This window comes from Mesorhizobium sp. M1328 (assembly GCF_040318075.1).
Classification (GTDB): Bacteria; Pseudomonadota; Alphaproteobacteria; order Rhizobiales; family Rhizobiaceae; genus Mesorhizobium.
Window position 1 is genome coordinate 1 of the sequence record NZ_JAMYLO010000007.1, and the last position, 227045, is coordinate 227045.

211 protein-coding genes, 1 tRNA gene and 6 pseudogenes are annotated in these 227045 nt (G+C 61.4%); 110 read left to right on the plus strand and 108 right to left on the minus strand.

The features are described 5' to 3' along the window. Positions 1-1139 (plus strand): porin (locus tag NKH23_RS15185; RefSeq protein ID WP_353035015.1); only part of this gene is annotated, 1139 nt, incomplete at its 5' end. A 268-nt stretch (positions 1140-1407) separates the two neighbouring features. Here the strand turns inward: NKH23_RS15185 and NKH23_RS15190 are convergent. Beyond that, positions 1408-3060: a tetratricopeptide repeat-containing sulfotransferase family protein gene (locus tag NKH23_RS15190; protein ID WP_353016340.1), complete on the minus strand. Its 1653-nt coding sequence runs from the start codon at positions 3058-3060 to the stop codon at positions 1408-1410. A gap of 63 nt (positions 3061-3123) precedes the next feature. Next, on the minus strand, positions 3124-4776 hold the full coding sequence (locus NKH23_RS15195; RefSeq protein WP_353035018.1) for a tetratricopeptide repeat-containing sulfotransferase family protein: 1653 nt from the start codon (positions 4774-4776) through the stop codon (positions 3124-3126). A gap of 121 nt (positions 4777-4897) precedes the next feature. Between NKH23_RS15195 and NKH23_RS15200 the strand changes: the two genes are divergently transcribed. Further along, positions 4898-6004 (plus strand): pyridoxal phosphate-dependent aminotransferase, encoded by a 1107-nt coding sequence (locus NKH23_RS15200; protein WP_352914609.1) that lies wholly within the window; start codon positions 4898-4900, stop codon positions 6002-6004. Between the two features lie 32 nt (positions 6005-6036). On the opposite strand, the gene NKH23_RS15205 is transcribed toward NKH23_RS15200, so the two are convergent. Then, the gene (locus NKH23_RS15205) at positions 6037-6537 is read right to left on the minus strand and encodes a MarR family winged helix-turn-helix transcriptional regulator (protein WP_352914606.1); all 501 of its coding nucleotides are present in this window, start codon (positions 6535-6537) and stop codon (positions 6037-6039) included. Between the two features lie 199 nt (positions 6538-6736). On the opposite strand from NKH23_RS15205, the gene NKH23_RS15210 reads away from it, so the two are divergent. The 11 genes from NKH23_RS15210 to NKH23_RS15260 all read left to right on the plus strand — a co-directional run bounded on the left by NKH23_RS15210 (position 6737) and on the right by NKH23_RS15260 (position 15459). After that, positions 6737-7015, plus strand: coding sequence for an acylphosphatase (locus NKH23_RS15210; protein ID WP_352914603.1), 279 nt, complete (start codon positions 6737-6739; stop codon positions 7013-7015). A 149-nt stretch (positions 7016-7164) separates the two neighbouring features. Beyond that, the gene (locus tag NKH23_RS15215; protein WP_352717448.1) at positions 7165-7827 is read left to right on the plus strand and encodes a TetR/AcrR family transcriptional regulator; all 663 of its coding nucleotides are present in this window, start codon (positions 7165-7167) and stop codon (positions 7825-7827) included. A 48-nt stretch (positions 7828-7875) separates the two neighbouring features. Continuing rightward, on the plus strand, positions 7876-9039 hold the full coding sequence (locus NKH23_RS15220) for an isovaleryl-CoA dehydrogenase (protein WP_352717446.1): 1164 nt from the start codon (positions 7876-7878) through the stop codon (positions 9037-9039). Positions 9040-9121: 82 nt separating this feature from the next. Beyond that, positions 9122-9514, plus strand: coding sequence for an AbrB/MazE/SpoVT family DNA-binding domain-containing protein (locus NKH23_RS15225; RefSeq protein WP_352914601.1), 393 nt, complete (start codon positions 9122-9124; stop codon positions 9512-9514). Continuing rightward, on the plus strand, positions 9511-9894 hold the full coding sequence (locus NKH23_RS15230) for a type II toxin-antitoxin system VapC family toxin (protein WP_352665924.1): 384 nt from the start codon (positions 9511-9513) through the stop codon (positions 9892-9894). The genes NKH23_RS15225 and NKH23_RS15230 overlap by 4 nt, the downstream gene beginning before the upstream one ends. A gap of 4 nt (positions 9895-9898) precedes the next feature. Beyond that, positions 9899-11506 (plus strand): carboxyl transferase domain-containing protein, encoded by a 1608-nt coding sequence (locus tag NKH23_RS15235; protein WP_352717443.1) that lies wholly within the window; start codon positions 9899-9901, stop codon positions 11504-11506. Between the two features lies 1 nt (position 11507). Then, positions 11508-12038, plus strand: a complete 531-nt coding sequence (locus NKH23_RS15240; RefSeq protein ID WP_352717441.1) for an O-acetyl-ADP-ribose deacetylase — start codon at positions 11508-11510, stop codon at positions 12036-12038. Between the two features lie 205 nt (positions 12039-12243). Next, positions 12244-12528, plus strand: coding sequence for a hypothetical protein (locus NKH23_RS15245; protein WP_352717440.1), 285 nt, complete (start codon positions 12244-12246; stop codon positions 12526-12528). 42 nt (positions 12529-12570) lie between these two features. Continuing rightward, complete coding sequence (locus tag NKH23_RS15250; protein ID WP_352717439.1) at positions 12571-12939, plus strand: hypothetical protein; 369 nt, start codon at positions 12571-12573, stop codon at positions 12937-12939. A gap of 44 nt (positions 12940-12983) precedes the next feature. After that, entirely contained in the window at positions 12984-13358 is a 375-nt protein-coding gene (locus tag NKH23_RS15255) for a hypothetical protein (RefSeq protein WP_352717438.1), read from the plus strand. A 112-nt stretch (positions 13359-13470) separates the two neighbouring features. Continuing rightward, complete coding sequence (locus NKH23_RS15260) at positions 13471-15459, plus strand: acetyl/propionyl/methylcrotonyl-CoA carboxylase subunit alpha (RefSeq protein WP_352914596.1); 1989 nt, start codon at positions 13471-13473, stop codon at positions 15457-15459. Between the two features lie 98 nt (positions 15460-15557). Here NKH23_RS15260 and NKH23_RS15265 read toward each other — a convergent pair whose 3' ends face one another. Together NKH23_RS15265 and NKH23_RS15270 are read right to left on the minus strand one after the other, a co-directional pair. Next, on the minus strand, positions 15558-16679 hold the full coding sequence (locus NKH23_RS15265) for a branched-chain amino acid ABC transporter substrate-binding protein (protein ID WP_352914593.1): 1122 nt from the start codon (positions 16677-16679) through the stop codon (positions 15558-15560). 387 nt (positions 16680-17066) lie between these two features. Continuing rightward, positions 17067-17333 carry an SEL1-like repeat protein gene (locus tag NKH23_RS15270; RefSeq protein ID WP_352490873.1) on the minus strand — a complete coding sequence of 89 codons (267 nt, stop codon included), beginning with the start codon at positions 17331-17333 and terminating at the stop codon, positions 17067-17069. A gap of 459 nt (positions 17334-17792) precedes the next feature. Between NKH23_RS15270 and NKH23_RS15275 the strand changes: the two genes are divergently transcribed. From NKH23_RS15275 to NKH23_RS15295, 5 genes are all read left to right on the plus strand, one after another. Continuing rightward, entirely contained in the window at positions 17793-18137 is a 345-nt protein-coding gene (locus NKH23_RS15275; protein ID WP_352717433.1) for a DUF2147 domain-containing protein, read from the plus strand. A gap of 208 nt (positions 18138-18345) precedes the next feature. Then, positions 18346-18498: a hypothetical protein gene (locus NKH23_RS15280; RefSeq protein WP_353025481.1), complete on the plus strand. Its 153-nt coding sequence runs from the start codon at positions 18346-18348 to the stop codon at positions 18496-18498. Positions 18499-18528: 30 nt separating this feature from the next. Then, entirely contained in the window at positions 18529-18723 is a 195-nt protein-coding gene (locus NKH23_RS15285) for a hypothetical protein (protein WP_352914590.1), read from the plus strand. A gap of 187 nt (positions 18724-18910) precedes the next feature. After that, positions 18911-20413: an AMP nucleosidase gene (locus tag NKH23_RS15290; protein ID WP_352717431.1), complete on the plus strand. Its 1503-nt coding sequence runs from the start codon at positions 18911-18913 to the stop codon at positions 20411-20413. An 80-nt stretch (positions 20414-20493) separates the two neighbouring features. Continuing rightward, positions 20494-21531: an endonuclease/exonuclease/phosphatase family protein gene (locus tag NKH23_RS15295; protein WP_352914587.1), complete on the plus strand. Its 1038-nt coding sequence runs from the start codon at positions 20494-20496 to the stop codon at positions 21529-21531. A 30-nt stretch (positions 21532-21561) separates the two neighbouring features. Here the strand turns inward: NKH23_RS15295 and NKH23_RS15300 are convergent, their stop codons facing one another. Both NKH23_RS15300 and NKH23_RS15305 read right to left on the minus strand, forming a co-directional pair. After that, complete coding sequence (locus tag NKH23_RS15300) at positions 21562-22158, minus strand: DUF922 domain-containing protein (protein ID WP_352717428.1); 597 nt, start codon at positions 22156-22158, stop codon at positions 21562-21564. A 110-nt stretch (positions 22159-22268) separates the two neighbouring features. Beyond that, a complete protein-coding gene (locus tag NKH23_RS15305) occupies positions 22269-23948 on the minus strand; it encodes an electron transfer flavoprotein-ubiquinone oxidoreductase (RefSeq protein ID WP_352717426.1) in 1680 nt (559 codons plus the stop codon). A gap of 240 nt (positions 23949-24188) precedes the next feature. On the opposite strand from NKH23_RS15305, the gene NKH23_RS15310 reads away from it, so the two are divergent. The 3 genes from NKH23_RS15310 to NKH23_RS15320 all read left to right on the plus strand — a co-directional run bounded on the left by NKH23_RS15310 (position 24189) and on the right by NKH23_RS15320 (position 26676). After that, the gene (locus tag NKH23_RS15310; protein WP_292660026.1) at positions 24189-24833 is read left to right on the plus strand and encodes a hypothetical protein; all 645 of its coding nucleotides are present in this window, start codon (positions 24189-24191) and stop codon (positions 24831-24833) included. 37 nt (positions 24834-24870) lie between these two features. After that, positions 24871-25752 (plus strand): uracil-DNA glycosylase, encoded by an 882-nt coding sequence (locus NKH23_RS15315; RefSeq protein WP_352914583.1) that lies wholly within the window; start codon positions 24871-24873, stop codon positions 25750-25752. 105 nt (positions 25753-25857) lie between these two features. Further along, complete coding sequence (locus NKH23_RS15320) at positions 25858-26676, plus strand: helix-turn-helix domain-containing protein (protein WP_352914581.1); 819 nt, start codon at positions 25858-25860, stop codon at positions 26674-26676. Here NKH23_RS15320 and NKH23_RS15325 read toward each other — a convergent pair whose 3' ends face one another. Both NKH23_RS15325 and NKH23_RS15330 read right to left on the minus strand, forming a co-directional pair. After that, entirely contained in the window at positions 26677-27684 is a 1008-nt protein-coding gene (locus NKH23_RS15325; protein ID WP_352914579.1) for a DMT family transporter, read from the minus strand. Beyond that, positions 27651-27875 (minus strand): hypothetical protein, encoded by a 225-nt coding sequence (locus tag NKH23_RS15330; RefSeq protein ID WP_352914662.1) that lies wholly within the window; start codon positions 27873-27875, stop codon positions 27651-27653. The genes NKH23_RS15325 and NKH23_RS15330 overlap by 34 nt, the downstream gene beginning before the upstream one ends. A gap of 154 nt (positions 27876-28029) precedes the next feature. On the opposite strand from NKH23_RS15330, the gene pepN reads away from it, so the two are divergent. Next, positions 28030-30675 carry an aminopeptidase N gene (gene pepN / locus NKH23_RS15335; RefSeq protein ID WP_352914576.1) on the plus strand — a complete coding sequence of 882 codons (2646 nt, stop codon included), beginning with the start codon at positions 28030-28032 and terminating at the stop codon, positions 30673-30675. 181 nt (positions 30676-30856) lie between these two features. Next, a complete protein-coding gene (locus tag NKH23_RS15340) occupies positions 30857-33184 on the plus strand; it encodes a PAS domain-containing sensor histidine kinase (RefSeq protein ID WP_353035020.1) in 2328 nt (775 codons plus the stop codon). Positions 33185-33236: 52 nt separating this feature from the next. Here the strand turns inward: NKH23_RS15340 and NKH23_RS15345 are convergent, their stop codons facing one another. From NKH23_RS15345 to NKH23_RS15410, 14 genes are all read right to left on the minus strand, one after another. Continuing rightward, positions 33237-33716, minus strand: coding sequence for an EF-hand domain-containing protein (locus NKH23_RS15345; protein ID WP_352914571.1), 480 nt, complete (start codon positions 33714-33716; stop codon positions 33237-33239). Between the two features lie 145 nt (positions 33717-33861). Continuing rightward, the gene (locus NKH23_RS15350) at positions 33862-36828 is read right to left on the minus strand and encodes a bifunctional [glutamine synthetase] adenylyltransferase/[glutamine synthetase]-adenylyl-L-tyrosine phosphorylase (RefSeq protein WP_353016341.1); all 2967 of its coding nucleotides are present in this window, start codon (positions 36826-36828) and stop codon (positions 33862-33864) included. Next, positions 36828-38297, minus strand: coding sequence for an ATP-binding protein (locus tag NKH23_RS15355; protein WP_352914569.1), 1470 nt, complete (start codon positions 38295-38297; stop codon positions 36828-36830). Before NKH23_RS15355 ends, NKH23_RS15350 begins: the two co-directional genes overlap by 1 nt. A 6-nt stretch (positions 38298-38303) precedes the next feature. Further along, on the minus strand, positions 38304-38978 hold the full coding sequence (locus NKH23_RS15360) for a response regulator transcription factor (RefSeq protein WP_254819962.1): 675 nt from the start codon (positions 38976-38978) through the stop codon (positions 38304-38306). Between the two features lie 302 nt (positions 38979-39280). Further along, on the minus strand, positions 39281-40837 hold the full coding sequence (locus tag NKH23_RS15365) for a Do family serine endopeptidase (RefSeq protein WP_352914566.1): 1557 nt from the start codon (positions 40835-40837) through the stop codon (positions 39281-39283). Positions 40838-40953: 116 nt separating this feature from the next. After that, the gene (locus tag NKH23_RS15370) at positions 40954-41421 is read right to left on the minus strand and encodes a cytochrome c-type biogenesis protein (protein ID WP_352914563.1); all 468 of its coding nucleotides are present in this window, start codon (positions 41419-41421) and stop codon (positions 40954-40956) included. After that, a complete protein-coding gene (locus NKH23_RS15375; RefSeq protein ID WP_352914561.1) occupies positions 41418-43406 on the minus strand; it encodes a heme lyase CcmF/NrfE family subunit in 1989 nt (662 codons plus the stop codon). The genes NKH23_RS15370 and NKH23_RS15375 overlap by 4 nt, the downstream gene beginning before the upstream one ends. 71 nt (positions 43407-43477) lie before the next feature. Continuing rightward, positions 43478-43921 carry a cytochrome c maturation protein CcmE gene (gene ccmE, locus NKH23_RS15380; protein WP_352914558.1) on the minus strand — a complete coding sequence of 148 codons (444 nt, stop codon included), beginning with the start codon at positions 43919-43921 and terminating at the stop codon, positions 43478-43480. Between the two features lie 3 nt (positions 43922-43924). Continuing rightward, on the minus strand, positions 43925-45061 hold the full coding sequence (ccmI, locus tag NKH23_RS15385; RefSeq protein WP_352914555.1) for a c-type cytochrome biogenesis protein CcmI: 1137 nt from the start codon (positions 45059-45061) through the stop codon (positions 43925-43927). Between the two features lie 223 nt (positions 45062-45284). Beyond that, positions 45285-45719: an RT0821/Lpp0805 family surface protein gene (locus NKH23_RS15390; RefSeq protein WP_352914552.1), complete on the minus strand. Its 435-nt coding sequence runs from the start codon at positions 45717-45719 to the stop codon at positions 45285-45287. A 109-nt stretch (positions 45720-45828) separates the two neighbouring features. Next, on the minus strand, positions 45829-47241 hold the full coding sequence (locus NKH23_RS15395) for an ATP-binding protein (RefSeq protein ID WP_352914655.1): 1413 nt from the start codon (positions 47239-47241) through the stop codon (positions 45829-45831). A gap of 10 nt (positions 47242-47251) precedes the next feature. Further along, entirely contained in the window at positions 47252-47917 is a 666-nt protein-coding gene (locus tag NKH23_RS15400) for a response regulator transcription factor (protein WP_023718390.1), read from the minus strand. Between the two features lie 64 nt (positions 47918-47981). Next, positions 47982-48281, minus strand: coding sequence for a hypothetical protein (locus NKH23_RS15405; RefSeq protein ID WP_352914549.1), 300 nt, complete (start codon positions 48279-48281; stop codon positions 47982-47984). Between the two features lie 374 nt (positions 48282-48655). Then, positions 48656-49066: a DUF3168 domain-containing protein gene (locus NKH23_RS15410; RefSeq protein WP_353035022.1), complete on the minus strand. Its 411-nt coding sequence runs from the start codon at positions 49064-49066 to the stop codon at positions 48656-48658. A gap of 234 nt (positions 49067-49300) precedes the next feature. Here NKH23_RS15410 and NKH23_RS15415 point away from each other — a divergent pair, with 234 nt between their 5' ends. After that, positions 49301-49549 (plus strand): hypothetical protein, encoded by a 249-nt coding sequence (locus tag NKH23_RS15415; protein WP_352914543.1) that lies wholly within the window; start codon positions 49301-49303, stop codon positions 49547-49549. Positions 49550-49593: 44 nt separating this feature from the next. Then, entirely contained in the window at positions 49594-49818 is a 225-nt protein-coding gene (locus tag NKH23_RS15420) for a hypothetical protein (protein ID WP_352914540.1), read from the plus strand. Here the strand turns inward: NKH23_RS15420 and NKH23_RS15425 are convergent. Together NKH23_RS15425 and NKH23_RS15430 are read right to left on the minus strand one after the other, a co-directional pair. Next, on the minus strand, positions 49815-50081 hold the full coding sequence (locus NKH23_RS15425; RefSeq protein WP_023718394.1) for a DUF1488 family protein: 267 nt from the start codon (positions 50079-50081) through the stop codon (positions 49815-49817). The two genes, NKH23_RS15420 and NKH23_RS15425, sit on opposite strands and share 4 nt — an antisense overlap. Continuing rightward, on the minus strand, positions 50078-50350 hold the full coding sequence (locus tag NKH23_RS15430; RefSeq protein WP_352468936.1) for a hypothetical protein: 273 nt from the start codon (positions 50348-50350) through the stop codon (positions 50078-50080). Before NKH23_RS15430 ends, NKH23_RS15425 begins: the two co-directional genes overlap by 4 nt. 244 nt (positions 50351-50594) lie before the next feature. On the opposite strand from NKH23_RS15430, the gene NKH23_RS15435 reads away from it, so the two are divergent. The 3 genes from NKH23_RS15435 to NKH23_RS15445 all read left to right on the plus strand — a co-directional run bounded on the left by NKH23_RS15435 (position 50595) and on the right by NKH23_RS15445 (position 52897). Beyond that, positions 50595-50930 carry a co-chaperone GroES gene (locus NKH23_RS15435; protein WP_352914538.1) on the plus strand — a complete coding sequence of 112 codons (336 nt, stop codon included), beginning with the start codon at positions 50595-50597 and terminating at the stop codon, positions 50928-50930. Positions 50931-51033: 103 nt separating this feature from the next. Continuing rightward, positions 51034-52653, plus strand: coding sequence for a chaperonin GroEL (gene groL / locus NKH23_RS15440; protein ID WP_352914535.1), 1620 nt, complete (start codon positions 51034-51036; stop codon positions 52651-52653). 82 nt (positions 52654-52735) lie between these two features. Further along, positions 52736-52897: a hypothetical protein gene (locus NKH23_RS15445; protein WP_352525670.1), complete on the plus strand. Its 162-nt coding sequence runs from the start codon at positions 52736-52738 to the stop codon at positions 52895-52897. Positions 52898-52942: 45 nt separating this feature from the next. On the opposite strand, the gene NKH23_RS15450 is transcribed toward NKH23_RS15445, so the two are convergent. After that, positions 52943-53839, minus strand: coding sequence for a LysR family transcriptional regulator (locus NKH23_RS15450; protein WP_353035024.1), 897 nt, complete (start codon positions 53837-53839; stop codon positions 52943-52945). 130 nt (positions 53840-53969) lie between these two features. Here NKH23_RS15450 and NKH23_RS15455 point away from each other — a divergent pair, with 130 nt between their 5' ends. From NKH23_RS15455 to NKH23_RS15475, 5 genes are all read left to right on the plus strand, one after another. Next, the gene (locus NKH23_RS15455; RefSeq protein WP_352914529.1) at positions 53970-54863 is read left to right on the plus strand and encodes a class I SAM-dependent methyltransferase; all 894 of its coding nucleotides are present in this window, start codon (positions 53970-53972) and stop codon (positions 54861-54863) included. Between the two features lie 20 nt (positions 54864-54883). Continuing rightward, the gene (locus tag NKH23_RS15460; protein ID WP_352914526.1) at positions 54884-55516 is read left to right on the plus strand and encodes an NAD(P)-dependent oxidoreductase; all 633 of its coding nucleotides are present in this window, start codon (positions 54884-54886) and stop codon (positions 55514-55516) included. A 176-nt stretch (positions 55517-55692) separates the two neighbouring features. Continuing rightward, positions 55693-57852 (plus strand): transglycosylase domain-containing protein, encoded by a 2160-nt coding sequence (locus NKH23_RS15465; RefSeq protein WP_352914523.1) that lies wholly within the window; start codon positions 55693-55695, stop codon positions 57850-57852. Positions 57853-57949: 97 nt separating this feature from the next. Further along, the gene (locus tag NKH23_RS15470; protein ID WP_352449049.1) at positions 57950-58534 is read left to right on the plus strand and encodes a DUF1214 domain-containing protein; all 585 of its coding nucleotides are present in this window, start codon (positions 57950-57952) and stop codon (positions 58532-58534) included. After that, positions 58527-59075 carry a DUF1254 domain-containing protein gene (locus tag NKH23_RS15475; protein ID WP_292658433.1) on the plus strand — a complete coding sequence of 183 codons (549 nt, stop codon included), beginning with the start codon at positions 58527-58529 and terminating at the stop codon, positions 59073-59075. Before NKH23_RS15470 ends, NKH23_RS15475 begins: the two co-directional genes overlap by 8 nt. A gap of 14 nt (positions 59076-59089) precedes the next feature. Here NKH23_RS15475 and NKH23_RS15480 read toward each other — a convergent pair whose 3' ends face one another. Next, a complete protein-coding gene (locus tag NKH23_RS15480; RefSeq protein WP_292658434.1) occupies positions 59090-59275 on the minus strand; it encodes a hypothetical protein in 186 nt (61 codons plus the stop codon). A gap of 187 nt (positions 59276-59462) precedes the next feature. On the opposite strand from NKH23_RS15480, the gene NKH23_RS15485 reads away from it, so the two are divergent. Beyond that, positions 59463-60473, plus strand: a complete 1011-nt coding sequence (locus NKH23_RS15485; RefSeq protein ID WP_352914519.1) for a DUF2336 domain-containing protein — start codon at positions 59463-59465, stop codon at positions 60471-60473. A gap of 10 nt (positions 60474-60483) precedes the next feature. Here NKH23_RS15485 and NKH23_RS15490 read toward each other — a convergent pair whose 3' ends face one another. The 3 genes from NKH23_RS15490 to NKH23_RS15500 form a co-directional block, all read right to left on the minus strand. Further along, complete coding sequence (locus NKH23_RS15490) at positions 60484-60831, minus strand: DUF1491 family protein (RefSeq protein WP_352914516.1); 348 nt, start codon at positions 60829-60831, stop codon at positions 60484-60486. A 95-nt stretch (positions 60832-60926) separates the two neighbouring features. Continuing rightward, entirely contained in the window at positions 60927-61700 is a 774-nt protein-coding gene (locus tag NKH23_RS15495) for a peptidoglycan-binding domain-containing protein (protein WP_352717386.1), read from the minus strand. After that, complete coding sequence (locus NKH23_RS15500) at positions 61675-63420, minus strand: ATP-binding protein (protein ID WP_352914653.1); 1746 nt, start codon at positions 63418-63420, stop codon at positions 61675-61677. The genes NKH23_RS15495 and NKH23_RS15500 overlap by 26 nt, the downstream gene beginning before the upstream one ends. A gap of 519 nt (positions 63421-63939) precedes the next feature. Here NKH23_RS15500 and NKH23_RS15505 point away from each other — a divergent pair. Beyond that, positions 63940-64308 (plus strand): DUF5330 domain-containing protein, encoded by a 369-nt coding sequence (locus tag NKH23_RS15505; RefSeq protein ID WP_352914651.1) that lies wholly within the window; start codon positions 63940-63942, stop codon positions 64306-64308. Between the two features lie 112 nt (positions 64309-64420). Next, complete coding sequence (locus NKH23_RS15510; protein ID WP_352468926.1) at positions 64421-64849, plus strand: SufE family protein; 429 nt, start codon at positions 64421-64423, stop codon at positions 64847-64849. A 103-nt stretch (positions 64850-64952) separates the two neighbouring features. Here the strand turns inward: NKH23_RS15510 and NKH23_RS15515 are convergent, their stop codons facing one another. Continuing rightward, positions 64953-65378 carry a Ros/MucR family transcriptional regulator gene (locus NKH23_RS15515; RefSeq protein WP_023677844.1) on the minus strand — a complete coding sequence of 142 codons (426 nt, stop codon included), beginning with the start codon at positions 65376-65378 and terminating at the stop codon, positions 64953-64955. 414 nt (positions 65379-65792) lie between these two features. Beyond that, positions 65793-66164, minus strand: a complete 372-nt coding sequence (locus NKH23_RS15520) for an SH3 domain-containing protein (RefSeq protein ID WP_352914513.1) — start codon at positions 66162-66164, stop codon at positions 65793-65795. 114 nt (positions 66165-66278) lie between these two features. Here NKH23_RS15520 and NKH23_RS15525 point away from each other — a divergent pair, with 114 nt between their 5' ends. Both NKH23_RS15525 and NKH23_RS15530 read left to right on the plus strand, forming a co-directional pair. Next, on the plus strand, positions 66279-68408 hold the full coding sequence (locus tag NKH23_RS15525) for a S9 family peptidase (RefSeq protein WP_353035026.1): 2130 nt from the start codon (positions 66279-66281) through the stop codon (positions 68406-68408). Between the two features lie 90 nt (positions 68409-68498). Beyond that, on the plus strand, positions 68499-68882 hold the full coding sequence (locus tag NKH23_RS15530) for an SET domain-containing protein (protein WP_352914508.1): 384 nt from the start codon (positions 68499-68501) through the stop codon (positions 68880-68882). Here the strand turns inward: NKH23_RS15530 and NKH23_RS15535 are convergent. The 5 genes from NKH23_RS15535 to NKH23_RS15555 form a co-directional block, all read right to left on the minus strand. Next, positions 68879-71461, minus strand: coding sequence for an AMP-binding protein (locus tag NKH23_RS15535; protein WP_352914506.1), 2583 nt, complete (start codon positions 71459-71461; stop codon positions 68879-68881). The two genes, NKH23_RS15530 and NKH23_RS15535, sit on opposite strands and share 4 nt — an antisense overlap. 113 nt (positions 71462-71574) lie before the next feature. Continuing rightward, positions 71575-72525, minus strand: coding sequence for a cytochrome c (locus NKH23_RS15540; protein WP_352721260.1), 951 nt, complete (start codon positions 72523-72525; stop codon positions 71575-71577). 9 nt (positions 72526-72534) lie between these two features. Beyond that, positions 72535-72978: a c-type cytochrome gene (locus tag NKH23_RS15545; RefSeq protein WP_352914504.1), complete on the minus strand. Its 444-nt coding sequence runs from the start codon at positions 72976-72978 to the stop codon at positions 72535-72537. Between the two features lie 174 nt (positions 72979-73152). Further along, positions 73153-73749, minus strand: coding sequence for a superoxide dismutase (locus NKH23_RS15550; protein WP_292658465.1), 597 nt, complete (start codon positions 73747-73749; stop codon positions 73153-73155). A 107-nt stretch (positions 73750-73856) separates the two neighbouring features. Beyond that, positions 73857-74735 (minus strand): branched-chain amino acid aminotransferase, encoded by an 879-nt coding sequence (locus NKH23_RS15555; RefSeq protein ID WP_292658468.1) that lies wholly within the window; start codon positions 74733-74735, stop codon positions 73857-73859. 151 nt (positions 74736-74886) lie between these two features. Between NKH23_RS15555 and NKH23_RS15560 the strand changes: the two genes are divergently transcribed. From NKH23_RS15560 to NKH23_RS15575, 4 genes are all read left to right on the plus strand, one after another. Then, positions 74887-75549: a haloacid dehalogenase type II gene (locus NKH23_RS15560; protein WP_292658470.1), complete on the plus strand. Its 663-nt coding sequence runs from the start codon at positions 74887-74889 to the stop codon at positions 75547-75549. A 174-nt stretch (positions 75550-75723) separates the two neighbouring features. Further along, the gene (locus tag NKH23_RS15565) at positions 75724-76548 is read left to right on the plus strand and encodes a L,D-transpeptidase (protein WP_352721255.1); all 825 of its coding nucleotides are present in this window, start codon (positions 75724-75726) and stop codon (positions 76546-76548) included. 492 nt (positions 76549-77040) lie between these two features. Next, positions 77041-80544, plus strand: coding sequence for a hypothetical protein (locus tag NKH23_RS15570; RefSeq protein ID WP_353035028.1), 3504 nt, complete (start codon positions 77041-77043; stop codon positions 80542-80544). Then, positions 80499-80981 (plus strand): hypothetical protein, encoded by a 483-nt coding sequence (locus NKH23_RS15575; protein ID WP_352914496.1) that lies wholly within the window; start codon positions 80499-80501, stop codon positions 80979-80981. The genes NKH23_RS15570 and NKH23_RS15575 overlap by 46 nt, the downstream gene beginning before the upstream one ends. 233 nt (positions 80982-81214) lie before the next feature. Here the strand turns inward: NKH23_RS15575 and NKH23_RS15580 are convergent, their stop codons facing one another. Continuing rightward, positions 81215-82747: a helicase HerA-like C-terminal domain-containing protein gene (locus NKH23_RS15580; protein ID WP_352977618.1), complete on the minus strand. Its 1533-nt coding sequence runs from the start codon at positions 82745-82747 to the stop codon at positions 81215-81217. A 275-nt stretch (positions 82748-83022) separates the two neighbouring features. Between NKH23_RS15580 and NKH23_RS15585 the strand changes: the two genes are divergently transcribed. The 4 genes from NKH23_RS15585 to NKH23_RS15600 are packed head-to-tail and all read left to right on the plus strand — an operon-like array spanning position 83023 to position 87268. Beyond that, the gene (locus NKH23_RS15585) at positions 83023-84465 is read left to right on the plus strand and encodes a methylmalonyl-CoA mutase subunit beta (RefSeq protein ID WP_352914491.1); all 1443 of its coding nucleotides are present in this window, start codon (positions 83023-83025) and stop codon (positions 84463-84465) included. Next, positions 84462-86597 (plus strand): methylmalonyl-CoA mutase, encoded by a 2136-nt coding sequence (scpA, locus tag NKH23_RS15590; RefSeq protein ID WP_352914488.1) that lies wholly within the window; start codon positions 84462-84464, stop codon positions 86595-86597. Before NKH23_RS15585 ends, scpA begins: the two co-directional genes overlap by 4 nt. A gap of 57 nt (positions 86598-86654) precedes the next feature. Continuing rightward, positions 86655-86885: an AbrB/MazE/SpoVT family DNA-binding domain-containing protein gene (locus NKH23_RS15595; RefSeq protein ID WP_352501761.1), complete on the plus strand. Its 231-nt coding sequence runs from the start codon at positions 86655-86657 to the stop codon at positions 86883-86885. Further along, the gene (locus NKH23_RS15600) at positions 86882-87268 is read left to right on the plus strand and encodes a type II toxin-antitoxin system death-on-curing family toxin (RefSeq protein WP_352914485.1); all 387 of its coding nucleotides are present in this window, start codon (positions 86882-86884) and stop codon (positions 87266-87268) included. Before NKH23_RS15595 ends, NKH23_RS15600 begins: the two co-directional genes overlap by 4 nt. Here the strand turns inward: NKH23_RS15600 and NKH23_RS15605 are convergent. Then, on the minus strand, positions 87265-87738 hold the full coding sequence (locus NKH23_RS15605) for a GreA/GreB family elongation factor (protein ID WP_352468520.1): 474 nt from the start codon (positions 87736-87738) through the stop codon (positions 87265-87267). The genes NKH23_RS15600 and NKH23_RS15605 overlap by 4 nt on opposite strands. A 130-nt stretch (positions 87739-87868) precedes the next feature. Between NKH23_RS15605 and NKH23_RS15610 the strand changes: the two genes are divergently transcribed. Next, positions 87869-89245, plus strand: coding sequence for a TIGR03808 family TAT-translocated repetitive protein (locus NKH23_RS15610; RefSeq protein ID WP_352914482.1), 1377 nt, complete (start codon positions 87869-87871; stop codon positions 89243-89245). Here NKH23_RS15610 and NKH23_RS15615 read toward each other — a convergent pair. Further along, complete coding sequence (locus NKH23_RS15615) at positions 89238-90242, minus strand: asparaginase (protein ID WP_352914479.1); 1005 nt, start codon at positions 90240-90242, stop codon at positions 89238-89240. The genes NKH23_RS15610 and NKH23_RS15615 overlap by 8 nt on opposite strands. Positions 90243-90371: 129 nt before the next feature. After that, positions 90372-91538 (minus strand): acetyl-CoA acetyltransferase, encoded by a 1167-nt coding sequence (locus NKH23_RS15620; RefSeq protein WP_352914476.1) that lies wholly within the window; start codon positions 91536-91538, stop codon positions 90372-90374. Positions 91539-91764: 226 nt separating this feature from the next. Between NKH23_RS15620 and betI the strand changes: the two genes are divergently transcribed. The 5 genes from betI to betB are packed head-to-tail and all read left to right on the plus strand — an operon-like array spanning position 91765 to position 98066. Further along, positions 91765-92355 (plus strand): choline-binding transcriptional repressor BetI, encoded by a 591-nt coding sequence (gene betI, locus NKH23_RS15625; RefSeq protein WP_352449081.1) that lies wholly within the window; start codon positions 91765-91767, stop codon positions 92353-92355. Next, entirely contained in the window at positions 92352-93881 is a 1530-nt protein-coding gene (betC, locus tag NKH23_RS15630; protein WP_352914473.1) for a choline-sulfatase, read from the plus strand. The genes betI and betC overlap by 4 nt, the downstream gene beginning before the upstream one ends. Next, the gene (locus NKH23_RS15635; protein ID WP_502912356.1) at positions 93881-94888 is read left to right on the plus strand and encodes a threonine/serine dehydratase family protein; all 1008 of its coding nucleotides are present in this window, start codon (positions 93881-93883) and stop codon (positions 94886-94888) included. Before betC ends, NKH23_RS15635 begins: the two co-directional genes overlap by 1 nt. Positions 94889-94891: 3 nt before the next feature. Continuing rightward, positions 94892-96544 carry a choline dehydrogenase gene (gene betA / locus NKH23_RS15640; RefSeq protein ID WP_352914467.1) on the plus strand — a complete coding sequence of 551 codons (1653 nt, stop codon included), beginning with the start codon at positions 94892-94894 and terminating at the stop codon, positions 96542-96544. Between the two features lie 58 nt (positions 96545-96602). Beyond that, a complete protein-coding gene (betB, locus tag NKH23_RS15645) occupies positions 96603-98066 on the plus strand; it encodes a betaine-aldehyde dehydrogenase (protein ID WP_352914465.1) in 1464 nt (487 codons plus the stop codon). Here betB and NKH23_RS15650 read toward each other — a convergent pair. Beyond that, positions 98030-100300 (minus strand): AGE family epimerase/isomerase, encoded by a 2271-nt coding sequence (locus tag NKH23_RS15650; RefSeq protein WP_352721228.1) that lies wholly within the window; start codon positions 100298-100300, stop codon positions 98030-98032. The two genes, betB and NKH23_RS15650, sit on opposite strands and share 37 nt — an antisense overlap. 17 nt (positions 100301-100317) lie before the next feature. Beyond that, positions 100318-101832, minus strand: coding sequence for a phosphomannomutase/phosphoglucomutase (locus tag NKH23_RS15655; protein ID WP_502908359.1), 1515 nt, complete (start codon positions 101830-101832; stop codon positions 100318-100320). 206 nt (positions 101833-102038) lie between these two features. Here NKH23_RS15655 and NKH23_RS15660 point away from each other — a divergent pair. Continuing rightward, positions 102039-102115 (plus strand) — tRNA-Pro (locus NKH23_RS15660). Between the two features lie 70 nt (positions 102116-102185). Here the strand turns inward: NKH23_RS15660 and NKH23_RS15665 are convergent. The 4 genes from NKH23_RS15665 to NKH23_RS15680 form a co-directional block, all read right to left on the minus strand. Further along, a complete protein-coding gene (locus NKH23_RS15665; RefSeq protein ID WP_352914459.1) occupies positions 102186-103805 on the minus strand; it encodes an ABC transporter ATP-binding protein in 1620 nt (539 codons plus the stop codon). A 1-nt stretch (position 103806) separates the two neighbouring features. Beyond that, on the minus strand, positions 103807-104925 hold the full coding sequence (locus NKH23_RS15670) for an ABC transporter permease (RefSeq protein ID WP_352914456.1): 1119 nt from the start codon (positions 104923-104925) through the stop codon (positions 103807-103809). Next, positions 104918-105841: an ABC transporter permease subunit gene (locus NKH23_RS15675; RefSeq protein WP_292653620.1), complete on the minus strand. Its 924-nt coding sequence runs from the start codon at positions 105839-105841 to the stop codon at positions 104918-104920. The genes NKH23_RS15670 and NKH23_RS15675 overlap by 8 nt, the downstream gene beginning before the upstream one ends. A gap of 165 nt (positions 105842-106006) precedes the next feature. Continuing rightward, complete coding sequence (locus tag NKH23_RS15680) at positions 106007-107599, minus strand: peptide ABC transporter substrate-binding protein (RefSeq protein ID WP_352914453.1); 1593 nt, start codon at positions 107597-107599, stop codon at positions 106007-106009. 209 nt (positions 107600-107808) lie between these two features. Here NKH23_RS15680 and NKH23_RS15685 point away from each other — a divergent pair, with 209 nt between their 5' ends. From NKH23_RS15685 to NKH23_RS15695, 3 genes are read left to right on the plus strand one after another with little or no spacing between them, the layout of a single operon-like run. Beyond that, a complete protein-coding gene (locus NKH23_RS15685) occupies positions 107809-108000 on the plus strand; it encodes a hypothetical protein (protein WP_352914451.1) in 192 nt (63 codons plus the stop codon). Beyond that, complete coding sequence (locus NKH23_RS15690; RefSeq protein WP_352721220.1) at positions 107981-108460, plus strand: TadE/TadG family type IV pilus assembly protein; 480 nt, start codon at positions 107981-107983, stop codon at positions 108458-108460. The genes NKH23_RS15685 and NKH23_RS15690 overlap by 20 nt, the downstream gene beginning before the upstream one ends. A gap of 1 nt (position 108461) precedes the next feature. Further along, positions 108462-110246 carry a pilus assembly protein TadG-related protein gene (locus NKH23_RS15695; protein WP_352914449.1) on the plus strand — a complete coding sequence of 595 codons (1785 nt, stop codon included), beginning with the start codon at positions 108462-108464 and terminating at the stop codon, positions 110244-110246. Positions 110247-110262: 16 nt separating this feature from the next. On the opposite strand, the gene bglA is transcribed toward NKH23_RS15695, so the two are convergent. From bglA to NKH23_RS15745, 10 genes are all read right to left on the minus strand, one after another. Further along, positions 110263-111891, minus strand: coding sequence for a beta-galactosidase BglA (gene bglA, locus NKH23_RS15700; RefSeq protein WP_352914446.1), 1629 nt, complete (start codon positions 111889-111891; stop codon positions 110263-110265). Beyond that, positions 111881-113887: a glycogen debranching protein GlgX gene (gene glgX / locus NKH23_RS15705; protein ID WP_352977610.1), complete on the minus strand. Its 2007-nt coding sequence runs from the start codon at positions 113885-113887 to the stop codon at positions 111881-111883. The genes bglA and glgX overlap by 11 nt, the downstream gene beginning before the upstream one ends. Before the next feature lie 401 nt (positions 113888-114288). Beyond that, positions 114289-115917, minus strand: a complete 1629-nt coding sequence (locus NKH23_RS15710; protein WP_353025496.1) for an alpha-D-glucose phosphate-specific phosphoglucomutase — start codon at positions 115915-115917, stop codon at positions 114289-114291. A gap of 3 nt (positions 115918-115920) precedes the next feature. Further along, the gene (glgA, locus tag NKH23_RS15715) at positions 115921-117366 is read right to left on the minus strand and encodes a glycogen synthase GlgA (protein WP_353025497.1); all 1446 of its coding nucleotides are present in this window, start codon (positions 117364-117366) and stop codon (positions 115921-115923) included. A gap of 3 nt (positions 117367-117369) precedes the next feature. Further along, a complete protein-coding gene (glgC, locus tag NKH23_RS15720) occupies positions 117370-118635 on the minus strand; it encodes a glucose-1-phosphate adenylyltransferase (RefSeq protein WP_353025499.1) in 1266 nt (421 codons plus the stop codon). A 35-nt stretch (positions 118636-118670) separates the two neighbouring features. Further along, positions 118671-120884, minus strand: a complete 2214-nt coding sequence (gene glgB / locus NKH23_RS15725) for a 1,4-alpha-glucan branching protein GlgB (RefSeq protein ID WP_353025500.1) — start codon at positions 120882-120884, stop codon at positions 118671-118673. Between the two features lie 145 nt (positions 120885-121029). Then, positions 121030-123498 carry a glycogen/starch/alpha-glucan phosphorylase gene (locus NKH23_RS15730; RefSeq protein ID WP_353025501.1) on the minus strand — a complete coding sequence of 823 codons (2469 nt, stop codon included), beginning with the start codon at positions 123496-123498 and terminating at the stop codon, positions 121030-121032. Between the two features lie 175 nt (positions 123499-123673). Next, positions 123674-124462: an ATP-binding cassette domain-containing protein gene (locus tag NKH23_RS15735; RefSeq protein ID WP_352665846.1), complete on the minus strand. Its 789-nt coding sequence runs from the start codon at positions 124460-124462 to the stop codon at positions 123674-123676. Then, positions 124459-125541: an ABC transporter permease gene (locus tag NKH23_RS15740; protein ID WP_352721207.1), complete on the minus strand. Its 1083-nt coding sequence runs from the start codon at positions 125539-125541 to the stop codon at positions 124459-124461. Before NKH23_RS15740 ends, NKH23_RS15735 begins: the two co-directional genes overlap by 4 nt. 88 nt (positions 125542-125629) lie before the next feature. After that, entirely contained in the window at positions 125630-126646 is a 1017-nt protein-coding gene (locus NKH23_RS15745) for a sugar ABC transporter substrate-binding protein (protein ID WP_352721264.1), read from the minus strand. Between the two features lie 229 nt (positions 126647-126875). Here NKH23_RS15745 and NKH23_RS15750 point away from each other — a divergent pair, with 229 nt between their 5' ends. The 5 genes from NKH23_RS15750 to NKH23_RS15770 all read left to right on the plus strand — a co-directional run bounded on the left by NKH23_RS15750 (position 126876) and on the right by NKH23_RS15770 (position 131095). After that, on the plus strand, positions 126876-128105 hold the full coding sequence (locus NKH23_RS15750; protein ID WP_352977607.1) for an ROK family transcriptional regulator: 1230 nt from the start codon (positions 126876-126878) through the stop codon (positions 128103-128105). Positions 128106-128107: 2 nt separating this feature from the next. After that, entirely contained in the window at positions 128108-128554 is a 447-nt protein-coding gene (locus NKH23_RS15755; protein WP_023679299.1) for an RbsD/FucU family protein, read from the plus strand. Then, positions 128551-129474 carry a carbohydrate kinase family protein gene (locus NKH23_RS15760; RefSeq protein WP_352977603.1) on the plus strand — a complete coding sequence of 308 codons (924 nt, stop codon included), beginning with the start codon at positions 128551-128553 and terminating at the stop codon, positions 129472-129474. Before NKH23_RS15755 ends, NKH23_RS15760 begins: the two co-directional genes overlap by 4 nt. Positions 129475-129727: 253 nt before the next feature. After that, entirely contained in the window at positions 129728-130870 is a 1143-nt protein-coding gene (locus tag NKH23_RS15765) for a DegT/DnrJ/EryC1/StrS family aminotransferase (RefSeq protein WP_352977601.1), read from the plus strand. Between the two features lie 18 nt (positions 130871-130888). Beyond that, positions 130889-131095, plus strand: coding sequence for a hypothetical protein (locus NKH23_RS15770; RefSeq protein WP_352977599.1), 207 nt, complete (start codon positions 130889-130891; stop codon positions 131093-131095). A gap of 22 nt (positions 131096-131117) precedes the next feature. On the opposite strand, the gene NKH23_RS15775 is transcribed toward NKH23_RS15770, so the two are convergent. Both NKH23_RS15775 and NKH23_RS15780 read right to left on the minus strand, forming a co-directional pair. After that, complete coding sequence (locus tag NKH23_RS15775) at positions 131118-131522, minus strand: type II toxin-antitoxin system VapC family toxin (protein WP_352977597.1); 405 nt, start codon at positions 131520-131522, stop codon at positions 131118-131120. Then, positions 131519-131752, minus strand: coding sequence for an AbrB/MazE/SpoVT family DNA-binding domain-containing protein (locus tag NKH23_RS15780; RefSeq protein ID WP_352977596.1), 234 nt, complete (start codon positions 131750-131752; stop codon positions 131519-131521). Before NKH23_RS15780 ends, NKH23_RS15775 begins: the two co-directional genes overlap by 4 nt. A 253-nt stretch (positions 131753-132005) precedes the next feature. Here NKH23_RS15780 and NKH23_RS15785 point away from each other — a divergent pair, with 253 nt between their 5' ends. Continuing rightward, positions 132006-133025, plus strand: a complete 1020-nt coding sequence (locus tag NKH23_RS15785; RefSeq protein WP_353035034.1) for an LLM class flavin-dependent oxidoreductase — start codon at positions 132006-132008, stop codon at positions 133023-133025. A 56-nt stretch (positions 133026-133081) separates the two neighbouring features. Here the strand turns inward: NKH23_RS15785 and NKH23_RS15790 are convergent, their stop codons facing one another. Then, positions 133082-133708, minus strand: coding sequence for a CDP-alcohol phosphatidyltransferase family protein (locus NKH23_RS15790; protein WP_352977592.1), 627 nt, complete (start codon positions 133706-133708; stop codon positions 133082-133084). 274 nt (positions 133709-133982) lie between these two features. On the opposite strand from NKH23_RS15790, the gene NKH23_RS15795 reads away from it, so the two are divergent. Both NKH23_RS15795 and NKH23_RS15800 read left to right on the plus strand, forming a co-directional pair. Continuing rightward, positions 133983-134456: a phosphatidylglycerophosphatase A family protein gene (locus NKH23_RS15795; RefSeq protein ID WP_352977591.1), complete on the plus strand. Its 474-nt coding sequence runs from the start codon at positions 133983-133985 to the stop codon at positions 134454-134456. Positions 134457-134730: 274 nt separating this feature from the next. Then, positions 134731-134895 (plus strand): annotated as a pseudogene (locus NKH23_RS15800) (tartrate dehydrogenase); the annotation flags it as partial. 96 nt (positions 134896-134991) lie between these two features. Here the strand turns inward: NKH23_RS15800 and NKH23_RS15805 are convergent. Further along, entirely contained in the window at positions 134992-136593 is a 1602-nt protein-coding gene (locus NKH23_RS15805; RefSeq protein WP_353035036.1) for an FAD-dependent monooxygenase, read from the minus strand. A gap of 95 nt (positions 136594-136688) precedes the next feature. Here NKH23_RS15805 and NKH23_RS15810 point away from each other — a divergent pair, with 95 nt between their 5' ends. Then, the gene (locus tag NKH23_RS15810; RefSeq protein WP_352977587.1) at positions 136689-137132 is read left to right on the plus strand and encodes a MarR family winged helix-turn-helix transcriptional regulator; all 444 of its coding nucleotides are present in this window, start codon (positions 136689-136691) and stop codon (positions 137130-137132) included. An 84-nt stretch (positions 137133-137216) separates the two neighbouring features. On the opposite strand, the gene NKH23_RS15815 is transcribed toward NKH23_RS15810, so the two are convergent. From NKH23_RS15815 to NKH23_RS15840, 6 genes are all read right to left on the minus strand, one after another. Then, entirely contained in the window at positions 137217-138524 is a 1308-nt protein-coding gene (locus tag NKH23_RS15815; RefSeq protein ID WP_352977585.1) for a type II toxin-antitoxin system HipA family toxin, read from the minus strand. Next, entirely contained in the window at positions 138524-138775 is a 252-nt protein-coding gene (locus NKH23_RS15820) for a helix-turn-helix domain-containing protein (RefSeq protein WP_353035039.1), read from the minus strand. Before NKH23_RS15820 ends, NKH23_RS15815 begins: the two co-directional genes overlap by 1 nt. Positions 138776-139045: 270 nt before the next feature. Further along, entirely contained in the window at positions 139046-140224 is a 1179-nt protein-coding gene (locus NKH23_RS15825) for a hypothetical protein (RefSeq protein WP_352916296.1), read from the minus strand. A gap of 56 nt (positions 140225-140280) precedes the next feature. Continuing rightward, the gene (locus tag NKH23_RS15830) at positions 140281-141291 is read right to left on the minus strand and encodes a succinylglutamate desuccinylase/aspartoacylase family protein (protein ID WP_353035041.1); all 1011 of its coding nucleotides are present in this window, start codon (positions 141289-141291) and stop codon (positions 140281-140283) included. 9 nt (positions 141292-141300) lie between these two features. Further along, positions 141301-141645 carry a RidA family protein gene (locus NKH23_RS15835; protein ID WP_352862774.1) on the minus strand — a complete coding sequence of 115 codons (345 nt, stop codon included), beginning with the start codon at positions 141643-141645 and terminating at the stop codon, positions 141301-141303. A 44-nt stretch (positions 141646-141689) separates the two neighbouring features. Next, on the minus strand, positions 141690-143009 hold the full coding sequence (locus tag NKH23_RS15840) for an alanine racemase (protein WP_353035043.1): 1320 nt from the start codon (positions 143007-143009) through the stop codon (positions 141690-141692). A 74-nt stretch (positions 143010-143083) separates the two neighbouring features. Here NKH23_RS15840 and NKH23_RS15845 point away from each other — a divergent pair, with 74 nt between their 5' ends. Then, the gene (locus NKH23_RS15845; protein WP_352977574.1) at positions 143084-144025 is read left to right on the plus strand and encodes an amidohydrolase family protein; all 942 of its coding nucleotides are present in this window, start codon (positions 143084-143086) and stop codon (positions 144023-144025) included. Here the strand turns inward: NKH23_RS15845 and NKH23_RS15850 are convergent. The 4 genes from NKH23_RS15850 to NKH23_RS15865 are packed head-to-tail and all read right to left on the minus strand — an operon-like array spanning position 143999 to position 148508. Further along, positions 143999-144970 carry an ABC transporter permease gene (locus NKH23_RS15850; RefSeq protein ID WP_352977573.1) on the minus strand — a complete coding sequence of 324 codons (972 nt, stop codon included), beginning with the start codon at positions 144968-144970 and terminating at the stop codon, positions 143999-144001. The two genes, NKH23_RS15845 and NKH23_RS15850, sit on opposite strands and share 27 nt — an antisense overlap. After that, entirely contained in the window at positions 144967-145932 is a 966-nt protein-coding gene (locus NKH23_RS15855; protein ID WP_352977571.1) for an ABC transporter permease, read from the minus strand. The genes NKH23_RS15850 and NKH23_RS15855 overlap by 4 nt, the downstream gene beginning before the upstream one ends. Further along, a complete protein-coding gene (locus tag NKH23_RS15860; RefSeq protein ID WP_353035046.1) occupies positions 145929-147437 on the minus strand; it encodes a sugar ABC transporter ATP-binding protein in 1509 nt (502 codons plus the stop codon). Before NKH23_RS15860 ends, NKH23_RS15855 begins: the two co-directional genes overlap by 4 nt. Positions 147438-147455: 18 nt before the next feature. Beyond that, positions 147456-148508: an ABC transporter substrate-binding protein gene (locus tag NKH23_RS15865; protein WP_352977567.1), complete on the minus strand. Its 1053-nt coding sequence runs from the start codon at positions 148506-148508 to the stop codon at positions 147456-147458. Between the two features lie 179 nt (positions 148509-148687). On the opposite strand from NKH23_RS15865, the gene NKH23_RS15870 reads away from it, so the two are divergent. Next, positions 148688-148954, plus strand: coding sequence for an IclR family transcriptional regulator (locus NKH23_RS15870; RefSeq protein ID WP_353035048.1), 267 nt, complete (start codon positions 148688-148690; stop codon positions 148952-148954). A 201-nt stretch (positions 148955-149155) separates the two neighbouring features. Here the strand turns inward: NKH23_RS15870 and NKH23_RS15875 are convergent, their stop codons facing one another. The 8 genes from NKH23_RS15875 to NKH23_RS15910 all read right to left on the minus strand — a co-directional run bounded on the left by NKH23_RS15875 (position 149156) and on the right by NKH23_RS15910 (position 158517). Continuing rightward, positions 149156-149437, minus strand: coding sequence for an IclR family transcriptional regulator domain-containing protein (locus tag NKH23_RS15875; RefSeq protein ID WP_352977668.1), 282 nt, complete (start codon positions 149435-149437; stop codon positions 149156-149158). A gap of 8 nt (positions 149438-149445) precedes the next feature. Further along, positions 149446-151047, minus strand: coding sequence for a D-alanyl-D-alanine carboxypeptidase/D-alanyl-D-alanine endopeptidase (gene dacB / locus NKH23_RS15880; protein WP_353035050.1), 1602 nt, complete (start codon positions 151045-151047; stop codon positions 149446-149448). Positions 151048-151711: 664 nt separating this feature from the next. Next, entirely contained in the window at positions 151712-153343 is a 1632-nt protein-coding gene (locus NKH23_RS15885; protein WP_352977560.1) for an ABC transporter ATP-binding protein, read from the minus strand. After that, complete coding sequence (locus NKH23_RS15890; protein ID WP_352977558.1) at positions 153333-154217, minus strand: ABC transporter permease; 885 nt, start codon at positions 154215-154217, stop codon at positions 153333-153335. Before NKH23_RS15890 ends, NKH23_RS15885 begins: the two co-directional genes overlap by 11 nt. Continuing rightward, a complete protein-coding gene (locus tag NKH23_RS15895) occupies positions 154214-155260 on the minus strand; it encodes an ABC transporter permease (RefSeq protein WP_352977556.1) in 1047 nt (348 codons plus the stop codon). Before NKH23_RS15895 ends, NKH23_RS15890 begins: the two co-directional genes overlap by 4 nt. 100 nt (positions 155261-155360) lie before the next feature. Then, positions 155361-156968: an ABC transporter substrate-binding protein gene (locus NKH23_RS15900; RefSeq protein ID WP_352977555.1), complete on the minus strand. Its 1608-nt coding sequence runs from the start codon at positions 156966-156968 to the stop codon at positions 155361-155363. A gap of 101 nt (positions 156969-157069) precedes the next feature. Further along, positions 157070-157423 carry a Rieske (2Fe-2S) protein gene (locus NKH23_RS15905; protein WP_292653661.1) on the minus strand — a complete coding sequence of 118 codons (354 nt, stop codon included), beginning with the start codon at positions 157421-157423 and terminating at the stop codon, positions 157070-157072. 11 nt (positions 157424-157434) lie between these two features. Next, entirely contained in the window at positions 157435-158517 is a 1083-nt protein-coding gene (locus NKH23_RS15910) for an amidohydrolase family protein (RefSeq protein WP_353035075.1), read from the minus strand. A 134-nt stretch (positions 158518-158651) separates the two neighbouring features. Here NKH23_RS15910 and NKH23_RS15915 point away from each other — a divergent pair, with 134 nt between their 5' ends. The 6 genes from NKH23_RS15915 (at position 158652) to NKH23_RS15940 (ending at position 163640) form a co-directional block, all read left to right on the plus strand. Continuing rightward, positions 158652-159509 (plus strand): LysR family transcriptional regulator, encoded by an 858-nt coding sequence (locus tag NKH23_RS15915; protein ID WP_352977553.1) that lies wholly within the window; start codon positions 158652-158654, stop codon positions 159507-159509. A gap of 91 nt (positions 159510-159600) precedes the next feature. Beyond that, positions 159601-160677, plus strand: a complete 1077-nt coding sequence (locus NKH23_RS15920; protein WP_352977552.1) for an FAD-binding oxidoreductase — start codon at positions 159601-159603, stop codon at positions 160675-160677. Positions 160678-160982: 305 nt separating this feature from the next. Further along, positions 160983-161639, plus strand: coding sequence for a Crp/Fnr family transcriptional regulator (locus NKH23_RS15925; protein ID WP_352977550.1), 657 nt, complete (start codon positions 160983-160985; stop codon positions 161637-161639). 11 nt (positions 161640-161650) lie between these two features. Then, positions 161651-161980 carry a hypothetical protein gene (locus tag NKH23_RS15930; RefSeq protein ID WP_352977549.1) on the plus strand — a complete coding sequence of 110 codons (330 nt, stop codon included), beginning with the start codon at positions 161651-161653 and terminating at the stop codon, positions 161978-161980. 404 nt (positions 161981-162384) lie between these two features. Next, complete coding sequence (locus NKH23_RS15935) at positions 162385-163143, plus strand: LuxR C-terminal-related transcriptional regulator (RefSeq protein ID WP_502912358.1); 759 nt, start codon at positions 162385-162387, stop codon at positions 163141-163143. 146 nt (positions 163144-163289) lie between these two features. Further along, the gene (locus NKH23_RS15940) at positions 163290-163640 is read left to right on the plus strand and encodes a hypothetical protein (RefSeq protein WP_352977547.1); all 351 of its coding nucleotides are present in this window, start codon (positions 163290-163292) and stop codon (positions 163638-163640) included. A 224-nt stretch (positions 163641-163864) separates the two neighbouring features. Here NKH23_RS15940 and NKH23_RS15945 read toward each other — a convergent pair whose 3' ends face one another. Together NKH23_RS15945 and NKH23_RS15955 are read right to left on the minus strand one after the other, a co-directional pair. Then, positions 163865-164698, minus strand: coding sequence for a LuxR C-terminal-related transcriptional regulator (locus tag NKH23_RS15945; protein ID WP_353035055.1), 834 nt, complete (start codon positions 164696-164698; stop codon positions 163865-163867). A gap of 391 nt (positions 164699-165089) precedes the next feature. Further along, positions 165090-165379: pseudogene (locus tag NKH23_RS15955) on the minus strand (DegT/DnrJ/EryC1/StrS family aminotransferase); the annotation flags it as partial. 303 nt (positions 165380-165682) lie between these two features. Here NKH23_RS15955 and NKH23_RS15960 point away from each other — a divergent pair. The 3 genes and pseudogenes from NKH23_RS15960 to NKH23_RS15965 all read left to right on the plus strand — a co-directional run bounded on the left by NKH23_RS15960 (position 165683) and on the right by NKH23_RS15965 (position 167985). Further along, a complete protein-coding gene (locus NKH23_RS15960) occupies positions 165683-167398 on the plus strand; it encodes a right-handed parallel beta-helix repeat-containing protein (RefSeq protein ID WP_352977543.1) in 1716 nt (571 codons plus the stop codon). Between the two features lie 272 nt (positions 167399-167670). Beyond that, positions 167671-167834, plus strand: a pseudogene (locus NKH23_RS34605) (IS481 family transposase); the annotation flags it as partial. Beyond that, complete coding sequence (locus NKH23_RS15965; protein WP_352977673.1) at positions 167797-167985, plus strand: hypothetical protein; 189 nt, start codon at positions 167797-167799, stop codon at positions 167983-167985. The pseudogene NKH23_RS34605 and the gene NKH23_RS15965, both read left to right, overlap by 38 nt. Before the next feature lie 234 nt (positions 167986-168219). Here NKH23_RS15965 and NKH23_RS15970 read toward each other — a convergent pair. From NKH23_RS15970 to NKH23_RS15995, 6 genes and pseudogenes are all read right to left on the minus strand, one after another. Next, positions 168220-168402: pseudogene (locus tag NKH23_RS15970) on the minus strand (hypothetical protein); the annotation flags it as partial. Positions 168403-168526: 124 nt separating this feature from the next. Further along, positions 168527-169528, minus strand: a complete 1002-nt coding sequence (locus tag NKH23_RS15975) for a nucleotidyltransferase family protein (protein WP_352977541.1) — start codon at positions 169526-169528, stop codon at positions 168527-168529. Then, positions 169525-170697: a PqqD family peptide modification chaperone gene (locus tag NKH23_RS15980; protein ID WP_353035057.1), complete on the minus strand. Its 1173-nt coding sequence runs from the start codon at positions 170695-170697 to the stop codon at positions 169525-169527. Before NKH23_RS15980 ends, NKH23_RS15975 begins: the two co-directional genes overlap by 4 nt. Positions 170698-170985: 288 nt before the next feature. After that, positions 170986-172431, minus strand: coding sequence for an undecaprenyl-phosphate glucose phosphotransferase (locus tag NKH23_RS15985; protein WP_352916515.1), 1446 nt, complete (start codon positions 172429-172431; stop codon positions 170986-170988). 438 nt (positions 172432-172869) lie between these two features. Beyond that, positions 172870-174030, minus strand: a complete 1161-nt coding sequence (locus NKH23_RS15990) for a glycosyltransferase family protein (RefSeq protein ID WP_352916517.1) — start codon at positions 174028-174030, stop codon at positions 172870-172872. 33 nt (positions 174031-174063) lie between these two features. Then, positions 174064-175722: a GMC family oxidoreductase gene (locus NKH23_RS15995; protein ID WP_352916518.1), complete on the minus strand. Its 1659-nt coding sequence runs from the start codon at positions 175720-175722 to the stop codon at positions 174064-174066. A gap of 195 nt (positions 175723-175917) precedes the next feature. Between NKH23_RS15995 and NKH23_RS16000 the strand changes: the two genes are divergently transcribed. Then, positions 175918-177132, plus strand: a complete 1215-nt coding sequence (locus NKH23_RS16000) for a right-handed parallel beta-helix repeat-containing protein (RefSeq protein WP_352916520.1) — start codon at positions 175918-175920, stop codon at positions 177130-177132. Between the two features lie 37 nt (positions 177133-177169). On the opposite strand, the gene NKH23_RS16005 is transcribed toward NKH23_RS16000, so the two are convergent. The 9 genes and pseudogenes from NKH23_RS16005 to NKH23_RS34610 all read right to left on the minus strand — a co-directional run. Then, on the minus strand, positions 177170-177574 hold the full coding sequence (locus NKH23_RS16005) for a recombinase family protein (RefSeq protein WP_352916522.1): 405 nt from the start codon (positions 177572-177574) through the stop codon (positions 177170-177172). After that, positions 177571-178776: a glycosyltransferase family 4 protein gene (locus NKH23_RS16010; protein WP_353035060.1), complete on the minus strand. Its 1206-nt coding sequence runs from the start codon at positions 178774-178776 to the stop codon at positions 177571-177573. The genes NKH23_RS16005 and NKH23_RS16010 overlap by 4 nt, the downstream gene beginning before the upstream one ends. A gap of 249 nt (positions 178777-179025) precedes the next feature. Then, the gene (locus NKH23_RS16015; protein ID WP_353035062.1) at positions 179026-180210 is read right to left on the minus strand and encodes a glycosyltransferase family 4 protein; all 1185 of its coding nucleotides are present in this window, start codon (positions 180208-180210) and stop codon (positions 179026-179028) included. Between the two features lie 215 nt (positions 180211-180425). Next, complete coding sequence (locus tag NKH23_RS16020; protein ID WP_353017106.1) at positions 180426-181235, minus strand: polysaccharide biosynthesis/export family protein; 810 nt, start codon at positions 181233-181235, stop codon at positions 180426-180428. 251 nt (positions 181236-181486) lie between these two features. Next, positions 181487-182848: an O-antigen ligase family protein gene (locus NKH23_RS16025; protein WP_352916530.1), complete on the minus strand. Its 1362-nt coding sequence runs from the start codon at positions 182846-182848 to the stop codon at positions 181487-181489. Then, complete coding sequence (locus NKH23_RS16030; protein WP_352916532.1) at positions 182845-184608, minus strand: GNVR domain-containing protein; 1764 nt, start codon at positions 184606-184608, stop codon at positions 182845-182847. The genes NKH23_RS16025 and NKH23_RS16030 overlap by 4 nt, the downstream gene beginning before the upstream one ends. A 10-nt stretch (positions 184609-184618) precedes the next feature. Continuing rightward, positions 184619-185935 (minus strand): oligosaccharide flippase family protein, encoded by a 1317-nt coding sequence (locus NKH23_RS16035; protein WP_353035065.1) that lies wholly within the window; start codon positions 185933-185935, stop codon positions 184619-184621. A gap of 163 nt (positions 185936-186098) precedes the next feature. Further along, complete coding sequence (locus NKH23_RS16040; RefSeq protein WP_352916536.1) at positions 186099-186887, minus strand: WecB/TagA/CpsF family glycosyltransferase; 789 nt, start codon at positions 186885-186887, stop codon at positions 186099-186101. Positions 186888-187052: 165 nt separating this feature from the next. Beyond that, a pseudogene (locus NKH23_RS34610) lies at positions 187053-187167 on the minus strand (bifunctional Delta(1)-pyrroline-2-carboxylate/Delta(1)-piperideine-2-carboxylate reductase); the annotation flags it as partial. Between the two features lie 151 nt (positions 187168-187318). Between NKH23_RS34610 and NKH23_RS16050 the strand changes: the two are divergent. The 11 genes and pseudogenes from NKH23_RS16050 to NKH23_RS16100 all read left to right on the plus strand — a co-directional run. Continuing rightward, positions 187319-187972 carry an SIS domain-containing protein gene (locus tag NKH23_RS16050; RefSeq protein WP_352916538.1) on the plus strand — a complete coding sequence of 218 codons (654 nt, stop codon included), beginning with the start codon at positions 187319-187321 and terminating at the stop codon, positions 187970-187972. Further along, positions 187969-189237: an HAD-IIIA family hydrolase gene (locus tag NKH23_RS16055; protein ID WP_353017104.1), complete on the plus strand. Its 1269-nt coding sequence runs from the start codon at positions 187969-187971 to the stop codon at positions 189235-189237. The genes NKH23_RS16050 and NKH23_RS16055 overlap by 4 nt, the downstream gene beginning before the upstream one ends. After that, entirely contained in the window at positions 189230-190285 is a 1056-nt protein-coding gene (locus tag NKH23_RS16060; protein WP_352916541.1) for an NAD-dependent epimerase/dehydratase family protein, read from the plus strand. Before NKH23_RS16055 ends, NKH23_RS16060 begins: the two co-directional genes overlap by 8 nt. Further along, on the plus strand, positions 190242-191399 hold the full coding sequence (locus tag NKH23_RS16065) for a GHMP family kinase ATP-binding protein (RefSeq protein WP_352916542.1): 1158 nt from the start codon (positions 190242-190244) through the stop codon (positions 191397-191399). The genes NKH23_RS16060 and NKH23_RS16065 overlap by 44 nt, the downstream gene beginning before the upstream one ends. A 106-nt stretch (positions 191400-191505) precedes the next feature. Next, the gene (gene rfbC / locus NKH23_RS16070) at positions 191506-192039 is read left to right on the plus strand and encodes a dTDP-4-dehydrorhamnose 3,5-epimerase (RefSeq protein WP_352916544.1); all 534 of its coding nucleotides are present in this window, start codon (positions 191506-191508) and stop codon (positions 192037-192039) included. 48 nt (positions 192040-192087) lie between these two features. Next, on the plus strand, positions 192088-193425 hold the full coding sequence (locus NKH23_RS16075) for an NAD(P)H-dependent oxidoreductase (RefSeq protein WP_352916546.1): 1338 nt from the start codon (positions 192088-192090) through the stop codon (positions 193423-193425). A 45-nt stretch (positions 193426-193470) separates the two neighbouring features. After that, the gene (locus NKH23_RS16080; protein ID WP_353035069.1) at positions 193471-194259 is read left to right on the plus strand and encodes a phosphatase PAP2 family protein; all 789 of its coding nucleotides are present in this window, start codon (positions 193471-193473) and stop codon (positions 194257-194259) included. Positions 194260-194546: 287 nt separating this feature from the next. Beyond that, entirely contained in the window at positions 194547-194774 is a 228-nt protein-coding gene (locus tag NKH23_RS16085) for an FkbM family methyltransferase (protein WP_352916572.1), read from the plus strand. An 86-nt stretch (positions 194775-194860) separates the two neighbouring features. Continuing rightward, the gene (locus NKH23_RS16090) at positions 194861-194998 is read left to right on the plus strand and encodes a hypothetical protein (protein ID WP_352916548.1); all 138 of its coding nucleotides are present in this window, start codon (positions 194861-194863) and stop codon (positions 194996-194998) included. 237 nt (positions 194999-195235) lie between these two features. Further along, a complete protein-coding gene (gene gmd / locus NKH23_RS16095; protein WP_352916550.1) occupies positions 195236-196306 on the plus strand; it encodes a GDP-mannose 4,6-dehydratase in 1071 nt (356 codons plus the stop codon). A 71-nt stretch (positions 196307-196377) separates the two neighbouring features. Further along, positions 196378-196903 (plus strand): annotated as a pseudogene (locus tag NKH23_RS16100) (NAD-dependent epimerase/dehydratase family protein); the annotation flags it as partial. 482 nt (positions 196904-197385) lie between these two features. Here the strand turns inward: NKH23_RS16100 and NKH23_RS16105 are convergent. The 4 genes from NKH23_RS16105 to NKH23_RS16120 form a co-directional block, all read right to left on the minus strand. Then, a complete protein-coding gene (locus tag NKH23_RS16105) occupies positions 197386-198513 on the minus strand; it encodes a LacI family DNA-binding transcriptional regulator (RefSeq protein WP_352916551.1) in 1128 nt (375 codons plus the stop codon). 88 nt (positions 198514-198601) lie between these two features. Beyond that, on the minus strand, positions 198602-200131 hold the full coding sequence (locus NKH23_RS16110; RefSeq protein ID WP_352916553.1) for an amino acid ABC transporter permease/ATP-binding protein: 1530 nt from the start codon (positions 200129-200131) through the stop codon (positions 198602-198604). 76 nt (positions 200132-200207) lie between these two features. Next, positions 200208-201044 (minus strand): ABC transporter substrate-binding protein, encoded by an 837-nt coding sequence (locus tag NKH23_RS16115; RefSeq protein ID WP_352916555.1) that lies wholly within the window; start codon positions 201042-201044, stop codon positions 200208-200210. A 136-nt stretch (positions 201045-201180) separates the two neighbouring features. After that, on the minus strand, positions 201181-202056 hold the full coding sequence (locus NKH23_RS16120; RefSeq protein WP_352916557.1) for a PfkB family carbohydrate kinase: 876 nt from the start codon (positions 202054-202056) through the stop codon (positions 201181-201183). Positions 202057-202158: 102 nt separating this feature from the next. Between NKH23_RS16120 and NKH23_RS16125 the strand changes: the two genes are divergently transcribed. The 8 genes from NKH23_RS16125 to NKH23_RS16160 all read left to right on the plus strand — a co-directional run bounded on the left by NKH23_RS16125 (position 202159) and on the right by NKH23_RS16160 (position 208333). After that, complete coding sequence (locus NKH23_RS16125; RefSeq protein WP_352916558.1) at positions 202159-203160, plus strand: SIS domain-containing protein; 1002 nt, start codon at positions 202159-202161, stop codon at positions 203158-203160. 64 nt (positions 203161-203224) lie between these two features. Then, a complete protein-coding gene (locus NKH23_RS16130) occupies positions 203225-204352 on the plus strand; it encodes an NAD(P)/FAD-dependent oxidoreductase (RefSeq protein ID WP_352719122.1) in 1128 nt (375 codons plus the stop codon). A gap of 491 nt (positions 204353-204843) precedes the next feature. Continuing rightward, positions 204844-205086, plus strand: coding sequence for a type II toxin-antitoxin system Phd/YefM family antitoxin (locus NKH23_RS16135; RefSeq protein ID WP_352719123.1), 243 nt, complete (start codon positions 204844-204846; stop codon positions 205084-205086). After that, the gene (locus tag NKH23_RS16140) at positions 205067-205522 is read left to right on the plus strand and encodes a type II toxin-antitoxin system VapC family toxin (RefSeq protein WP_352719124.1); all 456 of its coding nucleotides are present in this window, start codon (positions 205067-205069) and stop codon (positions 205520-205522) included. The genes NKH23_RS16135 and NKH23_RS16140 overlap by 20 nt, the downstream gene beginning before the upstream one ends. A 339-nt stretch (positions 205523-205861) precedes the next feature. Next, entirely contained in the window at positions 205862-206215 is a 354-nt protein-coding gene (locus NKH23_RS16145; protein ID WP_353035073.1) for a LacI family DNA-binding transcriptional regulator, read from the plus strand. A 5-nt stretch (positions 206216-206220) separates the two neighbouring features. Continuing rightward, positions 206221-206688: a hypothetical protein gene (locus NKH23_RS16150; RefSeq protein WP_352719127.1), complete on the plus strand. Its 468-nt coding sequence runs from the start codon at positions 206221-206223 to the stop codon at positions 206686-206688. A 231-nt stretch (positions 206689-206919) separates the two neighbouring features. Next, on the plus strand, positions 206920-207081 hold the full coding sequence (locus tag NKH23_RS16155; RefSeq protein WP_352719155.1) for an IS66 family transposase zinc-finger binding domain-containing protein: 162 nt from the start codon (positions 206920-206922) through the stop codon (positions 207079-207081). A gap of 340 nt (positions 207082-207421) precedes the next feature. Then, positions 207422-208333, plus strand: coding sequence for a thermonuclease family protein (locus NKH23_RS16160; RefSeq protein WP_352719128.1), 912 nt, complete (start codon positions 207422-207424; stop codon positions 208331-208333). Positions 208334-208870: 537 nt separating this feature from the next. Here the strand turns inward: NKH23_RS16160 and NKH23_RS16165 are convergent. After that, positions 208871-209560 carry a phosphatase PAP2 family protein gene (locus NKH23_RS16165; RefSeq protein ID WP_352719129.1) on the minus strand — a complete coding sequence of 230 codons (690 nt, stop codon included), beginning with the start codon at positions 209558-209560 and terminating at the stop codon, positions 208871-208873. Here NKH23_RS16165 and NKH23_RS16170 point away from each other — a divergent pair. Beyond that, positions 209559-209843: a hypothetical protein gene (locus tag NKH23_RS16170; protein WP_352719130.1), complete on the plus strand. Its 285-nt coding sequence runs from the start codon at positions 209559-209561 to the stop codon at positions 209841-209843. The genes NKH23_RS16165 and NKH23_RS16170 overlap by 2 nt on opposite strands. Positions 209844-209952: 109 nt before the next feature. Here the strand turns inward: NKH23_RS16170 and NKH23_RS16175 are convergent, their stop codons facing one another. From NKH23_RS16175 to NKH23_RS16205, 7 genes are all read right to left on the minus strand, one after another. Continuing rightward, entirely contained in the window at positions 209953-210582 is a 630-nt protein-coding gene (locus NKH23_RS16175; protein WP_352719131.1) for a methyltransferase family protein, read from the minus strand. 19 nt (positions 210583-210601) lie between these two features. Further along, positions 210602-211399 (minus strand): sterol desaturase family protein, encoded by a 798-nt coding sequence (locus tag NKH23_RS16180; RefSeq protein WP_352916563.1) that lies wholly within the window; start codon positions 211397-211399, stop codon positions 210602-210604. Positions 211400-211520: 121 nt separating this feature from the next. Beyond that, entirely contained in the window at positions 211521-212027 is a 507-nt protein-coding gene (locus NKH23_RS16185) for a prepilin peptidase (RefSeq protein ID WP_352719133.1), read from the minus strand. Positions 212028-212036: 9 nt separating this feature from the next. Beyond that, on the minus strand, positions 212037-212588 hold the full coding sequence (locus tag NKH23_RS16190; RefSeq protein WP_502909219.1) for a tetratricopeptide repeat protein: 552 nt from the start codon (positions 212586-212588) through the stop codon (positions 212037-212039). A 54-nt stretch (positions 212589-212642) separates the two neighbouring features. Further along, a complete protein-coding gene (locus NKH23_RS16195) occupies positions 212643-213584 on the minus strand; it encodes a type II secretion system F family protein (protein WP_352719135.1) in 942 nt (313 codons plus the stop codon). Between the two features lie 20 nt (positions 213585-213604). After that, positions 213605-214576 (minus strand): type II secretion system F family protein, encoded by a 972-nt coding sequence (locus NKH23_RS16200; protein ID WP_352719136.1) that lies wholly within the window; start codon positions 214574-214576, stop codon positions 213605-213607. Next, a complete protein-coding gene (locus tag NKH23_RS16205; RefSeq protein ID WP_352719137.1) occupies positions 214576-215958 on the minus strand; it encodes a TadA family conjugal transfer-associated ATPase in 1383 nt (460 codons plus the stop codon). The genes NKH23_RS16200 and NKH23_RS16205 overlap by 1 nt, the downstream gene beginning before the upstream one ends. Positions 215959-216497: 539 nt before the next feature. On the opposite strand from NKH23_RS16205, the gene NKH23_RS16210 reads away from it, so the two are divergent. The 13 genes from NKH23_RS16210 to NKH23_RS16270 all read left to right on the plus strand — a co-directional run bounded on the left by NKH23_RS16210 (position 216498) and on the right by NKH23_RS16270 (position 226923). Continuing rightward, on the plus strand, positions 216498-216671 hold the full coding sequence (locus NKH23_RS16210; RefSeq protein WP_352719138.1) for a Flp family type IVb pilin: 174 nt from the start codon (positions 216498-216500) through the stop codon (positions 216669-216671). A gap of 83 nt (positions 216672-216754) precedes the next feature. Further along, positions 216755-217792 (plus strand): Flp pilus assembly protein CpaB, encoded by a 1038-nt coding sequence (gene cpaB / locus NKH23_RS16215; protein ID WP_352719139.1) that lies wholly within the window; start codon positions 216755-216757, stop codon positions 217790-217792. 54 nt (positions 217793-217846) lie between these two features. Next, the gene (locus NKH23_RS16220; RefSeq protein WP_502909220.1) at positions 217847-219292 is read left to right on the plus strand and encodes a type II and III secretion system protein family protein; all 1446 of its coding nucleotides are present in this window, start codon (positions 217847-217849) and stop codon (positions 219290-219292) included. Positions 219293-219302: 10 nt separating this feature from the next. Beyond that, positions 219303-219560 (plus strand): hypothetical protein, encoded by a 258-nt coding sequence (locus NKH23_RS16225; RefSeq protein WP_352719156.1) that lies wholly within the window; start codon positions 219303-219305, stop codon positions 219558-219560. A gap of 73 nt (positions 219561-219633) precedes the next feature. Next, positions 219634-221118 carry a TadE/TadG family type IV pilus assembly protein gene (locus NKH23_RS16230; protein ID WP_352719141.1) on the plus strand — a complete coding sequence of 495 codons (1485 nt, stop codon included), beginning with the start codon at positions 219634-219636 and terminating at the stop codon, positions 221116-221118. Then, complete coding sequence (locus NKH23_RS16235; protein ID WP_352916567.1) at positions 221118-221651, plus strand: TadE/TadG family type IV pilus assembly protein; 534 nt, start codon at positions 221118-221120, stop codon at positions 221649-221651. Before NKH23_RS16230 ends, NKH23_RS16235 begins: the two co-directional genes overlap by 1 nt. A gap of 2 nt (positions 221652-221653) precedes the next feature. Further along, positions 221654-222289: a TadE/TadG family type IV pilus assembly protein gene (locus NKH23_RS16240; protein ID WP_352719143.1), complete on the plus strand. Its 636-nt coding sequence runs from the start codon at positions 221654-221656 to the stop codon at positions 222287-222289. Then, positions 222286-223449, plus strand: a complete 1164-nt coding sequence (locus tag NKH23_RS16245; RefSeq protein WP_352719144.1) for a CpaE/TadZ family protein — start codon at positions 222286-222288, stop codon at positions 223447-223449. The genes NKH23_RS16240 and NKH23_RS16245 overlap by 4 nt, the downstream gene beginning before the upstream one ends. Further along, positions 223433-224023, plus strand: coding sequence for a L,D-transpeptidase (locus NKH23_RS16250; RefSeq protein ID WP_352719145.1), 591 nt, complete (start codon positions 223433-223435; stop codon positions 224021-224023). The genes NKH23_RS16245 and NKH23_RS16250 overlap by 17 nt, the downstream gene beginning before the upstream one ends. Continuing rightward, positions 224020-224613, plus strand: a complete 594-nt coding sequence (locus NKH23_RS16255; RefSeq protein WP_352719146.1) for a hypothetical protein — start codon at positions 224020-224022, stop codon at positions 224611-224613. The genes NKH23_RS16250 and NKH23_RS16255 overlap by 4 nt, the downstream gene beginning before the upstream one ends. A gap of 215 nt (positions 224614-224828) precedes the next feature. Then, positions 224829-225461 (plus strand): ribbon-helix-helix domain-containing protein, encoded by a 633-nt coding sequence (locus NKH23_RS16260; protein ID WP_352719147.1) that lies wholly within the window; start codon positions 224829-224831, stop codon positions 225459-225461. A gap of 332 nt (positions 225462-225793) precedes the next feature. Then, positions 225794-226087, plus strand: coding sequence for a hypothetical protein (locus NKH23_RS16265; protein ID WP_352719148.1), 294 nt, complete (start codon positions 225794-225796; stop codon positions 226085-226087). A gap of 614 nt (positions 226088-226701) precedes the next feature. Further along, the gene (locus NKH23_RS16270) at positions 226702-226923 is read left to right on the plus strand and encodes a hypothetical protein (RefSeq protein ID WP_352719149.1); all 222 of its coding nucleotides are present in this window, start codon (positions 226702-226704) and stop codon (positions 226921-226923) included. Positions 226924-227045 lie beyond the last annotated feature (122 nt).

A 227045-nucleotide genomic window follows, 5' to 3' on the forward strand; every position in this document is an offset into this window, starting at 1 on the left:
GCCTTCTTCTCGGCTCCGCTGCGGCACTGATCGCAGTTTCCGGTGCGCGCGCCGCCGACGCCGTCGTCGTCGCCGAGCCGGAACCCGCTGAATACGTCAAGATTTGCGACGTCTACGGCGCTGGCTACTTCTACATCCCCGGCACCGAAACCTGCCTGCGCATCGGCGGCTACGTCCGCTATGACATCGGCATCGGTGACGTCGGCTCATTCGACGGTGCAAAGACCACCGATCAGCAGGACGGCGACTCGCAGGATACCTACTACAAGCACGCCCGCTTCACGCTGAAGACCTGGACCGGCCAGGAAACCGAGCTCGGCACCTTGAAGACCTACACCGAGACCCGCTTCAACTGGGGTAACCACAACGATTACCTTGATGACAACTTCAATGGCGGTACGAGCGTTTCGCTGAACTTTGCCTGGGTCCAGCTTGGTGGTCTCCGCGTCGGTAAGGACGAATCGGCCTTCGATACCTTCATCGGCTACGCCGGCAACGTCATCCAGGATACGCTGGTCCCCTACGGCGGCTTCGACACCAACGTCGTCCAGTATTACTTCGATGCCGGAAACGGCTTCTCGGCCGTGGCTTCGTTGGAAACCGGTTCGGGCAGTGCCGCTGCGGATCCTGGCATTTTCCAAGACAGCAACAGCGGCAATGATTCCATCGACAGCTATGTCCCGTATGTCGTCGGCGGTATCAAATACACGCAGGGCTGGGGCTCGATCACCGGTGTCGCCGCCTATGACAGCACCTGGGAAGAGTGGGCCGGCAAGGTTCGCGTCGACGTTACGCCGATACAGAACCTGACACTGTTCCTCATGGCCGGTTACGGTTCGGACGACAACATCGACCGCAACTTCTACAAGCAGTGGGGCGGCAACTGGGCAGTCTGGGGTGGTGGCACCTACACCATCAACGAGAAGACCTCGTTCAACCTCCAGGCGTCGGTTGACGACGACAAGAACTACGGCGTCGCCGCGAACGTCGCCTACGATATCGTTCCCGGCTTCACGATCACCGCCGAAGTCGATTGGGCCCACGACGGTCAGTTTGATAAAGCCTACGATCGCAACTGGACCAATGCCGACGACAAGGACAGCATCGGCGGCATGCTCCGCTTCCAGCGCTCATTCTGACAATCCGAGCCTGACTGAAATCCAAACCCGGCGGGCAACCGCCGGGTTTTTGCATCGGGGAACGCAGCTATCAACTCTCGATGCAAAAATGCGGCTGCGGCTGAAGACCGATCGCAGGGCTGGGCGATTGCGATGCTCGCTGTGCCCGCTTGTTCAGACGTGCAAGAAATAAAAACGTTGTTCCGATCTGAAGGGCTGGCCTACAGGGTCGACGGATCTCGGCAGCAAGTCACGGTCAGCCTCGGCCTGTCGAACGCAACCCACTTCTTCAAAGTTCGGCCAAATCGCCCAAGGCGTCAATCAGCGGCTGGATTGTGCTCTCATATTTTTTCCAGCGCTTGACGGATGAGCTATAGATCGGCTGCCGCACCTGCCAGCGACTGAGCGTGTTGACCGAACCGCCCTTGTCGAAAAAGCGCAGGCAGGCATCGTCCCAGGGCAATCCAAGATGATCGATGAGACGGCGGGATTGAGCCTCCTGATCCGCAACCAGCGTCTCGTAGCGACTTTCGAACATACGTCCCGGAAAAATCTTATCCCAATGTCGCATCAGGCGATCATATTCACGGTAGTACACCCCGAGAGTCTTAAGGTCGGCGTTGTAGCCATGCTCCTTGTTGAACCTCAAGACGAAGCACGAGACGCAATTGTCAACGGCATCGCGCCGGCAATGAATGATGCGCGCGTTGGGAAAGAGAATTCCGATCAAGCCGACAACCTCGAAATTATGAGGCATCTTGTCGACTATGCGGAGCGCGCCTGGCGCGTGTTGACGCAGATAGGACAGATATTCCTCGGCCAGCGCCCTCGACTGATCCCGCGTCATCGACATGATCGAACTGCGCAAGGCCTCATCCGGCTGCGTTCTGAAACCCATCAAGCCCGCCATTCGACGCAGCTTCGTGAGTTCCCCGGCGCCATGGACATCCGGATGGCTCGCGCAGATCTGCTCCGTCAGCGTCGTCCCCGACCTGGGCATGCCCAGCACAAACACAGGCACTTCGGACGGACTACCGTGGCCAACCTTGGCTTCCAGCATTGACGGGCTGAATATCTCGATCATGGAATCGATTCTGCGGCGGAAGGACTCCAGATCGAAAGCATCGCCAGCGGCCTTTTTTGCCTTCTGGAAGTGATCCATCGCCTCATCATAGCGCTCGAGATCGTTCAGCACTTTGCCAGCGGCATGATGGAGTTGAGATGCAACATCCGGGTTGAGCTTGGGATTGGAGAGTTCACGCAGGATAGAACCGAGTTCCTCAGGCTTTCCGGTGAACTTGCGCGTGTTGACCAGGCTGTCGTAGGCCGCACCAAGATCGACGCGACGTTCTATTGCCTGATCGAGATAGGCTCTGGCTTCGTCCATGCGGCCGAGGCTGGTGAGCGCACCAGCCAGACCAATCCGGACCATGGGATGGTCGCCGTTGATCTTTAGCGCCTTCTCGTAAAGGGGCAAAGCCATCTCGGCCTTGTCGAAGTTGACGTAGGCACGCGCCAGTCCGCAAAGCGCTTCCACCAGATCGGGCTTCAATTCGCAGGCGCGCTGCAGGTGCCTGATCGCAAGCAAGCTGTCGCCAAGCTTCAGACCGACCTCTCCCAGGCTGAGGTGGAAATACGGATTTTGAGGCGTCTGGCTTACTGCCCGCGCAAAATATTTGAGAGCCAACTCGTCGTCGATACCGAGCCCCAACGTACCGAGGATGTATAGCGAAAGCGGGTGGTTGGGCGTGCGGGCGAGAACGCGATGGCATAATTCCTCCGCCTCCGGGAGCCGCTTGGCTTGCTGAAGTTCGAGCGCCTGCCGCAGCAGCATGTCGTCAGCTTGCGCGCGCGACGGCGATTTCACTTTCGACGGCTGCACTTTCGGCGCCGAACGGGACTTTATGTGTTTGGACCAAGCGGGCGGCAGTCGGTTGCTCATTATGTCTCGCTAGCAAAATGGTCTGGGAGAATCCAGCCAGACCGTTGCCGCCGGCCGTGGAACTCAGGCACCGGCGAGATCGCCGAGCGATTGGATCAGCGGCTGGATTGCGCTCTCATAGTTTTTCCAGCGCTTGACAGATGAACTGTAGATCGGCTGCCGGACTTGCCAGCGACTGGCCGTGTTGACCGATCCCTCCTTGTCGAAGAACCGCAGGCAGGCATCGTCCCAGGGCAATCCAAGATAATCGATCAGACGGCGCGATTGTGCCTCCTGATCCGCAACCAGCGTCTCGTAGCGGTTTTCGAAGATGCGTCCCGGAAAAACCTTGTCCCAATGTCGCATCAGGCGATCATATTCACGGTAGTACAGCCCGAGCGTCTGCAGGTCGGCGATGTAGCTGTGTCCCTTGGAGAAATTCTGGAAAAAACACGAGAGGCAATTGTCGATGGCGTCGCGGCGACAGTGAATAATCCGCGCGTCGGGAAAGAGAAGGCCTATTAGACCGATCAGTTCGAAGTTCTGGGGCATTTTGTCGACGACGCGAAGTGCGGTCGGCGCACGCTCACGAAGGTATGACAAATGCTCCTCGGCCAACCTTTTGGACACGTCAGGGGTGATCGGCACAATCGATTGGCCCAAGGCTCGTGACGGAACCTTCGTGAGGCCGATAACATTTGCGGCTCGCCTTAGCTTGCTCAGTTCTCCTGCGCCATGAACATCCGGGTGGCTCGCGCAAATCTGTTCGGTCAGGGTGGTCCCCGACCGGGGCATGCCCAGTACAAACACGGGCACTTCCGATGGGCTTCCATAACCCGCCTTGGCAGCCACCATGTCCGGGTTGAAGAGCTCGATCGTGGAGTCGACCCAGCGGCGATAGGCTTCCAGATCAAACTTGTAGCCTGTGGCCTGCTTGCCTTTCTTGAAATGATCTATCGCGTCTTCATAGCGCCCAAGGTCGTTCAGCACCTTGCCGGCAGCGTGATGAAGTCTCATCGCACTTTCGGGGTCAAGCTTTGGGTAGCCCAGTTCGCGCAGGATGGACTTAAGTTCGGCCGGCTCTTCGGTGAATTTGCGCGTATGCACAAGCTCGTTATAGGCAGCGGGCATCGCGATGCGACGTTCGATCGCTTCTTTCAGATAGACTTCGGCTTCGTCCACGCGACCGAGTCCGGTGAGTGCGCTGGCCAGCCCCGTCCGAACGCGAGGATGATCGGGGTTGATCTTGAGCGCTTTCTCGTAAACCGGCACAGCCATGTCAGCCTTGTCGAATTCCACGTAAGCGCGTCCCAATGCGCAAAGCGCTTCCAGCAAATCGGGCTTCAACTTCAAAGCTTGCTGAATATGCCTGATTGCGGGCGAATATTCGCTGACTTTTAGATAAACTTCACCCAGACTAAGGTGATAAAAGGGGTTTTGAGGCTCCTCGCCGACGGCGCGGGCCAAATATCGCAGGGCCATTTCATCGTCGAGCCCGATGAATAGCGTGCCCATGATATACAAAGCCAAGGGACGGTTGGGCGTGCGCTCCAGCACGCGACGGCACAGTTCCTCAGCCTCGGCCAACCGCTTGGCCTGCTGCAAGCCATACGCCTGTTTCAGCAGCGCATCGTCGGCCTGCACGCGCGTCAATGGTTTCGCCTTCGGCGGTTGCACGTTCGGCGCCGAACGGGATCTTATGTGCTTGGACCAGGCGGGCGGCAGTCGGTTGCTCATCATGTCTCGCTAGCAAAATGATCCGGTAGAACCCAGCCTGACCATTGCCGCTGGCCATGGAACTTGCGCAGGCCAAGCCAGCAGGCTAGCAAGAAGGCCCCTTTTCGAACGAGCCTTTGCCATGCGCCCTCCCCTTACGCCGCTCGTCGATGCGCTTCCCTCTACAGTGCCGTTTGTCGGCCCGGAGGCGCAGGAGCGCGACCGCGGCCGCGCCTTTCGCGCCCGCATCGGCGCCAATGAGAGCAGCTTTGGCCCTTCGCCGCGCGTCGTTGCCCGCATGGCCGAGATTGCCGGCGACATGTGGATGTATTGCGACCCCGACAATCACGATTTGAAGGTAGCCGTAGCCCGGCATCTCGGCGTCGGCGCCGAAAATGTTGTCATCGGCGAAGGCATAGACGGGCTGCTCAGCCTGGTTGCGCGCATGTATGTGGCGCCCGGCGACGCGGTGGTGACCTCGCGCGGCGCCTATCCGACCTTCAACTTTCATGTTGCCGGCGTCGGCGGCCGGCTGGTCGCGGTGCCCTACGAGAACGACCGGGAAAACCTCGACGGCCTGCTGGGGGCAGTGGCCAGCGAAAAGGCGCCACTGGTCTACCTGTCCAATCCGGACAATCCGATGGGCAGCTGGTGGGAAGCCGCCGAGATCAGCCGCTTCATCGAAGCCTTGCCGGAGACCACAATGCTGGTGCTCGACGAGGCCTATGGCGAATTGGGGCCAGCCTCAGCGCTGCCGCCGATCGATGTGGCGCGGCCGAACGTCATCCGCATGCGCACCTTCTCCAAGGCCTATGGGCTGGCCGGCATACGCTGCGGCTATGCGGTGGCCGAGGCCCAGGTGATTAGGGACTTCGAGAAGATCCGCAACCACTATGGCGTCAGCCGCATGGCGCAGATCGCCGGCGTCGAGGCGCTTGCCGATCAGGCCTGGCTGGAGAGCGTGGTGGCGCGGGTCGCCGCCGGCCGCCGGCGCATTGCCGCAATAGCCGAGGCGAACGGGCTGAAGCCGCTGGCTTCGGCGACCAATTTCGTCACCATAGACTGCGGCCGCGACGGCGCTTTCGCACTAAAAGTGCTGCAGGCGCTGTTGTCACGCGACGTGTTCATCCGCAAGCCGATGGTGCCGGTGCTCGACCGCTGCATCCGGGTCAGCGTCGGCCTCGACCACGAGCTCGACATCTTTGCCGAGGAACTGCCTGGCGCACTGGCAGCAGCGCGGGGGAACTGAACAGCGCAACGCCGGGACCCCAGTGCTGCCCGCTATTTCTCCCCGAGCAGGCGCATGACGCGCTTCAAGGCGTCCGATAATTCGGCAGCCGCTTCATCGGCGAGCCCGCCCGTCAGCCGCGCGAGGTCGCGATCCGCCGCAGCCTGAAGCCTGGCGAGCTCCCCACTTCCGCGAGCGGTCAGCGACAGGATGCGTCTGCGCCGATCGGCTGGGTCAGTGCGCATCTCGGTCAGGCCAGCGGCGGCGAACCTCCTCAGGACGCGTACGACATACGCCGGATCGAGCCGGAGCTCGGCAGCGATTTCGGAGGCTGCCGGTCCGAGATCGAGGTGGAATGCCCGCGCAAGAAACCCTGCCTCACCGCCGCTATTGGCGGCAGCATGGGATCGGCGGCCCAATTCGAACAGCAGCCGCGCCTCGCCTAGCGTATAGGCGCTGTGCGTCAAGGTCTGGTCGAGCAGACCGATCAGCCGCGTGTAAAAGCGATTGAAGCCGCGGATCTCCGCGACAAGGGCATTCCGATCGGCCGGCATGTCGACCTCCTTCGGGCTGATCGCTCCGTAAGGACCATGATCGCCTATTATTTGACTTAGTCAATCATTCGATGGAGACGCCGCCCATCTCGCACGTGAAGCTGGCGGATCGCGATCGGCAGAGAGACCTTCGATGCACGCGGCGCGGTTGAATTTGCAAGACGCTGCGCCAGACTCGACTCAAAAGATGGAGAGCGCGATGGACGACCGGACGGTGCAGGTACGCATATACGGCAAGGTGCAAGGCGTCAGCTACCGGGTCTGGGCGCGGCGCGAGGCGTCGGCGCTTGGCCTTGCCGGGTGGGTGCGCAACGAAGTTGACGGCTCGGTGACAGCTTTGATTGCAGGGACGGGTGCGGCGGTCTCGACAATGATCGAACGGCTTTGGCAAGGGCCGCCAGGGGCAGCGGTTTCGAAGGTCGATGTCGAGGAGATCGAGGCTCGCGATATGTCCGCGGGTTTCAGGATTGTTGCCTAGCAAGGCATGATCCTGCTCATTCGCTTCTATCGCACAAAATCTCCAAGATGCAGATAGAGCAAACCTGAAGCCATTGCCCTGCCCGGACATACCTCGGCCCTTGAATTAATTGAACGTTTGTTTTATTGTCCGCGAAAAGGCGGCTTGTCATGGCGCGTACGACCGGTTCCGACGGAGAGAAGACCGAAGCTGCGGTCCGCGAGGCGGCGGTCAGCCTGATTGCGCGTCTCGGCTACGAGGCGATGTCGATGCGCCAGCTGGCGGCCGAGGTTGGCGTCCAGGCAGCGGCGCTTTACCGCTATTTCCCGACCAAGCAGGACCTCCTGTTCACGCTGATGCGCGAGCATATGGAAGGCTTGATCGAGACGTGGCGCGCAACAAGCCCTGTCGGCGCCGATCCGGCAGCGCGGCTCGCCGCCTATGTCGAAAACCACATCGCCTTCCATGTCGAACGCCGCCATTCCACCCATGTCTCGAACATGGAGCTGCGCAGCCTGTCGCACGAAAAACTAACGCAGATCCTGCGCATGCGCGCGGCCTACGAGAAGGAGCTGCGCGCTATCCTGCGCGACGGCGTCGAAGCGGGCTTGTTCAGTATCGAAGACACGGGGCTCACCGCCATGGCGTTGATCCAGATGATGACCGGCGTCATCGTCTGGTTCCGGCCGGGCGAACGGCTGTCGATCGCCGAAGTCACCGCTACATATCTAGCAATGACATTGCGCCTTGTTGGAGCAAAGAACGACGGCGCGTCAACGAGCTACGACGCCGCGCGTCTATTCGGGCGCGCAAAGGACGTTCTAGCAACTTGATTTCGCGCACGATCCCGATTTTCGGGATCGTGCGCCGGGAGGAACGGCATGTACACGCATACGCTCAACTTCGGGCTTGACGAAGACATCGAGGCACTGCGCGACCTGGTGCGGCGCTTTGCCCAGGAAAAGATCGCACCGATCGCCGCCGAAATCGACCGCTCGAACGAATTCCCGGCACATCTGTGGGCGGAGCTCGGCGGGCTTGGCCTGCTCGGCATCACCGCCGATCCCGATTTCGGTGGCAGCGGCATGGGCTACCTCGCCCATGTTGTCGCGATGGAGGAGATTTCGCGCGTCTCCGCCTCGGTCGGCCTCTCCTACGGTGCCCATTCCAACCTCTGCGTCAACCAGATCAACCGCTGGGCAACGCAGGCGCAGAAGGAAAAATATCTGCCTTCGCTCTGCAGCGGCGAAAAGGTCGGCGCACTGGCGATGTCGGAATCGGGTGCCGGCTCCGATGTGGTGTCGCTTCGCCTGCGCGCCGAAAAACGCAACGATCGCTATGTACTCAACGGCACCAAAATGTGGATCACCAACGGGCCGGATGCCGAGACGCTGGTCGTCTACGCCAAGACCGATCCGGAACTCAATTCGCGCGGCATTACCGCTTTCATCGTCGAAAAGGCCTTTGCCGGTTTTTCCGTGGCGCAAAAGCTCGACAAGCTCGGCATGCGCGGCTCGAACACCGGCGAGCTGGTGTTCGAGAATGTCGAAGTGCCGTTCGACAACGTGCTGCACGAGGAAGGGCGCGGCGTCGAGGTGCTGATGTCGGGCCTCGACTACGAACGCGCCGTGCTGGCCGGCGGCCCGATCGGGCTGATGGCGGCGTGCCTCGACGTGGCGATACCTTACGTGCATGAACGCAAGCAGTTCGGCCAGCCGATCGGCGAATTCCAGTTGGTGCAAGGCAAGCTCGCCGACATGTATGCGACGATGAACGCGGCGCGTGCTTACGTCTATGCCGTAGCCGCCGCCTGCGATCGCGGTGAGACGGCCCGCAAGGATGCTGCCGGCTGTATTCTCTTCGCCGCCGAAAAGGCGACGCTGATGGCGCTCGACGCCATCCAGCTTTTGGGTGGCAACGGCTACATCAACGACTACCCGACCGGCCGGCTGCTGCGCGACGCCAAGCTCTACGAGATCGGCGCCGGCACCAGCGAAATCCGTCGCTGGCTGATCGGGCGGGAAATCATGGCGGAGAGCGCCTGATGGCATCTTTTTAAGATTTTGCCAGAAGCCGCAAGATGTGGCATACCTCGGAATATGTGCCACAATACAGGCGAGACGGACCATGGCGGGCAAAACGGGAAAGTCCGGACTTGAAGAAGACCCGCAAGCACAGTTCGATGCCGGCGCTCGCCAACCACAGCTTCGGGTTCCGGCGAAACGCGAGCGTGTCAAGCTTGGCGAGGGCGGGCGCTTCGTCATCCCTGCCGCGATGCGCGAGGAGATGGGCGTGAAGCCTGGCGAGGACATGATCCTTCATGTCGAAAGCGGCGAGCTGCGGGTAAGATCGTGGCTGCAGAATCTGCGACGGGTCCAGGCCGAATTGTCAGCGCTGAAACAGCCCGGTGAAAGCGTGGTCGACGAATTTTTGAAGGAGCGGCGGGAAGAGCAGCGTCGAAGCGACAAGCGTCTCGACCGGCTTCACGCCGAAGGGACAACGGGAAAGCGGGCGAAATGAAGCCCTACGTCATGGACAGCTCGGCGGCGCTCGCAATCCTGCTCAACGAGCAAGGCACCGACAATGCTTTGGGGTTCGCGCCGGACGCACAATGCAGTTCAATCAATGCGGCCGAAATCATCGCCAAGCTGATCGACAAGGGACGCAGCATGGAACAGGCCGCGGACGACCTCGCCAGTCTCGGCATGCCGATCGCCGTTTTCGACGACGCGATGGGCATCGCGGCCGGGCAGCTTCGCCAATTGACGCGGCATCGCGGCTTGTCGCTGGGCGATCGGGCCTGCCTCGCACTGGCAATTCGCGAGAACGCTATTGCCGTCACCGCCGATCGCGATTGGGGCGACCTCGATGTCGGCTGCAAAATCGAGCTGATCCGGTAGCGCCATGGCCCCCCTCACCTCGCAGATCTCGCCCGCCTCCGATATCTTCCGCGCCAATGCCGAGCGCATGCGGGCGCTGGTCGCCGACATCGCTGAAAAAGCCGCCGCCATCGAGCGCGGTGGCTCGGAAGAGGCGCGTGAGCGGCACGTCTCTCGCGGCAAGCTCCTGCCGCGGCAACGCCTCGCGCAATTGCTCGATACGGGCTCGCCGCTCCTCGAAATTGGCCAGTTCGCCGCTTGGTCGATGTATGGCGAGGACATCCCTTCCGCCGGCCTCATCGCCGGCATCGGCCGGGTCGAAGGCACCGAAGTGATGGTCGTCGTCAACGACGCCACGGTGAAGGGCGGCACCTATTATCCGCTGACCGTGAAGAAGCATCTGCGTGCACAGGAGATCGCGCTACAGAACAATCTGCCTTGCGTCTATCTGGTCGACAGCGGCGGCGCCAATCTGCCCAACCAGGACGAGGTGTTTCCCGACCGCGATCATTTCGGCCGCATCTTCTACAACCAGGCCAACATGTCGGCCGCCGGCATTCCGCAGATCGCCTGCGTCATGGGTTCGTGCACGGCCGGCGGCGCCTATGTGCCTGCGATGTCGGACGAGACAATCATGGTGCGCAACCAGGCAACCATCTTTCTCGGCGGGCCGCCGCTGGTGAAGGCGGCCACCGGCGAGGACGTCACCGCCGAGGACCTCGGTGGCGCCGACGTGCACACAAGGCTTTCCGGCGTTGCCGACCACTATGCGCTCGACGACGAGCATGCGCTGGCCATATGCCGGCGGATCGTCAAAAACCTGAATCGGAACAAAATTGTAAGCCTGGCCCTGAAGAAATCGATTCCGCCGCTTCACGATCCACATGAACTCTACGGCATCGTACCGACGGATCTGCGCCAGCCTTACGACGTGCGCGAGGTGATCGCCCGAATCGTCGACGGCTCCGAGTTCGATGAGTTCAAGCAGAATTACGGCACCACGCTGGTCACCGGTTTCGCCCACCTCAGCGGCATGCCGGTCGGCATCGTCGCCAACAATGGCGTGCTGTTTTCGGAAAGCGCGCTGAAGGGCGCGCACTTCATCGAACTGTGCTGCCAGCGCAGGGTGCCGCTGATTTTCCTACAGAACATCACCGGTTTCATGGTCGGGCGAAAATACGAGGCCGGCGGCATCGCCAAGGACGGCGCCAAGCTGGTGATGGCGGTCGCCACCGCCAAGGTGCCGAAAGTAACGATGATCATCGGCGGCTCGTTCGGCGCCGGCAATTACGGCATGTGCGGACGCGCCTATTCACCACGCTTCCTGTGGATGTGGCCGAATGCCCGCATTTCGGTGATGGGCGGCGAGCAGGCGGCAACGGTGCTGGCCGTCGTCAAGCGCGAAGGCATCGAGCGCAAGGGCGGCGAATGGAGCGCCGAGGAGGAAGCGAAATTCAAGAAGCCAATCCTGATGAAGTACGAGCACGAAGGCCACCCGCTCTATTCGTCGGCAAGGCTCTGGGACGACGGCATCATCGACCCGGCCAAGACCCGCGAGGTGCTGGCGCTCAGCCTTTCGGCCGCGCTCAACGCCGAGATCGAGGAGACACGCTTCGGCGTGTTCAGGATGTGAGATGAGCGAAACCGGCCCGAGGATTCGCATTCAAACCGGCGACATAACGAAGCTGGCGGTCGATGCCATCGTCAACGCCGCCAACACCTCGCTTCTCGGCGGCGGTGGCGTGGACGGCGCCATTCACCGCGCGGCCGGCCCCGAGCTTCTGGCCGAATGCCGGATGCTGAATGGCTGCAAGGTCGGAGACGCAAAAATCACCAAGGGCTACAAGCTGCCCGCGCGCTACATCATCCATACGGTCGGGCCGGTCTGGCAAGGCGGCAGCAAAGGAGAAGCCGAACTGCTCGCCTCCTGCTATCGCCGGTCGCTCGAAATCGCCGCCGCAAAGGACTGCCGGACGGTGGCGTTTCCAGCGATCTCGACCGGCGTCTACCGCTATCCAAAGGACCAGGCGACGCAAATTGCCGTCGGTACCGTGAGTGCCTTCATCGGCCAGAACGTCGTTCCGGAAGCCGTCATTTTCTGCTGCTTCGACGAGCCGACGGCCGAACTGTATCAGTGGGTCGTTGCCGCACTCGGCAGGGTGTGATCCTGCGCAGGCGACAACCCACCACATCTCCCGACTATTTTTTGCTTCTTGATCTGGCCAGACGAAAGAATCACGGCTATTGATCATCGCAAATACCAATGGGGATTGGGCGAAGATGAGGCGGCGGGTTTTTCAGAGAACAACTGTGCATATACTTGCGGGGTTGCTTATATTAGCGACGCCTGGCGTCGGTGCAGCGGAGTCGTTGGCGGGAAGCAAGGGCGAGACCCGTTTCTATCCCTATTTGCCGCAGAACCCGAAGGATGAATGTACCAGGGCCTACAAGGCCTATGTAGCGGCCGGCGGCCATTCAGCCTATGCAACCACTCCGTATTCCCGGGTGCGTTCGCTGTACATCATCTGCGGCTCGCGCTTGAATGCACCGTCACAGCAAGCTGCCGAAGAGTTGGCGTTGAAATCCTGTCAGGCCACCCGCAACAGTTACAGGGTTACAACAGGTGGGGGCTGCGAAATCGCCGCCTCTAAATAAGCGAATATCTACAGTGTTGGGGTTTTTCAAATGGGTTGGGCAATGAAATCTTTATCCATCAGGCGAACAGCCATATCGGTACTTGCACTGCTCGTGGCCTCTGGACCGAATGTTGGCGCCGCCGAATCGCTGGCGGGAAGCAAGGGCGACAGCCGTTTTCCGGTCTATTTTGCACCGGGTACAATCGGAGGCTGCGGCAAAAATTACAAGGACTACGTGGCGGCTGGCGGTCACTCGGCCTATGCGATGACGCCATTCAACTGGGCAACCGAATTCACTATTTGCGGTGCTTATCTGAATGCACCATCCCAGAAGGCTGCTGAAGCACTGGCGTTGAAGTCCTGCCAGTCCGCGCGCAGCAAGTACAAGGTCACGACTGCAGGGGCATGCGCCATAGCTGCCTCCAAATAGGCCGACACTCGGCGGCCTTCGACGTTTCCAATGGATGGGAAAAAATGAAGTCTATCAGCGTCAAACAAGCAGTCCTCTCGCTAATAGCTGGGTTGCTTCTAATCTCGAGCCCCAGTGTCGGCGCTGCGGAATCGCTGGCTGGAAGCAAGGGCGACGTCCGCTTCTACCCGTATTTTCCGGCAACCGCGGATCGGCCATGCACCAAGGCATATAAGGCCTATGTGGCGGCCAGCGGCCATTCAGCTTATGCGACCACTCCGTATTCCCGGGTGCGTTCGTTGTACATCCTGTGCGGCTCACGCTTGAATGCGCCGTCGCAAAAGGCTGCCGAGGATATGGCGATGAAATCCTGCCAGGCCACCCGCAACCGTTACAAGGTCACAACCGGGGGAGCTTGCGAAATCGCGGCCTCAAAGTAGGCAGGCCTCGCTTGCCTACCCTTTGACCGCCAGACTACAAAGCAGGACATCGCCGCAGCTCGCGTAGAGAGAATTCGCGCCGTTAGCGGCAAGCTCTGCCTGTGGAGGCCCGATGTTCGCCAAGATCCTGATCGCCAACCGTGGCGAGATCGCCTGCCGGGTGATCCGCACGGCACGCAGGATGGGTGTGCGCAGCGTCGCCGTCTATTCCGACGCCGATGCTCACGCCTTGCATGTCGAAATGGCCGACGAAGCGGTGCATATCGGCGCCTCTCCCGCCAACGAAAGCTATCTGCGCGGCGACAAGATCATCGCGGCGGCCTTGGCCACAGGTGCCGAGGCCATCCATCCGGGCTACGGCTTTCTTTCGGAAAACCCCGAATTCGTCGACCAGGTCGCGGCGGCTGGGCTGATCTTCATTGGGCCGTCGGCGGCCTCGATCCGTGCCATGGGACTGAAGGACGCGGCCAAGCGGCTGATGGAAAAGGCCGGCGTGCCTGTCGTTCCGGGCTACCATGGCGAAGCGCAGGAGATCGTGTTGCTCGCCTCCAAGGCGCGCGAGATCGGCTACCCCGTACTGATCAAGGCGCGCGCCGGCGGCGGCGGCAAGGGCATGCGGCGTGTCGAGCATCCCGATGATTTTTCGGAAGCATTGTCGGGCGCGCGGCGCGAGGCGAAAGCCGCGTTCGGTGACGACCGCGTCTTGGTGGAAAAATATGTCGACAAGCCGCGCCACATCGAAGTGCAGGTGTTTGGTGACAATTTCGGCAACGCCGTACATCTTCACGAACGTGACTGCTCGGCGCAGCGCCGCCACCAGAAGGTGATCGAGGAGGCGCCTGCCCCGGGCATGACGCCGGCACTGCGCAAGGCGATGACCGAGGCGGCGGTGAAAGCCGCCAAGGCAATCCACTATTCCGGCGCCGGTACCATCGAGTTCATCGTCGATGCCTCGCAAGGTCTGAAGGCCGACCGTTTCTGGTTCATGGAAATGAACACCCGCCTGCAGGTCGAGCACCCCGTCACCGAAATGGTCACCGGCATCGACCTGGTCGAGTGGCAGTTGCGGGTAGCCTCCGGCGAAAAACTGCCGAAGACGCAGAGCGAGATCGCGCTCTCCGGCCACGCCTTCGAGGCGCGTATCTATGCCGAGGACGCGGCAAGGGGGTTTTTGCCGGCGACTGGCACCTTGCACCATTTGAAATTTCCGCAGCCGGCACCGGAGGGTGCAACCATGCGCATCGAAACCGGTGTGCGCGCCGGCGATGCGATTTCGCCGTTTTACGACCCGATGATCGCCAAGCTGATCGTTCATGGCAAGGACAGACGGGCGGCGCTCACAGCACTTGGCGCGGCGCTGTCGCAGACAGAAATCGCCGGCTCAACGGTCAACACTGGCTTTCTTGCCGCGCTGGCCGCTGATGCGGATTTTGCGGCGGGCGATGTCGATACCGGCCTGATCGCCAGGCATCAGCAGGCGTTGACGGCGGTCCCGCCGCCGAGCGGTGAGACAATTGCCGCCGCGGCACTTGCCGCGTCTGGTGCGGGCGACTTGCCGTCCTCGGACGATCCCTGGTCGTCACTGGCCGGCTATGCGCATTTCCACGCTGTAGCGCGGCGCACCCTGCTGAAATTTGGCGAGCAGGAGATCGTCGCGCGCGTGTCGGTGCGGCCGGACGGACGGTTCGAGGTGGTGCTGGATGCGCCCTATGAGCGTGTCAATTCGCATGATCTTCGCGCGGCGCCTCGCCTCGCCCGCTGGCCGGGCCACGTCACGGTCTTCGATGGCGCAATCGGCTACGGTTTTGCCGTGCCGGATCCGCTGGCGCGAGCCGACGAAGCCGCCGCCGCTTCCGGCAGCCTGCGCGCACCAATGCCCGGCCTGGTCAAATTGGTGCGTGCAGCCAGAGGCGAGTCCGTGATCAAGGGCCAGCCGCTGCTGATCCTGGAGGCGATGAAGATGGAGCACACCATTGCCGCGCCCCATGACGGGGTTATCGCCGAGATTGCTGCCGAAGGCGCGCAGGTCACCGACGGGACCGTGCTGGTTCGCTTTGCCGAGGAACCCCAGTTGACTGCTGTTTCCCTATCCACGAAGTGATCTCGAACGCGTCACAAAGGCGTCGCCAAAAACAACATGGCCGGGTTTGACCCCGGCCATGTTCGATTACAGCAGCGCGTCTTGCGGCGCCGCGGCCATTACGGCTGGATCGGCGCGTATTTGCCGTCGTGCCACTGGTTGATGTCGTAGCTGACGTTCTTGAGGTCGCCCTTTTCGTCGAAAGTGACCGCGCCGACGACGGTGCTGATCGGCTCGCCGCTCTTCAAAGCTTCGGCAACCTTGGCCGGGTCGTCGCTGCCGGCGCGCTTGATGCCCTCGGCGAAGGCCTGGATCACCGCATAGGAAAACAGCGTGAAGCCCTCCGGCACGAAGCCGCCGGCTTTGATCTTGGCGATGGCTTCTTTGGCTTCGGGCTTCGCCTGCGGATCCGACGGGAAGACGAACATGGTGCCTTCGCCGGCCGGGCCGGAAACCTGCCAGAATTCCGGCGTGGCAATCGAGTCCGGCATGATCAGCTGGAATTTCAGGTTCTGTTCCGCCGACTGGCGCAGGATGAGGCCGGCTTCGGGGTGGTAGCCGCCGAAATAGACGACGTCAGCCTTCAGGTCCTTGAGCTTGGTGACAAGCGCCGCGTAGTCCTTTTCACCGGCGTTGATGCCCTCGTAGAGGATCTCGTTGAGACCGTTCTGGTTCATCGTTGCCTTGACGACATCGGCGACGCCCTGCCCATAGGCGCTCTTGTCGTGCAGGATGACGACGTTCTTGCCGGCATATTTCTTGGCGATCCATGGACCGATGAAAGCGCCCTGCGCGTCGTCGCGCGTATAGAGACGCATGATCGTCGGCCAGCCGGCTTTCGCCGCTGCGTCAGTCAGCACCGGGTTCGACGAAGCCGGGCTCATCATCAGCGCGCCGGCTTCGGCATAGACCGCGGAGGCCGGGATGCTCGAGCCCGAACAGGCATGGCCATCGACGAACTTGACGCCGTTGGCAACGACGCGGTTGGCGACCGAAACCGCCTGTTTCGGATCACACTGGTCATCCTGGACGTCGAGCTTGATCTGGCGGCCATCGACGCCGCCGGCCGCGTTGATCGCGTCGGCGGCGGCTTGCGCGCCTTGCTTGAATTGGTCGCCGATGGTGGCAAGCTGACCGGTCATCGGTCCGACCACCGAAAAGGTGATGTCGTCGGCGAAGGCAATCGGCGCACTCATCATCAGGCCCACTATGGCCGCGCTCAAAATACCCAACTTTTTCATGGTGATACACTCCTCCACTCTCGCGCGGCCGCCCGGCCGCGCCTCTTCCAGAGTGGGCGGGAGAATTTCACCCTTCGCCAAGCCTGTCTAGACGCATCGGCGGCACTCGATTGGGCCTGCAACACGCTGTCCCAAAGACAAAGCCGCGCCAGCCTTGTTCCGGCCGGTCGCAGCTTTTCTCATCGAGCTTCCCGAGGTATCAGCACCGGGATCCGCTCGCCTTCCCTGTTTTGTAGGGTTTATTGCACGGCTCGTCCGCCTGCCGTGTTCTTGTTGGCCCAGCCGTCTTGCGCGGCCTTGATTTTCGGGTCCAGCCGTCTGCGCGGCTTTGATCCGAAGCGTCCCTGTCGTGAGGTCAGTACCCCTGTGAAGTCGATGCCGGCGAATTCAGTGCATCGTCATCCATTCGCGGGCTTCGCGCAGCGCCTTGGCGATCTCCCCCTTCGACATGGCGGCCGACAATTCAGAGCGCAGTTCCGCGGCGCGGGCCGAACCCTTGATCGCGGCGATGTTGAACCATTTGTGGGCCGCGACGACATCGGTCTCGCAATCGCGGCCGGTCGCATACATCATGCCCAACTCGAAAAGAATATCGGCCTGGGCAGTTGCCCCCATGGCGCCGAAGCCGGCTTCAAGCATTTCAAAACGTGCCATTTCAAATCCCCTGTTCTGGCTCCCGAGAGCTGTCTCCGTCTGTCCCTCGGTGTCCTTGATTACCTTCGGGGGCGGCCGCTCTTTCGATGCTTTCGAGAATGCCGCGGAGGCTTGAATCCGTCGTTAAATGGCGTGCTTAATTTGAAGAAAACAAAGCTAAAACAAGAGGTAAACGCGAAAATTCGTTAAGGATACAAAGCCAGCAATCGCGCCGGTTTGCACAAAATTTGAAGAAAACTTGCGAGGCGCGGATCAAGACTCCGCTAACCACAGAAGACAAAGACGTGTGCGGCCCGTTTCATTTTTCGCCAGCGCGGCCGTTCGGGAGCGGGCAAAAACCCGCAACCCTTCCGTCGCGGCACCGCTTTTGTTTTTCCGGGAGCTGGACTAGCTTACGTTTGCGTAAGGGGCAGACAGCCGGGACGGAGCCCGATTGGACTTGCCTGAGGGAGGAGAGACATGTTTCGACAAGTGAGCCTGGCCCTCGCGGCCGCAATAATGATGACCGGCGCGGCATTGGCCGATCCGATCGAAGGCAATTGGAAAACGCAAGCCGGATCGACTGCCGCCATTTCGGGTGGCGGCGGGGCATTTTCGATTACGCTCAAATCCGGCAAATTTGCCGGCAAGAACATCGGTTCACTGAAGGTGGCCGGCGCCAACAAATATGCCGGCACCATAACCGACCCGGAAACCGACAAGACCTATTCGGGCAAGGCTTCCCTTTCCGGCAGTTCACTCAAGATGAGCGGCTGCGTTTTCGGCGGGCTGATCTGCAAAAGCCAGACCTGGCACAAGCTCTGATCGAGCCCTTCCTGCCGTGGTGAGCGGGGCCAGTCGGCCCCGTTTTCATGTTGTCGGTCTGGCAGCCACGGCGTCGCCATAGGTCGCTGCTTTCAAGGCGGCCCGCCCAGAGATCATCAACCATTTTGAACCCCAGATGAACGGCGGCATCAGAGCCGGTTCAGCCTGGGCAAGGCATTGTCATGCGTGTTGAAGGAGACACCGCGCAATGCTTGCCCGCCGCTTCACCATCGTCTGCCTGCTGATGAGCCTGTTCGGCATGTTGTTCGCCGTCCTTGTCGCCCAAGCCGGCCGGCCGGCCCGCGCCTGGGACGTCGCCATTTCCTGCCGGCTCGGTTGCCCGAACCAGCTTCGCCACTGAACCCGACAGCGAGATATTGAAACCCACGCCATGACCCGCCTCACCGCCAACATCGTCAAGACCCTTCGGCTTCTGCCGCGGACGGCGCTCATCCTGATGCTCCTGGCGGCCCCGGTCCTGGCCGTGCCGACGATGCGCGCCGATGCTGGTTCGACCATCGAGGCGCCTGCGCCGAGGAAGTCCGGCATCGGCTTTGTGCTGCTGGTAAGCTTGCGGCGCGGCTAATGCATGTCGCGCAAAAGTGTGCAGCGGTTTTGCGACAACGGCATGCATAAAAGCAAGAACCTAAAGCGTGTCGCATGAGGCCGGACGAACGCGACGCGCTTAAGGCCGCTGGAAAGAAAACGCCAACAGGCGTTCTGAGATCACCTTACCCCCTCCCAACTGCGCGCCCAACTCTCTATATTGGGTCATGGAAAAGCGAATCTATCCCCAAGCCATTGAATCAGTCGTCACGCCGGAGCCGTTTGGCCGAAAGAGCTTCGACGACGCCAAGAAGGCGGTTGCAGCCCTCCAGGTGCTTTACGATCGCAATACCAAATTCCTGCGCGATTCATTTACCGCTCTCGCCGCGGGCGGTGACAACAACAAACGCTACCGGGCCTTCTATCCGGAGATCGGCGTCACCACGAGTTCATTCACCCAGATCGACTCGCGGCAGGCCTATGGCCACATGCCGACGCCGGGGCATTTCTCGACCACCGTCACCCAGCCGGCTCTTTTCGAGAGTTATCTCACCGAACAGCTTCGCCTGATCATGCGCAACCACGGCGTTCCGGTCACGGTCTCGGAATCGACCACTCCCATCCCGCTGCATTTCGCCTTTCTCGAGGGCACTCATGTCGACGGCACTGCCGCGGAACGCATCAAACGGCCGATCCGTGACCTGTTCGACGTGCCGGATCTCGACGGCACCGACGACCAGATCGCCAACGGCACGTTCGAAGTGGCATTGGGCGAGGCACGGCCGCTGGCACCGTTCACCGCGCAACGGATCGACTATTCGCTGCACCGGATGTCGCATTATACGGCGACCAGTCCCCAGCATTTCCAGAACTTCGTGCTGTTCACCAACTACCAGTTCTACATCGACGAATTCGTCGCCCGTGCACGCGATTTGATGGCCAATGGCGGTGACGGATACGTCGAGTTCGTCGAGCCGGGCAATATCGTGACCAAAGTCGGGGACAGCGCGCCCGGTGAGGGTGCCGCGCCGCCTCGCCTGCCGCAGATGCCGGCCTATCATCTGAAGAAGCCGAACCATGGCGGCATCACCATGGTCAATATTGGCGTTGGACCTTCCAACGCCAAGACGATCACCGACCACATCGCGGTGCTCCGGCCGCATGCCTGGGTGATGCTCGGCCATTGCGCCGGCCTGCGCAACACCCAGGCGCTGGGGGATTATGTGCTGGCGCATGCTTATGTGCGGGAAGACCATGTCCTCGACGACGATCTTCCGGTCTGGGTGCCGATTCCGCCGCTGGCCGAAATCCAGGTGGCGCTGCAGGAAGCGGTCGCCGAGGTCACCGGGCTTTCCGGCTACGACCTCAAGCGCATCATGCGTACCGGCACCGTCGCCACTATCGACAACCGCAATTGGGAGCTGCGCGACCAGCGCGGGCCGGTGCAGCGGCTGTCGCAGTCGCGGGCGATCGCGCTCGATATGGAATCGGCGACGATCGCCGCCAATGGCTTCCGCTTCCGGGTGCCCTATGGCACGCTGCTTTGCGTATCCGACAAGCCGCTGCATGGCGAATTGAAGTTGCCCGGCATGGCGACCGAGTTCTACAAGCGGCAAGTAGCGCAGCACCTGACCATCGGCATCAGGGCGATGGAGAAGCTGGCTGGAATGCCGATGGAGCGACTGCATTCGCGCAAGCTCAGGAGCTTTTCGGAAACTGCCTTCCAGTAGATGCCGAATCGCATGTGTCGGTCCAGGTCAGGACATTTCGTCATCTTGATTGAGCCGCATTTCTGCCGATAGACAAAGCGATGGCACGTGTTCTGGACATGACGGTTGCGCTGGCATTCGTCGCAATGCTTGCACTCTCGGCCGCGCTGGTGGCCGGGTTCTTCGGATCGCTGCATCCGGCCCTCGATTCCTTTGCTCATTTCCGCGTCCATTTTTCCGTGCTGATGGCGCTTTGCGCGCTGCCGCTGCTCGCCACCTCGTTTCGCCTGCAGGCGGCGGCCGCATTGCTGTTTGCGGTAGCCTCCTTTGCCACCACGTCGAATGCCTTGCCGCTTTCGCGGCTATGGCAGGTGCAGGCGGCCTACGAAGCCAAACCCGGTGACGAGCCAGTCTACCGCCTGCTGCAGATGAACCTCAGGTTCAACAATCCAACGCCTGAGAAGGTGCTGTCGCTGATCGGCCGGACCCAGCCTGATGTGATCACCCTCGACGAGGTGTCCGAGATGTGGAAGGCAAAGCTTGGACTGCTGTCCGGCGCCTATCCCCACCGGATCCTCTGCCCATATCCCAATGGCGTGTTCGGCGTTGCGCTGCTGTCCAGACGACCGTTTGCCATAGGCACGGAGCCGCACTGCGACAGCCGCGGCGCGATGGCGATCGCCACGGTCGATTTCGGCGGAACCGACGTCGATGTCGCCGCCATCCACCTCACTTGGCCATGGCCGCACAACCAATCACGGCAGATTGGAGGGTTGTCTGACGAAATCGCCTCGCTTGGCGAGACGTCGATCCTGGCGGGCGACTGCAACGCAGCACCATGGAGCGCCGCCGTCCGGCGCGTCGCATCGCTTGGCAAGCTGACTGTAATGCCGTCGGTCGGGCCGACCTGGCTCTACAGAAGGCTGCCGGATTTCCTGCGCTTCGCCGGACTGCCGATCGACCAGGTTTTCAGCAAGGGCGCTATCATCATCCGTTCGGCGTCGAAGCTGGAAGACACCGGCTCAGACCATCTGCCGGTGCTGGTGGAGTTTTCGCTACGGTCGGATGAACAAAAGCCGCTCGACGAGCACCAGACGGCGACCGCGCTTGCGGCGCTGCCTGGCGGGACGCGAAGCTGAAAATCCGCAGTCCAATCTCGACCTGGCTTATTACTGGCCCACAAAAGCGCGGATGAGGTGCTCGACAGGGCCGCCGTCGCGATGCTCGTGCGCATCGAAGGCGATCTGCTTTGCCTCGTATTCGGCATAGATGGCATTGATCCGGCGCTTCGCCTCGCGACGTGCCTCGAAACAGTGCGGGTCATCACCGACTGTCAGCCCCCGAACCGACTTTTCGGTGGCCCGCATCATCTGTCTGGCGATGCGGCCATGGGTCTCTTCATGGGCGCGGACGCCAGCGAAGAACCGCTTCCAGCGCTTCTGCAGCGCAGGCGACGTGGCTGAGACTAGTCGGGGATAGGTATAGAAGAGATTGAGCGTCCCGTTGGCCCGGCGCAGGCGGCAGACGCCGTTTTCCCGATGGGCGTCGAAGGTCCAATCATCGACGCTGTAGCCGGTCTGCGCGATGGCGTGGGTCATGAAGCCGTGCTTCGGCCCCCGGCGATCCATGGCCTCGATCAGTGCCGCGCCGGTGGTTCCGGCAATGTTGTAAGTTCGTGTCTTGACCAATACTTTAGTGTCGGCCAAGGCTGAAGGGGTGCACAACGCCCCGATCGCCACAACGCTCGTCAGAACTGCCAGACGCATTTTCCTTCCTCCCTGTCGTCACAGAAAGGAAACACAGGCAGGCGGTCTATTCAACAATCCTACGGTTGCGCTGCTCCTCATCTTGTTTGGTCCGGAGCAAACCTTGTGACTTACATGTTCTGGTAGACCGGGCCCTCGCCGCCCTGTGGCGGCACCCAATTTATGTTCTGGTTCGGGTCCTTGATATCGCAAGTCTTGCAGTGCACGCAGTTCTGCGCGTTGATGACGAAGCGCACATCCTTGGCGGCAGGATCGGCGGCGGCATTGCCGTCCTTGTCGACCCATTCGTAGACGCTGGCCGGGCAGTAACGCGTCGAGGGCCCGGCATAGACGTCATGCTCGGAGCGCTTCTGCAGGTCCATGTCGGCGACGAGCAGATGCACCGGCTCGTTTTCCTCGTGGTTGGTGTTGGACAGGAACACCGACGACAGCCGGTCGAAGGTCAGCACCCCGTCCGGCTTCGGGTAGGCGATCTTCTGGTGCGCGGCGGCCGGTTCCAGCGTGGCGTAGTCGGCCCTGCCGTGCTTCATCGTGCCGAAGGGCGAGAAGCCGAACAGCGTGTTCAGCCACATGTCGAGGCCGCCAAGGCCGACGCCGACAATGGTGCCGAAGCGCGACCATAGCGGCTTGACGTTGCGCACTTTCTTCAGGTCCTTGCCGATATCGGTGGCGCGCCAGGCGGCCTCGTAGGAGGCCAGCTCGTCATTGGCGCGGCCGGCGGCTATCGCATCACAGACATGCTCGGCCGCCAGCATTCCGGAGAGCACGGCATTGTGCGAGCCCTTGATGCGCGGCACGTTGACGAAGCCGGCCGCGCAGCCGATCAGCGCACCGCCGGGGAAGGACAGTTTCGGCACCGACTGCCAGCCGCCTTCGGTGATGGCGCGGGCACCATAGCCCAGCCGCTTGGCACCTTCGAAGGTGCCGCGGATCGCCGGGTGGGTCTTGAAGCGCTGGAACTCGTCGAAGGGCGACAGATAGGGGTTCTTGTAGTTCAGGTGAACGACGAAGCCGACTGCCACCTGGTTGTCCTCGAGATGGTAGAGGAAGGAGCCGCCGCCGGTCTTCATATCGAGCGGCCAGCCAAAGGAATGCTGGACAAGGCCCGGCCGGTGGTTTTCCGGTTTGACCTGCCAGAGTTCCTTGAGGCCGATGCCGTATTTTCCGGGCTCGCGGCCGTCGGAAAGGCGGTATTTGGCGATCAGCTGTTTGGCGAGCGAGCCACGCGCGCCCTCACCGATCAAGACATATTTGCCCATCAGCGCCATGCCCGGCGCAAAGCCCGGACCGTGCGTGCCGTCCTTCTCGACGCCCATGTCGCCGGTGACGACGCCGGTGACCGCACCGGCCTCGTTGTAGAGCAGGCCGACCGCGGCGAAGCCCGGATAGATCTCGACGCCCAGCGCTTCGGCCTTTGTCGCCAGCCAGCGGCAGACATTGCCGAGCGAGACGACATAGTTGCCGTGATTGTTCATCAGCGGCGGCATCAGGATATTGGGCAGACGGAACGAACCGGCGGGGCCGAGAACCAGGAAATGGTCGTCGGTGACCGGTGTCCTGAAGGGATGACCCTCCTCTTCGCGCCAGCCGGGCAGCAGCCGGTCGATGCCGATCGGATCGACGACGGCGCCGGACAGGATGTGCGCGCCGACTTCGCCGCCCTTTTCCAGCACGACGACGGAAAGCTCGGGATTGACCTGCTTGAGACGGATCGCGGCGGCAAGGCCGGCCGGGCCGGCGCCGACGATGACCACGTCGAATTCCATGCTTTCGCGTTCGATATCGCTCATCGACCCCTCACTGGCTCGCTAGTCCCGGCATCTTGCTGGCTCACGCGCTGCATAGCGCATCAAATAGCGACGGGAAACCGGCGCGGACGTGACAATACCGATTTCGTCAAAAAGTCACGTCCTGCCGCACAGATTCGCCTTGTCGAGCATCAATCTTCAATCCTATTCCGTTTGCAGAGATATGTCGCACCGACCTTTTTTAATTGTTCGACAGCTTGCTTATCGGCCATACTTCCCGCCATGCGCATATTCGGGCCGGCTGGCTTTTCATCGACGCGCTTTTTTTTCACGCCCGGCCGGATTTGCCGTGCGGCACTCTTGGCGCTTCTGTCGCTGACGGCCCTCGATGCCCATGCCGAGCAGCAACTGGTCTGGGCGACCGGCGCCTATTCCTTTTCCGACGAGCGCGGCGGCTTCCGCATCACCGGGGCTTCCGGCATCGGCACGAAGGAGGATCCGCTGGTCATCACCGAAGAGCTGAATTCAGCGACGCCGGTAACGCTGGCCATTCGCACGACAAAGCCGATCCAGCCGTTCGGCAAGGCGGGAGACTTCGCCAATGGTCTCATGTATATGCGCATCGACGTGCTCAACAATAGCGGCCAGGCCTGGGTCGAGTTCCAGTTCGAACTCCAGGAGATCCTCGACCAGCCGAGCGTGTTCGGCGACGGCCTGTCGTTCGACCAGCGTAACAAAACCCCCGAAAATATCTGGTCGAGCAGCTACGCCGATTTCGACCGCAATTTCGAACCCTATGACCGCCTGCTGTTCAAGAACGGCAAGATCGACCCGCTGAAGACCGCCAGCTTCTATTTCCTGATCACCGACTACACGCCGCGCTGGACGTTCTATCTGGTGCAGGATCCGCGCATACCGTCGAGCTGAACTTGCAAATTCAAGCGCCGCGGCCGAATGTGAAACCATGACTGCCGCCCCCCACAATAGCCGAGCCGATCTCGCCGAGCTGCTGGCCTTCTACGCCAGCGCCGGCGTCGACGAGGCACTTGAAGAACAGCCGGTGAACAGGTTTGCAGAAGCCAGGCCACCGGTGCGGGTGCCTGCGGCGGCCGCTATGCCGGCCGGTGAAAATGCGGCGCCACAACGCTCGACGAGCGTGTCGCGCGCCGAAATGGGCGAGAGACCGAATACAGCACCGGCAGTGCGAACGTCCCCGGCCATGTCAACGGTGCCCGACGAGGCGCAAGCGGCATTGGCGCGGCAACTGGCGAGATCAGCGGCAAGCCTCGACGAGCTTCGCCAGCACATGGCGGCATTCGACGGCTGCAATCTCAAATTCACCGCCAAGAACCTGGTGTTCGCCGACGGCAATCCGACTGCCGAGGTGATGCTGGTCGGCGAAGCGCCGGGGCGCGACGAGGACATAGAGGGCTTGCCGTTCGTCGGCCGCTCGGGCCGGCTGCTCGACCGCATGCTGGCCGCGATCGGTCTTGACCGGACATCTGCCTACATTGCCAACGTGATTCCCTGGCGGCCGCCGGGCAACCGCACGCCGACGCCGCACGAGACCGAGATCTGCCGGCCGTTCATCGAGCGGCAGATCGAACTGGTCAATCCGAAGGTGCTGGTCAACCTCGGCGGCCCGTCGGCAAAGACCCTGCTCAACACCTCCGAAGGCATATTACGGCTGCGCGGCAACTGGCGCGTCCACACGACCCCGTCCGGCGTCGCCATTCCGGCCATGCCGACCCTGCATCCGGCCTATTTGTTGAGAACGCCGGCGCACAAGAAGCTGGCATGGCGGGATTTCCTCGAAGTGAGGGCGAAGTTGCGGGCGCTTGGGTAAGATTGCCGAGCGCGTCTTCCGTTCTCCTCTTGCGAGGAAGGAAGGGCGGCATCATGACCTCGCAGGTAATTGAAATGCGCCCACTGCCGACCTAGTCATCTCGTCATGACAGCAGCCCAGATTTCCGCCGGCAGTCTCATTCGCGAATGGCGTACACGCCGGCGCATGAGCCAGCTCGGCCTTGCTATGGAGGCCGAGATCTCTCAGCGGCATTTGAGTTTCGTGGAAAGCGGCCGCGCCGCACCCTCGCGTGATATGGTGCTGCATCTGGCGGAGCAGCTTTCGATCCCGCTCAGGCAGCGCAACCAGCTGCTGCTGGCCGCCGGCTTTGCCCCGAGCTTCAGCGAACGACCACTTGACGATGCCTCGATGGCACCGGCGATGGCGGCGGTCGAGACCGTGCTCAAGGCGCACGAGCCTTTCCCGGCGCTTGCCGTCGACCGGCATTGGAACCTGGTGTCGGCGAACGCCGCCATCGGCCCGTTCCTCGCCAATGTCGCCGATGCCTCCCTGCTGAAGCCGCCGGTCAACGTGTTGCGCCTCAGCCTGCATCCCGGCGGCATCGCACCGCGCATCGTCAACCTTGCGGAATGGCGGACGCATCTTCTGGAGCGGCTGAAGCGGCAGAACGACGCTACCGCCGATCCGGTTCTGGTCGAGCTCGAGCGCGAGCTTCGGGCCTATCCGTCCGGCCTTAAAGGCAGCCGGCCGGCGCCGGTCGAACCGAACGCGATTGTCCATCCGCTCAAGCTTGCCCATGGCGACGCGGTGCTGTCCTTCATCAGCACCATCACCGTGTTCGGCACGCCGCTCGACGTAACGCTGTCGGAGCTGGCGATCGAATCTTTTTTCCCCGCCGACGAGCAGACGCGGGCGGTGCTGATGCGGCTGGCGAAAGAGCGGACCGACGCAGCGAAGGGCTGATCACCCTTCCGGCGCGACGGCCTTGCGGGTGCGGGTGCGTTCGAGACCCAGCTGGCGCTCGCGCCAGATGATGAAAATCCCCGCCGCAACCACGATCATGCCGCCGACCAGCATGTTGATCGTTGCGACGTCGCCAAAGACCAGATAGCCGACGACGACGCCGAGGATCATCGAAGTGTATTCGAAAGGTGCCACGACGGAAGCCTCGGCATGGCGATAGGCCGAGGTCATCAGGATCTGCCCAAGCCCGCCGCAAAAACCCGCGGCAATCAGAAGCCCCGCCTGTGCTGGCGTCAGCGCCTGCCAGCCAAATGGCAGCGAAAGCAGCGCCATGACGCTCGCAGTTACCGAAAACCACAGCACGATGGTCGCCGTCCGCTCGCTCTGGACGAGGTTGCGAACCAGGAGCATGGCGATGGCCGAGATCGCCGCGGCTATTAGGGCGGCGATGACGCCGAGCACCTCCTGATCGCCAAGGGCAGCGCCCGAACTGAGCAGCGTCAGTTCCGGCCACGAGATGATCAGCACCCCGACCAGGCCGACGGCAACCGCACTCCAGCGATAGATGCGGATGGCTTCGCCGAGGAAGATCGAACTGAACACCACGACCAGCAGCGGCTGCGCGTAGTTCAGCGTGATCGCCTCCGGCAGCGGCAGCCGCGTCAGCGCGAAGAAGCCGAGCCCCATGGCACAGACACCGACGACGCCGCGCGCAATGTGGTTGAGCGGGCGCTTTGTCGAAAAGGCCGTTCCGAGTTTTCCCTGGAAGGCGAGGAAGGCGATGATCGGAAAGATGGCAAAGAAGGAGCGGAAGAAGACGATCTGGCCCGCCGGCACGGTGCCTGCCGCCTTGATGCAGGACGACATGCCGACGAAGACCGCCACCGATACGATCTTGAGCACGATCCCGGTCAGCGTGCTGTGTTCGCCGGCGTGGTCGCCGGCAGCAAGCACTGGCAAGTCCGGTTCGGCTGTCACGCCCCTTTTGCTTCCTCGATCGCCGCCCATATGCGCGCCGGCGTTGCCGGCATGTCGATATGCCTGATGCCGTAGGCGCGGTAGAGCGCGTCGGTCACCGCATTGAGCGCGGCATGCGTCGACCCGATCGTACCCGCCTTCCCGGCGCCTTTGAGGAAGGCCTGATCCTCGCGACGCAACACAGAGGCGCTCATCCCGAATTTCGGCGTGACGACGGTCATGGAAGCCTCGCGATGATGCTTGGGAAATGATCGCCTGAAATAGACGTCGCTGCAGTTTTGTCGAGGGAGCGTTTCGTGTAAAGAGCGCAGACTTCAAATTATTTGGACCAGCGGACCCGCCCGCCGCTCCCGGATCGACAGGAAAAATCAAGGAATGCGCACAGATACCGGCCAGGTCTTCAAGCTCGAAGACTATCGCCCCAGTGATTATCTCATTCCGGAAACCAGCCTGACTTTCCGCCTTTCGCCTGAAGCAGCACATGTCACCGCCGTGCTGACGGTCGAACGTCGCGACGGGATTGCGGCGTCGGTGCCACTGGTGCTGGATGGCGACGGGCTGACGCTGCGCAGCATCGCCATCGACGGCCACGAACCGAGCCCTGCGGATTTTCTCGCCACGCCCGATCAACTGACAATCATCAGCCCCCCTGCGGCAAGGCGCTTCCAGCTGAGAATTGAAACCGTGTTGGCGCCGGCGCAGAACGAAGCGCTGATGGGCCTCTATCGCTCCAGCGACGTCTATTGCACGCAATGCGAGGCCGAAGGCTTTCGCCGCATCACTTATTTCCTCGACCGTCCCGACATCCTGTCGGTCTACACGGTGCGCATCGAAGCTCAGCGCCGTGAGGCGCCGTTGCTTTTGTCCAACGGCAACCCGGTCGACGGCGGCGAGCTTGCCGCCGGCTGGCACTATGCGGTCTGGCACGATCCGTTCCCCAAGCCGTCCTATTTGTTTGCGCTGGTGGCGGGCGACCTCGGCAAGATCTCGGACAGTTTCGTTACCCTGTCTGGTCGCAAGGTCGAGCTCGGAATCTATGTCGAACCGGGCAAAGAGAGGCTCGCCGGCTACGCCATGGACGCTTTGAAACGGTCAATGAAATGGGACGAGGAGGCATTCGGCCGCGAATACGACCTCGATGTCTTCAACATCGTCGCCGTGTCCGACTTCAATATGGGCGCGATGGAGAACAAGGGTCTCAACATCTTCAACGACAAGTATGTGCTGGCCGACCAGGAAACCGCGACCGACACCGATTTCGCCAATATCGAGGCCATCATCGCGCATGAGTACTTCCACAATTGGACAGGCAATAGAATCACTTGCCGCGACTGGTTCCAGCTTTGCCTGAAGGAAGGCCTGACGGTTTTCCGCGACCACGAATTCTCCGCCGATCAGCGCTCGCGCGCCGTCAAGCGCATAGCCGAGGTTCGTACGCTACGCGCCCATCAGTTTCCCGAGGACCAAGGGCCACTGGCGCATCCGGTGCGGCCGCGCCGCTACCGCGAGATCAACAATTTCTATACGGCGACGGTCTACGAAAAGGGCTCGGAAGTCGTGCGCATGATCCATACTATCCTCGGCGCCGAGACGTTCCGCGCCGGCATGGACCTCTACTTCGAGCGTCACGACGGCCAGGCGGCGACGATCGAAGACTTCATCAAAGTGTTCGAAGACGTCTCGGGTCGCGACCTGTCGCAGTTTTCGCTGTGGTATCATCAGGCCGGTACGCCGAACCTGACCGTCAGTTCGGCGTATAATCCGGCGGCGCGGGAATTCACGCTCGAAATCGAGCAGTCAGTGCCGTCAACACCGTCGGAAAGCCGCAAGCGGCTGATGCACATTCCGCTTGCCTTCGGCCTGGTTGGCGCCGGTGGCGAGGCGATAGCCCATAGCGGCGTCGAAGGGGCGAATGTCGAGGACGGCGTCATCCATATCCGCAAGCGCCGCCATGTCGTCAGGTTTTCCGAGATTGCCGAGCGTCCGGCCATGTCGCTCAACCGTGGCTTTTCGGCGCCGGTGACGCTTTCGGTCGAGCAGCGGCCCGACGACCAGTTTTTTCTGGCTGGCCACGACAGCGACGCCTTCTCGCGCTGGCAGTCGTTCAACACGCTTTTGACCGATGCGCTGATTGCAGCCTTCCGTCAGGTCCTGGACCGCAGGCAACCCGAGTTCAGCGCCCGGCTGACCGAGCTTGCCGGCAAGATAGCCGGCGACGAAGCGCTCGAACCGGCCTATCGGGCACTGGCGCTGGCGCTGCCCGGCGAGGCCGATATCGCCCGCGACATCGGCAAGAACATCGACCCTGACGCCATTTTCACGGCGCGCGAGGCGCTGACGGTTGCGATCGCCGAGGCCAACAGCGAGATATTCTCCAAACTTTACGATCGGCTCGCCGACAATGGTCCGTTCAGCCCGGATGCGGCCAGTGCCGGGCGGCGGGCGCTGCGCAATGTCCTGCTGGATTATCTCTCCTTGTTGCCGGGAGGTGCGGAACTCGCTGCCCGGCACTTCCAATCGGCGACCAACATGACGGATCGGGCCGCGGCATTGACCGTGCTTGCGCACCGTCACCACGGCTCACCTGAGGCGACAAAGGCGCTGGCCGATTTCGAGGCGAAATATGCAACCGATCCGCTGGTCATGGACAAATGGTTCCAGATCCAGGCCAGCGTGCCCGGCCCGCAAACCGTCGACGCGGTGCGCGCCTTGACCAGCCATCCGGCGTTCTCGATGGCCAACCCGAACCGGGTACGCGCGCTCATCGGCACGTTCTGCAGTGCCAACCAGACCGGCTTCCATAGCGCCGACGGCGAGGGCTACCGGCTTTTCGTCGAAACGGTGCTGCAGGTCGAAAAACGCAACCCGCAGGTGGCTGCCAGGCTGGCGACGGCGCTCAGGTCGTGGCGCTCGCTCGAACCGGTGCGGCAGGCCAAGGCAAGGGAGGCGTTGCTTTCGATCGCCAATACCGAGAAGCTGTCGGCCGATTTGCGAGACATCGTCGAGCGCACCCTCGCCTGACAACGCGCCAACTCACCACCACAATGCCATCCCGCCCGAAAACCCCGTTATTTTAGTCGATTTTTAATCTTTTTTCGCCGCGCCTCTGGACAAGACGAATCACGTTTGATTCTTTACTGACGATTCGGAAGTGCGGCGTTGCCGGATCGCCAAGCAGATTGAAAATCGGGGAGTGCCATTTATGGCGAAGGCGGACGCGTGGGGCGCGCCCGGTGGGACGGCGTTTGAGCGACGCGAGGCGCGAAGCGACGGTCTCGCAGGCAATACGCGGCTCATCGCCGAACCTGCCTACCGACGGCTGCTGGCAGCCGAGCCGCTGTTGCGGCGATCGATACCGGCCCTCATCATCATCTTTCTGTTGATCATCGCAGTGCTGCGCTTTCTGTCGCTGATGAACGAGCGCGACGAGATCGAGCGCGACGCCAAGGCGATCCTTGCGCTGGCCGCCGGCCAACTGGCCAGTTCGATCGCCGCCGACGCGACGGTGGTTTCCGCGCCCGGCGCAATCCAGGACCTGTTGGAGAGCACCGGTCGTCAGGGCGCGATGGGGCGAAGCCACGTACTGGCGATCACCGACAGCGCTTTCAAGATTATTGCCGTATCGCCGCAGTCGATGCGCTGGGAGGGGCGATCGCTCGATGGAGTCGTCCAGGGCGGGCAGCCGCTGTTCATGTTCGGCAACCGCGCCGGGGTGATGGAGGTCAGCATCGGCGGACAGGACTGGTACGCGGCAGTGAGCCTGGCGAATGGCCGAAGGGGTGCCGCAGCAGCGTTTGTGCCGCAGGAGGCAGTCTTTGACGCCTGGCGCAAGACGGTCTCGCTCAACGTCACGCTGTTCGTGCTGACGGCCGGCGTGCTGATCATCATCCTCTACGCCTATTTCGGCCAGGCGGCGCGTGCCCAGACCGCCGACCGCATCTATCTCGAAGCCCACCAGCGCATCGACATGGCGCTGGTACGCGGCCGCTGCGGTCTGTGGGATTGGGACATGGTGCGCGGCAAGATGTACTGGTCGCGCTCGATGTACGACATGCTGGGCTACGAGCCTTGCGACACGATGCTGTCGTTCGGCGAAGTCGACGAAATCATTCATCCCGAGGACGGCGATTTGTTCGAACTCGCCAGCAGGATCGTCGCACGCGAGATCGACCATATCGACCAGGTGTTCCGGATGCGCCATGCCGACGGGCAATGGGTTTGGATGCGCGCAAGAGCACAGGTTATCGATCCGGAAGCGCCGGAGATCCAGCTGATCGGCATCGCCGTCGACGTCACCGAGCAGCGGCACCTGGCGCTGCGCTCCGAAGCCGCGGACCTGCGCCTGAGGACGGCCATCGAAAACATCAACGAATCCTTCGTCTTGTGGGATTCGTCCGAGCGTCTGATCATGTGCAATTCCAAATACCAGCAGGACAACGGCCTGTCGGACCGCGACGTGATGCCGGGCGCCCCACGCGCCGTGCTGGAAGAACGCATGCTGGCCTTCGCCTCGGAGCGGCGGCTTGCCAATACCAATGGACCGCAGGGTGGCGTGACCTTCGAGCGCCAGCTTGCCGACGGCCGTTGGCTGCAGGTGAACGAGTTAAGGACAAGGGACGGCGGCACCGTCTCGGTCGGCTCCGACATCACCCAGATCAAGCTGCACCAGGAGAAGCTGGTCGACAGCGAGCGCCGGCTGATGGCGACAATCCATGACCTCAGCCTTGCCCGCCGCGCGGAAGAGGAACGGGCTCGTGAGCTCGTCGAGCTCAATCGCAAATACATGAAGGAAACCGAACGGGCCGAAGCGGCAAACCGGGCCAAATCCGAATTCCTGGCCAACATGTCGCACGAGTTGCGCACCCCGCTCAACGCGATCATCGGCTTCTCGGAACTGATGGAACGGCGACTGTTCGGGCCGCTGGGTTCGCCGCGTTACGAAGAGTATGCCACCGACATCAACGGCAGCGGCAAATATCTTCTCGGCGTCATCAACGACATCCTCGACATGTCGAAGATCGAGGCCGGCCAGTTCGCGCTGGATCAGGAAGAAATCGATCTCTGCCCGCTTATCAGGGAGACGGTTCGCGTCGTTTCTCTGCAGGCGGCGGAAAAGTCGATCACCGTCGAAACCCGCATCGCCGATTCGCTGACGCTGTTCGCCGACCGCAGGGCGATCAAGCAGATCCTCATCAACCTTCTGTCCAATGCGGTGAAGTTCACCGGGCAAGGCGGCCACATTTCGGTCAGAGCCCGCAGCATTTCCAAAGCGCTGATCCTGACGATCGAGGACAATGGCTGCGGCATCCCGAAGGCGGCGCTGAGCAAGCTCGGGCGGCCATTCGAACAGGTGCAAAACCAGTTCTCCAAGAGCCATGCCGGCTCCGGCCTCGGACTCGCCATCTCGCGCTCGCTGGCCGAGCTTCAGGGTGGCGCGTTGAAGATCCGCTCGACCGAAAGCGTCGGCACGATCGTCTCGGTACGCATCCCGATCAAGAAAGCCGCGCAGGCGGTCAGGGCCGCTGCCTGAACGACAAAATAAGTCTCCGGCGGCTCGCGGCGCCGGAGCAGTTTTCAAATTCTCACTGCATGCCGTCAGCGCCATCATTGCCCTCGCCGTCCCATTGGCGGTGACGGCCGGGAACCTTCGGCAGTTCGTTCTTCTCGATCTTACCGTCATTGTCGCGGTCGAGCATGGCGAAGACCTTCTTCTGACGGCTGGCGATGTCGTCGGCGGTCAGCGTGCCGTCGCCCTTGGTGTCGTAACGGGCGATGATGCGCCTGGCCATCTGCTCGAAGCGCGCCTTCTCCAGTGCGTCGGCGAGCTGTGCCACGGTCAGCTTGCCGCCATTGTCGGCGACCATCTTCTTCAGCCGCACGTTCATGGCGTCGGAGAATTGGTCGAAGGTGATGGTGCCGTCATTGTCCTTCATGACCTTGCCGAGGCGCATCATCATGCCGTCGCGCGGCCCGGCGCCGGACTGCTCGTCTGCATAGGCTGCGGTGCCGACGGCGCCGGCCAGGGCTGCGAATACGAGTGCAAGTCTGGTTGTCTTTCTCATGGTCTTCTCCTGTTGCATCGTCACCCCGATGCTAGAGCGGCGGACCTTCAATCCCCCGCTCTACCTCTTTGATTGAACATCGGAACCTCCCAAAAACAGGTCGCAATTTGGGGTCCGATGCTCTCGCCCGTACGGCTGGTTGCCGTCACGGTTGTTTGGCACGAAGCAGAAGGTCGAAATCCTTTCTGGCCTTCTGCGACGTCTCGTTGAGATGCGCTTCAAGGACCCCGAAATCCGGCAGGTCGGTGACCGCCAGAAGCAGATCCGAAAGCCCTGGCGGAACGTCGTCGCGTTCGAACGCGCCGGTGAGGCAAAGCCGTATCATCTGGGTCAGCGCCAGATAGAGCGAATAGGCATCCACCAATTCCTGCCTGACCTGGGCGCTGGCGAAATCCGGCGCCAGGCGCGACAGGACCTCAGCCGTGCCGGTGGCCCTGCGGCCTGCCTCGATCTTTCCCGTGATCAGAGCAACCTGGGCAATGAATTCGAGATCGATGAGGCCGCCCGGGATCAGCTTGATGTCCCAGGGATCGCGCGGCGGCTTCTCCTTGTCGACCATGGCGCGCATCTCGGATGCCTCGGCCATCACCTTGGCTGGATCGCGCGGCAGAGCGAGCACTGCGGCAACCTCTCCCTCGACCTCGCGGCAGAGCTCGGCATCGCCGCCGATCGTGCGGGCGCGCGCCAGCGCCATGTGCTCCCATGTCCAGGCGTCCTGGCGCTGATACTTCTTGAAGGCGTCGACATGCGTGGCCACCGGCCCCTTGTTGCCGGACGGCCGCAGGCGAAGGTCGAGCTCGTAGAGCACGCCCTCGGCGGTCGGCGCGGAAACGGCGGCGATCAGCCGCTGCGTCAGCCGGCTGTAGTAATGCGACGGGGCAAGCGGCTTGTCGCCGTCGGACTCCTCCGCATCGGCGTCGTGATCGTAGAGCAGGATGAGGTCGACGTCGGAGCCCGCCGTCAGTTCGCGGCTGCCGAGCTTGCCCATGCCGAGCAGCGCGACCCGGCCGCCGGCAATATAGCCATGACGCAAAGCGAATTCCGCCATCACCGCCTGCAATGCCGCCTCGATGGTCAGATCGGCGAGATCGGAAAAAGCGCGGCCGGCGCGCGGCGGGTCGATCGACCCGGCAAGCAGCCTGACGCCGATCAGGAATTTTTGCTCCGAAGCAAAGATGCGCAGCCGGTCGAGCACGTCTTCATAGGCTCTGTCGCCTTCGAGGAAGGCGGCAAGGCGCGCCGACAGATAGGCGCGGTTTGGCAGTTCGCTCAGCAGCGCCGGATCGAGCAGCCCATCGAAGACATGCGGCCGGCGCGTGATGATGGCGGCCAGCCGCGGTGCCGCGCCCATGATAGTCGCCATCAGCTTCAGCAAAGCCGGATTCGACTGCAGCAGCGAAAACAGCTGGATGCCGGCAGGCAGGCCGGCAAGGAATTCGTCGAAGCGGATCACCGCCTCGTCCGCCCGCCGCGTCTGGCCGAAGGCTTGCAGCAGCGCCGGCGTCAGTTCCGTCAGCCGCTCGCGCGCCTCCGCCGACCGGGTGACGCGGTAGCGGCCGAAGTGCCAGCCGCGGATAACCCGGCAGATGTCGCTCGGCCGCTGGAAGCCGAGCCGCTGCAAGGTCTGCAGGGTATCGGGATCGTCGACGTCGCCGGTAAAGACCAGATTGCCGATGCCGGCCGAAAGCTCCGGCGCGGTCTCGAACAGCGCTGCATAGTGGCGCTCGACCTGGTGCAGCGCCGCGCGGAACGTTTCGGCAAAGCCTACCGCATCGGCAAAGCCTAGCATGCGGGCGACGCGCTCCAGCCCCTCTTCGTCCTCCGGCAGGATATGCGTCTGCTGGTCGGCAACCATCTGGATGGCGTGTTCGACGCGGCGCAGGAACCAGTATTGCCTGGTGAGCGCATCGCGCGCGTCGGCGGTGATCCAGCCGCGCGCGGCGAGCTCGCCGAGCATCGGCACGGTCTCGCGGCCGCGCAGTTCGGGAAAGCGGCCGCCGGCGATGAGCTGCTGGGTCTGGACGAAGAACTCGATCTCGCGGATGCCGCCGCGACCGAGCTTGACGTTGTGGCCTTTGACCGCGACCTCGCCATGGCCCTTGTGGGCGTGGATCTGCCGCTTGATCGAATGGACGTCGGCAATCGCCGCATAGTCCATGTATTTGCGCCAGATATAGGGCTGCAGTTCCTTTAGGAACACGGCGCCGGCGGCAACATCGCCGGCCACCGGGCGCGCCTTGATCATGGCGGCGCGCTCCCAGTTCTGGCCGCGCGCCTCATAGTAGCGCAGCGCCGCCTCGACCGGGATCGCCAGCGGCGTCGAGCCGGGGTCGGGACGAAGCCTGAGATCGGTGCGGAAGACGTAACCGTGCTCGGTGCGGTCCTGGAGAATGCGGACCAGCCGGCGGGTCAGGCGCGAAAACAGCTCGGTTGCATCGAGCGGATCGACGAGAGCTGGCGCATCGGGGTCGAAGAAGACGACGAGGTCGATGTCGGAGGAAAAGTTCAGCTCATGCGCGCCGAGCTTGCCCATGCCGAGCAGGATCCAGCCCGAGCGTCGCGCCGGATTTTTGGCATCCGGCAATCGGAGCTTGCCTTGCTCATGCGCGTCGCGGAGCAGGAAATCGACGGCCGCACGCGTGCAGGCGTCGGCAAGGTCGCTCAGTCGCCTCACCGTCAGCGAGGTCTCGGCCTCGCCGGCGAGATCGGCCAAGGCGATCAGGAAATGCGCCTCCGCCTTGCATTGGCGCAGCTCCATCATCAGGCTGCTTTCGGAGACGGCCTCTACGCGTGCTGCCTTGTCGACCGCGGCGCCGATCGATGACAGCCGCGCCTCGATGGTCCCGTCGAAAAGCGCATCGAGTATCCGCGGCCGGCGGCGCGCGGTATCGCGCAGGAACGGCGATAGGTCGAACACGGCGGCGAGGAAATCCTGGACGACCCCCTTGCCGGCGAGAAATTTCGCCAGTCGCGGCAGTTCTTTTTGCCGCGCGGCGTCGGCGATCTCCGACAATTCCTGCCTGGCGCGGCTTGCATCCAGCGGAACGAGCTTTATCGCCGGCTTCAACAACCAGTCCGTTTCGAGGCGTCGCACTGCCATCCTCGCTACCATCAGCGATCCTCCCGCCCGGGAAAACTCATGACGACCGACAATCCGGGATTGCCGGGCAGAAGCTCAAGCCGTCCATTGTGGAATGTCATGATCGCCTTGGTGAGGCTCAAGCCAAGGCCGGAACCCGGCTGCGAGCGGCTCTTTTCCAGCCGCACGAAACGCTCGGTCACCCTGGCGCGGTCGACATCGTCGGGAATACCCTGGCCGTTGTCGGACACGGCAAGCCTGATCTCGCTACCGACACGCTCCAGCGTCACGCGAACCGTAGGCCTGGAGGTCGAGTCGGTCGAATATTTGATCGCGTTGTCGACGATGTTGGACAACGCCTGGCCGATCAGCTCGCGATTGCCGTTGACGACGAAGGAACCTTGCACCGAAGTTTCGAGCGTCACGCCCGCCTCCTCCGCCACCGGCTCGTAGAGTTCGACAACGTCGTGCACGGCAGCGGCCAGATCGACCCTGGTGGTGCTTTCGGAGGAATAGCCGGCCTCCAGCCGCGAGATCATCAGGATGGCGTTGAAGGTCTTTATCAGCTGATCGGATTCGGCGATCGTTCCTTCCAGCGCCTGCCCGTAGTCGCTGGTATTGTGCTTGCCGGAAAGCGTCGCCTCGGCGCGATTGCGCAGCCTGGTCAGCGGCGTTTTCAGGTCGTGGGCGATGTTGTCGGAGACCTGCTTCAGGCCCTCGTTCAGCGTGGCGATCCGGGCCAGCATGGAATTGAGGTTTTCCGATAGCCGGTCGAACTCGTCGCCGGCGCCGGTGACCGGCAGCCGGCCGGAAAGATCGCCACCCATGATGCGGCGGCTCGCCTCCGACACGCTGTCGATGCGCTTCAGCGCCGCGCGCCCGACGAAGAACCAGATCAGCAGCCCGCCGACGCCCATCATGCCGAGCGCCAGCATCAGAGCGCGGCGAATGACGGCGCGGAAGCGCTCCGGCTCGCCGAGGTCGCGGCCGACCAGCATGATCATCTGGTTGGGCAGGCGCAGCACCAGGGCAATGGCGTTATGGCCCTTCTCGCCTTCGGCCTGTACTTCGCTCTGGGCGGGCTCGTTCGGGTCGGAGACCGGGTTGCGCTGCCGCTCGAGCTCGCCCTCGCCGAAGCGGCGGTAGGAGAACGGTTCGGTGGTCCAGCCCTCGGCCTCGATCACGCCCGGCTGGAGGCTCTGCACGTTGCCGGTCAGGATCTGGCCGTTGGCATCGGCGATCAGATAGAGATTGGCGCCGGGCTGGCGGGAGCGCTGCTCGACGACGCGGACGAGCACCGGCAGGCCGCCGCGCTGATAGGCTCGGGCCAGGCCGAGCACCTCGTCGTTGATCGTCTCCTGCGTCTGGGCAGTCAGCATGCGCGCCGAGAGCGAGGTCATGTACAAGACCAGCAACACCGCACACAGCGCAAAAAGCAGAAGATAAAGCGCTGAAAGCCGCGCTGCCGTCGTCCTCATGATGGCCGGCACGGAAAGAGCCATGGGGTTCTAGCCGCTTTTCAGCATATAGCCGGCGCCGCGAACCGTGTGCAGGATCGGCTTGTCGAAGCCCTTCTCGATCTTGCCTCGCAGCCGCGAGATATGAACGTCGATGACGTTGGTCTGCGGATCGAAATGGTAGTCCCAGACGTTCTCGAGCAGCATGGTGCGCGTCACCACCTGGCCGGCATGGCGCATCAAATATTCGAGCAGGCGGAACTCACGCGGCTGCAGCGTTATCTCACGCCCGGCGCGCCGCACCGAGTGCGACAGCCGGTCGAGTTCGAGATCGCCGACCCGGTAGACGGTTTCGGCCTCCCTGGCGCTGGCGCGGCGGTTCAGCACCTCGACGCGGGCGAGCAGTTCGGAAAAGGCGTAGGGTTTGGTCAGATAGTCGTCGCCGCCGGCGCGCAGACCGGTGACCCGGTCGTCGACTTCGCCGAGCGCCGACAGGATCAGCACGGGCGTCGTATTGCCCCGGGACCTGAGCCCGGCAATGACGGACAGGCCGTCGCGGCGCGGCATCATGCGGTCGACGACCATGACGTCATAGTCGCCGGAATCGGCGAGCGCGAAGCCGGTTTCGCCGTCGCCGGCGACATGGGCGGTATGGCCGGCCTCGGCGAACGCCTTCTGCAGGTAGTCGGCTGCCTCGCGATCGTCTTCTATGACGAGAATCTTCATAGAACCGTTATACGCGATTTCGCTGGAAGATTGAGTGGCCGGCATATGCATCGTGGCCTCCTCCATGACGTATCGCGAACAAAGTGATTCAGGGATACCCGCTAAGTCTTTGTTTTAGCATGCCGTAGCCTAAAGCCGCTTCACGCTTTGAGCGGCATGTTCGAGCGGCAGCGGGCGATGGGAAGCCCGCTGCCGCTGGGGCGGAACACGATGACTGACTAAACGTATTCAGGCCCCGTGCTTTCCCGTGCGGCGGCTCGGGGGTATTGAAAACCGCCGCACCGGAAAAGTCGAAGCGGTCGTCAGCCCTTGGCGACAGGCAGTGCGACGAAGCGGTTGCTGTCGTCGCGGGTGATCTGCATCAGCACCGCCTTGCGGCCGGACTTCACCGCGTCGGCCATCGCCTTGTCGACGTCGCCGGTGCCGCTCACTTCCGTCGAATTGACGGAGGTGATGACGTCGCCGGGCTGGATGCCGCGATCGGCGGCATCGCTGTCGGGGTCGACATCGGTCACCACAAGGCCCTTGCCATTGTCGGACTTGGTGACGGTCAGGCCGAGATCGGCGAGCGTGTCGGTCTTCGGCGCGGGGGCAGGCTGCTGGTCGGCCGAGGCCTGGTTGTCGCTCGACGGCAGCTTGCCGAGATCGACCTTGACCGCCTCGCTCTTGCCGTTGCGCCACACCGTGACGTCGACCGATTTGCCGGGCGGGTAAGCGCCGATCAGACGGGCGAGCTCCTTCGGCGAAGCAACGTCCTTGCCGTCCACCTGGGTGATCACGTCACCGGCGGTAATGCCGGCCTTCTTGCCGGGACCGTTGTCCTGCGCGCTGGCAACGAGCGCGCCCTTGCCGGATCCAAGGCCAAGCGATTCGGCGATTTCGGAGGTGACCGGCTGGATTTCGACGCCGAGCCAGCCGCGTTGCACGGTGCCGTTCTTCATCAGATCCTGTACGACCTGCTTGGCGGTCGAAGCGGGAATGTCGAAGGCAATGCCGACGCTGCCGCCCGACGGCGAGAAGATCGCGGTGTTGATGCCGACGACCTGGCCGTTGAGGTTGAAGGTCGGGCCGCCCGAATTGCCGCGGTTCACCGAGGCATCGATCTGGATGAAGTCGTCATAGGGACCGGCGCCGATATCGCGGCCGCGGGCCGAAACGATGCCTGCGGTAACCGTGCCGCCGAGGCCGAACGGATTGCCGACAGCCACCACCCAGTCGCCGACGCGAACCTTGGAATCATCGGCGAAGTCGACATAGGTGAACTTGCTGCCGTCATCGACCTTGAGCACGGCAAGATCGGTGCGCGGATCGGTGCCGATCAGCTTGGCGTCGAGTTCCTTGCCGTCATTGGTCACCACAGTGAAGGCGGTGCCCTCCTCGACGACATGGTTGTTGGTGACGAGATAGCCGTCATCGGAGATGAAGAAGCCCGACCCTTGCGCCACCGGCCGCGGCTGGTCGTTGTTGCGGTCACGGTGTCCAAAACGGCGCATTCCGTTCGGACCCTGATCGCCGCCCTGATCGCCAAAGCCGCGGAATTCGCGGAAGAACCGGCGCAGCTGCGGATTGTCGGGAAGATTGCCTAGGCCGTCCTCGTCGTCCATCTGGCCGGAACCGTCATCGGCCGTCGACTGGATCTTGGCCTTGACGCGCACGCTGACGACCGCCGGCGAAACACGCTCGACCACATCGGCGAAGCTCGGGACCTGCGGTGCCTCGACACGCACGGCGTCGGCCAGAACCGGGGCTGTCCCGGTGGCAACAGCACCGAAGCCGATCGCGCCGGCAATGGCCAGGGATGCGGCCGCGGCCAGCAGGCGTTTGCGCGTGCGAAGATATGAATTGGGGGCAACATTCATGGTTCTCGTATCCTCTTTTCAAGGGACGCCCCTTGATTGGCATCCTCGACAAAGGAAATAGAGAGCCGCACATTACGGCGCCATTTCCGGTACATGAAACTTTCGTAATGTATCGATCAATCGCGGCGGAGCATCTTGTCCAGCGCCGCCTGTTCCTCGGCAGTTAATGCAGCGGTCGCGGTCGAGCGGCGCGAGCGGGCGGCCAGCAGGATGAATGTCCCGCCAACGAGCAGTAGAAGAACTGGCGTCCCCCAGAGCAAGACATTGCGCAGATTGAAGCGTGGCTTCAGCAGCACAAATTCGCCGTAGCGCGAAACGACATAGTCCATCACCTGCCGGTCGGTGTCGCCGGCGACGAGGCGCTGGCGCACAAGGATGCGCAGGTCACGGGCGAGGTCGGCATCGGACTCGTCGATCGACTGGTTCTGGCAGACCATACAGCGCAGGCCTTCCGACAAAGCGCGCGCCCGTGCCTCGAGCGCCGGGTCGGCGAGCACCTCGTCGGGCTTGACCGCCTGCGCGGCGCCGGCGAACACCAGTGCCAGCAGCAGGACCAGCGAGGCCAGCGTGACCCTTTGGCTCATGGCGGGCTCGCCGATGGCACGGCGGCCGCCGGCTTGCGGCGTGACGGCGCGCCGACGCGCAGGCGGCGGTCGAGCAGCGACATCGCCGCCCCCGCCATCATCACCAGTCCGCCGCCCCAGATCAGCGTAACCAGCGGCTTCCACCACAGACGAACGACGACGGAGCCATCGCTGCCCTCGTCGCCAAGCGAGAGATAGAGCTGGCTGAAGCCGATCGTCCTGATGCCGGATTCGGTCGTGGTCATCTGGCGCACCGGATATGAGCGCTTGGCCGAGGTGATCTCGCCGTCGACGCTGCCGTCGGCGCCAAGCAGGGCGAAGCGGCCGCGATCCTCGCTGTAGTTAGGCCCCTGGGCCGGGTAGAGCCCCTCGAAGCGCAGCTTGTGGCCGGACAGTTCGACGGTCTCGCCGGCCTGCATCGACAGGATTTTTTCGGTGCCGAAGCAAAGCGTGCCGACAATGCCGAGCGTCGTCAGGCCGAGGCCGAGATGCGCAAGTGCTGTGCCGAAGACCGAGCGCGGCAGGCCGGCGAAGCGCCTGAGCATGGTGGCGGGCGCGACAGTGCCGAAGCCGGATTTGACGGCGAGATCGGTGAGCGCGCCGCAGATCAGCCAGAAGGCAAGGCCGACACCGAGTGCCGCCAACACCGAAGCGCCATCGATGAACAGGGCCGTCACCAGCACGACGAGCAGCGCCGCCGCGAAAGCCGCCATCAGGCGCTGGGCGACCGCGAAAATGTCGCCGCGCTTCCAGGCGAGCAGCGGCCCGAACGGCACGACGACCAGCAGCGGCACCATCAGCGGGCCGAATGTCAGGTTGAAGAACGGCGCGCCGACCGAGATCTTGTCGGCAGACAGGGCTTCAACGACGAGCGGGTAGAGCGTGCCGACCAGCACGGTGGCAGTGGCGGTGGTCAGGAACAGATTGTTGAGGACCAGCGCGCCTTCGCGCGAGATCGGGTGAAACAGGCCGCCGGCCGTCAGCCGGGAGGCGCGCAAGGCAAACAGCGCCAGCGAGCCGCCGATGAACAGCGTCAGGATGCAGAGGATGAAAACGCCACGCGTCGGATCGGTGGCGAATGCGTGCACCGAGGTCAGCACGCCGGAACGCACCAGGAAGGTGCCGAGCAGCGACAGCGAGAACGTCAGGATCGCCAGAAGCAGCGTCCAGATCTTCAGCGCCGAACGCTTTTCCATGACGATCGCCGAATGCAGCAGCGCCGTGCCCGCCAGCCACGGCATGAAGGATGCGTTCTCGACCGGGTCCCAGAACCAGAAGCCGCCCCAGCCGAGCTCGTAGTAGGCCCAGTAGGAGCCCATGGCGATGCCGCCGGTGAGGAACATCCAGGCAACCAATGTCCACGGCCTTACCCAGCGCGCCCACGAAGCGTCGATGCGGCCCTCGATGAGGGCAGCGACCGAGAAGGAAAAGCAGATCGAGAAACCGACATAGCCGAGATAGAGCAGCGGCGGATGGATGGCGAGGCCGAGGTCCTGCAGGATCGGGTTGAGGTCGCGTCCCTCGATAGGCGCCGGATTGAGCCTGACGAACGGGTTCGACGTCGTCAGGATGAACAGGAAGAAAGTGGCGCCGATCGCTCCCTGCACGGCAAGCACATTGGCCCGGAGCGTCGCCGGAAGATTGCCGCCGAAGACGGCGACGAGCGCGCCGAAGAAGGTCAGGATCAGCACCCAGAGCAGCATCGAGCCTTCATGATTGCCCCAGGTTCCTGTGATCTTGTAGATCAGCGGCTGCAGCGAATGCGAGTTCTCCCAGACGCTCTCAACCGAAAAATCGGAGCCTGCATAGGCGGTTGCCAGCGCCACGAAAGACAGCGCCGTCAAGGCAAAGCCGGTCAGCGCGGCCGGTGCGCCGACGGCCATCATCTTATGGTTGCCGGTGCGCGCACCAAACAGCGGCACCATCGTCTGCACCAGGGCCAGCGCAAACGCCAGGACCAGGGCGAAATGTCCGGTTTCAACCATTGTAGCCGCGCTCGCTAGGTTTTGCCGCAGGTTCTTGCCGCAAAACCGTGGAACACTTTTGCGGAACCTTTCTACTCACTCTTGCTCTCCTTCCATACGCCCTTGGCCTTGAGGCCGTCGGCCACTTCCTTGGGCATATAGGTCTCGTCATGCTTGGCCAGCACGCTGTCGGCGACAAAGACCCCGTCAGGGCCGAACGAGCCTTCGGTGATCACGCCCTGCCCTTCCCGGAAAAGGTCGGGAAGAATGCCGGTATAGGTAACCTTGACGTCCTCCTGGTTGTCGGTCACCGAAAAGGCGACGGTGGCGCCTTGGCTACGCTCTACTGTGCCTTTTTCGACGAGTCCGCCGAGCCTGATGCGCTGGCCCGGCTGAAGGCTGGCGGTGGCCAGATCGGCCGGCATGTAGAAATAGGAGGCCTTCTGGCCAAGCGCATAGAACGTCAGCCCGGTTGCAACACCGAGAAACGCCAGCCCTGCGGCGATCACCGACAGTCGTTTCTGCTTGCGCGTCATCGTCTACTCCGTCGCCGTCACGCCGAGCGAGGCAGCAAAGGCGGTGAATTTCCTGGCCTGGTCACTGTCCGCGCCAAAGACGGCGATACCGCGATTGAGCGCGTCACGCGCCTGATCTGTCTTGCCCAGCACGGCATAGGAACGAACGAGCTGCATCCACCCTTCCTCGTCGCGCGGATTTTGCCGAAGCTTTTCGTCGAGGCCGGCAACCATGGTGCTGATCATGGCTTGCCGGTCCTGCGGCGACATCGAGGAAGCAGCATCGATATCCTCGGCGCTCGGCCCTTTCGCAGGCGTTTCCGAAGCGACGCTGCGGGCGGCGGATTCGGCCAGCGCCTGCTCGACGGCGCCGCGCCACGGCGAGCCCTGCTGCAAGGCGGCAAGCATCTTTTGCCAGGCCGCCGTGGCTTCAGCTATGCGGCCTTCCTGTGCCATGCCCATGGCGAGATAGAACGAGGCCTTCGGATTGGCCGGATCAAGCTTCAACGCCGCCTCGAAAGCCGCCTGCGCTTCGGCCGAGACAATGCCGCCGGCCGCATTGGCGATCGCCTCGCCAAGACCCGCCTGACGGGCAGCGCTGTCGCCGTCGAGGCGGATGGCGTTGCGATAAGCGGTCACCGCATCGGCGTATCGCTGCATGCGCTGATAGACCGGCGCCAGCACGTCCCAGCCACGGCCATCGGATGGGTTGGCCGCCAGGTGCGCTTCGGCGCGGGCTATCAGCTCGTCGACCGAGCTGTCGGCGGGGTTCTTGGCCAGGCGTTCGCTGAGTGGCTGCGACGGCAGGTCGGGTGACCCGAGCTGGCCATAGAGGCCCCAGCTGACCAGCGGAACAACCAGCACGGCAGCCGTCGCCACCAGCCTTGTCGACCGCGACGGCTGCGTCGCCGTCTCGTCGGCCTGGCCGGCATCGCTCAGGCGAAGGATGCGGCGGGCGATTTCGGCGCGCGCCTCTTCGGCCTCCATTGGCTGGATCAGGCCACGCGCCATATCGCGGTCAAGCTCGGCCAGCTGGTCGCGATAGACTTCAAGGTCGTGATCGCTAGCAGCGGACGCGTTCTTCGAGCCGCCGGCCAACGGCAGCAGCACCGCCAGGCTTGCGCCCAGCGTCAGGATTGCGGCTATGACCCAGAACAGCATGGCTCTTCCAATAGAACGAGACCCTTGCCCTGCCAACACAAGCGTGCTGCGACGCTTTGGCGGGGCCGCTCCGATCGATAATGCATGTCGCGCAAAAGTGTGCAGCGGTTTTGCGATAACGACCATGCATCAAAACAAGAACCTAAAGCGCGTCGCATGAGGCCGGTCGAACGCGACGCGCTTTAGTGCCGGACCGGAATCGGCGGATCGACGGCCGGGCCAGCTACGTCAGCGGCGTCCAGCTGCCGTCGGCATTGCGGCAGGCCGTCCCGCGCGCGGTGGCGCCGGCGGTGCCGGTAAACACCGTATGGGTGTATTGCCGGCAGTCCTGTGAGCCGACGCGATAGGGCTGGGCGGCGACCACTTCGCCGCGATGGGCCGAACTGTCGCTCTTCCAAGCCACTTTCTGGCCGCTCGCCGTGTATTCAAGCGCCTTGTATTCCGCCTCGAGCGCGCTGCGCTTCTCGGTCTCGCTCAGGCCGGCGCCGATAGAGCCGCCGACGAGGCCGCCGCCCATGGCGGAGATGATCGTCGTCGCCACCTTGGCGCCGCTGGGAGGCGTGGCGGCCGGCGTCACCGTAACGGCCTGGCCCTTGCCGAGCGTCGTACAGCCGGAAACGGCGAGCAGGGCGGAAACGAGCGCGACGCGAATCTTCATGCCAATACCGGCTTTCTTGAGCTGGACCGCCGCGCTGTCAGCAGGCTGACGCGGCCATAATGTCGATGTTTGTCGGAAATTTGGCCGCAGCCGGCCACCTGGAGAAGCATTACTGAAGGCTCCGCAACCGAACCATCGCCTTCAATCCACCCATGACGGATCGTTCCAGCGCCAGAACGCCTCCATACTCGTTGATAAGGTCGGCGACAATGGCAAGTCCGAGCCCGCTGCCCGGTTTTGTCTCGTCGAGACGCCGTCCGCGCTGCAATACCTCGCGCGCCTTGTCGTCGGGAATGCCGGGGCCGTCATCCTCGATGCTAATCTCGAACAGACTGGCCGCACCTTCCTCGCCGGCAACGGGCTTGACGGAAACGGCGACCGCGCTCCTTGCCCATTTCATCGCATTGTCGAGCAGATTGCCGAGCAGCTCCTCCAGATCCTCGCGTTCGCCGGCAAAAACGATGTCGGTGGCCGGCAGTGAGAGCGAAAGCGTCGTCTGCGGGTTGAGCTTCTGCAGCACCCGCACCATGCGCTGGACCAGCGGTGTCACCGGCGTACGGTAGACGACGCTGTCGCGCTGCGCAGCGACGCGGGCACGTTGCAGATAGTGATCCACCTGCTTCTGCATGGAAGCGGCCTGCTCGGCGATCAGCTGGCCTTTGGCGCCACCCAGCGCCCGCCCCTCGTTGAGCAGCACGGCAAGCGGCGTCTTCAGCGAGTGCGCCAGGTTGCCGACCTGCGTGCGCGACCGCTCGACGATACGCCTGTTGTTCTCGATCAGCGCATTGGTCTCGTTGGCGAGCGGTTCGATCTCGGCCGGGAAACGGCCGTCGAGGCGTTGCGCGGTTCCTTCGCGCACCATGGCAAGCGCATTCCTGACCCGGCGCAATGGCTGCAGGCCGAGCAGGATGGCAATCGCATTGATGGCGATCATGCCGACGCCGAACAGCGACAGATAGGTCAAAAGGCGCCGCTGGAAGGTGGCGATTTCCTGCTCGAGCTCGGTCTGGTTGCCCATGACGCGGAAGCGCGCGGCGCGGTTTTTCGCATCGAGGACGAACTCGCTCTCGAACACCTCGAGTTGTTCGCCTTCGATGCCGTCCGCTGAATAGCTACGCTGGAAGCTGGCATTGAAGGGCACCTCGGCAACGCTTGGCGACGGGATCACCTTGGTCATCGACGACGAATGGAGATCGCCGTGCACGCCTTCCGAGGCAGGCTCGACCGACCAGTACCAGCCGGAATTCGGCTCCGAGAACCGCAAATCGCCAAGGTCGGGGGCGCCCGTCAACTGGCCGCTTTCGGAAACGCCGACCGAGCCGATCAGGTTGAACAGATGCGCCGAAAGCAGGCTGTCGAAACCGCGCTCGCTGGCCTGGCGATAGAGCGTGGTGATCAAGGTGAAGATGACGACCAGAGTGAGGATCGCCCAGACCGTGGAAAAGGCGATGACGCGAAACGCCACCGAACGCGGCCATGACCGCAGCGACGGCGTGTTCGAGACGGCGGGTTTTGTAGGCAGCGGTTCCGCGTTACGCCTCCGGCTTACGCATGCGGTAGCCCATGCCGCGAACGGTTTCGATCATGTCGATGCCCATCTTCTTGCGAAGCCGTCCGACAAAGACCTCGATCGTGTTGGAATCGCGGTCGAAATCCTGGTCGTAGAGATGCTCGACCAGTTCGGTCCGGGACACCACCTCGCCCATATGGTGCATGAGGTAGGCAAGCAAGCGGAATTCGTGCGAGGTCAGCTTCAGCGGCACGCCGTCGACGTCGGCCTTGGAGGCCTTGGTGTCGAGACGCAGCGGCCCGCAGGTCAGCTCGGACGAGGCATGCCCGGCGGCACGCCGGATCAAGGCCCGTACTCTGGCCAGGATTTCCTCGATGTGGAAAGGTTTGGTGACGTAGTCGTCGGCGCCGGCGTCGATGCCGGCAACCTTGTCGCTCCAGCGGTCGCGTGCCGTCAGGATCAGTACCGGCATCTTGCGGCCGCCGCGCCGCCAGCGCTCGACCACGCTGATGCCGTCCATCTGCGGCAGGCCGATGTCGAGCACTACGGCATCGTAGGGCTCGGTGTCGCCGAGAAAGTGCCCTTCCTCGCCGTCGAAAGCGCGGTCGACGACATAGCCGGCATCGACCAGCGCGTCGCCGATCTGCCGGTTGAGATCCTTGTCATCTTCGACGACGAGTACGCGCATGCGGAAGGCCTGTTGAAGCTGTTCAGATATAGGCCGATTCCGGCAGACTGGGAAACGGCACGGTTCAGTTCAGCGGAACGACGATCTCCGAGCGACGGGGACGCTGCCCGTCCTTGCCCGGAACGAGCACGACGATGACGCAGACCGGCTGGCCGCCGCGTGTCGACTGCGAGGCCTTGGCCAAGGTGCCGCCATTCTGCTCTGCCACCTGCTGGCCGATCGCGTAGCAGTCGGACGCGGCGAGGACGACCGGCTGGGGCTGCTCGGGCGCGACAGCGGGGATCGCCATCGCTTGCGACGCAAGCAGACCGGCGACTGAGAGCGCCAGTGCCGCGGTCCGGAAGTGGGAGCGAAGGGTTTTCATGGCCAGCGTTCTAACGCGCCGGTGCTGAACGTGATATGAACGGTGAACGCTTGAATGCATGCCCGCCACACCCCTGAAGCGCGAGATTACCGGATTGCCATTTCGCCGCCCGGCCCGCGAAATCGCCAATGTTTAACCTAGCCCTCCAATCCTTCGCCGACAACCGGCATCATCTGGCGGGCAGGATCATTTGGGAGGACGAAGCATCCGGCCCAAGGCAACCGATGGCAGTTCAGGCGAACCGAACCTGAAAACAAAAAACCCGCCTCGGGGCGGGTCGCTGGGGCCAATCAGCACCATATCCAAATTAGTAGCATAGCTGCCGGCACAAAGCAAGAACAAAATTGCCCGATTTTGCGGAAAGTGCCCGGTGGTCAGCCCTCGTCCTTGATCTCGGCGCGGAAGCGCAGCAGCCCGTGATGGGCCGAAAGGTCCTCGTCGTAGCGGGCTTCGGCGAATTCGAGCTTGAGATGGACGCGGCGATGCTCGCCAAGCGAGAGCGCCGCATCTCGTAGGCGGGTGCTGACCAGGTCCATGATGTCGTTGGTTTCGTTGCTGGCCTCGGATTTCGACCAGACATGCAACGTCAGCAACTGTTCGGCGTCGTTCTCCATCCCCGTCGCCCAGTCGTAGACGCTGGTGCGACCGAAGGTCATGTGGGGTAACGCAACATTTTCCGGCGCATGGTCGAACAATCTTGCATCGCCCAGTGCCGCCGACAGGTCGGGATCGCCGTTCACTGCCTCGAATATGGCCCTCTGCAATTCGACGGCCGGCGCGGTCATTGTCTTGCCCCTCGCCCGTCGCGTCGACCTCCCGGCTGCGTAGCTGCGTTGCATGACGGCATCCCGGCAAAGCGCGAATCAGCGCGTCTCATGCGGATTATGAACCTTCATGATCTCGGAAATAAGCCCTGCTCCTGCAACCCGCGACGTTTCGCGTCACGAACGCCCTTGAGGGCAATGCCAACTGGCGAATTCATTTGGCATGCAGGGAGTTCGAAGAACGATGCTATGAAGATGTCTGGTTTCCAAACATTCGAGGTCGTTTTCGTGCGCGAGCCATCGCTGCTGCCTGTTTTCGGAAAGCTTGGAGCCAGGGCGCGGCCGGTCGCGATCGCGGCGCCGACCATGTCGATGACCATCAAGAATTTGGTCAACCGCACTCGGGAGCTGCTCTCGGCGCACGGTAGCCTGGCCCTGAAGCTGTCCGTCGTTTTGTGGACGGTGCTTGTCCTGGCGGCAGTATTCTTCGTCGCCCAAGCCTGACCGAGCGACATTCATCGATCGGGCGGAAACTAAAGGACGCCAAGATGGCAAACCGCTACGCGCTGCGTATGGAACGTCCTCACAGCTGGACCGTCTTCGACGTCTTCACCGGCCAGCGGGTCGAGCTCAAGCAGCAACCCATGGTCGGCATGAACACGCGCGATGCGGGCGCGATGGTCGATCGGCTGAACAGTCGTGACATCGCGGCGGGCGAAGGCGGACCGGAAGCCCCAAGAAAGCGTCTTGTGAACGGATCGCTACGGATCTAGCGAAAATCGGCCGCAGTCAGCACATATATGCTCCTGCGGGTGCGGGCATAGGCATTCCTGGCGACATCGTGGATTGAGCTGGAAGCCGTGTCGAAGGCCGCCAGATAGGTAGCTTCCGAGGCCGCCGTTCCCGGCTGCACTTTGGAGATGGCATCGGTTGCGACAGAGAACGAAATCTGGAACATGCCGTCATGGCCGACGAAGCGGATGCGTTTGCTTGCCTCGTCGTAGCTGCGGCTGGGATTGGGAAATGTCAGGCTCATGATTTGGCCTCCGTCGATGCGGATACGGCCTGCTTGACTGTCCGCGCCGCCCGCTTCTTCTTTGGGGCGACCGGATTCAGAGCTGCCGCCGCGCGATCCGCCTCTTCCTTGGCCAGTCGCAATTCCCTCAGCTTCGCCGTCTTGATCATCCTGGCCTTCGCCTCCGAGAGATATTCGGCAGTTGCTTTGTTCCGCTCCGCTGTTTTCTTTTGATTTTCCATGAAGCGAGCCTGAGCTTTTTCCATGATGTTCTGATTGCCTTCGGCCATCGGTAAAATCTCCCTTGCAGCGAAAGTCGTGAATGTGAGCTTCACCGTAAAATAGGTGTTCAAGGACAGAAATTCAATTTCATTAATATTCGGCAAGGCCCCGAACACCGGGGGATGGCCTAGCAAAATAATACATTCAATATTTGACATGCCGTATGAATATTTTTTGGCACTCCTATCAATCGAGTGCCAGAGCGCCTATAGAGAGGGGCGGCCGCCTAAGCCGGCCCCAGAAAGAGTCCCCATGAAATTCCGGCCACTCCACGATCGCGTCGTCATTCGGCGCGCCGAAAGCGACACCAAATCCAAGGGCGGCATCATCATCCCCGACAATGCCAAGGAGAAACCGCAGGAAGGCGAAGTGATCGCCGTCGGGCCGGGCGCGCGGGACGAAAGCGGCGTGCTGATGGCGCTCGACGTCAAGGCCGGCGACCTCATCCTGTTCGGCAAATGGTCCGGCACCGAGGTCAAGATAGACGGCGAGGACCTTCTGATCATGAAGGAGGCCGACATCATGGGCATCATCGACAAGAGCGAGATGGGCATCGACAAGACCGTGGCTGCCAAGAAGGCCGCCTGATTGGAATGCCGCGCGCCCTGCCGGGCGCGCAAAGGATGCTCCAAGCTTTGATTCAGGCGCGCTGCAAGCGTCTTGCCACGACCAACCGAACTGGAAAAAAATCATGTCTGCCAAGGAAATCAAATTCTCCACCGACGCGCGTGACCGCATGCTGCGCGGTGTCGAAATCCTCAACAACGCCGTCAAGGTGACACTCGGCCCCAAAGGCCGCAACGTCATCATCGACAAGGCCTATGGCGCGCCGCGCATCACCAAGGACGGGGTGACGGTGGCCAAGGAAATCGAACTTTCCGACAAGTTCGAGAACATGGGCGCACAGATGGTGCGCGAAGTGGCCTCGAAGACCAACGACCTCGCCGGCGACGGCACCACCACCGCCACAGTGCTTGCCGCTTCCATCCTGCGCGAGGGCGCCAAATTCGTCGCCGCCGGCATGAACCCGATGGACCTCAAGCGCGGCATCGACCTTGCCGTCAGCGCCGTCGTCAAGGAAATCCAGGCCCGCGCCAAGAAGGTCAAGTCCTCAGGCGAGATCGCGCAGGTCGGCACCATTGCCGCCAATGGCGACACCAGCGTCGGTGCCATGATCGCCAAGGCGATGGACAAGGTCGGCAATGACGGCGTCATCACCGTTGAGGAAGCCAAGACCGCCGAAACCGAACTCGACGTCGTCGAAGGCATGCAGTTCGACCGAGGCTATCTCTCGCCCTATTTCGTCACCAATGCCGAAAAAATGCGCGCCGAGCTGGAAGACCCCTACGTGCTCATCCACGAAAAGAAGCTCGGCAATCTGCAGGCGCTGCTGCCCATCCTCGAAGCCGTGGTGCAAAGCGGAAGGCCGCTGTTGATCATCTCCGAGGACGTCGAGGGCGAAGCGCTGGCGACGCTGGTCGTCAACAAGCTGCGCGGCGGCCTCAAGGTCGCGGCCGTCAAGGCTCCTGGCTTCGGTGACCGCCGCAAGGCGATGCTGGAAGACATCGCCGTGCTCACCGCCGGACAGATGATTTCCGAGGATCTCGGCATCAAGCTGGAGAACATCACCATAGACATGCTCGGCCGCGCCAAGCGCGTGCTGATCGAGAAGGACACCACCACGATCATCGACGGCGCCGGCGAGAAGACCACCATCCAGGCGCGCGTCCAGCAGATCAAGGGGCAAATCGAGGAAACCACTTCCGACTATGACAAGGAGAAGCTGCAGGAACGTCTCGCCAAGCTGGCGGGCGGCGTTGCCGTCATCCGCGTCGGCGGCGCCACCGAATCCGAGGTCAAGGAAAAGAAGGACCGCATCGACGATGCGCTGAATGCCACGCGCGCCGCCGTGGAAGAAGGCATCGTTCCCGGCGGCGGCGTCGCGTTGCTGCGCGCCAAGGCTGTGCTGAACGGGCTGACCGGAGCCAATGCCGATGTGACGGCGGGCATTTCGATCGTGTCGAGGGCGCTCGAAGCGCCGATCCGGCAGATTGCCGAGAATTCCGGCGTCGAAGGTTCGATCGTCGTCGGCAAGCTCGCCGGCAGCAAGGACCACAATCAGGGCTTCGATGCCCAGAACGAGGTCTATGTCGACATGATCAAGGCCGGCATCGTCGACCCCGCTAAGGTGGTGCGGACGGCGCTGCAGGACGCGGGCTCCATTGCCGCGCTCCTGATCACTGCTGAAGCCATGATCACCGACGTTTCGGCCAAGGAAGCCGCTGCTTCGACCGGCGCCATGGGCTATTGACCAGCCGCTGCCGGAAACAAGCCTGAAAGACAGCCGCCGGGGTATCTTCCCCGGCGCGCACCATCGGCAAGGAGATCGATCCATGATCGCATTCGTCCCGAAGCCAAATGCGGCGGCGAAGACCAAAGTGGCCGAGGAAAGCCGCTTCGATCGCATTCGCAGGCTTGCCGACAAGCACAGGAAAGCCGACGCCGGCACGATAGGCCGCGACCCGAAAAAGATCGCGGACAAGCGTCCCATGTGACGACTGCCAATCCTCGGCACCTCGCGCAAGCGCGGAACCAGACCCCTACCGCGTCTCGCCGCTGATCAGCACGGCATGGTCCTTGATGACCGTAGCAACGAAGCGGATGACGGCGCGCACCGGCGCCTCCGCCCCGATTTCGCGGCGATAGACGAGCGACACCGGATGGTTGCCGAGAATGTCGGGGGCAAGGCGCACCATCCGCGGTTCGGCTTCGGCCAACATGCAGGGCATTACCGCCAGACCGGCGCCACTCAGAGCCGCTGCCAGCATTTCGGTCATTTCGGCGACACGAAAGACTATTGTCGCGCCGGCGCCGTGCGCCTCTATCCACTTGGCGCCGGGTACGCCGGCGAGGCTTGCGTGAAATCCAATGATCTCGTGTCCAGCCAGATTGCGAGGATCGATGGGCATTGGATGGCGATCGAGATAGCGCTGGGACGCATAAATTGACCAGCCCGCAACGCAAAGCTTCTGCGCAATCAAATCGTCGTCGGCCACGGTGCCGATCCTGACCGCGAGATCGGCCTCGCCGTGCTGCACGTCCACAGGCCTGCTGCCGCTCGTCAGTTCAAGATTGATATCCGGATGGCCCTTGTGGAATGCAGCTATACGCTCTGCAAAAAGAGGGCTGAACCCGGACGGCAGTGCAAGCCGAACGCTATTCTTGCCCGAACGCACGAGGGTCGTCAGTGCTTCCATGATACGTTCAAGATCATCGCCGAGCGGCAGCAATGTCCGGCCAAGCGGCGTGATCTCGATGCCCTGCCGCGTTCGCACGACAAGCGAAACCCCGAGCGCTCCTTCAAGAGCAGCGAGGCGCCGGCTGATCGTCGTGTGACGCACGCCGAGTGCGCGCGCCGCTCCCGACAACGTTCCCGCGCGGGCGGCAGCGAGAAAATAGCGCAAATCATTCCAGTCCGGTTCGCCGGTTCTGATCACGAACCCATTCTAGATCAATTCCCAGCCGCGCACCTGTGCAGTTTTGCACAAAGATGTCCGGAAATTGCAAATGTCCCCGAATATGTCGTCCGCGCGAGAATAGGCCAGATCCAATTCAGGGAAGCGATCGATGGACATCGAAGGTTTGCGAACGATGGTGGCGCGGCTCGCGACGTCGGCCAATGCGCTGGTGGCGCTCGGTTTGGCGATGGAGGCGCGTATTTCCGGCACGCCACTCGATGGCAGTGCCGCCCGGCGCACAGAAGCCGTGCTCGCCGAACTCGGCGCCGCCGATGTCGTGGCAAGTGCTGGCGTCATCGAACTTGCGCCGGTGCTGGCCAGCATCCGGGTCGACCTGCTTTCAGGTGGCAAGCTGCTGTCGGGCTCCTCCGAAAGCGCGGAGGGCCTGGAAGCCGGTTTGCGGCAGGCCTTCGGCGATGTTTCGTCTGGCTTCCCGGCGCTGCTGAAGCGGATGATCGCGCCACAACTTGCCGATTTGCCGGAGAGGCTCGCTGCACCGGGCGCAGCGTTCCTGGATATCGGCGTCGGCGTCGGCGCATTGTCGGTGTCGATGCTTCGGCAATGGCCCGGCCTGAAGGCGGTTGGCATCGATCCCCTGCCCGAAGCCATCGCACAGGCCGCCGCCAACGTCCGGGCGGCCGCGCTCGAACATCGCATCGAACTGCGCACCGGCCTCGGGCAGGATATCGCGGACATGAACGCGTTCGATCTGGTCTTCGTGCCAAGCGCCTTCATCCCCGAGCCGGATGTCAGGCTCATCGTCAGGCGCAGCCACGCCGCATTGCGGCCCGGCGGCTGGCTGCTGCTGGCAATGATCAATCCCGGACCCGACGCACTGGGGGACGCCCTCGCCCGCTTCCGCACCACAATGTGGGGCGGCACGGTCTTCGAAAAAGGCGCAGCCCAGGAGCTGGTCGATCAGAGCGGCTATGCCGATAGCCGGCTGCTGTCCGGTCCAACCGGAGCGCCGGTCGCCTTCGTCGCCGGGCGCAAGCCAGGCTAACGGTTTGCAGGGAGCGGACAATGAAGCTGCTGATCTTTGGTGCTTCCGGCGCGACAGGTCGTGAGCTCGTCTCAGCGGCGTTGGCAAAGGACCATGCGGTGACCGCCTTCGTCCGCACGCCCGGCAAGCTTGCCATCAGCCACGAAAATCTGAGGGTGATTGTCGGAAATGTCGCCGATCGACAGGCGGTCGAACGCACCGTTGTCGGACATGATGCGGTCTTCAGCTGCCTCGGGGGCGGCGTGCCGCTGAGACGCGACCCGGCCGTGGTTGCGGGCATCGGCTTCATCGTCGCGGCCATGCAGCAGGCCGGCCCAGAACGGCTGATCTATCTTTCATTCCTGGGGGTTCGCGACGGCCGGTGGCAACAAGGCCCCCTGTTCGGCAACATCATCGTGCCATTGGTGCTGCGCAATGAGGTGAAGGACCATGAGATGAAGGAAAGCCTGATCGTTCAATCCAGTCTCGACTGGACCATCGTGCGGCCGCCCAAGCTGAGCAATGGAGCGGCAACGGGTGAATTCCGCCATGGCAATGGCATCCGGGCGGCGTCGCTGCTGCCGACACTGGCGCGGGCCGACGTAGCGGCCTTCATGCTCGCCCAGATTAACGACACCACCTACTCGCGCAGGGCGGTCAGCATCCTTCGCTGACGCCTCGCGGGAGCCGTCTTCCCCTCGACAAACCTCCCGCTGTATCTTCATCGCCCTTATCTTCATCGCCCTTGTAGGCAGCGCCAAAATGGACGAATAGTCATAGCGGCGCGCCGCCGTGAAATTGCCGGCATGCGGTTTCTCAGTTGGCGGCATCGCCGCAGCCGGATCCTGGAATGGCCAGTCCTTTGCAACCACGCAAGAGAAGAGGTCCGATCGCCGCAAGGCTGCTGGCGGTGGATGCGTGGATCGATTCCTCGGTCTACGAAATCGGCTTCAGGGCACGCCAGTTCTGGGAGACGGCGACCATCTTCTCGCGGCGTTTCCGCGTCGGCGGCTGGCGCCGCGGCCTGATCGAACTGTTGAGTGAAGGCTTTACGCTCGGTGCCGGCGGCATCGTCGTGCTTTTGGCGCTGGCCTTGCCGGCCTTCCAGATAACCGCCGGCGACTGGCGCACGCAAGGCGACTTCGCCGTCACCTTCCTCGACCGCTACGGCAACGAGATCGGCCAACGCGGCATCATCCAGCGCGATTCGGTGCCGGTCGACGAGATGCCCGACCATGTCATCAAGGCGGTGCTGGCCACCGAGGACCGCCGTTTCTTCGACCATTACGGCATCGATGTGCTCGGCCTGTCGCGCGCCATATTCGAGAATGTGCGGGCCAATTCCGTCGTCCAGGGTGGCTCGAGCATCACCCAGCAGCTGGCCAAGAACCTGTTCCTGACCAATGAACGGACGTTCGAGCGCAAGATCAAGGAAGCCTTCCTGTCGCTGTGGCTCGAAGCCAATCTGTCGAAGAAGGAAATCCTGCAGCTTTACCTCGACCGCGCCTATATGGGCGGCGGCACCTTCGGCATCGAGGCGGCAGCCGATTTCTATTTCGGCAAGAGCGTCAAGGACCTGAACCTCGCCGAGGCGGCGATGCTGGCCGGCCTGTTCAAGGCGCCGACCAAATATGCGCCGCACATAAACCTGCCCGCCGCCCGGGCGCGGGCCAATGTGGTGCTGTCCAACCTGGTCGATTCCGGCTTCATGACCGAAGGCCAGGTGCTGCAGGCAAGATTGCACCCGGCCGAAATCGTCGACCGCGGCGAGCAGAAGAGCCCCGACTATTACCTCGACTGGGCCTTCGACGAGGTCAAGAAGATCGCCGCCAAAGGCGGCCCGCACTCGCTCGTCGCCCACACCACCTTCGACGCCAACATCCAGAAGGCGGCCGAAGAATCGATGGAGTTCCACCTCCGCCAGTTCGGCAAGGAATACAACGTCACCGAGGGCGCCATCGTCGTCATCGAGACCAATGGCGCGGTCAGGGCGATCGTCGGCGGCCGCGACTACGGCGCCAGCCAGTTCAACCGCGCCACCAAGGCACTTCGCCAGACCGGCTCCTCGTTCAAGCCCTATGTCTATGCGACGGCGATGGAGCATGGCTTCACGCCGGATTCGGTGGTTTCCGGCGGACCGATCTCCTGGGGCAGCTGGTCGCCCCACAATTACAATGGCGGGTCGGCCGGCAAGGTGACGCTGATCACGGCGATGGCCAAATCGATCAACACGGTGCCGGTGCGGCTGGCCAAGGATTATCTCGGCATCAAGCCGATCAAGGCGATGGCCGAGGCGATGGGCGTCGAGTCGCCGCTGGAATCGCACAAGACCATGGTGCTCGGCACGTCGGGCATGACCGTAATGGACCAGGCGACGGGCTACAGCGTGTTCGCCCAGAACGGCTTTGCCGGAACCCGGCACGGCGTCAGCCAACTCTTCACCCGTACCGGCGAGGTGGTCTACGACTTCGCCAAGGATGCGCCGCCGCCGCACCGGGTGCTGTCGGAGCAGGCGCTCAAATACATGAACACCATGCTGGCGGCGGTGCCGGTGATCGGCACTGCCCGGCGCGCAGCCCTTCCAAACATCGTCGTCGCCGGCAAGACCGGCACGACCCAGTCCTACCGCGATGCCTGGTTTGTCGGCTTTACCGGCAACTACACGGCCGCCGTCTGGCTCGGCAATGACGACTTCACCGCGACCAACAAGATGACCGGCGGCACGCTGCCGGCCATGGTGTGGCAGCGCCTGATGCTCTATGCGCACCAGAATATCGACCTCAGACCGATCCCCGGCCTCGATCACCCCTTCTTTGATGCCGAAATTGCCGCCAAGGCCGAGGAAGCGGAAAAGAAGAACGCCGATCAGGCAGCAGCCGATGCCGCCGCCGAGCGTCCGCCGGTGCTGTCCAGCCGGACCACCCAGACCTTGAAGGAATTGACCAAGCTGTTCCAGGCGGCACCCGTGCTCGATGCGCCCGCTGCACCGGAGACCCTGTCGGCGCTGTGACGGCCAATTCCGCGGGGCCGCTTGCCACAAGGCCCTGCGCCGAGATATCCCCGGGCGGCAATCTTTCAGTCCCCGGCCTTCGGTTCCCTGCCTCCTCATGCTCAAGAACGCCTTCCTGACACTGCTTTCGCTTGCCATCGCCGTCGTCGGCGGTGGCGGCAGCGTCTGGTATGCACTGAAGCTGCAGGACGGCGTCGGCGCGATCAGGATCGGCCAATGGACCGCCTTCCCCGATATCGGCACGCCGACGGCGGATCCCTATTCGAAGGCCCGCGTGGCTCGCGAAGGCGTGCTGGCGCTCGGACAGGCGGAAGGACTGTCCTTCATAGCCGAGCGCGATTCCGGCGGCGAACAGCTCAAGCGGCAATGTGCCTACAAGATTGCGGGCGGCTTTCCCACCGCCCGGTTCTGGACGCTTTATGCCGCCGACCAGTCGCTTGGCGTGGTCGAGACCGGCAAGCCGAGGCCGGCTGCGCTGCAGTCCTATCAAGTGCTGCGCCAGGCCGACAATTCGGTGGTCATTTCCGTCGGCAGCCGCCCTGCGCCCGGCAACTGGCTGCTGACCAGCGGCGCCGGCAAGATGTACTTGGTGCTTACGTTCTACGACACGCCGATCGCCAGCAGCACCGGTCTCTCGGACGTCACGCTGCCGCAGATCCAAAAGGTCGGCTGCAATGCGTAGCCTGCTGCATGCCGTGCTGCTCGGCCTGCTCGGCGCCGGCATCGTGCACATCATCGTGCTGCTGCTCGTCCCCGAGTTTTCCGAACGCGACGCCTGGTCGCGATTGGCCATGGCTTCGGATCTCTACAAGATGACCAGGCTCGACGCGGAAGCCGGCGGCGCGCCGGTGGTGAAATCGGTCGATCCGCTGTTTTATGCGGCGGCTTGCCGCTTCGACCTTGCCGAGGGGATGGTGCGGGTCAAGGCGCCGGGAAAGGTGCCGTTCTGGTCAATATCGGTCTATGACCGCGGCGGCCACAACATCTACTCGTTCAACGACCACAGCGCGACCGCAGGCGTGCTCGACACCGTTGTGCTGACGCCGGCCCAGATGATCGAGGTCCGCAAGGATCTTCCCGAGGAACTGCAAGGGGCCATCTTCGTCGAGGCGCCGATAGAGGAAGGCGTGTTCGTCATCCGTTCGTTCGTGCCCGACGACAGCTGGAAGCCGATCGTCTCGCGGTTTCTCGAACAGAGTTCCTGCGAGCTGCAGGATTTTTAAGCCGGTTCCGATGCTTAGTGATGCGGTACCGGCAATGTCCCCGAAGGTCCCGGCTTGTCGGGGCCGGCCGGCCGCGTTTCGCCCGTCAGCGGCCGCTGCTCGTAGCGCACCCCGGGAAAGATGATCACTGCCGCCGGCGCGGTTTGTTGTGCTCGATTGGTTGCCGCCGTTCGCGGCACGAAAGACAGTACCATGCCCATGGTTCGCGTATTCCTCTCGGTTGCCCCGGAGCACAACGCAACGCCTCCACAGTCGATTAAGAAGGCAGTAGGTTAACGGAGCGCTAACGGATCGCCGCTAAATTGATCTTTGTTCTTGGGAAACGCGAAACCGGTACAGCCCGGCAGAGCGCCCTCCAGATCGTGTCGAGTGTCGGGCGTATCCTTCGTGTCAGCTTCGGATTTCAGGCAAATCGCAGCAGGAGCTGAATCGGGAAAGGCCGAAAGGCTGTTCCGCGCCGCCGTGTCGGCATTCTGTTCGCTCACCCGCCCTTCGCGCCGGGAGATCGCGCAGCTCGAAGACCTGACGCTGCCGCTTTTCGACAATGTCTCGGTTGAATCGCGCCGCTACGTCGCGGCAGCCCTTTCCGAATGCGAATATGCACCCGCCGCGCTGGTGCGGCGGCTTTGCCAGGAGCGGGTCGACATCGCCGCTCCGCTGCTCATCCGCTCGCGCGCCCTCAGCGACGTCGACCTGATCGCGCTGATCGGGCGTCACGGCCTGCCGCATGCCCGTGCCATTGCCCGCCGCAAGGATCTCAATCAAACGATCGCGGATCTCATCAAAGTGCTCGAAAGGCCGACGCTGGTACGGTCGCAACAGCCCGAGGCGACTGCCAACGCCGCGTCTGAAAATGCCGAAGTGGTTGCGGCCGATGCCAGCAGGCAGGAGGCTTCCGATGCCGCCGCCGAAACTGTACGCCGCCGGCTGCGATCCATGATGCGCGCCGAGAGCGGCACCGCCATCGGTTCGTTCGTCGAGCCGCAAACCTACGTCAAGCTGCGCGAGACCGCGCTGACCGGCAATGCGGCGTTCTTCCAGACAGCGCTCGCCGATGCGCTCGAAGTCGATTTCTCAACGGCGCGAACGCTCACTGCGAGTCACAACTACACGCCGCTGCTGGCCGCCTTGCGCGCGCTCGACCTTAGTGAAGACAAGGCGTTCCTGATCACGGCGGCCATCTATCCGACCGAGTTTCCGCACCCGCAGGCGATCCGCATCTTCCTCGACCGCTACCGCCTGCTGCACCGCGACGCGGCGTTGGACAGGCTCCGCGGCTGGAAGGCCGACACCGTGTCGAAAATAGTTCGCAAGCCTGGGCGCGTCGCCGCAAATGCCGACCTGCGCAAGCCGAACAGCGCCGATATAACCGCCACCCCAAAGGCGCGTCGCGTCTGAAGGCTTGCCGTTACGACGTCTTGACCGAGATAAGCTCCTCAACGGGAATGGCGCCCGCCTCGATTTCGACCACCCAGATATCCGGATCGAATCTATTCTCGCGCTCCAGCCGCGCGTCGAAGATGGCGGCATCGTCGCCTTCGCCGAGCAGGCTGAAAAAGCGGTCGTCCGGCCTGGCCGAATCGTAGCTCGTCTGCGGCGCCGGCCCGAACAGCGCCATCTCCCCCAGCCTGCCACGCGCCAGCACGAAAACCGCGCCGGCTTCCGTCGCGCCGCGCTTGACCACGGCGGCAAAGCCGCCGGCACTGAAAACCCGGCGCAACAGCGCCGACACCCACAGATCGGTGGTTACGCGCATAAAAAATTCCTGGACATGCGGCGGTCCTTACAGCATCGGCCGGAAGACCGTAAACGGTCTTTGCCGAGCCGACCGCCAAGCGGCCGTCACGACCCTCAGTTGGTCAGGCCGATCTCGCGCATCTTGACGTAGACGATCTCGTCGGGCTCGCCGGTCTCGGGCAGGCCGAACAGCGCCTGGAATTCCTTGATCGCGGCCTTGGTGCGCGCGCCTACGACGCCATCCAATTGCATGTCGTCATTGCCGAACGCTTTCAGTCCGGCCTGGATCTTGACGATGCGGGGATCAGGCGTTTGCGCTGCCGCATTTGCCGGTGCGGATACCGGAATGGCGGCCGGAGCAGCGGCCGTTTCGACCGGCCGCGGCACCGGACGCGGAACCACGGCCGCGGTCTTTGGCGTGGCGCCCAGTTGATCCAGCAGGACGCCGTCGATCTCGCCGGAGGCATTCAATCCGACCTTCTGCTGATAGGCCTGGATGGCCTTGCGCGTATTCGGTCCGGGAATGCCGTCGACGGTGCCGGAATAGAAATCGAGATCCTTCAAGATGCCCTGGACCTGTTCGACGACCGGGTCGCTCTTGATCGGCGCAGCGGCCGGACGCACGATATTGATGGTTGTTTCGGGCTCGTCGCTCTCCGCCCGGGGAAAGCGCTCGATGCTCCTGGTGACGAAAAACGCGCCGGCATGGGGAAAGGGCTGGTACCAAAGAGCGTTCGCCGAGACGTAGAACAGCGTCACCAGGAATGCGGTGGAGCCGCCGACCACAACAGGATTGCGCGAGATCAGGCTGCCCAGCGCCATCGCTCCGTGCTCGAAGGCATTGCCGCGGCGTTTGACCGCCTTAGGCTGTTTTGCGGAGCGACCCATTGCTCTCCCCTTTGCCACCGTCCGCTCTGGCTTTGGCTGCGGACATCGGCACCACGCCAGTCTTCTCCGTCGAGCGGCCCGTCGGGCCGCTCACGGGAAGGCTGATCGTCACCGTGGTGCCCTCGCCCGGCATGCTTTCGATCGACATGGTGCCCTCGTGCAGCGCCACCAGCCCCTTCACCAGCGAAAGCCCGAGCCCTGTGCCTTCGAAACGGCGGGTATAGTCGTTCTGGATCTGCATGAACGGCTTGCCGAGATTGGCGAAATCTTCCTCGGCGATGCCGATGCCGGTGTCCCGGACCCAGAAATGCAGCCGCGAGCCGATCCGCTTGGCGCCGATGACGACATTGCCGCCTTCGGGCGTGAACTTGATCGCGTTGGAGACGAGATTGATCAGGATCTGCTGCACTGCGCGCCGGTCGGCATTTATTTCGCCTGCGTCCGGCGCAATCTGGGCCTGCAGATCGATGGTCTTTGCCTCGGCTTGCAGGCGCATCATCGACTGGCACATCTCGACTGCTTCGCGGAAGCGGAACGGTTCCGGTTCGGTCGCGTAGGCGCCCGATTCGATCCGCGATACGTCGAGTATCGAGGTGACGACGGCAAGCAGGTGCTGGCCCGAATCCCTGACCAAGCCGACATATTCCTTCTGGCGAGGATCCTTGAAGCTGCCGAACATCTCGTGCAGCAGCATGTCGGAAAAACCGATAATGGCATTGAGCGGGGTGCGCAGCTCGTGGCTGACGACGGCAAGGAAGCGTCCTTTCGCCACCTCGGCGGAGGCAGCCGCCTCATTGGCTGCGGCAAGCTCCTGGCGCAGTCCGGCCACTTCATCGTTTTCGCGCAGAACGAGCGTGAAGACAGTCTCCTGCCCCGGCGCGCGCATCATCTCGAGCGAGAATGGCTGGTAATTGTCGGCTGTCACGCCGCTGTTCTGCGGCAGCCGGACGCGAAGGTCGAGCCGGCGCGACAGGGCGCCATCGCGCATATCGGCCAGCGCACTGAGGTACGGGACGCGATCAGACAGATGGACGCGATCGAAAAGTCCGGTGCCGAAAAGCAGCTCCGGCGGCAGCCTCAGCATAGTGCGTGCCTTGGCCGAGGCGTCCAGAACCTCGCCATGCGCCGCGATTCGCAGCACGACGGCATCGATCAGGTCTTCGAGCCGGTCGCTGCCGGCCGGATCGAGCTGTGCGTTGGCAGCGCCACGAAGCGGAGCGATACGCGGAATGAGCGTCAGCGCCCAGGCCAGTGGTACCAGCCAGTGCCATACGGCGATTTCGGTCTGGCCGAGCGGCAAGACGGAACCGGCGAAAGGCTGCAGCAGGACTGCGACAAGGGCCGATATGGCACCCCAGATCACGGCCCGGCGCGACTGGCCGATCCACCAGGCTTCAAACGGCAGCGCCACCGCGAGCACGGCAACCGGCGATGCCAGACCGCCGGCAGCAGCGATAAGGGCACCGAGCGCAACGCTGCCGACGACCACGGCGAGTTGGCCGGCCAGGGTCATCTTGCCCGATGCAGCCACCAGCAGGGCGGCGAACCAGCAAAGGCCGAACGCCGCAAAGATCGCAGCAACAGTAACGGCCGCCCCCATGCCCGACGTGACCAGCGTCACCGCTGCACCCGCGCTGAAGAAAGGAGCCGCCAGCATGACGCCAATGAACCGGCTGTGGTGGCGACGATCGCTCTGACCGAGGACGGACGGATGAACCATCCGTTCGCAACCGGCGGCTATCGCGCCTGGCAACTCGGCGTATCTGGCCTTGATCGCACTCAACTCAACGCACCCGGTCGTGAACGGCCCTGCTTTGCAGGCGGCTTTTGTCGATCCGAAACTCGCATCCAGCGTTTAAGGAATGGATAAGGCTGGGCCGATCGTCCCCCGGCAGGCTGCAAATATCGGGATACCGGCGGGGAAAAACCGGGGCAATTGCCGCCATAGTAAACGGAGCGTTATCCGGACCGCCCGCGCCTGACGTTGCGGCCGATGGCATCAAACTGTCACCAATGCAAAAAATAACGAGGAAAAACAAGCGGTTGGATGGTTATCATTTGCTGAATAAAATCTGAGCCTTTCGAGGCTAATGAACTTCAAAACGCTTCGTTTCGAATCTGCCTAAAATTTGAGGAAAACTGTTGCTTTCGAGACAAGCCGTCCTTTGCGCGTCTGTGCCAATATCGCGGTACAAGGGTCGTGCGGTTCGAATGCATGACCGTCATAAAGGACAGACAGATGGGCTTTCTGATAAGAGCTGCTTTCTGGTTTTCGCTGGTGCTTTTGGCGCTGCCGCTGGGTGTCGGCTCCGATGATGCGGGCCGCGAAAGCGTCGGGCCGCTCCAGGCGCTGTTTGCCGCGCGCGAAGCCGTCGGCGACATCGCCGGCATCTGCGAGCGCAAGCCGGACGTTTGCGAGACCGGCAAATCGGCAATGCACACCATCACCGCCCGGGCAAAGGAGACCGCCAAGATCGCGGCCGCCATGCTGGACGACAAGGCCGCTGAACCCGATACGGTGACGACCACCGGCAGCGTGCCCGAGGAAATCGTCTTGCCGGCGAAAGTCGATTTGCCGCTGAAAGTGCACTTGCCGGCAAAGAACTGAGACTGTTTCGGCCGAATTCATCGCCAAACCGTAAAGCTCCCCGCGCCCGGCACCTGCGGCGTTTCTCCTCTTTTTCCGTGACGTGGCAGCGCCGGATGACTATATCCGGGGAATGACGACGACGATCCAGACCATCCGCGACGACTTTTCCCTGCTCGACGAGTGGGAAGACCGCTATCGCTATGTGATTGAACTGGGTGAAGCGCTGCCGCCGTTTCCCGACGAGCAACGCATACCGGCCAACAAGGTGCCCGGCTGCGTCAGCCAGGTCTGGTTGACCACCGAACAGGGCGAAGGCGGCGATCCCGTTATCACCTTCAAGGGGGATTCCGACGCCCATATCGTGCGCGGCCTGGTCGCCATCATGCTGGCGCTGTTTTCGAGACGGCCGGCCAGCGAAATCCAGAGGACTGACGCAGAGGCAACGCTAAAGGCGCTCGGACTTGACGAGCACCTGTCGCCGCAGCGCGCCAATGGTCTTCGCTCGATGGTCAAGCGCATCAAGCGTGACGCCGAGGCAGCGCTGAAGCAGACCGCCTGACCGGACGGCAGTTGCCGGCAGCGTGGCGGGTTCGACCTTGACCCCATAATACAAAACGGCGCCCGCGGGCGCCGTTTGAGTGTCAAACCGGAAGAGCCGCTTGTCAGCGTCCCTTGCGCTTGCGGCCGAGACCCATCTTCTTGGCGAGCTGCGAACGGGCGGCCGCATAATTGGGCGCAACCATCGGATAGCTCGGGTCCAGGTTCCACTTTTCGCGATACTGGTCCGGCGTCAGATCATAGTGGGTCATCAAGTGACGCTTGAGCGACTTGAACTTCTTGCCGTCTTCGAGACAGATAATGTAGTCGTCATGCACCGAACGCTTCGGATTTACCGCCGGCTTCTGCTTGTCAGCAGGCGGCTGCTCGGCGGCCCCGCCGACGCGCCCGAGAGCGGCATGGACATCGGCGATGAGGTTCGGCAATTCGCCGACCGGCACGGGATTATTGCTGACATAGGCGGCCACCACGTCGGCGGTGAGCTCGATCAGCGCGTCACTGTTTCTGGAAGGTGTTTCGGTAATATCCATGGCGTTCAGGCCCCAACGAGAATTGTTTCTGTTTGCGCCCGTTCTGATAGGCTGGGCATCGCGCGAACTTGTGCAGGAAAAAGCCTCCGCGATTCGCGTCGCGGTATCTTAATGGGCCTGGGCGCCAAGTAAGTCAATTCGCTTCTTGCGGTCTATTCAGCGATGCAAGTCAAATCTTTCATATTCAGCTTCACTCTTTCGTGCAGAGTGTAACTTTGCCGTTTTTTCTGGTCAGACCAGCATCGACTGACGCCGCGGCAAGCAGCCATTACACAGACGGCAGCAGGTAAATAGAGCTCAATGCTTGATCCTGCCGGCAGCATTACAGCCTGGCCAATCGGCGGATTCAGTAAAATCATAGGTTGAGAAGCGTTACTGTTGCTCGTGAGCCTTCGGCCGGAGCGGCGTGCTGCGTCACTGAAACGGGGTGATGTATTTCCCGTAGACCCAGCCGGTGACGAACTGGCCGTTCTGTGCCGGATCGTGCCAGACTTGGCACCAGTGATGGCGGATCTTCTGTTTCTGCTGCCAGTACGAATGGTGGGCGAGATCGAGCAGGTTTATCCCACCGGTGCATTTGCCGGTCATCTGCAGCACCGTCCCGTTGGGATAGGCGGCCTGCTTCTGCGAGGTTCCTGAAGGATATTTGCGCACGTTGAGCGTGTCGCCGAACGGCACATTGGCCACTTGCCAAGCCGCAAAGGCAGTTGCATGTGATTGACCGGCATTGGCCAGGGTCATCGCAGCGACGGCGAGGGCTGCGGCAGTCCGAGAAAAAATATTCATTGTCCTCTCCTCCGCCCATCTTCTGAAGGCACCACGACAATAGATCGTAGCCCTTGAACCCGCGCTGATCGGCGTGTTCATTCGCCATTCAAGTAACTTCCATAGCGAGACGTAATGACCAAAACCCCAGTGTTTCCGACCGCCACCCCACCGCAGCCGGAGAAGCGGCCGATCTTCGACACGCATCACGGCATGACGCGGACGGGCGATTATGCCTGGCTGAGGGCCACCAATTGGCAAGAGATGTTCAGGGATCCGTCCCTGCTCGACGGCCAAATCCGCGCCCACCTCGAAGCCGAGAATGCTTACCAGGCGGCGCTGATGGCCGATACGGTCCAAATGCAGAAGCAGCTTTTCGCGGAAATGAAGGGACGCATCAAGGAAGACGATTCTTCCGTGCCGATGACGGATGGGCCCTACGCCTACGGCTCCTCCTTCAAGCTTGGCGGCCAGCAGCCGCGTTATTTCCGCACGGCGCGCGACGGCGGCGACAAGCAGATCTTGCTCGACGGCGATGCCGAGGCCGAGGGCAAGCCCTATTTCCGCCTGGGCGGCGTCGATCATTCGGACGACCACAGCAAGCTGCTCTGGGCCTTCGACGACAAGGGTTCCGAATTCTACACGCTGCGCGTCCGCGATCTCGCCGGCGGCAACGATCTGGCGGACAGGGTCCCGGACACCGGCGGCGGCGGTGTGTGGGATGCCGGCAATGACGGCTTTTTCTACACCCGCCTCGACCCCAACCACCGTCCTTCCAAAGTGCTGTTCCATGCGCTTGGCGACAGTCCTGAAAACGACCGGCTGATCTACGAGGAAACCGATCCGGGCTTCTTCATGGATGTCGGCGGCACACGCTCCAACGAGTGGATCATGATCGGCATCAACGACCATGAGACGTCGGAATACCGCATCATGAACGCCAACGACCCGTTCGCAGAGCCGAAGCTGGTTGCGGCGCGCCAGACCGGCCTGCAGTACGAGCTCGAGGAAGGCGGCGACATCTTCTTCATCCTCACCAATGCCGACGGCGCCAAGGACTTCAAGATCATGACGGCGCCGGCCCATGATCCGGTGCGCGCCAACTGGCAGGAACTGGTGCCGCACGAAGCGGGCCGGCTGATCCTTTCGGTGATCGGCTTCAAGGACCACATGGTCCGGCTCGAGCGCAAGGAAGGCCTGCCACGCATCGTCGTACGCGACCGCAAGAGCGGCGAGGAGCACCTGATCTCCTTCGACGAAGAAGCCTTCTCGCTCGGCCTGTCCGGCTCCTACGAATACGACACCGAGATCATGCGCTTTTCCTATTCGTCGATGACGACCCCGGCGCAGGTCTTCGATTACAACATGCGCACCCGCGAGCGGGTGCTGCTCAAGACCCAGGAAGTGCCGTCCGGCCACGACCCCGAGCACTATGTCACGCGCCGGCTGATGGCGCCTGCCGCCGACGGCGAACTGGTGCCGATCTCGCTCCTCCACCACCGCGACACACCGCTCGACGGGTCGGCACCTTGCCTGCTTTACGGCTACGGCTCGTATGGCATCACCGTGCCGGCCGCGTTCAACACCAATCTGTTTTCGCTGGTCGACCGCGGCTTTGTCTACGCGATAGCCCATGTTCGCGGCGGCAAGGACAAGGGCTATGGCTGGTACGACGACGGCAAGCGGGCGAACAAGATGAACACGTTCACCGATTTCATCGCGGTCGCCCAGCACCTCGTCGTTGAACGCTACACCGCGCATGATCGCATCGTCGCGCAAGGCGGTTCGGCCGGCGGCATGCTGATGGGCGCGGTCGCCAACATGGCGCCGCAATGCTTCGGCGGCATCGTCGCCGAGGTTCCCTTCGTCGACGTGCTCACCACCATGCTCGACGCCAGCCTGCCGCTGACGCCGCCGGAATGGCCGGAATGGGGCAATCCGATCGCCTCGGCGGAGGATTACCGGACCATCGCCGCCTATTCGCCCTACGACAATGTCGCCGCACTCGACTATCCGCCGATCCTGGCGCTGGCTGGCCTGACCGACCCGCGCGTCACCTACTGGGAGCCGGCCAAATGGGTGGCACGGTTGCGCGACCGCAAGACAGGTGAGAATCCGGTGCTGTTCAAGATCAACATGGATTCGGGCCATGCCGGCGCCTCCGGCCGGTTTTCCAGGCTGGAGGAAATCGCCTTCACCTACGCCTTCGCGCTCAAGGTGACAGGCAAGGCCGAGCTTGCCGCTGCAGCCCGGCCCGACGCCTGATTTTCCGCTCGCAATTGCAAAGGCCGCGCGCTACCCAGTGCGCGGCCTGTTCAAAGCCGCCGCCAACACTCAATCACCCAGGGATCTGCTATGTTGCTCGTCGATGTCTATCTCGACAAATCGCCCATCCAGGGCATCGGCGTCTTTGCCAAGAACCATATTCTCCGCGGCACGCTGGTCTGGAAGCTCGACCCGAAATACGACCGCCGCATCGAGGTGGCGGCCTACGAACGGGAAACCGGGCCGGTGAAAACCTATCTCGACCGCTACGCCTACCCGGACCGGCGCGACCCGAACTACATCGTCTTCGAGGCCGACGATGCGCGCTACATGAACCATGCCGACGACCCGAATTGCGACGTCTCGCAGCCGGAGGAGACCTATGCCTTGCGCGACATTGCGCCCGGCGAGGAAATGACCTGCGATTACAATCACTTCTTCGAAACCGGCTTCGACTTCCTCGGCGACCGCTAGACCGAGTGCAATTCCGGCTGGCGTCCCATCGCAGATCTGCTGAGCAGGTTACGAAGACTTGCCCAGGCCTTGCCGGCGACGATACCGATGCCAATGCCGCCCGTAATCGCCAGCAGATGAAAGAACGGAGCGGGTAGCGTGCTTGCCACGGGCGCCAGCACGAAGCGGTGCGACAGATAGATAGGAAAGGCAGAGACAGCAATCAGCGTCACCACACGGCCCACCCCGCCCGGCAAGCGAACACGCGGCACGTAAAGAACAGCCAGAAGCGCCGCGAAAATGGTTAGATACTTGACCGTTGTGCCGAGCCAAACTGTCTCCCAGAGAGCGAGATAGCCCAGCACTGCCGCGGCGAACGCCGTCAAAATGAGCCTTCTTGCCGGATTGTCGGCAAAACCGGCACACCAACCGAAGACGGCGAGGTGGAAGACCCAGTAGATCGTAAAGATCTGGCGGTTGCCGATGTCGACGAACGGGGGGATGGAAAAACGCGCAGCGACGGCAAGCCCCAGCAGGCCGAGCGAGAAGGCGAAGGGTCGCACCTGCGCCAACCTGCGCGCGGCCGGCACCGCGAAGATGAGGGAGAAGACGAGAAGGGTCTGCGCATAGGCCTCGATGAACCAGTAAAGATAGGGAATCATCTCGTGGCGCTCCGGCTCGGCATAGCCGAAATTACCTGTAAGCGTCATCGAGGCCCAAGGAACCGCCTGCCAGGCGACTGCATAGGCCGCGACAATGAGGAAATAGGGGATCAGGACGTCGATCGCAGGCCTTAGCGCGTGTCGGAATCGACCGGTTAGGAAATGGGTTGACTGGAAGCGGGCCAGGCTGAAGCCGGCGAGCAGCATCATAACGCCGGAGCCGCCGGGAATAGGCCAGAGCGTCTCGTGATGTACCACCACCAGCAGGATTGCCATCACCCTTAGCACCAACTCGGTCGGCAATCCGCGTGCCTCTTTGCGCTTGAAGGGCCATCTCCCACTGCGGTTGCCAAGTTCGGCGATGCTCAGGTGTTCCCAGCCGTCCGGCAAGTGAACATCAAGGCGTTCGAGTTCCATGATCAACTGCAGGAAGCGGAGGGAATCCCCGCCGAGCGTGACGAAACTGTCGTTGCAGCCAACGGTCAGTGGATAGAATACGCGGCTATAAGCACCAAGCACGCTGCCCGTCTCTGAGCGGACCTCCGTCCGCCTTTTCAGCCTCTCCTGCTCAAGGCATGCATAGTCAATCTTGCCCGAAGCAAGCCTGGGAAAGTTCTCGCGCGCAGCAACGCAAACCAGGTTGGCCGGGAGACGACTGGCCTCGGCGAGGATGCACTGCGCCCTTCCGGTCGTGTCTACGTCGATCACATAGGCCTGCAGCCCATCATCGTCACCGAGGACCGCGGCAGCGATACCCGCCCGCCCCAGCGCCTGCTCCATGATGTCGAAGCCGATCCTGAGGCCTGCAACCTTGGCGAAGCGGCTCTTGCGCCCGACGATGCGGAAGAAACCCTGTTCGTCCCGCATGGCAATATCGCCAGTATTCAGTGCCTCGAGCTCGGCGCCGCGTGCGAGGTCACAGCGCCGATCGCCATACCCCATCATCACGTTTGGGCCGCGATAGACAAGTTCCCCAGGAGTGCCCGATTGGCTAATCGGCTTTCCTTCGGCATCGACAAGGCCAAGGCTGCCTCCGGGGATGGCTATGCCGATCCGCTCCTCGCTGTCGGAAAGGCTTTCCGGCGGGACGAAAGCAATGCGCGCCGTCGCCTCGGTCTGGCCATACATGACGAAGAAGCGGCCGCTCTTGGCGTGCATGTGGTCTCGGTAGAGGCGGACAAGGTCGGATCTGAGTTGTCCGCCCGCCACTGTCATCATGCGTAGCGCCTTGAGCTCGGCGGCGCGGAAGCGCGCCCTCTCCAGGAGTTCGTAGGAGTACGGTACGCCGGAAAAATTTGTGCAGCCGGCGTCGCCGATCACCCCGAGGAAATCGCCGTTCATGACCGACACGCCAGGAAAGAGCACGCTGCCGCCGGCAATCAGATGGGAATTGAGGACCGACAGCCCATAGGAATAATGGAGTGGCAGGACCAAAGCGGCCCGGTCGGCGGACGATAGTTCGAGATAGGCTGCGATCGAGCGCGCATTGGCTTCGAGATTGCCGTAGGAAAGCCGTACCGCCTTGGCAGCGCCCGAGCTACCGGATGTCATAAGCAGCAGCGCGAGATCGGGGTGCAACGGCTGCGCGTCCCTCCTGGGACGAGTCTCTTTGATGAGACGCCAGCGGCCATCGGCTGGCCGGAAAGTGAAATCCGGCTGGAAGGCCGCTAGAAAATCATTCCACAGCCTCTCGTCGCAAGGCGGCATCATGGCCACCGCGTGGCCCGCCCGCAGGGCCCCGAGATAAGCGACAACCACATGCTCCGAGGCTTCGGCCGAGATGGCAACGAGCAGCTTTTCTCCTTGTCCCAGCTGCGTGGCGAAGCGCAGCGTACGGCTGTTGAGTTCCGCATAAGAGAGCGCTCGCCCGTCGGCAAACAGAAGCGCCGTGCGACTCTCGCCACGGGCGATTTCGGGCACAAGGTCGATAGAGGGCATGAGAAGCTTCGGACCACCAGAAAACCAGCCGAAGCGCCTATGATACTTGAGTATTCAAGTCACCTAATACGCAGACGTTTGCAATGCGCCTCGTGACTCCCAGGGTTCCCGGATCAGCTCGACGGCTTCTTGCGAGCCGGATAGCCGTTGGGATGCGGCGGCACGGCTTTCAGATAGGCGGCGATCGCCGAGCGGTCCTCCGGGGTCAGCACGGCCATGTTCCGTTGCACATCGACCATTGCGCCGCCGACCGTATCGAAGTCCGGCGTGAAGCCGGTTTCGAGATAGTTGGCGATGTCGGCTTCGGACCAGTCGGCGATGCCGCCCTCGCCCGACGTGACGTTCGGCACGATGCCGCTGCCTTCGGCGGCGGCGGCACCTGCCAGCCATTGGCTCTTCCTGGTGCCGCCGGTAAGGTCCCGCGGCGTGTGGCATTCGCCGCAATGGCCGGGGCCTTCGACTAGGTAGCGGCCTGTCAACACCGGATCCGATGTGCCGTCGGGAAAGGAAACGACCGGCTGGTCGCTCAGATAGAGCAGCTTCCACAAGCCAAGACCGCGTCGGACATTGAACGGAAATCCCAGCGAATTGGCGGGCGCCTTGCCGGCGACCGCGGGTAACGTCTTCAGGAATGCATAGAGATCGGCAATGTCGGCCGGCTTCATGCGCGCGTAGGAAGTATAGGGAAATGCCGGATAGAGATGCTCGCCCGACGGTGACACGCCCTTCAGCATGGCGTTGGCAAAGTCCTCGACCGACCAGGCGCCGATGCCATCCCTGGTATCTTGCGAGATGTTCGGCGGAACGAAGGTGCCGAATGGCGTCTTGAGTTCAAGGCCGCCGACCAGCTGAAGGCGGGCGTCACCTTGCGAGGCGGGCTTGGCATGACATGATGTGCAGCCGCCGGCGTAGAAGATGCGCTTGCCCCTGGTGGCGTCGCCAGGACCAAGCTCAGCCAGCGTTGCGGCATCGAGCCTGACCGGAGCCGACAGGAACCAGCCGGCAATCGCGGCGACGCCGCCCAGAACGAGGGCGGCGCCGACGAGCTCCTTCAGCAAGGGCATCGGCCGGGATTAGCCTTTTTTCACCCTGTAGCCCTTATGGCAGGTGCCGCAGTCGCCGCCGATGGTGTTGAACTGTGCCTTCAACGCCTCGGCATCCGCCGGTGCTGCGGCGACCGCCGCCTTGACGTCGGCGAGGTACTTGCCTTCAGCCGTCTTGAAACCGGCCATGTCCTGCCAGATTTTTGGGGACGCCGTGGTGTCGCCGGTGTTGCTGCCGGCCGGGAAAAGCGTGTCGACGCCGGCATGGAATTTCTCGGCATTGGCCTGCAGTGCCTGCAACGCCGTCAGCACCGAAGCTGCGTCGTAGGGCGTCTCGCCCTTGACCACTTTCGACAAGCCGGCGGCGATCTTGCCACGTTCCTTCATCAGGGCCTGCCGGTCAGCGACCGGGTCGGCAAATGCCGCCGAACCGGCGAAGGCGAGCATCGAGATGGCGAGGATAAGCTTTCTCATTCACTTGGCTCCATGTTGAAGGCAATTCAGGATGCGGTCCCACCCCGATGACAAACGGCAAGGATGGCTAAAAAATTCCGACGCTTCGCCTCACGCTTGCGTGAAATTTTTGCAGCTGTCGTTCTGATGCTGAAAAAGAAAAGCCCCGGTTCTGCCGGGGCTTTCTGGAACGGATCAGGCCTTTTCGTAGAGTTCGAGCACATAGTCCCAGTTGATGAGACTGTCGACGAAGGCTTCGAGATATTTCGGCCGGGCGTTGCGATAATCAATGTAGTAGGAATGTTCCCAGACATCGACGCCGAGGATCGGCGTCGCGCCATGGACGAGCGGGTTCTCGCCATTCGGCGTCTTCGAGATCGCCAGCTTGCCGTCCTTGACCGAGACCCAGGCCCAGCCCGAACCGAACTGGGTGGTGCCGGCGGCGATGAAGTCGGCCTTGAACTTGTCGTAGCCGCCAAGATCGCTGTCGATCGCCTTTTGCAAGGCGCCCGGCAGCTTGTTGCCGCCGCCGCCCTTCTTCATCCATTTCCAGAAATGGATGTGATTGTAGTGCTGGGCGGCATTGTTGAAGAGGCCCGCATTCTTGCCGAAGGACTGTTTGACTGCCTCTTCGACCGACAAATCGCCCATGCCCGCTTCGGCGGCCAGCTTGTTGCCGTTGTCGACATAGGCCTTGTGGTGCTTGTCGTGGTGATATTCCAGCGTTTCCTTGGACATGTAAGGCTGCAAGGCCTCGTAGTCATAGGGCAAAGCGGGCAATTCAAAAGCCATCGGTCGTACTCCCTCGTGAAAAAATCCGGTGTCGATACCGGACTAACATAGGACTGGATTGGTCTGGAACAACTCCGGAAACGAAGCGTCGGCCGCTTTTTAGCGGGTCAGCCGGGCGAAGTCGAATGCGCCCATTCCCAATAGAGTTCGCGCGCCTTCTTGGCCACCGGTCCGGGCTGCAGATTGCGATCCTCGATACGGGTGACCGGCACCACTTTCGAGTGGTTTCCGGTCGAGAAGATTTCGTCCGCCTCCAGGAAATCGCGGATCGACAGCGTCTTTTCCGTCGTCGTGAACCCATATTCGCCAAGCAGGGCCATGGTGCGCGCGCGGGTAATGCCGGACAGGAAGGTGCCGTTCGGCGCCGGCGTCAGGACATGGCCGTCCTTGACCAGGAAAATATTCGAGGTGCCGGTCTCGGCGACATTGCCCAGCATATCGAGCACGAGCGCATTGTCGAAGCCGCGCATCTTGGCTTCGAGGATGGCCCGGCCGTTGTTGGGATAAAGGCAGCCGGCCTTGGCGTTGGTCGGCATGGTTTCGATGGTCGGGCGCCGGAACGGCGACACCGTCACCGAAAACCCCGCCGGCGAGATCATCGGCGATTCGTAGAGGCAAAGGCAGAAACGCGTCGAGGCCGGGTCGGCCGGCACGCCCATATAGCCGCCATGCTCGGCCCAATACATTGGCCTGATGTAGACCGCCGTCTTGCCGTCGAACTTCTTCAGCCCATCCCAGGTCAGGCCGACGATCTTGTCGGTGCTCATCGTCGGCTTCAGGCCGAGCGCGATCGCCGAGGCGTTCACCCTTGCTGCATGGCGATCGAGATCGGGGGCGACGCCCTCGAACCAGCGGGCGCCGTCGAATACGCTGGTGCCGAGCCACATGGCGTGGCTGCGCGGCCCTAGGATGGCAACGTTGCCCTCGTACCAGTCGCCGTCGACGAAGGTCCATGTCGCGGATTGCGCCGCAGTCGCCAGTGTCATTGCCAGGTTCCGTTCGATGCTTGTTGCGGCGCATTGGAAGATGCTTTGGCGGCCGCCGTCAACCGGCTTGGCTGAGATTTGTTGAGGCCAGCGGGCTGGCGGACTGCAATCAGCGCTTGCGCCTTGCCTTGCGCAGCCTCAAAACTGTTGCATGCACCATGCGGCTTACGTTTTCGATGCCTATGGCACCCTGTTCGACGTGCACGCGGCCGTGCGCCGTCACGCCGACCAGATCGGGCCGGACGGCCAGTTACTGTCCGAGATATGGCGCGCCAAGCAGCTGGAATATTCCTGGGTCAGGACGCTGATGGGAGCCTATGCCGATTTTTGGCAGCTCACCGAGCAGGCTCTCGATTTCGCCCTGCGCAAGGTTCCATCCGCGGATGCCGGGCTGAAGGCGAAGCTGCTCGAAGCCTATTGGCGGCTGGACTGCTATCCGGAGGTGCCGGCCGTGCTCAAAGCGCTCAAGGCATCGGGAGCAAGGCTGGCGATCCTATCCAACGGTTCGCCTGAAATGCTGGAGGCGGCCGTCAAGTCCGCCGCGCTCGACCAGGTCCTGGACGACGTCTTTTCCGTCGACAGCGTCAGGCGCTTCAAGACCGATCCGTCGGTCTACGATATGGTCACCACGGGCTGGCGCCTCTATCCAGGCGCTGTCTCTTTCCAGTCCTCCAACCGCTGGGACGTCGCCGGCGCCACCAAATTCGGCTTCCGGACGGTGTGGATCAACCGCACGAACCAGCCAGAGGAATACCGGGATTTTCCACCGGCCCTGATCCTGCCGTCACTCGAAGGTCTGATCTCCGGGGTTTGATGCCGGACATGTTGCCTCGGCGCAACAGTGACGATCCAGTCACAGCTTTGCCTTTGTTTGTCCACCCTGCGGCCAGAATTGGAACCGCCTATCGCGCCGGGCAGTGCTCGAGCACCTGCGCGCAACCGGACGCATTTATGCTTTGTTGCGATTTGAGACTTAAAAAAGGCAATCATGTTCACACCCCCATCGTCCTCTCTGCGCCTGAGCCGTCGCGGTTTCCTCAACGCCGCAGCCCTTGGCGCCGCCTCGGTCGCGGTCTCCAGTTGCACTACGCTGTCGCAACAGCCGGCCGAGCCACCGCCGCCGACCTATGTCGAGCCGGCGCTCGGCGACTATCTGACGATGTATGGGCCGATGTCGGATGGCGGCTTCGAGCTGCCGGCCATACCGGTCGACAAGATCGACCCGCAGTTCCTGCGCCAGATCGTTGACGATCCGACCGGCCAGCAGCCGGGCACCATCGTCGTCGACACGACCAATCACTTCCTCTATCTGGTGCGCCCGGGCGGCCAGGCGATCCGCTATGGCGTTGGGCTCGGCCGCGCCGGCTTCGAATGGTCGGGCGATGCCGTGGTCCAATGGAAGCAGAAATGGCCGAAATGGACGCCGCCAGACGAAATGATAGCGCGGCAGCCGGAGTTGAAGCCGTACAGCGCCGATAATGGCGGCATGCCGGGGGGGCTCAAGAACCCGCTAGGCGCGCGGGCGCTCTATCTCTTCCAGGGCAACCAGGACACGCTCTACCGCTTGCATGGTTCGCCGGAATGGAGGTCGATCGGCAAGTCGGTGTCGTCCGGCTGTGTTCGCCTGATGAACCAGGACATTATCGATCTCTACGATCGTGTGCCGAACAAGACCCCGGTCGTGGTGACGGCCGATATCGGCCAGCCGATGGTGGCGACAGCAAACCGCAAAGCCATTCCGATCGACGCCGGCGTGCCGGAAGGATCGATCCTGCTCGGCCCGATAAAATCGATCACAAATTCGATCTTCTGAGCTGGTCGAAAGCGCAGGGGCGGCGGGCTTTCGCCGCTCTGGCTGGCTTCCGGTCAGATAGCTGCCTAACCAAGAACCTTTTGCGCTATGCGGTAATCTATGACCGAACGCGACGTCCACCGTCAGCGTGCCAACGGCAGATCTGCGCCGCAATCGCTCCGACATAGGGGCCAAAGGCGATTGCCGGAAAGCGGCCGGTCTCGTTCGCGGTTTCAAAGATTCGGTCGCGGACCGCCTTCGATTCAAGAAACACTCCGACAGGAACGTACCTTACACACGACCAGCCACGCGTCTAGGGCGGCTCGTTACTGGCGCGACCATCGGAATGGCACGAATACCAAGTAGAGAACCCATCCCCAGTTTTAGAATACGGCGACCGATATAACTATTTTCAGGGCTGATTTATTTGCTGCACTGCGTCTTTTTGCAATGTGAGCACGTCGCCAGATGTGGTACGTCTCGCGAGCGGAAATCACTGAGGGGGATTATCCGATGCCGTCGCTTGCGCCGTTACCACCGACCCATCTCGCCATTTTCGTCACTGACCCGGAGAACGGGAATCCAGTCCAGCGACTGCCTCTCTATGCCGAGATCGCGGTGCCACGTATCTTGCCGCCGCGCGCGCCAGCCGACGAAAGGCTGCGGGAACCGATCCGCGCGGCCCTGAACGCTACCGATCCGAGCGCGACCGGCGCGGTCCGGGACCGGGTCGAGGCCGCCGCCCTCTCCGCGCTCGGCCAGGCGCTAACCGATGCCAGCCTGGCGTCTCTATTCGACCTCGAAAAGACCCGGGAGCTGTTCGAGCAGGTCTTCAAGGACGTGCTGCGCGATGACAGCGCCGCGAACATGGCCGCTATCGATCCGGCGCGGTTGCCCGGGCTGCTGCTCGCATCGATCCGCGAGTTCGCGCCGCGCTTCGATCTCGCGCTGGCAGATAGTCCCAAAGAAACCGCCCCGATCTGGGCCGAGCCGCTCGGCGTGCTCACCACCGATCATGTCGGCTATGCTTCGTTCGACCTCACCCGGCTGCGGCCCCAAGTGAAGCTGCTGCTGGCCGAGGCGATCGCGGCGCGGCGGGACGATCCCGATGCGGTCCTCAAGCTCGCAGTCTGGGTCTACCCCTATGGCGAGTCCGGCCGCCACGAAGTGCTGGCGCAGGCGCGGTTCGCTCTCGACGCGATCGTCGCCCGCATCACCATGGTGTGGCACACGCTCCCGCCTGCCATCGCCAATATGGGCCCGCGCGCGCTCCAGAATCCGGGTCTGACAGATTGGCGGCTGTCGCCCGCTTCGTTCGCTGCCAGCCCCAAGTCGCTGGTCGGCGAAGGCGGATGCGAGGAGTTGTTTCCGGCCAGCCTCGCGCTCCAGCAATTCGTGCTGGGCCAGGTGGTGCGCCTCACCGACGCGCCGGCCGGGTTCGGACTGCCGGCCCAGGCGGGGTATCGGGCCGCTTATGTCGATGAGTATAAGGTCTCCTGGTACGCGCTCGGCCATTCGCTCGGCGAGATTCTCTACAGCCTGCCACTGGCGCCGGGCGAGACGGTCCGGCTCGCGGTTCTCGACTGGTCATGGGACAGCCTCGCCAAGCGCGACGAGACCACCAGCCTCACCGAAGAAGTGCTACACCAGACGCACCGCGACCGAACAATCACGGAAACGGTCAAGGCCGGGCTGAAGGAACTCCAGAAAGGCTCCTCCTTCATGGGCGGCGCGGCGGGGTCCTCGGGCGCCAGCGGTGGCGCGGGCACCGGCGGGCTGGGGCTTGGCGCGGCGGTGGGTAATACCTGGAGTCTGGGCGGATCGACCGCGACCAGCTCGGGCAGCCGCGATCTGGCCGCGGAGAACGTCCAGCGGGTCAATGACAGTTTCACCCAGGCCAGCTCGGCCCAACGCGAGCTCAATTCGACCGTGGTGATCCAGGCGCGGCAGGAGGAGAAGGAGAGCATCCAGACCCGCACCTTCTCCAATTACAACCACAGCCACACGCTGACCGTGCTCTACTACGAAGTGCTCCGACACTACCGGGTGACAGTGGAATGGGTGCGGCGGCGTCCGGCCGTGCTGGCCAAGCTTCCCGAGCGGTTGGCGGCGCTGGACGAGGCGGCCCTGGTCAAGCATCGCCACCTGCTCGAACCGGCGCTGCTCGATCCGACCCTGAAGGCCGGGTTCGACGCGATCGAGAAACGCGATGCGATCGCCAACCACCAAGTCGTCCAGAAGATCGATCCCAACTTCGATCCGCCCGATCCGTGGTGGGAGGGGAACGTCGAGCTGGAGCTGTTCCAGATCGGCATCTGGTCCAGCGAACAAGCTACCGAGAACATCACCGTCTACGTGATCACGGCCGACGACCATGCGCGCAGCAAGCTGCACGAGCTGCACTACGTCTACAAGGGATCGAGCGACGCCGGGCCGGACTATGCCGCGCACAACATCAACAGCGGCGAGCGTATGGACACCGACCAGGAACAGTTCACGTTCCTCAAGCTGGCCGGCCAGGCCGTGGACGGGCCTTCGCTTCGAATCCCGTGGGCGCAGGTGATCGGTTTTCAATTCGAGAAGTGGGGAGATGACAGTTCATGGCGGATTGACGCCCTCTCGATCAGGGCATGGGACCGCTTCGGCTTTGTCGTGGACCTGACGCCCCCCGGGAAGAACGATGTAAACCTGTTCATCGACGATTCCGAACCCGGGTCCCAGGCCTTTTCCGATATCAAGCGCCCAGGTCCACCGCCCCCGCCGATCGGTCCCGTCCTGTCACCCGACCGCAGCTTGTCGCTGGAGGAATCGTACCAGATCAAGCGGCTCAAGGACCATGTCGTGGGGCACCTCGACCACTACGCCTCGGCCGTGCAGCTCGGCACCGACGTGAACGCGATAGCCCGCCAGTTCGAAGCCGTGCCCTGGGCCCCCACGACGATGGACGATCACGTCGAGCCGATCCCGCTCGAAGTGTTCGGCAGCTATGTCGCCTATCCGCTGGTCAAGCCCCTGTCGGGCATCGACGACACTCTGGTGGTCGATATCGCCGCGGCGCTGAACGGCACCGACCCCGCGCAGCGCCAGCGCGCCGCGGACCAGCTGGCCGCGATGAGCGATGCCGACCGGGCTTCGGTGATCGAGCGATTGCCGCTCGCCACAGCCAAGTCGGAGCGGCTGATCACCCTGCCGACCCGCGGAGTCTTCGCCGAAGGCAAGCTGGGCCATTGCAACGTCTCGGAAGAGATCGACAACACCCGCTTCTGGAAATGGGACGAGCACCCGATCCCGATCCAGGCGCCGGAGATAGCGCCGGTCACCCCCGTCACGCCAAGCCCGCAGGACGCGGGCGTGGTGCCGACCGCCTTTCCACAGTCGCTCGTCAACATCGTCAATCCGTCGCCTGCGCCCGATCCGGCCGGCCTCGGCGCGGCGCTGGGCGTGCTCGCCACCGCCAACATCTTCCGCGACATGTCTGGCCAGGCGCAGGTCGCCGACCTCCTCAAGACCCTGTCCGACAACAGCGTGAAGATCGCCGAGGTGGCGGTGCAGGCGCAAAAGGCGGCGGTCGGGGGCGGAGGCGGTCCAGGCGGTGGCGGGGCAGCGCCAGGCGCGGGCGCGACGCCTTCGGGTCCGCCGGCGCCACCGCCCAGCCAGCCTACCCCTCGTCCTGAACCCCCCGCGCGCACCCCCCAGCAAGTGGAGAGCGATCAGATCGATAACGGCACCAAGAAGCTCAAGGCCGCGACCGGCTTCCTGCCGCCGGCACAGCAGGCCATCGTCCGCAAGCAGGTCATCGAGAATGACTGGGCCAAGGGCAAGAAATGGACCGTATCGCTTAACTCCGAATGGCAGGGCAAAGAGATCACCAAGAAGCCGATGAAGGCGTCCTATGTGGGCGAGGTCTTCGTGGCGGGCGAGGAGTCGACGCTGCTCAACCCAACCCCGTTCGCGTCGAACCAGATCGTCAAATGGGACAATATCGTGCTCAGGGCCGAACGGTCGGCATCTCGATGATCGCGACGGAGATCGAGCCGTTCACCGATCAATTTTCCGTCAACATCCCCGGACTCGACATCGACGGCTTCGCGCTCAAGGAAAAGACCTACCAGCTCCCGCTGCGCTCGGTTGCGAACAATTTCCCCGTGGAGCTGGACTCGAATGTGGACGACCTCAAATTCCCGCAAGGGTCGAGCGTCATCCGCCTTCGCGGGATCGCCGAGATCGAGAAGAAATCGATCGAGATCACGCTCCAGGTCAATGAAAGCGGCGAGCTTTCCGGCGATCTGGCGCGCGAACTCAAGGGCTCGGCCGAACTGGAGAAGCTGGTCAGCCTCGGCATCTCGGCTACTCTGAAAATGGCGGCCAAGGTCGTTGTCGGCGGACAGCAGGCGATCAAGGGGACGTTCGACATTCTCTATCTCGTCGGATGGAAGGTCAACCAGATTGTCTAGCTGAGCTTCTGCCTTCCGGCGCGGCAGCGATAGGTCGAAGGCGACCTGCTACCAAACAAATCATTTCTACCGCGCCGGGCTCTTGTACGGGAAGTCATGGTGAGATGATGGACGTGCGTCTGCTTCTCCCTTTTTTATGTAAAGCTGCCATTTTGGTCTCGCCCCAAATGCGAATTTAGAGTGATCTGCGCGGCAATGACCGCTCCTGGCGCGAAGCTGACCTTCGCCCTGCCTCATCGCCCCCTGGCCAAACTCCCCAGAATACCCCGCACGATCGCTCGTCCGACCGACGAGCCGACCGAGCGCACGACGGATTTGATCGCCGCCTCCGCCACCGTCTGGCGGTTGGAGGGCCGCGGCGCGCGGCGGCCGCCGGTCGGCTGGGGATCGTCGTTGCCGAAGCCGGGAATGGTCCAGCGCGAACGGCCGCTCTCCTGCTGCTGCGCTTGCGCCTCCTGGGCGTCCTTGGCCTTTTTCTGCAGCATCTCGAAAGCCGATTCGCGGTCGACGGTCTGGTCGTATTGTCCCGCAACCGGGCTCTCAGTGATCAGCTTGCGGCGCTCTTCGGGCGTGATCGGGCCAAGGCGCGACGATGGCGGGCGGATCAGCGTCCGCTGTACCATGGACGGCACGCCCTTGGCTTCCAGCGTCGAGACCAGCGCCTCGCCGGTGCCGAGCTGCGTGATCACGGTTGCGCAGTCGAAATCGGGATTGGGCCTGAACGTCTCGGCCGCTGTCTTGACGGCCTTCTGTTCGCGCGGCGTATAGGCACGAAGTGCGTGCTGCACGCGGTTGCCCAACTGGGCCAGCACCGTTTCAGGGATATCCAGCGGATTTTGCGTGACGAAATAAACGCCGACGCCCTTCGAGCGGATCAGCCGGACCACCTGTTCGACCCGGTCGACCAGCACCTTCGGCGCGTCGTCGAACAGAAGGTGCGCCTCGTCGAAGAAAAAGACCAGCTTCGGCTTGTCCGGGTCGCCGACCTCGGGCAGTTCCTCGAACAGTTCCGACATCAGCCACAGAAGGAACGTCGCATAGAGCCGCGGATTCATCATCAGCTTGTCGGCGGCGAGCACGCTGATGGCGCCGCGTCCATCGCGCGTGGTGCGCATGATGTCGGCGATCCGCAATGCCGGCTCGCCGAAGAAATTGGCAGCGCCCTGCTGCTCCAGGACCAGCAGCGTGCGCTGGATGGCGCCGACCGAAGGTTTCGTCACATTGCCGTAGCGGGCGCCGATCTCTTCGGCGCGGTCGGCGATGTTGGCAAGCAGTGACTGCAGGTCCTTCAAGTCGAGCAGCAAAAGGCCTTCCTCGTCGGCGATGCGGAAGACGATGTTCATAATGCCTTCCTGTGCCTCGGAAAGGTTCATCAGCCGCGACAGAAGCAGCGGCCCCATCTCCGAGATGGTGGCGCGGATCGGGTGGCCCTGCTCGCCGAACAGATCCCAGAAGATGACCGGGAATTCCTGGAACTCATAGGGATCGAGCTTGACCTGCTCGGCCCGCTTGACCAGGAAATCCTGCGCTGTGCCCATCATGGCGATACCCGACAGGTCGCCCTTGATGTCGGCGCAGAATACCGGCACGCCGGCATTGGAGAAACCCTCGGCCAATATTTGCAGGGTCACCGTCTTGCCGGTGCCGGTCGCGCCGGTGACCAGGCCGTGACGATTTCCATATTGCAGCAAAAGCCGTTCGGGCCGCTGATAGCTGTCGTCCGGCTTGCGGCTGGCTCCTATGAAGATACTGGTGTCGTCGGCTATGTGTCCGGTCTCCGCAAACCTATAGGGTTGAATGCCCTGATCCCTTGAAGAAAAGGGAGCCCCGCCGCAGGTATAGTGAGGCCATTGCACAGCGACAATGGGCGTCGTCGAAAATGGCTTTTGGAGCTTGCGGAACCTGCCCATGTTTGGCAATCGGTTGACGGTCACCATCACGGAAGGCGTGTTGCACGGCATGTGTGCTGCATTGTGATATCGGGCCGGGGACCGTAGACTGACATAGTCGGCCGCTGCGGCCGCTAGAACGAGGAGAACCGATGGGCGCCGGTGCCTTGACCCAGGATGCCGAACTTCCGAACGTCGACCGGCAACGATGGTTGGCGCTGGCAGAGAAGGCGCTGGCCGGCGGGTCCTTCGAGGAAAAGCTCGTCTCGCATACGGACGACGCCATCCGCATCGAGCCGCTCTACGAGCGTTCGGTAACCGCCGAGCCTGTCGTGCGCGCCAACCCGGAATCACCGTGGATCGTCAGCCAGCGTATCGACGATCCGGACATAGGCCGCGCCAGTGCGCAGGCGCTGGAAGACGTCGCGCAGGGTGCTACCGGACTGTCGCTTGTCTTCGAAGGTGCGCCGAACGCCTTCGGCTACGGCTTGCCGAGGACGGCGGAGGCGCTGGAGGGTGTACTCGACGGCGTGCCGCTCAACCGCATCCAGATCCGCATCGACGCCCATCCCTGGAGCCGCGCCGTGGCCGACTGGCTGGTGGCGTTTTTGACCAAGCGCCGCTCCGACCCGGCAAAGCTCAATCTCTCCTTCGGCATCGATCCGGCGGCGATCTTTGCCGGGACCGGTAGGCTGCGCATGTCGATCGAGGCTTTGCAGGCTTCGATGCCGCAGTCGCTGGCGCATTTCTTTTCGATGGGTGTGCCCGGTGTCCTGCTGGAAGCGGACGGGCGGGTATTCCACAATGCCGGCGCCACCGAGGCGCAGGAGCTTGGCACCATGCTCGCGTCGGCCGTCTCCTATCTGAGGCTGTTCGAGAAGGCGCGCCAGCCGCTTGTCTATGCGGCGCCGCATATCGGCTTTGCGCTGAGCGTCGACCAGGACCAGTTCGTGTCGATGGCCAAGGTCAGGGCGTTGCGCAGGCTGTGGGCGCGTGTCCAGGAGGCCTGCTCGATACCGCCCTCCACCGCCAGCATCCATGCCGAAACTTCCTTCCAGATGATGACGGCGGCCGACCCGGAAACCAACATCCTGCGCACCACCATTGCCGCTTTTGCGGCTGCCGCCGGCGGCGCGGATTCGATCGCCATCCTGCCGCACACGATCGCGCACGGCCTGCCTGCGAGTTTTGCCCGCCGCGTTGCCCGCAACGCGCAACTGATCATGGCCAATGAGGGCCACATCGACCACGTCGCCGATCCGGCTTGCGGTTCGGGCGCCGTCGAAGCGCTGACTGCGGAGCTCTGCGCGGCGGCCTGGCAGGAGTTCCAGCAGATCGAGGCGGAAGGCGGCGTGCTGTCCAGCCTCGAACAAGGCCACATCCAGAGACGCGTCCAGGCAGCTTCCGCCCGCCGCAACGCAGCCTACCAGGCGGGCGAACGGGCGATCGTCGGCACGACGCTGCACCCCTCGAAAACCGAGCGTCCTGTCGAGACGCTGGCGGCGGAGCGGCGGCCTGCCTTCACCGAAGGCGTTGCGGTGTGCGAGCCGCTGTTTCCGATCCGCATCGATCAGTCGATCGGAGCCGTACCATGATCCCGGATTTCAGCCAGATCGGCTGGTCGCCGCCGCGGCGGGTGCCGGTCGAGGTCAAAGGTCAGCGGATGACGCCGGAAGGCATCGCCGTCAAGCATCTCTACAACCAGGGCGATCTCAAGGGCTTGCCGCATCTCGATACCTATCCGGGCCTGCCGCCCTTCGTGCGCGGCCCCTATCCGACGATGTATGTCCAGCAACCCTGGACGATCCGGCAATATGCCGGCTTCTCGACGGCAGAGGAATCCAACGCCTTCTACCGGCGCAACCTTGCCGCCGGCCAGAAAGGCCTGTCGGTCGCCTTCGATCTCGCCACGCATCGCGGCTACGACAGCGACCATCCGCGCGTCGCCGGCGATGTCGGCATGGCCGGCGTCGCCATCGATTCCATTCTCGACATGCGCCAGCTGTTCGATGGCATCCCGCTTAACGAGATGACGGTATCGATGACGATGAACGGCGCGGTGCTGCCGATCATGGCGCTCTATATCGTCGCGGCGGAGGAACAGGGCGTTGCGCAGAAGGACCTCACTGGGACCATTCAGAACGACATCCTGAAAGAGTTCATGGTGCGCAACACCTACATCTATCCGCCAAAACCTTCGATGCGGATCGTGTCGGACATTTTTTCCTACACGTCGAAGCACATGCCGAAGTTCAATTCGATCTCGATCTCCGGCTACCACATGCAGGAGGCGGGAGCGACGGCGGACCTTGAACTCGCCTACACGATTGCCGACGGTATCGAATATGCCCGCGCCGGCGTCGCGGCCGGCCTCGACATCGACCGTTTCGCGCCGCGCCTTTCCTTCTTCTGGGCGATCGGCATGAATTTCTTCATGGAAGTCGCGAAGCTGAGAGCAGCGCGCCTTTTGTGGGCCAGCCTGATGCTGAAGAACTTTTCGCCGAAGGACGAGCGCTCGCTGTCACTGCGCACCCATTGCCAGACTTCGGGCTGGTCGCTGACGGCGCAGGATCCCTACAACAACATCATCCGCACCATGATCGAGGCGATGGCGGCGACTCAAGGGCATACGCAGTCGCTGCACACCAATTCCTTCGACGAGGCAATGGCGCTGCCGACCGACCATTCGGCCCGCATCGCCCGCAACACACAGCTCATCCTGCAGAAGGAATCCGGCACGACGCGCATCATCGATCCGTGGGGCGGCTCCGCCTATCTCGAACGGCTGACGCATGATCTGGCGGCGCGTGCGCTTGCGCATATCGAGGAGGTCGAGAGCCTCGGCGGCATGGCCGCGGCGATCGAAAAGGGCCTACCGAAGCTGCGCATCGAAGAGGCTGCCGCGCGCACCCAGGCGCGCATCGATTCAGGCGAACAGATCGTGGTCGGTGTCAATGCCCACCGGCCTGGGACGGATATCGATGTCGACGTACTAAGGATCGACAATGCCGAAGTCAGGGCACGGCAATTGTCGAAGCTGCAGCGGCTGAAAGGCACGCGTGACGTCGCCGCCGTCGAGAGCGCGCTCGATGCGCTGACCCGTGCTGCCGGGAGTAACGAAAACCTGCTGGAATTCGCCATCCGGGCCGCACGCGCCAACGCCACGGTCGGCGAGATTTCGCTGGCGCTGGAAAAGGTTTTCGGCCGCCATGTCGCCTCGGTGCAGACGATCTCCGGCGTCTACCGCAACGCGCTCGGCGACAATCCAGTGGTCGACCGGCTGCAGGACAAGATCGTAGCGTTCGAGGAGAAGTCCGGCGGCAAGCCGCGCATTCTGGTCGCCAAGATGGGGCAAGACGGCCATGATCGCGGCCAGAAAGTGATCGCCACCGCCTTTGCCGACCTCGGCTTCGACGTCACCGTCGGGCCGATGTTCCAGACGCCGGACGAGATCGCCAGGCTGGCGGTCGAGCATGACGTGCACGTCGTCGGCGCGTCGTCGCTGGCAGCAGGCCATTTGACGCTCATTCCCGAACTCAAGCTTGCACTGAAGAAGCTCGGCCGCGACGACATGCTGATCGTCGCCGGCGGCGTCATCCCGCCGCAGGATTACGATGCAGTCCGGCAGGCAGGCGCCACTGAAATATTCCCACCCGGCACGGTCATCCCGGAAGCGGCGGACCGGCTGATGGACCGGCTGCTGCAGGGGGCTGACGCTTTGTTATAATGTCTGTTGCAACGAAAACACGCTGAGTTATAATCGGCGTTGCAACAGGATGTCACCATGAACACGACCATTCGCAAGATCGGCAATTCCGAAGGCGTGATCCTGCCGAAGGAAATTCTCGATCGCATGAATCTGAAGGCGGGCGACAGCATCGTCATCGTTCAGGAAGGCGATGAGCTTCGCCTGCGCCGCACCGAGGACACTGCCGAAGAATTCGAGCGCAAGATGAAGATCGCGCGCGAGCGGATGAAAAAGTACGAGGTTGCTTACCGCGCGCTCGCAAAATGACCGAGCATCATTCGCGGGAGTTCGTGGAGGCGCTTCATGCCGAGCAGTTGCGCCTCCACGGCGGCGCAGCGGGCATCCGCGACGAAGGAATGCTGGAGTCGGCGCTCTACAGGCCGCAGCAGAGGGAAATCTATGGCGAGCCCGATCTCTGTGAGTTGGCGTCCGGCTACCTTTTCGGTATTGCCAAAAACCATCCATTCGTCGACGGCAATAAGCGTACTGCTTTCGCGGCGGCCGATCTGTTCCTTTATTTCAATGGCTTGAGCATCGAAGCCGAGCAGGCGGACATTATTCAACTGGTCATGATGGTCGCCGCCGGCGAAATCGACGAGGCTGGTGCCGCGGCGTTCTTCCGCGATCATGTGGTGAAGCTCGAAGACTAACTGTCGGAAAGCTTGACGATCTCCCATTCCTTGCCGTTGACTGCGGCAATTTCGCCGACCTTCTTGCCGAACAGCGCCATCGCCATCGGCGACATATGGGAAATTGTCCCCTTGGCGGGATTTGCCTCATCCTCGCCGACGATCTTCCAGTGCACCTTCTTGCCGTCGTCGCTTTCCAGGGTGACACCCATGCCGAAACGAACCAGGTCGCTACCCGGTTCCGGCACGGAGAGCTCGGCGCTTTCCCGCCTTGCCGTCCAATAGCGAAGATCGCGCGACACCAGCGCGATCCGCTCGCGGTCGGCCCTCTTTTCGGCTCTGCCCAGTTCGTCGCGCAGAGCGGCCACCTCCGCATCGATCAGCGCCAGGCCGCGTTCCGTCACCAGATTGCGGTGATGGCTGATCGGCCGCTCGCCGATGCCGGCGATGGCGTTTTCGCTGTCTTCCTCGCGGGTGAAGGCCCTGCTCATTTATCGAACTTATGCCTGACGCGACGACTCCACAAGCCGTAGCCGGCGAACCGACGTCGGGGCCGATCCGGCCGATCCTGTCTGGCACGAATCCTGCGGCGCGACCGTTGAACGCAAGGAATCTGTGCCGATGTTGAACAGACGAACGCTGCTTGCGCAGACCGCCGGCTTTGCCGTCATGGGGCTTTCGCTCGGCAAGGCAGCGGCGAAAAACCTGCCCGGCATCGAGAAAGCCGCGATGCGTAGCGCGATCAACGCAAGCGAGCTCGGCGTCCGGCCCGGCGCGCTTGACGACCAGAGCAAGGCCTTCACCAAGCTGCTGCGCGACGCGCACGACCGCGACATGCCGGTGTTCCTGCCGCCGGGGATCTATATCGTTTCCAACCTGTCGCTGCCCGGCCGCGTGCGCCTGTCCGGCGTGCCGGGCGCATCGCGGATCGTCTACGGCGGCAATGGCCATCTCATCATGGCCGAACAGGCCGAGCATATCGAACTCAGCGGGCTGGTGTTCGACGGCAGCAACCGCTGGATGGGCGACTACACGCATGGCCTGCTCGATCTGCGCCGCATCGCCCATCTGGTCGTCGACAACTGCCAGCTTACCGACAGCGGCAAGAACGGTCTGGCGCTCGAACACGCCTCGGGCCGCATCGAGCGCTCGGAGATATCCGGTGCGGCCGATGCCGGCATCTATTCGGTCGAGGCCGATGGCCTGGAAATATCAGGCAATAGCGTCTCCGACTGCGCCAATGGCGGCATCCTCGTGCACCGCTGGCAGGCGGCTGAAGACAACACCATCGTCAGCGGCAACCGGATCGAACGCATCCAGGCGCGCGGCGGCGGAACCGGCCAGAACGGCAATGGCATCAATGCCTTCCGCGCCGGCAATGTCATCATCTCCGGCAATATTGTTTCGGACTGCGCGTTTTCGGCGATCCGCGCCAACAGTGCCAGCAATTTGCAGATCACCGGCAATACCTGCTCGCGCTCGGGCGAAACGGCCGTGTATTCCGAATTCTCCTTTGAAGGTGCCGTCATCGGCAATAACATCGTCGATGGCGCTGCGAACGGTATTTCGATCGTCAATTTCAACGAAGGCGGCCGCATGGGCGTCTGCTCCGGCAACATCGTCCGCAATCTGTCGACCAGCGGTCCCTACCCTGCCGACGCGCCCGGCTTCGGCGTCGGCATCAGCGTCGAGGCAGACAGCACCGTTTCCGGTAATGTCGTCGAGAATGCGCCGCTCTACGGCATGCAGATCGGCTGGGGACCGTTCATGCGCAATGTGGTCGCCATGGGAAACATCATCCGCAAGGCGGGGACCGGTATCGTCGTCACCGTGGTCGAAGGTGCCGGAACGGCAATCATTTCCGACAATGTCATCGACGGGGTCCAGAACGGCGCGATCGTCGGCCAGCGCTGGGCCGAGCCGGTGACCGGCGACCTCGCCGCGTCAGGCAATGCCGGCTATGCGCATCTGACCGTCGAGCGCAACCACGTCAGTTGAGGGTGGCCGTCGGCCGGAGCGCGCCGACTTTGGCGCCGATCCGGCTTTCGATAGGCGGATTTGCCTGTTCGATCAGTTTCGCAGCGAGCGCGTGGTCGGCGTGCAAAAGCTTTGCCAGCACAGCCGCGACCATCACTTCAGCGGCGCGGCCGGCGCCATCGTCGCATTTCAGCGCGATGCCAAGGCCAAGCTCCGGAACGGCGGCGCAAAAAACACCTTCGGCGCCTCCCTTGACGAAAATCCGACCCGGGGCGGCCTCCATCATCGCGACGTCGGACCTGCCCGTGCCGGCGACGAAAAACGGCTCGGCCATGCAGGCAGAAAGCAGCCGCTTCGCCGCCCGGGCGCGCACCGGCTCGAAGCCGGCACCTGTCGCCATGCGGGCAAAGCTAAGGGCAAAGCTGCGCAACGGCACGGCATAGGTCGGAATCGAGCAGCCGTCGGTGCCGCGGTGATCGGCGTCATGGGCAGCGCCGGTCACCGCCTCCATCGCTTCGCGCACCATCTCCTGCGAAGCATGGCCAGCCTTGACGTAACCACGATGGGCGATGCCGCTGTGAACGCAGGTGCATAGGAAGCCTGAGTGCTTGCCGGAACAATTGTTGTGCAGCGCGTTCGGCACGCTGCCGGCGCGGGCAAGCGCCAGCGTCGCTCCATGGCTCGACGGCCAATGCGCGCCGCATTCGAGTGCCGCCTCGTCCAGGCCGGCCTTCGCCAGCATGGCCCGCGCGAGCTCGACATGTGGCGGCTCGCCGGAATGCGAGGCGCAGGCCAGCGCCAGCTCCCGGTCACCGAAGCCGTAGACATCGGCAGCGCCGCTCTCGACCAGCGGCAACGCCTGGATCGCCTTGACCGCCGAACGCGGGAACACCGGCTGTGCCGTGTCGCCGATCTCCCAGACAGGCTTGCCGTCAGCGTCGAAGACGGCAACAGCGCCGCGATGCGCGCTCTCGACGATTGCGCCGCGCAAGACTTCGACCAGAACCGGATTTGTCATGAATTCCCCGCTAGCGCATGATCTCGAAAATCGGAATCCATTTCGAAAAGGATCATGCGCAAAATCAAAGTGTTACAGCGTCCTTTGCGCTCCCGAACGGTCGCGCGGCGCTGTAATGCGGGGCCGCTTTTATCTGATCCGGTCGAGAATGGAAACGTAGTTGGCGACCGCGGCGCCGCCCATGTTGAAGATGCCGCCGAGCTTTGCTCCCGGCACCTGGATGCCGCCCGCCTCGCCGACGAGCTGCATGGCGCTCAGCACATGCATCGATACACCGGTGGCGCCGATCGGATGGCCCTTGGCCTTCAGCCCGCCCGACGGATTGACCGGCAGCCTTCCATCTTTCGCCGTCTCGCCATCCAAGGCCAGCTTGGCGCCCTCGCCCGGCTTTGCCAGGCCCATCGCCTCATACTCGATCAGTTCGGCGATGGTGAAACAGTCGTGCGTCTCGACGAAGGACAGGTCGCCGAGCGTCACGCCCGCCTTCTTCAACGCCTGGTTCCAGGCCTGCTCGCAGCCTTCGAAGGCGAGGATGTCGCGCTTCGACATCGGCAGGAAATCCTGCACATGCTCATTGGCGCGGAAAGCGACCGCGCGGCGCATCTTCAGCGCCGTGGCCGTATCGGCAAGGACAAGTGCGGCGGCGCCGTCCGACACCAGCGAGCAGTCTGTGCGCTTCAGCGGACCGGCGACGAAGGGGTTTTTTTCGCTTTCCTGCCGGCAGAACTCGTAGCCGAAATCCTTGCGCATCTGCGCGTAGGGATTGTCGACGCCGTTCTTGTGGTTCTTGGCGGCGATCGTCGCCAGCGCATCCGACTGGTCGCCGTAGCGCTGGAAATAGGCTTGGGCGATCTTGCCGAAGACGCCGGCGAAGCCTGCCGGCGTGTCACCGTCCTCCGGCAGATATGAGGCCTTGAGCAGGTTCTTGCCGATCTCGGGACCGGGCGTCGTCGTCATCTGCTCGGCGCCGACCACCAGCACGATACGGGCGGCATTGGCGTCGATGGCGCGGATGCCTTGCCTGACCGCCGCCGAGCCGGTGGCGCAGGCGTTCTCGACGCGGGTCGCCGGCTTGAAGCGCAGCCGGTCGTCGGCCTGGAGGACCAGGCTCGCGGTGAAATCCTGGGCGGAAAACCCGGCGTTGAAGTGGCCGAGCACGATCTCGTCGACGTCATCTGGACCGATGCCGGCATGGTCGAGCGCCTCGACTGCCACCTTGGTGATCAGGCCCTCCAGCGTCTCGCCTTCGAGCTTGCCGAAGCGCGAATGCGCCCAACCGACGATGCATGCTGTCATGGCGATCTCCATCCTGTGGACCTGGGCTACGCGATACTGCGGCGCGCCTCAGCATTGTTCAAGCATGAACCGTTCCGCCCGGCGTCGTGAAGGGGCCAGAACCGCACAATCGCTTGATCTTGATATCTGGTCATAGTGCCTGGCTTTTGCCAGCAAATCAGGCTGGATTTTTGTTGATTGATGCGTCAATAAAAAATAATCTTGCCATGACAAGACCGGAGCAAGAATGCCGAAACTCGGAATGGAGCCGTTGCGCCGCAGGGCGCTCATCGACGCAACGATCTCGGCGATCGGCGAGCGCGGTTCGCTTGATGTGACGATGTCGGAAATCGCCGGGCGCGCCGGCGTGTCCTCGGCGCTTGCCCACCATTATTTCGGCGCCAAGGACGAATTGCTGTTGGCGACGATGCGGCACATCCTGAGCGAGCTCACCGCCGATACACGCCGTGCACTTCGCGCGGCCGGCACGGCGCGCCAGCGCGTCTCGGCAGTGGTCGCGGTCAATTTCTCCGACATCCAGTTCCAGCCCGAAACGATCGCCGCCTGGCTCGCCTTCTACGTCGAGGCGCAGAAATCGGCAGCACTTCGCCGGCTGCTCAAGGTCTATGCGCGGCGGCTGCATTCCAATCTGCTCAGCGGGCTGGCCGGCATCCTGCCCAGAAGCGAGGCGGACCGGGTCGCCGAAGCGACGGCGGCGCTGATCGACGGGCTCTATATCAGGCGCGCGCTGAAGGACGGCGTCCCCGATGCCGCGACCGCGATTGCACTGGTCGAGGACTATCTCGAAACGAAGCTCAGCGGACGGCAGAAGCAGTGACATCCAAGCGACCCAACATCCTGATCGTGATGGTCGATCAGCTCAACGGAACGCTGTTTCCGGATGGGCTGGCGGACTTCCTGCACGCGCCGCATCTGAAGGCGCTGGCCACACGTTCGGCGCGTTTTTGCAACAATTACACCGCCTCGCCGCTCTGCGCGCCGGGCCGCGCCGCATTCATGAGCGGCCAGTTGCCGTCACGCACCGGGGTCTACGACAACGCCGCCGAATTCGCGTCTTCGATCCCGACATTTGCCCATCATCTGCGCGCTGCCGGCTATCACACCTGCCTCTCCGGCAAGATGCATTTCGTCGGCCCGGACCAATTGCACGGTTTCGAGGAGCGGCTGACCACCGACATCTATCCGGCCGATTTCGGCTGGACGCCGGACTATCGCAAGCCCGGCGAGCGGATCGACTGGTGGTATCACAATCTCGGCTCGGTGAGCGGCGCCGGTACTGCCGAGATCACGAACCAGCTGGAATATGACGACGAGGTCGCCTTCCATGCGGTGCAGAAGCTTTACGATTTTGCCCGCGTCTCGGACGATGCCGCACATCGGCCCTGGTGCTTGACGGTTTCCTTCACCCATCCGCACGATCCTTACGTCGCACGCCGGCGCTACTGGGACCTCTACGAGGATTGCCCGGCGCTCGAGCCTGAGGTCGGCTTCATTCCTTACGACAGGCAGGACCCGCATTCGCAGCGGCTCTACCGCGCCAGCGACTATGATAGGTTCGACATCACCACTGAGCAGATACGCCGCGCGCGGCGCGGCTATTTCGCCAATGTCTCCTATCTCGACGACAAGCTCGGCGAGCTGCTGTCGGTGCTCGAGCGCACGCGCATGCTCGACGACACGATCATCCTGTTCTGCTCGGACCATGGCGACATGCTCGGCGAGCGCGGGCTGTGGTTCAAGATGTGCTTTTTCGAGGGTTCGGCGCGGGTGCCGCTGATGATCGCCGGCAAGAGCATACACGCCGGGCTGATCGAGACGCCGGTTTCCAATCTCGACGTGACGCCGACGCTTTGCGATCTCGCCGGCATCGACATCAGCGCGATTGCGCCGTGGACCGACGGCCAGTCGCTGCTGCCGCTGCTAAACGGAAAGAAACGCTCCGCGCCGGTGCTGATGGAATATGCGGCCGAAGGCTCCAATGCGCCGATGGTGGCGATGCGCGGGGGCCGCTACAAATTCATCCATTGCGAGATCGACCCGCCGCAACTGTTTGATCTTGAATCGGATCCGCGGGAATTGACCAACCTCGCCGCCGATCCGGCCAATGCGGCTTTGGTGGCCGCTTTCACCGACAAGGTGCGGGAGCGCTGGGACATGGCGGCGTTCGATGCCGCGGTGCGTGCCAGCCAGGCACGCCGCTGGGTGGTCTACCCGGCGCTGCGCAACGGCACCCATTATCCCTGGGAGTTCCAGCCGCTGCAGAAGGCGTCGGAACGCTACATGCGCAATCACATGAACCTCGACCTGCTCGAAGAGCAGAAGCGCTTTCCCCGAGGCGAATGATGGCAGACAGTCTCGTCCCCTCTGTCGACCATCTCAGGCAGGCCTATGCCGTCACCTCCAAGGCGACGCAGATCACGCCGCTGCTGGAATGGGCGGCACTCGCCCGCGAGACCGGCGCCGAACGCGTCTTCGTCAAGGCCGAGTCGCTGCAATGGGCCGGATCGTTCAAGGTGCGCGGCGCCTATTGGCGGCTGAAGCGGCTGTCGCCCGACGAAGCCAAAATGGGCGTCGTCGCCTATTCCTCCGGCAATTTCGCGCAAGGGCTGGCGGCGGCAGGCCAAGCGCTTGGCATTCCCGTCACCATCGTCATGCCGATCGACGCGCCTGCCGCCAAACGCGATGCCACGTCGGGCTACGGCGCCCGTGTCGTGCTGACCGACCATGGCGAGCGCGCGCGTGAGGAAGTCGCTGCCGCGAAGGCGCGCGAGATCGCCGCGAGCGAAGGCCTGGCGCTGCTGCACCCGTTCGACGATCCGGAGATCGTCGCCGGCCAGGCCGGTGCCGGGCTGGAGGCACTCGACCAGCTCGCCGCCAAGCAAGCCGAGGCCAATCTCTTGTTCTGCTCGGTCGGCGGCGGCGGCCTGATCGGCGGTGTTTCGCTGGCCTTCCACTACCTGTCGCCAGCCACGAAGATCATCGGCGTGGAGCCGGAAGGTTTTGACGGCATGGGCTCGTCGTTGGCGCATGGCGCCATCGAAACCATGCCGATCGGGCCGAAATCGATCTGCGACGGGCTGATGTCGCGGCGGCCCGGCGACGCGCCGTTCGCAGCGGTGAAGGCCGCCGGCGTTCGCGGCGTCACCGTCGACGATGCTTCGGTGCGGCGCGCCATGCGCATCGCCTTCGAGCGGATGAAGCTGGTGCTCGAACCATCCGGCGCTGCTTCGCTGGCGGCGTTGCTCGGCGGCAAGGTCGACGTGACCGGCAAGACCGTTCTCGTAATGGCAACCGGCGGCAACGTCTCGCTGGCCGATTTCATTGCCCATATGAACCATGGACGCGCATGAACTATGCTTGAAGCGGATTTCGTCATTATCGGCTCCGGCTCGGCCGGTTCGGCCATGGCCTACCGGCTGTCGGAGGACGGCAAGCATTCGGTGATCGTCATCGAATATGGCGGCAGCGATATCGGGCCGCTAATCCAGATGCCGTCGGCGCTGTCGATCCCGCTCAATATGAGCCTCTACGACTGGGGCTTTGTCAGCGAGCCGGAGCCGCACCTCGGCGGCCGCGTGCTGGCGACGCCGCGCGGCAAGGTGATCGGCGGCTCGTCGTCGATCAACGGCATGGTCTATGTGCGCGGCCATGCCCGCGACTTCGACCACTGGGCCGAACAGGGCGCGGCCGGCTGGGGCTTTGCCGACGTGCTCCCCTATTTCAAGCGCATGGAGGACAGCGCAGGCGGCGAGGATGGCTGGCGCGGCCATGGCGGCCCGCTTACTGTGCAGCGCGGCTCGAGAACGAACCCACTCTATGGCGCCTTCGTCGAGGCAGGCCGTCAGGCCGGCTTCGAGCTGACCGACGACTATAACGGCGCGAAGCAGGAAGGCTTTGGGCCGATGGAGCAGACCATCCGCGGCGGCCGTCGCTGGTCGGCCGCGAGCGCCTATCTGAGGCCGGCGCTGAGGCGGAAAAATGTCAGCCTGGTCAAGGGTTTCGCCCGGCGGGTAATCATCGAGAATCAACGCGCCACCGGCGTCGAGATCGAAGTGCGCAAACGGATTCAGGCGGTCAGAGCGCGGCGCGAGGTGATCGTTGCCGCGTCCTCGATCAACTCGCCCAAGATCCTGATGCTGTCCGGCATCGGCCCCGGCCAGCACCTTAGGGAGAACGGCATTCCGGTGATCGCTGACCGGCCTGGAGTCGGTCGCAATCTGCAGGACCATATGGAACTCTACATCCAGCAGGAATCGACAAAGCCGATCACGCTGAACTCCGTCTTGAACCCGTTCTCGAAGGCGCTGATCGGGGCACAATGGCTGTTCTTCAAATCCGGCCTCGGTGCCACCAATCATTTCGAGGCGGCCGCCTTCGTGCGCTCGGGCGCCGGCGTCGACTATCCCGATATCCAGTATCACTTCATCCCGGCCGCGGTCCGCTATGACGGCAAGGCGGCGGCCAAGGCGCATGGTTTCCAGGCGCATGTCGGGCCGATGCGGTCGAAGTCGCGCGGTTCGGTCACGCTGCGCTCGCCCGATCCCAAGTCGAAGCCGGTGATCCGCTTCAACTACATGTCGCATCCGGATGACTGGACGGAGTTCCGCCACTGCATCCGGCTGACCCGCGAGATCTTCGGGCAAGCGGCCTTCGATCCCTACCGCGGCAAGGAACTGTCGCCGGGCTCGCATGTGCAATCGGATGAGGAGCTCGACGCCTTCATTCGCGACCACGCCGAAAGCGCCTACCACCCTTGCGGCACCTGCAAGATGGGCCGTGCCGATGATGCGATGAGCGTCGTCGATCCGGAATGCCGCGTCATTGGCGTCGAAGGGCTGCGGGTCGCCGATTCCTCGATCTTTCCACGCGTCACCAACGGCAATCTCAACGCGCCGTCGATCATGACCGGCGAGAAGGCCGCCGACCACATTCTCGGGCGTACGCCGCTGCCACCGTCCAACCAGGAACCATGGATCAATCCGCGCTGGCAGGCGTCGGACAGATAGGCCATGATCCGGCGGACGCATATTCCGATGCCGCGAAAAGACGATTTGGAGAACAGTCATGCGCGCCCAGCCAACGGCATCGCATTATGTCAACGGCCGCTATATCGACGACGAGCGCGGCGCGCCGCTGCAGGTAATCTATCCTGCAACCGGCGAGACCATCGCCATGCTGCGCTCGGCGACGCCGAACGTGCTGGAGCTCGCGATCGAGGCGGCGCGTGTGGCACAACCGGCCTGGGCGCGGCTGAAGCCGGTCGAACGCGGCCGCATCCTGCGCCGCGCCGCCGACATCTTGCGCGCGCGCAATGCCGATCTGGCGCGCATCGAGACGCTGGATACCGGTAAGCCTATCCAGGAGACGCTGGTTGCGGACGCCCCGTCGGCGGCCGACTGCCTGGAATATTTCGGCGGCGCGGTCGCCGCCTTTAATGGCGAGGCCGTCGATCTCGGCGGACCCTTTGCCTATACCAGGCGCGAGGCGCTCGGCGTCTGCGTCGGCATCGGCGCCTGGAATTACCCGATCCAGATCGCCGGCTGGAAATCCGCACCGGCGCTCGCCATGGGCAATGCGATGGTGTTCAAGCCGTCGGAAAACACGCCGCTTTCAGCACTGGCGCTCGCCGAAATCTATACCGAGGCCGGCCTGCCCGACGGCCTGTTCAACGTCGTGCAAGGTTTTGGCGATGTCGGCGCCGGCCTTGTCGGCCATGAGGTCGTCGCCAAGGTCTCGGTGACCGGCTCCGTGCCGACCGGCCGCAAGGTGCTGTCGCTCGCCGGCTCGAAGATGAAGCACGCGACGATGGAGCTCGGCGGCAAGTCGCCGCTGATCGTCTTCGAAGACGCCAACCTCGAAAACGCCATCGGCGGCGCGATGCTCGGCAATTTCTATTCGACCGGCCAGATCTGCTCCAATGGCACGCGGGTGTTCGTGCAGAGCAGCATCCATGACCGTTTCGTCGAGAGGCTGACCGAGCGGACCAAGAAAATCCGCATCGGCGATCCGCTCGATCCGGACACGCAGATGGGGCCGCTGGTCTCCAAGGCGCAGCATGACAAGGTGGTCTCTTACATCGAAGCGGGCAAACAGGATGGCGCGGTGCTCGCCTGCGGCGGCAACGTGCCGGCGTTGCAGGGCTTCCAGGGCGGCTTCTTCGTCGAGCCGACGGTGTTCACCGGTGTCGCAGACACGATGCGCATCGCCCGCGAGGAGATTTTCGGGCCAGTCATGAGCGTGCTGAAATTCGACAGCGAGGACGAGGTAGTCGAGCGCGCCAACGACACCGAATTCGGCCTCGCCGCCGGCGTGTTCACGCGCGACCTGCAGCGCGCCCACCGCGTCATCGCCGAATTGCAGGCCGGTACCTGCTGGATCAACGCTTACAATCTGACGCCGGTCGAAATCCCCTTTGGCGGCTTCAAGCAGTCCGGCATCGGCCGCGAGAATTCGCTCGCGGCACTGGCACTCTATTCGCAGCTGAAGTCGGTCTATGTCGAGACGGGGGACGTCGCCAGCCCATACTGATCCTTGCGGGCGGTGCCGTCCAGATACTGCGTCAGCGCGCAGACGAGATGATAGAAGATGCTGGCCGGCACCTCGCTTGCCAGCGAGCGGCCACGCTCGTCGATGCGGTCGATCCACAGGCCGAGCGGTGCCGGATTGATGTGCCAGCGGAACAGCCGGCCGACACGCGCCTCGATTTCCGGCTTCAGGTCGGGACCGCCCGAACCATCCAGCGCGATCGCCGCCTTGATCGCTTCGGCCTGCGGCCAACTGCGCGAGACGCGGTCGAGCGGCAGCCCTTGCCGCGAGACCGCGCCGTAGGCGAGGCCTGTGGCGCGGTTGAGGCCATTGGCAATTGCCGACGCGTAAAGCTTCCGGGCAAGGCCGGTCAAGCCGCTCTGGCCGCTGCGCCCGGCGAAGTCGACCAGCAGCGAGGCCCATTCGAAATGATGGCCGGGTTCGGTCCACGTGCCCTTCTCGCCAGGGGCCGGCCGCCATTCATTGTCGAAATACTCACCCAGCGTCCAGCTTTCCGGGTCGAAGAAATGGCTGCGAAACAGATCGACGATGCGCGCGGCGCGGCGAAGATAGGCGCGCTCGCCCGTCGCCTGATGCCAGGCCAGGAATGCCTCGAGCAGATGCATGTGCGGGTTGGAGCGGCGCTCGCCCTCGCCGCTCGAGGTCTCGCGGAAGCCGGTCAGGCGTTCGTCCTCGAGATGCGCGTCGATGAACGCAAAGGTCTCCTCGCCAAGCCGCAACGCATCGGGATTGCCGCACATATGGGCATGCGCCAGCGCCAGGAGCACGCAGGAATGGTCATAGGCATCCTCGGCGGCGTCGGCGACAGTGCCGTCGATGTTGAGCGTGCGTACCCAGCCGCCATTGTCGGTGCGGCCGTGCCTGGCCATGAATTCGAGGCCGTGGCTGATCAGCCGATCGGCCGGGCCGTTCCAGCCGCGCGCCTTGGCGACCGCGAAGGCGTAAATCTGCCTGGCCTGAGTGCGCATGCGTTTTGGTTTCATCAGCGGGGCGGCATCGAAACCGAGCGCCTCGTGGAACCCGCCATGGCGCTCGTCGACGCCGACCGTCGACCATAACGGCACCGTCTCCTCGAACAGCCAATGGTGAACGCGGCGCTGCCAGGCGCCGCTTTCGATGACTCGATCGTCGGCGGGCGTGAACCTGGTCTCCAGGCGACCGCTCTTTTCGAGCTGCTCGACGATCTTCTTGACGTTCTGGCTGTGGCTGACCGGAGCGACGAAAGTGGCGTCGGCGGTCGACACGATGGCGACGTCCTTCAGGCCTATGGCCGACAGCAGGCGGCCGTCGCTGCGGATATAGGAGTTCTCGCAATCGATGGCGACGACGTCGCCGACGATGACATTGCCCTGGGTGTCGGAGGGGCCGACGTCGAGCAGCGATTGCCAGGAGCCGAGATCGTTCCAGCGAAAGCCGGCCGGCACCATGGCGATGCCGCTGGCGCGCTCCATGATCGCATAGTCGATCGATGTCGATGGGATGGCGGCATAGAGCTCCAGAGGCATGTAGAGGCCGGAAAGGTCCGATGTCGCAGCTTGGTAGGCAGCCTCTGTGGCGCTCCAGATGTCTGGCTGGAAAGCCATGAACGCGTCGCGCATGGCACTGGCGCGAAACAGGAAGATGCCGGTGTTCCAGTAGAAATTGCCGGCCTCGAGATAGCTCTGCGCGGTGGCGAGATCGGGTTTTTCGACGAAACGCGAGACATCGCAGATACCATCGCGCTCGCCGGCCACCTCGATGTAGCCATACCCGGTCTCGGGTTGGGCGGGCTTGATGCCGAACACCACCAGCCTGCCTTCGCGCGCCGCCGCCGTGCCGGCCTCGACGCTCCGCCAGAATTGCTGCGCGGTCGCAATCTCATGGTCGGACGGCACCACCAGCACCAGGCTGTCGCCGAATTCCGACAAGGTGCGCAGGCTTGCCAAAGCGACGGCCGCGGCAGTGTTGCGCCCGGTCGGCTCGAACAGCGGGCCGCCGCCGGAAAGCTCGTGACCAGCAATGTCGGCATGAACGCGGTCGGCATGCCTTTCCGACGCAATCAGGAAAACCGGCGTTTCGCCCTCCGGCCGCGCGGTCAGCCGCCGCAGCGTCTTGGCCAGCATCGAGCCGTCGCCGGAGAAATCATGGAACTGCTTGGGATTGTCCTCGCGCGACAGCGGCCACAGCCGCGAGCCGACGCCGCCGCTCATCACAAAACTGACGATCCGTTCGGTCATGAAAACAAGCCCCGCGTTCAAAAGGTCTGATTGTAGGCGCCGACTTCCGGGCTGCGGCGCAGCACCGCGTCGACGGCTTCGAACATCTGCCGCCGCCGCTCGGACGATACCGGGCTTTCGACCACCACCACAAGCTCCGGCTTGTTCGATGATGCCCGCACCAGCCCCCAGGTACTATCCTCCGCCACGACCCTGACGCCGTTGACGGTGATCAGTTCGGCTATCTTCTGGCCGGCGAAGACCGCGCCCTCGTCCTTCATCTTGCGAAAGTCGCCTACGACGCGCTCGACGACGCCGTATTTGAGCTCGTCGGCGCAGTGTGGCGACATGGTCGGCGTGCCGAAGGTTAGCGGCAGATCGCGATAGAGGTCGGCCATGCTGCTTTGCGGGCTGCGATCCAGCATCTGGCATATGGTGATGGCCGTTACCAGGCCATCGTCATAGCCGCGGCCGATCGGCGGATTGAAGAAGAAATGGCCCGATTTTTCGAAACCGGCGGCGGCGCCGAGTTCGGCGACGCGCCGTTTGATATAGGAGTGACCGGTTTTCCAATAGTCGGTGACCGCGCCATTTTCCCGCAACACCTTGTCAGTCATGAACAATCCGGTCGACTTGACGTCGACGACGAAAGTCGAGCCTGGGTAGAGGTGCGAGATGTCGCGCGCCAGCATGACGCCGACCTTGTCGGCGAAGATCTCGTTGCCTTCATTGTCGACCACGCCGCAGCGATCGCCGTCGCCGTCGAAACCGAGCCCGACATCGGCGCCCGTTTCCAGCACCTTGTCGCGAATGGCGTGCAGCATCTGCATGTCTTCGGGGTTGGGATTGTAATTGGGAAACGTATGATCGAGCTCGACGTCGAGCGGGATCACCTCGCAGCCGATCCTTTCCAGTGCCTCGGGAGCGAAAGCCCCGGCGGTGCCGTTGCCGCAGGCGGCCACCACCTTGAGCTTCCTCGAGATACGCTTTCCCGCTGTCAGATCGTCAAGGTAGGTTTTGCGGAAATCCGCAACGAAGTCATAGGAGCCACCACCGACAAGGTCGAAATCGCCTGAGAGCACTATCGCCTTCAACGCGCTCATCTCCTCCGGACCAAAAGTCAGCGGGCGCGCCGCGCCCATCTTGACGCCGGTCCAGCCATTCTCGTTGTGCGAGGCAGTGACCATGGCGACGGAGGGCGTGTCGAGCGCGAACTGGGCGAAATAAGCCATCGGCGACAGGGCAAGCCCGACATCCTTGACCCGTGCGCCGGCCGCCATCAGCCCGGAAACCAATGCCAGCTTGATGGCAAGCGAATAAGAGCGGAAATCGTGACCGGTGACGATGTCGGGTCCGGCACCCAGGCGGCGGATCAGCGTGCCGAGCCCCATGCCGAGCGCCTGGACGCCGATCAGATTGAGTTCCGGCGGCTCGTTCGAGCCGGGATGGCCGAACCACCAGCGCGCATCATATTCGCGAAACCCGGACGGCTTGATCAGCGCCGAGGTTTCAAACTCAAAAGTGTTTGGTCTGACATCGCTAACGATCTTCATCGACAAGGCTGCAAACTCCAGGCGGCTGAATCAGGTGCTTCGAGGCAAGTGGACGATTACCCAGAAGCCCCTTTAAGCCGTGTTTGTGCGACAGGAAACTGAAACCTGTATGACGTGGCGGCTAAAGCGAAAGAAATGCGACCGAAGCGCTGCCATTGGCGCTTGCAGTAACCAAACGCGGCGGCTATAAGCCCGCGGTCTGGTCACGGAGTGTAGCGCAGCCTGGTAGCGCACATCGTTCGGGACGATGGGGTCGCAGGTTCAAATCCTGCCACTCCGACCAGAAAAAACAGCGGCTTAGCTGTTCTTGTTCCCGAAACGACCACCATCCGCCGCAGTTCTGACCAATCGCGCTATGCGCTCAGGCGAAATCGCGTCACGTCGATGGCCGCGGCCATCAGCGTCTGTGTGTAGGTGGCCTGCGGGTTGCTGAAGATCGCCTCGGCCGGTCCCTCCTCGACGATCTTGCCCTGCTTCATGACGATAATGTAGTCGGCCATGGCGCGCACGACGGCGAGATCGTGGCTGATGAACAGATAGGACAGCTCGTGGTCGGCTTGCAGCTTGCGCAGCAATTCGACGATCTGCTTCTGCACCGAGCGGTCCAGCGCCGAGGTCGGCTCGTCCAGCACCACCACTTTCGGCTTGAGGATCATGGCGCGCGCAATGGCGATGCGCTGCCGCTGGCCGCCGGAGAATTCATGCGGATAGCGGTTGCGCGTATTGGGGTCGAGCCCGACTTCGAGCAAGGCGTCGACGGCGCGGAGATCGCGCTGCCTGCCCGACAGATTGGGCTCGTGGACCAGGAGCCCCTCGGTGATGATCTGGCCGACGGTCATGCGTGGCGATAGCGAGCCGAATGGATCCTGGAAAACCAGCTGCAATTCGCGCCGCAGCGGCCGCATCGCCTGCCGGTCGGCGTGGGAAATGTCGCGGTCGCCAAGCCGGATGATGCCGTCGCTGGGCAGGAGCCGCAGCAAGGCGCGGCCGAGCGTCGATTTTCCCGAGCCGGATTCGCCGACGATGCCGATGGTCTGGTTACGCCTCAGCTGGATCGAAATGCGATCGACAGCGCGCAATATCAGCGGTTCTCCGCCAAGAAATCCGCCGCCGATCTTGAAGGTCACCTCGACGTTCCTGCCTTCAAGCAGGACAGGGGCATTCGGAGGCGGCGGCGCCTTGGTGCCGGTCGGTTCGGCGGCGAGCAGCATCTTGGTATAGGCGTGCTGCGGGTTGGCGAAGATCGCTTCCGCCTCGCCCTCCTCGACGACCTCGCCATAGCGCATCACATAGACCCGATCGGCAAAGCGCCTGACGATGCCGAGATCGTGAGTGATGAAGACGATCGCCATGCCGAGCTTACGCTGCAGTTCGGCGAGCAGCATGAGGATCTGCGCCTGGATGGTCACGTCGAGCGCGGTCGTCGGCTCGTCAGCGATCAGTATGTCGGGGTCGTTGGCCAGCGCCATGGCGATCATGACGCGCTGGCGCTGACCGCCCGACAACTCGTGCGGATAGGAGTTCATCCGCCGCTCCGGATCGGGAATATGGACCAGCCGCAGCAACTTGAGCGCCTCCTCGCGTGCTTCGGCGGCGCCAAGTCCACGATGCTTGCGGATCGGTTCAATCAACTGGTTGCCGATCGAATAGAGCGGGTCGAGCGAAGTCATCGGCTCCTGGAAGATCATGCTGATCTTGCGGCCGCGGATCTTGTTGAGCTCGGGCTTGCTCAAGGTCAAAAGATTGCGGCCGCGATAATCGACGGTGCCGGTGGCTTCGCCGTTCGAGGCGAGCAGGCTCATCGCCGCCATCATCGTCTGGCTCTTGCCGGAACCGGATTCGCCGACGACGGCGACGGTTTCGCCTGATTTGACGTGGATGTTGATGCCCTTCACCGCCTCCACCACACCGTCGAGGGTGCGGAAGCGGACGCGAAGGTCCTTGACGCTGAGGATGGTTTCGGAAGCAGCCATCTCAACGATCCTTCGGGTCGAGCGCGTCGCGCAGCCCATCGCCGACGAAATTCAGCGCGAACAGCGTGGAGACGAGAAAGAAGGCCGGGAACAAAAGCAGCCAGTTGGCCGAGCCGATGTTCTGGGCGCCGACCGAGATCAGCACGCCCCAGCTGGTCATCGGCTCCTGGACGCCGAGCCCGAGGAACGACAAAAAACTCTCCAGGATGATGACCTGCGGCACCAGCAGCGTCATGTAGATCACCACCGGCCCGAGCAAATTGGGGATCACATGGCGCAGCAGAATGCCGCGCTGCCTGACGCCCATCGCCTCCGCCGCCTGGACATATTCTTGCCGGCGGATCGACAGCGCCTGTCCGCGCACGATGCGCGCCATGTCGAGCCACAGTACGGCGCCGACGGCCAGGAACATCAGCACGAAATTCCTGCCGAAAAACACCACCAGCATAATGACGAAGAAGATGAACGGCAAAGAATAGAGCACGTCGACGATACGCATCATCACCTCGTCGACCCTGCCGCCGGCGAGGCCGGCGGTGGCGCCGTAGAGCACGCCGATGACCACGGCCACAATGCCGGCAAGCAGGCCGATGGCCAGCGATATGCGCCCGGCCATCAGCGTTCGGGACAGGAGATCGCGGCCGGTATTGTCGGTGCCGAACAGGAAATATTGCTGCTTGATCGAGGCACTCATCACCATTTCGAGACCATCCGGCGATTTGCTCTCGATCTTTGTGTCATCAAAGGTATCGGAACGATCAAGGTAGCGAATGTTGCGGTCGTCGATCTGCTTGGACGATCTGACGGTAACGAACACACGGCTGCCCTCCTGCCGCCACTCCTTGATGTCGACGCGCATACGCCTGATCGCCTCATCGAGAGCGCCTTCGATCATGTCGGCCTTCGGATAGGCGGAGAAGCTCGGCGGCGTCCGGACATAGTCGGCATAGATGGTTGTGTATTGGTGCGGCACGAAATAGGGCCCAAACACGCTGATGACGGCGATGAAGGCAAGATAATAGAGGCTGAACATGGCCGCGCGATTGGCCTTGAGGCGCGCCCAGGCGTCACCCCACAGGGATCGGCCGACGACCGGTGCGGCAACTGCGATATCAGTCATAGCGCACCCTCGGATCGACGACCCCATAGAGGACGTCGACGATCAGGTTGAAGACAATGGTGAAGAGCGCGATGACCACCACCGTCCCCATCACCAGAGTGTAGTCGCGGTTTAGCGCGGCAACGACAAAATGGCGGCCGATGCCCGGGATAGAAAAGATGGTCTCGACGATGATCGAGCCTGTGAGAAGGGCTGCGGCTGCCGGACCGGTGAAGGAGACGATCGGCAGGATGGCGCCGCGCAGCGCATGCTTGACGACGACTGACCAGTCGGACAGGCCGAGCGCGCGCGCGGTGCGGATGTGATGCGAGTGCAGCGATTCGATCATCGAGCCGCGCATCAGGCGGGCGACGATGGCGATCTGCGGCAGAGCGAGCGTCAGCACCGGGCCGACCTTGTTGATGAGGGCTCCATCGCCCCAGCCACCGATCGGCAGCAGCTTCCAGGTCAATCCGAATACAAGCTGGATTACCGGGGCGATGACGAAGGTCGGTATGGTACTGCCGGCGGTCGCCAGCGCGATCACCGAATAGTCGGCAAGCTTGTTCTGGTTGAGCGCGGCAACAGTGCCGAGCACGCTGCCGAGGAGCAGCGCCAGAACGAGCGCCGAAGCGCCGAGTTGGATCGAGATCGGCAGGCCTTCCCTGAACAGCTCGCCGACGGTGAAATCCGGCATGTTGTAGCTGGGGCCGAAATTGCCGCGCAGAAGATTGCCTAGATAATGGAGGTACTGCAGCCAGAGCGGGTCGTTGAGGCCGAACTGGGCTTCGAGATTAGCTCTGATCTCGGGGCTCAGGCCCCGCTCCTGGTTGAACGGTCCGCCCGGTGCGACGCGTATCAGGAAGAACGCTATGGTCACGATGACGAATAGCGTCGGGATGGCGGTCAGCAGCCGCCGAAATACGTAACGCAGCATCGATGCCCCGCTTGATCCAGAGCAGCGCGCGTCCAGCTGGACGATTGCGCTCTAGCCTTCAAATCTTCGCACCGACATTGTCGAAAATCGAATCCGGTTCCCGGGCCGATGCGATGGCAAACCAGCGCCGCCGGGCATTGAGGTGCGCGGCGGCCTGGCTAAGGGTCAGTCCTTGCTGATGAAGCGGGACGGATGGATGTCCATCACATTGTCGTCGAAGCCATGCAGCTTTGAGGAAACGATGTCGTGATAGCTATAGTAGAGGATCGGAATGTTGCCGACCTCATCGACGAGGATGCGCTCGGCCTTGGCGAGTTCCTTCATACGCTCTTCGGGCTTGCCGCCGGCGGCGGCGGCCTTGTCCATGGCCTCTTCGTATTTCGGGCTGTTGTAGATGGAATAGTTGTTGCCACTGGCCTTGCGGGAGATGCCAAGGAAGGTTTCCGGATCCTTGTAATCCGCAATCCAGGCGGCACGCGCGACGTCATAGTCGCCCTTCTGCTCGAGGAACGAGTAGTGGGTCTTGGTATCGGTGTTGAGCAGGCTGACCTCGACGCCAAGCGGCTTCAGCTGTTCCTGGATGGCGACAGCGGTGTTCTTGTGGTTTTCCGAGGTGTTGTAGCGGATTTCCATCTTCAACGGATGCTCGGGCGTATAGCCGAGCTTTTCCAGGATTTTCTTGGCTTCATCCTCGCGGTCGATCTGCGACATGTCGGCGTATTTGGCCAGTGCCGGCGTGTAGCCCTCGATGCCCGGAGGCACCATAGAATAGCCGGGCAGCATCGAATTCTGCCAGACTTTTTCGGCGAGGAAGTCGCGATCGATCGCCATCGAGATGGCGTTGCGCAGTTCGACATTGTCCCACGGCGCCTTGTCGGTCTTGATCGCATAATAGTAGGTGCCGAGATATGGCCCGACACGGACCTGGTCGCCGAATTTGGCCCTGAGGTCGGCGAGCTGTTCGGTCGGCAGGTCACCGTAACTGTCGAGTTCGCCGGCCTCGAAGCGCTTCATCGCCGACGAGCGATCCTCGGTCGGGATGTAGTTGACCACGTCGAACTTGACGCTCGCGGCGTCCCAGAATTTCGGATTCTTGACCAGCTTCAGATGGTCGTTGGGAATCCACTCCGCCGCTGTAAAGGCCCCGTTGGAGACCAGCTTGCCTGCCTTGATCCAGTCGGCGCCAAGCTTTTCGATAGACGCCTTATTAACCGGATAGGTCGCCTGATGGGTCAGCATCTCCAGGAAGTAAGGCGTTGGCGCCTTGAGCGTGACTTCGAGGGTATTTGCGTCAATCGCCTTGACGCCCATTTCCTCCGGCTTGCCCTTCTTGGTGTTGACTTCCTCGGCACCCTTCACTGGATAGAGCATGGAAGCGTATTCGGCAGCGGTGGCCGGATCTTCCAGCCGACGGAACGAATAAACGAAGTCGTCCGGCGTCACCGGGCTGCCATCCGACCAGAGGCCGTCCTTGCGCAACTTGAAGGTGTAGACAGTGCCGTCGTCGGACACCGTCCAGCTTTCGGCGGCGCCCGGAATGAGATTCGTCTTCTGGTCATGCATGACGAGGCCCTGGAACAGGTCGCGTATGATATCGGCTTCGTAGACCGTCGAGGTCTTGTGCGGATCGAGCGTCTCCGCTTCGGCGGCGGCTCCGCGGTTGTAGACGGTTTCGGCGAAAGCCGGCGTGTAGAACGTACCGGCGGCCAAGACCATGGTCGTGGCGAGTACCGTCGCCTTCAGCACATGTTTCAGCATGGAGTTCTCCCTAATGACGTCGCCCTTCAGCCACGTCTCTAAGTGTTGACGCCCCGAAACCGATTGATTGGTTCCTTTCGAGCGCGCAGCCGGTTCCCTTTCCGGCAGCTGGTGGCCAAACAGTAACGTGGAGATTTTTTATTTCAACAGACTCTCGGGGTCACCCAAAGTAAGGGGGCCGGGGCAGTCGCTTTGCGAGCGGCCAATCAATGATCGAAACCATGAGTTTGGCTGGGTTTCCTGGCCAGAACGCCGATCTGGGAAATAATCTGGCCGATCATTTCAGTTTACCGGAATGTATTAATTGGTTCTTAGGCAACCAAGGGTTACAAATTTCGATGGGTTCGGCAGATCGACCTTATGGTCCAACGGGCAAGGGCAATGAACAAGATAGACAGTAATACTGTCGCATTAAAGCGTAAAATATCGCGCCAAATAAGGACAAATCTACGCAAAATTGGAGATGAGTCGGGAACTTCCGCGGTCGAATTCGCCCTGCTTTCACCGGTCTTTATCCTGCTCATACTCGGAATGGTTGCATATGGTATCTATTTTGGTGCAAGCAACTCCTTGCAGCAGATCGCCGCCGATGCCGCCCGCACTGCAATTGCCGGATTGAATCAAACCGAGCGCCAGGCGCTGGTGGCCGGTTTCGTCAAAAACAATGCCAGTGGATACCCGTTCGTCGATTCCGGCAAGCTGACCTATCAGGCGACGGACAGCACGGCCGACGGAAATCAGTTCGTCGTGTCGATCCAGTACGATGCCAGCAACCTGCCGATCTGGAACCTGTTACCAAGCGTTGCAATGCCCCAAACCACGATCTCACGCAGGTCTACCATAAGGATTGGAGGCATTTGAAATGTCGCAGTTCTTGCTGAGGGGCATCGGCCGGATCGCTGGCTCGATGGTTGGCGACGAGAAGGCGAACTTTGCCGTCATGACGGCGCTGATAGCGCCATTCGCGCTGGGGCTGGCGGCCTTCGCTGTCGACGAAGGTTCGATCTACACGGAGCGCAGGGAAGCCCAGGCGATGACCGATCTGGCGGCGATCACCGCGGCGTCGAACATCAACAATATGGAAGCCGCGGCGGTAACCACGCTCAGTGACAACCGAATGCCCGGCATCATTGTTCAAAAGCCAGGTGAGACAATCGTTCCCACGGTTGGGAAAACCGTCGTGTCCGTCACCGGCGGCCGATACTCAGCGGCGTCCTCCGTCGAAGTCGACAAGCGCTTCGAAGCCGGTAAAACGCCTTACAACGCCGTTCGCGTCACTCTCCAAAAAATCCCCGCCCGGTATTTCGCCAGTTCGCTCATCCCTACCCCGGTTGTCGGCACCGAAGCCATTGCCAGCGTGACCCCGCAAGCGATGTTCTCGGTCGGGTCCAGGTTGCTCAGCGTCAATGGCGGCATCCTCAACGCGCTTCTCAGCAAGCTGCTGGGCGCCAACATCTCGCTCAGCGTCATGGACTACAACGCGCTGATCTCGGCCGATGTCAACGTGCTTTCGTTCGTCGATGCCCTTGCCGTACAGTTGCAACTAACAGGTGTCAGCTATTCCGACGTGCTGGCGTCAAAAGCGACGGTAGGCCAGATCGCGACCGCCATGGCCAATGCGTCCGGGTCGGGCAGCGCCAGCAAACTTGTGCTGCAGACGATCGCATCCAGGGCCACCAACGCGGTCAAGATACCCCTCAGTCATCTTATCGATCTTGGCTCGATCGGTAGGCTCGGCCTCGGACAAAAGTCTCCCGGCTTTTCCGTCGACGCAAGCGCGATGGGCATGCTGGGTGCCGCCGCCTCGCTGGCCAATGGCTCAAACCAGGTCCAGGTCGATCTCGGCGCCACTATTCCGGGACTTACCTCCACCACGCTCGCCATCGCTATCGGTGAACCGATGCAATATTCACCCTGGCTGGCCGTCGGGGAAAAAGGCACCGTGGTGCGCACCGCGCAGACGCGCATCAAGCTGGTCACCACAGTCGGCATCGGCAATTCCAGTCTCGGCGGCGGCATCAGTCTGCTGTCCGTCAACCTGCCTCTGCATGTCGAAGTCGCCTATGCGGAAGCCAAGCTAACCGACATCAGCTGCCCGACGGGCCGGCCGGATAGCATCAAGGTCTCGATCGCCGCGCAGCCCGGTGTGGCCTCGCTGCACCTTGCCGCCAGCGACGCCGACAACAACCCATCGGCCTTCGCCGATTTCAGCAATCCGCAATCGTTCTCCGATGCCACGATTGCACAGGTAAGCGTGAAGCTTCTGCTGCTCACCCTCAATCTGCTCGATGTGAAGGGTTCTTCATCACTTGCCATCACCAACAACGATCCGACCACATTGACCTTCGACAGCACCGATATCGCCAACAAGACGATAAAAACTGTCGCCACAAAAAACCTGACGCAATCACTCACGACATCGCTGGTCAGCGGCCTCTCGCTCTCGGTCAATGCACTGGGCCTCGGGCTGGACGTGACGGCCCTGCTCGGAACGGTTAAGCCGGCGGTGGTAACGGTTCTGAACGGCGTGACGGCGCCGGTCGACGCACTGGTCTATAACGTGCTTGCGGCGCTTGGTGTGCATGTCGGCGAGGCCGATGTCCGGGTTGTCGGCGCGACTTGCGGGCGCTCTGTGCTTGTTCAATGAGATGATGAAATAGAGATCAGCCGATCCGGCCGAGGAAGCAGCCTAGCGGCGACAGCGACAGAGTTCTTTCCTGCAAGACCCCGTCAGCACCGCCAAGATCTATCGGTTCTATCGCATCCAGATCTGGCGGCAATTGCCAGTCGGCCAACTCGTCGGCGAAATTGAAGACGCAGAGCAGCTTTTCGTCACCGCCTTCTCGAACGAAAGCAAGGACGTCGCCTTCGGCATCGAGGAACCGGATCGAGCCTCGAACCAGCGCCGGATGCTGCTTGCGCAAGGCCAGCATCGCCCGGTAGCTCGCCAGGACGGAGGTTTGCTCGCCGTACTGGACGTCGACCGCCCGGGCGCGATGGCTTGCCGGGATTGGAAGCCACGGCTTGCCGGTCGAAAAGCCGGCATTGTCGACGCTAGCCTCCCAGACCATCGGCGTTCGGCACCCATCCCGCCCCTTGATTGCCGGCCAGAAGCGGACGCCGAAAGGATCGCGCAAATCCTCGAAGGCCAGTTCGGCCTCCTCCAGCCCGAGCTCCTCGCCCTGGTAGAGGCAGATTGATCCGCGCAGGCAGGAAAGCAGCACAATCGAGAATTTCGCCAGCTTGTCCGGCGCGCCGCCCTGCCTTGCCCAGCGGCTGACATGGCGCACGACATCGTGGTTGGAAAATGCCCAGCAAACCCAGCCGTCGAACACCGTACTCTCGAAGGCCTCGACACAGCCACGCACATGCGCCGCCGAGAATTGCGGGCCGAGCAGGTCGAAGGTGTAGGACATTTGGAGCTTGTCGCCACCGCCGGTATAGGCGGCGAGTGTCTGCAACGAACGGGTTTCGTCGCCAATCTCGCCGACCGCGGCGCGGCCTTCATATTCGTCAAGCAAGGCCCGGAAGCGCCTGAGGAAAGCCAGGTTTTCCGGCTGGCTCTTGTCGAACAGATGCTCCTGGTAAAGATAGGTGCTGGTTGCCGTATTGACGCCGGCGACGCTTTCCGCCAAAGGCGGGTTGCTGCGCAGCCAGCGGTCGTGGACATAGTAGTTGACCGTGTCCAGCCGAAACCCGTCGACGCCGCGCTCGAGCCAGAACCGCACCGTTTCCAGCAAGGCGTCCTGCACCTGCGGATTGTGGAAATTAAGGTCCGGCTGCGAGGCGAGGAAATTGTGGAGGTAATATTGCCTGCGCGTTGCGTCCCATTCCCAGGCCGGGCCCCCGAAAAGCGACAGCCAGTTGTTAGGGGCGGTGCCGTCGGGCTTCGCATCGGCCCAGACGTACCAGTCGGCCTTGGGGTTGTCGCGGCTCGTGCGGCTTTCGACGAACCATTCGTGCCGATCCGACGAATGCGACAAGACCTGGTCGATGATCACCTTCAGGCCGAGTCGATGCGCCTCTGCAATCAGCGCGTCGAAATCCTCTGATGTGCCGAACATCGGATCGACGGCGCAGTAATCCGAAACGTCGTAGCCCACGTCGGCCATTGGCGACTTGAAGAAAGGCGACAGCCAAACTGCGTCGACACCAAGCGATGCGACATGGGCCAGCCTCGAGGTGATGCCGTTGAGATCGCCGCTGCCGTCGCCTGTCGTGTCCTGGAAGGAACGCGGGTAGATCTGGTAGATGACGCAGCCGCGCCACCATTCGGCATTGTCAGCCATCATGGCTCTCCTCTGCGCCCGCCTGCGCGGTCCTGCGTTCGATCATGAATATGACCGTTCGCCCAGGCACCGGCCGTGAGATATCGCCACTATCCGTTTCGATGGCTGGGCGCCAATGAAAACCCGCCCGTTCCGGCAGCGTGAACATGCAGGCCCGGCGGTCGCCATTGATGATCACTGCAAGACGACTGTCCCGATCGCTAGCGAGAACCATGACCAGCCGGTGCCGCGTGGCATCGTGCCAGGCTGCCTCGTCGAGCGTCACGCCGGTTTCAGTCAGCCAGGCAACGTCTGGCATTTCCGAGCCGGCCGCTGGCTCGCCGGTGAGAAAGCTTGCGTCCAAAAGCGCCGGCACGGCACGACGCATCTTGGCGAGCAGAACGGTGTACTGCTCAAGCGCCTGGTCGCGCCCGGCCCAGTCGAGCCAGGTGATGTCATTGTCCTGCGCGTAGGCGTTGTTGTTGCCGCGTTGCGTGCGGCCGAACTCGTCGCCGGCCGTCAGCATGATCGTGCCGCGCGAGGCAAAGAGCGTCGCCAGCAGCGCGCGCTGGTCATCGAAACGGGCCGTAACGATTGCGCGGTCGTCGGCCTTGCCCTCGACGCCATTGTTCCAGGACAGGTTGTCGTCGTGACCATCGCGGTTCTGTTCGCCATTGGCCTCGTTGTGCTTGTGCTCATAGGCAACGATATCGGCCAGCGTCATGCCGTCATGCGCAGCGATGAAATTGACGCTGCGGCTCGTTGTCTGGCCTGCTTTGGAAAAGACGTCGGACGAACCGGCAAGCCGCGTCGCCAGCGCGCCGATCATGCCGCCGTCGCCGCGCCAGAAGCGGCGGATATCGTCACGGTATCTGTCGTTCCATTCGAGGAAGGGCGGCGGAAAATTGCCGAGCTGATAGCCATCCGGTCCGATGTCCCAGGGCTCGGCGACCAGCACCCGGTCGCCAAGAACAGGGTCGTTGCGAATGGCGTTCAGCAGCGGCGCATCAGCGTCGAAAACGCCGTCGACGCGGCCGAGGATCAGCGCCAGATCAAAGCGGAATCCGTCGACACCGGCGTGCTGGGCAAAGTGACGAAGTGCGTCGAGGACCATTTCCCGGACGACGGGATGATCGCAGGCGAGCGTATTGCCGGTTCCGGTGTCATTGACCAGAGCGCCGTCGGCCTCGTGCCCGTAGTAGGCGCGGTTGTCGAGCCCGCGCAGCGACAATGTCGGGCCGAGCCGGTCGCTTTCGCCGGTGTGGTTGAACACCAGGTCGAGGATGGCGCCGATGCCGGCCTCACGCAGCGCGGCAACCGTGGCGCGCAACTCGGCCAGACCGCCGGGCGCCAGTCGCGGATCGAGCGCCATGAAGGTCACGGGATTATAACCCCAGGCGTTGCGCAGACCGAGCGGCGGTAAATGCCGTTCGTCGATCGATGCAGTCACCGGCATCAACTCAATGGCTGCGACGCCGAGTTTTTGCAGATGCTCGACAACAAGGGGATGAGCGAGCGCTGCAATGGTGCCGCGTTGCTTCTCGGGAATGTCCGGATGCAGCTTTGTGAAGGCGCGTACCGGCACTTCGTAGATGAGGCCGCCGGACCGAAACAGAGGCGGCAAGGCAGGCAAGGGTTCCGGCAAGGCGCCAGCAATGGCCTTCGGCATCAGCGACGCCGTGTCGGCCGCCTCGCCCCGGCGCGCGGCCAGCCGGCCGTCATAGGCATAGGGCCTGTCGATCTCGACGGCATAGGGATCGGCCAGCAGCTTGTCGGGATCGAACCAGAGACCGTGTTCCGGCGCGTAGTCGCCGTCGGCGCGGAACCCGTATCGGGTGCCGGCGGCGAGACCGGCAACAAAAAGCGTATGCACGCCGTCGCCCTCGGGCTGGAGTTCAAGCCGGTCGATCTCGCGGTTGCCGCGCTCGTCGAAGATCGAGACCCAGATGCGCCGAGCCGACGAGGACCATGCGGCGAAGCGGATACCTTCCTTGGTGATGGTTGCGCCGAGCTGGCTCACGCGGACCAACCTTGTTGTTGAGCAGCGCAAAGGTTCGGGATTGGCCGAGCAGGCCTCTCCAACTTCGTCATCCCTGGGCGAAGCAGGAGCGAAGCTTCGTCGCGAAGACCCTTGGATCCATGCCGTGGCCTCGGCCGAAGTGCACGGCCGAACAGAATTCTGCACCGTGGCATCGCTCTGGAGTCATGGCATGGATCCTGGGGTCTGCGCCGCGTCGCTTCGCTCCTTGCTTCGCCCCAGGATGAGGAAACGACAGGTGTTGTGGTCGATCTCCAAGGCATTCGATCCGCCAGCGCAAGCACATCCGACCTGTCAAATATCTGCGTCGCGAAAGCAGCACCCCGATCGGCAATACGGTCCAACCCTCCTGATAAGCGCGAGGACAAAGTTGGATGCCAAGCTCACGTAATCACGCTCGGCTTGGCGCGACCGGTATGGCTGCGAATCCCGGCAATGTCGTCGGCGGCCGCAATCAGGTCGGCAAGCGCCTCCTGGGTGTCGAGATCGTGGCGGCTGTTGTCCGGCTCGTAGCGCTCCACATAAAGACGTAGCGTCGCGCCCGAGGTGCCGGTGCCTGACAGGCGGAAGACGACGCGTGAGCCGCCTTCGAACAACACCCTGATGCCCTGGTTCTTGCTGACCGAGCCGTCAACCGGATCGTGATAGGCGAAATCATCGGCGCTGGCGATCGTCATGCCGCGCACGCTGGTGCCAGGCAGCGAGCCAAGCTTGGCGCGCAGCTCGTCGACAAGCGCGTTGGCGCGATCGGTCTCGACCTCCTCGTAGTCGTGGCGCGAATAGTAGTTACGGCCATAGGCCGCCCAATGCTGGGTGACGATCTGCTTGGCGCTTTCGCCGCGCACGGCAAGGATGTTGAGCCACAAAAGCACGGCCCACAGGCCGTCCTTTTCGCGGACATGGTTGGAGCCGGTCCCGGCACTCTCCTCGCCGCAGATCGTTGCCATGCCGGCATCGAGCAAATTGCCGAAAAACTTCCAGCCGGTTGGCGTCTCGTAGATGCCGATGCCGAGCTTTTCGGCGACGCGGTCGGCAGCACCGCTGGTCGGCATCGAACGGGCGATGCCTTTCAGCCCGGCCTTGTAGCCCGGAGCCAGATGGGCATTGGCAGCGAGCATCGCCACCGAATCCGACGGGGTGATGAAAATGCCCTTGCCGATGATCAGGTTGCGGTCGCCGTCGCCGTCGGAGGCAGCGCCAAAGTCTGGCGCATCCGGCCCCATCATCTCGTCGTAGAGGTGTTTTGCATGCACCAGATTGGGATCGGGATGGTGGCCGCCGAAATCCGGCAGCGGGATAAAATTGCGGGCGGTGCCGTTCGGCGCACCGAGCCGGTTTTCGAGGATCTCCTTGGCGTAGGGGCCGGTCACCGCATGCATGGCATCGAAGCGCATGCGGAAGCCCGATTTGAACAGCGCCCGCAAGGCATCGAAATCGAACAGGCTTTCCATCAGTTCGGCATAGTCGGTGACCGGATCGATGATTTCGACGGTCATATCAGCCGCCTTGACCGTGCCGATCGTGTCGATGTCGACCGGCCCGATATCGGCGATCTTGAAGCTTGAAATCGCCTTGGTTTTTTCGAAGATCGCGTCGGTCAGCTTTTCCGGCGCCGGGCCGCCATTGCCGGCATTGTACTTGATCCCGAAATCCTCATGTGGGCCACCCGGATTGTGGCTGGCCGACAAGATGATGCCGCCGAAGGTCTTGTATTTGCGGATGACATGCGAAGCGGCCGGCGTCGACAAGATGCCGCCCTGCCCGACCATCACCTTGCCGAAGCCGTTTGCCGCGGCCATGGCGATGGCCTTCTGGATGACCTCGCGGTTATAGAAGCGGCCGTCGCCGCCGATCACCAGGGTTTTGCCCTCGAACCCGTCCAGCGCATCGAAGATCGACTGGATGAAGTTCTCGGCATAGTGCTCCTGCTGGAACACCGGGACTTTCTTGCGCAGCCCGGAGGTGCCGGGTTTCTGGTCAGGATAGGGTTTGGTGGCGATAGTGCGGATCATCAGTCAGGCAGCCCTTTTCGAAAGCAGCAAGCGATAGAGTTGGACATATTTTTCGGCGCTTTTGTCCCACGACACGTCGGCCTTCATGCCTTGCCGCTGCATCGACGTCCACACTGCGGGATTGGCATGCGCCTCGACAAGGCGGCGGACGGCGTGCAGCAAGGCGCCGGCATTGGCGGGGGCAAACTGGAAACCGGTCGCAACGCCGGCCGAGATGGCGGCTTCGTTGGCATCGATGATCGTGTCGGCAAGGCCGCCGGTGCGGGCGACGACCGGCACGCAGCCATAGCGCAGGCCGTAGAGCTGCGTCAGCCCGCAAGGTTCGAAGCGCGACGGGATGATGATGGCGTCGCAGCCGCCCTGCATGGTGTGGGAGAGCCCCTCGTCATAGCCGACGACGACGCCGATGCGACCGCGATGGCGAGCTGCGGCGGCAAGCAACGCGCCTTCCAGCCCAGCGTCGCCAGACCCAAGGATTGCCAGCCGTGCACCTGCCGCGACAATGCCGTCGACGGCCGCCGCCAATATGTCCATGCCCTTTTGCCAGGTCAGCCGGCTGACGACGCAGACGATCGGGCTGTCATCGCGATCGAGGCTGAAACGGTCCTCGACTGCGGCCTTGTTGGGCATTCGCGCCTTAAGCGTCTTTGCCGTGTAGTTGGAGACCAGATGCGTGTCGGTTTCCGGGTTCCAGATCTCGGTGTCGATGCCGTTGACGATGCCATGGAGATCGACGGAGCGCATGTTGATCAGGCCGTCTAGGCCCATGCCGAATTCGGGCAAGCGGATTTCCTGCGCATAGGTCGGGCTGACCGTGGTGATCGCCCAGGCGGCCTGCAGGCCGGCCTTGAGGAAGCCGACGCCGCCATAATATTCGACGCCGTCGAGCGCCATCGCCCCCGCCGGCAGGCCAAGCTCGCCAAAGATGCCGGCGCCGAACTGGCCCTGGAAGGCGAGGTTGTGCACGGTGATCATCGACGGCGTGCCGACCGCCTTGCCGTAGCGCATGTAGGCGAGCGTCATTGCCGACTGCCAGTCATGGGCATGGACGATATCGGGCAGGTAGCCCGAGATCGCGCCGCCGGCAATGTCACCGCCTACCTGGCTTAAGGCCGCGAACCGCCGCCAATTGTCCGGCCAATCGGCGCCGGTCGCGTTGCCGTATGGGCCGCCGGGGCGGTCGAAAAGATGCGGCGCGTCAAGCACGAACAGGTCGAGCCCGGCGATCTGGACGGCATGCACCGAGGCCTTCCCACCCTGCAGCAATGAATATTGCTGAACCGCCTTCTTTTTCCTGAAGGCTCCCATCACCTGAGGATAGCCGGGGACGAGCGTGCGCATGGTGACGCCGTTGCCGGCCAATGCCACGGGCAAGGCGCCAGTCACGTCGGCGAGCCCTCCGGTCTTGACCAGCGGAAAGATCTCGGGCGCCACCGACAGAACCTGCATGCACTACGATCCCAGCCTGTTGATCATGTCCTGCGTGACGAGGCAGATGCCTTTTTCCGAAACGCGGAAACGCTTGGCGTCGAGGATGGGATCCTCGCCGACCACCAGCCCCTCCGGGATCGTGACGCCGTGATCGATGACCACGCGCTTCAGCCTGGCGTTGCGGCCGACATGGACGTCGGGCAGCATGACGACCTCCTCCAGCGTCGAATAGGAATTGATGCGTGCGCCGGTGAAGATCAGGCTTCGCTTCAGCGACGCGCCCGAAACGATGCAATCGCCCGACACGAGAGACGACACGGCCGACCCGCGGCGGCCATCCTCGTCATGCACGAACTTTGCCGGCGGCTTCAATTCGGCATAGGTCCAGATCGGCCAGTCGCGGTCGTAGAGGTCGAGTTCCGGCGTGATGTCGGTCAGGTCGATATTGGCTTCCCAATAGGCGTCGACCGTGCCGACGTCGCGCCAATAGGCCTCGTTCTCGGCGGTCGAGCGCACGCAGGATTTGGCAAAACGATGGGCAATCGCCTTCCCGTGCTCGACGATGTAGGGGATGATGTCCTTGCCGAAGTCGCGGCTCGAGCCGGGCTCCGCCGCATCGCGACGCAATTGCTCCATCAGGAACTTGGTCTTGAAGACATAGATGCCCATCGAGGCCAGCGCGAAATCCGGCTTGTCGGGAATGCCCGGCGGATCGGCCGGCTTTTCGATGAAGGAGATGATGGTATCCTTGGTGTCGACATGCATGACGCCGAAGCCGGTGGCTTCCATGCGCGGCACTTCGAGGCAGCCGACGGTGACGTCGGCGCCAGCGTCGACATGCTGGCGCAGCATCAGCTCATAATCCATCTTGTAGACGTGGTCGCCGGCCAGGATGACCATGTATTCCGGCCCATAGGCCTCGATGATGTCGATGTTCTGGTACACGGCATCGGCTGTGCCCTCATACCATTGCGTTTCCGACACACGCTGGCTGGCCGGCAGGATATCGAAGCTCTCATTGCGCTCGGGCCGCAGGAAGTTCCAGCCGCGCTGCAGGTGCCGGATCAGCGAATGCGCCTTGTACTGGGTGGCGACGCCGAGGCGGCGGATACCGGAATTGAGCGCATTGGAGAGCGCGAAATCGATGATGCGGGTCTTGCCGCCGAAATAGACCGCCGGCTTGGCGCGGCGGTCGGTCAGTTCCTTGAGCCGGCTGCCACGGCCGCCGGCCAGCACATAAGCCATGGCGTCGCGTGCCAGCGGCTGTGTTCGTTTTATTTCAGCCATTCCTATCCTCCCAGGTTAGATGCTCCAGACATAGCTCAGTCCGGGACGAATTCGAGCATGATCGTCGACAGCGGCGGCAAAAGCATCGTCGCCGAAATGCCTCCTCCTTCCGCCCGAGCCTCGACGCCGCCGCTATTGCCCTTGCCGGAACCGCCATAATCCGTGGCATCGGTGTTGATGATTTCGCGCCATTTTCCGGCCTGCGGCAACGGCACGCGGTAATTGTCGCGCGGCACCGGCGTGAAGTTGGAAATGACGGCGACCGGATTGCCGCCCGGCGCGCTGCGTAGCCAGGCAAATACCGAGTTCGCGCTGTCGTCGACGATCAGCCAGGAAAAGCCCTCCGGCTCGCAGTCGCGGGCATGCAGCGCCGGGCGCGAGCGGTAGAGATAGTTGAGGTCGCGCACCGTCTGCCAGACGCCGCGATGGAGCCGGAAATCGAGCAGGTTCCAGTCGAGCGCGCGCGCCTCGCTCCACTCGCGGCGTTGTGCGAACTCCTGGCCCATGAACAACAGCTTCTTGCCGGGATAGCCCCACATGAAGGCGTAGTAGGCGCGCAGCGTCGCGAATTTCTGCCAGTCGTCGCCGGCCATCTTGTTGAGCAGCGTGCCCTTGCCGTGCACCACTTCGTCATGGGACAGCGGCAGCACGAAATTCTCGCTGAAGGCATAGACCAGGCCGAAGGTGATGTCGTTGTGGTGATGCTTGCGGAAGATCGGCTCCTTGGAGAAATATTCCAAAGTGTCGTGCATGAAGCCCATGTTCCATTTGAAACCGAAGCCCAGTCCGCCTTCATGCACCGGCTGCGAGACTTTCGGCCACGAGGTCGATTCTTCGGCGATGGTCATCACACCCGGATGGTGGCCGTAGACCTCCTTGTTCATACGCTGCAGGAAGCTGACCGCTTCGAGATTCTCGCGCCCGCCCTTCTCGTTGGGAATCCATTCACCGGCCTTGCGCGAATAATCGAGATAAAGCATCGAGGCGACCGCATCGACGCGCAGTCCGTCGACGTGATATTTCTCGGCCCAGAACAGCGCATTGTTGACCAGGAACGAGATCACTTCGCGGCGCCCGAAATTATAGATCGCGGTGTTCCAGTCGGGATGGAAGCCCTTGCGCGGATCGGCATGTTCGTAGAGCGCGGTACCGTCGAACTTTGCCAGACCGTGTTCGTCAACCGGGAAATGTGCCGGCACCCAGTCGAGGATGACGCCGATGCCTGCACGGTGGGCGCCGTCGACGAAACGGGCAAAACCGTCCGGATCGCCAAAGCGTGCAGTCGGCGCATAGAGACCCGTCGTCTGGTAGCCCCAGGACGGGTCATAAGGATGTTCGGAGATCGGCATGAATTCGATGTGGGTAAAACCGGTCTCGACCACGTAAGGGATCAGCCTGTCGGCGAGCTCGTCCCACGACAGGAAGCTGCCGTCGTCGTGAAGCCGCCATGACCCGGCATGGACCTCGTAGATCGATACGGCTTCGCGCCTGTGGTCGGCATTGCGCCAGTAGTTCCGATGCGCCTCGTCGCCCCATTCGTGCGCCGGCGGCAGCGCCGTCACCGAGGCGGTGGCCGGGCGCAGTTCGGACTTGAAGGCGAACGGATCTGCCTTGAGCGGCAATCTCACGCCATCCGGCCCGATGATCTCGTATTTATAAGGGCGGCCAGCGCCGATGTCGGGAATGAACAGCTCCCAGATGCCGGTATCGCGGCGGTCGCGCATGGTGTGCCTGCGGCCGTCCCACTCGTTGAAGTCGCCGACCACCGAGACGCGCCTTGCATTGGGCGCCCACACCGCAAAATGCACGCCCGATGCACCTTCATGGTCGATGAGATGGGCGCCGAGCTTGTCGAACAGCCTGAGATGCGACCCTTCGGCGATGTAATAGTCGTCCAGCGGGCCGAGCACGGGGCCGAAGGAATATGGATCGGTCAGCCACCAGTCACCGCCGGAATTCCTGGCATGATAGCGCAGCGGCTGGCGTTTGCGCAGCGACAGTCTGCCTTCGAAGAAGCCGCGGTCGTCGCGTCTCGACAGCTCGCCGGCCTTCTTGCCGGTCAGCGTATAGGCGGTGACGAACTCGGCATGAGGGACGAAGCAGCGGGCGACAAAGCCCTTCCCCGCCTCATGCACGCCGAGCACGGCGAACGGGTCGCCATGCGTGCCGGCGACAATCGCCGCGACATCGCCGGCTGGCGCCAATCCGTCCGGCCCGCTTGTCGCAACGGTCGCGCGCGGCTTGCTCATCAGGCAGTGTCCCTCCTCGGGCACCAAGTGTGTGTTTCTAGTGAAGTTTTGAATTCGACAGTCGCAGGCCGCCTGACCTTCCAAGGGATGCGAAGGTCAAATCACTCCACTAGGGCCACATTGTTCCTGGTCTCATGCAATCACATCAGGCGGGCACGTGCCAGATGTCTTTCGCATATTGGCGGATCGTGCGGTCGGACGAGAACCAGCCGACGCGGGCGACATTGCGGATCGCTCTGGCGTACCAGTCCGGGCTGTTGCGCCAGACGGCATCGACGTCGCGCTGGGTGGCGGCGTAGGCATCGAAATCCGCAGCGACCATGAACCAGTCGCTCTGGTAAAGGCCGTTGATCAGGTCGCGATAACGGTCCGGATCGTCAGGCGAAAAGACCCCGGACGAAACCGCGGCAAGCGCCTGCGCCAATTCAGGCGATCCCTCGATTAGGACGCGCGGATCGTAACCATTGTTGCGCCGCTCGGCGACTTCCTCTGTGGTCAGGCCGAAGATGAAGATGTTGTCGTCGCCGACGCATTCCTTGATCTCGACGTTGGCGCCGTCGAGCGTGCCGATGGTCAGCGCGCCGTTCAACGCGAACTTCATGTTGCCGGTGCCGGACGCTTCCATGCCGGCGGTCGATATCTGCTCCGAAAGATCGGCGGCCGGCATCATGATCTCGGCAAGGCTGACATTGTAGTTCGGCACGAACACCACTTTCAGCAAACCGCGCACCGCCGGGTCGCGGTTGATGACCCGGGCGACGTCGTTGGCAAGTTTGATGATCAGCTTGGCGTTGTGATAGCTGGGCGCCGCCTTGCCGCCGAAGAATTTGACGCGGGGCATCCAGTCGCGCTCCGGATGCGAGCGGATCTGGTCGTAAAGCGCGACCGCTTCGAGAATGTTCAAGAGCTGGCGCTTGTATTCGTGGATGCGCTTGACCTGGATGTCGAACAGCGCCGAGGGGTCGACCTTGATACCGAGCCGGTCGGCAACGAGATTGGCAAGCCTCGTCTTGTTCGCCCGTTTGACAGCGGCGAACTTATCGCGGAAGGCGGCGTCCTCGGCGAAAGGATCAAGCCGCTTTATCTCGTTGATGTCGTCGAGGAAACCGTCGCCGATCGCCTCTCGGGTGAGTGCCGTGAGGCCGGGATTGCACTGTATCAGCCAGCGCCGCGGCGTGATCCCGTTGGTCTTGTTGTTGATGCGGTCCGGGTAGAGCCTGTGGAGGTCGGCAAACACCGTCTCCTTCATCAATTCCGTATGCAATGCCGAGACGCCGTTGATCGAGTGCGAGCCGACAAAGGCCAGGTTGCCCATGCGCACGCGGCGATCGCCATTTTCCTGGATCAGCGAGATGCGGCTGATCTGCTCGTCCGAGAACTGGTCGGAGGCGCGTGCCTCGAGCAGCACCTCGGCGTTGATAGCATAGACGATCTGCATGTGGCGCGGCAACAGCCGCTCGAACAGCGGCACGGGCCAGCTTTCTAGCGCTTCGGGAAGCAGCGTGTGGTTGGTGTAGCCGAAGGTGCGCTTGGTGATGCTCCAGGCCTGGTCGAAATCCATGCCGTGGACATCCATCAACAGGCGCATCAGCTCGGCTACGGCGATCGCCGGATGGGTGTCGTTGAGATGGATCGCCGCCTTGTCGGGCAGCGATTGCAGGTCGCCATACTGGCTGAGATGACGCTGGACGATGTCCTGCAGCGAGGCGGTGGAGAAGAAATACTCCTGCCTGAGCCGCAACTCCTGGCCCGCCTTGTGGGAATCGGCCGGGTAAAGGACGCGCGACAACGCATCTGCCTTGTTGCTTTCGGCGAGCGCACCGATGTGATCGCCGGCGTTGAACTTGTCGAGCAGGATCGGGTCGACCGGCATGCCGGACCACAGACGCAGCGTGTTGACGCGGTTGGCCCGCCAGCCGACAACCGGCGTATCATAGGCGACTGCCAGAACATGTTCGGTCGGTTTCCAGACGTGGCGCTCGAGCCGGCCGTCCTTCGAGGTGACCGATTCCACCGAGCCGCCGAAGCCGACCTCGAAGGAGCGTTCGCGGCGCTCGAACTCCCAGGGGTTGCCGTGATCGAGCCATGTTTCGGGCAGTTCCACCTGCCAGCCGTCATGGATCTCCTGCCGGAACATGCCGTTGGCGTAGCGGATGCCGTAGCCATGCGCGGGGATATCGACGGTAGCCATACTTTCCATGAAGCAGGCGGCGAGCCGGCCAAGACCGCCATTGCCAAGGGCAGCATCTGGTTCGAGCGCGGCAATGATGTCGAGGTCGACGCCAAGCGACGACAGCGCCTCGCGCATGTTGTCCATCAGTCCGAGATTGGAGAAGGCATCGCGCATCAGGCGGCCGATGAGGAATTCCAGCGACAGGTAATAGACGCGCTTTTCCTGCTGGGCGTAGGCCTCTTGGGTCGCCTGCATCCAGTGATCGACGATGCGGTCGCGCACAACCTTGATCGAGGCGGTGAGCCAGTCGTACTGGGTTGCAACGTTGGTGCCCTTGCCGACCCTGTATTTGAGGGCCTGCAAGACTTCCTCGGCGAGCGTCTTGGGATCCGGGTTTTCGAGCGTGGGCAGAGGAGCTTCGGTTGTCATCGCGCGCGTCATGCTGCCTCTCGTGACGTTGCCAGGATCATGCGGCTTTCACCATCTCTGCCAATGCTAATGCATCTCACCGAATGTTCAATCGATTCAGGCGACCGCAAGCCGGGTTGCCCTGCGGCAATTTGGTATTTTGAAACAGCGCATTTTGGCCCCTCGGCGATGGGCCTCAAATTCTTGCTCAAGCCGCCAGCGCCGCTTCTGGCGGCACCTTGGCGCCGGTCATGAAGGCGACCGCGTCGGACATCGTATACTGCTTCGGATCGATGACGCACAGGCGACGGCCGAGCCGGTGAATGTGGATGCGGTCCGCCACCTCGAAGACATGCGGCATGTTGTGTGAAATCAGCACGATCGGCAGGCCCCGCTTCTTCACGTCGAGGATCAATTCGAGCACGCGCCGGCTCTCCTTCACACCAAGTGCCGCCGTCGGCTCATCCATGATCACCACCCGGCTGCCGAAGGCGGCGGCGCGCGCCACCGCCACACCTTGACGCTGGCCGCCCGAGAGCGTTTCCACCGCCTGGCTGATGTTCTGGATGGTCATCAGGCCAAGCTCGGTGAGCTTGTCGCGGGCACGCTTTTCCATCGCCGGACGGTCGAGCATGCGCAGCCAGCTGCCAAGAAAGCCCGGCTTGCGGATCTCGCGGCCGAGGAACATGTTGTCGGCGATGGACAGCGCCGGCGACAGAGCCAGGTTCTGATAGACCGTCTCGATGCCGGCCTCGCGGGCCTCCATCGGCGATTTGAAGGCAATAGGCTTGCCTTCAAGCCGGATCTCGCCTTCGTCAGGGGTGACGGCTCCGGAAATCGCCTTGATAAGCGACGACTTGCCGGCGCCGTTGTCGCCGATGACAGCAAGGATTTCGCCCGGATAGAGGTCGAAGTCTGCGCTGTCGAGAGCGGTGACGCGGCCGTAGCGCTTGACCAGGCTGCGGGCGGTAAGGATCGGTTCCTGAGTCTGGTTCATGCCGAGATCTTCCTGATCCACTGGTCGATACCAACAGCGATGATGATAAGGGCGCCGACGGACAATTGCGTCCATTGGGGATCTGTCCCCCAAAGCCTGAGGCCGAGCGCGAACACCCCGACGATCAGCGCACCGAAGATGGTCCCGAGGATGGAACCGCGGCCGCCGAACAGCGATGTGCCGCCAATCACCACGGCGGTAATCGAATTGATGTTCTCGAACTGCCCAGCCTGCGGCGAGACCGATCCGATACGTCCGATCAAGGCCCAGCCGGCGATGGCACAAATGATGCCAGTCAGCGTATAGACCGTGACCAGCATCCGGCTGACGCGCACCCCCGACAGTTCCGCGGCTTCCGGGTCGTCGCCGACTGCGTAGACATGCCGGCCCCATGCCGTGTGATTGAGCACGTACCAGGCAATTGCCCCCATGATCAGCACCAACAGCACGCCATAGGTGAAAACGGCGCCGCCGATCCTGAACGAGCCGCCGAAAAACTGCAGCAGCGGTGCCGTCGCCTCGAGATCCTGGCTGCGGATGGTCTCGTTGCCGGAATAGATGAAGTTGATGGCAGCGTAGATCGACCAGGTGCCGAGCGTCACGATGAAGGGCGGCAGTTTCACCCAGGCGATGAGAATGCCGTTGATCAAGCCGCAAATCGCGCCGACAAGCAGCCCGACGGCAACGGCGACCGGCGCTGGAACACCGTAATGCATGGCAAACTGGCCCATAACAACCGAGCTCAGCACCATGATGGCGCCGACTGACAGGTCGATGCCGGCGGTGAGCACCACCAGTGTCTGCGCGATGCCGACCATGCCGGTTATCGCCACCTGCTGGAGGATCAGGGTGAGGGTGAAGGGAGAAAAGAAGCGGCCACCGACGACGACTGCGAACAGAACCACCGAGATGAGCAGGATGATCAGCGGCACCATGGCGGGGCTTTTGTGCAAGCGGTGCTGGATGCTCTCCAATGTCGAGCGGGAATGCGTCTCGAATGAAGCGACGCTGGCGTCGCTGGCGGCCAGGACCGTCTCGAATTCCTGCGGTCCCTTGCTCTTGGTTGTTTCGACGCTCAAGTCGGCCTCCCCGCCTGTGATGTGGAGCGGCCGAAACCGCTCCACATTCTCTATTGTTGTTTGAAGTTGAGCCGATCAGGGGATCAAATCAACCCCAGCACTTGCTGAGGCCTTGCTTCGTGTCGATGGATTCGATGCCGGCGGCAGGCTTGTCGGTGATCAGCGTGACGCCGGTGTTGTAGAAATCCAGACCGGGCGACGGCTCCGGCTTCTTGCCGGTGTCGGCAAAGGTCTTGATCGCTTCGATGCCGAGCGAGGCCATGAGCAGTGGATATTGTTGTGAAGTGGCGCCGATCACGCCCTCGGCAACGTTCTTGACACCGGGGCAGCCGCCATCGACCGAGACAATCAGGACGTCCTTCTCCTTGCCGACGGCCTTCAGCGCCTGGTAGGCGCCCGCGGCCGCAGGTTCGTTGATGGTGTAGACGACGTTGATATCCGGATCCTTCTGCAGGCAATTCTCCATGGCAGTATGCCCGCCATCCTCATTGCCGCTCGACAGATCATGACAGACGTTGCGTGCGTCGGTTTCGTCGCCGATCTTCTTGGGATCGCCGAGGTCGATGCCGAAGCCCTTCATGAAGCCCTGATCACGCTGCACGTCGACGGAGGGCTGGCTGGCGATCAGATCCATATAAGCGATGTGCGCGTCCTTGGCCTTGTCGCCCAAGGTAGCCTTTGCCCAGGAGCCGATAAGCTCGCCGGCCTTGAAATTATCGGTCGCAAACGTCGCATCCGCGGCGTTGGCAGGCTCGAGCTGCGTGTCGAGAGCGATCACCAGCACCCCTGCATCGCGCGCCTTCTTCACCGCCGGCACAATGGCCGCAGTGTCGGTGGCGGTGATCAAAATGCCCTTGGCGCCGTCGGCGATGCAGGATTCGATCGCCGCAACCTGGCCCTCATTGTCACCTTCCGCCTTGCCGGCATAGGCTTTCAGATCGACACCGATTTCCTTGGCTTTCGCGGCGGCACCTTCCTTCATCTTGACAAAGAAAGGATTGGTGTCGGTCTTGGTGATCAAGCAGGCGCCGACCCCGGCGGCCGATGCCGTCGAAGCAAAGGCCATCAGGCTCAGTCCGGCCGCGGCAAACACGGTGGATTTCAACAGTTTTGACGTGGTCACGATTTTCCTCCCATGGAACCATTTAGGATGCCGGCCAACCGGCATCTGCAGCGCGTCCGACGAAATCTCCCAGTGTCGGCGCCGACCTCAAGAGACACCAGTCCGCCAGCACTGTCAATAATTAAATCACTCTTATTTATTATTGACAACGCTGGATTGTTCACTCACTCTAGACCAAAAGCATTGAGGGGAAACGACGGGAGGAACAGGGGTGGAGACCGGCATTACGAGGCACGGCTCGCCCGATGCGGCCGAAAGCCGTCTGCACCGCGGCACCAATCAAAGTGGCATGCGGGACCACAATGAGCGGCTGGTGCTGTCGCTGGTGCGACAGCATGGCAGCCTGGCCAAATCCGACATTGCACGCATGACCGGCCTTTCGGCGCAGACAGTGTCAGTCATCATGCGCGAGCTGGAGGAGGACGATCTGCTCGTCCGCCAGGCGCCGTTGCGCGGCAAGATCGGCCAGCCCTCGATACCCATGGCGCTCAATCCCGACGGCGCCTATTTCATCGGCCTGAAGATCGGCCGCCGCAGCGCCGAGCTGGTGCTGATTGATTTCCTCGGCAATGTGCGCTCGATGCTGCAGCATTCCTACCGCTACCCTGCCCCGCGCGAGACGGTGGAATTCGTCACAAGCGGCATGAAGAAGATGCGCGGCGAACTCACCCCTGCGCAGGATAAACGCATCGCCGGGCTTGGCATCGCCATGCCGTTCGAGTTGTGGAACTGGGCCGACACCGCCGGCGCGCCGCGTGAAATCATGGACGAATGGCGCCACCGCGACATCCGCGCCGACATCCAGGCGCAATGCGAATTTCCAGTCTATCTGCAGAACGACGCCACCTCGGCCTGCGGCGCCGAGCTCGTGTTCGGCCAGGCGGCGGGTGCGGCACGCGATTTCGTCTATTTCTATATCGGCGCCTTTGCCGGCGGCGGCATCGTGCTCAATGGCCGGCTTTTTGGCGGCCCAACCGGCAATGCCGGCGCGCTGGGCTCGATGCCGGTGCCCGGGCCGGACGGCAAGCCGACCCAGCTGATCGACGTGGCGTCGATCGCCATGCTGGAAAAGGCGCTCAACGCGCGCGGCGTCGAGGCCTCGCATCTGTGGACCTCACCGCAGGACTGGGGCGAGATCGGCGCCGAGCTCGACGACTGGATCACCAGCGCCTCGCAGGCACTCGCCTATGCCATCGTTGCGGCGTCCTCTGTCATCGATTTCGAAGCCGCGGTGATCGACGGATGGATGCCGCTCGCCGTGCGCCGCCGGCTCGTCGGCGCCGTCATCGAAGCTATCGGCAGGATCGACGGCGAAGGCCTGAGGCTGCCGGGCGTTCGCGAGGGAACGGTCGGCATCCATGCGCGAGCGCTAGGTGGCGCCAGCCTGCCGCTATCGGAGCGCTTTCTCATCAGCTCGACCACGATTTCCCGGAGCTTCTGAGCATGCTGATCGGCATCCCGGCGCTGCTCGGCCCGGAGCTTCTGGCGATATTGCGCGCCATGGGCCATGGCGACGAGATCGCCCTTGTCGACGGCAACTACCCGGCCGAGCAGCAGGCACAGCGGCTGATCCGCGCCGACGGTCACCATCTCGTCCCGGTGCTGGATGCCGTATTGAGCGTGTTGCCGGTCGATGACGCCGTGCCGCAGGCGCTGTTTCGCGCCTCGGCCAAAGGCGATCCCCTGCTCGCCGATCCGGTTCACCACGAGATGGAAGCGATCTGCGCCAGGCGTGCGCCGGGCCGCAAGGTGGTTGCGCTTGCCGGCGCCGACTTCTATGCACGGGTCAAGGCCGCGCACGCGATCGTCGCGACGAGCGAGCCGCGGCTTTATGCCAACATCATCATCCGCAAGGGCGTGATCTATCCGCCGGAAAGCAAGACTTCATGATCCTCTGCTGCGGCGAAGCCCTGATCGACATGCTGCCCCGCACCACGACGGAGGGCGAGCCGGCCTTTGCGCCCTATGTCGGCGGTGCCGTCTTCAACTCGGCAATTGCGCTTGGCCGGCTCGGCGCGCCCGCTGCCTTCTTCTCCGGCCTGTCGTCGGATCTGTTCGGGGGCCAGCTCAGGGAGGCGCTGGGGGCCAGCAAGGTCAGTTCCACCTATGCACACACCTCGCCGCGGCCGACTACGCTCGCCTTCGTGCGCCTCACCAACGGCCAGGCGACCTACACATTCTATGACGAGAACACCGCCGGGCGCATGCTGACCATCGAGGACCTGCCGGAACTCGGCAGCGAGATCGAGGCGATGCTGTTTGGCGCCATCAGCCTGATCTCGGAACCGGCCGGGTCGGCCTATGAGGAGTTCATGCGACGCGAGCACGAGCGCCGCGTGATGATGCTCGACCCCAACATCCGGCCAAACTTCATTCCCGACAAGGCCAGGCACCTCAGGCGCATCCGCAACATGATGGCGATGGCCGACGTCGTGAAACTGTCGGACGAGGATCTGAACTGGTTCGGCGAAGCCGGCTCGCATGAGGACGTGGTCCGGAACTGGCTGGACCGCGGTCCGAAGCTGATCGTCGTCACCCATGGCAGCGAGGGCGCGGTCGGTTACAGTAGCCAGCACCGGGTCACCGTCGTACCGGACAAGGTCGAGGTGGTCGATACGGTCGGCGCCGGCGACACATTCAACGCCGGCATCCTTGCTTCCTTGCACGAACAGGGTCTGCTGTCGAAGACGGCAATCGCCAGCCTGCCGGAAGATGCCATCCAAAAGGCGCTGACGCTCGGCGCCAAGGCCGCAGCGGTGACGGTATCGCGGGCCGGCGCCAATCCACCATGGCGGCATGAACTCGCTTGACCGGCTGGTGCGCAGCCCATGGACTGCTCACCGGCGATCACTTTATGTTTCGCCCAGCCTGGCGGGCGGGATGCGAAGCCTGTATCAGGCCGGCCGAAGCCCGGATTTCCCCGCGTTTAAGAGGGCAGATCGGAAATCAGAGGTAACAGGCTGCGACACTTGAGCAATTCAGGGTTTTGCCCTGCGGCTTTCTCGGCAATGCCAAGTCTGCTACCAGCGGCCGGTTATCTGGCTAAAACCGTTTGAGGCCGACATGCAGTTCATCGATCTTGGCGCGCAGCGCGAACGCATCCGCGACAGGCTGAAAGCGGCAATCGACCGAGTTGTCGACGAGGGCCGCTATATTCTCGGACCTCAGGTCACCGAATTCGAAAACAAGCTCGCCGCCTATATCGGCACCAAGCATGTGGTCGCTTGCGCCAACGGCACCGATGCGCTGCTGCTGCCGCTGTTTGCCGCCGGTATCGGCCCGGGCGACGCGGTGTTCGTGCCGAGCTTCACCTTTGCCGCCACGGCCGAAGTGGTGGCGCTGACCAAGGCCGAACCGGTCTTCGTCGATGTCGATGCTGACAGCTACAATATCGACATCGCCAGCCTCGAGGCGGCAATCGCCATGATCAAGGCGGAGGGCCGGCTGAGGCCGAAGGCAATCATTCCTGTCGACCTGTTCGGCCTCGCCGCCGATTACGAGGCGATCATGGCCATCGCCAATCGCGAAGGCCTGATGGTCATCGAGGATGCGGCGCAGGCGACCGGCGGCTCGGCTGACGGCAAGATGTGCGGCTCGTTCGGCACCGTCGGCTCGACCAGCTTCTATCCGGCAAAGCCGCTCGGCTGCTATGGCGATGGCGGTGCGATGTTCACCAATGACGATGCACTGGCCGAACAGCTGCGCTCGTTCGCCTTTCACGGAAAGGGCGAAACGCAATACGACAATGTCCGCGTGGGCATCAATTCACGGCTCGATACCCTGCAGGCGGCGATCCTGATCGAGAAGCTGGCCATCCTCGAGGACGAGATGGTGGCGCGGCAAGCGGTCGCTAATCGCTATGCCGAAGGTCTCGGCGATATCGTCAAGGCGGCGCGCAATCTGGGCGGCGGCCGGTCGGCCTGGGCGCAATACGCCATCGAAACGCCGAAACGCGACGGGCTCAAGGCACATCTCGGTGAAAAGGGCATTCCGTCAGTCATCTATTATGTGAAACCGCTGCACAGCCAGATTGCCTATCGCGACTATCCGCGCACGCCGACCGGCCTTGCCGTTTCGGAAGAGCTGCCGAAGCGCATCCTGTGCCTGCCGATGCATCCCTATCTGAGCGGGGCCGACCAGGACCGGATCATCGAAACGATCCGTAACTATATCGGGTCGAATTCGGCCCATGTAGCGGCGGCATAAATTCGAAAGTTTCGAAGCGTGGTCGCGGATTACATCGACGAGTTCATCATGTTCTGCGCCGGGTTGTGGATGGCTGGCGTTGGCTTCGGATTTTTCTCGGACCCCTCTCAAGCTCGCCCCGGCCAACAGCAGGCATGGTGGACCAACTTTGGAACCCATTTTAAATGGATGGGGCCGCTGTTGATCCTCATCACGATAGTGCTGGCGTTCGCGGCACCTTCCTAGCGGACCCTATTCGGCGGGCTATTCACGAGTTCGGTGCGATCAGCTTGAGTGATGGAAGATAGGTACGATAGCGACCAACATCGCGAGTGAGCAGCGGCAGCCCATTGACGGCGGCATGGGCGCCGATGAAAAAGTCGGGCAGCACGCCGGAGCGCAACCCGCCCGATCTCCTGTATTGGGTAAAGACCTTTCCCGCGAGGAACAGTGCTGCCCGTGGCATCGAAGCGATTTCGAGACCAGCTTTGTCAAGAAACGCGTCGAGATCCTCGATGCGCCCGTATCGGACGGCCAACTCGGCATAGACAGCATCGTTGATCAACAGCGGTCCATTCAGGCTTTGGGCCTCAAGCTGGGCGATCGACCAATCCGCCCAGTTCGGATCATTGGTGACAAGATCGAGCAGAACGTTGGTGTCGACCAGCGTCACACGTCGCCACGCGTCAGTGCCATGATCGCGTCGGTATCGAGACCCTTGCCGGCATGGCCGCGCAATTTCGCGAAGCGGCTCGCGGGCCGCTTCTTGTCACTGCGCGTAATCACGACGTTGCCGTCATCGGCGCGGCGGAAGTCGACTCTGCTGCCCGGGACGATCCCAAGCAGTTCGCGGACCGGCTTTGGAATGGTCACCTGTCCCTTGGCTGTGACTTTGGTGGTCATGTTCGACCCTCGGTAATACCAATAATCAACAAGGTATTACTCGTCGTGTTGGATTTCAACTGCTAGATCGGTATCCATCTGTCATTTTGCGGTCGCACATTGGCCTTCTGTACTGCCAGAACTCATCCCCTGCCCCCTCTCCCAAATCGGCCGGAGCGGCTTTGAAGATTGCCGTCAGGGCAAAATTTTTGAAGTGCTTTGCGCCGCGCCGAAGCATAGTCTGCACCTGTCTTCCTTCTAGGCTGGCTATTTCATGAAGAAGATTGGTTTCCTCTCGTTCGGGCACTGGACGCCCTCGCCGCAATCGCAGACGCGGACGGCATCCGATGCGCTTTTGCAGTCCGTCGAGCTGGCCGTCGCGGCCGAGGAGCTGGGTGCGGACGGCGCGTATTTCCGCGTGCATCACTTCGCGCGCCAGCTCGCCTCGCCCTTCCCGCTGCTGGCAGCGGTTGGGGCGAAGACCAGCCGAATCGAGATCGGCACGGCGGTGATCGACATGCGTTACGAGAACCCGCTCTATATGGCCGAGGACGCCGGCGCCGCCGATCTAATCGCCGGAGGGCGTCTGCAGCTGGGCATCAGCCGCGGCTCGCCGGAGCAGGTAATCGAGGGATGGCGCTACTTCGGCTACGCCCCGCAAGAGGGCGAGAGCGATGCCGACATGGCCCGCAGACACACCGGAGTGCTGCTCGAAGTGTTGCTGGGCAAAGGCTTTGCGCAGCCCAACCCGCGGCCGATGTTTCCCAACCCGCCTGGCCTGCTTCGCATCGAGCCGCACTCGGAGGGCCTGCGCGAGCGCATCTGGTGGGGCGCCGCCACAAACGCCACCGCAGAATGGGCGGCGAAACTGGGCATGAACCTGCAGAGCTCCACGCTCAAATTCGATGAAGGCGGAAAGCCGTTCCACATCCAGCAGGCCGAACAGATCCGGGCTTTTCGTGAGGCCTGGAAGGCGGCCGGACACACGCGCGAGCCTCGGGTGTCGGTGAGCCGGAGCATTTTTGCGCTGGTCGACGATCGCGACCGGGGCTATTTCGGCGGCAACCAAAGCGGAGATCATTTCGGTTACATCGAGGCAGACAGACGCGCCGTGTTCGGCCGCTCCTATGCAGCCGAACCGGACGTCCTGATCGAGCAGCTAAAGGGCGACGAAGCCATCGCCGAGGCCAATACGCTGCTGCTCACCGTCCCCAACCAGCTCGGCGTCGACTACAATGCCCACGTTATCGAGGCGATCCTGACCCATGTCGCCCCTGGCTTGGGCTGGCGCTGACGCGACTTTGTTGGAAAAGCCACGGCGGTCGATACGATGCTCGCGTTCTAGCAGTCTCACGGCTGCTTTCCGTCGGCTCGTTTCAGCATCGCGAATGCGCGACTGATCCGTTGCAGCGCTGTGGCGTTGGCCAGCACTGCGTAAAGCACGAACCCGCCCGCCAGAATCCAGGGCGAAGCCGCGCCGATGGCGGCCGCGACTCCGTCGGCGGCGAGCAGCACGCAAATGAAAACCAGACGTTCCATCCGCTCGAAGAAATCCGGCCAACCGTGGTTTTCCACAGGGATTTCCAGCGCCGTCCGCGCCTTGGCGTAACTGGTCAAAACCCCGCCGGCGAACGCGAACATTGCGATCGCCCACAGATCGGCGACCCAGCCGATAGCCGCAAAGACGGCCAATTCCTGATAACGGTCGACGACGGCATCGAAATAGCCACCGGCCTTGGTGCTCATATTTGTCCGGCGGGCGACCGCACCGTCCAGCGCGTCGAAGGTGAAGGCAAACGCCAGGCAAAGGCCAAAGGCAAGACTTGAATGGTGGTAGACGTAGGCCGCCGAGGACAAAGCGACGAGCACGAGCCCGCTGGCCGTAACCTGGTTCGGCGTCATGCCGATCCCGATCAGCGGAGCGGCGGCCTGCTCCCATAGCGGGTCGATGCGACTTTTCATGAGACCGGCGATCATGGCGGCTCCTCTGATGATGTCGTTTCACCGAGCTTTACCAGCAATTTGCGGGTTTGTTCCACCATCGCTACCGTTCGACTTGGTCAACGCAGACGGAGAACTGGCTAAGCAACGTTCTCAACCCGACGCAACAGCGATTTCTTTTTGGCGAATGCGGCCGACGGATTAAGGTGCTCGCCAACCTGACGGAGCAAATCGACCGGCGGTCTGGCGGCCGCACCCGAACGATGTGACTATGATTGCTTGCCATGCTTGGGAAGCCGGCCGAAACTTGATGCATAAATTTCCACCCAAGTTTGCCTACCTGCTCGCGACCTCTGTCGGCGCGGGATTATCTCCAATATGGCCGGGCACGGTCGGCGCAATGGTTGGAGTGGCTGTTGCCGCGGCTCTGATACCTGCATCGCCTTGGCTGACCGTGCTTGCCTATGCGGCCCTGTTCGCCGTCGGCGTATGGGCCTCATCGCATGTTATCGCCCGTACCGGGACGGAGGACCCGCAGATCGTCGTCATCGATGAGACCTTCGGCGCCGCCGTAACACTTTCCATGCTGCCGCTCGACCCACTCTGGTGGGCAGCAGGCTTCCTTGCTTTCCGGCTTTTCGACGTCATCAAGCCTTGGCCCATCCGTATCATGCATGACAAGGTAAGGGGTGGGACCGGCATCATGCTGGACGATGCTGCCGCGGCTGTTGTCGTTGGGGCGTTGCTGCTCCTGCTGAACGGTTTGATTGAACATTTGCGGTAACGGCGACATTCGGTCTGCCAAGACCACGTGGTCCATCGGAGTTTAGCGCCACAAGGGGAGACCGGACCGTTGCGAAGCCACAGGATCGCGGCCATCCAGGCGATGGGATCGGCAAGCAAGTCGAGCGGCCGGGCTTCGTGGGCTGGCCGCCTGCGCCACACGTGACGGCGATTTCAGTCTCGAAGTGCAGCACTTCGACTGGCGCTCGGACTACTACAAGCTCAACGGGGTGATGATGCCCGAGGACGGCACTATGTTCTGGTCGACGGTGATAACGCTGGAGCACCTCGGCGAGCCGGCTGCCGCGGCGCGCCTGATGCGCGCCGTCGAGCGCGTGACCGCGGACGCCTCACTGCACACGCCCGATCTCGGCGGAACCGCCACCACCGACGAGGTCACTGAAGCGGTTTGCGCGGTGCTACTTGGCGACAACGGGTAGGAAAAGGAGTAACGCCTGGGCATCGCCAGCATTCTCCCCGACGACATCGGCAAGGACGTCGTGCCAGAACGCAGGAGGCATCCGCACTCCCGCCGTTTACCGATGATGTTCGTGTGCCTGCGTGCGGAAACCGCACCCGTCAAGTGTTTCGATCATCACCTGTACGGGATCAGGCACACCGTGCGTTGACCGCCACGCGACAAAGCCGTCCGGCCTGACCAAGACAGCACCGCCGCTTTCAACCCCGAGCGCGGAAGGCCACCGATGGTCCAAGTCAATCAGATCCCCGTTGGCACCCAAGGCGTGGCAGGTCAGCGGCATTCCGAGGCGCTGGCTTACGGCGTCAGCGGCCTGACACCATGCTTCATCGGCGCAGAGGAGAAGAAGGTCGCGATCGCACAAATCGAGACTCGAAATCTGCTGGCCGGCGCGCTCGACTGCGAAATGCGGTAAACGCGTGCCAGGGCGGCCCGACAGCTCCGTGGATTTTTGGAACGGGTGATCGTCCGGGGTGGATTCCCGAGCCACGACACCGGCAGTGTAGCGTTGGCCAAGTACCACGTCGTAATCCTCGACGATCGCAACTGGAGGGGGCAACCGCTTCGACGGATCTTCAAACCACTTCTGAAGGCGGGCGAGCGCTTGCGCCAACGTAGCCTCGATGACCGGCCGGCGCTCCATGTCATAGCTATCCAGCAACGAGGGACCGGCATACCCCTGTGTTACCATCGCAAGCTTCCAGGCAAGGTTATGGGCGTCGTGGATACCTGAATTGCCACCGAAAGCGCCTGTTGGGGGCATCACATGTGCGGCATCCCCCACAAGAAACGCGCGGCCTTGGCGGAATTGGCGCGCTGTGAGGGCGGCCACTTCCCAGGAGCGCGCATCGACAAGCCTCGTCGTGATGTCGGACCGGCCCGCACCTCGTATGATCAGTTCCCTGCACTTGGCTTCATCAAAATTCTGGGGTTTCTCGCCCTTTTCGGGAAAGTACTGGAGCGCCAGAAGCCATCGTCCACCCTCCCTGGGCGTGAAGGTCCCGTTGAGGTCCGTCACGAAGCACGACGTGAAGCGCTTGCCGCCAATCGTCGGAGGCATGTCCGTGTCAAAGACGACATTCATCCAGTGCTGAAGGCCGCCTGCCCCGCCGCGGCTGATCTCCAGCTTCTCTCGCAGTGAACCGTTCGCACCGTCCGCGACGATCAGATAGTCGGCCGAGATGGCGTCCTTTGCGCCGGTCGCCATATCGCGAATTTCCGCGCGAACGACGGTCTCATCCTGTTCGAAAGCCACCAGTTCCGTGCTGAAACGCACATCTGCACCGTTCCGCTCGGCGTAGCGGCGCAGAATCGGCTCCAGGACGTGCTGATCACACGTCGCCGGTTGCGTGGGACTAAGGGCACTTGCATCCAGCCACGCCGGTCCGCCCCATTGAATCTGCGGATCGGCGAGATTCCTGGCGCGCGCAATAGCGCCTGCCTGCTGATCCCCCGTACGATTTGCACGAATCTCCTCTTCGAGGCCTAGGCTTCGGAAGATCTCCATGCTGCGCGGGGAAATGCCGGCAAACTTGTACTGGATTGACGTGTCGGGATGACGCTCGACGAGGACACACGCAATGTCGTTGTGAGCCAAAAGGGCGGCCGCCGTCAGACCGTTCAGGCCGCCCCCGACGACGAGAACCGTGGTGTTGGTCATCTCGGATCTCCTCTCATTATTTGATCATCCAAACATTTTTATTGATCAAATCATATGATTGGTCCAAATAGGTATCAAGATCGAAGGAGCGTGGAATGGGACCGGGCCAAGATCGCTTGCAGCATGCCACCGAGGCTTGGCGCCTGATGTTTGACTTCCTGATGCGGTCCGCGCCGGACCGGTTGGCGATCCAGCAGAAATTGGGTCTGACGCCCAACGACTCGCGCGCCCTCTTCACCCTCGACAAAGATGCGGGCAAGCCGATCGGCGCATTGGCCGCTCAATGGCACTGCGACCCTTCGACGGCGACCTGGCTGGTCGACCGGTTGGAGCAGGCGGGGCTCGCCGAACGGATTCCGTCGCCAAGCGATCGCCGTGTGAAACTTGTCAAGCTTACACCAAAGGGTGCTGCAACCATTGAGGAATTGACAAGGGAATATCACAAGCCCCCTGCCGAGATGCTTGCGCTTCCAAGCGCGGATCTGGATCAGCTGATCGGCCTGGTTAGAAAGTTACAGGCTGGCAAGTCCGTGGGTTGATTTTGTCGGCCGCCGGGGCGTTGCTGCTGCGATCAATTTGACCGTCCAATGGCTATCAATCTGGTTGTGCCTCGATCTTCAGCATCACACCTCTTCCAGTCTGCGCACGCGAGCTTTGACCCCATTGCCAATGGCATCTGCGACTTGCGAAGGGAAACCCTTTGGGAGTGATGCAGAAACTAGTTCAATTGCCGCTAGCGCCCGTTGGCGCAGCTCGTCAAAGATCGCCGTGACGGGTTTTGGACCAATTCCTGCCTTGGCGGCGGTCTGGATGAAATGGCGCGGCATGACGCTATCGATAAGGTAGTGGCGTGCGTCGCCTATAGCCATCGCCAACTTCATCTTGTTGCGCCTGATCTGTCCCGCATCAAGGCTGGTCTGGGCTGAGATCACATCATATAGCGGCGTCATGCGGAACCGGCCGCCGGGAGAAAGAAAGACGCTAAAATTCTTGGCATGCCCATCTGTGGCGCCGAGAAGCCAAAAGGCGACCACGGCCTTCAGAACCGCAGCTTGATCTAGCTCCGGTTGGTCGCTTCCCTTCATCAGACCAAGGATAGCCGGAACCCCAGGCCCGCCATCGGATTCGTATTTCAGCGACGGAGGCACAGACAAAGCCTGGCAGCAGTCTTCCTGGGGCAAGCGCAGGAGACGGTTGTCACTCGTCCATCGGCGATCGAAACGTTCGACTACGAGCACGCGATTGCCTTCGAACTCCTCGATTGCGGCGACGGCGCACGGGAGCCCCAGGGCGGCTGTCATCTTGAGGCAGAAAAATTCGTTTTCAACACTGAAGGAAAGGTCGATGCCGTTTGGCAAGCGTCCAATCTGTGGCTTGAGGATGTGCGTTGTAGCAGTCGACGCCAGCGGCTTGTACCAACGTCCTTTCCAGAACAAGAGCGCAGTCTTTTCCTGAGCGCCAGCGATCGAGATCCGGAAATCCTCATCCTCGCCCAGCCCGAGGGGGGCCGATGCCAGTTCGCGGAGGAGACGAGCAATCTCGGTATCGTCAACGGGTTTGCCGTCGACGATACCGGCGGGGCCTGGCTCGACATCATCCGGCAGGAATTGCAGTGCGCCGACACAATCCCGTCCGACAGCGGCAAGCAAGTCGTAGGTATCTATCCCTTGAGCATGAACACGCTCCGCCATACGGCGGCGAATCGGGATGCTGTCGGGCAAGAGATTGTCGAAGACGGCAATGACCGGTGCACCGATATAGCGATCTTCACGTAGAGGCAGAGACAGCGAGACTGGTAGCGCGTGCTCCCAGGCAAGCCAGGACGGATCATACTGAAAATCGATCGCGCCGCTGGATTGTCTATTCAGCCGCCCGACGAGACGGCTGTTCAAGAAGACATTGAGCGGGAGGTGCCGCCGCGGACGAGTCATCAGAAGACGTCCTCGATCTCGGTCGACTTTGCCCTGGTCCGAGAGCGGACAACCAATTCAAGGTCGAGCGCTGCGAGAATGTCGCAAATCGTTCCGAGCTGTGTCCCGGGCGCACCATTCTCGACGGCCGAGATGGTCGCTTGGCGCAGCGTCGTGCGCTCCCCGACAGTGGTCTGGTTCAGGCCGAGTTTGCGGCGCTGCCGGCGGATGGCATCTCCGAGTTGCTTGGGCGTTCGGGCGATTTGGTCCACAGCGTACCTCTCTGGCTATGAGATATACGCTCCCGAAGATAAATTTCAATATGCGCTTCGGCGAATAAAATGGAAAATACGTTCGACCGTATAACCCGCCCCCATCTCGCGTGGCCCTTCACAGCCATGCCTCGACTTTCAGTTAGGCTGCTGGCCGCCGGCCAAAGCGATGCGAGGATCCATGCGGGAAGTCCTCCGAGCGCCTCTCCGGCATTACGCGCAAAGCTCGAGCGAAAATGAGGTCTACTGGATCGGCCGTGGATCGATCGTTCACACAGCTCGTGCGGCACTCACCCAATCGAGGCGTGCGGCAGGGACAAGGCCGTAATTGTAGAAATTGATGCCATCGACGCCCGCCGCCAGCGCCGGTTTCACTTTGGCGGCGAGAATGTCGGGGCCTGCCATTTCCGGATGGAACAGCCGGTAACCGGTCCCAAGGAATTTCTCTGCTCCGAGCGTGGCATGGCCAGTGGCCATGAGATCTGCGACATCGCTGGCCTGCATATCGTAGGCGCACAGGATCGCGCCGTCGCAAGCCTGGCCCAGAGCTGCCAGATCGCAGCCGCCCAACCAGCCGTCCTTCAGGTCAATGATGAGGACACGTGTGCCCGGATCGGCAACGTCGCGCAGCTCGGCAACCAAGCTGGTCACCGGCTCGAACCGCCACAGCAGAAAATCGTATAATTCTGGCCAGGGCCGGAAGGTATCGAAGCTACCGTTCGGAAAGTCCGGAAAACGCGGTGCCGGAACGGCACGATCACAGGTCTCGACGATCCAGCCCCTGACCAGTTTGCGCGCCGCCTCGCCATCAATGCCGGCATATGCGGCGCGTGCGAGGCAGGACGGGCAAAAGCACAGCGACAGAAGGAAGTCATCTTCCGCGGTCAGCCCGACACCGTCCTTCTCGTGATGATATTCGTGGGCGAAGCTCATGAATGACGGGCTTTCGAGCTCGATTCTGTCCGGCTTGTAAGTGTGCGTAACGTCGGCGACCAGCGCGCGAACATAGGCGCGCGCATCCGGATGCGAGGGACAAAGGTTGTAATAATTGGGATCGCCGAAGGCATTTCGGGTGACCACCTGCGGATAAAGCATGCCGGCGCGGGTGTTGTGCAGGCACACCGTCCAGCACGAAACACCCAGCCCATTGGCGTCTCGTCTGCGAACGAGCTCGCCAAGCACGTCGCCGCCCTGCGAGATCACGTCCGCCACCTTGGGCTGAATTGCGAGGTCGGCCCACCGCGCGGCGGTTGGCTTGAAGTAGATCGTGCCGTCCTCCGGGAAATAGGCTTTGCGGCGCGGGCTGCGCGGCTGAAGGAAGCGCCCCGCATGATACGAGGCAGCAAGGCTGATCATGTTGAGTCCCGCGCGTTCGACCAGATCGCGTTCGACCATCTCGAAACCCAGATCCTGGACATCCCAGGGGTAGGTCCACATGGAAAGCTGCATAAGATATCCTCAGTTCTCCAGAGTGACGCAGCAGGCAGACGCCGTGCGGTTTCCCTTTAGGTTTCTACGGGTTCGGCGACTTGCATGAGGCAGTCTCCTGCCTCGCACATTGTATGCAGCCGCCGCGAAAGCACGATGCCGTTTTCGGCAAAATGCAAGGCTTCCTCGGCAAGATCGAGCCTTTCGAGATCGTGATACCAGCCAGCCAATTGTCCGGCGTTCACGCTGTCGCCAACCCTCACGGCGGGTTCAAACCAGCCGCGGCGGGTGGCGTAGAGGCCTTGGCTATGCCGCGAAAGCGAAAGCAGTCGCGTCGGCATCGAATGCATTGACTCCGCGCCAACAACTGGCCCGTCGACCAGGCCTAGCGCAATCAGCAGATTGTCGATCGCGCGAGCGGTGATCGCCATCGTGTCGACCGTGGCGGTGCCGCCGCCCCCGAACTCACCGCTGACGCCGATGACGCCGGCACGGCGCGCTGCGCCCATGGAGGTCGGCGAGGCCTGGCCATTGTCGGCCACGAACCCATAGGGCATGCAGAGCGCCCGCATCAGCTCCACCCCGCGCCTGTGGCGCTCGGGATCGGCATTGTGCTCGACGAGTGCAGTCGGCAGATGTTCCATCGAAGTGCCCCCCGAATGGATGTCGAAGACAATGTCGTGTCGGGGGAACAGGTCTGTCTCGAGAAAGTTGGCGAGCCGGCTTGTCGGCGTGCCCGACGGATCTCCGGGAAAGGCGCGATTGAGATTGCCGCCATCGAGCGGCGAGCAGCGTTTGGCGGCCATCACCGCCGGCACATTGGCCATCGGCAGGATGGTGACGCGGCCCCTGACGCGCGCTGGATCGAGCCGGCGGACCAGCTTCGCCAAGGACAGCTCGCCTTCATATTCATCGCCGTGATTGCCGGCCATAAGAAGCAGCGACGGACCCTCACCGTTGCGAATGAGGCAGATCGGGACGTTGATTTGGAAATATGGCGAACGGTCTATCGAGAACGGGATGCTCAGATGGCTGAGCGTCTTGCCGTCCCGATCGAAATCGAGCGAATGGCTGATGCCGGTGTGCATGGCGACGGTTCACACAGCCGCGACGGCGGTGACCTCAATGCGGAGGTCAGGATCAGCGAGACGCGCCTCGACGCAGGCACGCGCCGGCAGACGGGCGGAATCCACCCAGGCATCGTAGATACTGTTCATGGCGTCGAAATCGCCAATCTGCGGCAGGAAGATGTTGACCGCCACGAGCTTCGACTTGCTGCTGCCGGCCTCGACCAGGAGCGCCTCGACCTTGGAGAGTACCTCGCTCGTCTGACCCTCGATGCCGGCCTTGCGATCGTCTGCGACCTGGCCCGCTATGTGCACGAGGCCGCCATAGACGACCGCCTGCGACATGCGGGAGCCGGACTGGAAGTACTTGATCATATCGGATCCTTTCGAGGTTCTCTTTTTGGAAATCGCGACGATGGTCAGCCGAAATAGGTGGGAAAGGCGTGGCTGACATACCCGGCCGCGTCGACGCCGAAGATCACGCGATAGCGATCGAGGCAGGTGCAGGGATGGGAGATGCCGAATTCAACGGTGTCGCCGACGGCAATGTCGTCGCCCGACGCAATTGTCAGGAAGGCGTGCTGGTCGTTGAGCTTGAAGACCTCGCCACGCGCTATCGGCAGCTGCTTGCCGGCACGAAAGATGGTCAGGACCATCGGAAAGCCCTGGTCGAACGACACGTCGCGCATGCCCATGCCGCAGATCGCAAGGCCGGGCTCCGGCCGCGACAGTACCTCGGCCCACAGGCGCAAAGCCGGACGGAACGAATTTCGTGCGGACGCATTGAAGCCGCCGACTGCAAAACCCTCGCGGGCATCGAGTGCGCCGAGCGAGCGGTCGTAGACGCCATGGTCGTGGAAGAAGATGGCGCCGCTTCGCAGCACCAGAGTCGCGCTGCCGTCCCCGGAAACGAGAGGCGAAAGCGCTGCGACCACTTTGTCGAAGTATACCGAGCCGCCTGCCGTGACGATCAGCGGGGTGTCGCCGCCGACGCGGGCGCGGAGCCGCAGGAACATGTCGGCTGTCATTGTCAGCAGGGCGGATATCGCCTCATCCGTGCGGCCAGGATCGGGCTGCGCCGCGGCACCTTCATAGGTTGCGACGCCGGCGATCAGCAGCCGGCCGCCGGCTGCTACAATCGCGTCGGCAATCGCCTCGGCTTCGCCGGTGGTCCGGGCGCCTGCCCTCCCCGCTCCAAGTTCGACGAGCACGCGCAATGGCGGCAGCGTCGCATTGGCCCGCCAGGCTTCGGCAAGCGCATTCACGGCGGCGATCGAATCGGCGAAAACGTAGAACTCGGCGCTTGGCCAGGCGCTGACAAGAACCGCAAGCCGGTTCGCACCACCTGGTCCGCCGACCTCATTGGCGATGATCAGCCGAGAGAGTCCGGCTCGGAGCATCACTGTGGCCTGCCTTATGTCGGCGACGGTCGTGCCCCATGCTCCGGCCTCGATCAGGGACCGGGCAAGATCAGGCGCCATCGGGGTCTTGGCATGCGGGGCGATCACGGCGCCCCGTTCTCGCGCATAGCGCAGGAACAGGTCACGATTGGCGATGAAGGCCTCCTCGTCGACGGTCAACACCGGCAACGACATACGCCCATGCGCTGGATGCCAGCGCTCAGATGCGACAAGGCTGCTGTCCAAGCCGAGGGTGCCAGGCGGCACGCCGCGGATACGGTCATCGAGGAGGAAATTTTCTCGGGTCGCCAGCGACAGTACGGGTGAGCTTTCGGTCATCCGATGCTAGTCCTTCCTTCACAGGATGAAGTCCGGATCGATTTCCGATTCCGGCCACACCATGAGAGAGATGCGTGCCAACACCTTACCGCGGACCGATCATCGATGCCCACCATCATCTTTGGGATCTCGGCCTCAGCCGGCACCCCTGGCTCGCCACAACGGCTGGCGAACGCGGCGGTCTGGGGGAGCTTGGCCGCTTGCGGCGAAACTACCTTCCTGAAGATTATTTGCGCGACGCCGGCCGGCACAATGTCGTCGCAACCGTCCATGTCGAAGCCGGCTGGACCGGGGATGACTGCGTCGGCGAAACGCGGTGGCTTGAAACGCTCGACAAGTCGCGCGGCGTGGCCGCCCGTTATGTCGTTCACATACCGCTGGCGAGCCGCCAAGCGCCGGCGCTGGTCGAGGCGCAGACGGCATTCGACCGTGTCGTCGGTGTGCGCGACATACTGAGCTGGGATCCGGATCCTGTCCGCCGTTTTGCTGCCCGTGACGGCATCATGGACGATCAGGCCTGGCGTGCCGGCCTGTCCCTGCTTGGGCGCCACCGGCTGGTTTTCGACCTGATGGTGTTTCCGCGCCAGCTCGCCGGTGCGGCGCGCCTCGCAGCGGCCTTTCCGGACCAGCTCTTTGTTCTCAACCACTGCGGCAGCCCGATCGATCGCGATGCGGACGGGATGCGGGTGTGGCGCGAAGGGCTGCGGCTTTTGTCGGAGTGCGACAACGCTGCCATCAAGATATCGGATCTGGTCGCCTACGATCATGACTGGACACTCGACAGCCTGAAGCCGGTTGTCATGCATTGCATCGACTGTTTCGGTACGCAGCGCGCGATGTTCGGCAGTGACTTCCCAGTCGCCGGCCTGCATGCGTCGTTCGATGCAGTATATGACAGCTTCAACGCCATTGCAGGAGAGCTTTCCGCGGACGAGCAAACGGCGCTGTTCTTCGGCAACGCAAGGCGTATCTACCGGCTGCACGATATTTCATCGGCGGGCCTGCTCCCTGCCTGAGAGAAGCAGCAGCCCCAGAATCAGCGACCCGAACAGGATACTGCGCCAGCCGGGCGATGCGTTGACGACGGTGATCAGCGCCGTGATCGTGACCAGCAGGATGGCGCCGGGGATAGTACCGGCATAGGTGCCGAGCCCGCCCAGTATCGAGGTGCCGCCGAGCACCACGGCCGCAATCGAGGCGAGGAGATAAGGATCTCCGATCCCGACATAGCCTTGGCCGTTCATGCCGAGGACCAACACACCGGCAAGTCCCGAACAGAAGCCGCTGATGCCGTAGACCGCGAGCGTGGTCGAGGCGACGGAAACTCCGGACAGCGCCGCGGCAAGCGGATTGGCGCCCATCGCGAAAATCCGGGCGCCGAGGGATGTCGCATGCATCGTGGTCAGAACGATCACGGAAATGGCCACCCACAAAAGCACGCCTGCAGGAATACCGGCTGGCCGCGCATTGCCGAGCCAGCGGACCAGCGGGTTCTCGGCGGTCACGGCGCTGCCGCCGGCGATGATGATCAGGAGGCCCTGCAGGAATGTCGCCATCGCCAGTGTCATGATCATTGGATGAACGCGCAACAGCGCCACGCCCAGCCCGTTTACGAGACCTATCGCGGTCGTCAACGCAAGCACTGCAAGAACGGCTGTGAGCCCGGTCGGATCCGCCTGCAATGAGAGCAGCGGGAGGCTGACGGCACTGACCGTGACGATCGCCGCGACGGAAAGGTCGATGCCGCCGGCAATCACCACGAAGGTCTGGCCCGCCGCGACCAGGCCGATCACCGCGCCCAACTCGACCAAATAGCGCAAATGACCATAAGCGCCGAAGCCACGTGAAGCGAAGCTCGCCGCGATCCACACCGCAGCAACGATAGCGACGGTGAGGAAGGGCCGGCTGCGCAGGATCGTCAACGCCCGCCTGCCGCGCGCGCTCTCTTTCCGTGCTGTCATTGCCGCACCTTGCGGAATTGCGGGATGGCGACCGCCCCGATGATGATGAGGCCTTGGGCGACATATTGAGCAACTGGCGTGAAGCCGAGGAAGAACATGACACTGATCATCAGGCTGAGCAGCAGGCTGCCGGCAAGCGCGCCGCGCATCGTGCCCTGGCCGCCGAGGAAGCCGATTCCGCCGAGCACCGCGGCGGCAATGGAATTCAGCGTGAAGGCCGTGCCGATGACCGGATCGCCCGAACCCGTTTGCGCGGCGACGAACAGGCCGGCGCCTGTGCAAAGCAGACCGCTGATCGCATAGGCCGCGATCCGCGCGCCATCGACCGGCACGCCTGAGCGATAGGCGCCGACCGGATTCTCACCGGCGGCATAGAGGCTCAACCCAAGCGGCGTGGCGAGATAGAGTTTCCACAAAAGCACGACGAGCACCAGCAACACGAATGCCGCCGGCCTGTTGCCGGCAAGCAGGTCCGACAGCCACTCCGGAATGGCGCCGCCCGGCCTCGGCAGGATGAGCAACGCAGCACCGCCGATGATGAAGGAGCCGGCGAGCGTCACCACGATGGCCGGCAACCGAAGTTTCACGACGATGAACCCAGTCGCGGCACCTATGCCGATACCGGTCAGCGCCACCGCGGCGGTACCGCCGGCGACGCCCAGCGGCCCGATCATCGTCGTCGCGGCGATTACCGCGCCGAGACTGACCATTGCGCCGATCGCCAAGCTGATGCCGCCGGTGAGCATGAGGATCGCCTGAGCCATCGCGACCAGCGCCAGCGGAAACCAGCTCTGGGTGAACTTGGCGAAGCCGGACGCCGTCAAGAGGCCGGGGAACAACACGCCGTAGGCAACGAGGAACGCCAGAACCACGGCGAACAGGCTGCGCACGCCAACATTTCGGCGCAGCTGAACCGGCCAGTAGAGGGCGCCGGCTTGGCTTGAGGATACAACCGTGCTCATGCCGCAACTTTCTGCTGTTCGGCGCCCATTGCGGCCGAGACGATGGCTTCCTCGCTCAGTGCCTCGCCCTCGAGCATGGCCTTGATGCGACCTTCGCGGACCACGGCGACGCGGTCGCAAAGATGCACCAGTTCGGGTGTGTCGGAACTGAGCAGGACGATAGCCTTGCCGGCGGCAGCGAGATTGCGAAGCATCATGTAGATCTCACGCTTGGTCTCGACATCGACGCCGCGCGTCGGGTCGTTGAGGAGAAGCACAAGCGGATCGTGTGGCATCCATTTCGCCAGCGCGACCTTCTGCTGGTTGCCACCTGAGAGCGCCTGCGCCGGGCGGTCGAGATCGCCCTTGATGGCAAGCTGGGCGGCGAGTCCCCTCGCCATATCGCGCTCGGCACGCCGGCTGCGCAGCTTCAACGCCGGCAGCCTTGCGAAGGCTGGCAGCATCATGTTGGTGATGATGGGATGGATCAGGTGCAGGCCTTCGCGCTTGCGGTCGGCCGGGACATAGGCGAGGCCGAGCGCGTTGGCGCTCGGCACGCCGCCCGGCAAACCCGAAGCACCGTTTACGGTCGCGGATGTCGTCCTAGCCGGGATCGCGCCGTAGAGGCCAAGCAGCAGATCTTCCTGCCCCTGCCCGACCAGGCCGCCGATCCCAAGCACCTCGCCCGTCCTGATGTCGAGATCGACGTCGCGCATCAGGCCGGCCGAAAAATTACGAACCGAGATGGCGTTGGCTGGCGATGGCGAATGCTGCCATCGTGGAAAGAGATCGCCGGGGTCGCGGCCGACCATCAGCCGCACCAGCCCGGCGGCATCAGTTTCTTCCAGCGAGCGGTCCGCCGTGCAGGCGCCGTCCTTCAGTACGGTGACATGCTGGCACAGCGTCATCACTTCGTTCAGCCGGTGTGAGATGTAGAGAATGGCGATGCCCTCGGCCCGAAGCCTTTCCAGCAGGTCCGTGAGGGTTTTTGTCTCAGTTGCCGATAGCGATGAGGTGGGTTCGTCGAGAATGAGCACGCGCGGCCGCCGGTAAAGCGCTTTGGCGATCTCCACCATCTGACGGCGGCCGAGTGACAGATGCCCCACCGGCGTCGACAGCGGTTCGCGAAGGCCGACAAGACCGCATGCGGCCCTGGCCCGTGCGGCGAGTGCGGTGTAATCGACCAAGCCGAATCTCTTGGGATAGGCGCCGAGCCCAATATTTTCGGCGATCGAGAGACTGGCCGTCAGGCTGAGTTCTTGTTGGACAACGGCGATCCCGGCGTGCCGCGCATGAGCGGGGCTCATGCGCGATACCGGGCGTCCATCAACCTCGATCGCCCCGCCGTCCGGGCGCAGGGCGCCGGACAAAAGGTTGATCAGCGTCGACTTCCCCGCGCCGTTCTCGCCGAGCAGCGCATGCACGCGGCCCGGCTGCAGAGCGATGGAAACGTTGCGCAGGACGGGGTTGCCGAAGAAGGACTTCGACACCCCCCGCGCGGCGAGAAGCGTAGCCGTGGTTGTCAATGCTACAACCCTTCAGGCTTATTTCTGGGCCAGCAGCTTCTTGAACAGATCCTCATCGTACGGCGAATAGATGTAACCGTCAGCCGGGAAATCCTTAGCCCGGGCGAGATATTCGTCGATGTTGGAATTGTCGATCACCGGCAGCGGGATCTTGACGAAAGCCGGCACATCCTTGCCGTCCAGCGCCTGTACGGCGGTGTAGGTGGCGAAAGCGCCGAGCCAGTTCGGCTGCATCGTCGCCCAGCTCTTCAAGCCCTTTTCCTTCCACAGTTCGAGGAACTGGCGCGCATTCTCGCCGGTGATCGGCACCTGGTCGCGACCCTGCTTGTCGAGCGCGAGCACGGCACCCGCCGACAGAGCGCCGCCGAGCGACAGGATGCCGTCGATTTCGGGATTGGCGAAAAGCAGGCTGGTGACGGCTTCCTGGGCGGGCGCGACATTGTAGGGCGTGTTCGTTTCGGCAAGCACCTTCACATCGGGATGAGCCTTAAGCTCGGCATCGGCGCCTTTGCGCCGGTCGTCACTGACCGAAACGCCGGCTGGGCCATTGAGGATCAAAATATTGCCCTTGCCGCCGATGGCGTCGATCAGGAACTTGGCCGCCTGATCGCCCCACTGTGAGGAATCGGTGTTGACCTTGGCGGTCACCTTGTCGGTGTCGACGAGGCTGTCGAAATTGATGATCGCGATGCCCTTGGCGCAGGCGTCGGCCAGCACGCGCGCCGGCGCGGTCGACGAGCCAGCGATCAGGATGATGGCATCGACATCGGAATCGATCATCGACTGGATCTGCTGAATCTGGACGTTGGCATCGCCTTGGGCGTCGGTCACGACGAGCTTGTCGACCAAGCCTTGCTTCTTCAAAGTCTCGACTTCGGCTTCGATCGTGCCCTGTGTCTGCTTCATCCAGGTCGGCACTGAATAGATGTTGGCCCAGCCGATCGTATACGGCGCCTTGCGGTCGCCCTTGATGCATTTAGCGGCGGCGTTGGCTTGCGAACCGGCGCCAACGCTGAGGAGAAGACCGAGGCAAAGGGCGCTGGCGGATGCGAAAAACGATGATTTGGTCATGATTGTTCCCTTCTGAGGTTATGCCTGAACGTGCGGGGTCGAGACGAGAAAACCCGCCGGTTGCCGCATCTCGGAAACCGCGCTTTTTCTCGTCAGGACTTTCTGTGCCTGGCTCGTTATTGTCCGATATTCCAGACAAGAGGCCTGTATATCGGACAGATCGGATGCTAGACTGAGCCTTGACATCTTTCCCCGACGGCCGCATCATTGCGCCAGCCGAGTTCTTCGGCGATGTAGCTCTGGCGCGCCAGCAAGGTTTCAGTGAGACGGCTGCTCTGGCCGACCGCTTCACGTGGTGCATGGCCGCGCCCATCTGCGATGGCAACGGGGCGATCAACAAGACTCTTTGCTTCGTGTTGCCCGTCGACACGCCGGAAGCGCGACGCAGTGAATTGCTTGTCCTGCTATGCGAGCGCGCCCGCGGGTTGTCGTTGGCGGGAAGCTAGTACAAATCGGTACGGGAAGGACCCTAAGAAGGTCCCGCATCGATCCGTGCGATCCCACGTCCCCGTAGCTGGCCCTAGCGCCAACAGCAGCGGAAGGCCTGAAAGTTATGGCCGGTCAGTTCGCCAACCGAGCCGCGACTCGATGCGGCGCGCACTGGTCTTGACCATCGTAATCAAGTCGGGGGTTCTTTTGCTTCAACTTCACATCCGGGACGGCGACCGAGATCGTCGCACGGCAGGCTCCTTGGCTTTCACGGATGGGAGCGCAATGCAAGCAACTGAAAAGTCAGATTCACCGGCCTGTATCGACAGGCCCTGCTCCAATGCTGCGGCGGCCGCGCGAGCCAGCACATTCTCGTCTGTTTCGGCGCGTCCGGTCGGAGAGGCGATCGCGCATCGGGCGAAAATGGCGCGGCGTTCGGCTTCCGGCAAATGGCCGACGAGCAGCCGGCCAGACGCAGTCCAGTTCAGCGGCGTCCGGATCCCGACGCCTAATAAGCTTGCTGGATCGCAGCGGCGATCGCAGCAATGTCGTGATCGGCGGCGAGGAAATCGTCGATCGAGCCAAAAGGCGCAGTGTTGAGGAAGATCGCGAAAGCGAGCTCGCGGCCGCTTTTCGTGTCGATGTAGCCGACTTGCGTCTTGGCGATGATGATTCCCTGATGGTCTCCGGGCGTAATCGTAACCCGTGTGCCGTCCTTGATCTGGATATGCCCGGCCGCTGGGCTTCCAAGGCCGTTCTGAGCCTGCGTTCCATCCAGTCCCAGGACAGCCATCCCATCCCGGATGGCCTGGCCCCAAGGTGTTTTGACGACTCGCGCCAGCACCGTGGTCTGGTCTGCAGGAGCTGTCTTGGCGTGGTCATCGGATCCGGCACCGTCGAAGACGTAGGTGCTCTGCCGCGATACGCCCAGCTTGTCGAGAAGGTCAAGCGCCTTGCTGATTCCAACCACGCAGTCGCGGCTTTCGGCTTTTACAGCTGCAAGGCACAGCATCAGATGCGCTCCGCGATTGTAGCTAACCTTGAGAACGACTTTGACGAACTCTGAGAGTGGAGGCGAGACGTGCTCCGCCACTTTGTTCTCAGCAGAATAGACCGCCGCGTCCGGTAGTTTGTCCGCAGGATTTGGCCCAAGCGCGTTTGCACCAACTGTCACTCCGGCGCGTTGCAGAGCTTCGATAAAAGCGGTCCGCGCAAACGAAGCCGGGTCGGTCACAGGCCATATGTTCAAGGCGGGTGGAGCTCCGAGGACTATTTCGCCGGTGACCCGTATCTCTCCCGGACCCGCCGATTTGATCGTGATGGGCTTCGGATTCTCGGCAACGGTCATCACGTCGCTCGATATCTTGAGGGATGCAATCTTGGGTCGCCAATCGATCCGGGCCGGCTGACCAACGCTGGCCGCCGTCGTCGTGATGTCTATGACATTTTCGTTGAGCCAGACCGGTGAGATGATTCCGTCTGTCGGGTCGCGATAGGTTTCGAAGAGACGCGCATCAATGATGACGTCGCCCTTGATCTCCGTGATGCCCGAACCGCGAACGTCCTTGGCCAGGCCATCCAGCGCCGCGAGGGGGTCGCTCCCCTTCACCAGGGCGCCGCCTGCAAAGCCGGTATCAGCATAGTTGTGGTCGATTTCCGGCATATTGTTGTAGCCTAGGGTGCCGTCCGGCTGCTCGCGTAGACCGAAACTGAAGTCGCCGGACGCGACCAGGATCAGATCACCGCCAAGCACCCCGTCCGAGACGGACCCGGTCCTGTGGACCGGAGTGTGAAACCGATACTCGGCACCATACAGATCCAGCACGGTGGCGGTGCTGTATACCTTCATGATCGATCCAGGCGTCAGCGCCCGGTCTCCCGCCTGGTCGACAAGCACGGCCCCCGTGTCGAGATCGACCACGCGCATGCCCCAACTCGTGTGCGCGTACGCCGCTTTCGACTGGATCTCTCCGATGACAGCCGACACACTTTCAGGCGGGTCGCCCGCGACCGGCGGAAGGGTATCGGCGCGCGCGCCGGCGCCGCAAAAAAAGCCAAGCGTGACTAGCGCGACGAGGGTCGTCAGAGGCCTCGAATGGATCACGAGCATTGGCAATTCCTTTTCACGAGCTCGAGATCGCGTTGGGCGAAATCTGAGCGCAGCGGCCGCACGGCTAGACCGCGCCCAGCGGCAACGCGGAACAGGGCACCGTCGAGGCCAAGCTTGGCTTCGTCCTTATAAGAGGTTGCGATATTGAAGTGGTTTCCGAAGCCGGCGCGGAGGCCGGCACCGACAGAACCAAGCGACGCGAACTCATAGTCCCTGCCCGGCGGATTCCTAACTGCTCCATAGTCGACGGATCCGAACAGCCTGAGGTCGGCAAGCCATCGCGGGCCGACGACCGGTGCGGCGTGCGCGATGGCGATGCTCGGAGGCCGCCGCGGCGGCGGCTCGAACGGCTCGATGATGGTTGTCGTATCTCTGATAGCGCGATCCGCATCCTGCGTCTGGGCTGAGGCGATCGGCCTTGCTCGCCAAGCAAAGTGGTCGAGGTGAACCACTGTTTGCCCCCAAAGCTGCCCACGAAGTTCTCAAGCAGCCGCAGACATTCTAAGCCGAAAGAGATCCTCTCAGATAGAAGGAAGTCTCAGATAGACGGCGACTTGTGTATAGAATTCTTCGCCTTTTCCAAGAAAAGTGGCCTTGGCCATTCCGACGGATTCTGCGGGCTAGGCAAAAAGCAGGGCAAGACACGCAACGCTCTGCCCGACGATCACATCCTCCGGCTGGCGAGCAGCCTTGTGAGCCAGTCCGGATCCATTTCCGGCACGGAGGATAAAAGCCGTTCGGTATAGGGGGCATGCGGCGGCGTGAGAATTTCGCTCTTTAATCCCTGCTCAACGACCTTACCCTGGTGCATGACCACAATTTCGTCGGCGATCGCTCGCACGGTGGCAATGTCATGGGTGATGAAAATGTAGCTCGTGCCGAGCTCGCGCTGAAGCCGCATTAAGAGCTTCAGGATTTCCTCTTGCACAATCTGGTCGAGCGCGGACGTGATTTCGTCGCAGATGATGAGTTCCGGATCGGCGGCCAACGCTCGGGCGATGCAAACGCGCTGCTTCTGGCCCCCCGACAGTTCGGCCGGCAGACGGTCAAGGTAAGTTTCGCTCATCTCGACCATGTGCATGAGTTCGCCGATCCGCCGATCCCGCTGCGCACCCTTGAGGCCAAGATAGAATTCAAGCGGCCGAGCTATGACTTCTTCGACCGTCTGGCGCGGATTTAGCGCGTTGTCGGGCATTTGATAAATCATCTGTATGCGGCGCAGGATCTCTTTTGGGCGGGTCTTCAGGGTCTTGGAAAGAGCGTGGCCGGCAAAGGAAATCGAGCCCGAAAGTGGCGGCAGCAGGCCGGTAACGACGCGAGCGAGTGTCGATTTCCCGGAACCGGATTCGCCGACCACAGCCACTGTTCTTCCACGTGGAACTTTGAGGGAGACATCCTGGAGCACCTTAACCGCCCGGCCGTAGGCCGCCGTGACGTTGTCTATCGTAAGCAGATATTCATCGGCCGGAACTTCGGGCTTGGCGAGCTTGCGCACGGCCCAGAGCGTTTTGGTATATTCCTGGCTGGGCGAGGCGAGCATCTGGCGCGTTTCTGCCTCCTCCACGGTAAGTCCATGGCGCAAAACCATGATGCGGTCCGCCATTTGCGCCACCACCGCCAGATCATGCGTCACATAGATTGCAGCGGTGTTGAATTCCCCCACGATGTTGCGAATGGAGGCGAGCACTTCGACCTGTGTCGTCACATCGAGCGCCGTCGTTGGCTCATCGAAAACGATGAGGTCCGGACGGCAAGCCATCGCCATCGCGGTCATTGCCCGTTGCAACTGTCCGCCGGATACCTGATGGGGATAGCGAAAGCCGATGGTCTCCGGATCTGGAAGCTGAAGACGCCGATAAAGATCGACGGCACTCCGGTTGGCTTTCTCTCGGCTGGCGATCCCATGCGCCACCACAGTTTCGACAGTCTGATCGAGGAGTCGGTGGGCCGGATTGAAAGAGGCCGCGGCGCTTTGCGCGACATAGGCGATACGGGAGCCTCTGAGGCGACGCCGCCCTGTCTCGCTGAGTGCCAGAAGATCGATCCCGTCGAACAGGATCGAGCCCTGTGTAATACGGCAGCCCGGCTTGGCGTAACCCATCGCGGCGAGGCCAATGGTGGATTTCCCGGCGCCTGACTCGCCGATCAGGCCAAGAACCTCCCCCCGCTTCAGCGCCAGATCGACCCCGCGGACAATGGGATGCCACCGCTCGTCCGAGAAACCCTCCACATGCAGATTGCGGATCTGAAGCAGATCCTTGCCTTTTTCGCGCAATGCGGGAGCGCTATTTTTCATCCCGCAACCCGCTTGTTGCGTGCAGGAACCAGTCGACGACGAAATTCACGGATACCGTCAGGAGGGCAATCGCGCCGGCCGGCAGCAGCGGCGTGACATCACCGTAGGTGATCAGGGTCGCATTCTCGCGCACCATTGATCCCCAATCGGCGGTCGGTGGCTGAATACCGACGCCCAGGAAGGACAGGGCCGCGATCGTGAGGAATACGAAGCAAAATCGCAAGCCGAACTCCGCGACCAGCGGCGGCAAGACATTGGGAAGGATTTCCTTGGCGATGATCCATTTCGGGCCTTCGCCGCGCAATCGCGCCACTTCGACATATTCCATCACTGCCACGTTAAGCCCGACGGCGCGTGCGAGCCGAAAGACACGGGTAGAATCGAGCAGCGCAATGATGATTATCAGGCTGGTGATCGACGAGCCGAAGATCGAAAGCAGCACCAGGGCGAAGATCAGGCTTGGGATCGACATCAACACGTCCACCGCACGCGACAGTATCTGGTCGAGCCATCCTCTGTACAATGCGGCAAGAAGGCCGAGCGAGACGCCTACCGCGAAGGACAGCAGCGTGGTCGCCACAGCGATACCGATGGTGTTGCGCGCACCGTAAATCAAGCGTGTGAGCATATCGCGGCCGAGCTGGTCGGTTCCCAATTTGAACTGCTGGCTCCATGGTGCGAAGGCTTCGCTGAAAACCTGCGTTTCGCCGTATGGGGCGATCCAGTGCGCGAAGACCGCAACGATGACATAGCCGATGATCACGAGGATGCCGAACCAGGCACTGAAGGGTGCCTTCTTCAGCGCCGTTTTGGCCCGGGTGGCGCGCGAGCGCCTCAGCCTGTGAACCTGAGCGATGGGTTCGTAGCTGGTCATCGTGGATGCAAGAGCCTGGGATTGGTGGCGATGGAAATGATGTCGGCAGTCAGATTGAGGAGGATATAGGTCGCCGCGAAAATCAGGGCGCAAGCCTGGACAACCGGAACATCCCTTGATTTGACCGCGTCAACCATCAGCTGACCGATGCCGGGATAGACGAACACCACTTCGACCACGACCACTCCGACGACGAGATAAGCAAGATTGAACGCCACCACCGTGACGATCGGAGCCCATGCGTTGGGCAAGGCATGCCTGAGTACGATGGCCATCGGCGACATTCCCTTGAGACGCGCCATGTCGATATAGGGGCTTGCGAGCATGTTGATGATCGCCGCTCGTGTCATGCGCATCATATGGGCGACGATGACGAGCGTAAGCGTGGTCGCCGGCAAGGCTACTCTCCAGACGTGGTCCCAGAACGGCGTCTGGTCGTTCACGTTCGACAATGTCGGGAACTTGGGAACTGCGTTGAGTATCCAGTTCAGTGACACTGCGAGCCAGTGCGGCAGGGCTTGTGCGAACTCGGATCCAATGAATGTGTCGCGCGAGATGACCAGGTAGGCAAGCATATAGGCGACGAAAAACTCCGGGAACGAAATGGTTGTCAGCGTCACTGCGTTCACCACCCGGTCGAACCAGCCATTGCGATAGAGCGCAGCGAGGATGCCCAGTCCCAGGGCCAGCGGAACTGCGATCAGCGCGGTCATCGATGCGAGGAACATCGTATTGTAGAGGCGTGGCGCGATGATCTCGGCGACGGTGCGCCGATATCCGGTGCGGCTCGCGAACGAAGAGCCGAAATCCCCGTGGAGCATCTGCCCGACCCAGACGAAGTAGCGCTCGACAGGCGGACGGTCGATGCCAATTTCTCGCTGGAAGGCGGCGACCGTTTCGGGTGTCGCGGATTGCCCGAGCATCGCCTTGGCGAAGTCGCCCGGCAGCATTGCAATCGCAGAGAAGATAATGATGGACACGATGAACAGGGTAACCAGGCCGAGGCCAAGGCGCTGCAGAACCGTTCTTGCGACGGGGTTCATTTGCACGCGTTTCCCGTTGCCGTCGCTGCCCTACCACACCCGGCAGGGCACGCGGCTGCAAGCCGGAGCCCAGTAGCCATCGCGGGTCCGGCCCACACTCTCACGCAGTGGCGATCCACCAGCGTTCGGCCATCTTCAATCCATCATTCTCCCAGTTCGGCGCCACTTCGCCATGTGCGAGCTTGCTGGATTTGGCGCTGACGAAATTATTGAAGACCAGCACGATGCTGCCGCTATCATCATGCGTCAGTTGCTGCATCTCGGCATACATTGCCGCGCGCTTGGCCTCGTCCGTCTCGGCGCGCGCCTGGACAAGCAACTCGTTGAAGCGGGGATTCTTCCAGAACGACTCGTTCCAGCTTGAGTCCGCGGCGAAGGCTTGCGTGAACATCCAGTCCGCCGTCGCGCGACCGCTCCAATAGGAAGCGCACCAAGGTTTTTTGAGCCAGACATTGTCCCAATAGGCGTCCTCGGCCTCACGCACGACGTTTACGTCGATACCGCACTGGGCTGCCGTCTCGCGGATGAGCGCAGCCGCATCCACCGCGCCTGCAAAAGCGGCATCTGCGACCGAGAGGTCGACCTTCAGTTTTTCCATCCCGGCCTTTTTCAGATAATGCTTGGCTTTCTCCGGATCGAAACTGTGTTGCGGCTGCGGGTTCGTGGCGAATTTGATCGCCGGCGCGATCGGGTTGTCGTTGGCCACAGTGGCGTGGCCGAGAAAGATCTTGTCGACGATCTCCTGACGGTTGATCGCCCATTTCAAAGCCATTCGGACGTCCGGATTGTCGAACGGCGCCACCGTGACATTCATCGGCAAGGTATAGTGGCCATAGCCGGTGACCTCGACAATCTCCACCTTCGGATTGCGTTTCAACATGCCGAGGGTCTTGAGGTCGGCGCGGCCAATATAGTCCACCTCCCCTGTCGATAGCGCGGCCATGCGAGCGGCGAGATCGGTGATGGCGATGAACTCCACCTCATCGAGATAGGGTTTGCCGTTCTTGAAGTAGTTCGGATTGCGCTTGAGTTTGGCCGAAACTCCGGGCTGGAAATTCTCAAGCACGAAAGCGCCGGTGCGAACGCCCGATCCCCAATCCGCCTTGCCGTCCTTGGCCGGCATGATGACCAGATGGTAGTCACTCATGATGTAGGGGAAATCGGCGTTGCCGCTCTTCAGCGTGAAGACAACCGTTTCCGGGCCGTCCGCCTTGATGCTCGCGACGGGCTCAAGCAGTGGCTTCGCCGCCGATTTGGTTTCGTCCCCCATATGATAGCGCAGCGAAGTCACGACGTCGTCCGCCGTCACATTCTTGCCGTTGTGGAAGGTTGCGCCCTTGCGCAGCTTGAAAACCCAGGTTTTGGCGCCATCGGATGATTCAAAGCTCTCGGCAAGGTCCGGTTGGACGTTGCCTTTCGCGTCGACCTCGGTGAGGCTGTTGGACATCGAGCCCGAGAACGCGGTTTGTGTGAAGGTGTCCGGGTAGCCGGCCGGATCGATCGAATCCGTCGTTGCGCCATGTGCCATGCCGAGCTTGGCGAAGCCGCCCTGCAGCGGTTCGGCCCGGGCCGTGCTGACGAAGAGCTTGTCCGCAGCGGTGACCGTCAGCCCAGCGGCCAGCCCAAGATGAATGAAGTCGCGACGAGAAATCTTGCCGCGGCCAATCAGGCTTTGAGCGATACCAAGCTTGTATTCAGATTCTGACATTTGACTCTCCCATTGCGGATTTTCCGCGTTATTGTTCGTCACGCACCCTGTGAAGAAATCTGCTCGTTAGCCGCGATCACCCTTTCTTCTGACTGCTCAAATCAGGCCGTCACATAGATGCTGCCCGCCTCGACGGTGACTGGAAATGTGCGCGCGCGAACGGAGGGATCGACCAGGGCCGCGCCTGATTTGATGTCGAATTCCCAGCCATGCCAGGCGCAGCGCACGATCTCGTTTTCGCGATGATAGATGAATTGCGCCTCTTCGACCGGTGCAGTTGTTCCGCATTGCGGCCCCTCGCAAAGCGGAGCGCCGCGGTGCGGACAAACATTCAACAGCGCGTGGAATGAATCTCCGATGCGGAAAACGCCGACCGAAAGGCTGCGGATCTTGGCGATGAAGGGAGATCCGGTTTCGATCTCGTCGACGCGGCAGATGTATGTCTTCTCGGGCATCGTCTGCTTCCTCAGGCGGCATTCGCCGCTTGCGCACGGGGGATGCGTTTGTAAACCTCCAGTGCATTCAGCCCCATGATCTTGCTCTTCCAGGCGGGAGGGATTTGCAGCGTGTTGGCATCGTCATAGTCCCAATGCGGATAGTCGGAGGCAAACATCAGCGTATTTTCGCCGTCCATCGCCTCGAGAGTGGACCAGAGATGCTGAATATTTGCGGGCTGCTCCAGCGGCTGCGTGGAAAAGCGGATGTTGCGCCGGCAGTATTCGGACGGCAGCATCTTGAGCCATGGCGTCTCTTTGCGCAGCGCTTTGTAATCGGCGTCCAGGCGCCACAATACCGACGGCACCCAGGCGACGCCGCACTCGATGACTACGAAGTAGAGGTCCGGCCATTTTTCGAAGACGCCATGCGCAATCATGCTCGCGACATGCGAAATCGCCGACATGTGCAGGATGGCATGGGTCTCCCAGAAGAATGTCGTCGGGGCCGGAGCAATCGCGGTCGAATTCACGCCGCCATGGCCGCCCAGATGTATGGCAAAGGGCAGCCCCACTTCGGCACAGGCCTCGTAGATTGGATGGTAAAGCGGATCGCCATAGGGCTTAACGGAGCCTTGCGAGGCAAGAACCTGAACCATGCGCGGATGATTGCCCAGGCGGCGTATCTCGGCGGCCGCGAGCTTCGGATCCTGTGGCGCGATGATGATCGAGCCCATGAAGCGGTCGTCCTTCGGCAGCCACTGCTCGATCTGGTAGTCATTATAGGCGCTGACGAGGGCGCTGGCATAATAGGGATTGGCGAGAGTGGAAGCCTCGATCGGCTCATCGCCGGTCAGGATCGCCACATCGACCTTGTACTTGTCGAGGTGCTTTTCCTTCATGATGAGATAGTTGTCGGCTTCTGTTTTCGGACGGACGTCCTTGCGGGAGAAGTCCTGCGGATGAAACCAGGGACGATGGCCATGCGGGAAGGCGCCAACGGGACCTGTCTTCTCGCCTTCAACGAACATGTCCTTCCATAGGCCGGAAAGGTAAGGCTCCAATACGGTCGCGCTTGACCAGTAATTGTGACAATCGCAGTCGACTATGAACACGTTGCTCAGCTCCGTAGCTTCAGCCTGGTCGATCTGCCGGCCGATTTTCACCGAGTGCAGCTTCCGCCTTGAGTATTGTTTGATCAAGCTTATGATCCTGGGCAATATGATCGGTTTTTTCGATCGGAGGTCACGTGCAGCTGGATCACATCGAAACCTTTCTCGACATCATCGAGTCACGAAATTTCAATCGCACCGCCGATCGCTTGGGGTTGACCCAGTCGACGATCAGCACCCGGATCAAGAATCTGGAGAGCGCGATCGGGTCCGAGCTCTTTCAGCGCGGGCGCGCCGGTGCTGAGCCGACAGCCGCAGGACGGCGGTTCGAAGCCTATGCCAGATCCTTGCTGTCGACATGGTCGCAAGCTCGACACGATGTGCGAGCGTTCAACCGTTTCGAGGGCACCTTGCGCATCGCCGCACAGGTGGGCATGACCCGCTCGGTGCTGCCGGGATGGGTCGAGACACTGTGCCAGGCGCTTCCCAAATCCTCGATCCATGTCGAGTCGGATTATTCGAACCAGATGGTCAGCGACCTAAGCATGGGAAATCTTGATATCGCCGTGCTTTATGCGCCTCGCTACCTGCCTGAGATCGCCTACGAACATCTGATGGTCGAGGAATATGTGATGGTTTCGACGGCTGCCAGAACGCTGTCCGACGTCGACCCTGAAACCTACATTCGCCCGGGCTACACCGCCGTGCTGGAAAAGACGCACGCAGAACTGCTGGCCGAGCTGGCGATCTGCCGGCTTTCGACGGGATCGGAAACTCTGGCGGAGATCATGCTTCGGCGAACGGGCGGCACCTGCTTTATGCGTAGCGACGATGCGCGCAGGTTCACTGCCGAGCTCCCATCGTTCCTCGTCGAGGGAGCGCCGACGCTGCACCAGCCAGTCCACACCGCGATACTTGCGCGCCGTAAACACGAACCCATTATTCGCAAAGGCATCCGAGCTCTCCAGGTGGCCGTAATGTCCCTGGAAGTTTAATCGAAATTGCCGATCATAAAGGCAGGATTGCGCGGCTGTTCAGCGGGTTTGGAAATGGCATCTTGGCTCGACTTCAAACCCGAGTTCAACGATGAATGCACACGCGGCCGTAGGAGCCCCCGGCTTCGCCCCAACAAAGCGTCACCGGCAGTGGGCACAGACCACCCCGCAGCTTGTGCTCTGCCGGCGTGTGATCGACGAAACGCATGATGTGAAAACATTCGTTCTCGCACCCGCTTCAGATCGAATGTTCTGCTTCAGCGCTGGCCAGTATGTTCTGGTGCACCTGAGGATCGACGGTGCCGCGGTGACGCGCTCCTACTCCGTTTCGTCACCACCAACGCGACCGCTAGACCTTCAGATCACCGTGAAACGGACCCCGGGCGGGCTCGTTTCGAATTGGCTCCATGACAATTTGAGGCCGGGCGATGGGATCGAGATCGAAGGGCCGCTCGGCTCGTTCAATCTCGACGATGTGCCACATGGAAAGTCCCTCTTCCTTTCGGGCGGCAGCGGGATAACTCCCGTCATGTCGATGCTCCGCGCACTTACCGACCGCGCAGCCGACCAGGATATCCGCTTCATTCACAGTGCTAGAACACCGGACGACATCATCTTTCGGCTCGAACTGGACGCACTTGCCGCTCGCTTTCCCAATGTTCAAGTGACTTGCATTTGCAGTCAGGAAGACCCGGCATGGACGGGTCCAACCGGGCGAATTAACAGTGAGATGCTCCTGACCTTGGTTCCCGATCTCCACAACCGCACGGTTTTTGCCTGTGGGCCGGAATCCTACATGGACGCAGCGCGCGGCTGCCTCGGCGCAATCGGCCTCGCTCCTTCACGGTATCATGAGGAGAGCTTCGGAGGCGGCAACGTTTCGCGCTCGGTGTCGGATTCAAAGGTTTCGTCTTCGGTCCGCTTCGCCCGCTCAGGCATTGCGCATCACTGCGCGACCGGAGAGACCCTGCTGGAAGCGGCGCGCCAATGTGGCGTTTACGTCCCCACCGCTTGCCAGCAGGGAGTTTGCGGTACGTGCCGGATCGCCAAGCTGTCCGGCGAAGTTGTCATGGATGACCTGGGCGGGCTGACATTGGACGACAAATCGGCAGGCTACGTCCTGGCGTGCTGCAGCCGCCCCCAAGGCGACGTTTTGCTTGATCTGTAACTGTCACATACCGCAGTGTAATCGGGCAGCCTGGCCGTTACTGCGCCGCAAGTGTTTAGCGTTTTCGGAGCCTGTTGTCCGGCCCTAACCGCGAAACTTAGCGGCCTTGAATATCCTAAGTTAAGCGCAGTTTACCTCATTCGAACAGACGAGGACATTGGGCCAGCCCGCCTTTAGGGTATGAGGTCGTTCTGTCGATATGTCCGGGAGAAACTATTGTCAGTCGTGTGGAAACAGAAGTAAATTCGCGGTTCTTCATGCAGACACTATTGGAGTTCATGTGCTCGCATCCCATAGGGGGAACGTTGTCGAAGAACGAGTGGGGGAACAACGATTTTCTCGGTGTTACCGCAAAAATCTATAAACCCCATTCGGTGATATGCCGCCAGGATGACGACAACAGTGAGTTATTCATTGTAAAATCGGGTTGGGCAATACTTTACCACGCACTGCCGGACGGAGAGCGGCAGATCATAGACACGCCCCTCAAGGGGGACGTCGTCGGTTTCCGTGGCTTGGACGGACCCCATCTTGCGTCGCTGGCGTCCATAACCGAACTAGCTGTTTATGAAATTTCCAGTAAGGAACTGGTCGAGGCCATCCTGTCGGACGGTCACATCGGGAAGAAAATCGCCAGCTCGCTGGCGCGCCTGAACGCCATCCTTGCCGAACATCTCATGAATACCGGTCGGCGGAACGCGATGAGGCGTACCGCCCATTTCCTGCTCGAGTTGGAGGAGAGGCTCTCCATGGTTGGGCTGTCGGTCCATGGAAGATATGAGTGTCCTCTTGCCCAGCATGAACTGGCCGACATCCTCGGAATGACCACGGTTCACGTCAACCGAACGTTAAGGGAGCTCCGGAAGGCCGATCTCGTCTCTTTCAAGTCAGGCCATGTTGAGGTGATCAACCGCAAGAAGCTGGTCGAAACAGCCGGATTCGACAGCGAGTATCTCAGGTAGCGGCTATCTCTTTGAACGCCAGCGCATGGACATCAAAATTTCTGCTGAAAACGATCATTCCGTCGCCGGAACAGTTCGAGACGACATTTACGGAGGGCTGGTCGCGCGCGGGACACCTGGCAGAGCTTGGTATGTCTCGAGACAGCGGTATCCGGCTCGAGGCGGTCGAAGGTTGGGCCGAGCGGAACGCAACCCCGTTCGTGCTGACCAAAGTGTGCAGGCGAGATCATCATGACCGCGGCAACTCGGCCTATCGCACCGAGGACGGCGTGCTGCCGAAATATGCGCAGAGGCCCTTTACTACGGCAGACCCATCGGGTGGGCTCGAACTAAATTGTTGAGCCACGGCGATCACCACTGTGCGCTAACCTTGTCAAGGGCACCCTCTGGTCTACCGCTGAATCGCCGCAAGCACTAGCCGATCCACGTTCGGCAGCTGGGCTGAAGATGGCTAAGTGGTCCGATGCATGCGTCTTCAGGCAGATTGCAGCCCTTTGGGCCCAGCTTGGCGTGATTCCCTGAAAATTACGAAAAAAGCAACCTATGTTAGAGACTGCTTATAAATAAACCCTACACTTACCCAGGTTGGGTCTCGCCGGGGCTCAGGGAGCTGAAAACGACGCAAATGGGGTAATCGAGTCTCGACCTTTCACAACGCGCAGTACCAAACTTTCACTGCTAGAGAATGCGGAAAATTATGTCGGTCAACGCAAGGCGGCTTGTGTGGGAAAGAGCGGGTATTGACATGGGTGCCACGGCAGGACTGCACAATTACACTTCGGCCAATCGGTCCGGAGTCCCGTCCGGCGGAACGGGAATCGTCCACGGGCAGACAGGCAGGGAATCCCTCCTCATCTTGGACGGAAGGGCTCTAGACCGCGAGTGTCTCGCATCGGCTCTCGTGGACCACGAACTCGGCATGGATGTCGCCGCCTTGGGTTCCATCGAGGAATGGCGCGTCAGAAAGAGCTCGGCCCCTCCCCTTGCAGCCATACTCTTCAACCTTGGCAGTCGGAAGGTCTCCGATCGTGGCATCGCTGACGAGATCAGGCATATTTCGTGCGAGTTCAAATCAGTCCCTGTGGTCGTCCTGGCCGACACCGAAGACCTTGCCCAGATACTGACCGCTCTCGAATGCGGTGCACGCGGTTACATTCCGACCTCTGTTGGAATCGATGTCTGCGTCGAGGCTATCAACCTGGCGGCAGCGGGAGGCATCTTCGTGCCGGCGAGCAGTGTCCTTGCCATGCGGCACCTGATAGATTCGGGCAGCCGCGACACGCAGCCTTTGGCAGGCATGTTCACGCTTAGGCAGGCCGAGGTTGCGCAAGCGCTCCGGCGCGGCAAGGCGAACAAGATGATCGCCTACGAACTGAATTTGCGCGAAAGCACGGTGAAGGTCCACATCCGCAATATCATGAAAAAACTAAAGGCGACCAACCGCACGGAAGTCGCCTACAAGGTCAACGATCTTCTCGCAGAAGGAACTCTGGCTGAGGAGTGAGCCCAAGCGTAACACTGCCCACCCTGCGTGAGTCCCGCGGCCGTATTCGACTGTTGCCTCAATAAATTTAATTCAATTTAAATTTTGTGAAGGTCCAAGGGTGGGATCGGCAGCTGAACTGCTATCTAAGCAGACTCGGGGAAGGTGTGTCTTCCTACCCATCTTATGGCCTCCTCGATCGTATCGAAATTCTTGTGCTGCCCGCTCAGCAGCCCGAATCCCGTCTCGAGGAACCATTTGCCTTTGGTGGAGTAGGCTTCCTCGTCGATCTGGGTAAGGACCGCCACCAGTTGGTCGCATTTCCAAACCAGGAGGCCGTATTCTCCGCCTTCAACCGTTCCGATCCGGGCTTCGCTGAACGACAAACCAGAAACAGTTTTTGTTTGGCCCATTTTAATGAAAAATCCCCTCAAATTCAAAATGGCAGTAAAAGATCCGTCATCCTTGTGTTTTTTTATCAATCACGCACAGAGTTCAAACCGGTTGAGGCGATCTAATTCGTGATCCACCGCTGTTGAGTACAGAGGACAACGGGCAAAAAACAACTGGATCTAAGACGGGTCGTGGTTACACTGGCGGGATCCATATGATACGCCCGTGTGATGCGGTTTCCACCGCGCCTCTTCGGCCATCGCCCGGAATGTTTGAGCCCACGCGTTCTTGATCGGGAACGAGGCTTCGGCAAGTGAATGCACCAGCCAGAACGAAGATCTGTCGCAGGTCATATAGGAGGACGATTGTCGAAAACGAGGTATCCATTTTTTGCTTCAGGTAGATCATGCCGATGGTGAGACCGCTGAGGTACCACCGTATCGTTCCCCGACGCGCCGTTGCCAGATGGTGGAGTAAGCATACCATGATTCATCGCCCAAACTGCGGCCTGTGTTCGGTTGCGGACCCGAATCTTTCGAAGTATGGCTTTGACGTGTACCTTCACCGTAGCTTCGGCAATGTTAATTTCGCGCGCGATGGCTTTGTTTGACTCCCCTTCGATCAAACGGCGCAGAATACAGTTCTCGCGATTCGACAAAATTACCTTTTCTTGATCGCCACTCTCCACTTTATCTTCCACCTTTGGTAACTCATCAGCTATCGGTTCAGCTGTCGGTTCATTTTTCGAACCTTGCCTTATATCTTGAATAACCATCGAAGTTTCCGCAGGTAGTACCGTTTGCCCAAGCATAACCAATTCGAGAGCTTTGATGAAGGTATCGTAAGCAGCGATCTTTGTCAGATACCCGTCAGCCCCCGCACGAAAAGCTGAGACTATATCGGCCGTGCGACAGTGATCAGCTAGCGCAACGACATGGCTGGCTGGGTAAATCGCCTTAAACTCAACAATTTGCGCGAATTCAGCTTCCGCATCAGCACCGCCGATATCTATGATTAGCAAGATCGACCGGTGACGCGGTAGTGGCTTTTGCAAAAGATCGTTAACAGAATCCGTAGAGAAAAGAATACAAAAATCTTCTTCATTCAGGATTCGACTTAGACCTTCTCGAAGTAACTCGCTCGGCCCGACAAGCACGGTTATGAAAGATTGCCTTGTCATCATCGCTTCTCACCCGGCGCGATTGGGATACACGCGCCGATTAGGTGCTCCACGCGCCAACCGCACAGTTTCTTTTCTAACTTTACGCCTGGAAAACCGTACACCAAAATACCCTCTTTAGGCGTAGGGCAGCATCATCGAGGCGTATCCCGACCCTTCAACCTGGGGCTTTTAGACTGGGTTCTGTTCCGGTGAGCGCGGCGGCAGGAGCATCAGGGTGATGTTGTCCGGCACCTTGAGTTTCGGCGTCACATGCGATCCGGCCTGATCAGGATGAGCACCGCATGCGCGCCGTCGTCGACGCTCCGGCTGATCTCGACGAGGTGCTCCCGCATCGCCTCGGTATCGCAATAGGGCAAAGGCCCGCGCCCTTCCCTTCCGGGGGCAGACGGCCCCGCTGGTCGAACCAGTGGGGGAGTTTCACACAGCAGCTTTGCCAGTTGCTGCGAGTCCAGCAAGGCTCGGCAGGCGTTTCCAGTTCGGCGATGTCGCGAAGCCGCTCGCCATATTGCGCCGCAAGCTGCCCCCGCCGCGTGACGAGTGCGGGAAGCCGTTGCAATTGCTCACGCCGATGGCAGCGTGCAGGTCGGTCAGGCGGTAATTGTAGCCGAGTTCCGGATAGCCCTCGTAGATCACCTGTTTCGAGCCGCGCCGGACCGTATCGGTAACGCTCATTCTGTGTTGGCCGACTAGGATGCATGACGTTGTCTCCTGCTCTTCGGGGGTAAGGATCACACGTGATCCGAGATACTAGACGACATTTGCAATTCGAGGTAGGTGCAAGTTTGAACGCAGCGCCGATCACCCGGAAGAGTCTCAGTATAGCCTTATCCGCGCCGTATTATGGTCATGAAGGTTAGCATTATATCTCAAAATGAAATTTCTGGTTGTATTGCCAGAGTTTCGTTGAGACGATAGATACTCATTTATTGTCGATTAATGTCCTTCGGGATACTTATGGTTACTAATATTTAACTGGAGAAACACATGACGACCGAGGCTCCCATTTCCACCGCTTCCGCGTCGGCGGGTCTTACCCACACCACCACACCGATCAAATCCGAGTATGATGGCCAGGTGATTGAAAATCTTGACATCTACGTCACCAACGGGGACGCGGTCACGATTACGCACGACAATGTCATCCTGCGCAATTGTCTTATTCATCACGTCGGAGGCGACGGGGTGATGGTATCGGGGGCAAACGGCGTCACGATCGAGAACACCGAGGTCATCAACGCCGACCCGCCGGCGGGAATCGACCCCGAGACGAGCCCGGACATCAACAACATCAAGGCAGAAAACGCCTCGAATCTGACCGTTTATAACACCACGGTGCGGGAAGGCTCGACTGGCATCTATCTCGTGAACTCGCCCGGCGCGGATCTTTCGCACGTCGATGGCTACAACTTCCATGGCCCAATGCCGCGCGGTCAGTTCGTCCAGTTCAACAACTCGGGCAATAGTTCGCTAACCGACTTCTATGCCGTCAACGACGCCGGCAGTTCGCATCCTGAGGACATCGTCTCGGTATACGGCAGCCCGAATACGACGATCTCAAATGGGGTGATCGACGGCAACAACTCTCAGACCGGCGTGGCCGTTATGTACGAGAACGGATCGACCGGCGGCAGGGTGGATCACGTTGACGCCATCCATCAGGGCAATGGCGCGTTCTCTTCCTACGCGAGCGATGTGACCTTCGATCACACGAGGTCGTTCGATGGTATCAATGAGGATCAAGGCCGCGGGCTTCCCTCGTCGAATGGACTGATCTGGAATGTAAGCTCCGGCGGGGTCAGCATCCTGAACTCGACCTACACCAACCCTGGCAATCCCAACAACATCATTTGGGACGCGTCAAAGGCGGTCGTAGCCGACGTGCACGAGGATCCCACGGCCACCCCAGTGGCACACGTCGATAACCAGTTCACCTGGGACTACGCAGCGGATAGCTCGACCGACACTGTCACGGACGCGAGCGTCACTCCCCCAACCACTAGCACGACCGAGACCGGATCTGGGACCGGGACTGTCGCTCCTTCCGGCAGCACCAGCGATGGCACGTTGTACGGCACCAGCGGCGCCGATATACTCCACGGAACCAGCGGCCACACCATGATCGGCTATGGCGGCAACGACACCTACTATGTCGATAATGCCAACGAGAAGGTGGTTGAGGCGGTGGGCGGCGGCAACGACAGTGTGCTCGCCTCGGTGAGCTATGCGCTTTCGGCCGGCTCGGAGATCGAGCTTCTCGCCACCAACAACGCGTCAGACACGAAGGCAATGGCCCTCACCGGCAACGAGTTCGCCCAGACCATCCAGGGCAATGCCGGCAACAATGTCATCAACGGCGGCCTCGGCGCCGACGTCTTGACCGGCTACGGAGGCCACGATGCCTTCTCGTTCAATACGGCTCTTGGAGCCGGCAATGTCGACAAGATCACCGACTTCAAGCGCTCCCAGGATACGTTCCATCTCAGCGATACCGTGTTTGCCGGGCTTCAGTCGGGAGGGCTTCCGTTCAAAGCTTTCTTTGTTGGTGCAGCCGCGCATGACAGCTCCGATCATATCATCTACAACAGTGAAACTGGGGCTCTCTCGTTCGACAATGACGGGGCCGGCGGCGCATCTCAAACACAGTTCGCCACCCTTTCTCCACATCTGTCGCTCACCGCAGCCTCGTTCTATGTGACCTGAAGGACTACGCGGGGAACTTTAACATCCCGCGAGGGGCTGCCCGGGCCAAACAAGGACTGGATAAACAGTCTCTCAAAGCCATGATCCCGAACCGAAGGTCAGCGTACCAAAAGGGGAGCCCGGTTTCGGAGAAGATCACGCTCAATGGAGTTCCATCCCGATGTCATCGGGATGGAACAGACTCGACTTGTGAGCTTTCCGTGGTTGTCCATGCGGACCGAGCCGAGGAGACTGGAGTTACCAAGCTCCAGCACTCACCGGAGGGGTACTAAATGAACATCCACAAGAATGCCCGTCTGACGCCGTGGCGTCGAGAGGAACTGGCTCTTTCGGTCATCGAGCGACGTCTTTCCTAAGCCTTGCGGCGCAGGCCTATGGTGTGTCGAAGCGAGCGGCCTGTGATGCTGGTCGATGGCGTCGATGTGCCGGTGGTCGACCCAACCTGGGTTCGACGTGAGATCGGCGTCGTCTTGCAAGAGAACGTGCTCTTCAACCGGTCCATTCGCGAGAACATCGCGCTCGCCTGTCCGGCTATGCCCATGCAGCGGGCATCGGCCGCCGGACACGCGTCGATGCGTAACCAGTGACCAATGATGATGATGCCTGACACCTCGAAGAGGTCTGCAGTCATAGGACGCGTTCGCGAGCTCCGGCGCGGACGCCCGCTCGACTCGTGCCTCCGCCTCTATAAGCGCAGTGGGGCCGACACCTTCCGCGCTCTTGCGTGCAGGACGGGTGACTCGAGCTAGCTTTCCGCAAATTTTCGCGCCGCGTCTATTCGGACTACGCGTCATCTATGGTCGGCCAGGAGGACCCCCATGTCCGGGACCTCCGCCATGCGATGCGGCAATAGCTTTCGAGTTTAAGCTCGTCCCAAGCAACAGAGCGATGGATGGAGGTGTTACAATAGCAAAACGTCCGGCATTCTTTAGAAATTCACGACGCGCCTGTTCTTCTGGGATACGTTTATCTGTCTTTACCTTGGAAGACTTCCTGCTCTTCATCTAATGTACTCCCGTTTTGTGAATAACAACTCTGAACTAATGTGACACCTAACGCCATAATATGACATATGGGTGTCGTGAAGACAAGTTGCCGTCAAGATACACTTCAGGAAATTAAGTATTACTACACTTTTGACCCGAGATCGCCGTCAAGGAGGATGCTCGTGGCGCGGCGTCCAAAGTCGAGGGGACTTCGTCGGCCCAAGCCATCGCCATGTAGGAGTCGCCACATACCCCACAGCGAATTGCCGACTAGGCGCAATGAAACGCCGAGGACGGGATGGTACAAGGGGAAGACACGCCGCCAGTGTTGAAAGCGAACCCATGGGCGCCGCACATATTGCGCCGGTGCTCTGACGCCAAAGAAGTGACTCAATGCCAGGAGTTGAGTATCGAACGCGTTCCGCGCGTTCTGGTCGGGCAAGGATGTTCGGAGCACCGCCCAATCCAGCTTATGTTGTTCCGCCAGCCGTGCCAGATCAAAAAGGTGGCGAAAGTCGGTCCTTCCACGCCAGTAGTCCGCCTCCTTGATAAGATCATGCATGATCCAGTGGAGCGCCCGCGACTGTGGAGGGGGGATTTTCGCCCTAAGGCCGTGACGGCGGGTAAGCCTCGGGGGCTCGCGGTCAATCTCCCGGTACGGCCGGAGTTCCAGGAGACCGACGTCTTGCGGGCGCGCCATGCCACCAGGGACCGTCACTTCGACGTAGCCAAGCTTTGCAAGGCAAGCCCGGGCAGCCCCTTCTTTGGCCGTTTCCACAGCCAAGTCGAGATCGCTCATGATTCTGTCGGGAACCCTGCCGCTCGACGAAAGGAACAAGGGAACGGCCCCTTTGAGCAGGATCGGAACGACGCCCCCCTGATTGAGGGCAGCAACGGCTTCATTCAGCTGCCTGCGCAAGCGCAAATTGCGGTCCCGGTTGCAGCGGTAAATGAACTGAAGATACTGGCCTACGTCTTCGGGGAGGCGGTCAAGCTGGCCCGTGTGCGCAAGAGTGGCGAACAAGACAGGCGTAAGCAGAGTGTGGTTGGCCAGTGCAATCACCGACAGCCAGTCGGCCGTTACCACCTGGCGGCCGTTAAGTCCCGCGATCAGGGCCTCGAGCGCCTCCCCGGTGGGCTTCATCGGCACGCCGCCTTCAGCAGTTCCAACGCGTCATCCAATTTGGCATAGGTCAGGCAAAAGCCCTGTGCCGATCGGATGACTTGGCAAAGAACGTCGAATGCGGTGCTGCTTAGCTCTTTATTCCGCGCAAAGGCGCCGTTCAGCAAGCCACCCAGGATGTCGGTCGGGTCAATCACCCGCAGGGAAGGCTTGGCATCCTGCGTCCGACAGAGCAAGACCACCCAGCCCACTGGCCGGGGAACGGGAGGGACATGATCCTTGGGCACAAGAAAACGCACGCGCCTGCGATCGGGGCGTCGGTATACCGGAGACCTGCCGAGTTCGGGGAAATAATGTCCGAGAATGGACCATGATCCCGATTTGACTGCAGGCGCAAAAGCAAGGCCGATACCCTGTCCGGCCGAGTCGAGAAGTGTCACATCGTCTGCCGCGAAGCCAAACCCGGCGTGGACCAGCGCCAAGGTCAGCGTCGTCTTGCCCGAGCCAGGGTTACCACAAAGGAGGAGCGTGCGGCCGTTCTTGAACAGCGCCGCCGCGTGGAGGGCGAGTTCATATTCACTGTGCCCAAGCACTTCGGCCAGCAGTTGCCCTTTGACCATAATGGGTATCTCGTCTCGACCACAGGAATCAGTCCAGTGGCCATCCCGGAACAGGTGGATCCGCTGCCCGCGCTCAACCAGATGGAATTGAACGTCGGCGACCCTGTTTCGAACTTCGAGATGCTGAAACACGGTCGCGGCCGGACAGGCAACGGCCGCCGGATACAGTATGCGCACACACACGCCTGGAACAGCAACGACCTGGCAGATGTGTTGATGAGCTGCGGTTGGGCACGGCGGTGGAGCAGGCTGGATTAGGCCGAGCCGTTCCCAGTCTTGAAGGGCAGCCTCGACATAGCCATCGGCCTCTTGCCTATCAACGCCACGGGCTGCCATCTCGCCCACGATAGCCTCGACCGGCACGCCTTCTTCAAGCGAGCGCCAGATATCCGCCGCAGTGTCATTGAGCGCAAAAACTAGCCCCTGCGTTGAACTGAGGAGGATATTTTGCCCTTTGATGCATGCAAGCCGACCTTGGGGAACTAACCTCGCCGTAGCATTCTCGACAGGGGGAGGCCCCGCAGTTCGGTCAGTGGTTCGGGTTTGTTGCGGACTCACAGAAGCCGTCATCCTCGTTTGTCTGGCGTCGAGATCGTTCGATTCGAGTGGGAACTCACGACCAGAGAGACACGATCTTCGTCAATCGCTCGAGTCATAGCATTCCTCCCCGCTCCCAAGCGGTAACTTGCCAACGCCGTTGCCGTGTGGGCAGTTTTGCTTGAAGTCGCAGGTTATGCATTGAGCGGTCGCTGTGCTCGGCAGTTAATTTATAGGATCGTCGGCCGGCCGCCACTCCTTGCAAATCAATCACTTGCCACACAAAATCGCCTCCAGCGGCCACGAATCGGCAAAGTTGGGCTAGACGGCGTTTCGCCCCGTCCAGATGCGGGGGATGGTCAGAAGCAGGATCTTTACGTCGAGCCAGACCGACCAGTTGTTCACGTACCACATATCGTGTTCGACACGCTTGATCATCATGTAGACATCAGGCGTCGCGCCGCGCCAGCCATTTATTTGTGCCCAGCCGGTGATCCCCGGCTTCACCTTGTGCCGAGCCGGATAGAGAGAGATGATCTGGCTGTATTCGCTGTCGTGCGCCAGCGCGTGCGGCCGTGGGCCTACCAACGACATGTCGCCCTTCAGCACGTTCCATAGCTGCGGAATCTCGTCGATACTGAACCTTCTCAATATGCGCCCAACGCGGGTGACGCGGGGATCGCCCCTGCAGGCTTGAGGGACAACGGGCCCGTCCTCCAGGATCGTCATCGTTCGGAACTTATAGATCTTGAACGTGCGGCCATTGAACCCGGCCCGACGCTGACAGAAGAGCACCGGCGCCCTGGATTCGATCGCAATCAGCGCCGCTACAACGGCCAAAGGGGGCAGAAGAAATGGAAGGGCGACAATGGTCAGCACGAGATCGAAGAGCCGCTTCATAAGGAGTTGAGGCGCCGTCAGGGGCGCGCTTTGCAGTTCTATCGCCCTCGTCCCCCCCAGGTTGACGACAGGTCGCTGCAAGAGCGCGCTAACGACGTGGTCCGGAAGGAGCCTTACGGGTACCGCAACCACGCAAAGGTGGGCCGTGATTTTCTCAATCAGGGATATGTCAGCCCAACTGACAGCAAGGACTATCTCGTCGACAGAACGCCGACGCACATGTTCAATGAGCTTATCCATACACTCAAGGAGCGAGCCCTCGCTGGATGCAGCCGGCAACGTAATCGTTTGGCAGACCTCGCATCCGGAAGCCTCGATTGCCTGGACAACGCCACTTGGCACGCGCACGTCCGATTGCGTTACGATCACTACTTGCGGTTTGGCAAGCATGTCCGACCTGGTCAAGGAGGCAAACAGTCGTCCGGCGCCCAAGCGCACGAAGATGATGCCGCTAAGTCCCGTCACGAAGAACAGCATGACGGCTTGGCGCGAAAACATGTCTCCCACTTTGAGTGCAAGCGCCACAACCGACAGGCAAAGAAAGACCGCCGTCCAGATCAGCGCGACCTCCTTGATCTGAGAGGCCAGCGACCGCAGCTCGGAACTCAGATACAGGCCGCGCGCATATGCGGAAGTCGAAAAAAGGGCGGCTACAGCAACACCGAGCCCGAAGTTCCGGCCGTACTCGCCGAAATGTCCGAAACTCACAAGATCATATACCATTCCCGAGACGATGCTGAGCAGCACGACGGACATTGCCTCGAGAAGCGGAAACGACTGCAGAAGAACATTGACCTTGAGGGGCACGTTCGACAGCGGTGCGTTTGACGTGGCGCCCGCACGGGGGCCTTCATGAAGAAGTGCCATGACGTTCACCTGCGTTCAAAGCCGCATCCATCCACCAATGTCGCAACGACCCCCCTCCTCTGCTGAAAACCACCGGAGTGCCCAGCGTGACCTGGCACCCGTCCCCTGCGATCATTGCCCCTTCACGCGAAGTTCGATTGCGGTGGCTGCGGGTAGCACAGAGAATGGCCAGAGAATGGCAGCGACACTGTGCGAATCCAATTCGGCATAAGCTCTAACCCCAAAGGGTAGAGCCGGCGGACATACCGAGCTTCCTTGCCCGCTTCCGGCGCCTGTTAGCCCTTCGAGTACCTCGAAATGATATGCTCTCGCGCGCAGAACTGGAGCGGCGGACGCTCCGACGGAAGCGACCGGGTCGAAACTGCCGCCCTTTCTCTTTGTTTGGGCACCGCTTGAGCACCGAAACCCGAAACCGGGTCTATTTTCGAGCCTGATCGTCTAGGCGAGCGCCATTGCATCGGCGGCGATCCGTCGCAGCTGGAGCTTGCGATCGTGGAGGCGTGGGGGCGGCTCCATGCCGATCGTGGCAAGGATGTGATCCCAACGGTAGACCCAATCATGCATCTCTAGGCAACGGACCGCACTTGTCCGGCGCAACAATTCTGTGCGGCGGGGGTTCGCGTCGAGTTCGCCAATTACGTCTGCGATACTGCTCGAGTCTGGTGATACCTCGATCACCGCGTCTGGCCAGTCAAAGTGCTCGCTGAATTCGGCGCATTGCGGCGCGGTCCCAAGCATGACGGCGCCGCCCGCGGCCCCTTCGAAGAAACGGGCAGGCAGCACCTGCTCGCCGACAACCGTGCCAGACCTGTGGTTTGCCAGCGTCGCTGGACTGAAAGCCATGAAATAACGCGTGCGCCTGATGATGTTGGCGAGCAGCGACCGATGCTCACGCCAGTCCTTGACCCGGGAACCCGTGCTTGCGAGCGTGTCGTACAGATAGAAGAGGTCCCGTTCTTCGGCCAGCTTCAGAAGCTGTCCGTGTATCTTCGCGGCTCGGTTGCCGATCGAATATACGTCGACCACGCGCTTAACCGGCAACAGATACGGCGTTGAAATAAGGCCGTCGACAGCCGTGGGGAGAAAGGAGCAGGGCGTGCGGGTGTATTGAGGCAGGCGCGGTATGCAGGCGCTGTGCAACAGGAACACGTAGTCGAACTGGTCCAGGAGCTTGAGATATTGGCGGTCCTGTTCGAGCGTGCTCGACCAGAGTTCGAACAGATACGCGACAGCGACCTTGCAGCGGCCGCGCCATTCGTGGATGCGAGACAATTCTACAAGGCTTTGCGGGCTCCAGGCCACGAAGAAGAAAAGGTCATAATCTTGCGTGAGCCGAACATGCTCAATGCTTGGCGCATTCATTAACCCCAGACCTTTGCGAATCCCGTTCGTCAGTCTGTTGAAGTCACGCTGGACGTCGTGGGCGTCGTGTTTTGGCAAGATGGCGTGAAAGCGCCTCGTGAGGTAGTTGTCGATGCCGGGGGCGATCAAATCGCCTTCCTCGCATTCGGCAACGATGCGGCAGAACTCATAAGCCAATGCAAAGTGTGCCCGATCCTTCGCGTTGAATTCAGAGGCAACAAGTGTACGTCTCTTCAAGGAATTCTCCCGCCAATTGTCGTTCACTTTCGACTATTCGGCCGCTGCAGGTTGGGCCGGCCCATCGTGCTCCAGCGCCGCAAGAGGCTGTCGGCCAAGAATCATGTCTGCCGCCTTCTCTGCGATCATAAACACAGCGGCCGACGTGTTGGCCGAGGGAACGGCGGGCATGATGGAGGCGTCGACCACCCGCAAGGCCTGCATGTTGTGGACCCGCAACTGGTCGTCCACGACAGATGCAGCACTGACAAGTGGGCCCATGCGGCACGATCCGCACAAATGATACGTGGTCAGCCCGATTTCGCGGGCGAACTGAAGACGGTCGGCGTCGTCCGTTATCTTCGGGCCGGGAAGCTCTTCCGTGCAGTTGTAGCGCCTTAGCTCGGGGGCGCGAAACAGCTGCTGCACAGTCTTCATGCCGTCGACAACGACCTGCCGGTCCTGATCATCGGCGAGGTAGTTGGGCTGGATGAGCGGAGCTCGAAACGGATCGGCCGAGACGGCCCGCACGTGTCCGATGCTCTTCGGCCGCAACTGATAGTAGCCAAGCTTGATGACTGGAAACCGCCGCGCGCTGTGGTCGGCATAATTGCCCAAGGCAAGTTCAAGCTGGATGTCAGGGGTGGAGTGAAGATCCCGCGAGTTGACGTACCCGTAGACGAGCGACGGGCTGACGGCGAGAAAGTTCGGGCGGCCCAGCATCCATTTGGCCGCCTCGCGCAGGAGGGCGACGCCGTGTCCGCTAACCGTTTCAATACCCTCTACCCGGGCGATCAGGTGGACCGCATAGTGGTCCTGGACATTTGCGCCGACACCGGACAATTCGTGCACGAGCGGAATGCCGAGCTCGGAGAGCATACCCGCAGCACCGACGCCCGACAGCTGCAGCAATTTTGGTGAGTTCGCGGCCCCAGCCGAGAGGATCACCTCGTTACGGGCCTTCACACAGCTCGTTGGATGACCCGGCCCTCCTCGTGCATATCGAACGCCCATGGCACGCTTTCCCTCGAAGAGGACGGCAGTGGCCTGCGCGTTCGTGCGGACATCCAAGTTCTTCTTTTTGGCGATCGGCCGTAGGAAAGCCCGCCCTGCGCTCACGCGCCATCCCTTTTCTATATAGCGCTGATAGTAGCCCACGCCGGCTTGGTTTGCCGCATTGTAGTCGGGATTGCGCGGGACACCGGCATTTAGCGCGGCCTCGATGAATGCATCACAAAGCGGATGTCGCCAATCGCAGTCTGTAACCGGAAGCAGCCCGTCAGTCCCGCGGTAGAAGGGATCACATGCCCCAAGCCTGCGCTCGGTTCTCTTGAAATAGGGCAGCAGGTCGGCGTAGCCCCAGCCGCGATTGCCCTGGCGGGCCCACTCGTCGAAGTCCGCGGCGGCGCCACGGTTGTAGATCATCCCGTTAATTGCGGTCGACCCGCCTAGTGTCTTGCCCTGCGCCATCGGAATGGCACGATTGGCCGTTCCCGGGCTCGGCTCCGTTTCGAACTGCCAGGCATATTTGGGATTCGAGCATGTCTTGTAGAGCCCCGCCGGAATGTGCAGAAGGATGCTGCTGTCGGACGGCCCCGCCTCGAGCAAGCAGACCGTATTGGTCCCGTCAGCCGCCAGACGATTGGCCAAGACGCAGCCTGCCGCGCCTGCTCCGACGATCACATAGTCAAAGACATCCGCCTCGACCGACATCGGTTCGCGCTCCGCTTATCGCCAGCTTCAAAGAATGGCAGGGAATCCGGCAGATGGCACTTTGCCCATCGGTATTAAGCCTTATGAAGGTCTTTCGCGGCGGGCTGAATGGCGAGATGCTGTGCGGGCATAAGCCTGCCGCCAATCTGCATTCTTGGGGAACCTGCGCCGGCTGGCGCACAGGGGGAGATGGGGATGCCTGACGACAACCTCGCCGAGGACGCCGCCTTTCCGAGAGGACGGATGCGGCATGCCCTTCCGCATCTCGTCGGCCACCTCGACGTCTCCGCACAAGCGGAGCCGACGTCTGACACCCGAACGGGTCGCGCGGCCGGCAATCTCTTAGAGTCCCGGCTTAATCGGCGCAGTCTCCTTGCCGGGCTGGCGCTGTCCGTCTCGGGCGTCGTCGGCGCAGCGCTGCATCTGGGCATGGGGCGATCGGGCGGGGGTAAATGGTTCGGGGGCGCGGCCACCTTTCTGCGTCCAAGCGGACCGGTGCTCTCGCGCGCAGATGGGCAGATCATTGAAAATCTTGACATTTATGCCCCCCAAGGCCACGGGATCACGATACTCCATCAGGGAGTCATTGTCCGCAGCTGCCGCATTCGTCATGCCATGGGCAGCGGGATATACGTCCGCGAAGCCGCCGGAATACGCTTGCAGGATCTCGAGATCGATCATGTCGGCGTTCCCCCCTCGGGGACCGGACCAAGCCAGAACCGCAACAACATAGAGCTGGAAAGCTGCCCCGATGCAATCATCATCCGTGTCAGGGCGTCCCGCGGCTCCTCCAACATCTATGTCGTCGACTGTCCGGGCACCCAGATGAGCTTCCTCGAACTCCACGACGCGCGCGGGCCGTTCCCGCGTGGACAGAATGTGCAGTTCAACCGCTCTCCGGATACGAGCCTGGAAGAATTCTCGGCCGAGAACGGTCCCACCTCCTGGACAGAGGACAATATTTCTGTCTTTCACTCGGATCGCTGTGCCGTTCGGCGTGGACTCGTCTTCTATAATAACAGCCCGACCGGGGCTGGCGTCATGCTGGAGGGAAGCTTCAATTGCCTTGTCGAAGACGTCGATGCCGTTCAACAGGGCAACGGCGCCTTCTCGGCCGTCCCGCAGGATGATGTCGGCAGTGGCGGATGCTCGTTCAACCGCTGCCGGAGCCGGGACACCTACAATGAGCCGCGGGACGACAGGGACGCCCCGACATCCAACGGCCTGTCGTTCCATACCCGGATATCGGAAGGCGCTGAAAAGCACAGCGTTAGGGACTGCTGCGTCTACGCGCTCGCCAATCCCGGCAACATCATCTGGGAAACGGCGGCCGTGCATGCCGGGTGGTCCATCGAGCGCAAGACATTTGATCCTAGGCCGCCATTGCGGCTTGCCTTCAACTGGCGGTGAGCGGAGGGTGCGCTGGTGCGTCGAATCCGACCAGGACCTACCGACGACGACGCCAAAAGAGAAACAGGTCTGCTAACATTGACCGCGGCGGGGACATCCCAAGCGTCCAGAGAGGCGCCGATGCAAGGATCATGCGTCCCGTCGTCGTGCTGGTATCAACAGGTGTGTCGACGATGCGAAGGCCGACATCCTTGGTGCCAAGCCTTTCGATGAGCGCCAGCACTTCCCGGGTTGTGCGCGCGATACGGTAGGGCCTCGTGACGGCGATCACGTCTCCTTTCCTGGTACAGGCGATCGCCCTCTCCAACTCCGGCGTCGAACCGAATATGCTGGTTTTCTCGCAGAAGAAGTTCTCGGCCCCCAGCCGGGCAAGATAAAGCCTCTGCGCCTCCAGCCTTGCGGCGGGTTCGAAGGTGTTGATGCGACAGTAGCCGATGATCACCGCCCTGCCCAACCGTAAGAAGCGTTCAGGGAATGGGATGCAAGGGGCCTGGCAAGCCGCTGACGATCTGCAAGCCGCGGTTCGTCAATCCCTTTGTCTTCCTCCCCCTTCACGGAGATTCCGATGTTGGACCGCAATCCAGAGGGGTTCGCGAGCTCCAGATATTGCTTTGCAACACTGTGAGCATCGAACTGTCTAACCCTCTCGCGGGCACCCGACGACAAACGCGACCAAAGGTCATCATCGTCCAGCACCGCCTTCAGCGCTGCGGCCATCGCGTCGGCCTGTGGTTCGACCACTGCCCCATTCACGTCATCCGCGAGCAGATCCCGGCTGAGCCTTGAAGACCCGACGATGGGTGTGCCGGTGGCGATCGCCTCCATCACCGTTGCTGAGGCGACAGGAACCGTATAGCGCGTGGGGAAAGCGGCGACGCGAACGCGGCTGTGTAACTCGCGAACGCGTGCTCCCTCTGCCATGCCGAGAAGGACTACGTGCCGCCTTATCGGTTCAGGAAGAGCATCGACCGCCTCCCGCACCGGTCTTGTGATGTCACCCGTCACGTAGAGCCGTACGGAAGTGTCGTTGAGGGCGCCGAATGCCCGGATCGTCGCCTCCGGCACCTTGTAGGGCGAAGTGCCGGCATGGAGGATTGCCCGCTCGCGATCTGCCAGCCCACGAGACGCATATGACTGGCGATCGATGCATTCGGGAATTTTCAGGATTCGGACTCTTGGCAGCCCAAGATCTCGCCCGAGTTCTTCCTGAAGCTCGGTCGTAGTGGCGACGATGTGGTGGCAGCGCCGCGTGCTTATCCGTCGAATGGCTCGCCAGGCTGCCGCAAGCGCCCCTTTCCGCCTCTGAAGATCGTGGACGATCTGGACGATCGTGCCATGCAGCGGAAGCGGCACCGCCTCGCTGTGAATGACAAGGTCCGGCCGGAAGCGATTGATGATGCCGATCGCTCGCAGCCACGCCGCGACCGAGGCCGGCCCGGTCAAAGGTGTCCGGCTCAATCCGATTATTGGCAAGACGAGACGAGGAGAAAGAAGCCGCTCAAATTTTGCGTGGCTTTCGAAGGCGCCTACTACGATCTGGACCTGGTGCCCGAGCTCTATCAGCGCCTGGGCAAGTGCCACAATGAAGATGCTCACTCCGTCAGGCGAATCCAAAGGTTCGCGCCGGGTCAGTACAATACGCATTTTCCCAAGCCGTTTAATTGGCTGCCCACAACTCCCGATGCACCCGTAGCTGTTGCAGCAACGAAAGCTAGAGACGTGGTCATGATCGGGGCAGGCCTTTGAACCTCTGCGAAGCACATGGCACGCTAAGATCGAATTGATCAACAACGAACAGGGAGTACCCCCGCCATCCGACGTGGCGGCGCCGCGCTCAACAACGCGTGAAACTTCGGCCGGTCCTGGTAGGCTCCTGCCGGCGCCGACGTCACCTCACGACACCGCCGCAAAGGCCCGGACTGGACGCCTGATCACCGATTCGTAGATCGCCATCAGCCGACGGAGGTTTGCCTCGGGTGTGTACCGCTCCTCATAGGCGGCATAGGCCCTGTCTGCCATTTCCACAAGGGCGGATCGGTTTGAAAGCGCCCAACGCACTTGGTCGGCTAACGCGCCGGCATTGCCGGCAGGAACGACAAGGGCGGTGACGCCTGGCTCCACGACCCCCTTGATCCACGGCATATCCGAACAGATGACCGGCAGCCGGCTCGCGAAGGCTTCGAGGACGGTCATAGTAGGAAACATCTCAGCCCCTTTCGACGGAAAGAGCAGGAATTCTGCTGCCTGCATCTCCTTCAACACCGTCTCGCGCGGCTGAGGCCCTAGATATTCCACGCGCCCGCCCGCGGACTGCTCGACGAGCGGAGCCAGAGGCCCTTCGCCGATGACCCGCAGCGGGTAATCGATCTGCTTCCACGCCTCGAGCAGTGTGGCCACCCCCTTGTGATGCTCATCCAGTCGTCCGACGAACAGCCCTCCATTGCGACGAAGGTCACCGAAGATCGGCGGCCTGGCAACCGTGTTCGGCTTGACGACGATACGCTCGGCAGGCAGGCCTCCTTCCACAAGCTTGCCCCTGACCCAATCGTTAAGGGCAATGAAGCGGTCGACCTTGCGAGACCAGGTGCCGGTTTTCTTGTGAAACTCTACCATTGCGGCAAGGGCGAGCGTGCCCAGCAGGGAATTCCTGTAGACCTTCTTCGGAATGGTCCACCAGCAGGCGTGGTGGAGACTTCGCTCCCGAAGCCTCTCATCAGGATAAAGCAGGGCGCTGGGACAGATGATCCTGAAATTGTGCAAGGTCATTACCGATGGCACGCCGGCATCCCGGCACGCATCCAGGATGGAGGGGCTCAGGAGGGGAAAGAAATTGTGAACGTGGACGACGTCCGGTGAAAATTCCCTCAACTTACGTGACAGGGCCCGCCGTGAGTGGGGGTTGTAGACAACCCCTAGGGCGGTCGAAATCTTTCGAGAGACCCCCACGACATCGTCATTGGTGGCGGAGAACAACTCGACCTCGACCCCATTCTGCTTGAGGCACGCGAGTTCCTCCCCAACAACGCTCTCCTCTCCAGCCCTTATCCTGTAGAAATTGTGAACTAGCAAAACGCGCATCGGGGATCGCTCCGTTGAATGTCAGTTCGGCACCGTTGACGCCCGTGGCGACGACGCAACGGCTCCGGCAAAGTCGGCCTTTGGCAAAACGATCTCCACAACGTCGCCGGGCGCAAGCCCGAGATCCCACCGGCGAGCCGTTGGGATAGGAAACCACATTGCCGGTATCGAGCCTTCGCTGCCGGGGAGCGTCTCGGCCCCCTCCTCTCGCTTAGCTATGGACTGTTATGTCGGGCCGGTCCGCGGCTACCAGCAAGGTGGATTGCGCTTGTCGCCAGCTTCTGCGCCGTACCCGCAAGACGCGCCGAGATGTCCTTTTCACTGTCTGACAGACGAGCTTCGATATGCGCTGTTGCCGTTTGCTTCAATCGTTCGGCGAGCGCCTCAGGCACCGGCACGTTCTCGACATGTTCGACTTCTTCGCCGAGTTCGGTGCGAAGGCGCCAAATGCGAGCCTGTTCCGTTGCGAATTGCGCCCATAGGGCTTTGTACTCGGAACCGAAATCGGCCGCTTCCATGAGCGGATTGGCGATGCGAACCTGGGCAGCGCTGTAGCCACTCGCAACCGCCACAGCCTGTCGGACGGTCACACCCGGCCGGAAGATGTACTCTCCCGGCCTGGCCACATCACCATAAACATAGATGGGCCGGTATTCGGCAAGCGAAACAAAGACCTGGTCGGTCTGGATCAGGTGCGTGATTTCAGGGCCGTCCGCGGTCCCCCGCCGATACTGCTTGCTGGCGAGACTGCCAGCGATTACTTCCTGCGCTTGTTGAATGGAAAGGCCGCTGGCTTGAATCGCTCCAACCAGCGCCAAGTTCACCTCGCCGTCCACTCCGATCAGCAATCGCTGCCTGAAATCCGGAATACCGGGGACCGATACCTCCAGCGTATCTCCGAGCTGTAGCGTGTAGTCGGCAAGTGCCGCTGTCGGAATCAGAGCGATGGCGCCAGCGAACGAAGCGAGACGGGTCGAAGCCATGGTCATCGACAGCGCCGATAACAAGGATCTCAACAGCTTCATGGGTCACCCAACGGGTTGCCCCCGTATCTCTACGGGCGACTTAGAACGGGTTTCTCCGGCGCAGGCGAACCTGCGCAGTGGATGACCTATGCTACCAGAGGAGGCATAGCCGAGGCCGAGGCAAAATGGCTGGCTCGCTGGCTCTTTCGAGGCACTCCTGATGGAACCGGCACGGCGCTGCCGCATGAGCGGGCACATTAGCGGAGGCTCTCCTGCTCCTGCCGCGCCAAAATCGGTACAACGCCACCCTTTTACTGAGACCGATAGCCCGCCGATGTCGGGTGGGCCCCATCCATGTTCGGCCAGATGTATGAACAAGCGCAATGCTGCGTTCGACCCGGTTCAACTGGAGGAAGTTCCACAGCCACGGCCGGAACGCTGGCGCGAAGCGCAATCAAATAGCCGTATAAGAAAGCAATTCCCACAATCTGTAGAGGGCTCTCCAGGACTGGATTGACGAACATGGCGAGGAAAATCGTGATGAAGACTGTGGACGCATGATTGCTAACACCGCGTGGCAGTCGATTTGGCGGGAAGGCCACCAAAATGGCAGACACGATCAAAATGAAACCAATGACCCCCGTCCGCAATATGGCTTGAAAGAACGAATTGTGAATTCCTGTCGAGAGTATCTCAAGCATTTTGGCATGCGTAGTACTCCTGGTGTCGGGAAGAAAAGTAATATCCTCGAATCCGGGAAACTCGTATCGCCATCGGACCGATTCCTTCCCAAATCCGATGCCAAATCCGTATGTATCCGCAAGGGATGTGAGTGCGTCCGAAATGAACGCGAGTCTGATCCCGGAGTTCGGGTCCAGAGCAAAGGTTTGAGGTATGAAGTTCAACCCGACTGCATAGGCAAAAGTCAGTGCGGTCGCCAGAGCTGCGGCCATCAACCGGCCGGGCACGCCAATTAGAATGACGATCATCGTGACCGCGAGCACCTTGAACTGAGCCAAGGGGCTGGCGAGGGCTATTCCCAATAAGAGTAAAATGCCGCCGTATCGGCGCCAGTCGTTCGTCAGAAAAATACCGCCTGCAACGAAAAACACGGCAATGGCCATGTTGTTGATCAGCGAACCGTAAAGAATCGGTATCGTGGCTTGCGGAGATGCGCCCTGATACTGCACGTCCTGCTGAAACATCACCGCCGGCGCGACAACGAGAGACAGGAACAGGAAAACGGGTGCACCAAAAAAGGCATTGCCGCTCATCAGCCTGCGGCGGAAATAAGCCTTGGATGCCCATGCGACGGCGAAGAATCCTACAATCGGGACGATTTGCCTTATGACTGCTTCTTGAAGAAAGTGAACCTGCCAGGAATCCGGCATCAGCCTGTATCTGGACAGCAGGGCAATGAAGAGGCAGAAGGCGGTGTAGACCGCCAGCAGACGAGGCGGCACCGTCTGCCGCAGCAAGGCATAGGCCAGACAGACACCGACCGGCATCACTATGAAGAAAAGGCCAAGCAGGCGCAGGGATATTGCGAGGGCGCAGGCCAGCCAAATGCCGGAGAGAAAGAGGGTGTAGTCGAGCACGTCAGGGGAATGGCTGCAAACGAGGTCGACCGGCTTTGAACCCTTCCTGCATGACAATGTCGCTGGCGAGGTCATGGCCTGTATTCCCGGTTAGGACTGAAAGCCGCACGGTTGATCCTGGTCAAAATTAGTGCCGAGAGTTTCTCTGCAGGGATGATGCGCAGGATTCTCTCGAGGTGGTCCGCGAAAGTGCGGCGTGCCTGCAGCACCAAAAGGACCTCGTTGATGACGCCCATGGCCGCTTCCAGATCAGCGGTGCGGTCGGTGCTGTGAAAATCAACCACTATACAACTGTATTCTTGCTGCAGATGCTGGAGTGCAGCGGAGATGGAGAGCGAGGCATTCAACTCGGAGATTGACCCCGTGGGCCTGAGAACCAGAACTTCCAGCTCTTCCTGATCCGCGGGAATGGTGGCAAACGCCCTGGCGAGCTTGCGACCTGGCTCCGCGTTCAGCATTGGCTGGTCCATTGATGGCTTTTGCCAATTGGCATCAACGAGCAGTGTCTTTTGCCCGGTCGCCGCAATGATCCTTGCGAGATGAACCGCCACCGTGGAGCTTCCGGACTTGCCGAGGGGTGAAGCAACGCCGACTACAAATCCGCTTTGGCGGCCCTGAACTCCGCGCATCCGGGTGGCAATCTTGCTCACTTGGCGGCCCTGAACTCCGCGCATCCGGGTGGCAATCTTGCTCAGCGAGCTGTGAAGCTCGGGAGCGTCCTTTGAGTAGACGGGCTGCAAAAACTGCTCGCATGGCCCCACAACATTCCACCTGCGGCGGGGAATTCTGGGGATCCCTACAATCCGATCAAGGCCGGTCGACCTGTGCACATCTTCGACCGTTATCAGGCGGTGGTTCATTGCTTGCTTGATCAATGCATGACCAACGCCGGCAATCCCACCTGCCATAACGGAGAGCGCTGCCATTAGGACCGTTGGTGGCCAACTGCGTTGACGAGGCGGTTCGGCCGCCGTGATCACCCTTGCGCCCGGGATCAGCGAGGCGCTAAAATCGGAGTGCGTCCGCTGCAGAAGGGCATTGTAAAGCGAGCGATAAACCTCGGCCGCGCTCTGCTGCTCGCGGATAAGGACTCTCGCCCTCTCCGCAGATTCAGGGTCCGATGGCAGTTCCGTCAGTGATTCGGTCACAAAAGCCTTTTCCCGAAGTTCCGCCAGCCGCTTGTGCAGATCAGATGTTTCTTCCGTGCGAGCCGCCTGCCGGCGTTCGCGCTGATTTCCGATGTAACCGTCGGCGATCGCATTCGCGAGCATGGCCGAGAACTGAGGATCGGAAGACGTCACCCCGATCTCGACGGCGCTGGAGGAACCCATCTGACGAACGGAAAACGCGCGCCTCACAAGGACCATCGACTCATGCCGAATATTTGGCTCCGCCCTCGTCAGTTCGGTGCCGAAGAGAGACGCCAATTGGCCCCGCACATAGCTGGAGATCCGGGTGCGCAAGCTGTCCATCACAAACTCTTCGTCTTCCGCTAAGCCAGTGTGGTCAACAACGCGTCCGACGACCTCGTCCGACTGAATGACCTGTATCTGGCTCTCTACATAGACCCGCTCATCTGCCTCAGCTTCGCCCGGTTGCGAAGCGGGCGGAGATGAAAGGAGCATCGTCGCATAGGCGGTGTAATATCCAGGCGAAAGGACCACATATGCGCCGCCGACACCAAGGCTCACAACCATCCAGAGGAGGCAAAGGCGCCAACAGCTTCGAACAAATCTTAAGGCGTCTTTCACGGTCAGTTCGTCGCGATCCTTGGGGGGGATCGGCTGGTGAGGCGACCCGGACGGCTGAACGACAAAGTGATCAGGCGCGAACATACAGACTCTCCTACGACCGGAAACGATCGGCCTCGTGCTCCAACGGTGCGGATTGGGACAGCGGCGGATATCCTCGCACCCGGCCTGCGTCGCAAGCCGCGGTGCGAAGGACGGCCGCTCCGCCAATGAGGAAGAAGCCGGCTGAAACCACCAGCACGATGACTTCCTTCGCCACCATCGCATAAACAACGGCTTGCTCAGCCATGACGAAAGACAAAAAATATGCGGCCACCAGGAATACTAGCAGACCGGATGCATTAAGGGCGGACCATTCATTTTCATATCCGTAGCTAAACATGAATATATTTGATGTGAATGTATTTATGTTCATCAGAAATGGTATAATTGCCATTGCTCGCACGAAAGGTGTCGCTCCTGAAAATTCATCTCCAAAGAGGATAAATATTATATATGGAGCAACAAAGTACATTCCAATACTCATCGCCGTTCCGGCTGCTACGGTGAATAGTGATCTCCTTATAAGTCGTACCCCTGCAGCAGGGTCGACATGAGCGTAGTATGAAACCCTCGGTATGAATGTATCCATAAGCAACTTAAAATATACCCGCGCGGCTACTAGGAATTTTTCGGCGACAGAATATTGTCCGGCTGCGATATAACCTTCGAAATGTTGGACAAGGGCGACAGGCAGGGTGACTAGGGCAGTCTCCACGGCTATGAAGAGGCATCCCCTCCAGCCATTGCGCAGTTGCATTCCAATCGTCGAAAGCGTCACGGACCTGAAGCCGCCGAACCCAATCGGAAGGATGAAAGGTAAGCAGATGACGCCACTGACGATGGGAACTGCGCTCTGGATGGCAACGGCGAGCGCGACCTGGTCAGGTGATGCGACCATGGCGACGAAACAGACGAGCGCCAGAACGCGAGCAACAACCACCGCGACAGCCGCCTGCCAGGCGCGTTCCAGGCCGACGAAGAGCCAGGCCGGAAAAATAATGTTGCCGACGGCCGAGAGCATCGCGCACAGGAATGTTGGCCTACTAAGCGCCAGGACGTCGCCGGCCAGCACAAGGCCGACCAGGCATACGGCAACGAATAGCACTGACTTGGTTGCCATGACCTGAGCAACCAGGGACGCGATCGCCGCCGGCTCGTATCGAAGGGAAGCAACCCTGCGCTGCGCGGTCCAATGAAATCCATAGGCCACGACGACGGTAGCGAGTTGTCCGATGGCGAGCGCATAGGCATACCGCCCGAAACTCAAGGGTCCGAGGACACGCCCGGCATAGGGCAATATGATTAGCGGCTGCAGGACGTCGGCGACATGCAGGACAGCCAGACTGGCGGCCTGTTTGCTCAAAGTCATGGTAGCCTCCAGTCAGGTGCCTGTCGAGGCGATGCAAGCCACACCGTTCAGATATGGGCAGCGCCCCCTCCCAGCATCAGCGCCAAAGAACAGCCGGCCGTGAAGGAGTTGGCGAAGATCGGCAATACGGCGGTCCGAGTGTGTTCACTGGTTCCGCCTCCCTCTAACCGTTACGAAGTCTGCGCCTGGGAAGCAGCGATGCCTGCAGCAAAGCCAGGATGAACAGGCTGTTCGTCACGAGATACCTGCTCGCCAGTCGGCGGGGATCCTGGAAGAGCCGGTGCAGCCATTCCAGCCCGCTCTTCTGCATCCATTGCGGCGCCCGCTTGACATCTCCGGCGTGGAAATCGAAAGCTGCTCCTACCCCCAACATGACCGCATTGATCCGGCCGCGATGCGCCTGCATCCAGCTTTCCTGCTTGGGACATCCGAGCCCCACCCACATGATCCTCGCACCGGACTGATTGATCATTCTGACCACTGCCTCATCCTCCTCGGCCGACAGAGGGCGGAGCGGAGGTGAGTAAGAGCCCACGATGTTTATGCCGGCAAACTCGGTTCGAATGCACTGTTCGAGACGCTGGAGGGTGCCCGGGCTGCCGCCGTACAGGAACATTGCCGAGCCGAGTTCCGATGCCCTCCCGCAACAAATCCACATCAGGTCCGGTCCGGCGATGCGCGGCTGATCCGCGTGTCCCTGCCGCCTCAGCATCCAGGCCACCGGCGCTCCATCCGGCGCGACAAGGTCGGCGCTATCCATCGCTTCGGCATGGGCGCGATTGCGGCGGGCGGTGACGACACTGTGGACATTACACAGAAAAACCGTTCGGCTCTCCCGCCGCAGGGCCCAGTCGAAGACGCAGTTGACTGCCTGCGCCAAGCCCAGAGCGTGCACGGGTACGCCAAGCACTTGCTCGCGCACCACTCTCTGATCGATCGCGAGCTCTGTCATGCCACCCTCGATTGCTGCAATGGTGAGCCATCATCACAGCGTGCGAGCACTTCGAGTTCAATTGCTATTCCGAACGGGAAGCTGGCGGGCGGCGCTCATCGGAGGTACTTAAAAAGAATATCCCTTGTTCTCTCTGTGGTGCCGAAAGAGCGCATGGAATGCGCGGCCCCTCGCGCCGTCGAGCAGGAGGTAAAGCCCCATCACCGCGCGTTTGCCTACGGCATTGTTGTCGGGCGACACCATGACGATCTTGACGCCCGATATGGCCATCTGCCGACGTCCAGGGCCGCAACGGAGAGAACAAGGGATACCCCTTTTAAGTACTTCCGATGAGAGCGCCGCCCGCCAGCTTCCCGTTCGGAATAGCAATTGAACTCGAAGTGCTCGCACGCTGTGATGATGGCTCACCATTGCAAGCAATCGAGGGTGGCATGACTGAGCTCGCGATCGATCTAGGGAGTAACGGGGTGTCGCAAATGTTCGCGGATGATGCCCCCTGGTTGCAGCCTAAAGAATACACGCAGAATTATCTGGCATCGCTGTGCATCGCATTGGCGCAGATCGATACGGATGCCGTGCAGGAGGCGATTCAGATGCTGCGCGCCGTACGCGATGCGGGCGGCACAGTCTTCGTCGCCGGCAACGGCGGCAGCGCAGCGACCGCCTCCCACTGGGTCAATGACCTCGGTAAGGCCACGAAACGCTCGGGAAGGCAGCCTATCCGGGTCATGGGCCTGACAGACAACGTCTCCTGGATGACGGCGCTCGGCAATGACGAAGGCTACGAGCGTATCTTTGCCGGCCAGATGGAGAACTTCGCCAAGCCAGGTGACGTGCTCATAGTGATTTCAGCCAGCGGGAACTCGCTCAATCTCGTGCGGGCAGTCGAACTCGCTCGCGAAAGGAAGGTAGCCACTATCGGCATTGTCGGTTTTGACGGCGGCACGCTTAAAGAGCTCGTCGATCAGCCAGTATGGGTGCGGTCTGAAAAAGGCACCTACGAACTCGTCGAGGACGTCCACGCCGCGATCTGTCATGCCATCACGCGATACCTCATCGCCGACCGACCGGAGCGCGGTCAATGAATATTGCCCTGCCGAGCTCTCCCTGCCTGCAAAAGGCAGATGTCGAAGGCCGCGCCTATAGCCGGCCGCGGCAGGCGGTCATCCTGGCCGGCGGGCGTGGCACGCGCATGCGGCCGATCACGCTCGATCGCCCGAAACCAATGGTGCCGGTGCTCGGCCGCCCTTTTTTGGAATACCAGATCGAACAGCTGCGGCAGGAGGGGTTCGAAAGGGTTCTTCTTCTACTCGGGTATTTGCCCCATATGGTGATGGACCATTTTGGCGACGGCAGCAGGTTCGGGCTCAGTATCGAATATGCCCTCACCCGTCCCGACGACCTCACCAGCAGCCGGGTATCCAATGCCCGTCACCTCATAGATCCGTGCTTCCTGCTGCTGTATTGCGACAATTACTGGCCGATGCGCATGGAGCGGCTGTGGCAACGCTTCTGTGCGGCCGGCAAGCCTGGAATGATCACGGTCTACAGCAACAAGGACGGCTATTCGCGCGGCAGCGTGATCCTTGATGCGAACGACAATGTGACTGTCTTCGACCGGCTCCGCACCACGCCCGGGCTGCAGGGAGTCGAGATCAGCTATGCCATACTGACCGATCTCGCACTCGAACTCCTGCCCGACGAGGACACCCTCTTCGAGGAGGCCGTCTACACGCCACTCGCGACGCAGCATCGCCTTGCCGGCTTCGTGAGCGCGCACCGCTATTACAGCGTGGGCTCGATCGAGCGTCTACCCGCGACGGAGCGCTTTATGAGGCGCGAAAAAACCATGCTCATAGATAGGGACGGCGTACTCAACTGCAGACCGCCACCGGCTCAATATGTGTGTTCATGGGACCAGTGGGAGTGGGTTCCGGGTGCAAAGCAGGCGTTGGCCCTTCTGAACGAGGCCGGCTACCGCGTAGTCATCATCTCCAACCAGGCAGGGATAGCGCGCGGAGCGATGACAGCCGCTGACCTCGAGGCGCTTCACCAGCGCATGTGCGCCGAGTGCGACGCCGTCGGCGGCAAAATCGCGGAGATCTACCACTGCCCACACGGCTGGGACGACGGCTGCGACTGCCGCAAGCCCAAACCCGGCATGCTGTATCAGGCACAGCGCGACTTTGATCTCGACCTCACACGCACACTCTTTGTCGGCGATGACGATCGTGACCGTCAAGCGGCCGAAGCCGCGGACTGCCTATATGCGCAAGTAAGCGAGCAATGCTCGCTTCTGGATCTCACCCGTCAACTCCTTTCGAAAGCGGAGCAGGGCAGACATGAATGAACCAACACGCGTTCTCGTCACCGGACACAATGGATATCTCGGTTCTGTCATGGTGCCCGTGTTGCAGGCGGCGGGCTATGAGGTGGTCGGGCTGGACATGGGATATTTTCGTGCGTGCACCCTGGGAACGGACAATACCAGTGTGCCCGAGATCACAAAGGATCTGCGCGCCATCGAATCCCCGGATCTGCAGGGCTTTGACGCGGTGATCCATCTGGCGGCACTCTCGAACGACCCGATCGGAAATCTCAACGCGGATTGGACGAGGCAGATCAATGCGGAAGGGACCGTTCGTCTTGCCACGATGGCCAAGGCGGCGGGCGTCCGGCGGTTCCTATTTTCCTCCTCTTGCATCATGTATGGCATGTCGGAAGCCGCCGTCGTCGACGAAACCGCCCCGCTGGCGCCGCAAACAGAATACGCAAAATCGAAGGCTGTTGCCGAAGAAGCGCTGCGCGCGCTGGCGGACGACCGGTTCTCGCCCGTCTATTGCCGCAACGGCACCGTCTATGGTCTCTCGCCACGAATGCGCTTCGACACCGTGCTGAACAATTTCATGGGCAGCGCCTTCACCACTGGACGTGTCGAAGTCCATAGCGATGGCACGCCATGGCGGCCCGTGGTTCATGTCCAGGATGTCGCGCGCTATTTCAAATTGATGCTGGAGGCGCCGCTACAGGACATCCACAATGAGGCGTTCAACATGGGTGTTGAAAGCCTCAATCTTCAGGTGCGCGAGATAGCGGAGATCGCCGTTGAGGCCGTCCCCGGCGCGCAGCTCACAATGACACCGAAGCCGGGCGCGGATCAAAGGACCTACAAGGCGGACTTCAGCAAGTTCTCACGGACTTTCCCGGATTTCGAGTTTCAGTGGACGGCGCGCATGCGAGCGCAGGAGCTTTACGAGGCGTTCCGCTCGATCGCACTTACATTTGAAGACTTTACCGACAAGCGCTTCACGCGGCTGCGCTGGCTCGATCACTTGCTCAAGGCGGGGATGCTCGATGATCAGCTGCGCTGGCGAACGGCACAGCCGCGTGTTGCCTAATTTTCATTCCGTCGATTTTCGAGGGCAAAATATGGAACAGCTAGACGGGACCAAAGTCGTGGAGCGCCGCTCAGGACCGGACCTTCCGACCATCATCGATCGCGCTGCACAGCGTTTACCGTCTCTCGTCCTGACGCGCACTCCTTTGCGCGTCAGTTTTGCTGGCGGCGGTACCGATCTGCCCGATTTCTACAATCTCGATTGCGGCGCGGTCTTCAGCGCAGCAGTGGACAAGTACATCTATGTCACCGTCAAGCGTCACAGCGTGATCTTTAATGAACCCATCCGCTTGAACTATTCACAGACGGAGCAGGTAAACACCATAGGGGAGATCAAGAACAACATCGCTCGCGAATGCCTGCGTTTCCTGGAGATCGAACCGCCAATTTACATCTCGACGGTCGGAGACATGCCGGCCTCGACGGGCATGGGGGGGTCGAGCTCGTTCACGGTGGGACTGCTCAACGCCCTGCATGCATTCCGGGGAGAACGTGTCACCCCGGGCCAACTGGCCGAAGAGGCATGTCACATCGAGATGGACATCCTCAAGGAACCGATTGGCAAGCAGGACCAGTATGCCGCCGCGTTCGGGGGCATGAACCTGTTCCGCTTCCAGCCGGGCGGCGCGGTAACGGTCGAGCCACAGCGGGTGCGCAATGGCGCCGTCGAACATCTCTTCAGCAACCTGATGATGTTCTGGACATCGCATCAGCGACCGGCCAGTTCCGTGCTGACAGAGCAGAAGGCGAAAACGTCAAGCAATCTCGATACGCTCAGGCGGATGCGGGACGATGCCTTCATGCTTCAGGAGATCTTTTCGGAGCCCGTCATCGACATAGAACGCTTCGGTGCCGTCCTTCACGCAGGGTGGGAGATGAAGCGGAGTTTGGCGTCCCGCGTGAGCAACGCGGAGATCAATGGCCACTACGACCTCGCCAGGGACGCAGGTGCGGAAGGCGGCAAACTGTGTGGCGCCGGCGGCGGCGGATTCCTTATGTTCGCGGTCAAGCCGGAACGCCGGGAAAGCGTAAGACGCGCACTCTCACACCTAGCCTATGTGCCTATCGGCTATGAAGTCCACGGCTCGCGCCTCTTGCATCCGGCGCAAGCCTGATGCCGTACCGCGATCGCACAAGCGGACCGCCGGCGCGAGCAACCTTCAGGAGAGATCGTCGGAGATGCGACCCCGACGTGACACTCATTTGCCTAATGGATCTACGATGCTTTTCATAAAGACCGATATTCCCGGCGCCACCCTGGTGGAACTGCAGAAATTCGAAGACGAGCGGGGCTCCTTCGCACGCGGCTGGTGTTCGCGGGAGTTTGCCGAGCAGGGGCTTCCGGATCGTGTCGTACAGATGAATATTTCATACAACAGGCACAAGCACACACTGCGCGGCTTCCATTACCAGCTGGCTCCCCATGGCGAGGACAAGATGCTTCGCTGCATCCGGGGCAGCCTGTACGACGTGCTGATCGACCTGCGGCCCCAATCGCCCACCTATAAGGAGCACCTCACGGTGGAACTTTCAGCGGCGAACCAACGAATGCTGGTGATACCGAAGGGCTGCGCGAACGCCTTTCTCACCATGGAGGACCACTCCGAGGCGACATATCTCGTCTCCGAATTCTACACACCGGCAGCCGAGCGCGGTGTTCGCTGGAACGATCCTGCCTTCGCCGTGAAGTGGCCGGTGGATGCGCCGGCACAGATTTCTGACAAGGACCGAAGCTGGCCGGATTATGACCGCTAACCTTTCGCCGCCCCGACCTTTTGGGGGAGCAGCACAGGGGAAACGCAAATGTTCATTGTCGACAGGGAGTTGGAGAGGCTCCAGGCTCAGAGGCGGCCAATTCGCGTGGGTATGGTGGGCGCCGGCTTCATGGCCCAAGGCATTGCGCTGCAGATGCTGCGATATGTCCCCGGCATGGAGCTCGTGGCGATTTCCAACAGGCACGTGGAAAAGGCGCGAGATGCCTATGCCGCTGCAGGCGAAGACGATGTGACGGAGGCGACCAGCACCAAAGCGCTTGAGGATCTCGTGGCGCGCGGTCGCCGCGCGATCACGGCGGACCCGATGCAGATTTGCGAGGCCGACGGCATCGACGTCATCGTCGAGGCGACAGGCGCGATCGAGTTCGCTGCCCACGTCACAATGCGCGCGATCCGGCACGGCAAGCATGTCGCCCTGATGAATGCCGAGCTCGACGGCACGATCGGACCGATCCTGAAAGTGTATGCCGACCGGGCAGGAGTGGTCCTCACCAATGTGGAGGGGGATCAGCCAGGTGTAATCATGAACCTCTACCGTTGGGTCAGGGGCCTGGGCATACGTCCGGTGCTTTGCGGGAACATCAAGGGCCTGCACGATCCCTACCGAAATCCGACGACCCAGGAGGGTTTTGCCAAGAAGTGGGGGATGAAGGCCCCGATGGTCACCTCCTTCGCGGACGGCACGAAGATCTCGTTCGAGAACGCCATCGTAGCCAACGCCACAGGCATGCGGGTGGCGAAGCGCGGCATGTACGGGCCTGTGGTCGAGCCTGGTAGCCCGATCCAGGGGGCGGTCGGCTGGTATCCGCTCAATCAGCTCCTCGAGGGGCCGGGGATAGTTGATTATTGTGTCGGCGCCATGCCCAACCCCGGTATCTTCGTTCTTGGCACCACAGAGGATGCCGTAGAGAAGCACTATCTCTCACTCTACAAGATGGGGCCCGGACCGCTCTACTGTTTCTATTGGCCTTATCATTTGTGTCATTTCGAGGTGCCCTCCACGGTCGCGAGAGCCGCAATATTCCGCGATGCTGCGATTGCGCCCCTGGGCGCGCCGACCGTTGATGTGGTGGCCGCCGCCAAGCGGGATCTTAGTGCCGGAGAGATCCTCGATGGCCTTGGACATTACATGACCTACGGGCTCTGCGAGAATGCGCGGACGGTGCACGCCGAGCGGCTTGTGCCGATCGGGCTCGCCGAGGGCTGCCGGCTGCTGCGCGACGTGAAGCGGGACGAGGTGCTCGGCTATGACGACATCGAGCTTCCGGTCGGGCGGTTTTGCGACGCGCTGCGCCGAGAGCAGGATCTTGCCTTCTTCGGCCGCTCTGCAGCCTCCCTGCGCCGCGAGGTTTCTGCGACCGCTTAGTTAGCGGAACTCCAGCTGTTCCGCCGACCGAACCCGAGAGTTGAGATGGCCGAACCGATGGCGCGAACTTTATCCGATTTACATTGCCTGACGCATGCTGCCGCGCTTTGCCTCCTCTTTGTGGGTACGACTTTCCTGGCCCTTAACCCGGATTGGATCGACAGGCCCCTCGCAAAGGCCGTCAACACCGTAGCGAGCAATCAGCCCTTCGCCAGCCGGCTCGCTGTCGGTGCCGTCTACCCAACAACCGAGGGCGCTATAGCTGTGTCCTTGCTTTGGTATTGCTGGTTTGCCCATGACGGGCCGGAATCGAGGGCAAGGCTAGTGAGTGGCGTCTGCGCAGCTGTCCTCGCGGCGCTCGTGGCGCATTTCCTGCAGGGCACTCTGCCGCCGACGCCAAAGCCGATTTTTGACTCCGCACTTGGGCTTCATATCCCGGATGTTCTGGGCGACGCTGCCGTTCTGCGCTCAGCGCCGTTCGCCGGCACCCCCGGGTTCCCCAGCGAGCGAGCGGTTCTTTTCGCGGGTCTAGCGATCGCCATTCTTCTCGTTCACTTCGAACTCGGACTCCTCGCCCTGGCCTGCACCTTGGTGGTAGAGCTTGCGCGAGTCTACTTGGGGCTGCATTACCCGACCAATGCTCTGGGTAGCCTCGCCTTGGCCGCGACCTTGGCATGGCTAGCACAAACGCGACCGAGCCTTGAACTCGGCGCCCTGGTTCTCCGGTGGGAGCGCGGCGCCCCACCAAGCTTCTATCTATGCAGCTTTCTGGCCTCATACGTTGTTGTTGCGTTCCAGGACTTGCGCGAACTTGCCAAAGGGCTTCTCCATTAGGAACTGGTGTGAAGCCGGCCAGCGACACGACGACCTCGAATTTATCGTGCGTGCATCTCCGGGCTGGAAGCGTCATCTTGGCCAAACAACAACAATCATGCTGAAGGGTGTTCGCAACAGCGGCGAATTACTTCAATGCAAGGCATCAAAACAAGCATCCGGCAAGCTGTATAAGGCCCCCGAGATGATACACGCAGCAATTTTTCCACGAAGATGGTTACAGGCAAGAGCATTGTCTGCAACGTGAGGCATTACTCTACTATCCTGGATATGCTCGGATTGGCACTATAGATGTGCTGAAACTCGATGCTGAGGGGGCAGAGCACGACGTTCTTCCAGGGGTGCTTGGATCTGATGTTTTACCGAGACAGATTCTCGTCGAGTTTCACCACTGGTGGCACCGCACTCCGGTGGAACAAACCTACCGAACAGTGGAAGCGATAAAGGGCCAGGGTTACACCCTGTTGCATGTTTCTCCTGCGGGCCACGAATTGTCATTTTTGCTGACGCGATAACAAACCTTACGAGAACTTTCGACAAGCCGCCGTCGGTGGCGGATCGTCGGCAACAACCCGACGCCACGCTTGCCAGGTGACCCGAGATGCAGGCCGGACGCGAACCGTTTCTCAGCCGGCATGGCCCGCGCCGCACCGGTCAGCCGACCCACATGTTCGGCATTGCCGACGGCAGCATGGCCGGCAAGCAGCTCGCGGAGAAGCGGTGGCGCAAGCGCTTGTGAACTGACGGCTCGCGGCAGGGCCCCATGCCATAGGAGCATAGGCCGAAGAAGCAGAAAGGGGACGCATGGGAAGTAGCTGTGATGGGCATTGAGCGGTGGGATTACCTCCTTTGCTGGCGTGCCTGCCACAATGACACTCTGGTCGAACAAAGCGCTTTCGCCTTTCATTAGAGGAGTGCGGAGGCGGACCGTCGGTCGACGGCGCCACCACAGCCCTCAACGATTGGATGGGACCCGATGACAGATCGCATTGCGCTCATAACTGGTGTGACCGGTCAGGACGGTGCCTACCTTGCCAGACTGCTGCTGGAGAACGATTATACTGTCCACGGACTGAAACGCAGATCCTCCTCCTTCAATACCGAACGCATCGACGACATCTACGTCGATCCGCACGAACCGAACGCACGCTTCTTGCTCCACTACGCCGACCTGACCGATGCGACCAATCTCATTCGCATCATTCAGGAGACGCGTCCTACAGAAATCTACAATCTTGCGGCCCAAAGCCATGTCCAGGTAAGCTTCGAGACGCCGGAATATACCGGCAACGCCGATGCCCTTGGTACACTCAGGCTGCTTGAAGCCATCCGCATCCTGAAGATGGAAGAGCGGGTGCGCTTTTATCAAGCATCAACCTCCGAGCTGTTCGGCAAAGTCCAGGAGGTGCCGCAGACGGAGAAGACGCCGTTCTACCCGCGCTCTCCCTATGCGGCGGCCAAACTCTATGCCTATTGGATCACGATCAATTACCGTGAAGCGTACGGAATGTTCGCTTCCAATGGCATACTGTTTAATCATGAAGGCCCCACGCGCGGCGAGACGTTTGTGACCCGCAAGATCACACGTGCGGTTGCAGGTATCGAGCGAGGCTTTCAGTCCACCCTCTATCTTGGAAATCTGGACGCGAAACGCGACTGGGGGCATGCTCGCGACTATGTGGAGGGCATGTGGCGGATTCTTCGGCACGCCGAGCCTGACGACTTCGTCCTCGCCACGGGCGAAACCCATTCGGTGCGCGAGTTCGTGGAACGTGCCTTTCGGGCAGTCGGCCGCGTCATCGTCTGGGAAGGTAAGGGGGTGAACGAGATCGGCCGGGATGGCAAGACAGGAGAGATCCTCGTCCGAGTCGACCCACGCCATTTCCGTCCGACGGAGGTCGATCTCCTGATGGGGAATCCGGCGAAAGCCCGCTCAAAGCTCGGCTGGTCGCCAAAGACGACGTTCAGCGACCTCGTGGCGGAAATGGTGGCCGCCGATCTGAAACGTCTGGAGCGAGAGAGCTGGCACAGGGACAGTAGCGTCTAGAAAGGGCCACCGGTCATGGACTACCTTATCGGCTCGACGCAAAACGGATATTTGTGGCTGGCCAACGCGGCATGTCAGCCCGGGTGTGGCGCGCGACTGGAGGAGGAAACCTGCGAGGTCCTAATGGCTCCGCGCGACGCTCTCGACCTTCGAAGTCTGGACGCCGTGCATCGCTGGATGACAGAACCAGGCCCGACGCCGTGGTCGGAGCAGCCGCAAAGGTCGGCGGGATTCTCGCCAACGATCGCTATCCGGCCGATTTCCTGCCCAACAACTTGCTGATCGAAACGAATGTCATCCACGCCACGTTCCGGTGTGATGTCGACAGACTGGGTTCTTGGGCTCATCCTGCATCTACCCGAAGCTGGCGCCACAGCCGATTCCGGAAGACGCGCTTCTCACGGGCCCCTTGGAACCCACCAACGAGTGGTACGCTATCGCCAAGATCGCCGGTCTCAAGCTGTGTCAGGCCTACCGCCGCCAGTACGGTGCTGATTATGTTCGGCAATGCCCTGTAACCTATACGGTCCAGGCGACAACTTCGACCCGGAGAATAGCCACGTTGTCCCCGCACTTATGCGCACGACCCACGACGCGGTCCCGATCAACTATGACTGGGCCGGCCCGATCCACTGCGTGCCCGAGCATGTCCCCATCTTCGATCACCTGCGCGGTCATCGCAACATTTTCTGTGGCATGGGCTTCAAAGGAACCGGCATTGCGCCTGTAGCTTTGTCGGCATCGACCGGCGGCTGGCATTAGCTCCAGAGCCGTTCCGCTATTTCGGGGTCAGGCTTGTGCGCAGCGCAATCCGGCGCAAGAACGACTTCGAGATTCGCAATCGGAACCCGGATGCGCTCACCCGTTCTCTGCGCAGCTCACGCCGGGGGCATCGCAGGCAATAATGGTCCTACCCAGCAGTCCGCGTGGGCTGTCATTCAGCCGAGCCGAGCCGCAAATGGCCGATGGCGTGTAGGCAAGCGAAGAAACATACGGCAGGTCAATATCCCTGCATGGCATCGACCTCGATATAGAGAGGCGCTGCAATTCAGCCCCAGCTATAGACCGTTGCGGCCAGGTCAGACGGCCTCGCGATTGAGATGAACCGCAATTGAATTACGCTCCACCAAGCGGGCCGCGAGAACACGGTGTTCGAAAGGTGCGGCGTCCCCAGCCAGCCTCTTCAAGAGAAGCTCTGCTGCCGTCGCTCCGATCAGATGCGCCGGCTGCGCGATGGCTGTGATACCTTGGGCCACGAATTGCATCCAGTCGAGATCGTCGAAGCAAAGCAGCGAAACGTCTCCTGGAATCGCAAGCTTCAATGCGGAAATCGCCTCCAGAACTCCTGTCGACATCACACCATCGGCGGTAAACAGAGCGGACGGTGCATTGCGCATTGTCAGCAGATCGAGCGCCTCCTTGCGGGCTGCCTCGCTGGAATAGACCGCCACGCGGCGGATCAACTGCGGATCCGGCGAAATGCCCGCGGCGCGATGGGCTTCGAGATAACCCAACAACCGTTGCCAGCTTGGATGATGGTAGCGAACGTCGGAGCTGGAGAGATCAGCGTTTGCCACAAAGGAGCCAACATCATCGCGTTGGTCCGGCCCGAGTTCCGCCAATATTCCGATGCGGCTGTGTCCGGCGGCGATGATCGCCGCGATGCTGTTACGCGTTACAGAAACGTTGTCGACCACGACCGAATCGGTTTGCATGCCCGCCACGATGCGGTCGAACTGCACGACGGGACAGCGGGCCGCGACTGCTTCACGAAGATGATCCGGCTCGTCCAAGAAGGTCGATGAGACGACTAAACCATCGACCTGCTTTTCCAACAGCAACTGCACCGCCTCTCGCTCGAGTTCGGAATTTTCGTCACTATTCGTAACGATAACCCCAAAGCCGCCACGGCGCGCGACGTCCCCTATTCCACGCAGCACGCTTGCATAGAATGGGCTTTCGATGTCGCCCACGACAACTCCGATAGTCTGCGTCTTACCGGTGATCAGACCTTTGGCCAGGCGATTGGGGCGATAACCCAGCGCAGCTGCTGCGGCGCGCACCTTCTCCTGGACCTCAGGGCTGCTGTAGCCGTAGTCACCAAGAACGCGCCCAGCCGTGGCAGAGCTCACTCCAGCCCGGCGAGCGACTTCGATGATAGTTGCGTTTTTGGATCTTTGAGTCACCCAGCAAGTCCCGCCGACCATGCAACGTCGTGGCGACGAACTAGCGGCAGTTAGGCACGCCCCGCAAGGCCGAACACCGCAGCACCCGCCGTTGCGCACACCATTTGAATCACAGCACCTCCGACAGAAAGCGCCGAAGACGCGGGCTCCGCGGATTGTCGAAAAGGTCGTCCGGTCGCCCTGCCTCGACGATCCGCCCCTCGTCCATGAATACGACCTGGTTCGCGACCTTGCGGGCGAAATTCATCTCGTGTGTTACGACCACCATCGTCATACCGCCCCGACCGAGATCGGCCATCAAGTTCAGGACGCCTTTGACCAATTCCGGATCGAGCGCGCTGGTGACTTCGTCGAACAGCATAATTTCGGGTTCGAGGGCGAGCGCACGCGCGATGGCCACCCGCTGCTGTTGCCCGCCCGAGAGATTGGCCGGCCGATGGTCTTTGCGCTCCAGCAGTCCGACTTCATGCAGCCTGGCAAAGGCCGCGCCCTCAGCCTCCTCGCGCGACATGCGTTTAACTTTGCGCAGCGCCAGAGTGATGTTGGCGAGCGCGCTGCGGTCGGGAAACAGATTGAACTGCTGGAAAACCATGCCGACGCGCCGCCGGAGCTGGTCAGGGGTCTGTTTGTAGATGCTTTCGCCATCGAGCAGAATGTCACCGGCTCGACACTCTACTAGGCGGTTGAGGCAACGCAGCAAGGTGGACTTGCCCGAGCCGGACGGACCGATGAGGCAGGTGACGGTCCCGGGTTGCACTTTCAGACTGACGTCATGGAGCACCTGGACGGCGCCGTAGGCCATGTCGATATTCTTCACCTCGATGCCCCCACCCTTGAAGCGAATGGGCTGTGCTGCGGGCGACGTCGCTGCGCCCGGCACGACGGCTTCGGCAAGCTCGGCGACTTCCTTGAGGCCACTCTGCACGGCGGTGATTCGTTTGCCGACACGCATGCGCGCATCGATGTAGTTGACGAGATGGGTCAGCGGCACCGTGATCACGAGATAGAACACGCCAGCCAGCAAGAGCGGCGACAAGTTGCCGGTCAGCACAGCCTGGTCTTGGCCGACGCGGAACAGTTCGCGTTCGGAGGCGAGCAGACCAAGGAAATAGACCAGGCTGGAGTCTTTGACATTGCCGATGAACTGGTTGACCAGTGCAGGCAGGACGCGACGGATGCCTTGCGGGATCACCACAAGGCGCATGCCTTGGCCATATGTCATGCCGAGAGTGCGCGTGGCGTCGATCTGACCACGCTCGATGCTCTGAATGCCGGCGCGGAAAATCTCCCCGATGTAGGCACCGGCGATCAGGCTGAGCGCCAGAATGCCCAGCGGATAAGGCGATGGACCGAACAGATCTCGGCCCAACCGCGCGAAGCCTTGGCCAATGATCAGGATTGTGACAATGGCAGGAAGCCCGCGGAAGATATCGGTGTAGACTCGGGCAAGGAGTTTCAGCGGCTGGTTCTCGGAAATCCCCATCACGGCGAGTACGATACCGATCAGCGTCCCGAAAAACGTCGAGGCAAGGGCCAGGATCAGGGTGTTCTTGAGGCCGACCATCACCATGTTCGGCAGAACTTCTGCCATCGCCTGGAAATCCAGGAAGCTGCGGGCGAAGGTGTCGAACCAGCTCATATCAAGTCCATCTACAACTCGGCCGGGCACCGTTGCTCACGGGTCCGGCCGGAAACGATAACAAATACGCGCGAATTTACTTCTTGGGCAGATATTGATCCGGCATCGGAGTGCCCGGGAACCACTTCTCGTGCAGCCGTTTCCAGGTGCCATCGTCCATGGCCTCGCGCAGGGCCTTGTTGAGCGCCTCGCGGAAGGCATCGTTGCCTTTCTTGACCACGAACCCGGCCGGCGCATCGAAGGACGGCACATTCATGGTTATCTTCAGGTTCTTATAGCGCTCCACATACTGCTTGGCCGACTCATAGTCAGTGAAATGGCCATCGATCGTTCCGTTGTTCAGCGCCGCCACCGCAGTGTTGTTGTCGGGGAATTTGACGATGTCGCCCTTCAGATTCTTCTCTGCATAGATCTCCTGCAGCGTCCCCTGGATCACGCCGATGCGCTTTCCCGCGGTGCTCTCATTGCTCGTCAGAGCCGGATCAGCCGCAATGATAGACAGATAGCCGGCGAGATAGCCGTCGCCAAAATCCACGGTCTTCTTGCGCTCCGCTGTCGTGCCAATGGCGGCGACAGCGACGTCGAAGCGACCGTTGGCGACAGACGGCAGGAGCGCCGAGAATTCCTGGCCGGTGAAAACGACCTGCTCCTCCTTGAACCCGAGCCGGCGCGCCACGTCCCGGAAGAGTTCAGCGTCGAAGCCGGTGAAGTTGCCGTTGGCGTCGGTGAAGACATAGGGTTTCGCATCGCCCATGGTTCCGACGCTGATCACCGTCGGGTCGATGAGGTTGTAAGGGTTGTCGGCCGCTTTTGCCTGCGTTGATGCGGCCAACGTGCCAAGTCCTGTCACCAGGGCGATCGTCAGCGCCAGACCGCATTTCACCAGTTGGCGCCTGCTTGAATTCGTTTGCATGTCTTCTCCTCTTAAGATTGGCCGAACTCGGCCTGCGATCCCACTCGACGTCTAATCCATCAAAACGCTCTTGGGCGGCGTTCAGTTAGATGAATGAGAACGTTATCACTTCGTCTAGCATTGTCCGTTTCTCGCGTCAATTGGTCGGGAGAATTTCGCAGCTAGACTGGTTTCCTGTTCCGCGGAGGATCTCCGCCGTAATCTTTCCAATATCGATTGCTGCCGCATGGCCGATCGCGCCGTGGTACTGACAGGTAGCAGCCGCCGCCTCTGCGGCATCGCGGAGAATATTCTGAGGCGCCTCTTCCTTAAGCAGGCCGAATAGCGTTCTGGCGATGAAGGTGTCGCCCGCGCCCAGGGTATCGACGGGTTCGACCAGCTGCGCCGGGGTGCGGTAGGAGACGGTGTCGCTGTGAAGCACGGCGCCGGCTCGACCACGAGTCACCAAAACCCACCTTGAACCACATGCAAGAAGTTCGGATGCGATTGCAGCCAATTCATTGTCGTCGAGACCGTCACCCGAGACGGAGGCCAGATAGCAATGAGGCCCAATCTCGAGTCGATGTCCCGGGTCCCGCCGCGTTGAAAAATCGTAAGATAACAGTGATTTACTCGATACCGCAGCAACCCATGGGTCTAACCCGCTGGATTGGCCAATGTGAACGGCCTCAAAGCCCGAGAGAAAATGCAGATCTTCTTGCGTCGGCGTGAACATCGAGACGCCGAGGTCGAAGTCCAGGAAGATCCGATCGGCGTTTCGGTGACCTATGAGGCAATAGGCGGTCGGCCCTTCAAGGCGCCGCAATCGGGTGACGTCCACGCGCTCGGACTTGAGTGCGGCGTGGATCAAGTCCCCTGCCCGGTCTTTGCCGATCGCTCCAACATACGCCGACTGCCCGCCGAAGCGGCTGACATAGACCGAGACATTGAGGCAATTTCCGCCAGGATACATCTCGCCGCGAGCGAGATAACAATCGACCACGTTGTCGCCCATCGCGGCAATCTTGACCATCGCAGGACTTTCAGTTTAAAGGACATGAGAACGTTCGCACAATGGCCTGCCATTTGTCAATTGTGCGCCGGCCCAAGCTCTATCATCGAGAAGAGGAACCTCATGATTTCCGCCCTTCCCGCCGACGTAGAACGCACCCTGACCGCTACGGCGGGCAGGCAGTTTTCGCACCTGTTTCTCGTGGCGTGCGGCGGCTCGCTCTCGATCATGATGGCAGGCAAATACTTCGTCGACCGTCACAGCGGCACATTCGCCTGCGACATCTACAACGCGGATGAGTTCGTCTGCCGAGACCCGCGACGGTTGGGACCTGGCACGCTCGTTGTCCTTTGCTCGCAGACCGGAACCACCAAGGAGACCGTCCGAGCGGCCAATCACGCAAGAAATCGAGGCGCAACGACAATCGGCATGACCCTAGACCAGGTATCGCCCCTCGCGCGCGCCGTCGACCACCCTGTGGCGTACCAGGCCTCCTACACGACGGGCAAACCGATCGATGCAGCCCGCAGCAATTACGGCGTGCTCTACACGTTGCTGGCCGGCCTAATCGATGCTCGGGAGAATGCTGGGCTGACCACCGATCTGCTGATGAGCCTGAACCATCTTCAGCCAGCGATCGAACGTGCGCACCGGACCTATGCCGACCAGTTTCACGCCTTCGCACCCCGTTTCGCGCCGCGCAAAGCGATCTACACACTGGCCGGCGGTGCCAGCTATGGTGCGGCCTATTCGTACGCCATCTGCGTGTTGATGGAGATGCAGTGGTTCGACTCGCAAGCCATACACGCCAACGAATTCTTTCACGGCCCATTTGAGGTGGTGGACCGGGACGCTTGCTTCGTGGTCTTGCTGGGTTTGGACGAAACGCGGAGCCTTTCCGAACGCGCCCGCGATTTCCTTTTCAAGTACGGCAGCCGGGAAAACATCCTGGTGCTCGATGGAGCGGAACTCGACCTCAGCGGTATGTCCGAACACATCAAACCCTATCTCGTGCCCTTGGTCTTCTTCGACAGTCTATGGCGTTTTGCCTACGAGCTGGCCAGTCTGCGCGGCCGGCCAATGCTTGAGGGCCGGCGCTACATGAACAAGCTCACCGACTATTAGTTCCGCCGCACTCTGCAGCGATCCAACAACCCCCAGCCCGTCTTCTGCGAAGAAGGATTTCTCTATGACTGCATCCCCAAAGCCGCGCCATGTCGTTGTTATCGGCGCGGGCATCTTCGGCATCTCTTCTGCGTTGCACCTTGCTCGTCTTGGCGTTGATGTAACCATTGTCAACGACGGCGCGCCGGCCAACGGTGCATCCGGCCGTTCACTTTCCTGGCTGAACTCAGCGCGACGTGCCGACACTGCCTACCACCGATTGAGGCTTGCAGGCATCGACCGTTATCGGACCCTGGCCGCCACAAGGCCGGAAACGGCGTCGTGGCTTCGCTTTGACGGCGGCCTCACCTGGGATGCGGATGATGAATCGAACCAGATCGCGTCCGTCTGCCAGTTGGAGCAGGATATTGGTTATGACGCGCTTCTGCTCGGCCCTGCCGAAGTCGGTGCAGTGACGCCCGGCGTCAACGCCAGCGCAATCACCCCGCAGGGTGCCATCTTCAATCCTGGCGAAGGATGGGTTGACCTGCCCTCTTTGATCGATCTGCTGCTCAATGAGTTCCGCTCCCGCGGCGGCAAGCTTGTTCGGGACGCTGGGCGCGTGAGGATAAATGCCACAGGTGGTCGCGCGCGTGGCGTCGTCGCTGTCGATGGTGTGCCGGTAAAGGCGGATGCAGTGATCCTTTGCGTTGGGCCAGCGACGCCTGTCATGCTTGCGGAGCTCGGAGTCCATATCCCCGACGCTACGCCGATTTCACTCCTCTTGAAAACCAAGCCGATCAAGACCGAGCTCCGTGCCGTGCTGAATACGCCGCGCGTGGCGGTGCGTCCGACGCCGGATGGCGCACTTGTTTTGGATTCGGCATGGTCGGAGGATGAAGTCGTGGTCAACTCGGACGGCACCTACACCGTGCACGACAAGACCAAAAAAGGACTGCTCGACGAGGCCAGCGCCGTGCTCGAGGGCAATCCGCGGCTCGAACTCGCTACCTATGCAGTTGGCCCGAAGCCTATCCCTGGCGACGGCGAGCCAGTGCTCGGCTCCGTCGAGACCGTCGCCGGGCTTCACGTCGCCTTTAGCCACAGCGGCGCCACGCTTGGATTGATCGTCGGCGAATTGCTTGCCAAAGAAATCGCCTCAGGCAATCCGCATCCCATGCTCGCAACGTTCCGCCCTAGTCGTTTCAGCTGAAAGGGCAATTGGGGCAAGGCCGAACCGTCCAGATGGGCCGCGGGCCTGGAAGAGATGGGTGACAGGATCGCGTGATTAGGTTGTCGTCTTACGGCAACAGACACGGCGACGAGTGTCGGCGCTGCGCGTCCAAGCGCGACACGCCCAACGATGAATGCCCCGCAAACTATGGTCAGATAGCCACTCGCGATCCACTGGAGTGCGCTGACCGCGACAAGTTGCAAGCCTCCGCATCTGCGAAAACCAGATAACCGCGCACGATCAGAAGCCCCGTTCCACCAGAACGAACAATTTCACCTTGTTGAGAGACGGCCCGCCTTGCGGCGTGCGAGGGGTCGGCAGTGTCCAGGCCTAGTGACTTGACCAAGCCTTGACCAAGCGTCAGCATTGCGCCTATTGTCGCGTACAGCGATTGTCGGGCAATCCACACTCAGCTCAACGGCAATGAACACGGCTCGCCGCGAGGGCCCCGACGCGTACAAGGACAGGAAATGCCCATCACGGTGAAAGTTGGCGAGGCCAAGACGCATCTCTCGGAACTGCTTTCAAGGGTCGAAGCCGGCGAGGAGGTGATTATTTCGCGCGGCAACGATCCCATCGCTAAACTGTCGCGGATACAACGGCGCAACGATGTCGAAGCCGTGATCGAAGAGATCAGCGCTGCCCGCGCCCGCGCCAGGCCCGTGACGCAGGACGAAATTCGGGCCTGGCGCGATGAAGGGCGCCGCGCTTGATGGCGATCATCGTCTGATGCCTTTCGTTGTCGACCTTTCCATGGCGGCTGCCTGGATTCTTCCTGATGAAGACAGCGAGGCGGCGGCCGCCCTGATGCGACGATTGCCGGGAACAACGGCGCCTGTCCCTTCCCTGTTCTGGCACGAGGCGCGGAACGTCGTACTGATTGCCGAGCGGCGTGGCCGCATCGCGGCGGGCGAAGCTGCCACCACCATGGCACGGCTGCGCCGATTGCCGCTGGAGGACGCGGGCGGCGGGTCGGACGGCGCGGTGCTGACGCTAGCGGCTTCGCACGGGCTCAGCGCCTATGACGCCGCCTATCTTGCGCTGGCAATCGAAACCGAGTTGCCGCTGGCCACCCTCGATCGCAAGCTCGCACTTGCCGCGCGCCGCCAGGGAGTCCGAATTCTCGGGCCGCTCGCGAATGGAAACTGACCTCTTCGCTCGACCACCTGCCTATGTTGTTCGACGTGCCGAAGCCTTCGCGGCTCTCGATTCCGTGCTGCCCTTGGACCGCCGCGATTTTCTGGCCGAACTTTGACCGACAACGACCTGGCAACCTGCGCCATCTGGCCAGGAAGGCATTTTGTGCCCAGAGGGCGCTTGACCGCCGGTCGGCCCGAAACACGGTTAGGATCCTATTTGCGGAAAGAAACGGGCACAAGCGGCCTTGGCAGTTCGACAACCCGCCGATATGCGGGACAAGGGTGGCTGCAATGCTGGGGCCCAAAATGCTCCTGGCATGCCGCCCAGGTCGCCGGAGGACCGATAGCATTGACGCAGAAGGGGATCACTCTGAAAGAGGTGGCCGCCGCGGCAAACGTATCGCGGGCGACGGCTGCGCGGGCGCTCAACAGTTATGGTTACGTCGGCGACGAGACCGCGCTTCGCGCGGTCGAGGCAGCCGACAGGTTGGGCTATCGGGCCAAACGCGTCGCGCAGGCGCTGCGCAGCGGGCAATTGCCTCTCGTCGGCTTAACTGCCCCATATCGGCGAAAGACTTTGGGAAGAGTGAACGCCGCCGGTGTCTACGACTGCGACAGCTTGTCGATGCTAGGTCGCGTTGGCAAAAAATTTGCGACCAGGATCCGGCAAGGTATGGACGATATATTACGCGACCCTAATTAAACACTATGAGCCGTTTGCTGCTTAGCTTCGTCTCGTTGTTGTTTTCCACCACGCTTCTTTATGCGCAAGAGTGGCAGCCCTTCGGCGTCAAGCAGTTTGGCTTTGTATTCGATGTGCCCCCTGGCTTTGTTCTGACTCAGCGTTCCGATCAGGGGGCAGCTTTTCAGGGCAAAAACGGGGCCTTTCTTGCTGTTTGGGGCGCAAGGCTCGGAAAGGCCAGTTTCCGCGCCGAGATAGAGCATCGAATCGTCGAGGACGAAAAGGCGGGCTGGAAAGTGACCTATCGGCGCGTTAAGCCGACTTGGGCCAGTTATTCCGGCCTCAGGGACGGGCAAATCCGCTATGTACGCATCATTGCGATCTGCAATGACCGTGCGGCGCTCTTTACAATGAACTACAGCAGATCCGAAAAAATCCCGTACGATCCCGTCGTGCTGCGAATGGTGCGATCCCTAAGGGCGGAAGGCTGCTAAAGCCAGATCACGCTGTAGAAATATGGCATCTGCAGGGTGAAAGCGAGAGTGGGCCCCGAACCCGATCAACTGGCTCTCGCCCTGGAAGGCCTCGACGGCGATATTGCCCGCGGCGGGAGAGGCGAGCCAGCGTCGAGAGGTCGCCGTCCGAGCGACCGTCCGATCGTAAGACGCTGCCCGATCATCTTCCGCGCGAGAATGTTTTGCTCGACATCGGCGCACGGTCTGCACATGCTGGGGCGGCGCACCAGGGGTGAGAGCGTCAGCAACACGCTCGACTGGGTTCCGGCGCAGCTTTGCGTGGTCCGCATCACGCGACCCAAATGCGCGTGCCGTATCCGCTCACGGTCGAACCTATTCTGGATTCGACAACAAAAGTCAAATAGCGCATAATTTCGCCTAGAGTTGAGGAATTCATTCATGCGTGTGGGTGAATTTTCGTGCGAGTTGTCCGCAGTGCTTTTCTCGGGCTGCACGCCCGACTACTTGAATCACTACGATACGGTGACGCTCGCGGCGGCGATGCGTACCACCCCAATATGCTTTTACAGACCGTTGACCCGTTCAATCCGAACAGCAACAATATATCGAAGGCGGCGGCGCGCGCCGCTGCGATCGTCAATCAATTTTGTAGGCGTTTTCGGTCGCCCCGACGCAGCCATCGCGGCGCGGCGGCGGTGATTTGGACTCGGAGGCGGCAAGGGAAACAATCCGGTCGTGGCCGGTCTGGTAAATGTCACTGGCAGTGATTCCAACAGGCCCGACCGCGATCACGATGGCGTTGGGTGCGAGTGAAACGGTCTTGGACAGGTCTCGGTACGACAATCGCTCCGATCAATGGCGCCGGCGCACTGGAGCAAAGCTCCGGCGTGCCCGCCAACTGGCGGGCGTTCCGAAGCGGCTCGTCTTAGTGACGGTAGCCGCCCTGGCCGCCTTGATCACGCAGTTCGTCCTCCAGCACAGCGATCGCCTCCCCGAGACCAACCTCTCCAACTCGATCGGACCTACGACGGCCCCGATCGCCGGGGTAGCTTCGGTCATCGACGGCGACACGATCGAGATCCATGGCCACCTTATCCGATTTAATGGCATAGACGCGCCCGAGAGCCAGCAATATTGCCATGACGCCAAAGGCTTCGAATATGCATGCGGCCGTCGCTCCGCTGAAGCGCTGGACGGCTTCCTCTCGTCGTCAAAGCCGGTCCAATGCACGTTTGTGAGTTGGGATCGCTTTGGCCGTTATGTTGGCAGCTGTGCGCGTGCTGACGGCTCTGACGTTGCCGGTTGGCAGGTCGAGAACGGCCAGGCGCTTGACTGGCCTCGCTACAGCCACGGTGCCTATGCAGGACTGCAGGCGAATGCCCAAGCGGCGAAGCTCGGCCTGTGGGCCGGAACATTTCAGAAGCCGTGGGATTGGCGAGCACAGCATACAGCCACAGAACAGCAAACCAGCGCGCCCGTTTTCGCGCTTGGCAATTCCGGCTGCAACATCAAAGGCAATATCTCAGCGGACGGCGAGCGCATCTATCATCTGCCTGGGCAGAAGTTTTACACCGTAACCAAGATTTCCAAAGCGAGGGGCGAGAAGTGGTTTTGCTCCGAAGCCGAAGCTCGTGCCGCCGGATGGCGAAGATCAAAGCGATAACGAAAGCTTGGCGGATGAGTTTTCTCCCCGTTTCGTTGATCGCAATCCTATTTCGGCGCGACCGCCAACAATGACTGGCCATCTTGCTCGCAGCTCGCACCCATGACTATCGAGAAACGCCTCCTTGAACAGGTCAAGGATAAAACTCTGTGCGCAAAGCATCGGGATGGCGGAAACGTCTACGTCGCAGACTTGTTTTGTGCTGGGCGCTGCCAAGCGCGTTCCCAGCACTTGCGACCGGATTCAGGCGTTGAAGGCAGAACCAGAGAAGACACCGGAGCAAAAATTATCCAAACGGGGTCTGCGGGGTTGGGCGCCGCCTGAAGGACGTCGGCCAGCCATCAGGTATTTCGACGCGTCACGCTCATTCCATGTTGATTTGGCGATAAAGCATGGTCGAAACCGCGGCGGATGATGACTGGGGATACCGGAGCACGTCGGCAGCAAACGTTTCGGGCCAACGCCAGCTCTCTGCGGCCCCCTTTGTGCCTCGCCGCCGCGGCGTCATTGCCAGGCAGCCGGAGGGCAACGCCCCGCTCAGCGGCCCGCGTCCGATCCCGCGGCTGATCTCGCAACGCCGTCGGCCTTTCCGGGCACATAGCTAGGAATCTTGACTACAATGATGGAGAGAATGCCGATGATTGTGCCGGCGATCACATCTATCAAATGATGACCGCCTTCCGGCAGCGTGGCCACAATCATGGCGGCATTCACCAGGGCCAACACGACAAAAAGTGGCCGGATGGTCCGCGCGGCATAGACCACTGCCAATCCAAGTGCCGTGTGGAACGACGGGAACGTGACGAGCCCTGTGCCTTTAGTCATAATTAGATCAAACGGCTCGCCTGATCGCAGCGCCATAAGCACATTATGGTGCCACATTCCGGCATCAGTGGTGAAGTTCGAAAATAGCCCGGGCGCCGGCTTGAAATAGGCATAAGCGCCTTCTGCTGGCGCCAAAGCCATTAATGCGCCCGTGAAGACCGAGGCAACTGCTAGAAGAGCGACAAACTCCAGTGCTCGTTCTCGTTGGTTTCTCACCGCGTGGACTAACAAAACGAGCGGCATTTGAAACGCCAGCGCGTGATAAGCAAAAACCAGGACGGATGCTGTAGTCGGGTGGTTGGTCGTGGCAAGGAACCACTGCCAGTCGAAACCGAGGCCGGAATCGATAGAAGCTAGAACCGGGTCCGCCAGCGGCCTTGAGGTGGCCGACGCCAGATACATGAAGACAGTGGTTGAAATGGCGAGCGGAATGAATGCTGCTGCGGAAACGACTACGATTCTCAAGCAGCCACAAAGATATTTGATTACGCTGGCGATTGGGCTTGTGTCAGATCTCAATCTATGGAGCGCAATTGCGGATGCCATCCAAGATGCGCTGAGTACAAGGGCCACCTTGCTTAGGTCAATCCAGTTGCTCGGTGAAAAATCGACTGTAGAAAATGGCAACCAAAAAATGTCAATCAGCCCGAAAAGAGCTGTGACCAAGGCAATAATTACTAAGTGAGTTCGAGTTACAACACCCAGGTCAGCGAATGAAGCATTCCTAAGGGCGCCGTGCAAGATCACCAGGCACGCCCTTACATCCGTAGACTGCCGATGAGCGTGGGGCACAGTCACTGCCACCAACACAATGAGGATAAAGATGGAATGAGCATTGGCGTGGTCTGCCCATAGGCTTTGTATTCGGGGAACGCTGCTCGCAAGACCCTCTCCTCGTTCACTAGCCGCCGATATTGGAAAGCGAGAGCAATGGCGCAGATTGCGACGGTCGCCCATGTCGCATTGCCGAGAAGAATGCCGAGCAGGACGATCGCTTCGCAGACGTAGAGCGGGTGGCGCACGATCTGGTAAGGGCCTGCCGTGACGAGCCGTCTGGCCTGCGCAGTGATGCTGAAGGATCTGCCGAGCCACCACAGGCACAAGATGCAAAGAGCGAAACCAACTATGGTGGTCAGGTCCGCAACAAACTCGATCTGCGGAGCTGCCTGGATGCGAGGGACCGCGATCAAAGTTGCAGTGGCAAAGCATCCGATGAGCGCAGAGATGCGAGGTTCAATTCCGTGCGCTGTTCCCAAGGGCGGAAGACGCGCCACTGTCATCACAATGACGAGCAGGAGAAAGCCGAGAGCGGCGACATCTGCGGTGAGATCGATAATCCACGCAACTGTCCATTCTGCGCGGGCAAGAGCTACCAAAAATGTTGCGGCTTTCAAAGTCGCACAGACCGTGAAGTAAAGCGTCATCGCTGCACGCCCGATGAAATCACGTATCTCTGGTGGAGGGAGCTTCATTGATTCTGGCCTTCGGGATCACTGGATAGACGAGTTGCTCGACGTAAGTTGATGGAATCGGATCATCGACGCCATAGCGCTCCGGGACAGCGTTACCGGGCAGGTACATCGTTCCGAGGAGCGCATCGATCAATGAAAGTTGACCCGCGAAGTTCTTGTCGTATGCGGCGCGCTCGTGAGCGTGATGCCAATGATGGAACTGGGGTGACGCGATCAACCACCGAAGCGGGCCGATGTTCAGCCTGACGTTGGCGTGTAGCAAAAGTCCGTGGACGTGAAAAATTATTGCAAACAGGGCGATCGCCGAGTTGCTGAAACCCAGTAGATATACAGGCACGAGTGACGCGCTCTTTGTCAGAGCCTGATCAACAGGGTGAACCCTGTGCGCTGCCAACCAGTCCAGTTCTTCAATGCTGTGATGAATCGAATGGAAGCGCCACAAAAAGGGAACGGCGTGAAAGGTGCGGTGGGCCAGGTAAAAGCCCATGTCCGCAATGACAATGATCTCCGACACCTGGAGCCAAACAGGCTGCGACGATACTGCGCTGCCGACATAGGCCGGCACCAGCCGCCCCACCGTACTCGTTGCTAGCGTGATAGCCGCGATCAGGCCAAGGCTTATCGGGATCCCATTAAACAGCGCATAGATGAGATCGTTGAAGAAGGCTTTCCTGAATATCTTTTGATGGGGGCGCAGAGCGAACAGGTATTCGATCGGAACGAAGATCAGAACCGCAATCAAGAGCGCTTTGATATTCAGAATGTCCATACGGCGTCCCGCCGGCAAGACGTAATCCAAGCACTTCGCCAATTTGAGCGCAAGCTAATGGTTTTTCACAGCTTGATTGAAAGTTAGTTTGCGCGCCAAACATGTCAGACTGAGAGCCCGCCTAGAACCGTGCGTTGCCATAAATCTGAAGCCCTAGCGTGCAGATAGCAGCGATCGAGATCGGCACGCCGAAGGGGACGATGCCATTGCGACCCAGATGCTGAACGTAGAGGCGGAAGGCGCCTTCGGGCAGCATGAAGGGGTTCTTCACGACTAACGCAGTCGCAAGCGCGAAGACCAGCAACAGCACGGAAAGCACCAGGAGCCCGCTGCCGCCGATCAGAAACGAAACCACCGCCATCAGCTTGACATCGCCGGCGCCCACCTTGCGCATGGCCCAGAATGGGAAAAGCGCAACGAACAGCAGAAGTGCGGCAAGCGCGCTCAGGCCCATGTCCCACCACGACCCGGTCAGGATCGACATAAACTGCAGCGAACCCAGCCCAAGACACAAAAGCAGCAGCACGTCGCGGTTAGATATTTTTTGGGTCGTGAAGTCGAGCCATGCAATCCTTGCCAGCAAAGAAACCGCTAGCCCCTTCATCAGCAGCGCTCCGGCAAGCAACATGCTAGCGCCTTACCGTTCGAGATTCTTCACGCTGGACGACAGGAGCCGCAAATTGTTGGCGACGGTCGGATCGTTGGGAGCCAGTTCGTATGCTTTAAGGAAATTGCTGCGCGCGTCCTGCAGCTTGCCGCGCAGCAGATAGGAATAGCCGACATTGTTGTAATATTCGGGCGTAGGCCCAATCAGTCGGAAGGCCTGGCCATAAGCCCTGTCGGCGAGATCGAAGCGGTGGATGCGGTCGCTGCAGGCGGCCAGGCCCAGCCATGCGACACCATCGTTGGGGGCAAGTTGCGTCGCCTTGTAGAACAGGGCGCCGGCATTGCCATAATTTTCCGAGCGGAACTGGTTCTTGGCTTCGGCAACGGCCTGGTCGGAGGCATAATATTCGACGTCGCTGACCGTCTTCAGTCCGTCGAAGGCATCGCCGAAGGCAGTAAGCTCCACTTTCGCCGGCTCATTAGTGCGGACAACTCCCGTTGGGTCCGTCGCATTCGACTGACAACCGGAAAGCACGACAACCAGCAAACTGGCAGCGGCAACGAGCCACATTGGCCTTGTCATTTTATCCCCCAGGGATCTTTCCGATCCCGCCCCCAGACCAAAGCACATCCCTGTCTAGAAGAAAATGCCCTTCATTCGAATGATCACCGGAAGCATCACGACCATCATCACAACAGGAAAGATGCATAGCCCCAGCGGTATCATCATCTTGACAGGCAAAGCATTGGCGCGCTCCTCGGCGAAGAGAATTCTTTGTCCCCGCATTTCGTCACTGTAGACGCGCAAGGCATCCGTCAAACTGGTACCGAGCTCTTCGGATTGACGGAACAGCACGGCCAGCGCGCGCGCCTCCTCCAGTCCAACGCGGTCGGATAGTTCGCGCAGGGCCTCGCGCAACGGCTTGCCCGCGCGCAACTGAAGATTCATGATCGCGAGTTGGATGCCGAGCCATCTATGGGTGCCAGCCAGTTCGCTGCCGACACGCTCGACAGCCGCTTCGAGGCTCATGCCGGCATCGGCGCAGGTGATCATCATGTCCATGAAATCCGGAAAGCCGCGACGATAGATCTGCTTTTGTCCCTTTTCGAACCGATCGAGAGCGATGCTCGGAATGACGATGCATCCCAGCCCAAGCAGGGCAGAGCCTGCAAAGGCGACAAGACCGGGAAGTTCGGGTGGCAATATCCGCGACAGGAGCGCGTACGTCGCGGAAAAGCCAAGACAGACCGCGCCAAGGCGCGACAGAGTATAGATCAATGGCGCGCTTGACTGATAGAAGCCGGCGCGAAATAGTTTTGCGTCCAGCGCGCTGGGCTCGTCGCGTTCCTTTTCGATCGATCTGAAGTAGGCGTCGACCGGCCGCTGTGCTGAAATCTTGGCCAGTTCTTCCTGGCCCAAAAGCGAGCGGCGGTCGGGAATGCCCTCTGCCATCAGGCTTTGCGCAACCAGTTTCCTCGTCTGCAGCGCCGGCAAGAAGACGAGCGCGCCAACCAGGAAAAGCGCTACGGCCGCCAGGAAGACGGCAATGGACACCAGCAGACTCAGATCCTGGGTCACAACTCTATAGCTCCGCTCCCTCAAAAATCGAAATTGACCATACGGTACATGATGAAGTCGCCGAGCAGCGCCCAGAGCCCGAAAACCAGGAATACAGGCATGATCAAGGGGCTGCCCCACACATCACCGTAGTAGCTGGGGGCCAGGCCCGTGAGGATGGCGAGCATCAAAAGAGGAAACAGGGAAATGATCCACGCGGACATTCGCCCCTCGGCAGAGAGCGCCCTAATCTTCAGCCTAAGTTTGTGCCTTTCACGCAGCACCACTGAGAGATTCGACAGAATTTCGGTAAGGTTGCCGCCGGTCTTGGCCTGAATCGACAGCGACACCGACAGCAAATGCAGACCTTCGAAACCGACGCGCTGCGAGAGTTTTCGCACCGCGTTTTCAAGGCTGAGGCCAAAGGTGATCTCGTCGGAAACAATGCCGAATTCGGTGCCCAGTGGATCAGGCATTTCTCGTGCGACAAGGCTTATAGCCACGGAAGTCGGATGACCGGCACGCAGCGAACGCACGATCATCTCAAGGGCATCCGGCAATTGCTTCGCGAATTTCTGGATTCGCCTGGCGCGCGCGCGACGGAGAACCAGAAACGGCAGGACGAATCCGATGAGCAGAAAGACGATAAACGAAACCACGGCGGAGAAGTGCAGCAGGAACGCAAATACCAGTGCCAGGGCCAGTCCACCGAGAGTAAATGTCGCGACGAACGACAGCGGATTCCCGGTAACGCCAGATTGGGTGTACAGCCTGTTCAGGCCAACAGCATTGAAAAGAAAATCGCCAGAGCTGGTAAGCCCACGTTCTCGCAGCAATCGCTGCAAAGTCTGTTCGGCCGGAGCGTCATCGGCGAGCCGCTTCAGCCGACGGTTGATCGTGCTGACCGTTGAGTGCCGCTTGGAGTAAGTCACATACAGAGCCTCGGCTGCGAGGATGAGCGACGCAGCCGCCAGTACATAGATGAAGTAGAGCAATGTCTGGCCGGTCGGCATTAGAGCGGAACCTGTGGGTTGAACGCGTCCTTGGCGAACTGATGGCCAAGGGTCGCCGCTTCCTGGGCAAAGCGCGGACGAATGCCGGTCGCACGAAATTCCCCAACGATCTGGCCCTCGGCAGTCACATCGCGGCGGACGAAATGGTAAAGCTCCTGAACCTGTACGACATTGCCTTCCATACCGGTGAGTTCTGATATGGAAACAACCCGCCTTCCACCATCGGAAAGCCGTTGCGTCTGCACAATGACGTCGATGGCCGAGGCAATCTGAGCCCGTATTGAATCGTGGCTCATCGGCATGCCAGCCATACCGACCATCTGTTCCAATCGCGATATCGCATCCCGGGGCGTGTTGGCATGAATGGTGGTCATTGAACCTTCATGGCCGGTGTTCATAGCCTGCAGCATGTCGAAGGCTTCCTCGCCGCGCACCTCGCCGACGATGATGCGGTCCGGCCGCATGCGAAGCGCGTTTTTCAGCAATTCGCGCTGGCGAACTTCGCCCTTTCCCTCAACATTGGGCGGACGCGTCTCGAGACGGCCCACATGCGGCTGCTGCAGTTGAAGTTCCGCTGCGTCCTCGATGGTGATCAGGCGCTCCCTGGCTGGGATGTAGCTCGACAGGGCATTGAGCAGGGTCGTCTTGCCGCTGCCTGTGCCGCCCGAAACCAGGATCGACTTGCGGGCCTGCACGGCAATGCGCAACAGGTCGACCATCGGCTGGCGGATCGAATTAAACGCCATCAGGCGTTCGAGCGAATAGGGGTTCTTGGAGAACTTGCGAATCGAGACCAGCGGGCCATCCACCGAGATCGGCCGCACCGCTATGTTGACTCGCGACCCATCTTCCAGCCGCGCATCGACCATTGGCGCCGATTCATCGACGCGCCGGCCGATAGCCGAAACGATCTTGTTGATGACACGTAGCAGATGGGCTTCATCGCGAAAGCGGATCGCCGTCTCCTCTATGACGCCACGCCGCTCTATGAAGACTCGCTTGTGGGTGTTGATCAGAATATCGGAAATCGAATCATCCTTGAGCAACGGCTCGATTGGACCCAGCCCGAGCATCTCGTCAGCGGTGTCGCTGGTCAATTGGTCAAGTTCGCGGGCGTTAAGCGGCACGTTGCGAGCACGAACGAATTCCCGCACGATCGGGCGGATCTCGTTCAGAATTTCCTCCTTGGACGCACTTTCAAGGGCGGTCAGGTTGAAGCGGTCAATCAAGTGGCGGTGGAGTTCGACCTTGAGCGTGAGGAAATCATCCCCCGGCGATCCGAAGTCCGCAGAACGGGAGAGTGCGGGGACTGCCGGCACGATCGGATCGAGCTTCGGCTCGACCCGCGGCTCGCTTGGCCCTTTCGTGAATCGGCCCAGCATTTTGCGCTACCCCCTTGGACACGCGTTGGGGGAACCTAAACGTCAACCCCGCAAGACGGCAGCACCAAGCACTTCCACGAACTCAATGCTCTTGCACAGTTAACACTTAGGTCAAAAAAACGTCTCATCTATTCGAAGGAGGCGTCCTGCCGAAAGTATACAAGGGCCTGCCAAAACATTCCCCTGTGTCTTTTTGGCCACGATGGCCCCTTTCGGGCTCCGGCAAGCCCTTGGATATAATGGCATATGCCTATCCGCTAATATCGCCTCGCTTCTGCCACAGGCGCAGCGAAATTGTGAATGGGTGGTTATGGATAGGCGAAAAGCAGGCAGAATCAACATCTTGCCTATAGACAAAACCTCGAAACGTTATTGCCAGATCAGGCAAGGCACAGGTGTAAAGAAGTTAAAGAACCTTAACTTATTTGACTCTGCTTTTTATCGGCCCCTAGGATTAAGTCGACGGAGGATGCTCAGGTATGCGATTTCATCCTTGGCTCGTCTCGTCAGGGTTTGAACCTCTAAAGGGAGAAATTGGCATGAAAAGGCTCATGACGATGACCCGGCAGTTTCGCGACGACGAACACGGCGCTGCCATGGTCGAATATACCATCCTGCTCGGCATCATCACTGTCGCAGTGATCGCCACCATCATTCTTGTCGGTGGCTGGGTTACCGGCCAGTGGACAACGCTCCAGGCGGCGCTGCCGTGATATCTTGATTGTCATCATCGACGCCAGGAGGTCTCCCGGCGTCGATCCAGGCGGTGGGTGAAGGAGTCTGGCGGGGAAAGAAAGTGCGTGCAAACACTGTCATTATGATCGTTCTCGCCGGCGTATTCGGCGTGCTCGCAGTGGTTCTCGCCAATATCTGGCTGACCAGTCAACGCAGCGCTATGGCGAAGACGGACGTGCCGCGCGACACCATTGTGGTGGCGGCCGTGTCTTTGAAATTCGGCGACACGCTGTCGGCCGACAAGCTGCGTGAAATCACATGGCCGGCCGGCGCGGTTCCGGCCGGTGCTTTCAAGACGACAAAAGATCTACTCGCTGGCGAAGGCACAAAGCAGGCGCTGCAGGCGATCGGCGCCAATGAACCCGTTCTCGCCACCAAGATTACCGGCCCCGGCCAGCGCGCCACTCTTTCGGCGGTGCTCGGCGAAGGCATGAAAGCTGTTTCCATCAGAGTCAACGATGTGCTCGGCGTCGCAGGATTCGTTTTCCCAGGTGATCGGGTCGATGTGCTCCTGACACGCACTGTGCGCAATCCTGGAGGTGCGGACCAGAGTTTCGTCGACGTGCTGTTGCAGAGCATGAAGGTGCTCGCCGTCGACCAGGTCGCCGATGAAAGCACGGACAGCCCGACGGTGGTGAAATCGGTGACCGTCGAGGCTAGCACCAAGGACGCCCAGAAGCTGACGCTGGCCGCCGGCGCAGGCCAGTTGTCGCTGGCGCTTCGCCAGGCAGCAGCCGGCAAGGACGAGATCACCCAACGCATCACGCTTTCCGACCTGACCGGCGAAACGCCGGCCGATGTCGCAGCCAGGCAGGCCGAACTCGCCAGGCAGGCGACGGCCGATGCTGCTGCGGCAGCCGAGCGCAAGCGCGCGGACGACAAGATCAATGGCCTGACGCGGGCCGTCGAACAGGTCGGGAGCCGGCTCGACGACTTGAGCAAAGCAAAGCCTGCTCCGGCCGTGACCTCGGCACCCGAAGCGCAAGAGGTCGTTAAGGAAGTGATCAAATATGTGCAGCCGGAGCCGTCGGCCCGTGCGACTATCGGCGTTTTTCGGGGCGTGAAGCTCGAAACATATGACGTACCGCGACAAAGATAGTTCTGGTATATGGGATAATGAGCGTCCGAAGAGTCGCCAAAAGGGGGAATGCAGATGCGAACGGTCCGGAAAACACTGGCAGCCGCCGCGCTGGCCTGTTCGGTGATATTACTGCCGATCGGCCTTGAGGCTGCGGCAGCCGATCGCCGCATAGACGTGTCGAACCCAAAGGTCCATCGTATCTTCCTGCCCATGTCGCAATCAGTGACGATCGAGGTGAACGCCACTCTTGGCGATATCGTCGTCGCCGACGAGAAGATCGCAGATGCCCAGCCGATGACAGACAAGACGCTCTACGTCATTGCCAAGGGCGCCGGTACCACCACCGTCAATCTCTTTTCCGAAGACAAGCGCTCGCTTGGCGTAATCCAGATCGAGGTGGGCGTCGACGTCAATGATATGGCGCAGGCAATTCGGCAGGTAGCGCCCAGATCGCGGATCGATATCGGTTCGGTCAATGGCAAGGTCCGGCTTGGCGGGCATGTGAAGGACGGCGCCACGCTGGCGTCGATCCTGGAAGTGGCCCAGCAATACGGTCCCGACGCGATTATCAATGCCGTTACCGTTGATGACAGCCAGCAAGTTAATCTGGAAGTGCGCGTGCTTGAGGCCAAGCGCAATGCCGGTCGCGACCTTGGTGTGTCGATCCGGAGCACGAACAACAGCGGAACGACCCGAACTGGAACAGGCATTGCCGCCGTCGATGAAGATAACGTGGTGCTCGGACCGGGCGGTCTGCTCACTGGCCTGCTGTCGAACACCAATCCATTCGCCGCGCTGATCACTCGCGTCATCGACAGCAACATCAAGGTCGATCTGATCATCGAGGCGCTTGAGGCAAAGGGTGTCGTGCGCATGTTGGCCGAGCCCAATCTCACCACACTTTCCGGCGAGTCGGCCAGCTTCAACGCCGGCGGCGAAGTACCCATCCGCAGCCTCAACAGCGATGGCCAGATCAACATTGTGTACAAGCAGTTCGGCGTGAATCTGCAGTTCACGCCAATCGTACTCGACGACGACAAGATCCATATCGAGCTAGCGCCGGAGGTAAGCGACCTGAACGGCTTCACGCCGGCCGGCGACCCGATCTTCACCACCCGCAAGCTGGCGACCGTCGTCGAGTTGCGCGACGGTCAGAGTTTCGCCGTCGGCGGGCTCTTGTCCAGCAAGAATACCAAAATCCAGAGGCAGGTACCATGGCTGGGCCAAGTGCCGATTGTCGGCGCGCTGTTCCACAATTCAAGCAATCAGAAGGAAGAGACCGAACTGGTCGTCATCGTCACCCCGCACATCGTTCGCCCGGTGAAACCCGGCGAGCAACTGGCGACCCCATTCGACAAGACACGGCCGGCCAACGACCCCGAATTTTTCGTGCTCGGCCAATTGGAAGTAACCAAGGACATGGTGCGCAAATATGAACTGGGCGAAGGCGTCGTCGGCCCCTATGGCCACATGCTCGACCTGAAATCCAAGGACAAGATGATCTATGTCAAGAAATAGGGTGTTGATCATGCTTTTGTGCGCCAGCGGGCTGACGGGCTGCGCGGACTATCTGAACCGCTACGACACGGTGACATTGGCCGCGGGCGACACCCAGAAATACAATTCGCTTCTGCAAACGGTCGACCCTCTCAATCCGGCATCGAAAAAAACCGCTATTGAGGGCGATGGCGCGCGCGCTGCTGCTCTGGCCCAGAGTTACAGGTTCCCACCGCCACCGCCGCCGCCGCCGGCGATCACGGTCAATGTCGGGACGCCGAAAGACTGAGCGGATTGAACGGAAGGATCGGCGCGTCAGGTAAACGAGGGATCCTGGCGTCAAGGAGCAAAAGAGCAAGGCCATGCTGCGTATTATTCGCGCGTTCTGGCACGATCAGAGGGGAATAGCGCTGATACTGGTCAGCGTCATGCTGCCGGCGATCATCGGATTTTCTCTGCTGGTGATCGACATGAGCCGGGTCAACAATCTGCATAACGATCTGCAGAAGGGGGCTGATGCGTTTGCGCTGGCAGGCGCGGCTGAGCTGGATGGGACGTCGAACTCTATCAGCCGTGCTGACAGGGCGATCGCTACGCTGGTAAGCAATCGATACACCTTCTCGACCGCCGGCCCTCCTCAAACGCTCGCTTCCGCCGGAGTAACACGCCGATATCTTCGCTCGTTGCCGGCCACCGACAATCTCCCCATTGTGCCCGCCAATGTGATCACCGACGAGCTGAATGACGCCAAACTTGCCCGTTTTGTTGAAGTCACTGTAACCCCGGTCGGGTTTGCCGCAATCTTCCCGGCTTCCTTCTTGTCATCCGGCGCCAGCAACAGTTTCAATGTCGGCGCAGTCGCTGTGGCGGGCTTCACCTCCGGCGTCTGCGATTTCACGCCGGTCTTTATGTGCAACCCCTACGAGACGGTGAACGGGACGAATGCAGCGGGCGGATACACACTTGAGCAAGCCATCGCAAATCCGGCTGTCCATCGTCGACTGATCGAACTGAGGAAGGTCGGAAACGGGGCTGCCGCTGGTCCTGGTAACTTCGGCTTCCTCGAACCTCCGGCCGGTGTGGGGAACGGTGCTCAAGCTCTCGCTCAGACGATTGCAACATCAAGGCCGGTTGGTTGCTACAGTTCCGCCAGCGTTAGCACGAAGACTGGCCAAAACGCCGGCCCAGTGCAAGACGCCTTCAATGTTCGTTTCGGCATTGCGGCAAGCGGCAACCATTTCGATAGTCCTGAATACGGTCCAGCCGCGAACGTCCGCAAAGGGGCAATCAAGACCCGAGGAAGCGCAAACCAATGTCCTTCCATGAACCAACTTTCATTCACCGAAGCTGGAACAATGGGCCTTCCACGCGACGCGACCACTCCATACCTCGGCGGCCGGATGGGCGATGGAAATTGGAATTTCTCAGGTTACTGGAGCACCAACTTTGGTTCCGCTGCCTACCCATCTTCATGGAATACGACCAAGCCGACGCGCTATCAGGTCTACCGTTACGAAATATCGGCCGGGTTGGTAGGCACGGCGTCGACCGGTGGAGAGATCGGAACGCCGTCGGCAGTTTGCCAACCCCCTGTCACGACGGTTGACCGTCGGTTGATTTACGGCGCGATCCTGAACTGCAATGCACTTCAAGCTGCCGGTAGCGATCTGTCCGGCCACAGCACGGATCTGCCGGTGGAAGCTTTTGGAAGCTTTTTACTCACTGAACCGGTTGCGTCGCCATCGGAAGACGCATCCGTGATGGTTGAATTGGTTGACGTTACTGGGGGTGGCGGCCAGGGCACGCTAGACAATTTCCTCCGCGACGAAGCTCAGCTTTACCGGTGATGGCGATGATTGGAACGCTATTGCGTCATCTCGATAGATTTCGATGCGACCAGCGCGGTGCAGTGCTCATCGAAATGACGCTGATCACGCCGCTGATGCTGATTTTGGCGGGTGGCGTGTTCGAGTTCGGCAATCTGATTCACGAAAAACTCCTGATGGAAGCCGGGCTTTCAGATGCAAGCCGCTTCGCCGCGCGCTGCAACAGCCAATTGTATACACAAGCGGGGCTTGCGGCGATCAACTGCGCCGACATTGCTGCAAATATCGCTGTGTTCGGCAATGCGGCGGGAACAGGCAGTGCACGCGTCAGCGGCTGGCAGAAATCGAATGTGACGGTGACAATCGCTGCCGCCGGTTCCTGCCATGACGCTGTGGTCGCCGGCGTCGCCCAATATCGATCAACCACCGCGCAGGTCTGTATCGTCACGGCTGCGGGTACCTTGGCTTATAGCGGGGTCGGCATGCTATCGATCATCGGCATCGGCCCGATCACGCTGAACGGCTCTCACGAGGAGCGGCTGATCCGGTTCTGATCATGATCAAGTGTTTTGCGGAATCGGACGACGGCGCGGCGATGGTCGAAATGACCATCGTTTCGACGCTGCTGTTTGCCCTTGTCCTCGGTTTCGTCGATTTCGCTCACGCCTTCTACCAATGGAACGCTGCTACCAAGGCGGTCCAGCTCGGCGCCCGGATGGCCTCGATTTCAGACCCCATTGCGACGGCCCTTGCGACTGCGGCGCCGACGACGACACCGGGTGCGCCAGTCGTTGCCGCGGCATATGGCCCCTTCGTCTGCACATATACTGCTGGCACAGGGGCTTGCACCAACGGGGGCGCATTCAATGCCGCCAACTTCAGCCGTGTCTTCCGCGGGGACACGGCAAACACCAACGATGATGCCTGTCCCCCACTCGCAGCAAATCAGCGGCCCGGGATGTGCCATTTCTTTCCGCGCTTGCGCCGCGACAACGTGGTGGTCACCTACAGCGCGACTGGCTTGAGCTATCAGACCCGGCTGGGCGGACCGGTGCCGACAATCACCGTAAGTCTTCAAAACGTGACCTTTCAGTTCTTCTTTCTGCAAGGGCTGATGGGCTTTGCGAACGTCACCATGCCGTCCATGCTAAGCACGGTTACGGGCGAAGACCTGAAGAGCACATCACCATGAACGCTATCAACACCAAGGTTCTCCCAACCAAACGAAAGCAGGTCGCCCTGTTCTCGTCGGATTCGCAGTTCAAGCATGACGTGGCGACGCGGCTCGATGCGCTGGCGATCTATGACGTCCGGATTTCCGAAACGGATGACTTTCTCAAAGGCCCGACCCCCGACACGCGGCCGGGCATCGTAATCCTCGACCTTGCCAATGGCGATCTGCTTGGCAAGCCCGGCATTGTCGAGGGGCGCGCCCTGTGGGCGGCCGTGCCGCTGATTGCGGTTTCAGACGAGCTGACCTCCGAACAGACGCGCATCCTGGTGCGCATGAACGCCTCGGACTGGCTGCACAAACCACTCGATGCCAAGGAGCTTCTGAATGCGGTCACCTTTCACGACACCGGCAACCAGGGCACCAAGAGCCGCATCATCACCTTCATCAGCGCTAGCGGCGGCGCCGGCGCCACGACGCTCGCTTTGTCGGCCGCGGACTTCCTGGCCTCGAAATCCGCCGAACGTGCAGCTTCGACCTGCCTCGTCGACCTCGACTTCCAAAGCGCCAATTGTGGCGCCTATCTCAACCTCTTCAACCAGTTCGACCTTGCCGGCATCATCGGCCAGCCGGATAGGCTCGATGTCGAACTGATGGACGTTATCAAGCTCTCGCGCCCGTCCGGCCTGACGCTGTACGCCTTCGAAAGGCCGCAACTGCCATTCGAGCCGCAGGGCGCGGATTTCGTGTTCCGGCTGCTGGACCTCGTCGCTTATCGCTTCGATGACATCGTCATCGACCTGCCCAACATCGAAACTCCCTGGCAGAATCCTGTGCTTTCCACGAGCGACGCGATCTTCATCGTGTTCGAGCTCAACGTCGCCTCGCTGCGGCAGGGCAAGCGGCTCTACAAGAAGATCCGCGATTTGCGCGGCAATTCCGTGAACATCACGCTGGTCGCCAACAAGCACAGACGCAAATGGTTCGGCAACCACTTTTCGCGCAGCGAACTCGAAAAGATATTCAAGGCACCGCACATCAAATCGGTTGCCTTGGACAATGCGCTGCTGACCGATGCGCTGAACCGAGCCATCATGCCTTCCGAGGTGGACGGGCGGGCACGCTTCAACAAGGATCTGAAGCGGATGTTCAAAGAGCGGCTCGATGACATTGCCCGGTAAATATCGCTTCGTTCCAACGCTTGCGGGCGCCTGCATCATGGGCCTGGCATTGGGGGCCTCGGCCTGGGACTGCGCCCCTGCCCGCTCCGCGCTATCGGACCAGCCGCCGCTGCCAGCCATGGGCCCCAGCCTGCGCAAGTTCGTTGTTTTCCAAACCGCGGAACAGCCGGGCACGATCATTATCCGCAAGCAGGAGAAGGCGCTCTATCTTGTGACCCGAGAGGGTGAGGCGCTACGCTACCAGATCAGCGTCGGGCGTGACGGATTTGGCTGGACCGGCACCGTTGAAGTGGGGGCGAAAACCGAATGGCCGGAATGGCGCCCACCGAGAGAAATGCGCGCGCGCCAACCGGAGCTGCCGGAGATGGTGCCGGCCGGCCCCTACAATCCGCTCGGCGCACGGGCGCTCTACTTATCCCGAGACGGGCACGACACGCTTTATCGCATACACGGCACCAACGACCCTTCAGGCGTTGGCTTCGACGGCACATCGGGATGCTTTCGTCTTACCAACACCGATGTGATCGATCTTTTCAGGCGCGTCTCGGTCGGTGCAAAGGTGGTGGTCCAATGACGATGATTAGCGACCCGGACATGCCGGCGATCGACGTTGGGCCGGCGACCCAACCTATAGAGCAAGCTGTCGCTGGGAAACCGAGCAATGCCAGGATGATCGGCGTTGTCGCTGCAGGCGCCTTGCTGATCACAGCCGCAAATTTAACAGCCGCGGTCTATCTCTTCCGCGGCATCAACGATCTGCGCTCTGTCGAAGGGAGGCTGGAACAGCTCGGATCGTTCGAGCAACGGATTGCGGCCCGGCTCGACACCGTCAATAACGGCTTTCAAAGCCGGTTCGAAAAACTGGACAATCAACTGCAGGGTAGCTTCAGCCAGATCAACGGCAGCATTGCCCGGATTGAACAGAACTTACCGCTGGTCCACGACGACGTTTCTAGCGTGGCGGAGCCTCTTGTGGAGACGAGCAGCGCCACGGCGGAGCCGCTCAGCGATCTCGATGGTGAAGAAGCGACCGAACGCAGTATCGGCGAAGCACCACGCCCGCCCAAAAGGAGGAGCGCAGCACCGGTGCCTCCTGCCCCAAGCTCCTCCTACCGGCGCATAGAGCAGCCTGACGGCAAGGTGTATTATCGCAAGATCGATTAGAGCGGGATACGGGAGCGTAGGGAATGCTTGCCAGAGAAGATCGTCCGCCGCTTTTGGCGTCGCGCGTGTCGCGACAGACGAATCGACGCTCGAAAGGGAGGCAAGACTTATTCGGTCATCCGGGGCATGATGTGCTCAGTCGACATCGAGACGGGTCGCAATGCGACTCTGAGTTACCTTTTGAAGCCGATCATCAAGGCGTCAGGAGATCATGAGTGAGCGCTATCGCCACCTCTCCCACCAATCGTGATCGGCTGCTTCTAACGATCACGAAAGAGGATTTCGGGCTGGAATTCCGGGTGGTCGCGCGTGGCGGCATACGCCGCGGCATCCGTCTGGAAAAGGCTTTCTGGATATCTCTGAAGCAGATGGCTGAAAGTAGGAAATGCACTATCGGCATGCTGATCGAGGAGATCGCCGAAAGTGCGACCAACACTGGTAACCTGACATCGGCGATACGGGTGGCTTGCATGAACGGGCTCGCCGATGAAAACATTGTCCTGCGGAAGCTTACATCGATCAGGACGATCAATGCCATATTGCTTGCCTGCCCCTCGCCCGCTTTTGCCTTGGCGTCATCGAAGAAGATCCTGACGTTCAATGCTTCGTTCCAGCAATTGGTCAAGCGTCAGTTGCCGATCGGAGCAAACAATGATGCACGACTAAATCTCAAGCTGGCGCTGGATCTTAATGTCGCCGACATCTTTGCCCAACTCGACGCCGGCGAAATACCGATCGCCAGCGGCTTTGTAATCGGGGCCGGCGAACGTCGGTATCGAGGTCAATTGAATATAGTACGGGCGCCCGTACCCGAACCGGAGTTGCTGATGGCGTTCGTCAACGGTTAGAGCTGCGGCCTCAGGGGAGCGAGGCTCAATCCGGGCTGAAGATGCTTCGTGTCATTTCGGGCCAATAGGAACTGTCTGCGCGCCTTCGCTTGGACCCGACCGCTATGGCCAGCTCGACGGCCCACGCCGCAGGAGCCGATTCTACCATCGCCAATCAACCGAATTCATTACAATGAAGGGCGACAACCTCGAAGAGAGAGGGCATGACGACGTACTGACGCCAGAGAAGGCTTGGCGAGCGGAAAAGCGGAATTGGATCCGAAGCGGGCTGATCGCCGCGCGAATCCGCGGGGAAAGCTGCGTCCAAGAAGAAATTTCGCAGGATCGAACACATGTGTTGGCTGGAAAATAAAAAGCTTATCCGCTCCGCGAAGCTCATTGCCGAGGCTGAGCATGCCGAACGTACCGAAAAGACAGCAAGACTGAGATCGCTTCGGATGGCAGCTCAAAGCGACCTGAAGGTTCCGTTCGTTGAGGAACTCGATTGCTCTTTACTTGTCGCCGCACTGACTAGAGGCGAATTATCGGCTGAACCTTCCGACGGCCTGAATGATCGCATTGGCAGGGGCCGAGCAAGGACAGCGGGCAAAAACCAGTATTCCTCCGCGCTCGCCAATTCGAATTAGCGAGTGTTCCCTCGTCCGATGATTCAGAAGGCGATCTTGACACCCGGCTTGCCGCAGACAGTGGAACTGTCTTGAGACCACTTGCCGCGAATTTCACTGCTGAGCGTGGTCGATTGAGCGTTGAACCCAGACGACATTGCGACATTGCGACGAGAAGTCTGCGTCTTCAAACTCACTCTCTCTGCCCTCAACGCTTGCCGTGTTGGAATAGCCTAAGCGCTCCTGGATATCCGCTCGCGCATACGGGCTGATCATCATACCGTCGCCGAACAGAAAATCGGCGCAAACTCCAGGTTCGAACTTGACTGCGCCAAACGACAAACGGCTCTTTCGATACGAGACCTGAGCCCGTCAACAGCGCAGCCTTGGCAAGTTATTGGCTACCCTGCAGACGGGCCATTGGGTCCCATTTCCATCATCGATGCCGCAGCTTTGATGTTCGCTGCACCTTGGGTTCGCACGCCTACAAGTTCGGTCTCCATGCTGTTCTCCATTGGCCGCCAGTCTCTGGAGGATTAGCTGTCGTGGCCTACTTCATAGTCGCTGCCGATAATTAGTCTAGAAGCTGTGTGGCAAGGTACTTGCGTTCGTGGGATCGAGTGTCATCATCCCTCATGACCAAGGATGAAGCGGAACAGGCCGTTCGCTATTTCTGTACGAAATGGGCTGAGGAGCGCGGACTTCCTCATGCGCCTGAGAATCCAAATTTTTCCGACTTCTTTTCCTGGCTTGAGCAGAAGTCTCCTGGCCACCTGAAATTCCGGAGTAGCACTCCAGTGCGCGATGACGTGGAGCGATGGTTTGTCGATGAATTCAAGCAGGGCTGGCGCTATTAATTTTAGCGGTCTTCCTTACGGTGACCTGCCACTGAATTTTCATCCGGCTGCAGTTAGAGCCTCGGCGGGTTTTACGCCGTATGGCGCGGGTTGAGCAACGGGTGATCGGCGGAGCTGGTCGG

Coding starts and splice junctions, on each gene's coding strand:
- NKH23_RS15315 (WP_352914583.1), top strand. CDS start 24,871: ATGACTGCCGCCCCCCACAATAGCCGAGCCGATCTCGCCGAGCTGCTG.
- NKH23_RS15375 (WP_352914561.1), bottom strand. CDS start 43,406: ATGGTTGAAACCGGACATTTCGCCCTGGTCCTGGCGTTTGCGCTGGCC.
- NKH23_RS15650 (WP_352721228.1), bottom strand. CDS start 100,300: ATGACCGAACGGATCGTCAGTTTTGTGATGAGCGGCGGCGTCGGCTCG.
- NKH23_RS16190 (WP_502909219.1), bottom strand. CDS start 212,588: ATGACAAGGCCAATGTGGCTCGTTGCCGCTGCCAGTTTGCTGGTTGTC.
- NKH23_RS16175 (WP_352719131.1), bottom strand. CDS start 210,582: ATGACGCTTTACTTCACGGTCTGTGCGACTTTGAAAGCCGCAACATTT.
- NKH23_RS15735 (WP_352665846.1), bottom strand. CDS start 124,462: ATGAACCAGACTCAGGAACCGATCCTTACCGCCCGCAGCCTGGTCAAG.
- NKH23_RS15525 (WP_353035026.1), top strand. CDS start 66,279: ATGACCAAAACCCCAGTGTTTCCGACCGCCACCCCACCGCAGCCGGAG.
- NKH23_RS16030 (WP_352916532.1), bottom strand. CDS start 184,608: ATGTTCGCGCCTGATCACTTTGTCGTTCAGCCGTCCGGGTCGCCTCAC.
- NKH23_RS15530 (WP_352914508.1), top strand. CDS start 68,499: ATGTTGCTCGTCGATGTCTATCTCGACAAATCGCCCATCCAGGGCATC.
- NKH23_RS16000 (WP_352916520.1), top strand. CDS start 175,918: ATGCCTGACGACAACCTCGCCGAGGACGCCGCCTTTCCGAGAGGACGG.
- NKH23_RS15515 (WP_023677844.1), bottom strand. CDS start 65,378: ATGGATATTACCGAAACACCTTCCAGAAACAGTGACGCGCTGATCGAG.
- NKH23_RS15330 (WP_352914662.1), bottom strand. CDS start 27,875: ATGACCGTCGTCACGCCGAAATTCGGGATGAGCGCCTCTGTGTTGCGT.
- betI (WP_352449081.1), top strand. CDS start 91,765: ATGCCGAAACTCGGAATGGAGCCGTTGCGCCGCAGGGCGCTCATCGAC.
- glgB (WP_353025500.1), bottom strand. CDS start 120,884: ATGAGCAAGCCGCGCGCGACCGTTGCGACAAGCGGGCCGGACGGATTG.
- NKH23_RS15600 (WP_352914485.1), top strand. CDS start 86,882: ATGACCGAGCATCATTCGCGGGAGTTCGTGGAGGCGCTTCATGCCGAG.
- NKH23_RS16225 (WP_352719156.1), top strand. CDS start 219,303: ATGCTTTTGTGCGCCAGCGGGCTGACGGGCTGCGCGGACTATCTGAAC.
- NKH23_RS15200 (WP_352914609.1), top strand. CDS start 4,898: ATGCGCCCTCCCCTTACGCCGCTCGTCGATGCGCTTCCCTCTACAGTG.
- NKH23_RS16220 (WP_502909220.1), top strand. CDS start 217,847: ATGCGAACGGTCCGGAAAACACTGGCAGCCGCCGCGCTGGCCTGTTCG.
- NKH23_RS15755 (WP_023679299.1), top strand. CDS start 128,108: ATGCTGATCGGCATCCCGGCGCTGCTCGGCCCGGAGCTTCTGGCGATA.
- NKH23_RS15270 (WP_352490873.1), bottom strand. CDS start 17,333: ATGGCACGTTTTGAAATGCTTGAAGCCGGCTTCGGCGCCATGGGGGCA.
- NKH23_RS16040 (WP_352916536.1), bottom strand. CDS start 186,887: ATGACAGAGCTCGCGATCGATCAGAGAGTGGTGCGCGAGCAAGTGCTT.
- NKH23_RS15410 (WP_353035022.1), bottom strand. CDS start 49,066: ATGACCGCGCCGGCCGTCGAATTGCAGAGGGCCATATTCGAGGCAGTG.
- NKH23_RS16235 (WP_352916567.1), top strand. CDS start 221,118: ATGGCGATGATTGGAACGCTATTGCGTCATCTCGATAGATTTCGATGC.
- NKH23_RS15795 (WP_352977591.1), top strand. CDS start 133,983: ATGCATAAATTTCCACCCAAGTTTGCCTACCTGCTCGCGACCTCTGTC.
- NKH23_RS15255 (WP_352717438.1), top strand. CDS start 12,984: ATGAAGTCTATCAGCGTCAAACAAGCAGTCCTCTCGCTAATAGCTGGG.
- NKH23_RS15460 (WP_352914526.1), top strand. CDS start 54,884: ATGAAGCTGCTGATCTTTGGTGCTTCCGGCGCGACAGGTCGTGAGCTC.
- NKH23_RS15285 (WP_352914590.1), top strand. CDS start 18,529: ATGACCCGCCTCACCGCCAACATCGTCAAGACCCTTCGGCTTCTGCCG.
- NKH23_RS15470 (WP_352449049.1), top strand. CDS start 57,950: ATGCTCAAGAACGCCTTCCTGACACTGCTTTCGCTTGCCATCGCCGTC.
- NKH23_RS16105 (WP_352916551.1), bottom strand. CDS start 198,513: ATGGTCGGCGGGACTTGCTGGGTGACTCAAAGATCCAAAAACGCAACT.
- NKH23_RS15610 (WP_352914482.1), top strand. CDS start 87,869: ATGTTGAACAGACGAACGCTGCTTGCGCAGACCGCCGGCTTTGCCGTC.
- rfbC (WP_352916544.1), top strand. CDS start 191,506: ATGCTTTTCATAAAGACCGATATTCCCGGCGCCACCCTGGTGGAACTG.
- NKH23_RS15945 (WP_353035055.1), bottom strand. CDS start 164,698: ATGATGACAAGGCAATCTTTCATAACCGTGCTTGTCGGGCCGAGCGAG.
- NKH23_RS16050 (WP_352916538.1), top strand. CDS start 187,319: ATGACTGAGCTCGCGATCGATCTAGGGAGTAACGGGGTGTCGCAAATG.
- NKH23_RS15785 (WP_353035034.1), top strand. CDS start 132,006: ATGAAGAAGATTGGTTTCCTCTCGTTCGGGCACTGGACGCCCTCGCCG.
- NKH23_RS15305 (WP_352717426.1), bottom strand. CDS start 23,948: ATGAGCGATATCGAACGCGAAAGCATGGAATTCGACGTGGTCATCGTC.
- NKH23_RS15850 (WP_352977573.1), bottom strand. CDS start 144,970: ATGACAGCACGGAAAGAGAGCGCGCGCGGCAGGCGGGCGTTGACGATC.
- NKH23_RS16055 (WP_353017104.1), top strand. CDS start 187,969: ATGAATATTGCCCTGCCGAGCTCTCCCTGCCTGCAAAAGGCAGATGTC.
- NKH23_RS16155 (WP_352719155.1), top strand. CDS start 206,920: ATGCTGGGGCGGCGCACCAGGGGTGAGAGCGTCAGCAACACGCTCGAC.
- NKH23_RS16125 (WP_352916558.1), top strand. CDS start 202,159: ATGATTTCCGCCCTTCCCGCCGACGTAGAACGCACCCTGACCGCTACG.
- NKH23_RS16135 (WP_352719123.1), top strand. CDS start 204,844: ATGCCCATCACGGTGAAAGTTGGCGAGGCCAAGACGCATCTCTCGGAA.
- NKH23_RS15235 (WP_352717443.1), top strand. CDS start 9,899: ATGGCCCCCCTCACCTCGCAGATCTCGCCCGCCTCCGATATCTTCCGC.
- NKH23_RS15240 (WP_352717441.1), top strand. CDS start 11,508: ATGAGCGAAACCGGCCCGAGGATTCGCATTCAAACCGGCGACATAACG.
- NKH23_RS16065 (WP_352916542.1), top strand. CDS start 190,242: ATGATCAGCTGCGCTGGCGAACGGCACAGCCGCGTGTTGCCTAATTTT.
- NKH23_RS15865 (WP_352977567.1), bottom strand. CDS start 148,508: ATGACCAAATCATCGTTTTTCGCATCCGCCAGCGCCCTTTGCCTCGGT.
- NKH23_RS15290 (WP_352717431.1), top strand. CDS start 18,911: ATGGAAAAGCGAATCTATCCCCAAGCCATTGAATCAGTCGTCACGCCG.
- NKH23_RS15195 (WP_353035018.1), bottom strand. CDS start 4,776: ATGAGCAACCGACTGCCGCCCGCCTGGTCCAAGCACATAAGATCCCGT.
- NKH23_RS15310 (WP_292660026.1), top strand. CDS start 24,189: ATGCGCATATTCGGGCCGGCTGGCTTTTCATCGACGCGCTTTTTTTTC.
- NKH23_RS15635 (WP_502912356.1), top strand. CDS start 93,881: ATGGCAGACAGTCTCGTCCCCTCTGTCGACCATCTCAGGCAGGCCTAT.
- NKH23_RS15220 (WP_352717446.1), top strand. CDS start 7,876: ATGTACACGCATACGCTCAACTTCGGGCTTGACGAAGACATCGAGGCA.
- NKH23_RS15495 (WP_352717386.1), bottom strand. CDS start 61,700: ATGGGTCGCTCCGCAAAACAGCCTAAGGCGGTCAAACGCCGCGGCAAT.
- NKH23_RS16205 (WP_352719137.1), bottom strand. CDS start 215,958: ATGCTGGGCCGATTCACGAAAGGGCCAAGCGAGCCGCGGGTCGAGCCG.
- NKH23_RS16255 (WP_352719146.1), top strand. CDS start 224,020: ATGACGATGATTAGCGACCCGGACATGCCGGCGATCGACGTTGGGCCG.
- NKH23_RS16035 (WP_353035065.1), bottom strand. CDS start 185,935: ATGACTTTGAGCAAACAGGCCGCCAGTCTGGCTGTCCTGCATGTCGCC.
- NKH23_RS15370 (WP_352914563.1), bottom strand. CDS start 41,421: ATGAGCCAAAGGGTCACGCTGGCCTCGCTGGTCCTGCTGCTGGCACTG.
- NKH23_RS16165 (WP_352719129.1), bottom strand. CDS start 209,560: ATGTATCTGGCGTCGGCCACCTCAAGGCCGCTGGCGGACCCGGTTCTA.
- NKH23_RS16170 (WP_352719130.1), top strand. CDS start 209,559: ATGAAGACAGTGGTTGAAATGGCGAGCGGAATGAATGCTGCTGCGGAA.
- NKH23_RS16230 (WP_352719141.1), top strand. CDS start 219,634: ATGCTGCGTATTATTCGCGCGTTCTGGCACGATCAGAGGGGAATAGCG.
- NKH23_RS15560 (WP_292658470.1), top strand. CDS start 74,887: ATGCACCATGCGGCTTACGTTTTCGATGCCTATGGCACCCTGTTCGAC.
- NKH23_RS15455 (WP_352914529.1), top strand. CDS start 53,970: ATGGACATCGAAGGTTTGCGAACGATGGTGGCGCGGCTCGCGACGTCG.
- dacB (WP_353035050.1), bottom strand. CDS start 151,047: ATGCTCGTGATCCATTCGAGGCCTCTGACGACCCTCGTCGCGCTAGTC.
- NKH23_RS15605 (WP_352468520.1), bottom strand. CDS start 87,738: ATGAGCAGGGCCTTCACCCGCGAGGAAGACAGCGAAAACGCCATCGCC.
- NKH23_RS15210 (WP_352914603.1), top strand. CDS start 6,737: ATGGACGACCGGACGGTGCAGGTACGCATATACGGCAAGGTGCAAGGC.
- NKH23_RS15400 (WP_023718390.1), bottom strand. CDS start 47,917: ATGCGCGTACTCGTCGTCGAAGATGACAAGGATCTCAACCGGCAGATC.
- NKH23_RS16245 (WP_352719144.1), top strand. CDS start 222,286: ATGAACGCTATCAACACCAAGGTTCTCCCAACCAAACGAAAGCAGGTC.
- NKH23_RS16120 (WP_352916557.1), bottom strand. CDS start 202,056: ATGGTCAAGATTGCCGCGATGGGCGACAACGTGGTCGATTGTTATCTC.
- NKH23_RS15205 (WP_352914606.1), bottom strand. CDS start 6,537: ATGCCGGCCGATCGGAATGCCCTTGTCGCGGAGATCCGCGGCTTCAAT.
- NKH23_RS15250 (WP_352717439.1), top strand. CDS start 12,571: ATGAAATCTTTATCCATCAGGCGAACAGCCATATCGGTACTTGCACTG.
- betA (WP_352914467.1), top strand. CDS start 94,892: ATGCTTGAAGCGGATTTCGTCATTATCGGCTCCGGCTCGGCCGGTTCG.
- NKH23_RS15275 (WP_352717433.1), top strand. CDS start 17,793: ATGTTTCGACAAGTGAGCCTGGCCCTCGCGGCCGCAATAATGATGACC.
- NKH23_RS15360 (WP_254819962.1), bottom strand. CDS start 38,978: ATGAAGATTCTCGTCATAGAAGACGATCGCGAGGCAGCCGACTACCTG.
- NKH23_RS15730 (WP_353025501.1), bottom strand. CDS start 123,498: ATGACGCGCGCGATGACAACCGAAGCTCCTCTGCCCACGCTCGAAAAC.
- NKH23_RS15475 (WP_292658433.1), top strand. CDS start 58,527: ATGCGTAGCCTGCTGCATGCCGTGCTGCTCGGCCTGCTCGGCGCCGGC.
- NKH23_RS15540 (WP_352721260.1), bottom strand. CDS start 72,525: ATGCCCTTGCTGAAGGAGCTCGTCGGCGCCGCCCTCGTTCTGGGCGGC.
- NKH23_RS15765 (WP_352977601.1), top strand. CDS start 129,728: ATGCAGTTCATCGATCTTGGCGCGCAGCGCGAACGCATCCGCGACAGG.
- NKH23_RS15685 (WP_352914451.1), top strand. CDS start 107,809: ATGATCGAAACCATGAGTTTGGCTGGGTTTCCTGGCCAGAACGCCGAT.
- NKH23_RS15365 (WP_352914566.1), bottom strand. CDS start 40,837: ATGAATGTTGCCCCCAATTCATATCTTCGCACGCGCAAACGCCTGCTG.
- NKH23_RS15340 (WP_353035020.1), top strand. CDS start 30,857: ATGGCGAAGGCGGACGCGTGGGGCGCGCCCGGTGGGACGGCGTTTGAG.
- glgA (WP_353025497.1), bottom strand. CDS start 117,366: ATGCAGGTTCTGTCGGTGGCGCCCGAGATCTTTCCGCTGGTCAAGACC.
- NKH23_RS15505 (WP_352914651.1), top strand. CDS start 63,940: ATGGGCTTTCTGATAAGAGCTGCTTTCTGGTTTTCGCTGGTGCTTTTG.
- NKH23_RS16270 (WP_352719149.1), top strand. CDS start 226,702: ATGACCAAGGATGAAGCGGAACAGGCCGTTCGCTATTTCTGTACGAAA.
- NKH23_RS15295 (WP_352914587.1), top strand. CDS start 20,494: ATGGCACGTGTTCTGGACATGACGGTTGCGCTGGCATTCGTCGCAATG.
- NKH23_RS16075 (WP_352916546.1), top strand. CDS start 192,088: ATGTTCATTGTCGACAGGGAGTTGGAGAGGCTCCAGGCTCAGAGGCGG.
- NKH23_RS15425 (WP_023718394.1), bottom strand. CDS start 50,081: ATGAGCCTGACATTTCCCAATCCCAGCCGCAGCTACGACGAGGCAAGC.
- NKH23_RS15355 (WP_352914569.1), bottom strand. CDS start 38,297: ATGGCTCTTTCCGTGCCGGCCATCATGAGGACGACGGCAGCGCGGCTT.
- NKH23_RS16265 (WP_352719148.1), top strand. CDS start 225,794: ATGTGTTGGCTGGAAAATAAAAAGCTTATCCGCTCCGCGAAGCTCATT.
- NKH23_RS15825 (WP_352916296.1), bottom strand. CDS start 140,224: ATGCAGCTTTCCATGTGGACCTACCCCTGGGATGTCCAGGATCTGGGT.
- NKH23_RS16140 (WP_352719124.1), top strand. CDS start 205,067: ATGAAGGGCGCCGCGCTTGATGGCGATCATCGTCTGATGCCTTTCGTT.
- ccmI (WP_352914555.1), bottom strand. CDS start 45,061: ATGCTGTTCTGGGTCATAGCCGCAATCCTGACGCTGGGCGCAAGCCTG.
- NKH23_RS15490 (WP_352914516.1), bottom strand. CDS start 60,831: ATGCGCGTAACCACCGATCTGTGGGTGTCGGCGCTGTTGCGCCGGGTT.
- NKH23_RS15575 (WP_352914496.1), top strand. CDS start 80,499: ATGGGACAATATCGTGCTCAGGGCCGAACGGTCGGCATCTCGATGATC.
- NKH23_RS15570 (WP_353035028.1), top strand. CDS start 77,041: ATGCCGTCGCTTGCGCCGTTACCACCGACCCATCTCGCCATTTTCGTC.
- gmd (WP_352916550.1), top strand. CDS start 195,236: ATGACAGATCGCATTGCGCTCATAACTGGTGTGACCGGTCAGGACGGT.
- NKH23_RS15405 (WP_352914549.1), bottom strand. CDS start 48,281: ATGAAAACCCTTCGCTCCCACTTCCGGACCGCGGCACTGGCGCTCTCA.
- pepN (WP_352914576.1), top strand. CDS start 28,030: ATGCGCACAGATACCGGCCAGGTCTTCAAGCTCGAAGACTATCGCCCC.
- NKH23_RS15655 (WP_502908359.1), bottom strand. CDS start 101,832: ATGAAGATCGTTAGCGATGTCAGACCAAACACTTTTGAGTTTGAAACC.
- NKH23_RS15595 (WP_352501761.1), top strand. CDS start 86,655: ATGAACACGACCATTCGCAAGATCGGCAATTCCGAAGGCGTGATCCTG.
- NKH23_RS15760 (WP_352977603.1), top strand. CDS start 128,551: ATGATCCTCTGCTGCGGCGAAGCCCTGATCGACATGCTGCCCCGCACC.
- NKH23_RS16200 (WP_352719136.1), bottom strand. CDS start 214,576: ATGCCGACCGGCCAGACATTGCTCTACTTCATCTATGTACTGGCGGCT.
- NKH23_RS16250 (WP_352719145.1), top strand. CDS start 223,433: ATGACATTGCCCGGTAAATATCGCTTCGTTCCAACGCTTGCGGGCGCC.
- groL (WP_352914535.1), top strand. CDS start 51,034: ATGTCTGCCAAGGAAATCAAATTCTCCACCGACGCGCGTGACCGCATG.
- NKH23_RS15265 (WP_352914593.1), bottom strand. CDS start 16,679: ATGAAAAAGTTGGGTATTTTGAGCGCGGCCATAGTGGGCCTGATGATG.
- NKH23_RS16015 (WP_353035062.1), bottom strand. CDS start 180,210: ATGCGCGTTTTGCTAGTTCACAATTTCTACAGGATAAGGGCTGGAGAG.
- NKH23_RS15465 (WP_352914523.1), top strand. CDS start 55,693: ATGGCCAGTCCTTTGCAACCACGCAAGAGAAGAGGTCCGATCGCCGCA.
- NKH23_RS15665 (WP_352914459.1), bottom strand. CDS start 103,805: ATGGCTGCTTCCGAAACCATCCTCAGCGTCAAGGACCTTCGCGTCCGC.
- NKH23_RS15555 (WP_292658468.1), bottom strand. CDS start 74,735: ATGACACTGGCGACTGCGGCGCAATCCGCGACATGGACCTTCGTCGAC.
- NKH23_RS16150 (WP_352719127.1), top strand. CDS start 206,221: ATGAGCCGTTTGCTGCTTAGCTTCGTCTCGTTGTTGTTTTCCACCACG.
- NKH23_RS15780 (WP_352977596.1), bottom strand. CDS start 131,752: ATGACCACCAAAGTCACAGCCAAGGGACAGGTGACCATTCCAAAGCCG.
- NKH23_RS15300 (WP_352717428.1), bottom strand. CDS start 22,158: ATGCGTCTGGCAGTTCTGACGAGCGTTGTGGCGATCGGGGCGTTGTGC.
- NKH23_RS15390 (WP_352914552.1), bottom strand. CDS start 45,719: ATGAAGATTCGCGTCGCGCTCGTTTCCGCCCTGCTCGCCGTTTCCGGC.
- NKH23_RS15960 (WP_352977543.1), top strand. CDS start 165,683: ATGACGACCGAGGCTCCCATTTCCACCGCTTCCGCGTCGGCGGGTCTT.
- NKH23_RS15350 (WP_353016341.1), bottom strand. CDS start 36,828: ATGGTAGCGAGGATGGCAGTGCGACGCCTCGAAACGGACTGGTTGTTG.
- ccmE (WP_352914558.1), bottom strand. CDS start 43,921: ATGACGCGCAAGCAGAAACGACTGTCGGTGATCGCCGCAGGGCTGGCG.
- NKH23_RS15420 (WP_352914540.1), top strand. CDS start 49,594: ATGGCAAACCGCTACGCGCTGCGTATGGAACGTCCTCACAGCTGGACC.
- NKH23_RS15480 (WP_292658434.1), bottom strand. CDS start 59,275: ATGGGCATGGTACTGTCTTTCGTGCCGCGAACGGCGGCAACCAATCGA.
- NKH23_RS15985 (WP_352916515.1), bottom strand. CDS start 172,431: ATGGCACTTCTTCATGAAGGCCCCCGTGCGGGCGCCACGTCAAACGCA.
- NKH23_RS16240 (WP_352719143.1), top strand. CDS start 221,654: ATGATCAAGTGTTTTGCGGAATCGGACGACGGCGCGGCGATGGTCGAA.
- NKH23_RS15620 (WP_352914476.1), bottom strand. CDS start 91,538: ATGACAGCATGCATCGTCGGTTGGGCGCATTCGCGCTTCGGCAAGCTC.
- NKH23_RS15975 (WP_352977541.1), bottom strand. CDS start 169,528: ATGAAGCCCACCGGGGAGGCGCTCGAGGCCCTGATCGCGGGACTTAAC.
- NKH23_RS15810 (WP_352977587.1), top strand. CDS start 136,689: ATGGGACCGGGCCAAGATCGCTTGCAGCATGCCACCGAGGCTTGGCGC.
- NKH23_RS15905 (WP_292653661.1), bottom strand. CDS start 157,423: ATGCCCGAGAAGACATACATCTGCCGCGTCGACGAGATCGAAACCGGA.
- NKH23_RS16080 (WP_353035069.1), top strand. CDS start 193,471: ATGGCCGAACCGATGGCGCGAACTTTATCCGATTTACATTGCCTGACG.
- NKH23_RS15900 (WP_352977555.1), bottom strand. CDS start 156,968: ATGTCAGAATCTGAATACAAGCTTGGTATCGCTCAAAGCCTGATTGGC.
- NKH23_RS15325 (WP_352914579.1), bottom strand. CDS start 27,684: ATGGGCGGCGATCGAGGAAGCAAAAGGGGCGTGACAGCCGAACCGGAC.
- NKH23_RS15855 (WP_352977571.1), bottom strand. CDS start 145,932: ATGAGCACGGTTGTATCCTCAAGCCAAGCCGGCGCCCTCTACTGGCCG.
- NKH23_RS15230 (WP_352665924.1), top strand. CDS start 9,511: ATGAAGCCCTACGTCATGGACAGCTCGGCGGCGCTCGCAATCCTGCTC.
- NKH23_RS16025 (WP_352916530.1), bottom strand. CDS start 182,848: ATGACCTCGCCAGCGACATTGTCATGCAGGAAGGGTTCAAAGCCGGTC.
- NKH23_RS15815 (WP_352977585.1), bottom strand. CDS start 138,524: ATGACTCGTCCGCGGCGGCACCTCCCGCTCAATGTCTTCTTGAACAGC.
- scpA (WP_352914488.1), top strand. CDS start 84,462: ATGATCCCGGATTTCAGCCAGATCGGCTGGTCGCCGCCGCGGCGGGTG.
- NKH23_RS16130 (WP_352719122.1), top strand. CDS start 203,225: ATGACTGCATCCCCAAAGCCGCGCCATGTCGTTGTTATCGGCGCGGGC.
- NKH23_RS15835 (WP_352862774.1), bottom strand. CDS start 141,645: ATGATCAAGTACTTCCAGTCCGGCTCCCGCATGTCGCAGGCGGTCGTC.
- NKH23_RS15920 (WP_352977552.1), top strand. CDS start 159,601: ATGAATGCACACGCGGCCGTAGGAGCCCCCGGCTTCGCCCCAACAAAG.
- NKH23_RS15585 (WP_352914491.1), top strand. CDS start 83,023: ATGGGCGCCGGTGCCTTGACCCAGGATGCCGAACTTCCGAACGTCGAC.
- NKH23_RS15435 (WP_352914538.1), top strand. CDS start 50,595: ATGAAATTCCGGCCACTCCACGATCGCGTCGTCATTCGGCGCGCCGAA.
- NKH23_RS15670 (WP_352914456.1), bottom strand. CDS start 104,925: ATGACTGATATCGCAGTTGCCGCACCGGTCGTCGGCCGATCCCTGTGG.
- betB (WP_352914465.1), top strand. CDS start 96,603: ATGCGCGCCCAGCCAACGGCATCGCATTATGTCAACGGCCGCTATATC.
- NKH23_RS16160 (WP_352719128.1), top strand. CDS start 207,422: ATGTCACTGGCAGTGATTCCAACAGGCCCGACCGCGATCACGATGGCG.
- NKH23_RS15500 (WP_352914653.1), bottom strand. CDS start 63,420: ATGGTTCATCCGTCCGTCCTCGGTCAGAGCGATCGTCGCCACCACAGC.
- NKH23_RS16210 (WP_352719138.1), top strand. CDS start 216,498: ATGAAAAGGCTCATGACGATGACCCGGCAGTTTCGCGACGACGAACAC.
- NKH23_RS15565 (WP_352721255.1), top strand. CDS start 75,724: ATGTTCACACCCCCATCGTCCTCTCTGCGCCTGAGCCGTCGCGGTTTC.
- NKH23_RS15415 (WP_352914543.1), top strand. CDS start 49,301: ATGTCTGGTTTCCAAACATTCGAGGTCGTTTTCGTGCGCGAGCCATCG.
- NKH23_RS16020 (WP_353017106.1), bottom strand. CDS start 181,235: ATGAAGCTGTTGAGATCCTTGTTATCGGCGCTGTCGATGACCATGGCT.
- NKH23_RS16110 (WP_352916553.1), bottom strand. CDS start 200,131: ATGAGCTGGTTCGACACCTTCGCCCGCAGCTTCCTGGATTTCCAGGCG.
- NKH23_RS15510 (WP_352468926.1), top strand. CDS start 64,421: ATGACGACGACGATCCAGACCATCCGCGACGACTTTTCCCTGCTCGAC.
- NKH23_RS15280 (WP_353025481.1), top strand. CDS start 18,346: ATGCTTGCCCGCCGCTTCACCATCGTCTGCCTGCTGATGAGCCTGTTC.
- NKH23_RS16185 (WP_352719133.1), bottom strand. CDS start 212,027: ATGTTGCTTGCCGGAGCGCTGCTGATGAAGGGGCTAGCGGTTTCTTTG.
- NKH23_RS15710 (WP_353025496.1), bottom strand. CDS start 115,917: ATGATCCGCACTATCGCCACCAAACCCTATCCTGACCAGAAACCCGGC.
- NKH23_RS15345 (WP_352914571.1), bottom strand. CDS start 33,716: ATGAGAAAGACAACCAGACTTGCACTCGTATTCGCAGCCCTGGCCGGC.
- NKH23_RS15830 (WP_353035041.1), bottom strand. CDS start 141,291: ATGCACACCGGCATCAGCCATTCGCTCGATTTCGATCGGGACGGCAAG.
- NKH23_RS16010 (WP_353035060.1), bottom strand. CDS start 178,776: ATGCGTATTGTACTGACCCGGCGCGAACCTTTGGATTCGCCTGACGGA.
- NKH23_RS16090 (WP_352916548.1), top strand. CDS start 194,861: ATGCAGGCCGGACGCGAACCGTTTCTCAGCCGGCATGGCCCGCGCCGC.
- NKH23_RS15680 (WP_352914453.1), bottom strand. CDS start 107,599: ATGCTGAAACATGTGCTGAAGGCGACGGTACTCGCCACGACCATGGTC.
- NKH23_RS15320 (WP_352914581.1), top strand. CDS start 25,858: ATGACAGCAGCCCAGATTTCCGCCGGCAGTCTCATTCGCGAATGGCGT.
- glgC (WP_353025499.1), bottom strand. CDS start 118,635: ATGGCTGAAATAAAACGAACACAGCCGCTGGCACGCGACGCCATGGCT.
- NKH23_RS16180 (WP_352916563.1), bottom strand. CDS start 211,399: ATGGACATTCTGAATATCAAAGCGCTCTTGATTGCGGTTCTGATCTTC.
- NKH23_RS15430 (WP_352468936.1), bottom strand. CDS start 50,350: ATGGCCGAAGGCAATCAGAACATCATGGAAAAAGCTCAGGCTCGCTTC.
- NKH23_RS15995 (WP_352916518.1), bottom strand. CDS start 175,722: ATGTCGGTCGAGGCGGATGTCTTTGACTATGTGATCGTCGGAGCAGGC.
- NKH23_RS15545 (WP_352914504.1), bottom strand. CDS start 72,978: ATGAGAAAGCTTATCCTCGCCATCTCGATGCTCGCCTTCGCCGGTTCG.
- NKH23_RS15935 (WP_502912358.1), top strand. CDS start 162,385: ATGGGTGCCACGGCAGGACTGCACAATTACACTTCGGCCAATCGGTCC.
- NKH23_RS16115 (WP_352916555.1), bottom strand. CDS start 201,044: ATGCAAACGAATTCAAGCAGGCGCCAACTGGTGAAATGCGGTCTGGCG.
- NKH23_RS15690 (WP_352721220.1), top strand. CDS start 107,981: ATGAACAAGATAGACAGTAATACTGTCGCATTAAAGCGTAAAATATCG.
- NKH23_RS15615 (WP_352914479.1), bottom strand. CDS start 90,242: ATGACAAATCCGGTTCTGGTCGAAGTCTTGCGCGGCGCAATCGTCGAG.
- NKH23_RS15980 (WP_353035057.1), bottom strand. CDS start 170,697: ATGACGGCTTCTGTGAGTCCGCAACAAACCCGAACCACTGACCGAACT.
- NKH23_RS15445 (WP_352525670.1), top strand. CDS start 52,736: ATGATCGCATTCGTCCCGAAGCCAAATGCGGCGGCGAAGACCAAAGTG.
- bglA (WP_352914446.1), bottom strand. CDS start 111,891: ATGATGGCTGACAATGCCGAATGGTGGCGCGGCTGCGTCATCTACCAG.
- NKH23_RS15675 (WP_292653620.1), bottom strand. CDS start 105,841: ATGCTGCGTTACGTATTTCGGCGGCTGCTGACCGCCATCCCGACGCTA.
- NKH23_RS15895 (WP_352977556.1), bottom strand. CDS start 155,260: ATGAACCCCGTCGCAAGAACGGTTCTGCAGCGCCTTGGCCTCGGCCTG.
- NKH23_RS15535 (WP_352914506.1), bottom strand. CDS start 71,461: ATGCCCTCTATCGACCTTGTGCCCGAAATCGCCCGTGGCGAGAGTCGC.
- NKH23_RS15805 (WP_353035036.1), bottom strand. CDS start 136,593: ATGACCAACACCACGGTTCTCGTCGTCGGGGGCGGCCTGAACGGTCTG.
- NKH23_RS15890 (WP_352977558.1), bottom strand. CDS start 154,217: ATGACCAGCTACGAACCCATCGCTCAGGTTCACAGGCTGAGGCGCTCG.
- NKH23_RS15790 (WP_352977592.1), bottom strand. CDS start 133,708: ATGATCGCCGGTCTCATGAAAAGTCGCATCGACCCGCTATGGGAGCAG.
- NKH23_RS15840 (WP_353035043.1), bottom strand. CDS start 143,009: ATGACCGAAAGCTCACCCGTACTGTCGCTGGCGACCCGAGAAAATTTC.
- NKH23_RS16060 (WP_352916541.1), top strand. CDS start 189,230: ATGAATGAACCAACACGCGTTCTCGTCACCGGACACAATGGATATCTC.
- NKH23_RS15190 (WP_353016340.1), bottom strand. CDS start 3,060: ATGAGCAACCGACTGCCGCCCGCTTGGTCCAAACACATAAAGTCCCGT.
- NKH23_RS15885 (WP_352977560.1), bottom strand. CDS start 153,343: ATGAAAAATAGCGCTCCCGCATTGCGCGAAAAAGGCAAGGATCTGCTT.
- NKH23_RS15260 (WP_352914596.1), top strand. CDS start 13,471: ATGTTCGCCAAGATCCTGATCGCCAACCGTGGCGAGATCGCCTGCCGG.
- NKH23_RS15550 (WP_292658465.1), bottom strand. CDS start 73,749: ATGGCTTTTGAATTGCCCGCTTTGCCCTATGACTACGAGGCCTTGCAG.
- NKH23_RS15695 (WP_352914449.1), top strand. CDS start 108,462: ATGTCGCAGTTCTTGCTGAGGGGCATCGGCCGGATCGCTGGCTCGATG.
- NKH23_RS15520 (WP_352914513.1), bottom strand. CDS start 66,164: ATGAATATTTTTTCTCGGACTGCCGCAGCCCTCGCCGTCGCTGCGATG.
- NKH23_RS15215 (WP_352717448.1), top strand. CDS start 7,165: ATGGCGCGTACGACCGGTTCCGACGGAGAGAAGACCGAAGCTGCGGTC.
- NKH23_RS15225 (WP_352914601.1), top strand. CDS start 9,122: ATGGCGGGCAAAACGGGAAAGTCCGGACTTGAAGAAGACCCGCAAGCA.